A 230,686-nucleotide genomic window follows, 5' to 3' on the forward strand; every position below is an offset into this window, starting at 1 on the left:
ATAATCAGAAAGGGAAAGAGAACCCGCTAAGACAGGTAAGTGCTGAGCGGTGACAAACTGACGTCCAGTATGAATAGAAGGTTCCCGTTTTCGAATGAATAAGGTCATAAAAGATCTGCGCTTAAAAGAAGTACGCAGATCTTAACGGATAACACGCGCCTTTTGCGACACCCTCGCACTGGGCGAGGGTTTACGGCGGGTCTTGCTCATCCAACATTTCCTCACGATATACGCCATCCACTCCCTGAATTTCACGGGTTCCAATTTCAATGTCCTGTCTGGTTTTCATCATTAATTTCAACGTTAAGCAGACGGTAGAGATAACGACTGTTCAATGGCATTTTCAATACCAGATACTGCCGTAACAACCAGCATCAACATGCCACCAATCATCAGGATTGAAGCCAGCAGGAATCCGCGGGTGACTATCTGAACTTTGACTATCGTTTCATCCAGCCAGTGCCGTGCAAACTTCGCCATTGACTGATCAAAACCCTGCAATCGTGACAATAGCCTCAGATAACTGATCGCCTCGCTATCGGGAAAACGATAACCCGTATCGCGCAACGCCTCGCCAAAACCAGCCCCCATTGAAATATGTTCAAGCGTGGCAGCGATACGTACATACAACCAACGCGAACCCGCCTGTTCCAACAGCAATTCCAGCGCCGATTGCAACATCATCCCTGAGCGGATCAGCAACGAGACATTCAGTATGAACATGCTGCCATGAATGGTTCTGTACAGTGACCACGGCGGAAACCGGTCAAGCACCGTTCGCAACCGTCCGCCCAGAAAAGGCAACGATAATGACAACAGAATGATCAATATCACCAGGAATATCAGCGAATACAGCCCATAGTCATTAACAAATGTCCCCATCACATAAAGGGTATAAGCCGCACCATCCCAGGTTTCCGGCTTAGAAACCGCCGCCAGTTTGGGAACCAGACTCCCCGCCACAATGTGCAACAAGACGCATATCATCCCAATCAGCACCGCCGGATAAATAGAAGCACCGATAACCGCATTGCGGATCTTGCTACCCGCTTCAATCATGGCGATCGCATCCATGAAAGCGCTATGTATGTCGCCGGAGCGCTCACCCGCAGCAATCACCGCGACTTCATTAGGACCAATCCATTGCTGCAAACTCTCTGCCAAAGTGCTGCCCTGACTCACCGATTCATAGCAACGACTCAAGACCAACGCATAACCACCGTTGGGTTTTTGGCCTTCATTACTGGCGACATTATACATTTCGCGTAATGCATCAATCAGCATGACACGATTTTCCAGCATCATAATAAGATGCCCGTAGAAACGAATCCGCGCTTTCTTACCGAACTGTATCTTCGCCATTCGATAGTTCAGTCTTTCAATAAAATCGGTCAGGAACATGGTGTTTTACTCTATTTGATGGATCGTGGGGATAATCGGCCCCATGACGCGTTCTCCAGCACGGGGATCGACGATTCCGTCATTTATTTTGTGAATAAGTGCATCGTTCTTGCTTAATCCGCCCATTTCCGTCATCCAATACCGGGTTGCCCCGTGATGATGACCAGCTCGATAAGCTTGCATTAAGCCCGGAGATGTACGTACCACTTCAGCGACTACCGTTCGGCCCACGATGCCGCTCTGCTTGCAATAATCACAGCCTTCTCCCTGCAAACAAACCGATTCCGGCTGGCAATAAAGATTCAACCGTTTTAACAGACGTCCGGAAATTTCCTGCTCATGCCCTTGCAAGGGAACTTTGCAACGGGGACATAACACTTGAACCAACGATTGACTGACTAAACCAATCACCAACCGCGAATCCATCAACAGTGATTCCATTACCGCCTCATCCTGCAAACGGGGCAGGATCGCTAAAGCATCGTTTGCATGTATCGTGGTCCAAATGAGATGGCCCGTCATTGCGGCACGGAACGTCATCTTTGCGGTAACCGCATCACGTATCTCGCCGACCATAATGACATCAGGATCGAGCCGCATAGCATCAGCGATTGCCATTGCCCATTCTTGTTCAACAACCACGCTATCGCCACGATCGCCGGTTATCGGCGACTGATTAGCGCCTTCAATCTCATATTCAGGTGGATCTTCAAGCGTGAGCAAATGAATACCCGCTTGTTCCGCTATCAGCTTCTGCATCACAACTTTCAGGGTAGTGCTCTTGCCGCTACCGGTCGCGCCGGACAACAGGACAACCCCGGCCCGATGGTCCATCAACTCTTCCAATATCTGACACTGTTCCGGCAAATAGCCAAGATCACTCAGGGTGCACACCGTACCGGGACTATCCGCATACAACAACCTCAGTACCATTAACATGCCACGATCAAGCGGGCGGGTATTAATCCGCGCCCCGGAAAGCCCGCATTCGGTAAGAAATTCATCCTTCATTCGCGCACGCTGTGCCTGCATCGGCTTAAAAGTCGGCTCTGCCACGTCGCACATACTTTGGTAAATCGTCGCGCACAGTCGTAATCCTTCTTCGGGACGCAACTGCTCAACAGGCCGCAAATAACCATCAATACGGCAACGGATCTCACAATAATTATGCCGGGCGACAATATGTAAATCCGACGCTCGCTCCTGCGTGGCTTCTCCGATTAAGCGAGTGATATAACGCTGAACATCGGATTCTGTGCCTCCCAGCCCATGACGATGATGATGGCTCTTGCTGAGACGGTACAACTCCAATATGTTCCCCATTCCACAGGTGACAATCTGATAAATGAAACCGTGTCTTTTAACCGTTTCCTCATAGGCCAATACATGGGGATCGAGCCGGTGAGAAGCGGATACAGCAAGCACGCAGTGCCCCTTTTGCTGGGGTAACTCAATAAGACATATCAAACTGCGGTTCGCCAACTCTATTTCAAGTGCGCCGCTCAGGGCAGATAACACTTTTGCCCCCTGCCTGACCATACACAGCAGATCGGAACTTGTTATTACCATAGGAATGTCCACTTATCAGCAATTAACGACTTAACGGCAACGGCGGTGCAACCATTAAATCCAGGCTATCCAATAACGATGCATCGTTAGTCGCAGTCAATCCCACATCATAGAATCGTCCCTGTTTGGTAAAAGTGACCACACCGTTATTAATGCGCACCACTTTATAACCATTCGGCAACTGATCACCGGCTTTCACATCCATGATGCCACCCGAACGAAACCGCAGCGTGGCAATCAGCGCACCGTTGCGCCCAAAGATTGACTTAACTAAAGGCAGATCATTATTAATCGCGCCACTTTTATTCACGACGCTGGAAATTTTATCGAGTTCAGCCTGCGCATTTGCTCTGGCGGTTTCAGCTTTAAGTAACATCACCTCGGTCTGTAACTTTGCCAATTGTTCAGCAACATTGTCAGTCGTTGCCGCCGGCAATGCCGGTTTCTGCGCCACAGGCTTTGCCTGAACCGCCGGGATCTCAGCAGGTGATGTTTGTGCATATGCCAGAGAAAATACCGACACCACCAATACACTGATTATAAACTGACTAATTTTTTGCATAGAAAACTCCACTAAGCTCCCACTGAGGGAAACCGTCAGATAACACAACTCTGGCGCTGGTGACCCTCAACCCAGGGAGCGGCTTACCTGAAAACAAGGCATCTGGCGGTAATTGAGAAGAGAGCGTCCAGCTATAAGTCTGCCAATCAGGGTTCGCCCACACGCGAGTCTCCCCTTCTGCCGCAGGAGGCGGGGGTGGCGGCAGAACAGAGGCGCTCTCAGTTAAGACCGGAGGCGGCAAATCCAGCGCCTGGAAATAAGACGTTAACTCAATCAGCGCCTGATCTGACGACAGCAATAGGTCGTCGTGGCCTTCCGGCAGATCCTCATTCTGCTGACTGAACGGTATCAATACCTGTGCCTGCTCTCCGCCATTGGAAATCACAGGGCCAGACTGGAATATATTGATAGCAGCAACCTGAAAAATATTGATCGGCATTCCTTCATGACGCTGGTAGCTCACAGAAATCGTATCAGCATCCAGAAGAATGGCGTCAATTTGCCAACCCGCAAGGGACAAAGGGATCCTGGCTAACGCTCGGTTCCATGCGGCGAATTGCCATGCTATTTGCGGTTGCGCAAGCCACGGATGCGGCGGCGGAATTTCCTCGACTTCGTTGGATAAATCCGGTGTGATCAATACCGTATTCTGCTTATAGGTGTGCCACCCCCACCAACCACCGGCCAGCAAAATCGCCAAACCCGCGCTCATGCCAAAGAGCTTAATTTGATGCTTCGACATTTCACCCGTTAAGCTTTCCAGCTGACCGACAGATTTTTTCAATGCAGATTTCGACAATAACTGCGCCAATGGCATCTCCGGCCACAACGATTCAAACTCCTTCGGCGCATAAATTGCATTCCATACCCCGTTGGCTCCCTCTACCAGTTGTACCGTATCACGCAACTTCGCCTCGATCTCTTCGCGGACGCCGATCAAGTCACGTCCAGCCATGATTGCACCCTGATGTACCGCGACTAACGCATAATGCCCATCAGGCAAACGAAACGCGCCGATCCAGTTAGGTTTATCTACCGCTTTGGCAAGGGTAGCGGCCAATGAATAATCACCCGGCGCCCCTGCCTCCTTTGGTACGTAGCCGATCTGAATACCTTGCCCGACACGATGCCGGACAGCCAGGGTAAACCCCGCCGCAATCCCATTTCTGCGCATGTTAGAACGCGCCAACGCAGTTACCGGTGGTCGCCAGATGATGCCAGCCACCAGCGTTTTACCACATAGCTTGATTTGCATGACGTGCTCCACGTCTGTCCCGGTCCGGATCATCTTTCAATCTACCACTATAGGAGTAATCATGACCACGATCACATTATGATTTGTTTTACCCTCACGACTCCCTCCCAGAACCTGATTATCTGGGCTGCCCAAGCCACTGCGTTCACTGGTATCTGACTGTTGCTCAAACCCTGACAACACCAGAGTTTCACCTGAGTGCAACCGCACTTTCTGGCTGAACGCACGCAAGTCTATCGTCGGCAATTGCACCTGACCAGTCTCTTCCTTGCCAAATTTCGCCAGCTTCTTCAAATCGCTTAAGCTAATGTTGTATTGCAACAATATTTGCTTATCAGCCATGGCATAAGGCAGCATCAACATATTAAAACCGGTCGTCACTGTCGCGGGTTCAATCCCCACCGAAGTACCGACTTGTGGCGTCAAGGTGTTAGAAATTGATGAAACATACCCGGTCTGAGTTGCCACCTGCATCGGTACCGCCTGCAAATTCAATGTGGTAACCGAGGGTTGCGTCACTATGGAGACTTTGCCCTGAGCCGATAACGCCTTAATCAGCAAAGCGCTGTCACTGAATGGTCCTTTGAGAATGTGGATATTGGTATTGATACCTCCCTCATCAATAGCAGTCGAGTTCTTATCAGCCAATCCTATATGAGCGCTTTTATAAGCCAACGACCAATCGACGCCATACTGATCATCCCGATCGAACGTCAGATTAAGGATCTTGACATTAAGCACCACCTGCGTAGTCAGCAATTTATTCTGCTGATCAATATAATCCTTAACTCTGTCGAGTATTTCAGGGGAGTCGGTTACCGCCAATGATGCCGTCGCCATCGACAAAGTTAACTTACCTTCTCCCGGCGTCAGCATCCCTGACACCGTTTTCTGGATCTCATCCATCACCGAACGTGTCAAAGAAGTGGCAAGGGTTTGCGTACTGCCGCTGTTACCGCTATCGCCCCCACCCGCACCACCGCCGAACGTCGCACTGGTCGTCGCGGTCACGCTGGAAGACAATGCATCCGTGCCCGGCAATGCATATATCTGAAACACCCGCGTCTCTGTTTTGAAAATATGCACTGCGCCATTATGTACTTTCCAATGCAACCCTGATGATAAAATGACTGAATCGAGCAAACCCGCCAGAGATCCATGCCAATTCACATTGATTTTCAACACGTCCGGTTCACCGCTTTCAGATACGGGTTGCGAACCTGAATTGACAACCACAACCCCCCGTTCACTTCCCTTTTCACCCGATGACGAGCCGGGATACGCGGCAAGCCGCGCATCCGCACTGATCACTACCGGTACCCCGCAAATGCGTTTGATCTTGCCGGCAAATTCACTCAACGTCATCGGTTCCGCTTCCTGCAAGGTTAAGTTACAGGAGACCGTTTCACTTTCTCTCTTCGATGGGATCTCCTTGGTTGATACCCAATAACCATATTGATGAACATGCACTGAGGTGGTAGCAGCACTATTGCGCAATCCCTTAATAATTTTGGTCGCATTCGCCATTTCATTATCCGCCTGATGATCGACCTTGTTGATTGCCGCACAACTTGACAAACCCGCAGCGATGCAGGACAGCAATATCAATCTGGAAAACGTCAAAAACTGAATAGACATGGTTATTACCCCTGCGCCTGTACATGAACAAGCCGCTGCTCCTGATAAATATCAACGGTAAAAGGACGGTTCGCCATCGTGTAAGCGTCGAATAGATCACTCATCGCCTGAATAAACGTCCCCTTGAAACGCAGGCCAGCCCGGATCGGAAAATCATAGGAGGCATCCCATACCACTTCATAGCCGGACTTGCTTGCCCATGCTTGCGTAACATTACGCAGAGTTTGCCCTGGAGTTGCAGTCCACACCGCAGCCAAAGGAGCCGGCGTTGGCACCGGTGTTGCACAAACGGCGACATTTGACAGACAGACAAGCGCCGTAAAAACAGATGCGATTATTTTGTTCATTGATCTTTCCAAAGAAAAAGAAGTAGCCAAACAACCTATTAATCAGTTAGTTACCCAAAAAAGCCCACTTGCCGAACAGCAACTACAGTATTTCCACCAGCGCGCCGTCAGATATAAATTTCCGGACACCATCGGGTAATTGTCTGGCAAGCGGGCTGCCTATTCGTTTTCCTCTGCCGTCGATCAGCCTGGAACCGCTCTTGAAACCGATCTGATCGGGTTCCGCCCCCCATCTCAGCAATTCTGCGAAAGCGCCATGCAGCAGCACATTGTCGCCGTAGCTGATATTTTTGCGGAAAATATAGACATGGGACCCTGAGATAAAGGCTCCCCAGAGACACTTGCCAGAAAAGTTGTCACACCAGGCATCGGTGTTCACCCACTCCATGTGCATTGCGGTCAAGACCTGCCGCATCTTCCGACGCCTGACCTCTCCCTGCGCATGATGATTAAGCAGTTGCTCACGGGTTGAAGCATAACTACGAAACAACGCCGCCACATCCGTTCTGGCCCGCACCGCTTGCACACGGACTTCATGCAATAACTGGCCGAAAATCAGTTGTATGAAAAATACAATGACGATCCCAACAATAGCTAATGGCCACATTCTTGTTCTCCTATAACCGTCTGTTTCGCAAACAACCTTTCGCCTCCGGTAGCCTCTTTCCATCGCAACGCGGGAATACCGGTGCTAGTGTGCTGGCACACCAGCAATTCCCCCTGCTTACTCATGGAGACATTCCCCAAAGCCGGACAACTGCCACCAGCAAAACTTCCGGTTTTGGTGTTTATCACTAAATTGTTACCGACAACCACATCCTTATCTGCATGAACATCACCGACGGCCAGGGTGCCTTTTCTATTAGAACTGGCGTTGCCATCCAAGATAAACAACGTACCATGTGCTGGATTGACAACAATTTTCCCATCATCACCTTGCGCAACATAAGATTGCTTTTCCTGAAAACGGGAAGAGAAAACCATCTTATTCACACCATCAACAACACCAGCGCCTTTCATCGACAGCGTATCCACCTGATCGAGTCTATTGCCGCCCATATTGATGCTGGTTTCCATCCTATTCCACTCTGGATGACCATCTATCTTTTGCCGGTGAAGCAAATCACCGGCTAATGTACCTGGCCCATAGGTTGCCGCGTCCCGGATGAACGGAGCATAAAAAATGCGTCCGATTTCATTAGGTTGTTCATTGAAAAAACCGGCAAAAGATTCAGGCGCATTGACCTGACCGTAGCTGTTCCAATAAGTGGCCGGATTATGACTGTCACGATCCCGGTAATCCAGGTAGAGACCGCCAACACCAATCAACTGTGCGATTTTCATCGAATGACCAGCAACGTCCGGCGGCTTGCCGTCAGCCATTGCCGGAACGGTGTAAATCAATGGATCAATGCGTTTCTTGCCATTGGGCAACATGACAACACGTAATACGCCATCATATTTCTGACCCAGCGGATTGACCGTATTCTGGTTCAGTCCCGGGGGTAAATAGGGGAGCATCTCTGCCCAATTGATAGGTGCCGGCGTGGGCCCCTGACTTAAAGCGGTGTAATTATCATTCACATAATCCGCCACTGCATCACCAAGATGTTGGATCTGCCCGGCAACTACCTGATTAACCAGCATATCACTCTGCCTGTTCAGATAAACCACACCAACCACCATCATTGATGCCAGCACCATCAGTGCAACCGTCACTTCCAGCAAAGTGAAACCTGCATTACGGCGGCGTATTGTTAATATGGATACAGATTCATCATGCATAAACAGCCCTTCTTAAAAGTATCAACATCTATTTCATCCGATGGACTCTTTACCCAAAAGAGAATTCTGCCCAAGGGTGCTGCGCTCATATCCGACCCGGCTATCTATGGAAAAACGCCACAACTAACCCAGCCATCGCCAAACCTGGCCCGAAAGGTATCTGTGGTACCGTTTTAACTCTGCGTCGCCACCGAATCGCCAGATAACTTATCAGCGTGAACTCTGCCGCCAGCAAAACCACGGATGGCAGCGCTTCCACCCCCAACCAGGCACCCAGCGCCGCCAGGAATTTGGCATCACCCATTCCCAATGCATCACGCTGAGTCAATCGCCGGGCGATCCACTCAACCAGCCTGAAAAACAGATATCCACAAACCGCGCCACTCACGGCCAAAGGCAGTGCCACAAATCCGGCAGATTGCAGATTGAACAACAGCCCCAGCCACAACAAAGAAAGTGTCAGTTGATCAGGCAGCAACAAATATTCGAAATCAATGACCGCCAGCGCCACCAACAAAGAACTCAGCACCAACAGCCCCAACAGCGAGTAACTCCAGCCCATATCCAAAGCCAGCAAAGAGAAAAGCAGCGCCACCGTTCCTTCAACCAGCGGATAGCGTATTGAAATCATCCCCTTACAATATCGACAGCGCCCTTTCTGATATAAATAGCTCAACAGCGGAATGTTATCGCGGACCGCTAACACATGACTGCAACGTGGACAATGTGAACTGGGAAAACAGAGATTAAAGCCAGCCGCCTCATTATTGATTTCAGAGAAAATCATGATCGGCAGGCGAAAGATCACAACATTTAGAAAACTTCCGACACATAATCCCAGTAATCCAACCACCAGGATCAGACACCCAGTCGAAGATTGCAGCCACTCGGTCACCATGATCATCTCCCGGCACAATTAGCGCAAAACAGATCAAAACCCGCCAGGTAGCTTGAAAACCTTCCACAAGCCCCTCAAGCTACCTATCACATAAAGAATCAATAACTGACCTAACTGGCAGAAATAAACGTCACCGTATTGGCATCATTGGCATTACATGCAGTATTAATTTGCGCCAACGTCGAATCCGGCTTAATTTCCGTGGCCGACTGTTGCCCCTTCCCGCCACCACCGACGGTCATTTTCGACCAACCCGCCACGCGCAACTTCAACGAAAGTTGCTGGCAAGCCTCATCAGGCACATTTTCATACTCAATCTTAAACGTCTGAGCAGTAGCATCTCCCGGTGAAATAAGCACCTTGCCATTCCAACTATTAAAAATAATTCCACTTGAACCATCCTGAGTCATATTGGCCGGAACAACCTTATAATGGATGGCAATCTTATTATCCAAACTGTCATAACCTTTGGCGCCGTTTTTAATTGATTTCAAATTTGCTGCCATCTGAGTAATATTCGACGATTCTGTCGAAATTTCCGAAGCCCGGAACAACTTACCAATCCCCGCTGCGGCTGCGGCTAATATCACAATACCAACAATCATCACAACCAACGCTTCAATCAGAGTAAAACCCGATTGACGCCTGGCTTTAAGTAACACACTGACTTTCTTATTCATGCTGATAACTCCAAAATCAAAATGATAGACGTACTACAACGCGCGACTTCAGAACTGCCGCCTGAACTGAAAACTCACATGCTTACAAAAAGAAATAAAACATATAAGTTATAATCACACAAAGAAAAACATTCATAAAATTGAAATATTTCAAATTGAAATAAATCTTATAAGTTATAATTTGGAAAATAAAATTGTTTAAAACGTTCAAAAATCACACTATCGATCGTTAAAAACTATCAAATATATTAATTTCCATCGTGAGTATCGATTAAAATTAATGATACAGCTCATTAAAAAACCAAGTGATTTTATTCTGTCAATTAGTTAGAAATTATTATTTATAAATATTTTTAATTAGTTTAACGCGGCCGTTGTTAAGCCTTACTGTTGTGATGTGTCTGTCACAGACTTTGTCCAAATCGAGCCAAGGATCACTATGTCCGACACTGATATGCTGGAAAAAAGCAGACGCAATTAGGAAGTCTGTGCAAATTCAATCCGAAAAAAATACCCATCTATTTTCTGAATTAACAAACCTAGAGGAACACAATTTTTTTCTAAAACAACCAGGTGAAAAGGACTATGCATGGGTAATCCAACACTAAATCTACTTTTCCTACAATAGCAAATAACAGTAAAAGCGACTCTTCTCCTTATGTCTAAATAAGATTTTTAGTTTATTTTGTTAATAATGATTTTTACGATCACACTAATATACCCATTTTTTTAACCATCAATTGCTTGATGAAAAAACATCCAATGATCCCCTTCCCTGCCTTTTCTACTCCTAAAGCAACATTACAAAAAAATAACCTGTAAATAAAACCGCGCTAAGACCTAAAATGGTTAACCTCGGCCATACCAATTAATAATTACCCTTCATTATTAATTAATATTCCCTCTGAATATTGATTGCTTATAATCATGCCGGTTTATTAAAGACGATTTAAATAATCGCCAGATAAATCTTTTCAGTATAAATAATAGCTTCTATATCAGGTTGCTGCGGTAGCTATACCCATCACTCAGTGCTAGTCAAAACAAAGCAATAATACTTTGTTTATCTTTTAAACGTAAATAACCCATTAAGGAAACATTATGTCTACAACTCCAGAACAAATTGCTGTTGAATATCCAATTCCTACTTACCGATTTGTTGTCTCTATCGGTGATGAGCAAATCCCTTTTAACAGTGTTTCCGGCCTCGATATTTCTCATGACGTCATAGAATATAAAGACGGTACAGGCAATTACTATAAAATGCCGGGTCAACGTCAAGGGATTAATATCTCGCTGCGTAAAGGTGTATTCTCTGGCGATACTAAACTTTTTGACTGGATTAATTCTATTCAGCTTAATCAGGTTGAGAAAAAAGATATTTCAATTAGTTTAACCAATGCAGCCGGCACCGAGATTTTAATGACCTGGAGCGTGGCAAATGCGTTCCCAACCTCATTAACGTCCCCTTCTTTTGATGCCACCAGCAACGAAGTTGCCGTGCAGGAAATTACCCTAACAGCAGATCGAGTGACAATTCAGGCAGCTTAAGAGCGGAAGGTTTTTATATCCATCATCAGGTATCAGGTGTTTATATTGAGGAACGTATCTCTTGCACTATCGATTACCCATGCGTAAACAATAGCGCCCATTTTCACCTGTGATGCTTCCGATACTAATCCACCTGAAACAATCGTCCGAATTCATTCGCTGACTCACTTTATTAATCTGTTTACTCAGAATATTGCACAATAATTGGAGGCAACATGCCAACATATTCATATCCCGGCGTTTATATCGAAGAGGACGCCTCACCGGCACTTTCCGTTCGTGCTGGTGCAACAGCAGTGCCTGTCTTTGCCGTCGCAAAAAGCAATTCATTAATAACCGATAATTCTTATATTCGTGTTAACAGCTGGTTGGAATATCTGTCACTCAAAGGTGGCCCATTTACTGCCACTGACAAGCTTGATATCGCACTCCGCGCTTATTTTATTAACGGTGGTGGATATTGCTATCTCGTTAAAACCGAAGAGTTAGAAAAACACGTTCCAAAACTTGATGATGTGACATTGCTGGTCGCTGCCGGAGAAGAAATCATCACTGCCGCAGATGCACTTTGCAAATCTGGCAAAGGATTATTCGCCATTTTTGATGGTCCAATCGCTCAAATAACCTCAGACCAAAAACCCGATGAAGTGCTTAAATCCTATACCGCCACAGCCTATGGCGCAGTTTATTACCCCTGGCTAACCGCTGAATGGGGAGAAAATAAAGCCACCATTGATATTCCACCCAGTGCAGTTATGGCCGGTATTTATGCCCGTGTCGATAACAACCGGGGTGTTTGGCAAGCACCAGCCAATGTGGCTATTCAAGGCGGATTGCAACCTAAATATCCAGTAACAGATGATTTGCAAGCGCAATACAACCAAGGTAAAGCGCTGAATATGATCCGTACCTTTCCTAAGAGCGGCACGCTGGTCTGGGGTGCTCGCACACTTGAGGACAATGATAATTGGCGTTATATCCCAGTTCGCCGCCTGTTTAACAGTGCGGAGCAGGATATTAAAAACGCCATGAGTTTCGCTGTTTTCGAACCCAACAACCAGCCCACCTGGAAAGCCGTCCACCGCGCTATCGATAACTATCTTCACTCCCTCTGGCAGCAAGGCGGCTTAATGGGTAACAAAGCCGAACAAGCCTACTTTGTTCAAATCGGTAAGGGCATCACGATGACCGATGACGATATCCAGCAGGGCAAAATGATTGTCAAAGTGGGTCTGGCGGCGGTTCGTCCAGCCGAGTTTATTATCTTGCAATTTACGCAGAACATTGCTCAATAATTGGAGGCAACATGCCAACAACACCAACTTATCCTGGCGTCTATATTGAAGAAGACGCATCACTGGCACTTTCTGTTAGCCAGGGAAATACCGCAATTCCCGTTTTTATTGGGCGTTTCTTACCCAAAAAAACCAGCACAACACCTCAAATAACACGTGTTAATAGCTGGTTGGATTTTACTAACCTGTTTAACGTGGGTTGTGCCAGATCAATAGCAATTACATCAACCGAACCCACTCCTTCTGAAAAACCTAAGACAGTCGAAGGCGATGTATCAGTCAAAGACAATGAACGAGTTGAAAACGATACAGCAGTGACTACCGCAGCAAATGCCACAACGCCCAATGCAACTGAAGAAACCCCCGGTTACACTTACCAGGTAGTGGTTGATAGCTACACAATAAGCAGTGATGCTCTAAAACTTTATTTCCAAAATGGCGGCGGACCTTGTTATCTCCTGCCAATTACGGATACCAGCAAGACTGACACTCTGACCTTAATCCCTCAGTTAATTGAACAAGCGTTAGAAATCACTTTAATTGTCTGTCCTGAACAAGATTCTGATTATCAGGGCCAGATATATAACAACCTGACACCTCCATTATTGAATAACGGCTATTTCCTTATCGCCGATAATCAAGATAAAGCAACCGCTATCAGCGCTAATGTACCCTCACAAACTGCAACGTATTATCCCGCTGTGAAAGTCTCACAGCTTATGCAAACGGAAGAGGAGCTTGTCGCTGTTTCAGGCTATAAAGACGCAAATACGACATCAGACAAAGTCACCAATCTGGCACAGCTCAAAGAGAAAAACCCAGATGTCTATCAGCAAGCCATTACTAAAATACAGGATATAAGCAAAACGATTCCCGCCAGTGCAGTGATGGCCGGTGTCTATTGCGCCACCGATGCCCGCCGTGGCGTCTGGAAAGCTCCCGCTAACGTTGTGCTGAGTGGGATTAGTGATGTAGCCGAACGACTCACTGACGATGAGCAAGGTACCATGAATCAAAACGGTATCAATGCCATTCGCTACTTCACCAACAAAGGTTTTGTCGTCTGGGGTACGCGTACTCTGCAAGATGATGACAACTGGCGCTACATTCCAGTTCGGCGTTTATTTAACGCAGCAGAACGAGATATCAAACAAGCAATGCGATTCGCCGTTTTTGAACCCAATAGTCAGCCAACCTGGGAACGCGTCCGCTCAGCCATTGATAACTATCTCCATCAACTCTGGCAACAAGGAGCACTGGCCGGTAACAGCCCGCAGGAAGCTTATTTTGTTCAAGTTGGTCAAGATCTCACTATGTCCGACACTGACATTAAACAAGGCAAAATGATCGTCAAAGTTGGTATGGCGGCGGTCCGTCCGGCTGAATTTATTATCCTGCAATTTTCGCAAAATGTAGCACAGTAACCGTACTGAGGCGCGGTTCGCCGCGCCTGTTCTATTGAGGAACCGAGAATGGAAATAAAACAGCCCGGCATCACAATCACGGAGAACCTGATATCCCAGAAACAAGATGATGCATTTATCGGTGTACCGGTTTTTATCGGCTATACCCAACCTGCTAAAAATACTCGTGTTAATGACAAAACCGCAGTCAAGTTAAATAGCCTGACCGACTTTACCCTGTCATTTGGTGAATCAGGATTAACGTACTATTCCGTGCGTCACTTTTTTGAAAACGGGGGTCAGCAAGCCTATGTACTGTCGCTAGGATCTGATGAATCCCGAGACGATTTTCAATCATTGACTACCAGCCTACAACAAGATTGGATTAAACAAGCGATCTCCGCCCAGAGTGCTATCACGCTAATTGTGGTCCCCGATATTGTCTATCTGAATCAGATGGATGATCCCAATTCAGGAATAGATCAACACGATAAGATTCAGTTCTGGCTACAGTTTTGGCAATCCGTACTCAACCTTTGCAAGAGTCGACGCGGTATCATGGGATTGCTGGATGCCCCAGATGATCCCGTGCTGGCCGCTGAATGTTTAACACAGTTTTCCTCAGATGATCGGCAATGGGGCGTCGTATACTGGCCAAGACTGAACAGTGCCTATCAGGAACAAGGTCAGCAGATTGTGCTTTCACCTACTGCGGCGGTGGCCGCCATCATTCAGCGTAACGATAACCAAATGGTCGTCTGGCATGCACCTGCAAATGTCCCATTAGCCAAAGTTATCAACCCGGTACGTTCTTATATTGAAGCTGATGACCTGTTTAATCAGAACGGCACTTCGTTGAATCTGGTCCGCAGCTTCCCCGGCAAAGGGACAAGGATCTGGGGATGCCGCACGCTAGACAACACGCCCGGCTCTCCCTGGCGCTACATCCAGACACGCCGTCTGGTTTCTTATATCGAAGCCCATATGACTCAACTGGGCCGAGCCTTTGTGTTTGAACCCAATAACGCCATTACCTGGATGAAGTTTAAAGGTCAGGCTTACAACTGGTTACGTCAGTTATGGCTAAACGGCGGATTACGGGGTACGCAGGAAGATCAGGCCTTTGAGGTTTTACTGGGGATTGACGAATCGATGAGTGAAGCAGATCTGCGGGCCGGAAAAATGATCATGAAAATCAGGCTGGCGCTACTAATTCCGGCAGAATTTATCGAGCTCAGCCTGACATTCGATACCCGTACCGGGATCACCCATTAAACAGGGGCAAAACATGAACAACTTATACACCCCGTCGGTGTCACACCGTTTTATTGCCAGTTTTCTTTTTAACAATATTCCCAGCCCACTCGACATTGCCTTTCAGCGGATATCTGGCCTCAGCCGTGAGTTGCAAACCAGCCAACACAGTCAGGGCGGGGAAAACACCAGAAATACCTGGCTGGCCGAGAAAATCCAGCATGGCAATCTGGTACTGGAGCGCGGCGTGATGACCGTTACACCGCTGACTCTGACGTTTGATCGCGTTCTGCGTGGTGAAAAAGCAACTTATGCCGATGTGGTCATTATTCTACTGAATGAAAATTCAGCCCCTGTGGCCAGCTGGACGCTAAGTAACGCTCTGCCAGTTCGTTGGTCTACCGGGGATTTTGATGCCAATAGCAATACGGTTCTGGTCAATACGCTGGAGCTACGTTATCAGGATATGCGCTGGTTAGGAGTGAAAGCATGACCGTCGAAATTAAGGAGCTGATTATTCAGGCTAAAGTTACTGATTCAGCGAGTCACTCCGTCGCAACACGCACACTAGCGCAGGAAGCGCTGGATAACGCCTGCCTGATTGAAAAGGTGAAACAAGCAGTACTAGATGCATTGCGCGAAACAGGAGGTCATTATGAGCTTAATTGAACGCAGCCTGTCCCGACTCACTCTCACCGCATTCAAGGACCGTGAGGGGAAAATCTCGGTAGGGAGTTTGCAGGCGATGTATAACCCTGATGCTATCCAGCTCGACTACCAAACCCGTTATCAGCAGGACGAAAGCGTTAACAGCGCCAGTCAAAGCAGCCGCTATGTGTTATCCCAACCGGCTGGCCTGTCATTAGTCCTGCTATTTGATGCCACCATGCCCGGTAGCAACACCTCAGTGGAAACACAACTGGCGGCCTTGAAAGCCCTGTGTGCCGTTGACGCCAGTACTAACGTCCCCCACTTTCTTAAAATTAAATGGGGTAAAATGCGTTGGGAAAACAAAGGCTATTTTGCTTGCCGTGCCAGCGGCCTTAGCATCAGTTACACCCTGTTTGATCGGGACGCTACACCGTTGCGGGCCAGCGCTACCCTATCTCTGGTGGCAGATGAAAGCTTTGTTATTCAGGCGACTGAGCAACAGTTAAAATCACCGCCAGTCACCGCAATCAATGTAGCCGATATGCTCTCCCTGCCCTTGATCGCCTTAGGTGCCGGAGCATCCCTGGCGGGCGGTATTGATTATCTCTCGCTGGCCTGGCAAAACGATTTGGATAATCTTGATGACTTCACCCCCGGGCAAACACTGCAAGCGCAGGGGGATGTATGAAGATACCCGCAATAACTATCAAGATAGGTGGCAAAGCCCTCAGCCAATTGACGGTTATCAGTCTGACCGTCAATCATCAAATCAATGGTATCCCCTCGGCTAACATCACCTTGGGTATTGTCGGTGATGCAAATCATATTTTTGATGCCAAGGTGCAAGCTGAACTGGCAAGTTGCCGCCCCAATCATGAACTTAGCGTGCAGATCGAAAAAAACGTGGTATTTAAGGGGATCATCGTTCGGCAAACATTGGGGCTTAAAGGTCAGGACAGCCTCATTACCTTGACCGCTAAACACTCATTGCAAAAATTAACTCACAACTTCCACTCACAACTGTTCAACAAACAAAGTGATGAGGCAATTATCAAGAAATTGTTCAGCCAGACCGGTATCCCTGTCACGATAAAACAGGCCCCTCAGCTTAAAACGGTGCATGAGCAAATGGTACAGTTTCGCAGTAATGACTGGACTTTTCTAAAAAGTCGGCTGCTCGCGACCCACACCTGGCTACTGCCCGGTAACGATAACGTGACGCTGGTCACCCCGGAATCCCTTAATCGGTCAACGGTACATACTCTCCACCAGCGAGCTAACCATCAGGATGCCGTACTATTTGAAGCGAATCTGCAATGGGATAACCAACGCAACGCTAAAACAGTGAGTGTACAGTCCTGGGATATTGCCCAACAAAAGCTGTCTCAAGCCAATCAGGCCAAAAGTAGCGGACTGGGTCGCAATCAACTCGCCACCGACAACCTGGCATCGTTGACCAATCAAGAATGGCAATGGATTTTCAGCTACCCGTTGGACAATGAACAAGCCAAACATCTTGCTCAAGGCATTCTGAATAACCGGCGCAGTCATAACGTCTCCGGTAATTTTGAAGTCGAAGGCGATGACCGTTATCAAGCAGGCGATGTGCTGGCGTTAAACGGCTTCGGTCAGGGGATGGATGGTCAGACAATTATTACCGGTGTCAGTCATACCATCAACCAGCGGCAAGGCTGGCGTACCCGGCTAACTCTGGGACTATTACCGGAAGTAGAACACGTTGTACCGCAGGCGAAAGAGCTGCATATTGGGATCGTGGAAAACTACCAGCGGGATAGCCAGTCATTGGGGCGTATTCCGGTCAAAATACCGGCTTTGAACTTAACCAGCGGCACCCTTTTTGCCCGCTTAGGTAAACCTTACGCCAGCCATGAAAGCGGATTCTGCTTCTACCCTGAACCGGGGGATGAGGTGATTATCGGCTTCTTTGAATGCGATCCGCGCTTCCCAGTGATATTAGGCTCTATGCATAACCCTAAAAATAAATCACCGTTAGAACCGAGTGAAAAAAATCCGGTGAAAACCTTAGTGATTAAACAGGGGGAAAAACAACAAGCATTAATCTTCGATAATCAAGATAACACCCTCGCATTAAATAGCGGCAAAAATACCTTATCTCTGCAACAGGATAAAGATATCACGCTTAATTCCGCTAAGAATCTTATTACCCATGCCCAGGAAATTAAAATAGAGGCCAAAAAATCTCTGTCCGCCGCCGGTAAATCCGGGGTTGATATTAAAGGTGCGAAGATTAACTTAACCCAATAATAAGGTAATGAGATGACAAACAAAGTATTAGCCGACAAAGTATTAGCCGATATTTATGGTCGGGGTTGGGCATTTCCGCCTCAATTTTCTATCAAAGATAATGCACATCCTGAAATACCAACAGGTGTAACCATGGCGGAAGGGGCTGAAAATGTTCGCCAAAATATGAAAATTCTTTTTCTGACTGAACCCGGCGAAAGAATTATGCATGAGAATTATGGTTGCGGCCTGAGTGATTATCTGTTTGCCAACATCCGTGACGAAATGATGGCAGAAATTCAAACTCGGATTGAAGAACGGGTATTGCGCTATGAACCTCGCGCAGATATCCGCGAGATCCAAGTGAACCAAAGGAGGAACTTGCCCAATACCCTGCATATTCAGGTCACTTACACCCTGAGAGGCAGCGAAATCAGCCAACAAATTGAAAGTGTCCTTGAAGTTAATGAGGGCCGGGTACAGGTGAGTTTATGAGTAAACAACTGGTAGTTGATGGCGACAACCTGCTATTCGAACCGTTATTCGGCAACCGACAAGTTACTCTTTTGGGGCCAGCAACCATTCGAGGTAGCGGACACGCCAAAATCCAGGGCAAAAAGATCGTCATGGTGGGTGATGAAAAAAAGGTGCAACTTCAGGCGCAATATATTACCCCAAGCCATCCGGTACCCGGCATGGGTATGGTCACTATTGCTCAGTTGGATACCAGCCAACAAGCCAACTTTTGCCGCAGCCCAGCCACGGTAATTGTTGTCGGGCAACAATTTATCGCCCGATTTACCCCAACCCAACCAGCCAATAATCCATCGAGTGGCCCGGATGTGACAGCCCCCAGTATGGGTAAAGGCCGTTTTATCGCCAGTCAATATGCGGTCACAGCCGGATAAATAACCTCTTCAACTTTATTTTAAATAACAACGATCTCCTGAAAATCTATCAGGAATATATTCAATAACAGGTGGTATAAATATGGGACAGGCCGAGTTAGACAATAAACTCTCTGCTATTGTGCCAGATACTGTATTTAAACTTGACGAAAGAAGTACACTGGATATTTTAAACTGGCTTAAAGCTTATGCTGAAAAAATCCCTTTCGATCAAGAAAAAAAACAGTTCTGGGACAGTTTCTACTTTATTCAAGAAAATAATCCTCAACAATTGGCGGATATTTACCAAAATGTGAATAAAGCGGATGGCCTTTTACCGGCACATCAAGCTTTTATATTGGCTTTTTTAAAGTTATTAGAAACAACCAACCGATTATTAAATACCTTCCCAGCCCGGCATCGTGATCTTTATTACCGGGAATTATTGGGGCTAAAACCTAAAAAAGCCCAAGCGGATAAAGTTGCGCTAGGAATTACCCTCAATACCAACAGCACAGAATCGCTGATAGCCCAAGGCACGCTGTTTGATGCAGGACAAGACAGCGCCGGCAATCCGTTACAATATGCATCAGATACGGATTTGCTGGCAAACCAAGGGGAATTAACCGACCTATATTGGTACCGCAAAGATAAAGATGGCTGGCAATCAGCAACACCACTGAACCGTTCAAATAATATAGCATTACCCGAAAACGGTATTCGGCTTTTTAGCCCAACATCCCATGATACTCCGGTTCTGTCTGGTTACCTGATTACCTCCTCTTTATTTGCCATGCCGGCAGGAGAACGCTGCATTAAAGTGACTCTGGCAAGCGAATGGGCAGGTAATGCCGATCACATCACCGCTAAAATCAGCGCAGGAGATCATTGGCTTTCTTTGTCAATAAAATCTATCGACAAAAAAAACCTTGAGCTTGGATTATCATCCAGTGATGCCTCTGTCACGCCGCCTGATGCCTTAGATAATATGGCGTTTAATGTACCGGCATTAAAACTGGGTACCACTCAAGGCCCTATTCTGCCCGAGATTAAAGGCATCGAAGTCAGCATTAACGGCAACCGCAGTGTGCGCTATGCCTCTGACGGCGGTATAGAACAGACGGATACCACCAGCTTCCCCTTTGGTCAATCACCGTCGCTGGGTTCCGGTTTTAACCTGATTGCCTCGGAATGGTATGGCTCGGAAAACGCAACATTGACGATGACTCCTCAATGGGTTGGCTTGCCTACCGGTAGTTTTTCAACATGGTATGACAAATACAATCCGAAACCAGCCAATAATAGTGTATTCAAAGTACAAGGCTACTTAGTCACATCTCAAAAGAGAGATGTTCTTAATCAATCTAAATCTCAGTCATTATTTGGTGGAACAGGTGCCCCACAAGGACAAAGCCTGACATTTACCTTACCGGCGATGAATTATCCCCTTGTAGACAGCCCATCGCCCAATGAATGGCCGGCATCAGTGCGCATAGAATTAGCGGAACAGGATTTTATGCACGCCCAATACTGGCAAAATCCCACGGGTAAAAATGTCCCCTACACCCCGCAAATCAGTGCATTGCAGGTACAATTCAGCGCTAAAGCCAAACCTGAGCAATTCACCGTTTACCCTCTGACGCCTTTTGGTCGAGATGAAGCAACAGCAAAAATGCCAGCACTCACCCATGAAGCCTTCTATTTAGGCTTTACCGGTGTATTACCGGGACAAACTATCTCCTTATATTGGCAATTAGAAGGTATTAAAGCGCTCACTTTATCCTGGTTTTACCTCAACGAAAGCAATAGCTGGAGCACATTAGACAAATTAGTGGACGATCAAACGGGTAACTTGTTTGACCGGGGTATCTGGTACACCTTATTACCACAAGATGCTGCAAATCAGGCCGCTCTAATGCCGACAGGACGGTACTGGCTGAAAGCAGAGATAACTGCGCAGACTGATCCTCAGGATTACCCACGCATTAAAGGTTTGCTATATAACGCCACGACAGCGACGTTAGTTAATACAGAAACCGTTGAGCCGGCTCATTTTATCAACGGATTGGCCGCTGGCAGCATTAAACAGCCAACCAGCACATCAGTAGCAATCAGTAACGTCACTCAACCTTGGGCTTCCTGGAACGGCCGTTCGCAAGAAACCGAGCAAACTTTCCTGACGCGTCTGCCTGCCCGGTTGTCTCACCGTAATCGGGTACTGAGTTGGGGCAATATTGTCACCTTATTAAAAGAACAATTTATCAGCCTGTTTGATGTCAAATATCCTTCAGCTAATGAATTAACCAGAATTCCGGCACCAGAAATACAACGACTGATTGTGATCCCTAACAGCCGTTACAAAGATAACGATGATGTCCTACGACCAAAGTTAAACCCTGCCCGGCTGGCAGAAATGGTCGAATGGATCAAACACCTCAGTAGTCCTTGGGCAACGATTGAAATTAATAATCCCACCTACGTTGACGTTAATGTGGACTACCAAGTGACCTTTATCTCAGGTATTAACTCTGACTACGGCCATCATCAGCTACAACAGCAATTAAGTCGGAAATATATGCCATGGGGAGAAAATCCGACTATCGGCGTGACAACCGGTAACCGTATTGACTATTACCAACTGTTAGCCAACATCCAACAATCCCCCCTGGTGGAACGAGTCACCAATTTAAGCATAACGAGAGCTGACCGAACCACGGGTGCCATAGGCGCTATAGGTGAAAGTATCGAAGCTGCCGATGATGAAGTGCTGATTTTGGTCTGGCCTGAGAAGCGTCCCTCAAACCAAGGAGTTAACCAATGAATCATCAGGATGCCCTGTTTCCCATCGTCAAAGACGATATTACTTTCGATGCCTTACTTGCTCAGGCCAAAACGGTGATTGAGCAACAATCCGGCCAATGCTGGAGCAATACCAGTGAAAATGATCCCGGTATCACCTTATTGGAAGCCTGTTGTTATGGAGCCTCTGATCTGGCTTACCGCCATTCATTACCCCTGAAAGATCTTTTGACGCCCAACCCCACGGAACAGATACCCGGCGACGGTATTTTCCCCCAAGAGTTTGGTCCACAACAAACACTGACCTGTGGCCCGATAACTGCGGAAGATTATCGCCGAGCCTTACTGGACCTGCACAATAGCGACACAATTAATGACACCAGCGAAGGTTATTTTTTCTTTAATGATGTCCAATTAATTCGTGAACCCGAAGATAAACGCTATAAGTATTGGTACAACAAAAAGAAACGTGAATATACCTTTAATAACTTGGGAGCAGATGGAAAATTAACCTTAAGAGGAAATTACTGGCTCTATTTACTGCCTGGTCAAGAAGCTCAGGCCAATAATAAACTGGCTCAGGAGAAGCTCAACGATTTCCTAAAAAATAACCGTAATCTGGGGGAATCCATCAGCAAAATTATCTGGCTGCAACCCACCAATTTCCCTTTGCAGATTGATATTGAGCTTGATGATAACGTCATCGATATTCCTGACATCTTCGCCCAGGTTTATATGACGGCGGAACAAATGGTGCAGGAAAAGCCCGTCCGCTATACCACTCAAGCCATGAAAGATCTGGGCTACAGTAATGAAAAGATATTCTCCGGCCCTTATTTACATCACGGCTGGATACCTGCATTACCTAAAGCCAAAGATTACACCAGCGCTACCGTATTAAATCTAAGTCATTTGGTTAACCGATTATTGGCTATCAAAGGTGTTCAAAGTGTAAGCCGGCTGGCATTAGCTAATCACGATAAAACCATTACTCCACAGTTGAACGATAATTGGTCCTGGGAAATTGCCCAAGGATATTACCCTAGATTATGGGGTAACGACCCACTCGCATTAATCACCTCACCAAATAGCCCCCTCACCATTACCGCCAAAGGGGGTGTTAAAATTATTGTTTCTAAACAAGATATCGAGGAAAAGCTTATTGCAGAGCCGCTGATCGATACACAGCCGGAATTACTGGACTGGGGTAAATATCGTAAAATTCTGGATTTCTACCCGGTGAGTAATAAGTTACCTGCCTGCTATGGATTACAGAATAAAAAACGTACTCCACCGCAGGTACAATTACACCAATTTATGCTACCGTTTGAACAAATGCTGGCTAACGGCTGTGCTGAACTGGCCCTGTTGCCAAAACTCCTGGCTTTTAAACAACGGGGGGAAACAGTATATGGTGTGCAATGGCCTTTCAAAGCGAACACGGTCAGTTACAGCGTTCATCAACAGATCATCTCTGACTTAACTGCAAAACTAAATTACGATTCACAAATCTATATTGATGATGACATTCAAAGGCCAAACTATATAAAAGAGCTGGAAATCTTAGATCATCTGTTGAGTTATTTTGGCGCTCAACTTGCCGCCAGACCACTTACCCTCGATTTTCGGGATTTTCTGGATACCCAACGCGGTTATCTCGCTCAACAACCGGAACTGACCTATCAACGTAATAATATTCGTATTGATAAAGTGTCGGCGCTACAAAAACGAATTGCGGCCCGGTTAGGTTTGGGCGGAGAATGTTTCAGCGATACGCCCGATCTAGCTAATCTGCCTTTCTATTTAATTGAACATCGTCAATTACTACCGGTAAAACCCGATATCCAATTCGATACTAAGCAACAGCCTGATTCTCTGATAGTTGAAGATGATCAATTAAAAATCACCCAAAAAGGCACAGCAGACCGCTTATTACAAGGCCAGGTGATTAACCTGATTATCATTGAAGGTGACAGAGAATTTACATTACGGGGACAAATGATCACCGAGGTGACAGGAGAGACATTCTCCCTCAACACACGCAATAGCACGGATCTAAAATATAATTTAGAAAGAGTGCTGGTGGCATTTGAACAAAACAAGCTGTTTTGGCAAAACAGCCCTGTGTGGTTGGAAGATATGGATTACCAATTAGTTTATGCCGATGCCACATATTACAACAATGCTGAAGATGAACGTTGGATTACCTCCAGCGCCCAAAGCCCCTTCCCGGCCATGATTGAAGAAAATGACGAAATCACACTGAAATATGTCATTAGCCCATCTGGACCCATCAAAAAGACATTAGCCCGTACAGTTCGTGCTGAAAAGAAATCCGAATATGAACTTAAAGCACAAGTAGTCAAATTTGATCGCATTCAAGGCAAGATATTAATTAAACGCACCCAAGACTCACAGGATAATTTTCCACCCGAGACAGAAGCATGGCGCTATCGCTGGTATTTCTCCAGTGAAAAATATGCCTTGGCCGATCGTTTCTCATTTGTGGTTAGCGTGGTAGTAAATCACCTGTTAATTGAGAGCAGCAAAGTTGACCCTTACAAACTGGAATCTTGGGTAAAAACGGAGATTCTCGCTGAATTTCCCGCGCATATTTCGATGATTATTCACTGGTTATCACCGAAACATTTTGAAGACTTTGCTAATACCTATAAACGCTGGCAAAACAATGATGCGCCTTTAGGGGACGAGGCATACCATATTTTAGAGACCTTAACCCTGGGAAGATTACCTTCCGCTGCAACCGGTATTGGCAGTATGCGAATTGCCACCGAACAGCAACGTATTGAGGTCATTGGTCAATCGGGCGATCAATGGAACGAAGAAGTGATAAAAGATAATCAGCTATTATATGTGCCTTATGCTAAAGGTATATTGCGAGTAGATTTTGATCTTAATAAAGAGAATAATAAAGCAACGGCTATTTCAGAATATTTGTATCAACCGGTAGATAATAAAGGCAAGCTGGTATTTTTAACCGATAACAGCCAAATAGGGCCTGAATATGCCGTACTGAAATCAGATAATGCATGGACAGATTATTATATCAAGGTGAAGAAGAACAAAAATGGGGTTATTACTGATGAAACATTACATATTAAAGGAAGGAAAAAAGTAGGACTTAACTTATCATGGAAAGCAATGAATTTATATGACCCTCCAGCCGAAAATAGCTGGTCATTTTATTATGGATTTGTATTAGACGAAAACCAAAATCTTTCTGGCGCATCATTTTATACCGAAGAACCGCTTATTTTATCACTGAATTACCTCTCTGATCCTAATGATCTTAAAGGAGAAGTGCGTACAAAATTTGGTTTTTACTTCTCCTATGATGGAAACAAACTTTAACAATATAAAATAAACATCTCGTTTATTCATATATTAAAATATTTCAAGAATCCCGCTATTATTTTAATATCTCTTAGTATAATAGCCCACATAATATAAGGTAATAAACATGGAAAAGAAATATAATCTGAAAAATTCCGAAGCCAATCTGGAAAATATCAATATTAAACCGCAAGGGCCTTCAGCCGATGATTTGAAAATCCGTTTTAAAGAAGGCAGCATTCCATTACAGACCGATTATGCTGACCTGATTAATATTGCTGATATTGGGCGTAAAGCATGTGGTCAAGCGCCACAACAAAATGGGCCAGGAACAGGATTGAAATTGGCTGATGACGGTACGCTTAATTTAAAAATAGGTACGCTTTCCAACCAAGATTTTTCACCATTAATGCTAAAAGATGATATTTTATCTATAGACCTTGGTAGCGGTCTGGTTAATAAAACCAATGGAATATGTGTTGGTCCAGGCAATGGCATTGTTGTCAATAATGATAATGTGGCTGTCAAAGCTGCCAACGGTATTACCGTTAATGGTAGTGGTGTTGCCGTCAAAACCAATAATGGTATCAATGTTGATACTAATGGCATCTCTGTAAAATCAAAAAATTCCACTATTAAAGTCGAATCTACAGGGATATCGGTAGGAATTGGTTGGGGAGTAAAAGTAGGTGGTGAAGGATTAGATATTAAGGCCAGTAATGGTATTAACGTCGATAGTAGTGGTGTTTCAGTCAAAGCCGGTAACGGTATCTCGGTTAATTCAAGCGGTGTTAGCATTGATCCCAATAAAGTACTCCCCAAAGGAATGATTGTGATGTTTTCTGGTAGTAGTGTTCCTACAGGCTGGGCACTGTGTGATGGTAATAATGGCACACCTAATCTGATTAACAGATTTATATTAAGTGGGACAATTTCCGATATTGGAGGGAAAAGTAAAAATACCGCTACAGGACAAAAAGATGTCAAATCTTTTATCGTTAATAGCAAAGACAATCCAACGAAAACAATGAGTGTTACGGTAAATAACACTACATTAAACATAGATCAAATACCAAGTCACAATCATATACAGGGCGGTGGGTTTACTTATAACTCTGGTCTTAGATACACCGCAGAGTTGAATAATAGTGGGCTTTCAGACTATCGTACAATATACAATCAATCGGGGGCAGAGTGGACAAAAAGTACCAGCCATAATCATTATTGGCCTTACACTAGTAAGACGGGTAGCGGAAGAGGTCATACTCATACTGCATCAACTACCCTTCCCGCACATACACATCAAGTCGATGCAATGTCACCCTACTATATCCTGGCATTTATTATGAAACTTTAATTCCATTCCACTAACACAGATTTAAATTACCTATTATTTACTAATTACCAAGGATATATCAATATGACTTCGGAGCCAAATCTGTTAAACCGGATTACCATTACTATTGAGGCTAATAATCAACAGGTGGCTAAAAAAGTATTGCATGGCTCCCTACTTAATCAAGCCAGCATAAATAAATTACTCAACTCATACTTTGATGAATATAACATTCATCAGGATATCTCTTTAGATAGCTTAACCTTGGACCTTGGCGAAATAAGTTTCCATGACTTTAATTCATTATTCCCTGCTCGCCTCAAAGTTGAGCTGAATAAAGCATTTAACCAATATCAGATAAATAACCATCAGGAAGAAATTCTACTGAATAAACCAACATCCAATAAATTGACCGATAAGACCTCTTTATCCAGTAACAATCATTTAATTGATGCAGAGAATTTCATTCATTTCTTATATCGAAAAGGTCCGCAACTCAATCCAATGGAGGTAATAACCAATAATAAAAATAGCGATATCAAGATTAAGCCATTAATCAATCAATTAATGCAGATAGAAAACAAATCAGCATTATTATTAGCGAAAGGCTGTTTATCTGAACATGGTCTACAACGGCTTTTAGCTATCAGACAACCGGCCTTATTACTTGCCATCAACCGCAGATTATCCGAAAGAGTCAACAAACCACAACATCAGGAGGAGCTTGTCTCCTCCGGACAATTGATACTTAATGCACTGGAATATATACAGCGGCACAATACTCAGGAAATACCTAAACCCGATGCGAAAATCATCTCGCGTATTACCACTGAACTCAATAACGGTGCACTTAATGCCGAGCCTGTTATTAGGTTATTTCACCAGGCTATGACCCACAACACTCCATTAAATGGTTGGCTAAAACAACTCTGGCAAACAGCTTCTGTTTCACAGCTTTGCAAAAAGCACCTGTCGGTTGAAGAATACCAATATCTATTGGAATGCTTTACGCCAAACCACACAGGTAAAAATAGATCTAAGATAAAACCACTCATGAATAGCGCTAACTCCTCAAACACTCAGCAATATCAACACTCAACAAATCAAAAGATAATCGCCGAAAATCAGCAAACATTATCAACATCGGATAATACATCGGTTATAAGAGGAAATAACCGCAACCAACCTCAAACTATCAACAAGCCACATTCTGAACAAGTTTTATTATCTCCACTCCAAGTAAATAATACCGGAATATTAATTCTGTGGCCGATGCTACCCGCGCTGTTTAATCAACTTGGACTGCTTGAAACACAGAAATTTATTCATCGTCAGGCTCAGTTTAATGCCGTTGATTTACTTGACTACCTGATTTGGGGAACCGAAGAGAGACCAGCAGAAAGAAAAGCACTGAATTACGTTCTGTGTGGGCTAATGGCCGATAAAGATATTAAATCAATCTCTATCGAGCCAGAAAAACAGTTGATAATAGATCAATGGTTGGATGCCGTTATCAGCCAACTTCCCGGCTGGAAAAAATTAAGCCGTAATGATGTCCGCCAACTGTTTTTACAACGGCCGGGTGAATTATTGGCAGACGAGCAAACAATCAAAATCACCATCCAGCATCAGCCATTTGATGCGCTGTTGGCTGATTGGCCATGGCCATTAAATATCGCCAAACTTCCCTGGTTAGATCGCCCTTTACGAATTGACTGGCAAAATATTTAGAAGGTTTATATGGATTACCCGCTGACAAATAACCACGATATAGTGGCAAAACCACACTGGATTTATCCCCATTTGGAACGTATCGATCTACGATTACAGCATTACTATTACCAAAAGTGTGACAGATATGACTCCTTACCGGAAAGTTTTTTACTTGCCGAAGATGAATTAGATCAGCGTCTGGCAAAACCACAAGGCATTCCCCATTGGCTAACTAAACCAAATGATATTATTAGCCATCCAGCAGCAAAGGAAAATACTGCCCCTGATGCATTGTCATTATTGGTCGAACGTTTCGAACTCACTGAATTTGAACGCGATGCCTTGCTATTAGGTTTATTGCCGCATTTCGACAGCCGTTATCATGCACTATTTGCCTCTCTAAATGGTAACAGTAAAAAACAGTGGCCGAGTTTTACTTTGGCTATTGAATTATTTAGCCACCGCCAAAGTGATCGGCAATTACTGCAAAACAGCTTTTTACCGCAAACACCGTTAATCAGTAACCAACTATTACGCATGAATCACCACGAAGAACCTATCTGGTTACAGACGCAATTTTTAACTCATCGCGCTGTCTGGCATTTTCTATCAGGACAACAGGTTATTTTGCCGCCTCTAACAACCTGTGTTTATTGGAGTACTCCAAACTCAGAGAGTTGGTATCCACAAACCCTTTATCATTCACTTGAAAACATATTACTGAATAAAACAGACGATATTCATCCACTGGTCATACTTAGAGGAAAACAGGACAGCCCCAGAGAAATAGCGGTCAGTCATATTATGGCATCTCATAATATTAATACCTTAACTCTCGATTTAGCTCTCCTACCTGACGAAGAGAACCAAACCACAATAGCTAACTTACTGACAGACGCGGTACGGGAAGCCCGGCTACACAACGCCTGCTTATTAATCCGTAACTTTTCTTTACTCACCGATGAAAAGAAAATATTGCATAGCGAATTATCCACTTTACTGAATCAACCAAAATTAAAAACAATTTGTCTGGTAGAACCGGGAGATGCATTAGTCTGGATTAAACACCTGCCAATGGTGCAAATTAATATGCCAGCACTCACGCTGGCAGATAAAAAAACGCTACTGGAAGCAAACTTGCCGGATAATATAATCCAGGCAATAAACGTCACTCAATTGTGTCAGCGTTTTTCATTTACACCGGAAACATTACCACTGATTCTTAAAGAAGCATACCAATATCAAATACTGCGAAAACCAGAAGGCCAATTAGAAGAAATAGATCTGCATAAAGCATTAAGTTTTCGTGCTCAACAAAATTTCGGTAAATTAGCGCAGAGAATAACCCCAAAACGCAATTTTAATGATCTGGTCATTTCAGATGCATTAGCTCAACAATTACAAGAAATTATCGCGGCCATTCATTATCGCGATCAGATTCTGGGCACCGGATTTCGGGAAAAAATAGGCTACAGTACCGGCATTAGTGCGCTATTTTACGGCGAATCCGGCACCGGTAAAACCATGGCGGCAGAAGTGATTGCCGGATATCTTGATGTTGATTTGATTAAAGTGGATCTCTCTACCGTGGTGAATAAATACATCGGTGAAACGGAAAAAAATATCTCCCGGATTTTCGACCTGGCCGAAGCGGATTCCGGCGTACTGTTTTTCGATGAAGCCGACGCTTTATTTGGCAAACGCAGTGAAACCAAAGACGCACAAGACAGACACGCCAATATTGAAGTCTCCTATTTATTACAACGGCTGGAAAATTATCCCGGGTTGGTGATTTTAGCCACTAATAACCGCTGTCATTTGGACAGTGCATTTAACCGCCGTTTCACCTTTATTACTCGTTTCAGTTATCCTGATGAAGCGTTACGTAAAAAAATGTGGCAAGTTATTTGGCCTGAACAACTTAAACTATCTGATGAACTTGATCTTGAACATCTGGCTAAACGGGCTGATTTGACCGGCGCTAATATCAGAAATATTGCTTTATTAGCATCAATGTTAGCGAAATATGATCACAGTGAACAAATCGAAAATAAACATATAGATCGTGCCGTTACCCTAGAATTAAACAAAACGGGCCGACTGGTTTTTTAATAAATTAATAAGATTGGAGTCAATATGACAAGTATCATTGCTTCTGACAATGCGATTGTTGAGGTTAATACAGCATTAAATAATGTTTTATCCCAGTATTTAAATACTAATGGGAATAAAATTGATATACGTTTTGATCTACCAGAAATTAATTCCATTCAATCGGAGCCGACAGTAAGTGTATTTCTTTATGATATCAATGAAGATTTACAATTACGTTCTGCTGAACCAAGACGTTATAATCCGATGACCAGCACATTATTACCGGGATGGGTAAATATCAATTGCAACTATTTAATTACTTACTGGGATGCCAGTAAACCCTCAAGCGACAGTTCCAGCCCGGATAGTCAGCCCGATAATCAAGCCGCACAAGTGATGACACGGGTTTTAAATGCATTAATTAATAATCGCCAATTAACCGACATTCCCGGAGCCTACACCCGGATTATTCCGCAACAGGAAAATTTAAGCAGCCTGGGTAATTTTTGGCAAGCTCTTGGTAATCGCCCACGTCTGTCTTTAATGTATTCCATTACCATACCAATGAAACTCCAAGATATTGAAGACAGTGTAATACCAATCAGCAAAATCTCCACTTCTGTGGTTCAAAAACCCAATCTGGACAGTTTACAAATAAATCAAGCTCTGGCAGATAAATTGTGTGCCGATTTAGGTGGTACCGAAGATGTTCGGCTTGCCCTTGCTAAAGTTAATCTGATAACTAAACTCTCCACAGATAATAATGATAGTAAGGAAAATGAAAACATTATTTTAGAGATTTCTGGCATTACCTATTCAACTTATTTACCTAAAATAAAAGATATTCTTTCAATATGGGTAAATAGTCAGAAATCCGTTGTTAAAGTAAATGGGATAGATATTATCATCTCAAAAGAGGATTCTGAAAAATTAATCGAAATATAAAACACTTCATTAATAAATTTAATTTCAAAATTACTTTATCGAGCATACCTCTTAATAAAAATTTATAGGTGAAATATCATGCCAAAACTTACAAATCTTGTAAAACATTTCGAAGATTCCATTCAGGTTCAACCAAATCATATAAGCAAAAAAAATCCTCTCTCTAGCTCCAAAGTTTCAAATAATAGTGAAGAAAAAACTGCCCCTCTAGAATTAAAGCATGATGAAAGTAAAATAAAAGTACAGGTACCTATACCAAATTTAGCAAAAAAAAATGAAAAACCAGCAACATCGAATATGCCAAACAATTCACATGAAAAAGTTAAAGCTGAAGATATTTTCAACCGATTTAAAGGTAAATTTGCTCCTTATGACAGAGAATTACCCTTCGACATAATGAATAAAATAACCAATAATGAAATAAAATTTTCCTCTGAAAAAGCGAAAGATGATTATTTAGCTAAAGTAAAAGACAAGAAATTCACACTGAGACATTATACTTCCGGAAATGGGCAGGAAAACCCTGCATTTGATGAGATTAGTTCAAACTTTAATTTGGTAAATAAGGGAATAAAAACATTAAATCGCACTCAAGGAAGTAACACCAATGAAGACGATTGGAACCGTTTAGGAAATACAGCATTTACCTTCTACTTACTAGCAATAGATGGAGAAGTATCCAATAGAAAATTCTTATCTAATACAACTCATTTTGCAGAAATTAATATAGAAGATCCAGAAGAACTTAAAGAACTTAGGTTAGATCAGGCTGAATTTTTCGCTTCTCCTGATTTGCTTCACGAAAAAAATCTTTCACAATCCCCTGCTGTAAAAGGAAAACTGTCTGATTTGAAATCATTATTATTAAAACGATCTGGTATAAGTCCAGTTCAATTAGGGCGTTTAGATGCGAAAGCAATTTTAAAAAGCATAGACAATGTATTTGGTAATAGTCTCGAAATCAAAATCCCAGGGAATGTTAAGGTGAATAAATGGAATAAAATTGAAAAGTAAATATAAAATCACTAACACTAGTACTACATTAATATTTTTCTTATCAGGAAAACATTTAGGTGATAACATGCCGATAAATAAATACAGTGAAAATAATAACCATCTTAAAAATAGAGAAAAAGAGCTTACAATACCGTCAAGTCATTCTATTAATGATGATATAGAAAGTACCCAATTAAGCTTCGGATTAGATTTAAATAGCATGATGAGGAATAGTTCTGTCAGTTTAAGTCAAATTCAGGATTATTCATTTTGGAAAGAAAACATTTCCGAATATTACAAATGGATGGTTGTGGTTAAAGGCCACTTAAAACAATTAGACTGGACCTTAAAATCAATGGACTCCCCTGAATCTGCTGGAAGTAATATGGCTAAAAATATAGGGACGACTGCATTACAAACCCTATTAAATACAGGAGGCAGTATAGCCGGTGGCGCTATTGGTGGTGCTATAGGAAGTGCTATAGCACCGGGTATTGGCACTCTGGCTGGCATGGGTATTGGCGCATTAGCCGGAACAGGATTAAATTATCTTAATGATACAGCAATCGAAAAATTAAATGAGAAATTGGAAATCGCACATCCTTACCCTAAAACAAGAAATATGATATTCGATATCAATAATTACGATAAAAACCCTATCTTAAAAGCAATCAAGAAGAAACTTGGGAATAAAGATAATCTAAAAGTGACTGCCGGTGGTTTAATCACATCAAAAATTGTAAGCAAAATATCCCCGGCAAGAATTCCTGCCTATAAACTTGCTGAACTGGCCATATCGCACCATAAAGCATTAGCAGGATTGAGTGATGATAAAGCCAGACATATATTAGATTTCACCAATAGTATCCGTGAAGTTCTCAATGAAAGTCATTCTGATGCAGTCACATTTATGCGTAGAAACTATGGAGATGATGAAATGAGCCTTTCCGGGTTTTCCGCTAAAATAAAGGGAGAAAAATTAACCTTAGATACATTAGCAAGGACAAGAAACAAAATAGAAATCAGAATTAATAGCATTAATAAACAAGTATTAAAACTTTCATCAAATAATAGAGACAGCTAATTACCCAAGGATAATAAAAACCGTTTAAAATAGAAAACATTACTATTCAACCACAATCATTCCATCCTACTAAATCAGGGAAAATATCTGGGACATAGCAATGCTAAACCCTATTTTCCCATTCCCCATAATAATTGATCTTTTAAATCCATCTATTTTATTATTTTTCTGATTAGTCAGTTTTTATTGCAATAAAACATTCATTAAAAAACAAGACAAGTCTGAAAATTAATTTTAATTAAATCATCTATCTTGTGATTCCACCATAAAATACAAACAGTTAAATAAAAAAATGAAAACATACAGAATTATGCTGTAAGGCAAGGCTATTGAATTAAACATAATCTCTTAATATGATTATTTATCCTCTATATATTTCTTACTCAAAACTAATAGGTGATAATATGGAAAACGAATCTGAAAAAGATGAAAAGCAAAAAGAAAGCTCATCAAAAATATTGATAGATAGTGATAAGTTAGCTCCTACTAACCGTGTGCTGACAATAAGTGAACGTATAAAAGCATTGAATGAAAAAGGATTCTCCGACACCAAAAAATCCTCTTCCCAATTTGCGATGCCCTCTTCATCAAGCAGCTCTTCTGTAAATATTAATAAACCAAAGCCAAAATCATTACAGGGAAAAGAATTTCCGGTTATTACAACTGCGGAAAGTTCAACATCAGCAGCTAATCAATCAACATCTTCCACTGTAGACTCTGAGACATTATTAACATCAAGTTTTAATGACATAACATCTTCAACTTTACCGGTTGGCAAACATGAATTAGAACTGACAGATCAAAAAAATGTCATTGTTTATAGAGGAGATAATCGGGATCCTGAAAAAATCGCAGCAGCAGGTGGATTTTATTCATGGTCAAAAAAGCATGTTACCGAGATTAAGAAAGCATTGACGGATGCATTTATTAGCGATGGACCATCAGCGCATATGGCAGGACATGTCAGGAGCCCAAATCAGAACTATGTATCCACAGGAATAAACACAGATTGTGGTGGATTTGGAGAACAGTCTGCCTATCTGTATAAGATGGAAATTCCTGGACTAAAACCGCATGATATGAATGAAGAAACTATAGGCCTGAAAATTAAAAAAGAAAGAAAGAACATTAATTCTCCCGAGTTTTTGATGAGCCATCTGACTCTTCAACAATCAGAATTCGTAGCCATGATGCCCGCGCGTACAGAAGAGCTGACATTTATTACGCCTATTCCCCTGAGCTATATCACTTCATATAAAAAGAAAGGCACAAATACCTGGCATAAAATGCCCGGCACAAAGCAATAAAATAAATTAACAAGTCTTTATATATTGTATTTCATATAATTTGCTTTTTTTCTTATCAAAAATATCCAATCAATGGGTAACCAATAACAATAAAATATCAAGCCAAACCAAATATTCTTTGCGCCATCTGTGGCGCACTCTCTTTCATTTTCTCTACCCACATTCCCATTCCAGACAATAATTTATTTCTAATAATCCATCTATTTTATTATTTTTCTGATTAATCAGAATTTTATTATGAAAAAATATTTATTAAAAAATAAGACAAGTCTGAAAATGTATTTTCATTAAAATAGCTATTTTTATAACTTTGCCATCAAATACAATCATTTAAATAACAAGATAAAAACATACAGTCTTATGCTGTAGATTGAAGCTATTGAATTAAATATACATTCTTAATATATTATTTATTTACAATATACTTCTTACCCTAAACTAATAGGTGATAATATGGAATACGAATATAACAGAAAAGAAAGGCAAAAAAGACGCTCATTCCAGTCAGAAAATTCCACTGAGAATGATTCGATAAGTACAAGTAATAACACGCATAGATCACCGAAAGATAATTATAATAAAGATAATGGAGATCTGTTTTATGGCCTTGCTTCTGAAAGAGGGAGATATATAAGAGAAACCAATCCCAAATTTAATCCAGATGATCCAGAAAATGCTGCAATGATTATAGATGTTTATAACAATGGAACATCTATGATTATCTTGAATAAAAATGCAAAGAAAATCTCAACCAATAGGCTACTAAATTTCATAAATAACTTCAAAAAAGATAAATTACAAAACCTTATGAAAGATCCCGAAAAATATGCAAAGGACATTAAGGTAAATAATGATTTACGGGCAGATATTTCTTCAAGAAAAATAGAAAAATATCCATTATGGAATGATTATTTTGAGGCCGGGATTAGAAATGAAAAATTTAACATTTCTAATATATTTAAAGAAACAGTCAGTAAATATAATTCTGATTATTATCATACATGGCATGTATACGGAGGAAGTCCTGCCCCTAGATTACTCTGGAAAAGAGGAAGTAAACTGGGTATAGAAATAGCGGCCAGTAATCAGAGAACAAAAATACATTTTATTCTTGATGGTCTGGATATTAAAAAAGTTGTTAATAAAACAAAAGGCCCTACTCCTTTAAAAGCAGGACCCGGTGAATCAATTACCGCTTCCGAACTACGTTATGCATACCGAAACAGAACAAGGTTAGCAGGAAGAATTCATTTCTATGAGAATGGTAAAGAAACCATTGCACCATGGGATAAAGACCCAGAATTATGGCAAAAATATACACCTAGAAATAAGAGTAGAATGGAAGTATAACTACTCAAAGCAATGATAGAACGATATACAGATTAGGTGAACCATGTGTTCATCCTTAAGGAGAAAGCACTGATTATATCGCCAAGAGCTAATAATTAACATGAGAATAATTAGGAGTAATCCTTATTATTCTCTTTGCATAAAATATCCATCACATCCATTATTTAATTTTTATATAATTATCTGAAATGATAAACAGATCACAATATATGAGAGAATCTATTTCCCCTGGACAACTGACACTCAATGCTTTAATTTTATATTAATTGATTATTTGTATAAAAACACTATTTATTATTAAAAAATCAACGGGTAATAATATGAAAATAAAATACAATAAAGAAAATAAACTAACCACAAAAGAATATGATCTAAATTACACAAAACTAATAGATGAGATTATAAAACTACATCATGATCCCAATGGAAATAAATTACTCTGGCATGACAATTGGGAAGATAAAATCATCAATAGGGATTTAAATGTTATATTTAGAGCAATTGATGAAAATGTTTCTCAATTAGGCGGGCTTGAAGCTTATAAAGATATCGTCGGAGTAAATCCTTATGATCCCATTGAACCCGTTTGCGGTCTGTCTGCACAAAATATATTTAAATTAATGACCGAAGGAGAACAGGCGGTTAATCCTGTCGAACTGCTTAAAAAAGGAAAAATAAATGGCGATGAGTTTGCCGAAAAACTGAATCAACTCAATAGCTCGAAAAATTATCTTATATTAATTCATGATCAACGACTTGGACATATGTTTTTAATTGATATCCCAGCAAACAATAGAGAAATAGTGGGATATATTTATCAGTCAGATTTAGGAAATGGGGCATTACCTGCCCTTAAAATAGCAGATTGGTTAAGCCTCAGAGGAAAAGATCCCATTGATACTGATAAATTAAAGAAATTATTAAGTCATGAATTCAATATGTTGACTGAAAATGAACAGAGAAAATTAGTTACCGAAATTTTTGATCTAAATAAAAATAGTTCTAATTTTAAATTAGAAAAAATTAAGCAAGATAAAGAAGTTGATATTTATTTAACAGAATATGATATCTATAATTTTCATAGAAACATTGAAAACTTAAAAAATAAACTTGATATTTAATTTATTGAGGTGACTGATTATAGCGTTCTTATTTTAAATCACCAACAAGTTACAGATTTTTGTAAGAAAAAAATATTAGCAACTCTGTGGTGCAACACAGAGTTGCTTCGGTCCATATAATAGAACAACAATTAGTAACTTCTATTTACAAATAATATAAGACAAAAAATACGAGGCGTTACAGCGCTCCATTAATATAGCCACACTAAAATAGCCAATAAACACTAAATTACACATTCTACTGAGCTCTCTTTTTATCACCATAGAGATGTCATTCCAGTATTGCAAAAAATAATCTAAAATTATTCTCCAAACCATAATTATTCTATTTATTAATATAAACAACCCACTAAACATTTAGCAGTCACTATTATTAATTGATGTTGCGTCTAAAAATTCATCTCCCATAATTATTTTGTTTCACAGAGAATTATTTAAATAACTATTGGATAAATTTTTAAATATAAACAATAACATCTATAAACCATGTTATTGCGGTAGCTATATCCTTGAATCAAAACTAATGAAAAAAAGCAATAAACGTTTTTTATATTTTAAATGTAAATAGTAAATAAAGGAAAGAATCATCAATTTCATTGTTGAACAAAAAACTCAATATCATATACAAGGTGATAAAAATGGAAAAAAAATATAACCGGTCCACTTCAGAATCCAACACAGAGAATACCAATACTCTGGATCGCCATACAGTTGGTAAAACGCCCGGTCGGACTGATAATCCACATTCAGCGCTAAAACCGGGTGATGACTATACACAAGCAATAAAAATTAACCCTGACGGAGGCTTAAAAGCAGATAAAGATGGATTAAGTGTAAAAGCGGGTAATGGTATTAAAGTAGACAGTAGTGGAATCAGTATTGATCCCAATAATGTATTGCCAAAAGGCATGATTATGATGTTCTCCGGTATGGATGCTCCTACAGGCTGGGCTTTTTGTGATGGTAATAATGGAACCCCAGATTTAAGAAGTCGTTTTGTCATGTGCGGTGAAACTATTTCTGAAACAGGGCAAAGCAGTAGTAAAGCTAATGGTAGTGGCACCGAAAAAATCTTTTCCAAAAATACAACATCAACTGCGGTTTCGGTAAATATTACTGTGGGAAATACAATATTAACAGAGTCACAAATACCTAGTCATAAACATATTGGGGGTATGTCTTATTATACGAATACTGGAATGAAATATAGTCATAGCGTTACTCCCAGAACCGAATATCAAATAAATAATTACAGTAGTAGTTCAATATGGTATAAACCTTCAAACGGAGTTAATTTTTATGCCTACACATCAAACACAGGAGGAGGACAAGGACATAATCACCCGGCAACAGCATCATCCCCTGCCCACAATCATAGCGTTGATATCATTCCACCTTATTATTTACTGGCTTTTATTATGAAACTTTAATTCCGCTGCACCAAAAAAATTTAAATTATCAATCACTTTCTAACTACAAAGGATATATAACAATGAATATATCTAGTTACTTCTTCCTGAATGAAGAAAACATTAAGTTCAATAATCAATGTTTAAATACATACATTGGTTACCCCCAACCCATCGGTAAAGATTGGCCCAACCTGCCTGCCGGGTTTCAAAGATATATTGACGATATTATTAATTTAAATGGTTTTTTATATTTTTTTAAAGATTCACTATATCTTAAATTCGATATCGCGAAAGCACAGGTCGTTGATGGACCGAACTTCATTATAGATGGGTGGCCTGGATTAAAAGGAACAGAACTAGAAAATGGAATAGATGCAGCCATAGAATTGACTACAAACACCGTCTGTTTCTTTAAAGGTGAACATTGTGTAGATTACACCATCGATTTACACACAATTAAGACCAGCACTATTTCAGATCGGTGGGGAATGACCGGGAAATATGCAGAATTCAGTGTCAACCTGGATGCTATTATTTCATGGCCAAGTATTGATGGAAATTTTATTTACTTTTTCAAAAATGATTCTTTTATTCGGTTTGACCAAAAATTGAATACTTTTGATGCCGGGCCTATCATCATCTCCAACGATAATAATGGTTGGAGAGGATTAGTCTTCAAAAATGTTCAAGCGGCAGTATCGGTCGATACCGATTTGTTAGGCAGTCACCGTGGCAATAATGGAAGCAATAGTAGCGTCTGTAGTGGAACATGTGGTACTAATGACACGGGTAAACATTGTTTCCAGTTACCTCAAAATATTATATTCGCCCTGACAGCCTACGCTAATACAAATATTCCGCAAACTTTAAAAGTATATATTGACGATCTTCTGGTAGATACATTAACCGATAAAGGACAAAATAATCTAATGGCAACTAAAGCCTACACATCAGGTACAGGCAAAGTCTGTATTGAGATTGAGGGGGATGGCAAACCATGCAAGCTTCGTTATTTCGATAATATATTTGATGGAAAACCGGGAACCGCTATTATCGGTACTGAAAATGGTAACAATAGTCATTACAATGATAGCGTGGTGTTTTTAAATTGGCCTCTGATATAAACTAAAAATACTTTGATAAATTCCACTATCAATAAATAAAATCAATATTATTCCGCAAAACAAATAGTTAAGTAAAAACACTTGGTTTAAGATAATTATTGCGCCCTCCGGGGCGAATTTTTTCCTACGCATATGACTACCGTAAAATAAATAGTAGTACTTGGCGGATTATCCTGATTTTATTTACTCTTAAAAATTTACAAATAATTTCAGACAAGAAATATGAAGTACTACCCCACTAATAATGATACCGGCAAGAAAGAATAATCAATCGATCACCTTCCACTTTATAGATTAGCTTATGCTTATCGGTAATACGACGTGACTAATAACCTGTAAGATTATGTTTCAATGGCTCAGGTTTACCAATACCACCAAATAGCGTTCTTTCTATATCTTTATCTTTAAGAAGCGCGTTAATCCGCTTAACGGGCTTCTTATCATTCTGTTGTCAGAAAAGGTTATCTTGCCAGAATTTACCCACAAAACGCTTATTTAATTAACCTCAGTTCTGCTTAAGAACAGAGATTTCAGAAGCACGTAGATTCAGACTCGGTCTTATCGCTTGGAATGTAAATGTGCCGCTTCTATGCGTTTCGTGCATTGACTCACGCATTTTTATGCCGATAACGTATCAACAGTAAATTTGTCGGACATGTGTTCAAGCTCACTCTGGCTCAGTCCAGTAATTTTCATCGCCGTTTCACGGTCGATACTCATACTTTGGTGACTGTTCTGACAGTCACCGTAAGATCCTCTTTTAACACGAATCGTTGAATGCTGATTAAGAACTCTCAATACGAGTTAGTGGCGTATTTGCTCAAGTTCGTTTTGGCTCAACCCGGTGGTTTTCATCACCGTTTCACGGTCGATACCCATGTCGATCATCGCCCACGCGACTTTCAAGATCCCCCGTTTTTCGCCTTCCTGCAATCCTTCCTGACGTCCTTCCTGGCGTCCTTTCTGCTCGAGTTTCTGCGCTATTGTCATCAGTACCTCCTCATACTTCGGGGACTGTTCTGACAGTCACCGTAAGATCCTCTTTTAACACGAATCGTTGAATGCTGATTAAGAGCTCTCAATACGAGTTAGTGGCGCATTTGCTCAAGTTCGTTTTGGCTCAACCCGGTGGTTTTCATTATCGTTTCACGGTCGATACCCATGTCGATCATCGCCCACGCGACTTTCAAGATCCCCCGTTTTTCGCCTTCCTGCAATCCTTCCTGACGTCCTTCCTGACGTCCTTCCTGGCGTCCTTTCTGCTCGAGTTTCTGCGCTATTGTCATCAGTACCTCCTCATACTTCGGGGACTGTTCTGCCAGTCGCCGGATAAAACCCTCTGGATCGGCGGTATCTCCCGCCTGTAATAAGTAGTTTAGCACGCTTTTTAGCTGTTCATCCGTATAGTAATCATACGTCAGCAGTATGACCAACTCTTGCAGCAACTCTGCCATATCTCGCTGCCGGATATGCTTTTGCACCATTTCCAGTAGCGCGACCCGTTTGTGCGTCAGGATTACATCATCAGGAATTACCGTCACATCTACCAGCGGGAATTTATTGGAATAGATTTCCTCCGCCAAGGCCGGATCATCGAAACAGTCGAGCCAATGGGTACTCCAGGGATACGGCTGTATTTTCCCGTGATAGAACAACACCGGAATAACTAGCGGCAATTTTTCATGTCCCTGTTCCAGATGCCGCTGCATTGCGGAAATACTGTATCGCATCAGCCGGAATGCCATCATCTTATCCGGGGAACTCTGGTGTTCGATCACGCAATATACGTATCCGTCACCCTGCGCTGTTTTCAATGAATACAAAATGTCGGAATAATGCGCACGCAAATTGCCTTCAATAAACGACCCTGATTCCAACCGCAGTGTATCCAGATCACAAACTGCCCGTAATGTCGCAGGCAAATGGATCTCCAAAAAGTCTCTGGCAGTATCAATATGACTTAAAAACTGTTTAAAAACAGCGTCATGTGGCGTTGGTGTATTTTTTCTCTTCATCGGTGAATGGTAGCATACTTTCTTTTATATTGAAGGAATATTAAGCAAAAAACCAAGCGGACTGAATAATATGTCCTTTTCTCGTATCAATAATATCTAATCTGATAAGCAGAAAATAAACTGTACAATCTCAAGCTAAACTATCTATTGCGCCATCCGTGGCGCAATCTCTTTATTTTCTCTATCAATGACTATCGCAAGTCATCCATTTAATTAAGCGTTAGCATCTGAAATCAATTGAGTTGCCAGAGCATCCTGCCCAAATCCCCGCAGCCCGACCACATGAACATGTTCGTGGTTTTTAAATACTTTACGCACCAATTTATAGGTGGTCCCTTTTTCAGGGCTGATATTTTCTGGTGCAGCGATAATTAACTGCATTTGCAGGCGTTCGCATAATTCAAACAAAGTAGCGATAGATTTGGCATCCAAACGCGCCGCTTCATCCAAGAATAGCAACCGACAAGGGGAAATATCTTTACCACGCAAACGGCGGGATTCCTCTTCCCAACTCTGCACCACCATCACCAGAATCGACATGCCGGTACCGATAGCTTCACCTGTCGATAGCGCCCCACTCTCTGCTTTTAACCAGCCATCAGATCCACGGTTAACCTCAACGTCCAGTTCCAAGTAGTTACGGTAATCCAGCAACTCTTCACCTATGGTTTGTGGCAAACGCTGCCCCATATCCACTTGCGGATTCAGACGCTGATAAAGTTTTGCCATTGCCTCTGAGAAGGTCAATCGCTGGCTGTTAAACAGGTCCTGATGTTGTTCCTGCTGTTCAGAAAGGACATCCAGCAATATTGCATGGCTTTCACGCACATTCACATTTAACCGCACACCACGAACCTGACCAAAGGAGACGGCTTGTAATCCCTGATTCAGCATACGAATACGGTTCTGCTCACGCTGAATGGTTTTGCGGATAATATTCGCCACACTCTTCGAACTGATAGCGAGTTTTTGCTCGCGGGCAGTCAGCTCTTCCGTCAGACGGGCCAGCTCAATTTCCATCTGTTCAATCGCGTCAACCGGATCGTCAGTGCGGATAATGTCCTGACGAATACGTTCACGCAGATGCTGATAAACAGCTATAAAGAACTGTACCTTACGTTCAGGCCGTTTGGGATCTTCCGATAAACGCAAAGCATCACGCAGATGTTCGTTATCAGCCACCGCCAGACGCAATGCCCCCAACGCTTTATCCGACATGGAACGTAACGCGCCACCCTCCATATACGCCAGTTCACGGCGATGCAGGCGACGCTCAACACCATTGTCTTTCACCATGCGCATCACTGCGCACCAGCCTGCTTTAGCAGAAACCACCTGTTCACGGATCTGATAGTAATCGCGTTCCAGTTTCCGCAGTTTTTTCTGCACGCTTTCCATTTCCGCTTCACAGAAGGCGATCTGCTTCTCAAGCTGATTGACTCTGGAACGGTTAACGCTGAGTGCTTCATGGAGTCGATCACGACGCTCGCGGGCACGAATTTCAGCATTCGCATCCGCCTGCACACCGATATCTTTCATCTCCTGTAGCAGCTCTTTCAGCATATCCTGTTTGGTTTCATAAGAGCTTTTCAGGGATGCCAACACTTGGTTAAACTGGGAATACTGCGCTTGCTGTTGACGCAGTTGTTCACGGGCGCGGCTGCGATCCGATTCCGCATGTTCCAGACGCTGACGCAGTTTGTCATTCAGATCCGCATTTTCACTGAGCATACCCGCAGAATCACTGTAGCTGAAATGCGCACGGCGCTGCACGATTTCCACCAGCGCAAAAGCCTGTTGTTTAGCCTGATGCTGGCTCTGTTTGGCAATTGCATAATCCTGTTGCAACTGTTCATGTTGCTGTGGATCACTTTGCAAAACCGCAACCATAGGTTCCAGTTTTGTCAGCGCCGAACCATGTTGTTGCAGGAAACGCGCCGCTTCCTGCGCTTCGTCCCTCTCTTCGCGCACTTCTTCTACGCGATCAATTAAAGTTTCATCCAATAACAGACTGATTTGAGGGATCAGGCGGTTTAATGCGGTCAGGCTTTCTTTCGCCTGTGTATATTGCTGGCGCTGCTGTTGAGTTTGATCTTCAAACCGGGACACTTCACGTTCCAGTTCCGTATGGCGCTGTTTCAGTTCACGGATTTCAGCTTCCGGATCGGTATCAAATGCCACCGACAGGTGTTTACCGACAAATTGACTGAACGCCTGATGAGCACGCTGAATTTTCTGCACATCAAAAGAGAGCGTGGCATAACGCTCTGCCAAGACATCACGCTCCAGATTCAAGGTTTCCAAACGGTTTTCTCTGGCGGCGCGACCAAACAGCGGCAATTCAGGGTAACGGGAATAACGCCATTGGCGGTCGGAAGATTTGACCAGTACCGCATTGGTCTGTTCTTCGGCATCAAATACGCTGTCATCAAAGGATTGTGGATCCCCTTCAATTAAGTAGAGATCTTCCGGGCAATCTTCCAGAGTTTCAAGATGCGGACGTACCAGAGAAAGATCCGGCACCACAATGCCGTGACGTGCCGGTCCATACAGGGCAGAGAAATACGGCGCATCATCAATGGTGATATCGTCATAAATTTCTGACAGCAAAACCCCGCCGAAACGTTCTGCCAAGGCAATCATCCGGCTGTCTTCCGCGCCGCTTGGCTGACTGAGGCGCTCGATTTGCTTTTCCAGCTCACGTTTTTGCGCCGCAACTTCATCACGCTCTACCGTGGCTTCACGCTCACGCTCAAGCAGCTGCTGCATGTATTCAGTCACGTCATTACTGCTTGCCAGTGCTTCACCACTCTGTTCACACAGTTGGTTCAGAGTATCCTGCGCAGCCAGCCAAACCGGTGCACGGGCAGTCAGTGACTGAATTTTCTGTTTCAGTTGTTCAAGTTCCTGACGCATCTCCATACGGCGTTCACCGCTTTCATTGACGCTCAGGCTCAACGCTTCTTGCCGGGCTTCAAGTTCATTTTGCAACGCTTCCAGATCTTCAGCCTGATACTGACGCCCCTGGCGCTGACAAAATTCGCTCAATAAACGCTCTGCGTTCTGCTGGTTGTTCAGCCGCTGTTCCAGTTCAGACAACCGTATCCGCAATGGCTGCACCCGATCGGCCAGATGTCGTTGTGATGGCCAGTCACGCAGCAATTCGCGGGCACTCTGCCATGCTTCACTGCGGCTGGTTTCACCAACGATGTTTTTGACCAGTTGATACGCCTGTTCGAACTGATTATGCGCCGCGTCCGCAATACTTAATTTCTGCTCCAGCGCCAACAGGGCTTCTGTCGCCTGCTGCTCTTTAGCCTGAAAGGTTGCCAGCCACTCTTCTGCGTTATCAACGGAAAGATCCGGTAACCGGCAAAGCTCACGGGCACGTTCCAACGCTTGTAATGCCTGTTGATACTGAATAGCCCGAGTTTGCTGAACATCCAGCGCTTGCTGGTAATCCGCCAACTGGCTTTTCAGTTCATCCACTTCCTGTTCCGCCGCTTCCGCTCTGGCTTCATATTCAGCCTGAAGCTCTCCTGCTTCTTCAACAACGTCTGTCTGTTCCTCCAGCCGGTAAGACAGCTCTTCCAGATCCGCTTGATAACGGTCGATTTTTTCCTGCTGGCGCATGGCAGTCTGCACCAGATTCAAGTGGTCACTGGCAGCCTGATGATCAGTTTCTAAATCAGACGAGGCACCACTCTGTTCAGCCAGTTCACGAGCCATTTCGACATGACGATACTGCTCAGTCACCAGTTGTTTATGGCTGCCAAATAGTTCACCACGCAATGCTAACGCTTCATCCAGATGAGTACGACGCTCATTGGCATGGCGCATATAGTCGGCGGAAACGTAGGAAGTTGCTTCGGTGATCAAATGTTTGAACAGATCGCGATCAGATTGGGTTACCCGAATGGCTTCCAGCGTTATGCGGTTTTCGCGCAATGCGGCTTCCATATCCTGAAATGCCTTGCGGACACCACTGTTTTCCGGCAACAGGTAATCGCGCAGGGAGCGGGTTATCGCACTGGAGATACCACCGTACAGGGAAGCTTCGATCAGACGATAAAACTTGCTGCGATCACTGGCTGAACGCAGGCGTTTGGGGATCACGCCCAAATCAAACATCTGCGCATGATAATCCGTGATGGAGTTAAATTGTTTGAACTGCACGCCTTCCATTTCATCAAGGCGGTCTTTCAGTTCATTCAGCGGTAATACACGCGCCTGTCTTTCACCCACATTTTCAGTCAGTAACTGAGTGGGTTGGATAGCCGTCGGCAGGCCCTGAATCATAAAGGGTTTGATATCAACTTTGCGGTCACGGCCCGCCACTTGTTGCAATCTCACCCCAACCACCACCCGCTGATGGCGGGAGTTAATCACATCCAGGGTTGAGTAACAGACTCCCGCGCGTAACTTACCGTGTAACCCTTTATCACGGGAACCGGAAGTGGCGCCCGCTTCGGTGGTGTTACGAAAATGGAGCAGCGTCAAATCAGGAATAAGCGCGGTGACAAATGCCGCCATCGTGGTGGATTTACCCGCGCCATTACCGCCTGATAAGGTGGTCACCAGTTCATCAAGATCAAAAGTTCTGGCAAAAAAACCATTCCAGTTAACCAGCGTCAGCGAACGAAATTTACCGCGTTCAATCATGGTTGTTCATCTCCCGCACCCTCTGCTGAGTTATCCGGTGTTTCATCATTTTCACTGTCATCAAGCGACAAGCTGCCTTCAACCGGCATTGCCTCACCATCACGGATCATCCTCAGTTGTACTTCACGAGGATCATCGCCACTGCGTACATCAGCACCAAAACGGAATACCGCCTCAGTGAGGGTAAATTTGTTGCTGTCATTCGCCAAGAAATAGACCATGCCCAAACGACGCAGACGGTTGAGCGTCGTGCGCACTTTTTCCTGTAATTTCTGTTTATCCAGATCCGAACCGGAAGAACGCTGGTTGACAAACTTCATCAGTTTGCTCTCATCAGCCAGCGAGATCAGTTCTTCATACAGTTCCTGAGAGGTAAAAATCCCCTGATTAGCCAGCCGTTCCGGGCTGAGATAGAGATAACAGAGGATTTTGCCGACCATCATATCCAGCTCTGATAATACCGAACGGGGGATCAAGGTGGTCGAACGGGGCCGCAGATAGAAGAAGCCTTCCGGTGCACGGATCAACTCCACATTATAGCGGGCGTAAAATTCTTCCAATTGCTCCTGAAAATCCATCAGAAAAGCGTGATTATCAAGATCATCTATCCCGATATGACGGCCCGAGCGAAGCTGGCTGTCCAGTTCCGGGAAAAGTGAATTGGCTAACGCCTGTGCCAGTTTAACCGGCATAAATTGTTCAATATGTGTCGATGACATGTGCCTGTACCTTGGCTCCGTAATCATTAATCGCTAACCATTCCGCTGGCAACCCAGAGAAATCCGCTTCTGCAACCCCCAACCGCACAGCCTGATCCACCAGAATACGCGCCACATCAAAGTGACGGGGAAGCGGATGTTGAGCAAGGTAGTCTCTTAGCACCGCCCCCAAATCCAGTGGGCGCTGTTCCTGCTGATAGATCAACAGCGCTTTTTCAATCATTGCTGCCAGTTGATCGTTTATTTCACTGAATTCTTCATATTCCAGTTCTAACGGCAATTCACCGGTCACTTCTTCATTACGTAACGCCAGTTCTTCATCACGCATATCCAACAAACGCTCTGCGTTGGCAACGGTGAGTGTCCACGGGTTAGCAAAATAGTGCTGCACTGATTGACGTAAGCGCTGAGAGAAAATCCGGTTTTTATCCATATCAATCGCGGTACGGATAAATTTGTGAACGTGGCGGTCGTAGCCGATCCATAAGTCAATCGCCTGCTGACCCCAACTGATAATACGGTCCAGTTTGCTTTGCAGATCAAATACCAGTTTATCAACCAGTTCTGATCCGCCGCTGCCCATATTCGCATCCTGAATACGCAACAAATTAGCCTGTAATTTATCTCCCGCCGCTTCCAATGTGTCTTGCAGCTCCCGCAATGTCCCTGATGTTTCTGATAACAGCTGCTCACAGTTGGCAATCGCGGCTTGCCAGTCTTGATTCAGCAACGCCGCAATATCTTCTTTAACGAAGTTTTGCTGTTCGTCCATCAGACGTTGGGACATATCAATGCTATCGAAGATTTCCGCGACAGAATATTTCAGCGGCGCAAAGACGTTGCGATGCCAATGAAATTCATCTCCCCCCTCTTCCGCCGCCTCTGCTGCCCGGTGCAGCTCATTCGCCACAATCGAAAGCTGCATAGAGAGGCGTAAGGTAGAAAATTCCCGCTGACGAATGTAGTAGTCACTGATACTGATGCCAAGCGGTGTTAAGCGATAGATTGCGTTGCCATCGGCCAATTCACTGGTAAAACGGTTAAGCAGTTTCTGGCGCACCATGTCATTGATGGCGTTATTAGCCCGCACCGCGACGGATTCCGCCGTTTGCTCGAATCCTTTGCAAACTTCACGAAAAGCGTCGATCAGTTCCCCTTCGCTCATCTCACCATCAAGACGCTCGCTGTTTAATACCGCGATTGCCATCAGAAAAGCCAGCCTTTCCGCAGGCAAGGAGATGGAAAAATCATTTTTCCTGGCCCAGGACACCAGTTCCGGAATAGTCTGGGAATATTCACTCATAATTCATCCTTTAACGTCGATTTGCGGGCCATTACATGAATGTAACGCCCCAAACCGATATAAGGCTCTTGCCGGCAATAACGCTGTTCTAATTCCAGCAACGCTGGAAAGTTTTTGCTCTGTAATTGGCGACTTTGCAAATAGTCGTGAAAAACACGCACACCGGTTTTACCGGTAATCACCATATTTAATTCATCAAGCCATTGATATACCTGTTCAGGCACCAACGGATTCTGAGGAGACAGTGAACGTTTTCTGCGACGCGGCATATTAGGTGTCGCCAAATGAAAATTACCTAAAATAGCATTACGCATGACCAAACCATTGGCATTGTAAAACATTAAAGACAGCGCGCCGCCAGGATTAATGATATTCGTTAACACTTCTATTGCATATTTCTGATCGGTAATCCATTCCAGTACCGCATGAAACAATACCAGATCTACCGGCTGTTCTATATATTGGCTAATTTCTTGTACCGGGCTTTGTATAAATTGCATATTTTGGCTGACCCCTTTTTCTTCAGCGGTCAGCTTTGCCCGTTGGATCATTTCTTCTGATAAATCGCAAAGTATCACTTGATGACCCAGCTCAGCTAATTGGCATGCCATATTCCCTTCACCGCTACCCGCATCTAAAATACGCAGTGGACGTCGTGGTAATTGAGCCAGTAATTCGCTGATATCCTGCCAGACAACGGCTTGCCTGATTTTACCTTTGGTTGTGCCGTAAATATTACGAGAGAATTTGTCTGCAATATCATCGAAATTGCGATCCCGCATGAAAAACTGCCTCACTAATGGAATAGATCTGATTTATCTGTTGAGATTTCATTATGCCAACTGCTATTTTGGCACAGCATTCATTGACATAACCACTTTTGACTACAAATCGTGGGCCAGATGGCTATAATTCAATCAAATTAAGGCAAATAAATGCTATTTTTATTTAAAAAGTACGTTGGTGCGATGGTAATGCCTCTGCCACTAATATTACTGATTTCACTTGCTGCCTTATTCCTGTTGTGGTTTACCCGTTGGCAAAAAACAGGAAAAACAGTTCTGACACTCAGTTGGCTTACTCTGCTTCTACTCAGCCTGCAACCCGTTGCCGATAAGCTGTTGTTACCATTGGAATCAGTTTACGCTAAAGCCTACCAACCTGATCCCAGTCACATCAATCCACCTGTTGATTATATCGTCGTTCTTGGTGGTGGTTTCACTTATAACCCAAATTGGGCACCCAGTTCAAACTTGTTTAACAACAGCTTGCCACGGGTAACAGAAGGCATCCGTTTATATCGCCTAAACCCCGGCGCTAAAATGGTCTTTACCGGTGGTAAGGGAGAGAGTGCTAAAAGCAACGCGGAAGTCGCCGCTATAGTAGCACAATCTCTGGGCGTACCCGCAGAAGATACTATCGCACTGACAAAACCCATGGATACAGAACAAGAAGCACATGAAGTTGAAAAATTGATTGGCAAGCGCTCTTTTATTCTGGTCACCTCCGCCAATCATATGCCGCGGGCGATAACTTTCTTTAAACAACGTGGATTAAACCCCATTCCCGGCCCGGCAAATCAATTGGCGATCACGTCCTCTTTACATCCCTGGGAAAAATACCTGCCCTCTGCTTATTTCCTGTCTCATTCAGAGCGGGTATGGTACGAAACTTTAGGCACCCTCTGGCAACGTATTAAGCCGTCGAAAAATTCAGAGCCCCCACAAACATCAGAAAATGTCCAACCGGGAAATAATCCGCAAACCACGCCTTGAAATAACATGGAGAAACGAAAACGCAAATAGTAATAAATAACGCGCTTTCGTTAAACCAAGCCTTTTGTTAACCGAATGGGTGCAAACAAGTCATCAGATTTCAGTAAAAGTCTCTCTGACTACGGCTAAATCTTCTGGCGTATCAACTCCCGCTCCCGGCGCTTTCAATGCAATATCAACATGGATCTTCTCGCCGTACCAAAGTACCCGCAATTGTTCCAGCATTTCAATTTGCTCTAATGGGCTCGGCTCCCATTGTACATAACGACGGATAAAACCCGCGCGGTAGGCATAAATACCAATATGACGCAGGAAATTATCACCAATCGTTTCCCGTGATTGTATAAAACGGTCACGTTCCCAAGGAATCGTCGCTCTGGAGAAATAGAGTGCGTAACCCTGTTTATCCATCACCACTTTTACCGCATTAGGGTTAAAGGCTTCTTCCGCGTCACGGATTTTCACCGCCAAGGTTGCCATTCCGGCTTGGCAAGCCGCCAGATTCTCTGCGACTTGTTTAATAATCTCTTCAGGAATTAATGGCTCGTCACCCTGAACATTGACAATAATTTCATCATCGGAGAGTTGATATTTTTCAATAACTTCCGCCAACCGCTCAGTACCAGAATGATGATTCTCGTTGGTCAGACAAGCCTCACCACCCGCAGCCACAACCGCATCAGCAACGTCGTGATTATCCGTTGCCACAATAACCCGTGCAGCACCAGAACGCATGGCGCGCTCCATAACCCGCACAATCATTGGTTTACCATGAATATCGGCTAATGGTTTACCGGGTAAACGGGTAGAAGCAAAGCGGGCAGGAATAATAACGGTGAACATGCCTTATTTTCCCTCATCCAGAGGTAATTCACGGGCTTCGTGGTCTAACAGAACGGGAATACCATCACGCACAGGAAATGCAAGTCGATCCAACTTACAAATGAGTTCAAAATTCTCTTTATCGTAACTGAGCTTGCCGTTACATACAGGGCAGGCAATAATTTCGAGTAAACGGTGATCCATATACATCCTCCAGTTATGGAGCCTTCATTTGATGCAGCCCAGAATAACATAAGCCTGGTGTCACCGTTAACTCTTGTTATTTGATCTTTCGATCCTTTTCCCAATATCATTCACAAAAATCCAGATAGAGGAAATGTGAAGGTTCAGAACCCTCTCAGTAGATGTTATGCTTTTGTCTGAGAACCGATTTAGCTCTCTCTTTAATCATAAAGAGCGACAAATAAAATAATCTAATGAGATGAAGTCTTAAAATGCAATTACATCGGTTGCAGTTAAGCTATAACCGTTGCGAGTAATTGAAAATTCTACATTTTGTCCTTCTGTGAGTGATTTGCTTTTTGTATTAGCAATCGCTTTTCTTCTGACCAATATGTCTTGTCCCCCATCTTGTGGAGAAATAAAACCATATCCTTTATTCTCATCAAACCATTTCACTCTGCCCATCTTTAATTGTAATGTCATGATAAATCCCCCATTTGCTCATCTCACAATAATTTAATTTATTGTTTTTGATGTTTTTTACCCTTGATTAAGTTTTCGAATAGAACCTCGTCTCAGTTTCAATACGTTAAAATACACTTAATTCGAGTAGTACATTTGTTTAGGTAATGGATACAAACAACAAGTATCCTGCTAACATTGTCGATGACTGAACCAAGTACATCGGTTGCTCATCCACAATGCATCGTTTTAATATCATTTAACAATGATGAAAAATCAAATAAATCTGGAATAATTACTGAAATTTTACGAATTGGTAAGAAGAGAACAGCTTGATAAGGATGTGGATAGAATAGCCTCCTTTCTTGCCAAGAAGCTCATATTAGGCTGCTTTAGTTCAATTGTAAAATTTATTTAAACTTTTTATTGGCTTCCAATAATGAATCTATTTCATTCAACATTGCCTGCCCTTTTTCCTGTGGTAATTGGGCATCTACCGGTAAATACCACCAATTTGGCCGGGCAAATTTAAAGCACTTAACAGCATCTTTTTCCGTCATGAGTAAATTCTGGTTTGTATCAGTCAGATGACTCAGTTGTTCTTCTGTGTACATTTGATGATCGGCAAATGCATACTCTTTTTGCAGGTCAACACCTAACTGTTGCAGAGTCGCAAAAAACCGTGGTGGATGCCCGATCCCTGCCATAGCAACAACGTGAGGTATGAAGTTTACTGCCCGCTTTTCACCGCTAACCATATTCACCGCCAACCCGCCAACTAATGTCATTGATAATTCGCCGGATTGAGGCATACCGCCATTGGTAATAATGGCATTAACCTTATTCAACCGCCCGGATAACTCACGCATTGGACCAGCCGGAAGCCACCAACCATTACCAAAGCGGCGTACACCATCAATAATCGCGATTTCAAAATCCCGTTGCAAAGCATAGTGCTGTAAACCATCGTCAGTAACGATGATATCCAACGGCGTATCTGCCAGTAACGCTTTTACTGCTTCAACCCGTTTTGGCGCAACCGCTACAGGCGCACCAGTACGACGATGGATCAGCACCGGTTCATCACCCGCCTGAGCCGTAGTGGTGTTATCAGTCACCAACAAAGGATAATTTTCTGCTTTACCGCCATAGCCACGGGACACAACACCAACCCGGCAACCTTTTTTCTGCAACTGTTCCACCAGCCAGATAACAACTGGAGTCTTGCCATTACCGCCGGCAGTCAGATTACCCACCACCACAATAGGTACAGGCGCTTTCCAGGATTGACTCAACCCCGCTTTATAACTCAAACGCCGTAAACCACTTATCAGCCCATAAAGGGCTGAAAAAGGTAATAACAGCAAATAAAACCATGAGCGGCCTGACCATATGCGTTCAATCATTGCCCAAATTGCATCCGATGTAGTTGTGAGTAAACACCATTGTTCTCCAATAGAGAGAGATGATTGCCTCGTTCAACAATATGTCCGTCTTCGATAACCAGAATTTCATCCGCTTTTTCAATGGTTGAAAGACGATGTGCAATAACCAGTGAAGTTCTGTTTTTCTGCAATTCATCCAATGCCGCCTGAATTGCCCGCTCAGATTCAGTATCCAATGCTGATGTCGCCTCATCAAGAATCAGAATCGGAGAATCACGCAACAAGGCGCGTGCGATAGCAATACGCTGGCGCTGACCACCCGAAAGCAGCACACCATTTTCACCGATCATAGTATCCAGACCGTTATCCAACTTCCTGATAAAGTCCATTGCATAGGCCATCTCAGCCGCCTTCTCAATCTCTTCGCGGCTGTACTGGTTTTCACTGGCATAAGCAATATTGTTCGCTACGGTGTCGTTAAATAAATGGACATTTTGCGATACCAGGGCCACCTGGCTACGCAAAGAGAAAAGCGTATACTCCCGTAAATCATGACCATCAAGCAAAATGTTACCTGCGCTGATATCATAAAAACGGGTCATCAAATTGGCTATTGTGGATTTACCAGACCCCGATCGCCCTACCAGCGCGATAGTTTTGCCGGCCGGGATATGCATGGAAATATTTTGTAACGCCGGCAGTTCTTTGGTCGGGTAGCAGAAAGTGACATTACGGAACTCAATATCACCTTTCGCTTTTTTAAGCTCCAATTTGCCATCATCTTTTTCCTGTTCCATATCCAAAATAGCAAACAGAGTCTGACAGGCGGCCATACCACGCTGGAATTGTGCGTTAACATTAGTCAAAGATTTCAATGGGCGCATCAGCGCAATCATGGATGAGAATACGACGGTAATTTTTCCGGCGGTCAGTGTTTCCATAATATCCGGAAAGCTTGCCGCGTACAGTACGAAAGCCAAAGCAAACGAAGCAATAAGCTGAATAATCGGATCAGAAATTGATGAAGCGGAAACCATCTTCATGCCTTGCTGACGCATACGGTTGCTGACTGTATTAAAGCGCTCCGCTTCTACTTTCTGCCCGCCGAAAATCAGCACTTCTTTGTGCCCTTTCAGCATCTGTTCCGCACTGGCGGTGACTTGCCCCATGCTGTTCTGCATATTTTTGCTGATACTGCGAAACCGACCCGATACGACACGAATAACTAATGATACTATCGGCGCAATCACAATCAGGATCATAGATAGCTGCCAGCTATAGTAGAACATCAGAATAAACAGACCGATGATTGACGCCCCTTCCCTGACCACGGTAATCAGCGCACTGGAAGAAGAAGAAGCTACCTGTTCAGAATCATACGTAATGCGGGAAAGCAAGGTCCCGGTAGATTGCTGATCAAAGAATGACACCGGCATCCCCATCATATGGCTGAACAGACGACGGCGCATCTGCATAACCACTTTACCGGAGACCCAGGAGATACAGTAACTTGATACAAACCCGGATAGCCCACGCATAATCATCAAAGCAATCACAACCAGTGGCATCCATTTCAGTACATCACTGCTTGCTTTGCCGAAACCTTCATCAAGTAAAGGCTTAAGCAATGAAAGCATTAACGTATCACCGGCAGCATTAAGGATCAGTGCAACCGCAGCAACTATCAGCCCAATCTTAAAAGGAAAAATGATTGGCCATAGTCGGCAAAAGGTCTGCCAGGTAGAAAGGTCTTTATCATTCATTATTGAGTTACCAACACCAAAAGAAATAGCGGGTTATTCTACTCATGATCACCACGAATACCAAACCACTGATGATACCAACGTGACATAATTTGTTGCCTGTAGCCCACAATTTCAACGTAATCGCTATAAAAACAACCGGTTATCTGCCCAGACACCGCGGTAGTACGCCATTCTGCCCCAGCCTTATGATAACGCCGCTGCACCTTGACCGAAGGGAGTCGCCACGGGCTATAGCGTGCAACAGAGGCCAATGCATATTGCGGTGCCACGGTATGAATAAAAGCTGCCGTAGATGATGTGTTGCTACCATGATGTGGAACTTGCAATATCGTCGATCTTAAATTCTCTTTTTCTATTCCCAGCAGCTTATATTCCCCCTGCTTTTCCAGATCCCCAGTCAAAAGCAGGCTGTGTTTGCCATCATCTACACGAATGACACAGGATTCATTGTTACCCGCATGTAATGATCTTGCCGGCGGCCATAATACACGGAAGCTCAACCCCTGCCAGCGCCACTGTTCACCACGTATACATGGAAGATGTTCACTGTTAATTAAAGGGCTTCTGACAGAAATATCAGGATATTTTTGTTGTAAGAACGCCAGCCCACCCGAATGGTCAAGGTGATCATGACTGATAATAATCTGCTCCGGCGTTAATCTGTGCCAACGCAAATAAGGGATTATCACCCTCTCGGCCATACTGCCGGTTTCCCAACGATTACCGGTATCAAAAATCAGCGCCTTGCCCTCTTTTTCAATGACAACAGCCAGCCCATGCCCAACATCAAGCATAGAAAACCGCCATAGATATTCTTCGTTACGCCTCAGATAACAGAGCATGAGCCCTAAAGAAATGCCAATCAGTAATTTGTATGATTGCCACCAGGCGAATCGCCAGATAATGACAATAAACCAGCCAATAAATGTGATTAATAGAGGAAAACGGCCAGTTTCACGCCATGACTGCTGCAAAACTGGCAAAGGGATCAAAGAGAAGGTCACAGAGTAATCGACTAATTGCCATAATAAAGCGTGAATAACAGGGCAAAAAGTGCTGATTAATGCCAACATAATCAACGGCACAGTAATAAAAGAGATGATTGGCACTGCCCAAAAGTTAGCAAATAAAGCGGCAAAATTAACGCCATGAAACAACAATAGCTGGAGGGGAATGAGCATCAACATCATGCCCATTTGCATATATAACCCACGCAGCCATAGCCACTTCCAGCCATAACGAAATGGCTCAGTCAACGGCGCCCAGTAAAACCAGAACATCAAAGCCATCACAGCAAAGAAGGAGAGCCAGAAGCTATCAGAAAGCACAGTCAGGGGATCAAATAAGAGAATAATTGCGGCTGTCCACAATGCCCACTGCCAAGGAAAACACAGGATATTTCTGTAGCGTAAATAGAGCCAGAGAGTTAAACCAAGTAATGCGCGAATAGCCGGAATTCCCCAACCCGATAGCCAGACATAATTCATTGCTACTATCCAGCCGGTAATCAGTGGGAATTTGTGCCCTATCCAGCTAACAGGAAAGAAGAGTTGCAATACCCTTGCCATTCCCCAACCAAACATGCTGGCAACGGTAATATGCAACCCTGAAATTGCCATAAGGTGAGCTGTGCCTGTCTGTTGTAATAATAAGTTATCCTCCTTACTTAGCCATTGACGCTCACCGAATGCTAATGCCATTGCAATACCACTGTACTTTAATTCACGCATAGCCGGAGCAATATGACTGACCAGTTGCTGACGTAAGCTACATTTCCCGTCAATTAATTCAGCGTGAATCACTTTCCCGGTTAGAGGCTGGCGGATAGCCAATGCCCTGCGCTGGCTATCATAACCGGCTTGATTTAGCTGACTATGAACTGGCCGTAATTTCATTTTTAATTGCCATTTTTGACCGGCACACAGAGATTCAAGCGAAATATTCCAATAAACAGAAATATACAGTGGTGGGAAAATAATTTTATTTTCATCTGCAATAATACGCAGGAGAACCCTGTTTTTTCCTTCAGTTACTTCATCACCTAATGACAAGCTCTCAACAATTCCCTGCGATAAGTACTCTTTCTCACTAAGATAGATTATTTGTTCAAGCAGATGATTTCCCTGCCAGCATCCGATAAGAAATGCCAACAATGAAATTGATACCATCCGGCAAAGATAGGATGGCAAAAACAAACAGAATAAAGCCAATAATATCAATGCAATAATCTGCTGTTTTTGCGGCAATTCAGGCAGAAAAAGCAAGGGTATAATACCGGCAATAATGGCTATCGCAACCTGATTCACACTGATTACCGGAACAGGCTGTTTCCAATTTGTCGTTATCCTGTTTATCAAAACTGAAAGCCACATCCTTGTTTACCCTATCCTTACCCTTTTATTTTACTCAACAAAGTATTTCTTATTATTTAAAAGGCAGCCAGAGGTATCAGAAGAATTATCAAACACCTTCGCAGATTAATTTCAGACTAAGAGTAATTTCACAGAAAAATGTGAGCAACTTCGCAAACAATCAGGAACCGGCATATTGTTTTTGATCCCCCCCTTTATATTCAGCACAGATATCGAATAAAATACATTATGAGTTCATGCTTGTACTACAGACACAAACACGCAAGCAAAGCTATCAAAAAGTTATATTATCCATTTATTATTACCATTAAATTTATTGTTTTTGAAATCATTAGTGAAGACTGTAAAGCAATAAAATAACCATATGTAAAATAAAAAACTATTACCATTAGGTATTATCTCTATTATTGAATGCTAATTTGGTAAAATTACACAAACCACTATCTGATTTTTGTGATTAATATCGCATTGATTAAACATGAATAAGATTAGATTACTATTTCCACTCTATTTTTATGTGAAAAACCATGTTAAATATAAACAAGGTGTTTTTTTATGAAAAATGAAATAATTTTATCTGATTCTTTACAAGAGAATGATCTCACTAGACTATTTAATGATGAAGCGTTAGCAATTCATGTAAAAAAATATGTCGATAGTCATATTTCAGACAAGCTCTCTGATTTTTTCCTCACTCACAAAAATCTAGAACTTCACCCTCATGATTTGAAAAAAGGAGACAAAACTATTTTTGTGGATTATGGCGTTGATAGAGTTGGTATATCCTACAACACGACCTTTGGAAAACCCAAAGATAGCGATAGTTATAAAAAATATTTTGAGAACGCGTTATCCGCAGTAAGGAATGTCAGAAATTTCTGTGCTCCAATGTTGGCTCCTTTCGATAAATTGCGTTTAGAGTTGGATGAAGTCTGGTCCGCAGGTGCCAGTATTGCAAACTTTGAAGGTAAAAAGATGCACGTTGGCATCGCCAGGGTGATGAAAAGGCCCGAACTCTCTTTCATGGTTGAAAAACAACCTCATTTTGATGGACTTCAACAGCAATCTGTCAATTTGTTAGGACAATTCTCGGTAAATATATATATAAAAATGCCGGTAAATGGAGGAGAGCTAGAATTGTGGGATGTCCCTGCAATTCCTATCACCGAGTTAATCGAAGATAATGCAGAAAATGATTGGCGAGGCACTCTTCCGCCTTCCATCCTTATTAAACCAGAACAAGGAGATTTGATCATAATAAATACCAGGAAACCCCATGCCATTCGTAGTTTTTCCGATGGGTGTAGAATATCATTACAAAGCTTCATTGGATTATCACTAAATAAACATCTTATGCTATGGAATTAATTATATGGTTGATGTAATGAGTACATTAGGAACGTTTTTTCTTTTAGGATTGGGAGCTGCGGCTCCCGTTGGCCCTATAAATATAGAAATTATGCGCAGACACTTGAATATCAGTTGTCTTCACGCTGTGGTTTTCGGTTTAGGTGCTTGCTTTGCCGATATAATTTATTTATTACTTTTAGGTGCCGGGGTATTACAATTATTCTCTAATACTATTTTTATGCCTATTCTGGGTTTTTTAGGTGCGTTAATCGTCATTTGGTTTGGTATTACCAGTTTTCTAAATAAGAAAAAAGAAGAAAACAGAAATATCATACGAAAGCCCTATCACAGGCAATTTTTTGATGGTGTATTATTAACACTCTTAAATCCGTATAATGTTATTTTCTGGTTGTCTGTCAGTGCGCAACTCAACAATATTACATCAGGTAAATACAGTTTAGCTATTGGTGCGTCAGGTACAATTATTGGTGTTATATTTTGGGTGGCATTGATTAATGCTGTTATATTTTTCTCCAGGAAAATGCTCAGTCATCGTGTTATTAAATTTATTAATTATACCAGTGGAGTCATTTTGATTATGCTTGGGATCTATTTCTTTTCATATTCAATAACATTATTCAATCTGCATTTTTCTTAAGCAGGAAACGCAGTGCCTGAGGAATGAATAAAATTCTTGATCAAACGAAAGTCATGGATATCCTCAGGCATAATTAAAAATTTCTGTACCTGTACTTAGAAAAAGCTGAAATTAAAATAATCACGATAGTCTCATCACTTATCGTTGATCAAAAGAGAGAAAAATTCATTATGAAATATAATATCAGGTCATTTATGAACAATTAAAGTTAATGTTATCTCAATCAGTATATTATTTTCTCAAAAAATGATAAGAAAATCATTTCGTTATCATTATTCATACTCAAGATATGCCCTACAGTGAAAAAAACATGCTAAACATGGATAGTGGTTTGTTAGCCACTATCCAATGAAGTTGGTCGCCTTTATTTATATAACCCCAGCTCTTGATTAAACCAATTCATCTACGATTTTGTTTTTCAAACTGTTCGCAAATGAATTGGCTTTCAAAAAGAACCGCCCCTCTATTATTGACTACCAACGCACTTCTGATGTGGATAAAAACATTACAGAATCAACATGCCCAAACAGGTCATAATCAACCTGCATACTGGTTGGTATCCGAAAATCCAGTAGCGTATACAGTTCTGTCCAGCCAACATCTTTCTTGAGAAATTTTCGCGGCGGAAGAACCTTTTCAGGCTTACCAAACTGCTCGTGAACCCATTTCCTAGACATTAAGGACTTCAAAGGAGAAGGTAATTCATTAGGGAATTGGTATAAGGGTCTCTTCTGATCAAGCAGAAAAAGCTCTACAGCAAATAAAACCTTACCATCTCTTTTAAAAGCTAAATGCATACCCTCTTTAGCCATATTTAAAGTAATATCTGGATCTCCAGGGTATCCTGTTGGTTTCGTTTTATAAGGGATTAATCCTTCATTAAAAATTTCCTGATAAGACTTCCCCAGACTGTTTATTAATGCCTCTACGTTGATTGTCATTTATATAGCCCCTGTTCTTCATTAAGTTCGTGCATTTTTGCCCGAGCATTTTTAAGTTGCGCTTCTGATGCACCATAATCCTTTAATGCTGGAGTTATTGCCTCAAAGTCTCTATCAATATGGGCTGAAACCTGAAATTCCTGTTCGTTCGGCGTCCATAATATCGTTGGCCGATTTTCTCCCGGCTCCCAGAATTCATAATTACCGGTGGTCCGATTCAGTGTCATCATACGAACCGGTACTTTATCCAGACCACTTTCCGGGCTAACGTGATACCCCTGAACTGTCATCCTGCCGCTTTTTTCATCTCTTATCCAGCAGAAACGCACACGCGTCGGGGCTTGACCAAACTGTTCAGCAATCTCACTAAGACGATAGCGGTTTAAGTAGTCCTCTTCACCTTCATTCAGCCTCGGTGAATAAAACAATCCCATTAACCCGACCGTCAACGGATTTGGGGCCGCCAGCCAGCGCCCGGAGCTGATAACACTCCCGCCAATGTAACGCATCACCCGCGCTTCACCATCCGCTACCACGCTGCGGGTGGTGGCCGCCACTGCCGTAGCAGCCGCTTCGACCTCCGCTTTTCCACCGCTAAACCACCGCTTATACCACGGCAATTTTTTATCCTGCGGCTTATCCGGTTCTGGCGGGTATTTCTTGCCCTGAGGAGGAGGCTCAGGCTTTTGCGCCGTTATCGGAGCGGAAGATGACGGCACCTGATATACCGCCATTCGCCCGAAGTTATCAGCAGGTTCAGCCTCGGTTCCGGCATCCGTACAGCCTTTGCCCCGCTGGCAGGATTTGGTAAACACCGGTATCAGGGGCGGCGGAGCCTGCGTCACTAGTGGTTCGGGTTGAACGCTGCCCGTTTCCTTCACCGGCGAAGAGAAATTCTGCACCACCATATTAGTCGGTGCGACAGCCCGGTCAGCAGACTCATCCTGCTTCTCATAGCTGTCCATCACGAAATTAATCAGCCGGGCCCGACAGGGGCAGGTGCTGACACTATCTAATGTGCCCGCCAATCGTCGTCCCATGCTAAACATACTGGGTACACCCCCGGCAATAATGTAAGTACCGGAATGTTTACCACAGGTGACGTGATCCCCTTCACGCGCGGTTGCCCGCCCGTTAAATGTGATGGTCTGGTCACCAGTGATAATGACTCCACCACAGGTCGTTTTATCACCAACGAGCAGATAATAGCCCTTTGCCATCCTATTCGCCTCTCCATTGGTTTACCACATGAAGAGTGTGCCTAACTGAAATTATCATCATATTCTTATCACTTATAGGCTAATATATGATCAACACTGCAATAGATTTCACTTAGAAAGACATAGGAATATTCCGAAAATTATAGAAATGAGGTTGATTGATTCTGGTAATTCATCATATCTCGTAACAATTTGGATACAATTTTTCAGTAAAGGAGGGAATCACAAATGAATTTAAAATCAATGGCAACATCGGTTTTATGTACCAAATGATTTTTTGGGGAAATCATGTCAGATTGACAAGATTATGGAGGCAGGTTTTCTTAACATAATAATCAGCTCTTTTTGTATGAGCCTTATTAGAATCAAAACGCTGACCAAAAGGTCAACACTTTGTTATTAATCTAAAACAGCACCCAAAGGTGCTGTTTAGAATAAGCAATAACTTGTTATCTTCAAACTTAATCGTAGATATTCACGCGATCACGTAACTCTTTGCCAGGTTTAAAGTGGGGAACATATTTACCTTCCAGTTCCACTTTATCACCCGTTTTAGGGTTACGACCTACGCGCGCGGCACGGTAGTGAAGAGAAAAACTGCCGAATCCGCGCACCTCTATACGCTCACCATCTGCCAATGTTATTGCCATATGGTCGAGCATTTCTTTCACTGCATCTTCAACGGTTTTGGCCGAAATATGAGATTGCTGGCCAGCAAGTCTTTCGATTAATTCAGACTTGGTCATTAGTACCTCCCTAAACTACCGTACTTGGATAACACGAATGTGATGTGTTATCCACCGTTATTAACTCTAATTACTCGCCTTTAGCTGCTTTGAAAGCTTCAGCCATTGCGTTGTTAGCAAAGTTTGTGTCTTCTTGTTTGTTCACAGAAGCAATAGCGTCTTTTTCATCAGCTTCGTCTTTAGCGCGAACAGACAGGTTGATTACACGGTTTTTGCGATCAACACCAGTATATTTAGCTTCAACTGCATCGCCAACGTTCAGAACCAGAGTTGCATCTTCAACACGGTCACGAGAAGCTTCTGATGCACGCAGGTAACCTTCAACTCCGTCAGCCAGTTCTACTGTAGCGCCTTTAGCATCAACCGCGGTAACTTTACCATTAACAATAGCACCCTTCTTGTTTACAGACAGGTAGTTATTGAATGGATCTTCCGCCAGTTGCTTGATGCCCAGAGAGATACGCTCACGCTCTGCGTCAACTTGCAGTACAACTGCGGCAATTTCGTCGCCTTTTTTGTATTCACGAACGGCTTCTTCACCGGTAACGTTCCAGGAGATGTCAGACAGGTGAACCAAACCGTCGATGCCGCCATCCAGACCAATGAAGATACCGAAGTCAGTGATGGACTTGATTTTACCTTCAACACGGTCATTTTTGTTGTGAGTTTCAGCAAACAGCTGCCATGGATTAGCTTTACACTGTTTCAGGCCCAGGGAGATACGACGGCGTTCTTCGTCGATATCCAGAACCATAACTTCCACAACGTCACCAACATTAACAACTTTGGATGGGTGGATGTTTTTGTTGGTCCAGTCCATTTCTGAAACGTGTACCAGACCTTCAACGCCTTCTTCGATTTCTACGAAGCAGCCGTAATCAGTCAAGTTAGTCACGCGGCCAGTCAGTTTAGTCCCTTCTGGGTAACGCTTAGCAATTGCCACCCATGGATCTTCGCCCAGTTGTTTCAGGCCCAGAGATACGCGGGTACGCTCACGGTCGAATTTCAGTACTTTTACTGCGATTTCATCGCCCACATTGACGATTTCACTTGGATGTTTAACACGTTTCCAAGCCATATCAGTAATGTGCAGCAAGCCATCAACGCCGCCCAGATCAACAAATGCACCGTAGTCAGTCAGGTTCTTAACGATACCTTTAACTTCCATACCTTCTTGCAGGTTTTCCAGCAGTTGATCACGTTCTGCGCTGTTTTCAGATTCAATAACAGCACGACGGGAAACAACTACGTTGTTGCGTTTCTGATCCAGTTTGATGACTTTAAACTCAAGCTCTTTACCTTCCAGGTGAGTCGTATCACGAACTGGACGAACATCAACCAGAGAACCAGGCAGGAATGCACGGATACCGTTCAGTTCGACAGTAAAGCCGCCCTTCACTTTGCCGTTGATGATGCCGGTAACAGTTTCTGCTTCTTCGTAAGCTTTTTCCAGCATCAGCCACGCTTCATGGCGTTTTGCTTTCTCACGGGACAGAACAGTTTCACCGAAACCATCTTCAACAGCGTCTAGCGCAACATCAATTTCATCACCGACCTGGATTTCCAGCTCACCCTGAACATTTTTGAACTGTTCTACAGGAATAGCAGATTCTGATTTCAGACCCGCGTCAACTAATACAACGTCTTTATCGATAGCAACAACGATGCCGCGAACGATAGCACCTGGACGAGTTTCAATAGATAGCAGGGATTCTTCAAAGAGTTGAGCAAAAGATTCTGTCATGTTAATGATCTTCAAGATTTCAATTTAACGTCCACTTAGCTTCCCGCCGAATGGGGTTGTTTTACATGCCCTGTCACTATTCCCTGTGACAAGGTTGTTTGGTTTGTGGGAAAATTTTTTAGCCCACGTACCTAATTTTCAGTACATCACCATCAATTATAAGCTAAAAACTTAAAATTGCTTAGGTAATGAAAGTGTTTTTTTCACATAATTTAGCGCTTTATCGATAACTTCTTCGATAGACATACTGGTTGAGTCCAATATTAATGCGTCTTCAGCGGGCGCTAACGGTGCAACTGTCCGGTTACGGTCGCGATAATCACGTTCCTGTATCTCGGATAAAAGACGTTCAAAGTTAACACTAAAGCCCTTTTCCTGCAACTGTAGCATACGTCTGCGCGCACGTTCTTCTGCGCTGGCATCAAGGAATATTTTCACCGGCGCATCAGAAAACACCACCGTTCCCATATCCCGACCATCAGCAATCAAACCCGGAGTAATGCGAAAAGCACGTTGACGCCGTAACAACGCTTCACGAACCCGAGGAAAAGCAGCTGCCTGCGAAGCGGTATTTCCCACCGTTTCGGTACGGATTTCATTGCTGACGTCTTCACCCTCAAGTATTACACTTAGCTTCCCTTTTTTCGGGACAAAACGGACATCAAGATTAGCCGCCAAAGGAACTAACGCGTCTTCAGACCGGATATCCACCTGATGATGAATCGCCGCCAGCGCCAATACCCGATAAATAGCACCTGAATCAAGCAGTTGCCAGCCTAAAGCTTCCGCCAGCGCCTGACATAAAGTGCCTTTACCCGCGCCACTTGGTCCATCAACAGTTACTACTGGGGCTATCGCCACCATTATTGTTCTCCTTTCGCATGGCGAATTCATTCTTCGCCAGATGCTGAATATTTACTCAATAAAACAATCAATATCTGTAGTTTATTATACGCCCTCAAAGGGGAAGCGAAATAAGCGGATTCTACTGTAAATAGGTTTTGATCAAAGAAATACGCTTTATTGAGTCACAATCGTCGCCAGTTATGACTTCCGCTGGCTCAATCTTTCCAATTGATTGAAATAATCCGGGAAGGTTTTTGCTGTACAACCTGGATCGAGGATAGTAACCGGTGTATCAGACAAGGCCACCAGCGAGAAGCACATTGCCATGCGGTGATCATTGTAGGTGCCAATTTCAGCCGGTAGTAATCTTTGTGGCGGTGTAATCCGGATGTAATCTTCCCCTTCTTCCACCTCCGCACCCACTTTACGCAATTCAGTTGCCATTGCATGGAGCCGGTCTGTCTCTTTTACCCGCCAGTTGTAAATATTGCGAATAACGGTCTCCCCTTCCGCAAACAGCGCGGTCGTGGCGATTGTCATCGCGGCATCAGGGATCGCATTCATATCCATATCAATGCCAGTCAGGGTACCACGTTTACATTCAACGAAGTCATCACCCCAGCGAATTTTCGCCCCCATTTTTTCCAGTACATTGGCAAATTTGGTATCCCCCTGAAGGCTGTTTTTACCAATTCCAGTCACACGCACACTGCCACCTTTGATTGCCGCCGCCGCCAGAAAATAGGAAGCAGAAGACGCATCACCTTCAACCAGATAGTGACCCGGAGAGTGGTATTGCTGCCAGCCTTTAATATGGAAAACCTGATATTGATCGTGACTTACGGTAATTCCGAAACTTTTCATTAGTGCCAAAGTGATATCAATATAAGGTTTGGAAACCAATTCACCCTGAATATGAATTTCAGAATCATTTTCCGCCAATGGCGCAGTCATTAGCAATGCAGTCAGAAACTGACTGGAAACACAGCCATCTACGGTCACTTTACCGCCAATAAAACCGCCTTTAATGTGTAACGGCGGATAATTTTCCTGCTCCAGATAATCAATTTCTGCGCCCCCCTGACGCAAAGCATCCACAAGATGACCAATCGGGCGCTCTTTCATCCGGGGTTCGCCAGTGAGAATGACGTCATTTTTACCAAGACATAAAGCAGCAGCTAATGGGCGCATTGCCGTGCCCGCATTACCAAGAAACAGTTCCACCGGCCCTTTACTGGTAATCACCCCCCCCATACCGTCAACTTCACAACAGGTACGATCATCAGACAGACGATAGCTGACCCCCAATACTGTCAAGGCATTGAGCATATGGCGGATATCATCACTATCCAGCAAGTTAGTCAGACAGGTTGTGCCTTTGGCGAAAGCCGCCAATAATAGTGCTCGGTTGGAAACGCTTTTTGACCCTGGCAGGTTAATAGTTCCATTAATAGAGAAAATAGGTTGTAGCGTCAGGGATTGCATAAATAACAGGATCTCCGATTCTCAATGAAATTATTTTAAGTATAAGTGAGATATTTTTACGTTTGAGGAAATATTTCCTTAACCCTGAATATTCCGGGAACGTTTGTTCCCGGTCATGGTTGGCAAGTCAGCCGTTACGGCGTTCAAAATCAACCATAAAATCAACCAAAGCCTGAACGCCTTCTATCGGCATAGCATTATAAATAGAAGCACGCATACCGCCGGAAACACGGTGTCCTTTCAGTGCCTGTAATCCCTGAGCCTCTGCTTCTGCCAGAAATTTCCTGTCCAGTGAAGCATCTGCCATCTGAAACGGTACATTCATCAGGGAACGATTTTCAGGAGCAATCTGGTTACGGTAGAAATCACTGTTATCAATGGCATGATAAAGCAGCCCGGCTTTGGCCTGATTACGTTTTGCCATTTCTTGTACCCCGCCTTGCCCTTTCAGCCACTTGAAGACCAAGCCGGAGAGATACCAGGCAAAAGTTGGCGGTGTGTTGAACATGGAGTCACACTCCGCCAGAACGGTATAATCAAAAATCGACGGTGTTTCTTTACGGGCTTTACCTAATAAATCTTCTCGAACAATAACCAGGGTGAGCCCCGCCGGACCAATATTTTTCTGCGCTCCGGCATAAATCATACCATAACGGCTGATATCCAACGGCCCGGAAAGAATAGAGGAAGAGTAATCCGCAATAATAACTTTATTATCATCAAAATCTGGATTTTCATGAATGGCGATACCATCAATGGTTTCATTCGGGCAATAATGGACATAAGCCGCATCATTGCTTAATGACCATTCACTCATTGGCTTAACGCCTTTCAAGCCATTAATTTCGGTTTTGATATTAATCACATTCGGCGTGCAATATCTTTCTACTTCTTTGACTGCACATTCAGCCCAGTAACCGCCATCAATATAATCGGCTTTAACATTGTCACCCAAAAAGTTCATTGGGATAGCCGCAAATTGACCGCGGGCACCACCGTGGCAAAACAATACCTTATAATTTTCAGGTACTGACAATAAATCCCGCAGATCCTGTTCTGCTTCCTTTGCTACAGCAATGAATTCCTTACTGCGGTGACTGATTTCCATAATCGAAGTCCCGATACCATGCCAGTTACAGAGTTCCTGTTCTGCTCTGCGCAATACTTCAACCGGTAACATTGCTGGGCCTGCACTGAAATTATATACCTGACTCATTTACTTCACTCCATCTGACGAAATGATAATAATAACAATCTGATATATCGGTTGTATCATTCCCCTTTCATTGCTGCAATGGTTATTGAATAGCGGAATAAAGATAAACGAAAAATAACATGTATTGATGACGTAATGATAATGTGGTGGGGAAAACAACACATCCAAGGCGCTGTATTTTACAGCGCCCACACTTAACTTTTTATCACCCCAAACAATCAGGGAACGCTAACTCAATATTTAACAAACATCTCGTGAATTTTTACCGGATCATGAGTTTTAGTCAGTGCTAATTGTAAAAGCACTCTGGCCTTTTGCGGATTCAAGCGTTCAGATGCCACAAAACCATATTTGCTATCATCCACTTCCGCATCCTGAGTGACATATCCTACCGGTACACGGCTTGCTCTCACGACCACAACCCCCTCTTTAGCGGCTTTAGCCAGGGTATCGAAAATCGCTTTGTACATATTACCGTTGCCCACACCGGCGCTGACAATCCCTTGATAGCCATCATTTAGTAGTGCTTTCGCTGGCAGATCAGAAGCATTCGCATAGTTATAAACAATGCCGACTTTTGGCAGCTTATCCAGTTTGCTGACATCGAAAATAGCCTTGTCCGCTCTCGGCTTCGCTTCAGTGTAATAATTGACTTTGCCATTATGAACAAAACCTTCAGCACCAGCATTAATTGGCTGGAACGCCTGAACTTCAGTCGTACTCATTTTCACCACGGTACGCCCGCTGATAACAGCATCATTCATTGCCATCAACACACCACGGTTGGCTGATTCTTTATCACCGGCAACCACCACAGCGTTATACAGATTTAATGGGCCATCAGCACCAAGCGCCGTAGATGGGCGCATTGCACCAACCATAACAATCGGTTTCTGGCATTGGGTCGTCAGATCGAGGAAGTAAGCCGTTTCTTCCATTGTGTCTGTACCGTGTGTGATAACAAAACCATCGGTCTTGTCACAATCTGCGTTGATTTTTTTCGCCAGTGTCAGCCACACCTGATCATTCATATCTTGTGAGCCAATACTAAACACCTGCTCACCTTTCAGGTTGGCGATATCTTTGATTCCAGGAACAGCATTGACTAATACATCAATACCCACTTTTCCAGCAACATAATTGGATTCTGTTGCAGATTTGCCCCCACCTGCAATCGTTCCTCCTGTTGCTAAAAGCGTAATATTTGGCAAAGCAACAGCAGAGCCGCTGATTAATGCCAATAAACTGGCTAAAACTGTGTGTTTCATCTTTTTCATACTGCTTTCCTTAATAAAAAATATCCCATTTGGTTATGAATAATGATATCAGTAAATCTGCAATGCATACCAGACTTTAGCTACTGAAAAAAAACTCGTATGATGAACGTCTTGTAATGAGCTCTCATAAGTGAATATCATGACGCAAACCTTCATTCCCGGCAAAGACGCCGCCCTGGAAGATTCGATCAATAGCTTTCAACAAAAACTGCAACATCTTGGCTTTAATATTGAAGAAGCCTCCTGGCTGAATCCGGTCCCTCATGTCTGGTCAGTGCATATCCGTGACCATGATTGCCCTTTATGTTTTACCAACGGTAAAGGTGCAAGTAAAAAAGCCGCTTTAGCTTCTGCTTTAGGGGAATATTTTGAACGTCTGTCAACCAACTATTTTTTTGCTGATTTCTATTTAGGACAGGCTATCGCTAACGGTGAGTTTGTCCATTACCCCAATGAAAAATGGTTTGCTTTACCGGATGATGACTCCCTGCCGGAAGGCATTCTGGATACCCGGTTACGTCAATTTTACAATCCGGAGAATGACTTATGTGCAAGTCAGTTAGTTGATTTGCAATCAGGTAATGGAGAGCGTGGTATCTGCTCACTGCCGTTTACCCGTCAATCTGATCATCATACTGTTTATATTCCAATGAATATTATTGGCAATCTTTATGTTTCCAATGGGATGTCAGCAGGCAACACAGTGAATGAAGCCAGAGTTCAGGGGTTATCAGAAGTTTTTGAACGCTATGTAAAAAACCGGATTATCGCAGAAGGCATCAGCCTGCCAGAAATTCCCCAAGAAGTGATGAATCGTTATCCTGGGGTTGTTGAAGCGGTTAACAAATTACAGGATGAAGGTTTCCCGCTCTATTGTTATGACGCTTCTCTTGGTGGGCAATTTCCGGTTATTTGTGTGGTTCTGTTTAATCCCAATAATGGGACCTGTTTCGCCTCTTTTGGTGCTCATCCTGAATTTGGTGTGGCACTGGAACGTACAGTTACCGAACTGTTGCAAGGCCGCAGTCTAAAAGATTTGGATGTGTTCAATGCCCCCACTTTCGATAATGAAGAAGTTGCGGAACACACCAATCTGGAAACGCACTTTATTGATTCGAGCGGATTAATCAGTTGGGATCTATTCAAACAAGATGCTGATTATGCATTTGCTGACTGGAATTTCAGTGGTACCACAGAAGAAGAATTTACCACCTTGATGGCTATCTTCAAACAACTGGATGCGGAAGTTTATATTGCTGACTACGAGCACCTTGGTGTTTATGCTTGCCGTATTCTGGTACCAGGTATGTCTGATATTTATCCTGTGGAAGATTTGCATATTGCCAATAACACTATGGGGATTCATCTGCGTGAAATTTTATTTGCGCTACCGGATAGTCAATGGCAACCGGCAGAATATCTGGCCCTGCTTGAGCAATTAGATGAAGAAGGTCTGGACGATTTTACCCGTGTCCGTGAACTACTTGGCATTGCTGTTGGTAAAGACAATGGCTGGAGCAATTTACGTATTGGTGAACTGAAATCCATGTTGGCGCTGGCGGGTGGTGATCTGGAACAAGCGCTGATTTGGGTAGAATGGACCCAAGATTTTAACGCCTCAATCTTTACGGCTGAACGGGCTAACTATTATCGCTGTCTGCAAACATTGCTTTTACTTGCTTTAGAAGCGGATAAAGCGCCTTCGCAATATTACCCGGCATTCATAAAAATGTACGGGCAGAATGCTGTTGAAGCAGCGTCAGCGGCTGTTGCCGGTGAAACATGTTTTTATGGCCTGTGGTCAATTGATTCAGATTTAAAATCTCTGTCTGCTCATCAAGCTTTATTAGCCGCTTATGAGAAGCTGCAAAAAGCCAAATATCATTTCTGGAATGCCAAATAACATTCAATTTGGCTGAAAAGATAATTCATTATTAAAAGTAAAATTCGGGTTAAATTAAGTTTATTTAAAATAACAAATAAATAACAACTTAACCTGAATTTTTACTTATAAAATTGCCTTCCGATAAGAAAATAAAAAAATACAATAAAATTTAAAAAAAATTTAATTCATGTAACTCAATAAATTCATTAGCATTTTATCTATTCAACCCCATCAAAACAACATTAGCTTTCTGAGTATTATGATCTATATCAAATTTACTCCCTTGAGCCTTTGTTACTATCATTACGTACAATAACTAATGCATAACAAAGAGAATGTTAGTATGCGAGCTGACAACCCTTTTAACTTATTGCCACCTGCTGTAATGACACAAATCGCCGATGATATGGGTGTTTATAAAACCACCAAACATCCTGCAATAACCTATATATCAGCCATCACTGCCGGGGTTTTTATTTCTATTGCGTTTGTCTTTTATATTACCGCCACCACAGGAACCGCCTCTATCCCTTATGGGCTGGCAAAATTAGTTGGCGGAATCTGTTTCTCCCTCGGATTAATGTTAGTTGTCGTTTGTGGAGCAGACCTGTTTACTTCCACGGTGCTCACAATTATTGCTAAAGCAACCGGGCGGATAACCTGGAACCAAATGTTTAAAAACTGGATTAACGTTTATTTAGGTAATTTGATTGGCGCGCTATTTTTTGTCGCGGTGATATGGTTTGCCGGTCAATATAATGTTGCTAACGGATTATGGGGCCTAAATGTACTGCAAACGGCTGACCATAAAGTACACCACACGTTTATTGAAGCCCTGTTTTTAGGCGTTCTCGCCAATCTGATGGTTTGTCTCGCCGTTTGGATGAGTTATGCCGGACGTAGTTTAATCGACAAAATATTTGTCATGATTTTGCCTGTAGGCATGTTTGTCGCCAGCGGTTTTGAGCACAGTATCGCTAACATGTTTTTAATTCCGCTTGGTATCGTTATTAAGCATTTCGCCCCAACTGAATTCTGGATCAATGTGGGAGCAACACCTGAACAATTTTCCCAACTCACCATTTTACACTTTGTTACTGACAATTTAATTCCGGTCACTATCGGTAACATTATCGGGGGCGCAATTTTGGTGGGGTTGACTTACTGGTTAATTTATCTGCGTAGCGAGCAAAAACATTAATTAGCTCCCTCGCCGGGTTTCTCAAAAGTTCGATTATTAAAAGGTAGAAGTATCATGACTGAATTAAATGAAAAATTCTCTGTAGCATGGCAAGGTTTTAATCAGGGTGACTGGCAGAACGAAGTCAACGTTCGCGACTTCATCCAGAAAAACTATACACCATATGAGGGTGATGAATCTTTCCTGGCAGGTTCAACCCAAGCAACTGATGCCCTGTGGGAAAAAGTCATGGAAGGTATCAAAATCGAAAACCGTACTCACGCTCCGGTTGATTTTGATACTGATATTGCTGCTACCATTACCTCCCATGATGCTGGTTACATTGAAAAAGATCTGGAAACTATCGTTGGCCTGCAAACTGAAGCCCCGCTGAAACGCGCCCTGATCCCATTTGGCGGCATCAAAATGGTGGAAGGGTCATGTAAAGTTTACGGCCGTGAACTCGATCCTAAACTGAAACAAATTTTCACTGAATATCGCAAGACACATAACCAAGGCGTGTTCGATGTTTACACTCCAGATATTCTGAAATGCCGGAAATCCGGCGTCTTAACGGGTTTGCCTGATGCCTATGGCCGTGGTCGCATCATTGGTGACTATCGCCGGGTCGCGGTATACGGTATCGACTATCTGCGTGATGATAAATTCGCCCAATTCAACTCATTGCAGGAAAAACTGGAAAACGGTGAAGATCTGGCGATAACCATTCAGTTACGTGAAGAGATTGCCGAACAGCATCGTGCTCTGAATCAAATTAAAGAGATGGCCGCTAAATACGGCCATGATATTTCTGGTCCCGCAACTAATGCTAAAGAAGCGGTACAGTGGACTTACTTTGCTTATCTGGCGGCGGTTAAATCTCAGAATGGTGCCGCTATGTCCTTCGGGCGCGTGTCCAGTTTCCTGGATATCTACATCGAACGGGACCTGAAAGCCGGCAAACTGACAGAAATCGAAGCTCAGGAATTGATCGACCATCTGGTCATGAAACTGCGTATGGTTCGCTTCCTGCGTACACCTGAATATGATGAACTGTTCTCCGGTGATCCAATCTGGGCAACAGAATCTCTGGCCGGAATGGGCGTGGATGGCCGTACTCTGGTGACCAAAAACAGTTTCCGTTTCCTGAACACTTTATACACCATGGGCCCATCGCCCGAACCCAACATGACTATCCTGTGGTCTGAAAAACTGCCTGTGAGTTTCAAAAAGTTCGCCGCAAAAGTTTCCATCGACACCTCATCTTTACAGTATGAGAACGATGATCTGATGCGTCCTGATTTCAATAACGATGACTACGCTATCGCCTGTTGTGTCAGCCCAATGATTGTGGGTAAACAGATGCAATTCTTTGGCGCCCGCGCAAATCTGGCGAAAACCATGCTGTACGCAATCAACGGCGGCGTGGATGAAAAGTTAAAAATACAGGTTGGCCCAAAAGAAGAGCCAATGAAAGATGACGTACTGGACTACGATAAAGTGATGGCCCGTATGGATCATTTTATGGATTGGCTGGCAAAACAGTATGTTACCGCACTGAACATCATCCACTATATGCATGATAAATACAGCTACGAAGCGGCATTGATGGCGCTGCATGATCGTGATGTTTACCGTACTATGGCATGTGGTATCGCCGGTCTGTCTGTCGCTGCTGACTCGTTGTCTGCCATTAAGTATGCCAAAGTCTCACCGATCCGTGACGAAGACGGTTTAGCTGTTGACTTCAACATTGAAGGTGAATACCCACAATTCGGCAACAACGATCCACGGGTTGATGATATCGCCTGTGATTTGGTTGAACGCTTCATGAAGAAAATCCAGAAGCTAAATACTTACCGTCACTCCGTGCCTACTCAATCAGTTCTGACCATCACCTCTAACGTGGTATATGGCAAGAAAACCGGCAACACGCCTGATGGACGCCGCGCTGGCGCACCATTTGGCCCCGGAGCTAACCCAATGCATGGCCGTGATCAGAAAGGGGCCGTCGCTTCCCTGACCTCTGTTGCTAAACTGCCATTCGCCTATGCAAAAGATGGTATCTCTTATACTTTCTCTATCGTGCCGAATGCGTTAGGTAAAGATGATGAAGCACGTAAAACTAACCTGGCAAGTCTGATGGATGGTTACTTCCACCACGAAGCAACGATTGAGGGTGGTCAGCACCTGAACGTCAACGTAATGAACCGGGAGATGTTGCTGGATGCAATGGAAGACCCTGAAAAATATCCTCAATTAACTATTCGGGTATCGGGTTATGCCGTGCGGTTCAACTCATTGACGAAAGAACAGCAACGGGATGTGATCACCCGTACTTTCACGCAATCTATGTAATCAATCTATGTAATAATGTGTTGCCAAAAGGCCCTGAATTCTGGGGCCTTTATTCATTTATCCCGTCAGTTTTGGAGCAATCCTATTATGTCCGTACTTGGCCGTATTCACTCTTCCGAATCCTGTGGCACTGTTGATGGCCCAGGTATCCGGTTTATCGTCTTTTTTCAGGGCTGTCTGATGCGCTGCCTCTATTGCCATAATCGCGATACATGGGATACCCACGGTGGTAAAGAAGTCACTGTCGAAGAATTGATGAAAGAGGCAACAACCTATCGTCATTTTATGAACGCCTCAGGCGGCGGCGTTACCGCATCGGGTGGTGAAGCCATTCTTCAAGCTGAATTTGTACGTGACTGGTTTAGAGCCTGTCATGCCGAAGGCATTCATACCTGTCTTGATACCAATGGATTTGTCCGCCGTTATGATCCGGTTATTGATGAACTGATGGACGCGACTGATCTTGTTATGCTTGATTTAAAACAGATCAATGATGAAATCCACCAAAAGCTGGTGGGTGTTTCAAATCATCGCACTTTGGAGTTTGCCCGTTATCTCGCTAAACGTCATCAAAAAACCTGGATTCGTTACGTTGTTGTTCCAGGCTGGTCCGATGATGATGGATCCGCTCATATGCTGGGCGAATTTACCAGTGATATGAAAAATATTGAGAAAATTGAGCTTCTGCCTTATCACGAACTGGGTAAGCATAAATGGATTACCCTAGGTGAGGAATATAAGCTGGAAGGTGTTAAACCGCCGGCAAAAGAGACAATGGACAGAGTGAAAGGTATTCTGGAAAGCTATGGGCATAAGGTTGTGTATTAATTAAATACTTAACTTCTATCTCTGAAATAATTATTACCTCAGGAAATTATATACCCTATGGATTTCAAGATGCATCGCGACGGCAAGAGAGCGAATCCCCGGGAGCATAGCGAACTATGTGACCGGGATGAGCGAGTGCAGCCAACAAAGAGGCAACTTGAAAGATAACGGGTATATTTAAGCAATTAAAGAGAATGCCATATTAACATATGTTTTAAACGGTGTAGGTATAGTTGCCGGTGTCGTTCAGGTTGTTGCGGGATATTTCTATAAGGGATATTTACGCCAAGGATACGAAAAAGGATTTGAATCATTAGGATTTGACAAAAAAACAGGTAATCTCGTTTATGGTGGCGTTGATATAGCTCTATCTGGCTATGGATTATTAAGAAACATCCTAAAACCAGAAATTTCATCTGTAAGATTCTATTTACAAATAATTACCTTATTACAACATGAATTGTTTATATACCTATTAATAGCAATCAATTCACTAAACATCTAAACAAATTAAAGAAGTAATTTTATAGGCAATACTTACATCCTAATTTCTCCGTAAGACAAGAATACATTCAGGAAATAACCAAAGAACTGCTACTTATATTCCCAGGCTAACGCTCCTGCGTCTAAAACACGTTTAAAAAAATATCCTTAGTAGGCGAAAATAAATATTGACTTATGATTTGCATGGTATATTTTTGGTACTCTGCATTAATTAAGATCAAGTTAAATTTCAAAGAAACAGGTTGTTTGTCATGGACACTTTAGATGAATTCTACGAAAGAAACTCTTGGGCCAGAGGATACTTTGATAATAGTACTAATGAAGAAAGGAAACTTCTAAAAATTCAGATGGATAAACAAAATGAGTTGATGGTACTCATGGATAGAGTTGCCAATAAATATATGAAATGGAGCCTGGCTAAGGACCATTTTATCCATGAAGTTATTGCTTACTCTGAAGATATCACTGCAAAGATAAATACGGGGGAACTTTCGATCTCTGAGGCAATAGCGTCATTAGATGAAGAAATGCGATCGTTAGAAAAACAGGATGTAATGCTTTCTCAAAAGAGCGTAAGGCAAGCGATCGTTGTAAAGAAAAAAGTGATCGATGAAAGTGCTAAAAGCAAGAAAGATGAAACAATCAATTTGATTATCTCATGGATTGGATTTGTGTCTGGAAGTATACAACTCATTGGCGGGTTTATTGCTATTGATACCGGTATTGGAGTAGTACCTGGAGCACTATTAATGGCTCATGGCCTTAATAACATCGTTGAAAGTGGGCATTATATCCTTTATCGTGAGAGCTATACTGGCCCAGTTAAATTTGTCTATGAAGGGGTTGGAGAAAAAGTGTTTGGAATGGACAAACGCGATGCAGATATAGTGTTTACATCGGTTGATGTTGGTATATCTATTAATGGATTCCTTGGTTACAAGCTTGAACCAGATAGTCAAAGATTATATCGGTATATGAATGCTGACCTGCTTGTTGGTTTAAAGCGACGAGGCATAGAAACGATGAATTACAAAGAGATAGCCTTAGAAATCACTGGTGACGTGAATACCATTTATGGACAATATAGATCATATTGAGGACAGAATAGAATGGTAGACTATTTATACATTACTTTTTCTTTACTCGCACTTTATCCTCTGTATCTAGCTTTTAAAAAACTTTTAACCCCCTATGATGTTTACATTAATTTTTCAGCAGTATTACTAATGATAACATCTAACCTTTTCCATCTACATGTTTTCTATACTAGCCGAATTCCATTTTTTGGTGTATCTATATCGGATGGTGACTTCATGCTATACGCTTCTTTTACACTATGTTGGTTGTGTACGATTACATGCATGATCGCACACAGCAGACATTACAGGAAAAACAAATGGTGATTTATAGATAAATAAATTCACTATCGTCGGATCAACTACATTAAAGATATAAGCAATTTTCTATCTTACATTTTATTTTCTTTGATTATAATGATTCATTTGTATTTTTCTCAAAGTGGCTTCTACAATCTAACAATTATTACTGCAATTTTTCCGATGGATTAGTTGTACTTGTTTATATAGAATTCTAATATGTACGTCTTTAATTTTTACCATATTCCAATTATCAATATAGATATTGATATTGATATTGATATTGATGATCCATTGCAATTTACATCCTTAATTCTTGCCCCACTTTTCTGTATTCCATATTGGGTTGCACATAAGAGATTTGATAGGAAAAACAGCTGATTTTTTCAGGTAAAATAAAACTATTTTACCTGAAAATAAATTAATAAATGCGATCATCCCAAATACTATAAGCACTAGTCCCTGCTATATGATGAGTCCATGTGATACTCTTATATCGCAAAGAGATTGTTTCTTGCGACTGTGAGCCTGCATGTGTTATCGAATGAGGATGATAAACAGCTAAATCAGTTATCGTCGCATCAATCACTTTTATGGTGTAATACAACTCCTGAATGCCGGATTGATTCGTTCTACAAATATCAAAGAAAGCATCTAATATTTCATTATCTGAAATCGCTACCCCCAAAAGCGGTGACGACTTATCAACAGGTTTTTTAAATGTTATAGGATGGTGATTAACATTTTGATCCCGGGTTAGAGAATGAGTGAGATTATATACGAATATCTTATCTATGTGATCTAGTTGACCTTTATTCCCTATTGAGTCTATAGATGAACAGCCTGCCGATATCAATCCCTGCTTACGGCCTCTCAACGTTAAATAAATTAAGTCTGACATATACACTCCTTCTTAGTGTTAAAATACCGACGACTTACTATTAATACGAGATTTCATTCTACATAAAAAAATCCAAAACAGAATTAAAATTTCTGATTTCAGGGATATATTTCAATTAAACTCACCCCTTAAATAACACTGAAACACTTTGTTACAATTATTTTCAATTTGATACAATTAGAAACACTTAGCAACATATTGAATTTGAATTGACCAACATTCTTGGCTTATTTATTATAATTAGCACTTGTCGATTAACGAAATTAATATAATATATATTCAGATTTCTCAAATAGTGATATCTTTTCAAATGAAGACAGGAAAAAGCTATTTAACCTATTATTAACTAACAGATAAACTGGAAAAATTCATGAATAATCAAGATTTAAGTTCTAATCCCAACATACCTGACAATAAAGAAGTGTTTATTCCTGGTGGTCAGTCCCTTGATGGGGAAAATGGAATAAAATGGATTGGTCAGGCATGGAATCTCGTCAAAAACAAATTAGGCATGTGGGTACTGCTCAATATTATCTATCTGGCTATTATTATGGGTCTCCAGATGATTCCTCTTCTTGGGTTGTTCGCTGGAGTTTTAGGCCCAATATTTATTGGCGGTATTATTGCAGTGTGTGAAAAACAGAGTACTACCGGGCAATTTGAGCTAGGGCTGTTATTCAGTGGATTTCAGAAAAATTTTACATCACTGCTTTGCGTTGGTGCTTTATCATTTGGCATTATAATCCTTGGCATAATCGCAACACTCATTGTCGGCGGTAGTACAATGATTCATACCTTATTATCCAGCCAACAAGGGAACATCTCAGCCGAAATGCTCCAACATAGCCTATCTACGCTATTTCTCAGTACCTTTGTTATATTTATCTTCTACATCGTTGCTCTCGCTTTAACCTGGTTTGCACCAGCATTAATCATTATCCATAATTTGAAATTCGGTGCTGCCATGTCAATGAGCCTGGAAGCCGTGAAAAAGAATTTGTTACCAGGTTTCCTATTCTTCATGGCTATCGGCTTAATTTTCATGATCTCCGCAATTCCTTTAGGTTTAGGCCTCTTAATCTCTATGCCACTATTTTTGGCTAGCTATTACTCCTCTTATCGCAGCATTTTCATCGGTAAGGAGAAATCATCTACTTTAATTGGCTAAAAGACACATCTACTATTTGCTGAAAAAAGTTATTTTTATTTTCAGCAAATTAATAAATATGATAACGATAAAAATAAGTAATCAAAACCCCTTAACCAAATATTACATATGCACCAAACAGCCACGTTCCATAAGTATGAAAACGCCATAGGGTACTTCTGAAAAACTATTCCATCTGAGATCAAGTTTTTTAAGATTATGTAAATCAATAAAACTATCAGGTAAAGTAGATAGATTATTAGCTCGTAAATCCAAAGTCGTAAGTTCACTCAGTAACCAAATGAGTCAGGCAATTCATTAAGTCTATTAAACCTAAAATTCAACTCTCTAAGTGAAGTGATATTACCAAAATCTAATGGAATATCTGAAATAAAATTATTTGATACATCCATTACGGTTAATGATTTCATAAGACTCATTTCATCAGGCAACAATCTGATATGGTTGTTCATAAGATGAATTTCATGAAGATTCGATAAGTGTGAAATTTTTTCATCTATATGGATAACTTTATTATTATATAATCGCAATTCAACTAAAGAATTAACTTTAAAAACCACATCTGGAATTTTCCCCAATAAATTATCCGTAAGATAAATGATATTTCTTAGTTTATAAAAACTTTCAGGAATTAATGATATATTGTTATCGCTGATATATAAATATTGCAAGGATTCTAGATCACCTATCCCATCTGGTAAGTTATCTATTTCATTGTGACCGAGATCCAGCATCCTTAATGAATAAAGCTTACAAATCGATTCAGGAATTATCTTTAATTTATTGCATGACATATTAAGAACCTGCAAATTTTTGTGATTGCAAATAACATCAGGAAATACATTAATGTTATTGTTATAAAAACTTGCTGTTCTTAATCCCCCTCCTGATAACATCTTTTCGTCAATAATACTCAATTTAAAACTATCCTGATTCAAATATATAATTTCAGAATCGTCATAAAGCTCATTTAGATGTTGATGTAGTAGCATAAATATCTTCTTCCTATACTTAGCCAATATTACATTCAGAGATACTATTACATAGCCTATGAATTTAAATTTCTTCTTCCTGAAAATATCTTATTGCACATCCTAAAGGCTCTAAGTCTGACATATACTATCATTATTTGGCGTTAAAATATTAATTATTATTGATATTCAGATTCATTCTACAGAAAAAATATGATGAATTAAGAATATTCTGATTTTAGAAAGCATATATAAACTAGAATTATCTCTTCATATTATACACCATGGTCGTTTTTCTAGAGCCAACCAAATAACAATTACGATAATTTTTTAACTTACTGAAATATAAATAATAACTTAACCATTAGATGACTTTGAAACACTTTATTACATTTATTTTCAATTTAATACAATTAGAAATACTTAGCAATATATTAAATGGCTTTTTACCTATATCCTCGGCTTATTGCTTGTGTTTTATACTTATTGATTGTTAAAATTAATATACGGTGCTTGCCTGCTTTCTCAAGCTAGTCTATATATTTTGAGATGAAGTCAGAAACAAGCGTTCAAATAGGCCAACAGATAAATTTGGAAAGTACATGGATAATCAAAACTTGAACTTTAATTCCGACGTTATACCCGACAATCAGGAGGTATTTATTCCTGGTGGTCAGTCCCTCCGTGGCGTAGAAGGCGTGGAATGGATTGGTCAGGCATGGAGTCTCGTCAAAAATAAATTGGGTATGTGGATATTACTCAGTAGTATCTACCTTGCCATTATAGCCATCCCACAGTTTATTCCTTTTCTTTCGATATTTGCTGAAATTTTAAGGCCGGTATTTCTTGGCGGTATTATTGCCGTGTGCGAAAAACAAAGAACTACCGGAGAATTCAAACTAAGCCTGCTATTCAACGGATTTCAGAAAAACTTTGCATCATTGCTTGGCGTTGGTATTTTATCATTCAGCATCATGCTCCTTAGTGCTATTGCAATGCTTATTATTGGCGGTAATGCAATGATCCATATCCTGTCAGCAGCCCAATACGGTGAATTTTCAGCTGGAATGCTCGAACATAATCTACCTGCATTACTTCTTGGCGTCTTTACTCTGATAATTTTCTCCTTCATTACTACCGCTTTAACCTGGTTTGCACCGGCATTAATCATTATCCATAATTTGAAACTCGGTGCTGCTGTATCAATGAGCTTGGAAGCTGTGAAAAAGAATTTATTACCTGGCTTCTTGTTCTTTAATATCATTGGGGTAATTTTCACAATTTCCATCATTACTTTGGGTTTAGGTATTTTCGTCGCTATACCAATATTTTTAGTTAGTTATTACTCATCTTATCGCAGCATTTTTATCAGTGAGGAAAAATCGTCTACCTTGCTCGTGTAACGCACCTTATCCTATTAGGTGAAATTTTCCATTTCATAGACTGTTGTTCTGCGTACAGAATCTGAAACCAGACTCAGTGAGCAGAAACAACAAGTCTTGCCGCCTTGAAATCCATTATCCCTCTATGCCGTATATTCATTGGGTATTAATATCCCGGTTATGCTCTGTCCCACATTCCAAACATTTCCAATGACGGACAAGTTATATCGTATACGCAGGTTGCATAACTCTAACTTGAGCGTGAAGAGAAAATTTGATTAAGAGATTAACTAAGTAACTAATTTATTCTACGTCCATTTTGAACATTTCGACACAATTCATATGATTGAATAAAATCAGCCAAATAATATTTCGACCATCTCAAATTATCTGAGATATAAGCATTAATTAGACTATATAAAAGACAGTAATATATTACATGAACGACTTAGCTATTTAAGTTATATTTGGAATATTTTTATACAATTAAAAATATTCAGCTATGTATTACATAGAAATACACCAATACTTTTGGCTTATTACTCCTATTTAGTACTTGTTGATTAATAAAATTAATATAATATACCTGCCGGCTTTCTCCAGCTACTGGAACTCCTGAAGTACAGACAGAAAAAGCTATTTAATATAAATCAACAATTAAATTGGAAAAATACATGGATAATAAAAACCTAAGTTTTAATCCCCAAGCAACATCTGGCAATCAGGAGGTGTTTATTCCTGGTGGTCAGTCACTCGATGGGGAAAATGGGATAAAATGGATTGGTCAGGCATGGAATCTCGTCAAAAGTAAATTGGGTATGTGGATACTGCTTAACATTGTCTATTTAACTATTGTGTCTGTTCTCCAGTTTATTCCTCTCCTTGGGATATTTGCCGGGATTCTGAACCCAGTATTTCTTGGTGGTATTATTGCCCTGTGTGAGAAGCAAAGAACTACCGGAAAATTTGAGCTAGGGCTGTTGTTCAATGGATTCCAGAAAAATTTTGCCGCGCTGCTTGGCGTTGGTGCTTTGTCATTTGGTATTATGCTCCTTGGTATTATCGCAATGCTTATAATCGGCGGTAGTGGAATGATGAACATCCTATTAGCCAGCCAATATAGTGAGCCTTCAGTTGATATATTCCAAAATGGTGTGTCCTCGTTATTTCTTGGAGCCGTTGTTCTGATAATCTTCTGCATCATTACTGCTGCTTTAACCTGGTTTGCACCCGCCTTAATCGTTCTCCATAATTTGAAATTTGGTGCCGCCATATCAATGAGTTTAGAAGCAGTGAAAAAGAATTTACTGTCTGGTTTATTATTCTTTACCATGATGACAATCATATTCATAATCTCTATAATTCCTTTCGGCTTAGGTCTTTTAATCTCTATGCCGTTAATTTTGGCTAGTTATTATTCATCTTACCGCAGCATTTTTATCGGTAAGGAGAAATTATCCACTTTAGTTAGCTAAAAGATACATCTATTTTTTACCAAATCCAGTAATTTGATTTTCAGTAAATGAGTAAATAATAGAAATGTAAAAGAACACCTCCTTAGAAGGTAATGCTGTTCGGTTAAGATACCTTGAACAGCTCCGCATCTTTGAAATAATTCAGAGAATCCCCTCTTCTCTGGATTATTTTATGCTCCAGCAGGATATTGAACTGGTCATTGAGGTACTGGGCTCTCCTTTTTCCGGTACGAAATTGATCCTTTGTTGAAATGGAAATAACCATACGAAATTCAAAAATCAGTGATTATATCCATTATTACCAGCCCGTTATCATAAACGGGCTGTTAGTTGTCATTAATCAAATTGATGCTGATTCAAAGCATGTTGTGCATGAGCCGCTTGAAGATAGTTGTGGATCATTTCAATGACTTTTTCATCAGATATTTTTTTGCCATTGGCTTTCAATGTTCCCCCAAAGCTATAAAAGATACGGCGTTTTTTCTTCTTCAATTTACCTCCGCCTAATCGCTTTTTAGGCGTCATATCTGGCAGAGTGGCATTGTCTGCCAGCTCCAGTGTTAATGTACTGACTTTAAAGAAAAAAGAATCAAACGTCATGTAATTGAAATCAATAATATTATGCAGAGGATAAGGTGTCTGAAAATCAGGGCCACTGATTTTTGTTGGCTCCAAAATTATCATGCTGTTTTTACAGCGTTTATAGATGATAATTGCAAATAACAAACAAAGTAAGTTCACTAAGATAATTACAGAGGAGATTGAAAGTATTCCCAATATATTCTCTGAATGAGTTCCTTCTATAATGAAAGACAAAAGGAATCCACTGCCCACAATAACCATGAAGGTAAGAGTCAGAATAAACATAAGATTACGTTTACTGGATACGGTCAATGTGGTGGCTTCAGATGACACCGCCACCTGCTCCTCCCAAATTTGTTTCTGCTCTTGATAATACTCGCCAATTTCACCTGACAGGTTTTGCGTCAGTTCCATCGAAAGCGCTTTAGCATCGGCAAACAGATCATCAATATTATCGTAATATCCTGCTTCAACCGGACGCGAAGCATAATCCAGCAATTCCTGATCTATTGGTTGCTCTAGTGCTTCAATACGTGATTTGGTTGTTGGATGGGTATCCGTTGGGTGAGTAAACTCATTTTCCAAGAACTGACCTGCATCAGGAATGCCGTTTTCGCGCAGGTTATCAATAATGACAGGCAACAAATCATCGGCTTTCAATGTACCTTCAAACAACGCTGACAATTGCTTGTTAACTGCCTCGCTCACCGCAGAAATACGTAGCAGAGAGCTAGAAATAGCTTGAGTACTACTCAATCTGGCACCCACAGCATCAGCGGCATATTCACGGATACGGCTCCAATGATTAACCGCAAAATCAAACTGTTGGATGAAGAAGATACCCAAATAAATGGAAGGACTCATAACCAAACGGCTATAGTAATCTTCTCCATCCTTGACGTTACTGATCATCACATCAATGCTGCGGCTCATGCCTGCATAGATCGGTGAAAAATGGAGACTGTAGGTGGTATCTTCACCAGTAAAATGCCCTAATTCATGGCCGATCACCGCAGCGGATTCTTCACGGCTCAACAATGCTCCGTAGATTAGCGGGAAGTATAAGGTACGACCTTCAAGCACCTGTTCATTGTTGATGCAGACAGGGTAGGAAGTTACAAAGAAACATTCCGTCAAACCGACAACAATATTGTCTGGTGGCGCTGTACCGACTTGTTCAGCTAATTCATTGATCCATTGCCATAGGCCGGGTGCTTCCTCTAGAGTCACGGGTTTTCCCATCAAATGGGAAGCTGAAGGGGAAAACATAGCAAAACAGTGTTTGAGTTTCGCAATACCCTTAATAATGCACCACAGGATTGCCAATGCTGCCATACCTGCAATAGCAACAATTTTTACCCCGCCACCCCTCATTTCAAAATTATTAATAAACCAAAGTATTTCATAGCTGATCAGGGAAAAAATACTGAGGCCAATCAATGTCATCTGCCCAACAAGAATAAAGGGTAGTAACCGACGACAGCGATCAAATACCTTCAATAATTCATCACGGGATTTGCGGGCCACAATACCACTGCGCATACACAATAAGATCGCGGATCCGCCTAACAACAGTGATAATACACCACCGCCAATCGTTCCTAGATCCAGAATTGATTGAAACTCATTGAATGTGACTTCTTCGCTGCTAAGTATCTCATTTGTTTTATTAAGGATTTGATTGGCGGTAAAAGAAGTGCCGTTGATTTCCATTGTAACGTTGGGATCGGTTTTCAACAACTGTGTCGCTTCGGCATGTAAAAATTTGATACCGTTGAGGGCTTCAGTCAGTTCACTGGTTCGGTAATATTGCCAACCACCATAACAGCTTAATATTAATGGCAGAACAAGTAACCAAAGGAAGAGTCTATTACGCATTGAATATATCCTGTTTATACTCTTATTGACGTTATATTATTTGCTTTTTTTTAAGCATAAATTATAAGGTCTTGTTTCATAAAAATAAATTTTATTGCTCTGTTTGAAACAGAGTTAAATTGAATTCTGTTGAATGATATGGAATACGACTCTTAATTCAGAAATGAGATCATGATTAAAAGTCGCAATATTATATTCCTAAATATCCCAAGTTGTCATTCTACTTTGAATGGTAATTTATTCTTGGAGTAAAGGTAACTAAGTCTATTTTCTTACTGTTTATATTAATGAATATCTGAAATGGGGATAATCTACTATCCCCAGTATCATAAAACTAATGGCCTGTTATTATCCATTTCTTTGACAACCAAGAAAAAATCAGCCCAGATATCGCGCCAAAAATATGTCCTTCCGTTGAAATATCCTCTTGCCACGGTAACAGGCCAAATACGATCCCACCGTAGTACACAAATACCAGAATCGCAAAGAAGAAATCTTTTGTTCTTCTCAGGAAAAAGGCGTTAGCCAGCAGTAATCCCCATAGGCCAAAAATCCATCCACTGGCACCAATATGAATAGCAGTGCGTCCAAATAACCAGACTAATGTTCCTTCCACAAAGATAATAAACAGGCTGGCTAGTACATAATAACGAATGGAGTGTGTCATAAGTAACGCACTCAGTACTAATAATGCGGGGAGATTGCTAAACAAGTGCTCCCAGTTACTATGTAGGAATGGAGACAGTGGAATGCCAATTAATCCTTGAGCATATCGGGGAATAATACCGAAATGATTTAGTGCGCCACCGGTTAAAGTATCAAGCAATTGGGTTATGATCAGTATTACTGCTAATCCTATTAGAATACGAAGGTGTTGTTTTAGTCCTATTTTCACTGGGTTGTTGCCTTATAATTTATTGTAAATCAAAACGAATTTTGCTTTCAAATAAAGGTGTTATGATCAAAGTTGGCACCACCATATCCTGAAAGTTTGGAATTTAACAATTTTGATGTGAGAGCTAAATTCGATTCTGGCACAATAAATTTGATTTGGTCATTAAAAAAATTATATATCAAATTGATAATTTATTAGAGTTGTATCCTTTATGTCAATAAAATTAAACTTTTGTTTTTTTGTTACCACCAAGTAATTAGATGATTTAACTTAAGGAATGCTACAGATCACAATACTATAATGTAATTTTATTCACTCTGGGATAATTCCTCTTTAGGAGGTGGTTTAAGGTTGAAAATAAAAAAGCGCCAATTTGGCGCTTTTCATTAACACAATAATAATCAACCGATATATTCTAAACCGCCCATATATGGACGTAATACTGCTGGAATTTCAATGCGGCCATCGGCTTGCTGATAGTTTTCCATGACAGCAACCAAAGTACGGCCAACAGCCAAACCAGAACCATTCAGGGTATGAAGCAGTTGAGTCTTCTTATCGTCTTTGCCACGGAAACGCGCCTGCATACGGCGAGTCTGGAAATCCCACATGTTAGAACAGGAAGAGATTTCACGGTAAGTATTCTGAGCTGGTAACCACACTTCCAGATCGTAAGTTTTACATGCACTAAAGCCCATATCACCCGTACACAGTAAGACCTTACGATAAGGGAGGTTCAGTAATTGCAACACCTTCTCTGCATGACCGGTCAGCTCTTCAAGCGCATTCATTGATTCGTCAGGATGAACAATCTGGACCAATTCAACCTTGTCAAACTGGTGCATCCGGATCAGGCCACGGGTATCACGGCCATAAGAACCCGCTTCTGAACGGAAGCACGGTGTATGAGCCGTCATTTTCAGTGGCAATTCACTTTCATCCAGAATCTCACCACGAACCAAGTTCGTTACCGGTACTTCAGCCGTCGGGATCAGCGCGTAATGGCTCGCTGCTTCCTCTTCCAAAGGCTTAGTATGGAAAAGATCTTCACCAAATTTCGGCAACTGCCCCGTACCATATAAGGTGTCATGGTTAACCAGATAAGGAACATAAGTTTCCAGATAACCATGCTGCTCGGTGTGAAGGTTCAGCATAAATTGCGCCAAAGCACGATGCAGACGGGCAATCTGCCCTTTCATCACCACAAAGCGCGAACCGGTCAGTTTAACAGCAGCGGCAAAATCCAAGCCATTCGCCAGTTCACCTAATGAAACATGATCTTTGATTTCAAAATCATATTTATGTGGTTCACCCCAGCGGCTCACTTCCAGATTATCATTCTCATCTTTACCTATTGGTGCAGAGTCGTCTGGCGTGTTAGGAATACTTAACACCAAATCGCGGATCTCAGCCTGAAGTTTTTCCAGTTCGGATTTCGCTGTATCCAACTTCTCACCTAACTGGTTCACTTCCTGACGTAATGGATCAATATCTTCACCACGGGCTTTTGCCGCACCAATAGTTTTCGATCGGGAATTACGTTCTGCTTGCAGGGTTTCAGTTTCAACTTGTAAAACTTTGCGGCGCTCTTCTTGTTTACGCAGCGTATCCACGTCAAGGGTGTAGCCCCTGCGAGCCAGTTTTTCGGCGACTGCGTCTAGCTCATTACGCAGTATGTTTGGATCGAGCATGCTTGTCCTATGCTTGTCGTTATTAAGTTAGATGATGTGAATAGACCCACAAGTTTATGGGCCATAAGATATTTTTACCCGTCAACCTTACCGCAACAGCAACATCAGCGATAGCGTTTTATCGGGCTATTTTGATCCTGTTCAGCAAGCCAGGCGAGTTTATCGCCTATTTTTCCTTCCAAACCTCTATTAGCCGGCTGATAATAGCGGGTTTCCCGCATTTCAGACGGAAAATAAACTTCACCGGCAGCGTAGGCGTTAGGTTCGTCATGAGCATAGCGATATTCTTCACCAAGCCCCATCTCTTTCATCAATTTTGTCGGCGCATTACGCAAATGTGCAGGGACATCATAGTCAGGCTTTTCCCTTGCATCAGCCAGCGCTGCTTTAAACGCGGTATAAACAGCATTGCTTTTCGGCGCACAGGCAAGATAAACAATCGCCTGAGCAATCGCCCTTTCACCTTCCGCTGGCCCAACTCGGGTAAAACAATCCCATGCAGCAATGGCGACCTGCATTCCCCTGGGATCCGCATTGCCAACATCTTCCGAAGCAATAGCCAGTAAACGACGGGCAACATATAGCGGATCGCCACCCGCGGTAATAATTCGGGCATACCAGTAAAGCGCAGCGTCAGGCGCAGAACCGCGCACAGATTTATGTAATGCTGAAATTAAATCGTAATAACGATCACCTTTATTATCAAAACGGGCACTACGCTCTCCGCTGACTTCGTTCAATAGTTCTGGAGTCAAAACCCGTTGTCCCTGAGCATTGGTTTCTGCCATATCCGCCATCATTTCCAGCAGATTCAGTGAACGACGGGCATCACCAGAAACCAGCTCTGCAACCATGTGACGGGTGTTTTCCGGTAAAACAATATCCTGACCATAATAACCACGCTCTTTGTCCTTCATGGCTTGATCCAACACCAGCTCAATCTCTTCTATCGTCAATGATTTAAGCAGATAAACCCGCGCCCGTGAAAGTAATGCGGAATTCAGCTCAAAAGAGGGGTTTTCTGTCGTAGCACCAATAAAGGTAATCGTGCCATCTTCAATATGTGGCAGAAAAGCATCCTGTTGGCTTTTGTTAAAACGATGTACTTCATCAACAAACAAAATAGTTCTGCGCCCTGCATTCCGGTTTTGACGCGCTTTTTCAATAGATTCACGTATTTCTTTAATACCGGAAGTGACCGCAGATATGCGTTCAATATCCGCCTTCGCGTAATATCCAATAATTTCAGCTAATGTTGTTTTCCCCGTTCCAGGCGGCCCCCATAAAATCATGGAGTGCAGTTGCCCCGCCCGAATAGCTCTTGGCAATGGTTTTCCTTCAGCCAGTAAATGCTGCTGGCCGATATATTGCTCTAATGTCACCGGCCGCATACGCGCGGCCAGTGGCTGGAATTCATTTTGTGAAAAATCGAGTGACAGGTTGCTCACTTAAAACCTCACTGGCGCTGATCATCCAGCGTGACGCCTTTCGGTAGCGTAAAACTGAACTTTGCCGCATCCACATGGGTATTTTGCTGCCCTTTTAATTGATAGACACTTTTTTGTCCATCCTGCTCAACAGCCGAAAATTTCTGAATAGTGCCATCAGTCGTTACAGTAATAAAAAAACGTTTCAAATTGCCATTGATGTTATTCGGTGTCAGCTCAAAATCATTCCCTTTCTGGCTGATTTTATATTGAGACCAATCTTTAGCATCGTTACGGGTAATAAGCATAAATGGCGTGTTGCCAGTAGCATCTTTCAGCCAGTTAGCCGTTACCTGCTCAACAAACGGATTATAGAACCACAACGTTTTACCATCTGATACCAGAACACTTTCATCAGGTGATGTCATGTGCCAGTTAAACAAGTTTGGGCGTTTAACCCACAATTGCCCTTCACCTTGCTGAATTGTTGCACCATCATCACTGGTTACTGTCTGAGTAAAGCTGGCATGAAAACTATTTACTTTGCCCAAACGTTCCTGCAAATCCAGGCTGGCATTTGCCCATGCGTAATTGATACTCATGCCAGCCATCAAACAACCCATCAATATTAGTTTCTTCATGTAAGAGATACCTTTACTCAGCGTTATTACCCGGTGTATTTGTTATCGGAATTGTCCGAGTTTAAAATTAATTATCCGCGCTCATGTGGCGGTGGTGCCAATACTCCACGATTGCCATTATGGCCTGGAGCACTGACAATCTGCTGTGCTTCCATCTGCTCTACAATCCGCGCAGCACGGTTATAACCAATACGGAACTGACGTTGTACACCAGAAATCGATACCCGCTGTTTTTCAGTAACGAATTCAACAGCCTGATCGAACAAGGCATCCAGTTCTTCATCACTGTCAAGACCTAAGCCACCTTCAGCATCATCACCACCACTGAGGATACTGTCAACATACTCAGGACGACCACGGGCTTTCCAGTCATTAACGACTTCATGAACTTCCTGATCCCGGACAAATGCGCCGTGAACACGCACCGGGATAGAGGAGTTTGGTGCTAAGTAAAGCATGTCCCCCATTCCTAAAAGAGATTCAGCACCACCTTGATCAAGGATCGTGCGGGAATCAATCTTACTGGAAACCGTAAAGGCAATACGGGTTGGAATGTTAGCTTTAATCAGGCCGGTAATAATATCGACAGATGGACGTTGAGTCGCCAAAACCAGATGAATACCGGCAGCCCGGGCTTTCTGCGCCAAGCGAGCAATCAATTCTTCTACTTTTTTGCCAACGGTCATTATCAGATCAGCAAATTCATCTACCATGACAACGACATAAGGCTCTTTTTTCAGCACAGGATGAGTGATATCCATGCTGTCGCCAGGTTTCCAGAATGGATGAGGAATGGGGCGGCCCATCTCTTCCGCCTGTTTAACCTTTTCGTTATAACCAGCCAGATTACGTACACCCAACGCGGACATCAGTTTATAGCGACGTTCCATTTCATTAACACACCAGCGCAGTGCATTCGCTGCGTCTTTCATATCAGTAACAACTTCAGTCAACAGATGCGGAATGCCTTCATAAACCGACAATTCCAGCATTTTCGGGTCAATCATGATAAAGCGGACATCCTCCGGTTTTGCTTTATAGAGAATGCTGAGGATCATGGCGTTGACCCCAACAGATTTACCCGAACCGGTTGTACCCGCCACCAGCAAGTGAGGCATTTTGCCCAAATCAGCGACAACCGGCTGACCACCAATATCTTTACCCAGCACAATTGTCAGTGGCGATGGATTATCGCGGAATTTTTCACAATCCAATACTTCACGCAAATAGACCGTCTGACGTTTTCTATTCGGCAACTCCAGACCAACATAGGGTTTACCGGGAATAACTTCAACAATACGTACCGCTACCGCAGACAAAGAACGCGCTAAGTCTCTTGATAAGTTGGAAATACGTGATGCTTTAACACCGGGAGCCAAATCCAATTCAAACCGGGTAATCACCGGACCTGGCGAGGAACCAACCACATCAGCTTTAACCCGATAATCACTCAGACGTGCTTCAATCAAACGGGAAGTTTGCTCAAGGGCAAACATATCAACTGGTTCCTCTTCTGCCAGCGGGCTGGCTAACAGATCAAGCGAAGGCATTGGCGTCGTTGGTTTTGGTAATGATTGATCATTACGAACCAGAAATGGATGAAACAAGCTATCTTGCTGCGGTTGCTGCGGTTGCTGCGGTTGCTGCGGTTGCTGCGGTTGCTGCGGTTGCTGCGGTTGCTGCGGTTGCTGCGGTTGCTGCGGTTGCTGCGGTTGCTGCGGTTGCTGCGGTTGCTGCGGTTGCTGCACAACATTGTGTACAGGCTCTGGTATAAAAGCAATTTCTGTGGGTCGTTCTGATAAACTTTCCGGCACTGATTGAACAGAAGGCATAAACAGCGGCTCTATCGGCTCTTTTTCAACTAAATCTTCAACCGGTGAGAAATCATTCAATATCGATAAACTTTCCAGCGTAGAGGGCTCTTTTTCCTGCGGGGAACCCTGCACTTGGTAACGCTCTCGTTGCCGCGACGCAACCACCTGTTTAACAACCTCTGTCTGAGCCGGTTCTTCCATTGGAAGCTGATTTTCCGGTTCCGGTTGATTCTGTACTATCTGAGGCTGAGTTGGGGCTTGTTCTTCGATATCCCCAGTAATACGGTAACGCTCATGCTGCTGTTCAAGAAACTGCTGGCGCAACAACTCTTCCTGCTGTTTATCAGACTCAGTATCATCACACTCTATCTGTTGTCTGGCCTCTTCTTCACGCTGTTGCTGTTCTGCAAGACGCTGTGAAGGAACTTTGATGCCATACAATTCACGGCGGGTTGGCAAACGGACTGGGTTAGGACGGGGCAGCTCTGGCCCGATCCCCCGTTTAACCTGAGAGTTGCCTGTGATAACCGTTGCAGAAGCTGCTGCCGCAATATCTTTTTGTGCTGTTTCAGGCGTGAAAGTGCAGGTGTCACTGCTGTCCTGCTCGTTGCCTGCCAGCACAAATTTTGGCGCCGCTTCAACAGCAAGCTCAGATTTAGGTTTAAAATTATATTCAGAAGGAATTTCAAACAGGTAACGAACAGGTTTATCACTGTTTTTTTCATGTTCTTCTGCTAATGACTGAGACCATACGGCGTCATCAGATATACTTACCTGAATTTCAGGTTCAGCATCAATATCAGCCATACCAATGGTTGGAATATCAGATTGATGTTTTTCTTCAACTTCTGCTTTCACTGATTCTGGTTCATCCAGTTCAGCTTTTGCCAATTCCGCGGCTGAAGGTGCTGTAAACAGCACATCATCATGATCAATATCAACCGCTGTAAATTCGGGTTCTGTTTTACCATTGGTGGAATTCTCCGGCTCAATAACCGTTTCACCATATGGGGTATATTCTTGTTCATGACGGCTGCGATTGGTAATAAACCCTATCGCTCCAAGAATCATTGCCCCAGTTTTTTCAGCAATCGTCAACCATGACCAACCAGTAAATAGCGTAAACCCAATTGCCCAAACACACAGTAAGGCCAGCGTCGCACCTAATTCATTAAACCAAGGTAACATCGCACTGCTAAACAAGCTGCCAATAATACCGCCAGAAGCAAAGTAATGGAGATCATCAACATTCAGCGCAGCTAATCCACATGAAGTCAAGACGATTGCCAATGCACCAATAACGCGCAAAGCAAGCACAAAGAAATCGACATATTCTCTGTCATCATGTTGTCTGAAAGCAGTCCAGCAACCCAATATCATTAGTGGCGGGATGGCATAAGCCAGTATGCCAAATGCCGAAAACAGCGTATCGGCCAACCATGCACCAACACCACCACCCAAATTATGGACCGGCTCATGCCACGCAGTCTGAGACCAACTTGGATCAGATGGGTTAAAACTGACGAGTGCGACCATCAGATAAGCCGCTAAGATAACAATGACAAGCAACACAGCTTCCAACAGCCTGCGCCCACTACTAAGTCTCTTCAACCTAATATTTTTATCTTCTGTATATTCCTGGCTCAAGAAAGGCTCTCCAGGTTTCCTGTTGATTTAACGGAACAACGCCGAGATAGCTCAGCGTTGAAACTGTATGCATAAACAGGAGTGTACCTAAGTTCTTCCAGTTTTGCACCTGTACATTTTTTTTGGCAGGATTTCAGCGAGTCTTAATGACCAAACGGTTACTCTGCTTCACTTCTTCCATCACAACATATGTGCGGGTGTCATTAACACCTGGCAAACGCAGCAAAGTTTCGCCCAGTAACTTACGATACGCTGACATATCGGGTACACGGGTTTTCAATAAGTAATCGAAATCACCGGAAACCAAATGACATTCCTGAATCTCTTCCAATTTCTGCACAGCAGCATTGAATTGTTCAAAAACATCTGGTGCACCACGGTTTAGGGTGATTTCAACAAACACCAGCAACGATGCATCCAGATAATGAGGATTCAACAATGCGGTGTAGCCAGTAATAAACCCTTGACGCTCCAAGCGACGCACACGCTCCAAGCAAGGAGTCGGCGACAATCCTACCCGTTTAGACAGTTCTACGTTAGAAATTCGACCATCTTTCTGCAACTCATTGAGGATATTACGATCTATACGATCAAGATCTTTTCCCGGACGTTTTTTATTATCTATCATCTTTTGATCTCTCTTTATTTTCCTACACCCATAACATTTTCCCCTATCTCTCTTTGAGTTTGAGCTGGAAAAGATGTCTTAAAGTTAAAGCCTCGCTCTATCAGAGTAAAGCAGCTCACAGGCCATTTTCTTCGTGCTGCACAGAGAGGATTATCCGCATATCGATTTGTCGATTTTTATGGAAACGAATTTAGCGAGGTGGATAATTATCTCTTACAGTGATGTTTTCGCAAATGCACAGCCGATTGTCAAAGTAAATGAGCAAAAATCAGAACAACCTGTGGAACAAATTTTCAGTTAATCGTTTCGATAGCTTACCATTGATTAAAAGTGAGCAAATGAAATACAAACAGCACTAAAAGAACACTTTTCTCAGGTTAAAGTCATTGCCAGTTAATATCTATCGGTAAAATCGTTAGTAACATGAGTCTTTTAGCTTTTTTTACCCTCCTATTTCTCCTACAATCGCTCAATATACGATATGCGATAAATGGAAATGAGGTATTCATGAGCACCGCCAAACACCATAAACTCATTATTCTTGGCTCCGGCCCGGCAGGCTATACGGCCGCAGTTTATGCTGCCCGGGCAAATTTAAATCCAGTTCTTATTACCGGAGTTGAAAAAGGCGGTCAGTTGACTACAACCACGGAAGTCGAAAACTGGCCCGGTGATCCTGAAGGTCTGACCGGCCCAGGGTTAATGGAACGTATGCACCAACATGCTGAAAAATTCCAGACCGAAATCATTTTTGACCATATTCAAAAAGTTGACCTGCAAAACCGTCCTTTCCGTCTTTATGGTGATGAACAAGAATATACCTGTGACGCACTGATTATCGCAACAGGCGCTTCTGCACGTTATCTGGATCTGCCTTCCGAAGAAGCGTTCAAAGGCCGTGGTATTTCAGCCTGTGCAACCTGTGATGGCTTTTTTTATCGTAACCAGAAAGTTGCTGTGGTCGGCGGCGGTAATACCGCGGTAGAAGAGGCTTTATATCTGGCAAATATTGCAGCAGAAGTTCACCTGATTCATCGCCGTGATACATTCCGTTCAGAAAAAATCCTGATTGACCGTCTGATGGATAAAGTTAAAAACGGCAATATTGTTCTGCACACTGATCGTACTCTGGATGAAGTGCTCGGTGATGAGATGGGCGTTACAGGTATCCGTCTGCGCGATACCCAAAGCAATACAACAGAAGAATTAGCTGTCACCGGTACATTCATTGCTATCGGCCATACTCCTAACACCGCTATCTTTGCAGGACAATTGGAATTGGAGAATGGTTACATTAAAGTTCAATCCGGTTTACAGGGTAACGCTACTCAAACCTCAATTCCCGGTGTATTCGCCGCCGGTGATGTGATGGACCACACCTATCGCCAGGCAATTACATCCGCCGGTACAGGCTGTATGGCCGCCCTTGATGCAGAACGTTTCCTGGATGGGCTGGCAGCGCAATAAACTCTTTTTCTTTCAAGGCGCTATTCCGGTAGCGCCTTTTCGCATGTAACATATCGGTAGGATGCTGACACTAATCCAGCCTTTTGATAATCAGAATTTTTTCCTATGGACAAAACAAAACAGTATGAATTAGTTCGCTGGTTGAAGCAGCAAAGTGCTCCGGCCCGGCGCTGGCTCCGCCTGTCCATGCTATTTGGCTTAATCAGTGGATTGTTGATCATCACTCAAGCCTGGTTACTGGCCTCAATCCTGCAAGCTTTAATCATGGATAACATTCCCCGCGAGCACATCATGGATAAATTCTGGATGCTGACGACAACTTTCGCTCTGCGGGCAATAATCAGTGTTATCCGGGAACGGATCGGTTTTATTTGTGGCAAAATCGTGCGCCAGAAAATCCGCGCGATGGTATTGGATAAGCTTGAACAACTTGGCCCAGTATGGGTTAAGGGCAAACCGGCAGGTAGCTGGGCCACGATTATTCTTGAGCAGATAGAGGATATGCAAGATTACTACTCTCGCTATCTGCCACAAATGTATCTCGCAGTAATGATCCCTATTCTTATCCTGATCACCCTATTTCCTGTTAACTGGGCTGCCGGGCTGATTTTGTTCGCGACTGCTCCGCTTATCCCCCTGTTTATGGCACTGGTTGGTTTAGGCGCCGCAGATGCCAACCGGCGAAACTTTGTCGCGTTGGGACGGTTAAGCGGTAATTTCCTTGATCGTCTGCGCGGGTTGGAAACGTTGCGCCTGTTTTATCGTGGCAAGGCAGAAGTACAACAAATCAGCGAATCTACTGAAGATTTCCGCCGCAAGACAATGGAAGTTCTGAGAATGGCGTTCCTCTCTTCAGCGGTGCTGGAATTCTTTGCTGCTGTTTCTATTGCCGTCGTTGCCGTCTATTTCGGTTTCTCCTATTTAGGTGAACTTAATTTTGGCAGTTACAGTATGGGCGTGACCCTGTTTGCTGGTTTTCTGGTATTAATCCTCGCCCCGGAATTTTTCCAACCACTGCGTGATCTTGGTACTTATTATCATGCTAAAGCACAGGCGGTTGGCGCAGCCGAATCATTGGTGACTTTGCTAAACAGTGAGGGTGAACATGCACCTACGAGTGGCGATAAAACGCTAAGTAGCCAAAGTTCGCTGACGATAATCGCTAATAATCTGGAAATTCTGGCTCACGATGGCAACCCGCTTGCCGGCCCATTGAATTTTACTATAGAAAAAAATCAACGGGTTGCATTAGTTGGACAAAGCGGAGCAGGTAAAAGCTCACTCTTGAATTTATTGTTAGGGTTCCTGCCCTATCGTGGCTCAATACAAATCAATGGCACTGAGCTGCGTGAGTTAGATCCACAGAAATGGCGTGATCAACTAAGCTGGGTTGGGCAAAACCCACACCTGCCTGAGCAAACTTTGCTTGATAATCTTCGCCTGAACCAATCGAATGCGAATCAACAACAAATCTATCAGGTTATGGAACAGGCATACGTCACCGAATTTGTTAATGATTTACCTGAAGGGCTGAATACCATCATTGGTGATAATGCAGCACGGTTATCTGTCGGCCAGGCCCAGCGTATCGCGGTTGCCCGCGCCTTATTGAAACCTCGCCAATTATTATTACTGGATGAACCTGCCGCCAGCCTGGATGCTCATAGCGAACAACGGGTTATGAAAACACTGAATCAGGCATCTCATCATCAGACGACCCTGTTAGTTACCCACCAACTGGAAGAAACGCTGGAATATGATCAGATCTGGGTTATGGAAAAAGGGTTAATCATTGAACAGGGAGATTACCAGACACTGAGCCAATCTCAAGGGGCATTCGCCCGTCTGTTATCTCATCGGAGTGAGGAGCTTTAGTTATGCGTGTATTGCTTCCTTTTCTGGCGCTCTATCGCCGCCATTGGTTTCTTATCAGTTTAGGTATGGTTCTGGCGATTGTTACGTTACTCGCCAGCATAGGCTTACTGACGCTGTCTGGTTGGTTCCTTGCCGGCACTGCGTTGGCAGGTTTTGCCGGACTTAATACATTCAACTATATGCTACCAGCCGCAGGTGTCCGTGGTGCTGCTATTCTTCGTACTACTGGACGCTATGCTGAACGTCTGGTCAGCCATGATGCAACTTTTCGTGTACTGGCACATTTGCGAGTATTTGCCTTTCAGAAAATTTTGCCACTTTCACCAGGAGGAATCGCCCGTTTTCGCCAGGGTGAATTACTCAACCGGCTAGTTGCTGATGTTGAAACGTTGGACCATCTCTATTTACGGGTAATTTCACCGATATTCGCAGCCATTGTCGTTATCATCGTCCTCACTTTCGGCCTCGGTTTTCTGGATCTCACATTGGCCTATACCCTTGGCAGTATTATGCTGACTCTACTGATCCTGCTGCCATTTGTATTTTATCACTCAGGTAAACCCATCGGTCGCGATCTGACTATTCTGCGTGGTCAATACCGCACCCAACTCATGGCAATATTGCAGGGGCAAGCCGAATTGATGGTATTCGGTGCTCTTGGCCGCTTCCGGGAATCGATGGCGGATGTTGAATCACGTTGGCTAAAGCGTCAACAACAGCAAGCTAATCTGACCGGCTTGTCACAGGCAATTATGATTTTTGCCACCGGTATGACCGTCACATTAATCCTGTGGATAGCCGCTAATGGTGTGGGAGATAATAGTCAGCCAGGCGCTTTGATTGCTCTGTTTGTCTTCTGTTCGCTTGCTGCTTTTGAAACCCTAGGTCCTGTCGCGGTTGCATTCCAACATCTGGGACAAGTCATTACCTCTGCAACCCACGTTTCCCAATTGATGCAACAAGAACCGGAAGTGACTTTCCCGGCATCAGGGCCGGAAAGTTCAGAGCAAGTCATTATTAATATTAACGATCTTAGTTTCACTTACCCCAGGCAGCCATTACCTGTCCTGAAAAATATTTCTCTCTGTTTGAAAGCGGGAGAACATATCGCTTTGTTAGGAAAAACAGGTTGTGGTAAATCTACATTGCTACAGTTACTAACCCGTGCCTGGGATGCCGATTCAGGCACTATCTGTCTGAACCAACATCCTATTACTGTTTATGATGAACCAGCTCTGCGCAGTATGATATCGGTTGTTCCACAACGTGTTTATGTATTCAGCCATACGTTGCGTGAAAATTTATTACTGGCAAAACCAAACGCCGCCGATAATGAGCTGAAAGCTGTACTGAAACAGGTAGGTTTAAACAATCTGCTGGAAACCGATGAGGGGCTTAACTGCTGGATGGGCGAAGGTGGCCGTCAGTTATCCGGCGGTGAACAACGCCGTCTGGGAATTGCCAGAGCGTTACTACACTCAGCGCCACTCATGTTACTGGATGAACCAACGGAAGGGCTTGATGCGGATACTGAACAGCAAATTCTGTCCCTGCTGCGCCAACATTGCCAGCATAAGACATTGATTATCGTTACCCACCGTCTGTACAGTCTTGACCATATGGACCGTATTTATGTCATGGATGGAGGCGCCATTATTGAACAAGGGCAGCATAATGAGTTACTGGCTCGTCAAGGCCGCTATTATCAGTTTTATCAGCGGCAATATCAGATTTGTCCTGAATCGGAGCTGTAATACACCATGCCAATAATTCAACTGGATGATGATTCATGTGACTTCCCTCACCCAGCAGAGGCATTAATGGAGCCGAACGGCCTGCTGGCAGTGGGCGGAGATTTATCCCCTGAACGGTTGAACGCAGCTTATCATCAAGGAATTTTCCCCTGGTTTTTACCCAGTGAAATACCGCTTTGGTGGTCACCTGATCCACGTGCGATAATCATGCCGGGTGAATTGCATACTGGCCGGACATTACGCCGGTTTCTGCGCAATCATCCATACCGCATTACGGTAAATCACGCTTTTGAACAGGTGATTTATTACTGTGCTCAACGGCAGGAAGGAACCTGGATAAGCAAGGATATCCAACAAGGTTATCAGGAGTTACACCAGACAGGAAAGGCACATTCGGTAGAAGTCTGGTATGGTGAGCATATTGTTGGCGGCTTGTATGGAGTCAGTGTTGGTACTTTATTTTGCGGTGAATCTATGTTCAGCCGAATGGAGAATGCATCTAAATGTGCTCTTGTTGCTTTCTATCACCATTTTTTGCGATACGGTGGTGAATTGCTTGATTGCCAGGTGCTAAATCATCACACTGCTTCAATGGGAGCAAAGGAGATCTCCCGGAAAGAATTTATTCAGTATCTTTATCAATTCAGAAACCGGTCATTAAAACCTGGCTGCTGGTTGCAACAAGTACTGGAATTATAATCAACATTTTACCAACCAATGTTGATTATGGCGGGAATGCAACCATGAGTTATTTGCAAATATAGTGGTTTAAAAGACAACATTCCTTTACATAATGAGGGTTTTTCGGCATTATCTTGCCGGTTAAAAACGATGGTTATTAAACTTAGAGGATTAGATGGCCAAAGAAGACAATATTGAAATGCAAGGTACCGTGCTGGACACGCTGCCAAATACTATGTTCCGCGTTGAATTAGAAAACGGGCACGTAGTCACTGCTCACATCTCCGGTAAAATGCGTAAAAATTACATCCGCATCCTGACAGGCGACAAGGTTACAGTTGAGCTGACCCCATATGACCTGAGCAAAGGCCGTATCGTCTTCCGTAGCCGCTGATTCATTACCGTTTTCAGGTATTACACCACAGGTAATAGCAACTTTGTATTCACCTGTGGTGTGACCCTATAGTCAGTGTACTACACCTTCCGGTTTCTGCTTATAAGCATTGCTGAAATCGTAAGTCAGTACCCGTTTTATCTTATCCAAATCAATGCTAACCGAGCCACCGTGAACTAATGAGCCAAACAACAGTTCATTGGCCAGCGGTTTTTTCAGGCTATCCTGAATAACCCGCGCCATTGGGCGGGCACCCATCGCTTTGTCATAGCCTTTATCACATAACCATTGACGGGCATCCGCACTGACCTCCAGTGAAACGCCTTTTTCATCCAATTGTGCTTGCAGTGCGACAATGAACTTATCGACTACCTGTTGAATAACTTCAATAGAAAGCGCATTAAACCAGATGATACCATCAAGGCGGTTACGGAATTCCGGTGTAAACACCTTCTTAATCTCTTCCATCGCATCAGAGCTGTTATCCTGCTGCTTAAATCCAATGGATGTGCGCTGAGTTTCACGTACGCCAGCATTCGTTGTCATAACGACAATAACGTTACGGAAATCCGCTTTACGGCCGTTGTTATCGGTCAGAGTACCGTTATCCATGACTTGCAATAACAGGTTAAAGACATCTGGATGTGCTTTTTCAATCTCATCAAACAGCAACACTGAATGAGGATGTTTAATCACCGCATCCGTGAGCAATCCCCCCTGATCAAAACCAACATATCCCGGTGGCGCACCAATCAAGCGACTGACGGTGTGGCGCTCCATATATTCCGACATATCAAAGCGCAATAACTTGATATTCAGTGCCCTGGCAAGCTGTATAGTGACTTCTGTTTTACCCACCCCTGTCGGGCCGGCAAGCAGGAAAGAACCCACTGGTTTATTATCCTGCCCTAATCCCGCACGACTCATCTTGATTGCTTCAGTTAATGCTGCAATCGCTGTATCCTGACCAAATACCAACATCTTCAGCCGATCATCCAGCGTCTTCAATACATCCTTATCACTGGCCGAAACTGTTTTTTCAGGAATACGTGCAATACGCGCAACAATAAATTCAATATCCGACACATTGATCGTTTTCTTACGCCGGCTGATCGGCACCAAACGAGTGCGCGCCCCCGCTTCATCAATAACATCAATGGCCTTGTCTGGTAAGTGACGATCGGTAATATATTTCACTGATAAATCAACCGCAGCGCGGATAGCTTTCGTGGTATAGCGTACATCATGGTGTGCCTCATATTTTGGCCGCAACCCTTTAATAATCTGTACCGTCTCTTCTGGTGAAGGCTCAACAATATCAATCTTCTGAAAACGACGAGCCAGCGCCCGGTCTTTTTCAAAAATATTACTGAACTCATGATATGTCGTAGAACCAATCACCCTGATACGCCCACTGGATAACAGAGGTTTGATCAGATTAGCCGCATCGACCTGCCCCCCTGACGCCGCACCAGCACCGATAATGGTATGGATCTCATCGATGAATAGAATACTTTTTCTATCCTGCTCAAGGTTTTTTAACAAGGCTTTGAAGCGTTTCTCAAAATCACCGCGATATTTAGTTCCTGCCAGCAATGAACCAATATCCAGTGAATAAATCGTACAGTTAGCCATCACTTCCGGTACGTCTTTTTGTACAATCCGCCATGCCAACCCTTCTGCAATAGCTGTTTTACCTACCCCCGATTCCCCTACCAATAGTGGGTTATTTTTCCGGCGACGGCACAGTACCTGAATCGTTCTTTCCAGCTCATCCTGGCGGCCAATCAATGGATCAATCTGCCCTCTTTGAGCAAGTTGATTAAGATTAGTTGTAAAATTCTCCAACCGATCTTCACCAACAGGCTGTTCTTCCGCAGATTGAGCACCTATCCCCTGATGATCCGATTCACTGTCTTCTTTCTGCGTTCCATGAGAAATAAAATTAACCACATCCAAACGGCTGACATCATGTTTACGCAGCAAATAAGCAGCCTGAGACTCCTGTTCGCTGAAGATAGCCACCAACACATTAGCACCGGAAACTTCTGAACGCCCGGAAGACTGAACATGAAATACCGCACGCTGAAGAACACGTTGGAAGCTCAAAGTCGGCTGAGTCTCCCGCTCATCATTCTCAGGCAGCAACGGTGTTGTTTGTAAAATAAAATTCTCCAGCTCCTTACGCAATTGAGCCAGATCGACCTTGCACGCTTCCAATGCTTCACGCGCTGATGAATTGCTTAACAATGCCAGCAATAGGTGCTCCACGGTCATAAACTCGTGTCTGTTATCCCGCGCTTTAGCAAAGGCAATATTAAGACTAAGTTCAAGCTCTTGATTGAGCATAGGCACCTCCCCCTAAAATCAGTATACCTGGTCAGATTTTTTCCAGCGTACAAAGTAATGGATGCCCGTGCTCCCTGGCATACATATTTACCTGAGCCGCTTTAGTTTCTGCCACCTCTGCGGTATAAACCCCACAAATAGCTTTACCCTGATAATGGACATCCAACATTAATTGCGTTGCCCGTTCAACATCATAAGAAAAGAACTTTCGTAATACGTCAACTACAAACTCCATCGGAGTGTAATCATCATTGTTAAGAATGACCTGATACATTGATGGCGGTTGCAATTTTTGCTGCTGCTCATCCTTAACCAATTCTTTACTTTTCAAGCTATTATGATACTCGTTCATTGTTTTTCCAACAGGATTAATCGCTAATACCAGCCACTGCCAGCAAATAAATTATGTTCCCATTTATCTTATCATTATCTGGGCAACTCCGTTTACCACAGGCTATTCCCCTATAAAAACCCGGTATAAAAGTGAATGAACGAAACTCATACCGTTATCTATATCAAACTTTGGTCATTCAAAACAACCAGACATTTGTTCTGTGCTTGACGAGAATTTGATTTTTATTACAGTATGTTTTGTGAACAAACATAGATAATGTAACTGGTTACATGTGATTGTTTACGAATGTTATATTAACGACTCATCTCAACCGAAATGATTAAACGAGGGATGTAAAAGTATGGAGACAGGTACTGTTAAGTGGTTCAATAATGCTAAGGGCTTTGGATTTATTTGTCCGGCAAGCGGCGGAGAAGATATATTCGCTCATTACTCAACCATTCAGATGGACGGTTACCGGACACTGAAAGCAGGCCAGAAGGTGCATTTCAGCATTCACCAAGGCCCAAAGGGAAATCATGCCAGCGTTATTGTTCCCCTTGAAAATGAACCCAAAGGCCAGATAACCTGACCTATGGGTAATATGACCAGGTATTACTTTTACACCCCGCAGACAATTTTGCCTGCGGGGTGACATAACTTCCACTTATTCTCTCGCCAGAGCGTCTATCGGATCAAGGCGGGCAGCATTACGGGCTGGCAAAAACCCAAATATCACACCAATTGCAGTAGAACAGGCGAAAGCACTCAGTAAAGCGACTGGCTGGAAAACAAAACTCCAACCTGGCAGTGCCAGTTGCGCGATAAATGCAATTGTATAAGACAGTGCTATTCCCAAAACACCGCCAACCAAACAAACCAAAATAGCTTCTATCAGAAACTGCTGCATAACATCGCTGGTTCTGGCCCCTACGGCCATACGGATGCCAATCTCTCTCGTGCGTTCAGTGACCGAAACCAACATAATATTCATGACCCCGATACCACCAACGATCAATGAGATTACTGCCACCATTGTCAAAAACAGCTGTAAAGTACGAGTTGTCTTTTCCACCGTTTTTATCAGCATATCTGTGTTATAGGTGAAAATATCCTTTTTCCCATGGCGTAAAGTCAGCAATCGGACAATCTTCTGTTCTACTTCCTTAGAGTTATGACCATCCTTGATTCTGACAGTAATTGAATCCAGATAATTCCGGTTTAGCAGGCGACTGGTCATCGTGCTATAAGGTAGCCAGACATGCAATGAACTATCACTGCCTAATGCCGATTTTCTTTCAGCTATCACCCCGACAATAGTGGCAGGCATATTACCCATCAGAATCACTTCACCAATCACATTTTTTTGGTGAGGAAATAATTTACGCTGGGTATTTTTATCAATGACCACAACTTGCCCCTGACGGCGTACCATATCCAATGTAAAACTCATTCCCTGAGCAAAACGCAGAGCATAAACCTGAAAATATTCATCACCAATGCCGGAAACTCTCGCAGCAACATCAATGTTCCCTTTACGAAGGCGCGCCCCTCCCTCAATATCTGGTGAAACCGCCAGAATATAAGGTTGTGCTCTGATAGCGTCTACATCTGCGATTTTCAGCGCTTGTTTACTGGCCGGATCGTCGCTACCAAAATCTTCTCCCGGATAAACACTAATAGTATTCGTTGCAATCTCTTTAATATCGGATAACACCAACGCCTTGGCGGCATCTCCAATAACCAAAATAGTCACTACAGACGCGATACCAATAATAATCCCTAACATCGTCAACAAAGTTCGCATCTTGTTGACGACCATTGCCCGCCATGCCATCAATAAAGCTTCATTAAACCGGCCAAAAATCTGACGTATTGATGATATTTTTGATGTTATCGGTGGGACTTCCGTCATTGTTTTATTCAGTTTCGAGCCAGAGTCACTCATAATGCGGCCATCTTTGATCTCTATAATCCGCTGTGCCTGCGCCGCAATTTTCGGATCATGCGTGACAATAATAACAGTATGCCCCTGTGCACATAGCTGTTTGAGGATAGCCATCACCTCTTCACCAGAATGGCTATCCAACGCCCCCGTTGGCTCATCAGCCAAAATAACCTGACCACCATTCATCAACGCCCTGGCGATACTGACCCTCTGCTGCTGTCCACCAGAAAGTTGGCCTGGCCGATAGCTGACTCTCTCGTCAAGCCCCAAACGACCAAGCAACTCTATTGCTCTCTGCCTGCGTACAGTTTTAGCAGCCCCGGCGTAAATAGCAGGAATTTCTACATTCTGTTCAGCGGTCAAATGGGTCAGTAAATGATAACGCTGAAAAATAAACCCAAAATGCTCCCGTCTCAGCTCTGCCAATTCATCATTATTCAGTTCAGCAACATTCTGTCCCGCGACCCGGTATTCACCATGACTGGGCTTATCAAGACAGCCAAGGATATTCATCAGTGTCGATTTACCAGACCCAGAAGCACCGATAATCGCAACCATCTCACCGGAGTGAATAGACAAGGTGACATCATCAAGTACTTTTATCTGTTGCTCGCCAGCGGAATAGCTGCGCTCTATGCCTCTCAGCTCAAGTAATGCATTCATTACTCATCCCCTGTTTCACCACGACCGGTAATCACCTGCTCATGTTCTTTCAAGCCGGACAAAATCTGTACATTAACATCATTGCGTACACCAATAGCCACTTCCTGCTTCTCTTCTTTACCCCCCTTCAAGATATCCACCTCATAACGGGTTGGGGTAATCTGTTTACCCAGAGCAGAAAGCGGGATCATTAACACGCCACGATGGGAATCAAGCTGGACTTTTACTTGAGCCGTCATTTGTAAACGCAAAAGATGCTTAGGGTTAGGCACCTCAAAGCGGGCATAAAAGAAAATTGCATCATTAATCTTTTCTGGCGTCGGCAAGATATCTTTCAACACACCAGTGAAATTTTTGTCAGGTGCACCTAATACGGTAAAAGAGGCTTTCTGACCGGGTTTCAGGCCAATAACATCCGCCTCTGAAACTTCTGCTTTGACCAGCATCGTGCCAAGATCAGCCAATGTCAGAATAGTCGGGGCTTCCTGCGCCGCGATGACCGTTTGCCCCTGAAGTGTTTTGATATTGACAACAATGCCATCCATCGGTGCGGTAATACGGGTATATTGTAAATTAGCCCGGGCAGTATCAAGGCTGGCCTGATTTTTACTGATTTGCGCCAACAAAGTTTCTACCCTCGCTCTTTTCACTTCAACATCTGTTTTAACCTGATCCAATTCCTGGTGAGAAACTGCCTGCACTTTTGCCAGATTATTCTGACGTTGTAATGTAAGCTGCGCCAGTTTCAATTGTGCTCTGGCCTCCATCAGATTAGCGCTTAATTCTTTAATTGTCGCTTCAACTTCTTTTACTTGGTTTTGAGCAGGCTTAGGATCGATTAATGCCAATAATTGGCCTTTTGTCACCTTATCACCCACTTCAACATACAAGTTTTGCAATTGACCACTAACCTGCGCCCCTACATCTACTTTTCTGACAGCATCCAGCTTCCCTGTGGCCAGGACATTTTTCTCCAAATCGCCTTTAATAACAGGTACAGTCTGATATTTAACCGTTTCTGGGCCATGTAGAAAATACCCTAGAAGCAATACGATAACTGTCACAATAGCTAACAACACCACCCATTGACGTTTCGAACGAATAAAATTCATTTAAATATCACCGCCTTAAGCATTGGATAAAAGGAATGGTAAAAAACCAATGTTTCTTGTAATACCACGAAAACCAGAAATTTCCACTCAATTCCAGAGAAATGCAGTTCTCATTTGATTTTTATACCCATAGAGAATTATTAATAACACACTCACTTTAAGAATAAAAAATTCTTTGAGCAACAACATACTTCACCCTATCCTGACTATTCTCTTAATGTAAAAAAATTGTTATCTTTATTTTCGTAGTCTTTCAGTCTAATTTTTAGACTAAACTTGGATAAAAAAACGTTAACCGCTTTTAAAGGATATTAATTATGTACTCTGGACTGCTGATCATTCTTTTGCCGTTAACGCTAGGCTATCTTATCCATTTGAATAACAAAACCCTGTTAAATGCTGTTCATCGCCTCCTTAATGCAATGGTTTATGTCATTCTGTTTTTAATGGGAATCAGCCTTGCTTTATTGGAAAATTTAAGCAGCAACCTATTTCTTATTTTTCAGTACGCCTCCGTGTTTTTCTTATGTATTTTTGCCTGCAATCTGCTGGCATTATTCCTGTTTGAAAAACACGATCCCTGGATTGTCAGCCCGCATAAGCAGGAAAAACCCCCTTCCCGTTTACATATGATTTTTGAATCACTGAAATTATGTGGTGTTCTGATTTTAGGTTTTCTACTTGGGTTAACTGACTGGTCATGGCTGCATTTCGCCAATCGTGCCAGTGAAATTGCATTGGTCGTTTTACTGTTGCTGGTAGGTATTCAATTACGTAACAGCGGCATGAGCCTCAAACAGATATTGCTAAACCTCCGGGGTACAATTATTGCGATTGTCGTTGCTGTCAGCGCACTTGCCGGCGGTGCGATTGCCGCGCTCATCCTTGAACTGCCGATCAAAACAGGTTTAGCGTTTGCTTCCGGTTATGGCTGGTATTCTCTTTCTGGCATCTTACTTTCTGACGCTTACGGGCCCGTCATCGGCAGTGCCGCATTCTTTAATGACCTGGTACGTGAACTTGTAGCAATTATGCTCATTCCAGTTCTGGTCAATCGGTATCGCTCAAGCGCAATAGGATTAAGTGGTGCAACTTCTATGGATTTCACTTTACCAATATTACAACGATGTGGTGGAGTCAGTATTGTTCCAGCAGCTATTGTTCACGGTTTTTTGTTGAGCTTACTGGCACCTTTACTGATCGCATTCTTTACTTAATCAGCATTTCAGCACAATGATATTTGATGTTACTGATGATAATATGAGCACGCAATTACTAAAAAGTAAGCAATAATTATTCATTTTCCGCTGTATGGAAACAGAATAAGTAAGCTTTTGTTAACGAATTGTACAAAGCGCGAGTAGAACAGGTTAATCAGACATATAATTGAAATATCAATTAATAATATTCTATGCGTAAGATATTGCATAATTATGCCAACGGGTTTAGCATCGGGATAAACCACTGACTATTCAGAATTAAAGCATGAGTATTCAATTAAAAAGCATTGATTGCTATTACGGCGCACATCAGGCACTGTTTGATATTAATCTTAAGTGTTCCTCAGGAGAAACGATGGTTTTGCTAGGGCCGAGTGGCGCAGGCAAAAGCACGCTGTTGCGCGTGTTAAACCTACTGGAAGTACCGCGATCCGGCCAGTTGACTATTGCTAATCATCAATTCGATTTTGAACAAACGCCAGGAATAAAGGAGATCCGTTCTCTACGCCAGAATGTCGGTATGGTTTTTCAGCAATATAACTTGTGGCCACACCTTACTGTTATGGATAACCTGATCGAAGCACCTTGTCGTGTGCTCGGTTTATCCAAACAGCAAGCTCAGGAAAAAGCGGATAAGCTACTTTCCCGTTTGCGCCTGCAAGATTTTGTCCGTCGCTTTCCACAACATTTATCCGGTGGGCAACAGCAGCGGGTCGCTATTGCACGGGCATTGATGATGGAACCACAGGTTTTATTATTTGATGAACCAACGGCAGCACTGGACCCGGAAATCACCGCTCAAGTGGTGAATATTATCCATGAATTGTCCGCAACAGGTATTACACAGATTATCGTTACCCATGAAGTGGAAATCGCCCGTAAAGCCGCGAGTCATGTCGTCTATATGGAAAGCGGCCGCATTATAGAACAAGGTGATATCAACCATTTTACCCAACCACAAACCAAAGCCTTTGCTAATTATCTGTCACACTAACTATTAATAGGATATAGCGATGAAAAAATTACTCCTTGCCGCCCTCCTGAGTACCGTTACTTTATCTGCAACCGCCACGGAAAAACAGACCCTTCGTTTTGCCACGGAAGCCACTTATCCTCCGTTTGAATTCATTGATGCAAACAATAAAATTCAGGGTTTTGATATCGATCTGGCCAATGCCATCTGTAAGCAAATTAATGCGACATGTACTTTCACTAACCAATCATTTGACAGCCTGATCCCAAGCCTGAAATTCCGCCGCTTCGACGCTTTAGCAGCAGGTATTGATATCACCCCTGAACGCCAGGAACAGGTTGATTTTACTAACACTTATTACGACAACTCAGCAACATTTATCGCAGTAAAAGGCAAGGTTTCCAGCATCGCTGAACTGAAAGGCAAACAAGTAGGTATCCAGAATGGTACAACTCACCAAAAGTACCTGATGGAACAACGAAAAGAGATTAAAACCGTTCCCTATGATAGCTATCAGAATGCCATTCTGGATCTGAAAAATGGCCGTCTGGAAGCTGTCTTCGGTGACACCGCCGCTGTCAACGAGTGGCTGAAAAAAAATGAAAACTTAGGCACTGTGGGTAATAAAGTCACTGACAAAAATTACTTTGGTATCGGTTTAGGGATTGCGGTGCGTAAAGGCAACAAAGAGCTACAGGATAAACTGAACAAAGCACTGGCTGATATCAAACGAGATGGCACTTATGACATCATCTATAAAAAATGGTTTGAATAATAACTGAATCTCAATGAATGAATTTCAATCTCTAGCAAGCGCCGCCGGCATCACCGTCGGCCTTGCCGTTTCTGCATTAGTGCTTGGTCTGATTTTAGCAATGCTATTTGCTGCCTGGGAATCAGCGCGCTGGAAACCCTTTGCCATGCTTGGCACCTGCTGGGTCACCCTGTTCCGGGGATTACCGGAAATTTTAGTAGTACTGTTCGTCTACTTCGGCGCATCACAACTGCTGATGACACTGGCGGATGGCTTTGACGTTTATCTTATCTTCTGGCATCCCAGAATTCAGATAGATGTTCAGGATTTTTATGTCAGCCCATTCCTTTGTGGTGTCATGGCACTTTCCCTGCTCTACTCTGCCTATGCATCCCAGACACTTCGTGGCGCGATAAAAGCCATTCCTGCCGGTCAATGGGAAGCCGGCCAGGCATTAGGTCTCAGCCGAACTGAAATATTTTTCCGCCTGATCATGCCTCAGATGTGGCGACATGCTCTGCCAGGGCTCGGTAACCAATGGCTGGTTTTACTGAAAGACACCGCATTGGTATCGCTTATCAGTGTCAATGATCTGATGCTGCAAACCAAAAGTATCGCGACACGTACTCAGGAACCCTTTACCTGGTATATGATTGTGGCGCTTATCTATCTGGCTATCACCCTGATCAGTCAGTTTATTCTGAAGAAAATTGAGACGCATACCACACGCTTTGATCGGAGTGCTTCCTGATGCTTGAGTATATTCAACAAATTCTGTCAGGGCTGCAAACCAGTCTGAGCCTGACCGTTGCGGCTCTTTTTACCGCTTTCATGATGTCCGTGCTGTTCACTATGGTTTTGACCATCAAATTGCCGGTACTGACACAACTGGTAAAAACCTACATTACTCTGTTTACTGGTACGCCTTTACTGGTGCAGTTCTTTCTGGTTTATTACGGGCCTGGGCAATTTCCATCGTTAAAAGAGTATCCGTGGCTTTGGCATTTACTGTCTGAACCTTGGCTGTGTGCAATGGTAACATTGGCGCTTAACAGTGCGGCATATTCTACCCTGTTATTCTATGGTGCAGTAAAGGCCATTCCCGCGGGTCAGTGGCAATCCTGCCAGGCGTTGGGAATGTCTAAAGCGCAATCCATGCGGATTCTGCTGCCATATGCCTTCAAACGGGCGTTGTCCTCCTATTCCAACGAAGTTGTATTGATTTTCAAGAGTACTTCTCTTGCAAGTACGATAACTTTGCTGGAGGTAATGGGATACAGTCAGCTTCTGTTTGGCCGTAATTATGATGTGATGGTTTTTGTTGCCGCAGGTGTGATTTATCTATGTGTTAACGGTATCCTGACTTTGCTGATGCGGATGATTGAACACCGCGCGCTGGCTTTTGAGCACCGAAATTAAACGGGCATAATTAAAAGAGATAGGGCGTTCCTGCCAGCCCCATCCCAGGTACGTCTATCATTCAGTTTTGATTCAACACCAATAACGTCAAAACTTCGTAATGCTCAGTATGAGGGAACATATCAAACAACTGCGTTTTTTCTACACGGTACTTGACCAACGCAGTAATATCCTTCGCCATTGTCTGAGCATTACAGCTTGAATAAAGAATATAATCCGGCGCCATTCTACTAAGATAATCACACAACTCTTTACCAATTCCCCGACGAGGGGGATTGACCAGAACTAATTGGGGAATGTGATCTTTTGCTACGGCAAAGTGTGTTGAATCTAAAGCCTGGAACTCAATATTTTCCAAACCCAATGTTTTGGCCGAATCACTGGCACAATCAATCGCTTCGGGGCTGATTTCAATTCCAGTTAAACGGGTATTTTTATCCGCGCAATGAAGACCAAAACCACCAACGCCACAGAACAGATCCCACATGCTGCTGATTTTCAGTTCACGAACCCAACGCCCTGCTGTCGCATACAACTCAGAAGCAATTTCCGGGTTAGTCTGGAAAAAACTACGTGGACGAATATAAAGAGGAACGCCATTAAATTCTTCTTTTAGTGCTTTTTGCTCAGTAAACAGGATCTCCTTTTCGCCTTCCAGGATAGCCATATGGATTGGCTGAATATTGGCAGAGATAACCGTAAGCTGTGGCAATTGCTCCCGCAACCGGGGTAAAGCACGTTCCAGTTGAGCAATTTTCGTTTCAGAACGCAGTACAAAACGCAGCATCATTTCACCGCTATGACGGCTTTCTGTCAGTAACAGGTATTTCAACTCACCCCGTTTACGAGCAACGTTATATGGCGTCAAGCCAGCACAAGCAATGAAAGATTTAACGACATCAAATACAGGCTGAAAATGCGTTGGATAGAGAGAACAGTTACACAGATCAACGGCAACCCCATCGCGATGCAACATGCCCAGCAATGGACGCTCTACACTGCCACTGACGACCATTTTAGCTTTATTACGAAAGGCATTTTGTTGACTGGCAATCGGAGGCAACCATTGACTCACGATGGTCTGGCGTAATAACTGTCTTAAATTCTGCTGCTTATCTTCTAACTGCTGAAAATAGGGTTTATCGAGCCACTGACAGGAGTGACAATGCCCCGCGGAATACTGCGTACATTGCATTGTTGGATGACCGTGTTGGAAATATTAGTGCAAAGTAAAAGTCGGTGCTTTAGCAGAAGCCTGTAACTCTTCTTCCTCTTCAATCTCACCCTCGATTTCGATATCACGGTTAATATACAACAAGTTATTACTGTGAATTTCAAAAACCACACCCGCAATCTGTTCTTCGCTCTGCTGCAAAAAATGAGAAAATTGGGAAAAAGTCAGCCCGGCTGAAGCAAGGAAAGATTGACATACCACTAACTTCGGTAAGTTTTCATCCTGAATATCAAGGAAAGCCTTAATCGTCAGCGAACTGGAGTTAATCTGGCTTAAATTAGCCATCAGAGGAATAATTGCTGTTGGCTTCACCTCAGCCAAAGCAGAGAACAAGATTACATTGTCCAACAGATCAATTTTAGCATCGAATAAACCATCAATATTCTGCATATGAGGTAGATGCAATGCCTGGCACGAATCGCACTCAAAGTAGGAAATTTTGAGCTGATCCAACCACTCACGCAACACTGATAAGTCAGGAATGACAAGTGAACCCATCTAACAACCCCATACAACGGAAAATGAAAAAGCGCTATAGCTTACGAAATAATTCTTTATCGCGCTATCACCAATAACTGATAAATTATTTTTCTTTACCGTTATCGTTCCCTTTTGCCTTATTTTTGCTCTCTTTTTTATCATCAATTCCCAGAAAAGAGAGGCCGTATACTGCACGCCAGACAATGTTGACCGCGGCAGGAACCAAACAACCAATACCCGCGAAAATCATAACAATATGCGCTTCTTGCGTCATTAGTAGATCCGTTAAGATGACAATATCATTAATAGTCAAATACGCCAGTATCAACCACCCGATGCCGATAATTTCCAGCAGGATAACCTGTTTTGGCATATCTGCCAACGAACTCATACTGTCTTTATAACCCTTCATTACACCCCTCACTGATAACAGTGTCTGCATTATACCCGTTATCTTTTAAGTTGCCTCTTTGTTGGCTGCACTCGCTCACCCCTGTCACATAGTTCGCTATGCTCCCGGGGATTCGCTCCCTTGCCGTCGCGATGCATCTTGAAATCTATAGGGTATATACTACCGAAAGCCCGCTGCCAAAATTGGTATGATTAATTAAAACAAAAGGCAATTCCTGCTTTTTTTTGCCAATCTATACAGGCATAGTAGCGATAAATGAACATAAGCAATACAGCAAACAGTACTATTTTAAGATAACCAAGAGGAGTTTATATGTTTACTGTGATTTTCGGCCGTCCTGGCTGCCCGTACTGTGTCCGCGCGAAAGAGTTGGCTGAACGACTGAAAGAACAACGTGATGACTTTGACTTCCGTTATGTTGATATTCACGCAGAAGGCATCACTAAAGCTGATCTGGAAAAAACAGTTGGCAAGCCCGTAGAAACTGTTCCGCAGATTTTCGTTGATGAAAAACATATCGGTGGCTGCACAGATTTCGAAGCGTATGTAAAAAAACACCAACTGTTGCAATAACCTAACTTCACGCTCTACTTTGTTGTTGTAAAAATAGCGGATGGTTATTAAGCACTGTTAACCAGATTGATTTGTGCAAAAAATGTTATTTTCATCAAACCGAAAAAAAATCTGTATTTTTTCTTAATCACGAAGAACTTTCTTGCCAAATCGTAGTCTGACTTAATGCCACTGCTTTTCTTTGATATCTCAATATTGAGGAACCCGATAGTTCATCCATTTTGGTTCAAGACTATCGGGTTTTTTTATTACCTGAAGATATGACTTTCATCAACACATCACCGATTCTACTGACTATCAGGCATGAGTACTATCATAGAGCTAAACCAGAAGATATTATTCTATATATCAATAAATTATCCATTCTTTATCATTATTACCACCTGATATTTTCTTGATGGAAATATAAACCAAAAATAAATAACACACATAATCAAGACAATTATTCTTTACTCACAAGCCAAGCAATTTTAGTCTCTTGCATCCAACTATCGTGATGTACATAAATAAATCACCATATGTGAGTGTGAGGCCCAATTTGTTAGAACAAATAAACCACAATCTGTTTACTTTTTTCAATGCTACGCCTGAATCATCACCTGTCATGATTGCGATGGCTATTTTCATTGCGAAATACCTGGTTCTCATTTTCCCTCTAACATTGGCTAGTTTCTGGTTTTGGGGTTCAGAGCGCGCTCTTCCCCGTCATCGGATTATCGTCAGTAAAACCACCATATCTTCCTGTTTCGCGATGCTAGCCTCATTCTGTATCGGTTTACTCTGCCCTCACGACCGCCCTTTCGTCGAAGGTTTTGGTTACAATTTTCTTCTCCACGCGCCAACAACCTCATTCCCAAGTGATCATGGAACAATTGTCTTCACTTTCGCTTTATCTTTTCTATTTTGGTACAGAATCTTACCTGGCTTATGTCTGATGACAACTGCACTGGCTATCGCATGGGCCAGAGTCTATTTAGGCGTTCATTGGCCGATAGATATGATTGGAGCATTTTTCGTCAGCTTAATGGGATGTGCTTTTACACAAATGGTATGGACTCTGTTCGGCGAAAATTTGCAAAAAAAATTACACAACCTGTATCAGCGCTGCTGCTCTTTTCCTATCCGGAAAGGTTGGATAAAAAGCTAGCAACACACAGCCAATAATCCTGACTCACAAAAGTGCAGGTATTTATGCCAGCACCGTGTTTTCAACAGACAATATACATGCAACTTAATCATCCCAGATAAGCAAACTCGGTCTTAATCAAGATCTTTTTATTAGAAATTATTGGCTAATTTCACACTCAAAGATGAACATTAGTTAAACAACAGGATAATATCCCACATCCTAATTAACATTTATTTGCCTTTAAACTCAGCGCAACTCTTTTCATAAATCAAGAAAACCTGTACAAATCACTATGCAAATAAATATATAACGAAAGAGATTATTAAAACTTGATCAAAGAATGGCTAGTACATATTTCATGCATATTATTGATGTTATCAATCTGTAATTATGGTTTTATATATATCTTTCACAAAGATACAAGCATGACACAGGATATACATATTTTCATACCTGGTAACAAATTGATATTTATCAATTTATTAACTCTTACTTCTATTTGTTGTTTCCATTCATTAATATGTAAACAAAAGAAAAGAAATAACGAAAACATAAGAAAATAATGAGAGTTGAGTAATAGAGAAATTGAGGTTATAATTTGACCTTATTAAAATTGGTAATACTCAAGTAACAATTACACTAAATCTCGTAACATGATGACTTTTTGGGATATATTACGCATTTGGGATGATGATCACGGTACTATTCACTAAAAATCGCTATCTTGCCGCTATCAAAAGTCTGGCTTTAAAATTTCCAGACTTTCTTTCAAAAGAGAAAGTAAAGCGAAAATTTTGGCTTACTCATTTAAAGTCTGATTTTCGACCAAGGTGATAATAAAAACGTTTAAATAGAAACCAGAGATATTTAAAGAAGTTATATTTATAAAGAAAGAGTTAGGCCGCATGCATTTGCATGCATGCGGCGTTGTAATTTTGTTTTTTAATTTACCGCGTTATTCTCGGAGATACCTATGGATATGACTCAAACAGGTACAATCGCCTCCTCGGCTACCAGCCCAAGCGATTATAAAACCTGGCGTAAATCAGATACAGTATGGATGCTTGGCTTATATGGTACCGCAATTGGTGCCGGTGTGTTGTTCCTACCCATCAACGCAGGTATTGGTGGTTTGCTGCCCCTGCTGGTGATGGCACTGCTGGCTTTCCCCATGACATTCTTTGCTCACCGGGGGATGTGCCGTTTCGTTCTGTCCGGTAAGAATCCAGGTGAAGATATTACCGAGGTGGTAGAAGAACACTTTGGCAGCCTGGCAGGTAAACTGATCACTCTGCTCTACTTTTTCGCTATCTATCCGATTCTGCTGGTCTACAGTGTTGCGATTACCAACACCGTAGACAGTTTTATTGTTCATCAATTACATCTGCCCTCACCACCTCGTGCCTTGCTGGCTCTGATCTTAATTGTCGGTATAATGAGCATCGTTCGTTTCGGTGAACAAGCTATCGTTAAGGCGATGAGCGTGCTGGTATTCCCATTTGTTGCAGTTTTGATGCTATTGGCGTTTTACCTGATCCCTAACTGGAACACCGCTATCTTCGAAAACATCACTGTTTCTACCGCGGGTGCAAGCCATGGACTGCTGGTTACTCTGTGGCTAGCGATTCCAGTCATGGTGTTCTCCTTCAATCACTCACCAATCATCTCCGCGTTCGCGGTAGCAAAACGTGGAGAGTATGGCGAAAACGCTGAGAAAAAATGCTCCCGCATTCTGGCATACGCGCACATCATGATGGTTATAACCGTCATGTTCTTCGTATTCAGTTGCGTATTGAGTCTGTCTTCTGAGAACCTGGCAGAAGCCAAAGCACAAAATATTTCTATTCTGTCTTATCTGGCTAACCACTTTAATACACCAGTGATTGCCTACATTGCTCCGTTTATTGCATTCATCGCAATTACTAAGTCTTTCCTTGGTCATTATCTGGGGGCTCGTGAAGGTTTTAACGGTATGGTTGTTAAGGCACTGCGCGACCAAGGCAAAACCATTGAGCCTAAAAAGCTGAATCGTATCACGTCCATTTTCATGTTAGTGACCACATGGATAGTCGCCACCCTGAACCCAAGTATCCTAGAAATGATCGAAAGATTGGGTGGTCCGGTTATCGCAATGCTGCTGTTCATTATGCCAATGTATGCAATTCGCAAAGTACCTGCTATGCGCAAATATAGCGGCAAACTGAGTAACGTATTTATCGTTTTCCTGGGGCTGGTTGCTATCTCCGCCGTCCTTTACTCGCTATTTGCATAAGCAACACCCGGTTGCTGCCCTCTTCTGCGGGCAGCAACCGAATAACGACATCAGACTGTTGACTCCCAACATCAAAACATCTGAATCAGTAAGCGGAAAAATCTAAACTACACCTCCCACTTCACCCAATCCCCTTTTTGTTCATCGTATTGCCACAGGTCATCTTCGTCGAAATATCCGCGCTCTTCTTTTGGTACCCCTTGCTGTTCCTCCTCTTCCCATTGTTGCCGCAACTTATCTGTCAAGATATAAGGCGTCCTGGTGGCAACTTCTCCAGTAAAAGGAAATCGACTCCCGGTTTCCTTCAAACGGATAAACTTAGCACCAGTGGGAATATTCGAGATGACCACCGCCTCAGTCTCTGAAGGGAAGAAAATATAACCATTAATCAAAGGAAAATATTGCGGTAAACCAGGTTTATGCGGTGGTGGAATGATGTCAACAGCATTCCATGAAAGAAGATAATCCAACCCCTCATCTTTATTAGGCCCCATTGGATAACCTTGATAAAAATAACGATTTTGAACTGAATAACTACCCGTCAATACATATGCAATATAAAAATAGTAACTAACCAGATCTATTTCTTCTGTTCTGAACGTACCGAATATTGAATGCAAAGGAAACGTTCCCATGCCACCAAGGAGACCAAGAACCTCAAATTGTTCATCGTGACCATACTGATCAATATATTTTCCCGTATTGATTTTCGATACCTGCATATCCGTCAAAATATTGTCGTGTCCATTACTTGAATTGAATCTATATCGACCGTAAAGAAAATGCAGGCTATTCTCATAAATGTAAGTGAATTGCTCTTGGTTAAGAGTACGGAGAGGATCGGGTTTATCTGTCCATCGCTTATCAGCGCCCAAATTATTGCGATTTCCGAAACGGATAGAAAGCTCTAGCGGATCAAGATATGACATATAACCACCTTTTCATCACAGAATAGTGGGCACATACGCCCATTAAAAAAACGATAATTATTACATTAACAAAAATTTAACTATATATTGTTATTAAAATTTACAACCTCCTGATCTGTATTATTATTACCCCCAGATGTATTACTGCAAAAGTGTTAAATAAATGTATCAATTATCTCCCAAAAACAAACAACCCACTGTCCTATCCAAAAAATGATGAATTATAATTATTTCATTTTTAAGAATATTAATTATTTGATAAATATAAAAATAACCTAACATCGTTTAGCCTTAATATTGAAATAGTTAATTATATCTCTATTTTATACGCTAATAAGTTTTTTTAAGAATAGACGAACAATTCACAAAGAAAAGGATTTTTTGTAAAAAAAACATACAACATCTCATTTACATCAATATTTACATAAATTTCAAACAAATAAAGTAACTATATTTACTTACAATAATTAAAAATATAATCTGTATTTTTAATTACCAAACTAATCATTCCAAACAAATACATTATCAATAATATTTTAATTTCGTCTAATTATACACAATGTAGAAAATAACAATTATTCTATATTTTTATCATTGACAATATATTCTCTAATCTTTTAAGAAGATAACTCTGCATATCAATTAATTACATTATTTTTTGAAATTTATTTGACAACATCTAAATGGCACCTATAGTTATATGTGTTAGACAAAATGTTATATGCCAATTAAAACCATTAACTGTCCTATATTTTTAGTGCTAAAAAAATTTCTTATGTAGATTGCTTTTATAGTAGAAGTACCAACCACCTTATATTTCCCAAGAGAACATCTTCTCGTTCTTTACTTTGGGACAATATAAGTTAATTTATCAATTCATTAGATTATATTTTGGAGTTTATATTATGATTAACGACATGCATCCTTCTTTAATCAAAGATAAAGATATGGTAGACGATATGCTCTTACGCGGCTGTAAAATCATTTGCATGAGAGTTATGCCAGATAAAGCTATGCAAGTTATGGTGACAGTATTATTCCATGGTGGCGTATCTGAAGAAATGCTGTTGAAATGGAATCTTATGGACAATAGAGGCATGGCTATTTATAAGGTTCTTATGGAAGCTCTTTGCGCTAAGAAAGATGTGAAGATAGGAATTGTAGGAAAAGTCGGACCTCTCGGCTGCGATTATATTAATTGCGTAGAAATCTCCATGTAAAATGATCGTTTGTTGTTAAATGCTTGGGCTAAATAACAATTCCTAATAGAAAATCGATCTGATTGAAGCGATTTAATGAATCGCAAAATACAATACTGTTGCAATAGGATATTTAGCACAACATTTTCCAGGTAGAATAACGCCGATTTTACAAAGGCGTATTCTATCAAATTTAAGGCAGAACGTAATATTAACGTTCTGCCTGCCATTGTTATATTTAACGCTATTTAATAGAGAAGCGAAAATTTATCATTAAATTAATATTCATTCATCTGACTATATATCTTCCGAACAGAAAATTAAAAAATAATTACTCAAATTTTAATTCTTTCTAATTTCACAACAAAATAATATCCATCAAAAACCACCTGAAAAATAACACACATCATCAAGTAAAGCTTTGCAAACAACATAGTATAACATTTTCATTTTTATGCGCCGTTAATATTTCATTACGAAATATAATTATACAAACAATATTTTTATATTGTAATTATTAACAATAATATCCTACACCAATCGCATTATATTTAAAATGGATTATTAACTTTATCCTTTCAAAGAAACAGAAATAAATATCAATGTTATTTTTTGATTATCGTTATACCTTTGATTATTATAACTCTAACCCTTTAGAGGAAATATATTATTGGCGACATTTTAACTGCATCAATAATTATATAACACGGATAAACTTTTAATATAGATCACAATTACCAATTACCTTATATTTCTTCGGCGGCCAAATTATTGGTCTGCACATTTGAGTAATAAGAATTTATTTTTCAACTACATTAAACTATAGGATTAATACAATGAACTTTGCACATCCTTCTGCAACTGGTGAAGTGGTAACAGAGAATAAAACTGAGCAAGCTCCTAATTACTATTTCGCTGTTGGTACTGTAACTTCTGTCCAAGCGGCACCTGATCAAAACCAATTGCAGGTTACTGTGACTATGCAATTCCCTAACGGTAAATTTAACTACATCTTATGGTGGAATGCTCAAGACTACAGAGGCGCTGCACTGTACCATCTTCTTCTGAACGCTTGCAGCAATAACAAACGTGTAAATATAACCTCTTCGTCAGTTGTTTCTCCTGGTGGTTACAATTATATCTACAACGCAACATTACTGGCTTAATATAAAGTTATAAGCCAATAAGTAACTGTGCCAAATACCACATTGTTAAAATAATATTTGGCGCAGTATTTCTCTGGCAGAATAAGGTTTATATTTATTCAAAGCCAAAAGAAATTTGTTACCAAATACTCCTTTCTCCAGGCAGAACCGAGAGATCAAAGTTCTGCCTGTTCTGACGTTATTTCTTAAAATTCATCGCAATAAGTAATGCTTTATTTTTCAATAATGCCAATTTTAATTTCTTATTTCAGCATTTACTTAATTTAAATATTATGTAAAATAAAAAAAATAACAGATCACAAACTAATTCCAATATATTTATTCACCATATATTTAATAACGCTAACAACAGTATATTAATGTAATTTCATCAGATCTATTTTACAACTCAGATATTTTAATTTATTAATAATTAATTTCACATCTGACACTATCTATAAAAGAATAAAAAATTTAAATCTGTTTTCTTGACAAATATCAATAATACTTACTACTATTTTTAGTGCACGAGTATCTATTTTCCTTTTGTTTATTACCCTTTATAATAATAGGTGATTACATGTCAAAAGAAAATCAACGCATTAAAAAACCATCTTCAGGTTATGCAACAGATCATTTCTATGATGGAGCATGGCACAGAGCCGTCAAATTCGTTGAAGGCAGTGTTGAATTTTTTGATGTTTACGACGTCATTTTTGAAGGAATTACTCACCAATCCCCACCGATATTAGTTTCTGAAAATATTATTATTATTCCCTTAGAAAAAGATGAAGTTGCATGGAACAGTAAAATAGAAATATATGGTGCTATTGGCACCGGAGAAAGCGAGAAAATTTTTTCTGATGGTGATGCCATCCGACCTTTTGCCGGTGAACTTGATACTTCAAATCCTCATGAACCACTGGTCATTTTCGAAGGAGGCAACGTTAGCCGTTTTTCCAATTACATAGCCAGTGTCAATGGAGTTGAATATGGCGGCTTGATTATAGATCCACAGAGAAATTCAATATCACTATTGCGTGCTCTTGAGGCTGGGAAATTGCACGTATTTGGTAAAACTGAAACTGGCAAAAATGTCACAGTCTTTGAAAAAGATACTGAAGGTGAAAATAAACCGCTTAATGGATGGGTAGAGCTCCATGATGTAGCGACATGTATTCTATTCAGAAGTGGCGATTTGACTGAATTTGCTGATAGTTATGAACTCAGATATGAAGGAACATCAACCCACGATTATCGCGGTTTATCACCTACGCATATTCGATATCAGAATATTGGTCATCATGTCAAAACTGAAGTTGAATTATGGGCTTACTGGAAAGAGAAGCCTAATGGAGTTTTATTATTCAAAGGCCGATATAACGGTTCTTTTGTAAAAAGCAGCGAGCATTGCTCTCTGGAAAAAGATAAATAAATGTAAAATGTGCGCGGCAAAAATGCCGCGCCCTGAATCAGGAAGAATATACCTGCTGTATGTTGACGATCAAATTCATCTTTCCACACAAATCATATAATTAAGTGAAATCAGCCAAAAATAGCATTGAACCAACCGCTAACTTTCATGACAATCAAATCCCAAATACGACTGAAAAATCCCCCTTTCTCAACAGCGTCTTTAACAACTAAAGGTCGCTGCTCAATAACTTTATCGCCTAATTGGAAATTAATAACACCGACAACCTGGTTTTTTGTCAAAGGCGCTTCCAATGGTGTTTGATTCAACGTGTAACTGGCCTTCAAATTTTTCAACTGACCACGAGGAATCGTGATTGCTGCGTCTTTTTCCACACCAAGAGCAACATCTGAGTGATCACCATACCAAACCTTTTCTGAAACAAACGGTTCACTGGCTTTAATTGGTGTCACCGTTTCATAAAAACGGAATCCCCATAAGAGTAATTTTTCGCTTTCAGCGAAACGAACCCGATCACTTGGTGCACCCAGCACAACAGAAATAAGCCGCATTGGTCCCTCTGTCGCTGAAGCAACCAAATTATGGCCGGCACCGCTGGTATAGCCTGTTTTCACACCATCCACATTCATATTTTTATTCCACAACAATCGGTTACGATTAGGCTGTCGGATGTTATTAAAAGTGAACTCTTTCTCTTTATGAAGAGCGTACTCATCAGGAACATCACGGATCATGGCTTGACTCAACACCGCCATATCACGAGCAGTACTGAATTGACCCTCAGCATCTAATCCATGAACAGTACGAAAATGGGTATTAGTCAACCCAAGTGCTTTTGCATAATTATTCATCAGACTAACAAACGCATCCTGACTACCTGCCACATGATCAGCTAAAGCAATACTGGCATCATTACCAGACTGAATAACAACACCACGATTCAGGTCGAGCACTTTTACCCTATCACCGGGTTTAAGAAACATCAGAGAAGAACCTTTCAATATCGGATTACCCGTTGCCCAAGCATCCTTTCCCACCGTAACCAGATCTTCCGGTGTGATTTTTCCGGCTTTTATCGCCTGACCAACGACATAGCTGGTCATAATTTTTGTCAGACTGGCCGGATCAAGCCGCTCATCAGGGTTAGCAGAAGCCAGAATTTTACCACTATCATAATCCATCAACACATAAGCTTTAGCCTCCACCGGAGGAATGACAGGTTCATCCGATGCATAAGCACTGGTATTTATGGTTAATATAGCTGACAACATCACAGTCACACATTTTATCGCCATAGCCAAACTGTTCTTCATCACCCTTCTCCCTTTTTATTTACAAGAAAAATGTCAGATTTCTATTAATATAAGATGTTGTATGACAAGAAACCAATGTAATAGTGCAAAGATTGTTCTGACCATTGGTTTTAATTTAATGTCTAATCACCTGATGCAAGGAGAAACCCATGCTGACCGTTTGGGGCCGTAAAAACTCTTCCAATGTAAAAAAAGTGCTCTGGTGCCTGAAAGAGTTGAATGTACCGTACAACCAGATAGATGTTGGCGGTAAATTTAGCAAACTGGATGACCCGCACTATCTGAAAATGAACCCAAATGGACAAATTCCCTGTTTACAAGAAGGTGATTTTATCCTGTGGGAATCTAACGCAATTGTTCGTTATCTTGCAGCGAAATTTGGTGAACATGTGCTTTATCCACAAGATCTGCAAGAAAGAGCGAATGCAGATAAATGGATGGATTGGGTCGGTTCACATTTATTTCCCTGTATCAGACAGCTAGTGTTAGGTTTTATTCGCACACCTGCAGCAGAACGGGATCACAAACAGATAGAACAAACACTGACTGAAATCGCAAAATTGATGAAAGTGGTAGATGACACCTTGGTAGAACAGGAATTTCTTTCCGGAGACAAATTTGGCATAGCTGATATTGCATTCGGACCCATGATTTATCCTTGGCTGAACATTCCCATCCAACGTCCATCTCTGCCAAATATTGAACGCTGGTACCAGCTGATGGTAGCAAGACCCGCGTTCAAAGAAATCGTCATGATTGAATTAAGTTGAGAAAAATCAGCTCATTGGCATCCATCTGGGATCTGGATATTGATACTCAAATCCTAACTGCTTACAAATACGACTGCCATCAACAATCCTACTCTCCACCTGAGTTCCTTCTCTGGCAAACTCAGGTGGAATTAAATCAAGCTGATTGCTGGCTTTAGGATAAAACTCAGCTTTGGTCGGATGAACAGGTGCACATAAATTATAAATATGCCCACCTTCAGTCCGTTGAATTAACAGATTAATGGCTGAAATAACATCATCCTGATGAACCAGATTTACCGGCTGATCTCCTCCTTTTATTTCCTTTTTCCCTGCCAGAAAACGCCCGGCATGACGACCACTCCCTACCAACCCAGCCAAACGTAAAATATCAACGGAAATATTTGGCAGCTTGTGCAACCAATTCTCTAATTCAACCAATGCCTGAGCTGAAGGTGTTTCAGGGCAAAAAGGAGCATCTTCATTCAGGTTACCGGCAACAAAACCATAAACAGAAGTAGAACTGGTGAAAATAATCCTTGGTACAGAATATGATAGGGCAGTATCGACAATTAACTGAACTGCCCTAACATAGTTATAACTGCCCCCCGCAGTGTGGCTTGCCGGTAACGTAATAATCAGCACATCGGCGACCATCAGCTGTTCCAAATCATCAAGCGCACAATTAATCTGGGGTTCCAATTGTAACAAATAGCATTCGATGCCAGACATACGCGCAGCCTCTACACCATCTGACGTCGTTTTACTGCCAACAACCTGCATACCGCTACGGCTCAATGCCTTGGCTAATGGCATCCCCAACCAACCCAGACCGATAATGGAAACTTTTTTCATCATCACCCCTTCTTCTGCTTGATATTATCTTGATTATGCTGACAATCTGAACATTAAGCCACTGTTATTATTAATACTGTATTTTTCTTATGGAAAACAATATCTCAAGTAAAAACAAGATATTATTGCAATATAAATTTATCGCTCAAAAAATAGATTGCTTTTAGCCTGCTAAATCGTATAGGTTGAATAGCAATCAGAAAATTTAATCACTGCGGGTTTGCCAATTAAAGCAACCAACAGCAAATGGTCAATACTAGAAATAGTCAATGTAAAAAAGAGAAACCCATTATGATCCGCATTCAATTCAGCCATCATCACCACCATCATCCTGATTAGTCTTTCAGGCTGTTGTGTGCTGGAAGACGTTTAACGGGCCTTCCGGTGGCATGAATGCAATACAAAACCCTCGGAAGAATCCTTCCGGGGGTTTTTTTATGTTTCCAATTTTAAATAAGGATAAAAATGTTAGATAAATCACGTTTACGTATAGCGATGCAAAAATCAGGCCGATTAAGCGAAGATTCACGAGAGTTACTGGCTCGCTGCGGGATTAAAATCAATCTGCAACAACAACGCCTAATTGCATTCGCGGAGAATATGCCAATTGATATCCTGCGGGTACGTGATGACGATATCCCAGGGCTGGTTATGGATGGCATCGTTGATCTGGGCATTATTGGTGAAAATGTGCTGGAAGAAGAATTGCTAAACCGTCGTGCTCAGGGAGAAGATCCACGTTATTTCACTTTACGCCGTCTTGATTTTGGCACTTGTCGTCTTTCACTGGCCGCACCTCTGGATTACAACTATACCGGCGTTAAATGTCTGCAAGATGCCCGTATCGCTACCTCCTACCCTCACCTGTTAAAACGTTATCTTGATCAGAAAAAAATCCACTTTAAATCCTGTCTGTTAAATGGCTCAGTAGAAGTTGCGCCCCGGGCCGGTTTAGCAGATGCCATCTGTGATCTGGTTTCAACCGGTGCAACCCTGGAAGCAAATGGCCTGCGGGAAGTGGAAGTTATCTACCGTTCAAAAGCCTGTCTTATCCAACGTGATGGCGAAATGCCCGCCGAAAAACAGCAATTGATTGATAAGTTAATGACCCGCATTCAGGGGGTGATTCAGGCCCGTGAATCCAAATACATCATGTTGCACGCACCAAGTGAAAGGCTCGAAGAAGTGATTTCTCTGTTACCGGGAGCAGAACGTCCGACTATCTTACCGCTAGCGGGTGATCAGAACCGCGTTGCCATGCACATGGTGAGCAGTGAAACCCTGTTTTGGGAAACGATGGAGAAACTTAAATCCCTTGGCGCCAGTTCTATTTTAGTTTTGCCGATTGAAAAAATGATGGAGTAAACGACAATGACAACCCGTTTCGGAACCCTGATTCGTTGGCAAGAGTGTAATGCTGAACAGCAAAGCAATTTGCTAACACGCCCTGCTGTTGCAGCTTCAGAAGAAATTTCCCGCATAGTGGAACAAATTCTGATTGCAGTCAAAATGGATGGCGATAACACTCTACGAGAGCTCAGCCAACGTTTCGACAAAACCATTATTAAAAATATCCGTATCTCGTCGGAAGAGATAGAAGCCGCAGAGAGCCGCCTGAATAATGAAATTAAACAGGCGATGCAGCAAGCAATGAATAATATCCGCGTTTTTCACGAAGCTCAGAAACCTGTGGAGATTAAAGTGGAAACTCAGCCTGGAGTCCATTGCCGACAAATAACACGACCCATTGATTCTGTCGGGTTGTATATCCCCGGTGGTTCCGCGCCATTACCTTCTACCGTTTTGATGCTCGGAACACCTGCCAAAATAGCGGGTTGCCGTAAAGTGGTACTCTGTTCTCCACCCCCTATTGCCGATGAAATTCTCTATGCAGCCAAACTGTGCGGAATTACGGAAATATTCCAGATTGGCGGAGCGCAGGCCATTGCCGCTATGGCATTCGGAACAGAATCCGTACCTAAAACAGATAAAGTTTTTGGTCCAGGTAATGCTTATGTCACTGAGGCCAAAAGACAAGTTAGTCAGCGAATGGATGGTGCTGCTATTGATATGCCTGCCGGCCCATCGGAAGTGCTTATTATTGCTGATGAGGGTGCAAATCCTGTATTTGCCGCCGCCGATTTACTCTCACAAGCAGAACATGGCCCAGATTCACAAGTCATATTGGTCACACCTAATGAGAATCTAGCTAAAAAAGTTATAGCGGAAATCGAAAAACAGCTTACCCTGCTCTCCCGCAAACAGATTGCCGCCAAGGCATTGGAACACAGCCGCATTATTGTGACAAAAAACCTGCAACAATGTATGGAAATCAGTAACCGCTATGGCCCTGAACACCTGATTATTCAAACTTGTCAACCAGAACAGCTGGTTGACAAAATCACCAGTGCCGGTTCAGTTTTCCTTGGTGACTGGTCGCCAGAATCTGCGGGAGATTACGCCTCAGGAACCAATCACGTCTTACCAACCTATGGCTACACCTCAACTTATTCCAGCCTTGGTCTGGCTGATTTCCTGAAACGTATGACGATTCAGCAATTAACTCCGCAAGGGCTGCTGGACTTATCTCAGACCATTGAAATACTGGCGCAGGCAGAACAACTGACTGCTCACAAAAACGCTGTCACTTTACGCGTGGCTGCACTGAATATTGCAGATAAGGAGTAAACATGAATAACGTTTTTGATGCCAATCTGTTGGCACGCGAAAATGTCCGCAAATTAACACCTTATATGTCCGCCCGTCGCCTCGGTGGCAATGGCGATGTTTGGTTGAATGCCAATGAATACCCACTGGCACCTGATTTCCAATTCACCGGGCAAACACTGAACCGTTATCCTGACTGCCAGCCTGCATCAGTTATCCGCCGTTATGCTGCCTATGCCGGTTTGCAACCTGAGCAGGTGCTGGCCTGCCGTGGTGCAGATGAATCCATTGAGCTGCTGATCCGCGTGTTTTGTGAACCTGGACAAGATGCTGTGCTGTTCTGCCCTCCGACTTATGGTATGTACAGTGTCAGCGCGGAAGCTTTCGGTGTCGAACAAAAGAAAATTGCCGCGCTGGAAAATTGGCAACTGGATATCAAAGCGATCGAAAATAACCTCGATCGGGTAAAGCTGATCTACATCTGTAGCCCTAATAATCCAACAGGGAACTCGATTAACCCTAATTCACTGCGTAAAGTTTTGGAACTGGCAGCCAATCGCGCAATTGTCACTATTGATGAAGCCTATATTGAGTTCTGTTCGGAAAATAGTATCGCAAGCTGGCTAAAAAACTATCCGAATTTAGTCATTTTGCGAACCCTCTCGAAAGCTTTTGCTTTAGCCGGTTTGCGCTGTGGATTTACTCTCTCCTCTGTGGATATCATCACTTTGTTGTTAAAAGTCATTGCGCCTTACCCGCTTTCCACTCCTGTTGCGAATATTGCAGCACAGGCACTGACAGCAGAAGGTATCGCCGTTATGCAAAAACGGGTCGTAGAAATCAGGGAGAACCGCGACTATTTGCAGCAAGCTCTGAATAAATTGGCCATCGTTGAAAAAGTATTCCCCAGTGAAACCAACTATATACTGGTAAAATTCTATGATGCCGAAACCGTTTTCAGAACACTATGGCATCAGGGCATTATCCTGCGTGACCAGCGCAAACAGCCTGGATTGGATGGTTGCCTGCGGATCACCATAGGCACCCGTAAAGAGTGTGAGCAGGTGGTTACAGCCATCAGCACCCTTTCCACTAAAAATGAACAACAAAAGGAAACAGCACGCTGATGAACCAGAAACTCCTTTTTATTGACCGGGATGGCACGCTGATCACTGAACCATCAACAGATTTTCAGGTTGACCGCCTGGACAAACTGGCACTGGAAACAGATGTTATTCCTGCTCTGCTTGCCCTGCAAAAATCAGGTTTCAGGCTGATTATGATCACTAATCAGGATGGCCTTGGTACCAATAGCTTTCCATTGGAACAGTTCGAACCACCACACAACCTGATGATGCAGATTTTGAGTTCTCAAGGGATCAGATTTGATGAAGTTTTAATTTGCCCACACAAGCCAGAAGATAACTGCAATTGCCGTAAGCCAAAAATAAAATTGGTGGAAAAATATCTGGTGGAAGGCTTAATGGATACGACTAACAGCTATGTTATTGGTGACCGGGAAACAGATCTGCAATTGGCCGAAAATATGGGGATTCAGGGGTTACGTTACCATCCGGAAAACTTTGGCTGGCAAACCATAAGTGAACAACTCACCCGTAAAGATCGCCATACTCACGTTCAGCGAGTGACGAAAGAGACCTCCATCGATATTGACGTTTGGCTCGATCATGAAGGTGGCAGCAAAATCAATACCGGTGTCGGATTCTTCGACCATATGCTGGATCAGATTGCTACCCACGGTGGTTTCCGGATGCATGTCCAGGTTAAAGGCGACCTCTGTATTGATGATCACCACACTGTTGAAGATACCGGTCTGGCTCTCGGCGAAGCGTTAAAGCTGGCTCTGGGAGATAAACGGGGCATTTGCCGCTTCGGTTTTGTGTTGCCAATGGATGAATGCCTTGCCCGCTGTGCTTTGGATATCTCCGGTCGCCCTCATCTTGAATATAAAGCTGAATTCAAATACCAGCGAGTGGGTGATCTGAGTACCGAAATGATTGAGCATTTTTTCCGCTCACTCTCTTATGCAATGGCCTGCACACTGCACCTGGAAACGAAAGGCAGCAACGATCACCACAGAGCGGAAAGCCTGTTCAAAGTCTTTGGCCGGACACTGCGTCAGGCGATTCGGATAGAAGGCGATACACTGCCAAGTTCCAAAGGGGTCCTATGATGAAAGTCGTCATTCTTGATACTGGCTGCGCTAACCTGTCATCAGTCGCTTATGCCATCCGAAAATTAGGTTATGAGCCTGAAATCAGTTTGGACGCAGCAACGATCCTGGCCGCAGATAAATTACTTCTGCCCGGCGTCGGCACGGCCGGTGCAGCAATGGATCAACTGAAACAACGGGAAATTATACCGCTAATTAAAGTACTGAGCCAACCAGTGTTAGGTATTTGCCTTGGTATGCAGTTATTCGCTGCCACCAGCGAAGAAGGCGATCATGTCACAGGTAATAATGTCACCCTGCTTGAGCTTATTGACTCACCGGTCAAAAAAATGGCTACCAATGGGCTTCCATTGCCTCATATGGGCTGGAATCAGGTTCTGCCAAAAGCCGGGCATCCTCTGTTCCGCGGCATTAAAGACAATAGCTATTTTTATTTCGTCCATAGTTACGCGATCCCGGTGGATACATACACAATCGCTCAAACTGAATATGGCAATACTTTCAGCAGTGCAATTGCCAAAGATAACTTCTTTGGTGTGCAGTTTCACCCTGAACGTTCCGGTGCCACCGGAGTCAGGTTATTAAAGAATTTTCTGGAGATGTAAACGCAATGATTATACCGGCATTAGATTTGATTGATGGTCAGGTCGTAAGGTTACATCAGGGAAATTATGATCAACAACGGGGTTATAAACATGATCCTCTGTCCCATTTTCAGCAATATGCTCAACAAGGCGCAAAACTGCTCCATCTGGTCGATCTGACTGGTGCTAAAGATCCATCAGTCCGCCAGACTCCTTTACTGCGCAAGTTACTTTCAGCTGTTTCCGTGCCTGTTCAGGTCGGTGGCGGCATCCGTACAGAAGAAGATGTAAAAACATTGCTTGATGCCGGTGCCAACCGGGTTGTCATTGGCTCCACCGCCATAAAACAACCGGCATTAGTTATGCAATGGTTTGAACATTATGGTGCAGAAGCCATTGTGCTGGCACTGGATATACGCATCAATGACGCAGGTATGAAACAGGTTGCTATCAATGGCTGGCAGGAGAATTCAGCTGTCACTCTGGAACAGGTTGTTGAACAATATCTGCCTTTGGGACTGAAATATGTACTGTGCACCGATATCTCCCGCGATGGCACGTTGAATGGCTCGAACATCGAACTATATCGGGAAATTTGCCAACGCTATCCGCAAATTGCATTTCAGGCTTCTGGCGGTATTGGCACGTTAAATGATATCACCTCTCTGCCTGCCAGCGGTGTAGCCGGAGTTATTATTGGTCGTGCATTACTCGACGGGAAATTTACACTAACGGAGGCAATTCAATGCTGGCAAAACGCATAATTCCTTGTCTTGATGTTCGTGATGGGCAAGTGGTTAAAGGTGTTCAGTTTCGTCACCACGAAATCATCGGCGATATTGTTCCACTGGCTCAACGCTATGCAAAAGAAGGCGCCGACGAACTGGTTTTCTACGATATTACCGCCTCATCTGATGGGCGGGTGGTAGATAAAAGTTGGGTAGCCAGAGTCGCAGAAGTGATTAATATCCCTTTCTGCGTCGCCGGTGGCATTAAAACCGTCGAAGATGCAGGGAAAATCCTCTCATTTGGGGCAGATAAAATCTCCATCAACTCCCCTGCACTTGCTGATCCAACTTTAATTACACGTTTGGCAGATCGTTATGGCGTTCAATGCATCGTCGTAGGGATTGATAGCTGGTTTGATGAAAGCACCGGCTGCTATCAGGTTTATCAGTTTACCGGGGATGAAAAACGAACAACCGTTACTCAATGGCAGACCCTGGATTGGGTAAAAGAAGTACAACACCGTGGCGCAGGCGAAATCGTACTGAATATGATGAACCAGGATGGTGTCCGCAATGGCTACGATCTGACACAACTAAAACAGGTACGCAACGTCTGTCATGTCCCTCTCATCGCCTCCGGTGGTGCCGGGGCACCAGAACATTTCCTTGACGCCTTTAAACAGGCAAACGTCGATGGCACACTAGCCGCCTCAGTATTCCATAAACATATTATTAATATTGGTGAATTGAAACAGTACCTTGCACAACAAAACGTGGAGATAAGAACTTGCTGACCGAACAACAAATCGAAAAACTGGATTGGGAAAAAGTCGCTTATATGATGCCGGTTATCGTGCAACATGCAGTATCCGGTGATGTCCTCATGATGGGCTATATGAACAAAGATGCACTTAATACCACGATCAATTCGGGTAAAATTACTTTCTTTTCCCGTAGCAAACAACGTCTGTGGACCAAAGGTGAAAACTCCGGCCATTTTCTTAATTTAGTCAATATCTATCCTGATTGTGACAATGATGCCCTGTTAGCACTCGCGGATCCGATCGGCCCAACCTGCCATTTTGGTACAAACAGCTGCTTTGCTCCGGCACAAACTGAATGGGGATTTCTCTATCAGCTTGAAAAATTGCTAGCTGGCCGTAAAACAGCAGACCCTGACCACTCATACACCGCAAAATTATATGCCAGCGGTACCAAACGAATCGCTCAGAAAGTTGGTGAAGAAGGTGTAGAAACCGCTTTGGCAGCTACGGTTAATAACAAAGAAGAGCTAACGAATGAAGCGGCGGACCTGATATATCATCTGATGGTTCTTCTCCAAGACCAAAATCTGGATCTCAGTTGTGTTATTCGCCAACTACGGGAAAGATGAGGCAATTGACATGGCGGTTGGTATGTAAAACGGATGCCGCCATTCACTTTAAATGTATTCGTATGCTTACCTTTGTTTAAAAATTGCATCTAAATTGTTACAAAAAATAAGGTATTACCAGCATGGAGGAGCCAGAAGCCGATCCTCCCTCAGATGCAATATAAATAAGATTCCAAAATAGTGCTACATCTTATACCACTCATAATTCTATTTATAACAATGGGTTGAAGAGGGATGTGTAGAGAATAATATTGTAACTGGCATTACCCTGGCCGTACTGACCGAGTGAGTAAAAGTGGCATCATAGCCGGTCAATATGATAATTTTTTCACCACACTGTTTCATGCTTCCCAATTGCGTGAGTGTTATATCTGACATTTTGTTATTTCTCAGATGAACTGCTCTGTTAACAAGAGCGCCGCGATGATAATCATCACGGCACCGGAAACCCGGCTGACGATTTGCGCAGCTCGGGGACGAGTCTGCAAGACTGCCTGGGAACCGAATCCAACCATAAGATAAACCACACCACAGCTCGTGATGTGCAGAAGTCCCAGTACGACAATCTGTAACGGAATTGACCAAGAAGCGGATGGATCGGTAAACTGGGGCAGCAGAGCCAGAAATAGTAGAAAAACTTTAGGATTCAAGCCACTTACGCAGATACCTTTCACTGCCCATTGTACCCATGAGCCAACATCATTGGTATTCCCTGCTTCTAGCGTAGAAGGGTGGGCAATCATATTGATACCGAGCCACAACAGATAGACAGCCCCGGCAACAGTTAAGATTGTGAGGACGGCAGGTGTACCGGCAACCAGTGCACCGACGCCAGTTGCTACAACGATTGTAGCAATGAAGTGACCGCACAATAATCCTGCCACTGCCGGAATAACAGCCCTTCCGCGCATACCTGCAGAAATTGCGTAAGCCCAGTCTGCTCCCGGTGTGATAATAAACAGAACGGATACTGCCCAGAATGCAGCAAATAAACTTAACACCATAATAATTTCACCAAATTATTCTGTGAGGTTCCGGTATTTCCGTTCTCTGACTGTGGATTCATTCGGTATGAATGAATTTTCTCATATGAGAGAACACCCAACATTACTCCAACTGGTTCTTTGCTTTAGCCCGTATCTGTGGCTTATGCATCCTACTTGTAGAGTCGGTGGAAAGAATATCCTTAAAACATTAAAATGTGCTTTCTACTTTTACTGCTATAAACTGCATATAAGAGAGATTTTTCCAAATGGACAATATTAATCGAAAGATTCTTGCTGAACTACAGTTGGATGGTCGCCTTTCTGTCACCGATCTGGCCGACCGAGTCGGCCTCAGCCTTTCACCCTGCCACCGACGAGTTCGGACTCTGGAACAGTCCGGGATTATCCAAGGATATCGTGCTCATCTTGATCCATGCAGTCTGGGGTTTAATTTTTCCGCAATAGTGTTTGTGACTCTTCGTGAAGGGGACAGAAAAGCTATTGAGTCGTTTGAGACAGCCCTCACAGACATCCCACAAATTATCCAAGCTCAGAGACTGTTCGGCGATCCTGACTATATTCTTCATGTCATTACGCGTGACCTGATAGCTTTTCAGAAGCTCTATGACGAACAGTTATCTGGTATGCCAGGCGTTCAGCGCCTGACGTCAACGCTGGTTATGAAAACGGTTATTCAGGATCGTCCACTTCCACTCGCAACTGCCATGCAAGGGCGATGAACATTAAGTGAGCGGTATTAACGATTAATGAGTAAGGCACTTGGGTATACTATACAGACCTGCGCTTATGTATCTGCTTAAAAATTCAGCGTCAGGTAATATCACATTAATTGAGAAGGTCAATTGGCTTTCTAGTTAATAAGAAAGTTAAGTTAGCTGCTGTCCTGGCAATATTGCCAAGTGTGACATTCACCACTGCCTCATAATTCACTGAGAAAGTTATGGAAATTGTAGATTACTTTACCCAGTTGAGATCACAACTAACTGCTTTTATCTTTACTAATGGCGATGGGCTGACCGTTTCCCACCCAGGTATCTTGATTACCCTGTTTTCTAAACAAAGTCATTGAGATACCCAGGAGAAAAAACAGAACATTCCAGCCTGTTATCTATGTATAAACCGGATTACATGGCTGCTTTGAAGATTGCAACGATTTCTTCATGGGTAGCCTGAACTGGATTAGTTAAACAACATATATCTTTCAGGGCATTCGTTGCCATCATGGGCAAATCTTCTGGTTTGACATTCAGTTCAGCCAAACCCGCAGGAATACCAATATCTTTTAACAAATTACGAATTTCAGCAATACATGCTGCTGCCCCTTGCTGATCATTCATGGCTCTGACATCTGCCCCCATCGCAGCCGCAATGTCTTTCAAACGATCAGCAGCCCCTTTGGCATTGAATTCTTGGACGTGCGGCAATAAAACTGCATTACATACCCCATGTGGTAAATCATAGGCCCCCCCCAACTGATGAGACATTGCATGGACATATCCGAGTAATGCGCTATTAAACGCCATACCTGCCAAAAATTGTGCATAAGCCATGTTCTCACGGGCTTCTATATTACTCCCATCTTCTACCGCATGACGCAGAGATTGGCTAATCATAGTGATCGCTTTCAACGCACAAGCATCCGTTATTGGGTTAGCCCCAACAGAGACATAGGCTTCAACCGCATGAGCCATTGCATCCATTCCGGTCGCTGCGGTTAAACTTTTCGGCATTCCTACCATCAATTCCGGATCATTCACGGACATAATAGGTGTGATCTTTTTATCCGCAATAACCATTTTAATATGGTTATCCACATCAGTAATGACACAGAAACGCGTCATTTCTGATGCTGTACCCGCAGTAGTATTAATAGCAATCAATGGCAAATGTGGTTTAGATGAACGATCAGTTCCTACGTAATCCCGGATATCTCCGCCGTTAGCTGCCAGCAGCGTAATAGCTTTCGCACAATCATGTGGCGAACCACCACCTAAAGAAATAACGCAATCACAATTATGCTGACGCAAAACATCCAGACCTTCAGAAACGTTAACCGTCGTCGGATTCGGATGGGTACCATCGTAGATCGCACTCTCAATACCCACATCAGCCAGCAAAGATTGAACTTTTGCTACTATTCCAATTTCATTTAAAATGCGGTCAGTCACAATCAAAGCTTTCTTGTAACCATAATCTTTCATCGAACCTATCGCTTCAACCAGACAGCCCACTCCCATCATATTTACCGATGGCATAAAAAAAGTCTTAGTCATCATTAGCAAGTCCTTAATATTAAAATAGTTTCAACATAAAAATATATAATAAATTGAAAAAATAACTTCATGGAAAAATAAACAATCCTCTGGCAACAAATATAAATAATAGCTCTATTTAAATCATGCAACTTAAAAAATATAAATATATACCTCGATATAATCAGATGATATCGATTCAAATACCGACTTTATAATGTTTTTGGTTGGTAATATGTCTTAATATAAATATAATAAACTCAATAATTCAAAAAGATCATATATCAATTCATTACACTACTGCTTAGGAGTTTATTGTGCCCTCTAACGAAATATTTAACCGTCTGACTGTGTTACTGGATAACAATCATGCCCGTTATCGGGTGATAAAACATCCAACCGCAGGGCGTTCTGAAGAAGTTGCAAAGATCCGTGGTACACAACTTGGACAAGGTGCTAAGGGATTAGTTTGTCATGTTAAAGGAGAAGGGTTTCGTCAATATGTACTTGCTGTACTCCCTGCGGATCAACAAGCTGATCTCTCTGTGCTAGCAAAACAGCTCGGTGGCACTCGTGCATCCTTGGCAAGTCCTAAAGAAGTTTCTGAACTGACTCAATGTGTGTTCGGTGCTATTCCACCTTTCAGTTTCCATCCAGATCTAAAACTGGTTGCAGACCCTTTATTGTTTGAGCGCTTTGATGAACTGGCCTTTAATGCCGGCAGTCTTGAATGCTCTGTCATTCTCAATACCAAAGATTATCACCGGATTGCACAACCTGAACTGGTGAATTTTCGGCGGACCGAATAAATACAATGGCGAAAAATTAAAGTGATAATAGGCCAATTGAAGAGATGTCATGAATAAATTTCATTGCTAACTTGAGGTAAGCAAATAACTCTCAACTCAATGATGAAAAATTAATTAAATAGTCTATAGGAATAGGCTATTTAAGATAATACTTTAATCTTTTTCATTTAAAGCAGTAACTATCCATCAGCAAATTCATATCATTAGATAAGATCATCATTATATAAACATTAAACAAGAAGATATAATTATCAAATATCATGAATATCTAATTATTCACTGTTTAGTCATATACAAAAAGTCATCAATTACATTAGGGAATAATTCCAAACCCAAATGAAGAGGGTTTCTTGATAGGAATTTTCAATTATTTTAATTTCAGAATCTTTATTTCAAACGTCGTCCACAAAATGACATGTCAATTATATTAACGTTATATTGGCAACAATTTAATACATCTGTTCATTATATTTTATTAAATACAAAAACCCACACTCATTGTATTCTAAATCCGCTTTCAGAAAGAAAGATTACATTTTTCCAAAATAAGTTTTTAAGGAGTAAAGAATATGACTAATAAATTAGTTACAGGTGCAACTTTTTTCGATAGGAAATACTTTCTAGGCGAAGGACATCATTATCCAGAAAACGATAGCATTATTCCACTGCCTTACGATCTCAACGATAGATTTCGTTCAGTGAAAATTGGAACGCTATCAAAAGTCTATGCGTGGCGTCATTATAGTAATTGGGAACCAGGCCAACGCTATCGTGAATGGGACTTTGATCATCCAGATATTGATAGAGAAATTAAAGGATTATCTAAATTTAAAGTCGCACCAAAAGATACATGCCTGGTTGCATTAAGAGTCATTGATGACACCAATTCAGGTATAAGATTCTCCATGTTCACAAACACAGTCTGTGTAGGACCAGTTGAAACGACGACTGATGATGATTATGCGCTCGTTGGCATACTCCCATATAATAAAGAGTTAGTCACTGCTATTGCGATAAGGAATACCAGCACTGGAGTATACATTAATAACGGATCATTCTATTTTCATCGTGATTCAAATGGTGTTGTTACTATTGATGAGAAGGCTAACTTCCCTAAAAATCTGAGAATAGTTAACGCAGGTAATAACCGTTTTGATATTCATATCATCAGTACCGACTTTTCGTTCTAATCCGGGTATGATGTAATAATAATTAACTATTGTTTTCAGACAGGCTACGTTCTGAAAATTTAAGTAACACCGTTGCGGCCTATCATCAACAACCGCAACGGTGTATTCCAAGGTTATCAAAGGCTTGATACTGTAAATTATTTTTTTCTTATTTATCAATATCTAATAAATCATCAATAGTAAATAACGATGAAACAGAGAGGTCTTAGTTTCTGCAGAAACAGTAAATTTTTAACATTCGATAATTCACTTTCATATATTCCTCTTTTCATAAAAATTTATAAAAACAGAATAAAAATCCTAATTTTTTTAAACAAATATCAAATTAATCCATATGATCAATAATTAAATCTCCTATTTTAATTCAGATAAATATTTACTTAACGATTCTCTTATGAATTGTCAATAAATCCAATCATTCCATTACCATAAATCCATTTATAGGTATTTTCGTAATATTATTAATATAAAAAATCCGACAAAATTTATTCAAAACACCAACCATGAAAAATATTCATATTAAATTAGAGTACTAAAGTCATGGTAAAAACATTATTCTTTTTTAACCGGACATACCACATCTAAAGATGAGAAACAAATAAATTACCAATGACAAATGTCACATAAAAAACACAGATCAACTTGTGTAAAAAGTAGAAACAGATAAACACTATAAACTTAACATTAATATTATAGGTATGCCTTCAGGAAGGCATTACATAGGAATTTATTAACAGAAATATTTTATTTTTAATAATCTATATATTATTCACATCAACTTTGAGGAGTATAAAAAATGACAAAAGAATTAATCACAGGTGTAACGTTTTTCGAAGAAAAAAACTATCAAGGTAAGTCACATGAATATCCAGAGCTTGATAAAATTATATCGCTCCCTTCCCATCTTAACGACAAATTTCGTTCAGTCAGAATTGGAAAATTATCAAAAGTCCATGCATGGCGTCATTATAATAATCCAGAGAGTCAATATTATGAATGGGTAGTCGATAACCCAGATATTGATAAAGAAATTAGAGGATTATCTAAATTCAGGATTGTCCAGAAAGAGACTAGACTGGTTGCACTAAGAGTCATTGATGATACCCATTCAGATGTAAAATTCTCTATGACCGTTAAGATATTTAACGGAGAAAAGCAGGAAAAAATCGAGGTTAACACGATAACTGGTGATAATTATGCTGTAGTTGATGAACTACTTATGCAAAAAGAGATAGTCACTTCAATATACGTAAGAAACACCAACACCGGAGAATATATTGGCAACGGGTCATTCTATTTTTCTTATGATGCACATGGCGTTGCAATCATTGATGAAGACCTCAATTTCCCTGAGAATCTGAAATTGGTTCATGCAGGAAGTAACCGTTTTGATTTTCACATTAATTAGTACTGACCCTATTGCTTAATCCGGGATTAATGTGACAATCATCACTCCCAAATAAATCATATTCTGAAAATTTAGAGCCGCGCCGTTGCGGCACATCAGTGAAAAAACCGCAACGGTGCATTCCAGGATTATCGCGAAAGTTAACTACATCATACCCGATACAAATACTTCACTCTCCTGGTCAATCGGTGATAGCAGGATTTACTCCATCCACTCAGTATGGAAAACCCCCTCTTTATCAGTACGCTTATAAGTATGAGCACCGAAATAGTCACGCTGAGCCTGAATCAAGTTAGCGGGTGATACGGCTGAACGATAACTGTCGTAATAAGAAATAGCAGCGGAAAAAGTCGGTGTTGGGATACCATTCTGCACACCATAAGAGACGACATCACGCAACGCTTGCTGATATTCATCAGCAATTTTCTTGAAGTAAGGTGCCAGTAATAGGTTAGCAATATCTGTATTTTCGTTATATGCATCAGTAATTTTTTGCAGGAATTGAGCGCGAATGATGCAACCGGCGCGGAAAATTCCAGCAATCTCACCGTAATTCAGGTTCCATTGGTATTCATCAGATGCCGCTTTCAATTGCTGAAAACCCTGAGCATATGAAACTATTTTCCCCAGATAGAGTGCACGGCGTACTTTCTCAATAAATTCAGCTTTATTACCTTTAAATGGCTGTGCTTCTGGCCCACTCAAAACTTTAGCAGCGGCAACTCGCTGATCTTTCAGAGAAGAGAGATAACGCGCAAATACAGATTCAGTGATTAGCGTCAATGGAATACCTAAGTCCAAAGAGCTCTGACTGGTCCACTTACCGGTCCCTTTATTTGCTGCTTCGTCCAAAATCACATCAACCAGATATTGACCTGCTTCATCTTTCTTACGGAAAATATCAGCCGTGATTTCAATTAAATAGCTGCTCAGCTCGCCATTATTCCAATCAGTGAAAATCTCATATAACTCTTCGTTACTCAAATTCAGGGCGTTTTTCAGTAAAGAATAAGCCTCAGCAATGAGCTGCATATCACCGTATTCAATCCCATTGTGAACCATTTTCACATAATGACCGGCACCATCCGGGCCAATATATGCCACACAAGGTTCATCTTCAGCTTTAGCCGCGATCTCTTGCAAAATTGGTGCAACCAACTCATACGCCTCTTTCTGACCACCCGGCATGATCGATGGCCCCTTCAATGCGCCCTCTTCACCACCGGAAACGCCTGTACCGATAAAATTAAAGCCTTGAGCAGAAAGCTCCCGGTTACGGCGGATAGTATCCTGAAAATAGGTATTACCACCATCAATCAAAATGTCACCTTTATCCAGATGAGGAGTCAGTGAAGCGATAGTTTTATCGGTTGCTTCGCCAGCCTTAACCATAAGCAGAATACGGCGCGGTTTTTCCAGTGAATCGACAAATTCTTCGATAGTGTAATTTGGGACTAATTTTTTCCCTGGATTTTCGGCAATCACTTCGTCAGTTTTATCACTTGAACGATTAAATATAGATACGGAATAACCACGGCTTTCAATATTCAGTGCCAGGTTACGCCCCATCACCGCCATACCGACAACACCAATCTGCTGCTTGGACATGAATAACTCCTGTCTGATGATAATACTTGCACATTAATTATCATTAGTATGCAATTTGTTAATGTGATCACATGTTAACTCAGGATTAGGCTCAGTGGATAGTTATTGCTGCTATCAATACTGCCATAACTTATTTTTTAAAAAAAACTTCCTCAGATGAAAAATCAACTATTGAAATTTGATGAGTCAATGCCCATTATTCATTATTCGGCATGAGCCGTCATATTAAAAGGTAAAACAAACTGTATGGAATGGATCGCAGATCCGACGATATGGGCTGGACTGGTTACTCTTATCGTTCTAGAAATTGTCCTCGGAATCGACAATCTGGTCTTTATTGCCATTCTGGCAGATAAACTTCCTGAAAAACTAAGAGACAAAGCGCGTATCACAGGGTTGACTTGTGCACTACTGATGCGTGTCGTGTTGCTTTTTAGTCTCTCCTGGCTGATAACGTTAACTAATCCATTAATTACGCTCTGGGAACATCCATTCAGTGCCCGTGACTTGATTATGTTGGTAGGTGGCCTTTTCTTATTATTCAAAGCGACTATGGAGCTAAACGAGCGACTGGAAGGCAAGGATGCACACTCAGGGCAACAACGCAAAACGTCTAAATTTTGGACAGTTGTCGCACAGATAATTGTCCTTGATGCCGTCTTCTCTCTGGACTCAGTGATTACTGCTGTCGGTATAGTTGATAACATCGGTATCATGATCGCAGCAGTAACCATCGCGATGTTCCTGATGATACTGGCAAGTAAGCCATTAACAACCTTCGTCAATGCTCATCCAACCATCGTTATTCTCTGTCTGAGCTTCTTGCTGATGATCGGTTTCAGTCTGGTCGCCGAAGGTTTTGGTTATCACATACCAAAAGGTTACTTGTACGCCGCTATCGGCTTCTCAATTATGATTGAATCCCTGAATCAATTCGCTCAGTTTAACCGCCGCAGATTTCTTACTGCTTCCCGATCACTGCGTGAAAGAACAGCAGAGGCCGTTTTGCGTATCCTCAGTGGCAAACATGAAAAGGCAGAATTGGATAACCATACATCTAATCTGATTTCTGATAATCAGGAAGTGTTTGATCCACAAGAACGCCAAATGATTGCCAGAGTTCTGGGCATGGCGCAGCGTAACGTCAACAGTATCATGACCTCACGCCACGACGTGGAATACCTTGATATCAATGCACCGGCAGAAAATCTGACGCAAATACTGAGTAAAAGCCCTCACACACGTATTGTCGTGACAGATGAAAATATCAGTGACGAACCATTAGGTGTTGTCCATGTTATTGATTTACTGAATCAACAACTCAACCAACAGCCTTTTGATTTGCATTCGTTGATAAAACAACCGTTGATTTTCCCTGAGCAGCTCTCACTGCTTCAGGCATTGGAGCAGTTCCGCCAGGCGCAGACTCACTTCGCGTTTGTCGTCGATGAATTTGGTTCTGTGGAAGGTGTTGTTACTCTGACCGATGTCATGGAAACTATCGCGGGTAATCTGCCGGTAGATGGCGAAGAAACTGATGCCCGTCATGACATTCAAGCGACTGAAAATGGCTACTGGATTGCCAATGGTTATATGCCGCTGGATGATTTGATCCTTTATGTTCCTTTGCAACTGGATGAGAAGCGTGAATATCAAACCTTAGCAGGTTTATTGATGGAACATTCACAACATATTCCACAGCAAGGTGAACAATTGCAGATTGATAATTATCTATTTGAACCACTGGAAGTCACTAGTCACCGAATTAATAAGGTAAAAATTACGCCATTAGTTACAGAGGAAGAAAATAAAGAATAACCCGGTACAGTTTGGTCACTAACAGTATATTGCATCACTAAGTTCTTATTTTCCTCCAAGAACAAGGTAAAAACCCGGTCAGCTCATTTAAACTGTACCGGGCTTTTGCAGCTTAAAAATTCGGGAGTAAGTAATCAAACGATAAGAATTTCTGATGACATTCTGAAAGACAAAAAAATGAGATTGTTACGAATATGCCGGCAGATTATTTGAGATTTCTCTCTCCCTGAATCACTTAATAAGGCCGGAAATCCCTGGCATTATGGTGTCAGTAATGCACACTCAGCAGAAAATCACCCGCTTAACCTACAAAGCTTATATATGCCAGCTTACGGCACATCAGGTAATCTTCTAATCTACTGATGTTCTTTGTTGTTACTATTACGGATACCCCAATCATTGATGATCTGTTTTGCTTTATTCTCCAGCTCATTACGCAGCAATTGCTCAATATCAAGGTTGTATTTCAGATTGCTCCAATTACCATAAACCCGCAGCGGTACTTTCAGTTTGCTCAAACGGCGCACCCATTCATCATCTGCATCCCATCCTTGAGTTACCTGCACTTTTAAAGCGACATCAACATCTTGTTTAAACAAGTTGGCCTCACCCTGACCATCAATATTTAGCAGCTTGGATACAGCATGAAGCTGACTGATTTTTACATCACCCCGATTAAGCACTGCTTTAATATCAAGCCATTCAGCACGGGTAAAGTTATCCATATCATCAGGAATATTCACTTTATTCGTTGCACGGGCAACAGATTGCTGGATCAATTGGGAGATATTCAATCCATGCATTTTGGCATTAACTAAACTGAAATTAAGATCACCATGCCAAATATGCGAAATAGCATAACCATCATATCCTTTACCCGAAAGATCTCCATTCAGATTAAATTTACCACTAAATGCCTGTGGTAAAGAAAATGCTTTGAGTATTGGTTCCAGTTCTATATCTTGCAGTAAGGGCTTGATATGTAATTTAAGTTGATTACCTGTTGCATCCAGAATGGTTGGAATAGAGAAATGACCGCCAAATAATTTCCCACTCAGAACAGAAATTTCGGCAATACCATCATTACTCGCTGCTTTGAATATCAGGTCATCGATCTCCATTCCCCGATAAATAAATTTGTTCGCATTAACAGTAACACCGGCATTAAAATCATTCAGAAATGCAGCGCTGTAATCAGGCTGCACTGGGCTCGAAACCGCAATCACCGGTTTAGCTGAGCTATTCTCTATCCGGTAATGGCGCTTAACTTCTGAATTATCTTTAGGAAAAGAATCCCATCCCACCAGATTATCCAAATTCAATTTTTGGGAAGATAAATTTATCTGATAATCAGGGTGAACACCCAACATTGCCTTTATACTGCCATGCAGCTCACTCTCATTAGCCGTGAAATTCAGCATCTGTAAAGAGATTGTTTGTGGTTCATCTGTCGTTTTTTCCTGATAAACAGCATTCACTTTTCCCGAACCACTAATCCCCCCCGTGGGTATACCAACCCCCTGAAGCTGATAATCGAAAGAATCAATATTACCGGCAACATGATATGGATAACCCGAAATGTCTACATCTGCATTAAGGTTAAAAGCCAGTTCTTGCTGATTCTTACTGACCTTACTGCTCAACTCTACACTGATATGGTTTTGATCATCTCGTTTCATTAGCAGATTAATATCGCGGACATTCAACTGAACGTGATCATCACTTTGCCAGATAAGCAAACTGTCAGCGACCTTAATTCTGGCAATATCAAGTTTCCAGCGCTCCCCTCTAGCGATAGGGTTTGCCGGATTCCCTTTCGGTGCAACAGGGACATTCTCTTTTTCCTTAGCTTTGCTCTCCGGGGTTAATCGCAACACCGCCCCTTTCAACATCACCTCCTTAACTGCAAGCTGATGGGAAAGAAGTGGCCACAACTCCACATCAAGGCGCATATTTTCTGCTGTAACCGCCGGCTGCGTCGCTCCCGGTGCAGTCAATGACATGCGCCCGGTAATAATGCTGAGCTTTGGCCAGACATGCCAGCGCATACCGTCTTGCAGAACGAGTTGGTAGCCACTCTTCTTTTGCACCTGCTTAACCATATAAGCACGAAAATCATTCGGGTTCACTAACATGACTAATGCCGCCAAACCGGCAATAATCACGACCAGCAAAATAACCAGTGTCGTCAGTAATCTTTTCATGACTTCCTCAGCTTTATTAAAACGGTAAATGCGACTCAGTAGCCGATAAAAACATTAATCTTCATCAATACGGCTACCCACCGCACCTTGCTGATTTTTATATTTTGCATCCTGACGACGATTATATGGACGATCAGCCGAACCAGATAATGGTTCAAAACTCAAAGCACCGATCACCATACCCGGACGTAACGCCAGAGGCAATTTACCAGAATTATAGAATTCGAGAACAATCTGACCATGCCAGCCCGGATCGATACGGTGCGCCGTCACATGCACCATTAGCCCAAGGCGGGCAAGAGAAGAACGGCCATCAAGCCAGCCCACCAAATCATCAGGCAACGTGACGGACTCCAGAGTAACAGCCAGCGCCAGCTCTCCGGGATGGAGGAAAAAAACCTCATCGTCAGGCAGGATAATTTCATCACTCATCACGCGATCAAGGGCAGCACTCACTTCGTCTTTTGGGCCACTCAAATCAATATACGCAGCAGTATGACCACGGAAAACACGAAACTGATTTCCAAGGCGCACATCAGCCGTTGCCCCGTTAATTCGTTCAATCGGCGGACGTGGAGAAATGACCAATTTACCTTCATCAAGCCATTTAATAATGTCACGGTCACAGAGTCGCACTATTTTCCCTCTCAAATACGATGATGCTTATCAATGCCTGACAAGCAAAGTTTTATTATTCGCAGAACTGACCAATTTTGGCTTTCAGCACATCAATCGCTACGCGGTTTTTACCTCCGCGAGGCACAATAATATCTGCATATTGTTTTGATGGCTCAATAAATTGCAGAAACATTGGACGTACAGTTTTATGATATTGCTCAATAACAGAATCCAGAGAACGCCCTCGGTCATTAACATCCCGTTTAATACGACGCATAAGACAAATATCCAACGGTGTATCAATGAAAATAGAGAAGTCCATCTCCTGGCGCAAGCGCTTATCCGTCAATAGCAGAATACCTTCCAGAATAATAACTCTTTTCGGCGCAAAATGAATCGCTTCTGACTTGCGGGTATGAGCGACATAATCATACTGTGGTAATTCAATCGATTTACCGGCTTTCAGATCTTGCAGATGAGAAAAGAGCAGATTGTGATCCATGGAACTTGGGTGGTCATAATTGGTCTTATAACGCTCTTCCATTGACAGATCGCTTTGGTCTTTATAGTAACAATCTTCTGGAATAATACCGATGTTGTGATCACCAACCTGAGCGCGTAATTCACGGTAAAGTGTATTCGCAATGAGACTTTTACCTGAGGCAGATGCACCGGAGATTCCTACAATTGTGCACTGATGTGCTTCGTCAGCCATAATAGAGATTAACCTGATTCTAGAAAAAATGGGGAACAAAGCACCTAAGAGTGCTAAGTCGGGCGAGATTATAGGGAGTTAATGGTATCTGTTCCAGTGTAAACAAGATTAAGTCTCATTTTTTTCGAAGCGTTTCGCATAAAAACCATGCAACAGAGATGAATCTAAAAAGAATTCTTTCTTCAATACGCAAAAAAACGGGTAATGAAAATATCATAACCCGTTACTATTCATCGAATATGGCGAATATCGGTATCAAACAGCGCGGAACGAAATCTCCGTCGGTATCTTCTCTCCCTGCCAGTACATCTGCGCAGAAATATTCGCGGCAATTTCCCGGTAAATATCCGTGAATTCACTATCAGGATTGCTGATAACGGTGGGTTCTCCACGGTCCAGATCTTCACGTAACGAAATATGCAGAGGAATTTGTCCCAACAGTTTGCAATGATATTTAGTGACCAGTTTTTCCGCCCCACCGGTACCAAAAATAGGCTCGAGGTGACCGCAATTGCTACAAATATGCGCACTCATGTTTTCAACGATACCCAGTACAGGAACCTTCACTTTTTGGAACATGACAATGCCTTTCATCGCATCAATTAAGGCAATATCCTGAGGTGTTGTCACCACTAGCGCCCCCGTGACCGGGACGTTTTGTGATAACGTAAGCTGAATATCACCGGTTCCTGGTGGCATATCGATAACCAGATAATCAAGATCCGGCCATAATGTATCCTGTAGCATCTGCATCAATGCCTTACTGGCCATCGGGCCACGCCATACCATTGCATTGTCATCTGTCACCAGATAACCAATGGAGTTAGTGGCAAGGCCATGAGTCATAATAGGCGCCATATGCTGACCATCCGGGGAAGTTGGGCGTTCTTTGGCAGTTCCCAACATACTCGGAACAGAAGGACCGTAGATATCCGCATCCAGAATACCCACTTTTGCCCCTTCCTGAACCAACGCCAACGCCAGGTTTACCGCGGTGCTGGATTTACCCACGCCACCTTTACCTGAGCTGACAGCCAAAATATTACGAACACCATTAATTCCCGACAAATCGTTAGCGCGGCGTAATGTGCTGATATCATGGTTCAATTTCCACGCAACAGATTTTGCGCCGGTCACTGACTGCAATTTTTGCGTTGTCGCCTCTTTTAGAGTTTCAAAACCACGCCGCCAGACAAACGGCATGATCAATTCAATGTGCAGAACATCATCAAGCATCGTACAGTGATGCAGGGCTTTCAGAACTGTCAGATCGTGTTCTAGTGTCGGGTGTGTAAAAGTAGCAAGTATTTTTGTTACCTGAGATTTCAGCAGGTCAGGATTGGTCTGCTCGGGGGATTTTGCGCTCATCCCGGCTCCTTTGATTATCATGATTAACTATAAAAACCATCTTTTCATCATAACAGAACCCAATGAGTTCGGATAAGGTCAGCAACAAAAACCCACTTCTCAATCACTGATTCAATTTTTATCCAATAAAACCCGCGAAGATCAAGAGTTACCCTAGCGACAATTTTTTTGATCAGGTAACATCAAACTCCCTTTTCACTTATTGGAAGTCAGATCCTTACTATGTCTCAAGTCGCAAAAAAATTATTGGTGACGTGTGCGTTGCCATATGCTAACGGTCCAATCCATCTTGGTCACATGCTGGAACATATCCAGGCAGATATTTGGGTCCGTTTTCAGCGAATGCGCGGCAAAGAGGTTCACTTTATCTGCGCCGATGACGCTCACGGAACACCAATCATGCTGAAAGCTCAGCAAATGGGTATTGCTCCCGAGGAGATGATCGCCGCCGTGAACCAAGAGCATCATCAGGATTTTACTGGCTTTTCAGTCGGCTATGATAACTATCACTCTACGCACAGCAGAGAGAACCAAGAATTATCAACTGAAATCTATCTGGAGCTGAAAAAGAACGGCTACATTAAGAATCGTACTATTTCTCAGTTATACGATCCTGAGAAAGGGATGTTTCTACCTGACCGCTTTGTAAAAGGCTCCTGCCCGAAATGTAAGGCAGAAGATCAGTATGGTGATAACTGTGAGATTTGCGGTTCAACTTACAGCCCAACGGAACTGATTAACCCACGTTCTGCTGTCTCCGGTGCAACGCCAGAACTGCGTGAATCCGAGCACTTTTTCTTCGATTTACCTGTATTCAGTGACATGTTACAAGCATGGACCCGTTCCGGCGCATTACAGGAGCAGGTTGCTAACAAGATGCAGGAATGGTTTGAATCCGGTTTACAACAGTGGGATATCACCCGTGATGCCCCCTACTTTGGTTTTGAAATTCCTGATGCACCGGGCAAATATTTCTATGTCTGGTTGGATGCGCCTATTGGCTATATGGGTTCTTTCCAAAACCTGTGTGACAAACGCGAAAATCTGAGCTTTGATGAGTTCTGGGCAAAAGATTCCACCGCCGATCTTTATCACTTTATTGGTAAAGATATTGTCTATTTCCACAGCCTATTCTGGCCGGCCATGCTGGAAGGCAGCGGTTACCGCAAACCAACAAATCTGTTTGTTCACGGCTACGTCACCGTCAACGGCACGAAAATGTCCAAATCCCGTGGTACCTTTATCAAGGCCAGCACTTATCTGGATCATCTGGATGCAGACTGCCTGCGTTATTACTATGCGGCCAAACTCTCTTCCCGTATTGATGATATCGACCTGAACCTGGAAGACTTTGTCCAGCGTGTTAACAGCGATATCGTTAACAAAGTTGTTAACCTGGCTTCCCGTAACGCGGGTTTCATTAATAAACGCTTTAGTGGCAAGCTGGCGGATAAACTTGCTGATCCAGCGCTTTACCAGAAGTTTATTGATGGCGCGAAAGTGATTGAAGAAGAGTTCAACAACCGCGAATTCAGTAAAGCAATCCGTGAAATCATGGCATTGGCTGATTTGGCAAACCGTTATGTGGATGAGCAGGCTCCGTGGGTTGTGGCAAAAGAAGAAGGCCGCGATGCAGATCTTCAAGCCATCTGTTCAATGGGCGTCAACCTGTTCCGCGTTTTGATGACTTTCCTAAAACCCGTTTTACCCAGTCTGGCAGAACGCGCAGAAGCTTTCCTGAATACAGAACTGACCTGGAATGGCATTGAACAGCCTCTGCTGGATCATCAGGTTTCCACCTTTAAGGCCCTGTTTAACCGCATTGATATGGATAAAGTCAATGCGATGGTTACTGCGTCTAAAGAAAGCATCAGCGCACCACAAAAAGTCAGCGGCCCGCTGGCAGAAGATCCGATTCAGGATATGATCACTTTTGATGATTTCGCCAAAGTTGATATGCGCGTCGCCCTTATCAAACAGGCTGATTCTGTAGAAGGCTCAGATAAACTGCTGAAACTGACTCTGGATCTTGGTGGCGAAACCCGCCAGGTATTTTCCGGTATCCGCTCCAGCTATCCCGATCCAAAAGCACTGGAAGGCCGTTTAACCATCATGGTTGCCAACCTGGCTCCGCGTAAAATGCGCTTCGGCATTTCTGAAGGAATGGTAATGGCTGCTGGGCCTGGCGGAAAAGATATCTTCCTACTCAGTCCTGACAATGGCGCACAACCGGGTATGCAGGTGAAATAACAACCAATTTATTGCAAATATATCTTACATGCGGGGATCAGCGATGGTCCCCGCTTTTTTTGAATGTGATCTATGGCACATTCCTAGGGTTAATTGTATGATGAATACCTCACTGGAATTAGGAATTTTGTTATGTCGTTTCGTGAAGTACTGATTATAGGTTGGCAGTACCTGCGAGCATTTGTACTGATTTATCTGTGTTTATTAGCAGGCAATGCCATCTCTGCCCTGTTACCCATCGCAGTCCCCGGCAGTATTATCGGTATGTTGATATTGTTCGTCTTATTGGCTTTCCAATTGATCCCTACCCACTGGGTAAAACCAGGTTGCACTCTGCTACTGAAAAATATGACTCTGCTGTTTCTGCCTATCGGTGTAGGCGTTATGAATTATTACGATCAACTCAGCCAACAGATACTACCGATTGTCCTTTCATGCCTGATCAGCACCGCAATTGTTATGATTATTGTTGCTTACAGTTCCCATTATGTTCACCGCGCACGTCCAATTATCGGCTCTGTATCAGAAGTTAAGACTGAACAAGAAAAACAAGAGAAATAAATATGTTAAGTCACATTTGGTGGTCACTGCCATTAACATTGATTGTATTCTACGCCGCAAGAAAACTTTCACTAAAATTCAAAATTCCTATTCTGAATCCCTTATTGGTTTCTATCGCTGTACTGATTCCAATATTGTTAATAACCAATACCCCTTATGAACACTATTTCGCCGGCAGCCAAATTCTTAATGATCTGCTTCAGCCCGCCGTGGTTGCGCTGGCATTTCCTTTATATGAACAGTTGCACCAGATCCGCGCCCAATGGAAGTCCATTATCAGTATCTGTTTTATCGGCAGTATTGTCGCTATGGTTACAGGTACCGCTATTGCATTGTGGATGGGCGCAACACCTGAAATGGCCGCCTCAATACTGCCTAAATCAGTCACTACGCCAATAGCAATGGCAGTCGCAGATGCTATCGGCGGTATTCCGGCAATCAGTGCCGCTTGCGTCATTTTTGTCGGCATTCTCGGGGCAATATTTGGCCATAGCCTGTTCGATCTCTTGCAAGTGAAAACCAGAGCATCCCGCGGTTTGGCAATGGGAACAGCATCACATGCTTTAGGCACCGCCCGTTGTACAGAAGTCAATTTTGTTGAAGGAGCATACAGCTCATTAGCACTGATGACCTGTGGTATCATTACTTCACTGACTGCCCCTTTTGTGTTCCCGGTGCTGCTATACCTATTTGGCTAATTACCAGTTTAAAAATTTGATATAAATCTCTCAATTACCGGATTTAATTACATAATTTTCACTATTTATGTGATATAAGTCACATTATAGATCTAATCAGAGCACCTAGAATGATCTCAAGTTAATTTGGAGATCATTCTATGCAAGCTCGCTTTCGCTCTATTTGGGCCCAATTGCCATCTAAACTACAGGATGCACTTTTGCCCCATGCAGGAAACAACGACTTCCCTGCCATGTTCACGGCTGAACAAGCTGAATCTGTCAAGAAAACCTGTGGCTTTGACGATAACACCTTGGCTATCTCCCTGCTGCCACTCGCAGCGGCATGTTCCCTGGCTCCGATATCACATTTTAATGTCGGCGCAATTGCCTGTGGTGAAAGCGGAAATCTCTATTTTGGTGCAAATATGGAATTTACCGGCGTACCGTTACAGCAAACTATTCATGCTGAACAATGTGCTATTATTCACGCTTGGCTACGCGGTGAGAAAAAACTAACTTCTATCACAATTAATTACTCTCCATGCGGTCACTGCCGCCAGTTTATGAATGAGCTTAATAGTGGCACACAATTAGAGATCCACTTGCTAAAACAAGAGCCTTTAACATTAGGTGACTATTTGCCAGACTCCTTTGGTCCTAACGATCTGGGTATCACTACCCTATTGATGGATCCGGTTAATCATGGTTATAAACTAGAAACCACGGATAAATTAGTGCTCGTTGCACTGGATGCAGCAAACCGAAGCCATGCTCCATACAGTAATTCATACAGCGGTACAGCACTGCTGGGAAAAGATGGAAAAATCTATCCTGGGCGTTATGCAGAAAATGCCGCATTTAACCCAAGCTTACCTCCATTACAAGCGGCCTTGATCCTGATGAATATTTCTGGTGGTGATTGTCTGGCTATCGAAAGAGCGGTATTAGTTGAGGGAAAAAACAGCGAGTTGTCCCAAAAAAGTGCAACTCAATCCACACTTGCTGCACTAGGCTGTAGTAAATTTGAGTACCACACGTTCTAAATTCAGTGAAAAATGCGCTTTCCCTCTATTCAGATTATATATATCAATTAATGGGGAACACTATGGATACTATTACGGCAGAACTGCAACCGTGCGTATACGAAATTGGTATCGACGGCTTTGCCGGGCATCACGCCCGGCAATAGAAAGTCAAATACACAATGGAAGATTTTCTCCTACAAAAACAGTTAACGTAACATTTTATCAGCTAAATCTGGATGTTATCTCTCATTTTTACTCATATTACCTCTAATTAAGTAACATTTGCTGTACATATTTTTCCTACCTCTTAGGATCTATGGCTGACCTTGTTATCCATTTAGTTCAAAGAGTAAGATTCATGGAACTGGAACACGAAAGTAAACGTCCATTATATATTCCCTATTCTGGCCCCATTCTGTTGGAATTTCCGCTGCTGAATAAAGGCAGTGCCTTTACTGAAGCAGAACGCGGCAACTTTAACCTTCATGGCTTATTACCGGAAGCGGTTGAAACCATCGAAGAACAAGCTGAACGCGCCTATCGACAGTATCTTGATTTCAAAAATGATGCAGATAAACACATTTATCTGAGAAATATTCAAGACACTAACGAAACTCTGTTCTACCACCTGCTGGATGCACATTTGAGCGAAATGATGCCAATCATCTACACCCCAACGGTTGGTGAAGCTTGTGAACATTTTTCTGATATTTACCGCCGTGCCCGTGGTCTGTTCATCTCATACCCAAATAAAACGCATATTGATGACATGCTGCAAAATGCGACTAAACAAAATGTAAAAGTTATCGTTGTCACCGATGGTGAACGTATTCTTGGTCTAGGTGACCAAGGTATCGGCGGTATGGGTATTCCTATTGGTAAACTTTCCCTGTATACCGCCTGTGGTGGTATCAGTCCGGCTTATACGCTGCCGGTAGTCCTGGATGTGGGAACGAACAACCCCCAGCGCCTGAATGACCCGCTATATATGGGCTGGCGCCATCCGCGTATTACCGGTGCAGAATATGATGAATTTGTCGATGAATTTATTCAGGCCGTCAAGCGCCGTTGGCCAAATGTGCTGCTACAGTTTGAAGATTTCGCGCAAAAAAATGCCATGCCTCTGCTCAACCGCTATCGCCATGAGATTTGTTGCTTTAATGATGACATTCAGGGAACCGCCGCTGTTACACTGGGTAGCCTGATCGCAGCCAGTCGTGCTGCCGGTCGTCAATTGAAAGATCAAACTGTCACTTTCCTGGGAGCCGGTTCCGCCGGTTGCGGTATCGCAGAGCAGATTGTCGCCCAGATGAAATCTGAAGGTTTAAGTGAAGAACAAGCTCGCGCCCGTATTTTCATGGTTGATCGTTTCGGTTTACTGACAGATAAGCTGCCAAATTTATTGGATTTCCAGAATAAACTGGTACAAAAAAGCGACTCTTTAGCTGAATGGGATGTGAACAGCGATTCTATCTCTCTACTTGATGTTGTTCGTAATGCTAAGCCTACGGTATTAATTGGCGTTTCAGGCCAAGCGGGGCTGTTTACAGAAGAAATCGTCCGTGAGATGCATAAACACTGTGAACGTCCAATCGTTATGCCATTATCCAACCCAACTTCCCGTGTTGAAGCCCGTCCTGAAGATATTATCAACTGGACTGACGGTGCGGCCCTGGTTGCAACAGGTAGCCCATTCAATCCGGTAAAATACAAAGATCAAGAGTATCCGATCGCTCAATGTAACAACTCCTATATCTTCCCTGGAATTGGCTTAGGTGTTATTGCTTCCGGGGCCAAACTTGTTACTGATGGTATGTTGATGGCGGCAAGCCGAACACTGGCTGATTGTTCACCATTGGCTAAAAACGGTACCGGCCCATTACTACCACTCATTGATGATATTCAGGAAGTTTCTCGCAAAATTGCCAAACAAGTTGCAAAAGAAGCGCAAATACAAGGTGTTGCAACTGTCACATCAGACGGTGCATTGAATGAAGCGATTGGCCGCAACTTCTGGAAACCGGAATATCGTATATATAAACGTACTTCATTGTGACGGTTATCCACCCAGATCGGGCAACGTCACCAGCTGTTACTCGTCCCTGACGAGTCTGACACAAGCCCTGAGAGCAGAAACGACGAGTCCTGTAGCCTTCAAACCCATTATATCTCTATGCCGCATATTCATTGCGGCATTTTAATCTCTAAAAAACCCTTTAAGATTTTTGCCTTATATCCCCACCCACATTAGCCGAAGGCCTTATGGCGATTTTTACTAAATTATATTTAATTTATATAATATTATTGAGTTGTACACTCACAACCCTAAAAAATTCAGAACAAGCACAAAATAGAATTATTTAATAATTTACCTAAAAATAAAAAACACCGAAAAAATAAACACCAAAAACAATAGTATTAATATAGTTTACATTCAAATACACAAACATAATTTCTATATTTATAGGATTGGGATCTGATACTCCCAATCCCTAAAAGAAAAAATATCCCCAATATGCTAATTACATCAATAATATCATTAATTCCATAACATTAGATGTTTATTTGGTGATACACCGATGAAACTTTGCAATGATATTCTACTTCCCTCAGAAAAACTGCGAATGGCATGAGGTTTCCTGGTGTTTATTATTATTAAATCTCCCAGCTCTGGCTTAATAGAAATAGATGGAGGAAGGGAGCCACGCCAATCATGTTCTGAACTATCTTCAATCAACTCGGTAATAGGAATAGCAGGAACATCCCACAACTCTAATTCCCCTCCACTTACAGGTACTTTTATATATATGTTTACAGAAAATTGCCCTAGCAAATTAACAGATTGTTGTTGAAGACCATCAAAATGAGGTTGTATTTCAGACATGATAGAGAGTTCTGGCCTTCTCATGACCCTGGCAATCCCCGCATGCATCTTTTTACCTTCAAAATTTGCAATACTGGCACCCGCGGACCATACTTCATCTAGTTCTAAACGAAATTTATCGAAAGGTGCCAGCATTGGAGCACAGAAATTTCTGACGTTTCTTATTGCGGGTAATGCATTCTCAAAATATCTTTTATAACTATCACTCTCTTTTGGTTTCCCAAAAGTCGTATTATAAGGCACACCAACTCTATCAACACCATAATCGACTAAAACAATTTCATCTCCTTTTTTTAAATCATGAAGGTAATGTTCTAGATTTTCATGAGAGAGGAAAAAATCAGAAAGTTTGTCTGAGATATGACTATCTACATATTTCTTCACATGAATTGCTAACACTTCATCATTAAATAACTTATCGAGATCACTTTCTTGCAAAGAATTAGATAAAATCACTTCATTTTTCATAAAAGTCACCTTGTTATACTTAACATGATTTTGGAAAATTCTCCTACATAAAAATACACCAGGAAATGTTAATTCCAACATTCTATCCAGTAAAAGCACTTTTAATCAACACGATATTAATCACCAAAATAAATATAGATATATACTTAAGTTATTTTACTAATTACACATTTAATAATAGAGAAAGTCTTGATGGCAATAATTTTATTTTACGAACTTTACTATAACATTAAAAACAATCAATTTAATACTCAATGATAATAATAAATAGACAACATAATCTTTCATTAACTCTTGGCAGCTTAGAACAGGTATGTTTACCGCAGAAGCAAAGCTGGAAATATATTATTATTTAACATCAATATTGAGTATAAAGTAAAAAAACGTACAAATCAAAAATAACATGCCAAAATCCAAAAAAGAATATATATATTCTTAACCTGAATATTGTTATCGAATTTCTTTTAATGTCTTAATCTCCCGATATTTTTTCAATCACAACATTCGACTGTTCCCTTACATTTAAGAAGCGGGGTTTCCGGTATATCAGCAGCTACGACAAAATTTTAAAGATGATAAATGTGAACTCATCGTCACCACGTGACGTCCCCAGATGTGATGCCTGCTGACTATAGCGGGACAAAATATCAAGAAACAGGCAACAAAAAACCACTGTCAGGCTTTTTTCTTATAGAGAAAACTTGCTTCGGAATTTCAGGTAAAGTAGCCTTTAGTCAATATTAGTCATTGATACATATTAAAGGCAAAAGTATGTGGAAGCGCCTGATAATTGGTCTGTTATTCATCACAGGGATGCTAACGCTCACAGCTATTGCACTTGACCGCTGGATTAGCTGGAAAACGGCCCCTTATATTTTTGATGACCTCAAGAAACTTCCTGAACGTGAAGTGGGTATGGTGCTTGGTACGGCTAAATACTACCATTCTGGCGCACCTAATCAGTACTATATGTACCGTATTCAGGGGGCAGTTAATGCTTATAACAGCGACAAAATCAAATATCTCCTACTGAGTGGCGATAATGCCCAACAAAGCTATAACGAACCCGTCACCATGCGCAGGGATTTAGTAAAAGCAGGTATTCCAACCACAAACATCGTGCTGGATTTTGCGGGTTTCAGAACGCTTGATTCGATAGTCAGAACCCGTAAAGTTTTTGACACCAATGATTTTACGATTATCACTCAACGATTCCACTGTGAACGGGCGCTGTTTATCGCTATGCATATGGGAATTGACGCTCAGTGCTATGCAGTTTCCACACCTAAAAATATGATTACTGTCCGGTTACGTGAAATAATTGCCCGCCTTGGCGCCTTAACTGATCTTTATATTTTGAAACGCGAACCTCGTTTCCTGGGTCCTTTGATTCCAATTCCTGCTCCGCATAAAGTACCAGAAGGTATAACTGATTATCCGGCGGTAACTCCGGAAGAATTGCAGGAAATGGACAAAACCCAACCTAAGAGGAGCGTACCAATGCCGCCGTAACATTTCGCCACAGCCACTCTAATGGCCCTTGACGGTGACGGCGTAACCACCAGCATGAAAAAAGGATATTTACTGTCCAAATAAATGGAATAAATGCCAGTAACTCCAGGCGGCTGAATTGACCAAATAATCCAAAGTGATAAAACAGCACAGTACAGATTAGAGTTTGTAGTAAATAATTACTCATCGCCATTCGTCCAACCTGCCTGAGCCAGCGATTAATTCGCCAATATGAAATTACCGGCCAGAAACCATATATTAAAGCCATATAACCCAGCGCCTGAAATGGAATGACCAACTCAGAAAGGATATAGCCAACAATACCTGACCAAAAGTAATCCCAGTCATACGCATATTGGAGTGCAACAGAGAATATCTGGACAGCAAAACTGAGTGGTATCAGCAATAGCGCTACATTTCGATAATGGCTCACTGGAAATTCACCTTTCAACCAGCCATTACGCACTAATCCGGCACCACATAATATAATGCCGACCAATTGCCAGCCATACTGAATAAATAGCATGACCATCATCAACATGACCTGATTGAAACGTTCTTCTATTGCCAGCCATCCACCATCCGTTTTCCAGAACGTTTCATATAACACATGGAATTCAGTCGGTCTCCAAACATCGTTAGATTCACCTCTGGAAAAAAAACCAAGAATAAATAACAGCGCTAATCCAATCAGATAAAAAATAGCACCTTTCATAAATAACCGACTACTGGTACTATTTTGACTAATCAGATGAAAACTAAAAAAACCGGCCAAACTATAAGAGAGTAAAATATCACCATCCCAGAACAAAATACCATGCCCCACGCCAATCAAGGCAAGTATGATTAATCGTGGATAGTTCCAGACTTTGCCCCTTGGTAGTAGTAACTCCAGTGCTGCACCAAATAAGAAGGCAAAAATACACAGGAATTTTCCCTGAGCAAAGATATTGAGTACAGACCAGATAATCAAATCCGTTGAAGAAACTGAACCATTATATTCCGGGTTCAAATAAGCCGCAGATGGCAAAGCAAAACCGGAGATATTGAGCAGCAATATCCCCAGAATCGCCAGACCACGAATACTGTCCAGTGAATCAATTCTCTGGCGGGTCATTTTTATATCCCGATGTAAAAATCACAAATGGCGTGTCGTACGTAAAAACTCCTGACGGGTATTTTGACTGGATTTAAACAACCCACCCAAGGATGTCGTTGTCGTGGTACTGGTTGCATCACGGATACCCCGGGCTTTCACACAGTAATGGACTGCATCAATAGATACGGCAACATTATTGGTGCCAAGTAGTGTCTGTAATGCAATCAGGATCTGTTGGGTCAGACGCTCCTGTACCTGTGGACGTTGCGAAAAAAACTGCACAATGCGGTTAATTTTAGATAATCCAATCACTTTATCTTTCGGGATATAGGAAACTGTCGCTTTACCATCAATAGTCACAAAATGATGTTCACAGGTGCTAGTTAACGTGATATCACGCACCGTCACCATTTCATCCACTTTCATTTTATTTTCTATCAATGTGATTTTTGGGAAATTACTGTAGTCCAACCCTGAGAAAATTTCATCAACATACATTTTCGCAATACGACTGGGGGTTTCCGCCAAACTGTCATCACTTAGATCAAGATTCAACAGTTTCATAATTTCCGTCATATGCTCCTCAATCCGCACTTTACGCACTTCCGGCGCCAGTGCCTGACCACGAAGAGGAGTTTCAAGACCACGAGCTTCCAGCGCTGAATGCACAAGCTCCGCTTCTTTACTTAGGGATGACATTATTTTCTCCAAAGGTATTACTTTCCATTATCTGGCGGGCAGTAAAATTGATGTTCGAGTCATTAGTACCATATAACTAAGACAATCTGATATTTCGCGCCGCGTTAACATCGCGTCCATGATTTGTATAGCACAACCAAGCGTCTGAGCCAACAGTTCAGTTTGTTTGGATATGGGATAAACCAATATTTGTATGCGCGTTTCACGGCATCACACGCGAGCTTCACCAACGGATTTATTCCTGTTACAAACCAGTAACCCGGCAATCACCAGAGTGAGCAATGCCACATACAGCGCAGGTTCCAGTTTCCCGGTTATTGCAGTGGAAACCGCTGACAGCACCGGCCCAACAAGCTGCCCAATAGCATAGACTGTAGTCAGCAACCCGGCCATATAACGGCTATGTTCTGGCGCCAGTTCACGCCCATACTGAAACGCCATTTGCACCGCGCACATAAAACCACCACCAATCAGCAAAGCGCTTAACGCCAAGCCACTCATTCCCGGTAAAATCTCAGCGATAAGAATCCCCGCGGCCTGGATCCATAAAGTGATCGCCAGCCGGATTTGGGTTGTCAGCATATGACGGGTCAGAATTGCAAAACCGATGCCGATAACTGCGGCACCACCAAATATCGGCCAGACAAACTGAGCAAACAAGCTGCCAGGAAAACGATCACTTGCCATTTGCGAAAGAAAAGTGGCAGGTAAAATATAACCAAACCCCGCTAAACTGTAGCTCCATACCAACCGCTTAATTGCTGGTGTCCAAGTCAGCTTCTTCACCTCAGTCTGTGAACGACGTAGTTTACCGCGACGGGGCAAATGCCGACTGATATAAACACTACCAATCAGCGCTATAATGCCATATAACATCCACGCTGCGGCAGCACTCAGTTGCCATGCCTGAATCCCAACAGCAAGAATACCAGTAACGAATATCCCGACTCCGGGGCCCGCAAATATGGCAACACCCAACGCAGGACGGCTTAAGCTGGCTAACTGCTCATTTACCCATGCCGCCACCAACACTAATGTCAAACCACTTGCCCAACCAATAAAAAAACGGGCGGCACTGTGTAATATCGGCCCATCCAGCAATGCAGAGAGCAACGTGATAATGACCACTCCCCATAATCCTGCCCAAAGCCGATATTCAATCAAACGGCGCGCCCGCATCGCATCATAGGAACCCGCCAGATATCCCAGATAGTTAAAAGCGGCGACGATACCCGCACCGGTCAGACTAAGCTGGGATTCTGCGATCATTAAGGGAACTTGAGGAGTGAAGGTAAAACGCCCAATTCCCATAGCAACAACCAGCGCTAAAAAACCACTCATTGCGATATGAAAAGCCTGATAGCTGTGATTCGGTAGGGAAGAAGTTGAATTGCTCATCGTCATGAAAACATCATTTTTAATTCGCTTTTCATAAGTTATAACAAAAACCAAATGCAATGCACCCTTATGATTAACAAAATTTACAAAAAAACGTAAATTATTTCTTCCCCTTAATAAAGTATTCAGTAAGCCTTAAGTTACAGTATCTGGAACGACAGAGTATTTGAAATCTCGTGCTCCACTCTATTCGTTCACCTTTACTAAGGTTAAATCAGGCTGTTACCGCGCAACATAAACTGAGCCTGCTCTCAATAATGCCATAATGATACTGTCAAGCCGCTACCAGAAATGTATGATTTGTCATGTTGTGTGTACCAATATTATTAATAAGGAGCTTTTTATGTATAAAGAATTCCAAGGTAAGGCAGCAATTGTTACCGGAGGTGGAACCGGTATAGGGCGGGCTATCAGTATCATGCTGGCGAAACAAGGTGCTGCTGTAGCAGTTATCTATTCCCAAAGTGAACTTGACGCTCAAGAAACAACAGAATCTATTATCAGGGACGGAGGGCAAGCCATAGCGATCAAAGCCGATGTTGCCGACGAATCCGCGGTGCAAGCAATGATCAACACTGTTGCTGAAAAATTTAACGGCATCGACTACCTGATTAATAATGCCGGGACAACAAAGCAACTTCAATTTGATGATCTCGAATCTATATCCGACAGTATTTGGGATACCATTCTTGACGTTAACGTGAAAGGTACATTTCATTGTTGCCGGTATGCAGCACCTTATCTTAGGAAAAGAGCGGGTAGTGCTATCGTGAATGTCGGTAGTATCTCTGGCGAAACCGGCTATGGTTCTTCTATTCCCTATGCGGTTTCCAAATCAGCCATTCACGGGCTCACGAGATCATTGGCTCGTGCGTTGGCGCCATCAATAAGGGTTAACTGCGTGGCGCCAGGCGCGGTCGAAACCAGGTGGTGGAAAGGACTGGAGGAGAAAATGCGAACCCTCTGCACAAATTTGCCTTTAGAACGCATCTCAACACCAGAAGATGTTGCAGAAATAACCTTGATGTTACTAAAAGCAGAAGCAATGACAGGGCAAATCATCAAGATTGACAGCGGTCAAACTTTATAAAATTTACCTGATCACATAGTAAATATTGATAGCTGGATGCCTCCAAATTCAATCGGACTTACTCTGGTAGCCAGCTATTTCTCTCTGAGCAAACATTAGATAATATCTACGTTTATCTTGTAAAAATGAGCTAATTCTCAAAGGATATTGCATGCATATAACCCTTACTGATGTAAATAAGGATAATTATGAAGATGTCTGTGACCTCTCTGTAGCCGATCACCAGTATGAATATGTTGCAGAGAATACGTGGTCACTCGTTGAGTCAAAATTCAACCCCTCATACCAAACACGCACAATTTGCTTAGACGATAAACCTGTCGGATTTTTTATGTGGGTACCTGAGACAGACCAGAGAATATCGATTTGGCGGTTTATGGTGGATCAGCACTATCAAAACAAAGGTATTGGACGCAAAGCCATGCTGCTGGCCCTTGATGAAATTAGGCGAACAGATGGATTGGAAGAGATCGAAATCTGTTACAACCCAAATAATCCTGTAGCGCGAAACTTTTACTCCAGCTTTGGTTTCATTGAAATCGGTATGGATGAAGACGGTGAAGACATGTTGGCAATTATTAAAGTTTAATATAACTAACGTATATGACGATCTCTGCCATAATGGTGCTATTACAAAATGCTATCTGGGAGCACCATTATGGATCACTGTCACACCTCTGGATTGATCTCTTTGGAACAAGCGCTGGAAAAACTCCTGACGCAAGTTGCACCACTGACTGATACAGAAACCATCAATCTCATCCAATCATCAGGGCGGATTACCGCGGCAGATACTATTTCGCCTATCAATGTCCCACCTTTTGCTAACTCAGCAATGGATGGTTATGTCGTTCGTTATGCCGATTTGCATGAAAATATCCCCCTGCCTCTGGCAGGAAAAGCACTGGCTGGCGCGCCTTTTCAGGGAGAATGGCCTGCAACAACCTGCATCCGGATTATGACCGGCGCGCCTGTTCCCGCAGGTGCTGACACTGTCATTATGCAAGAGCATACAGAAGTTACTGATGATGGTGTTGTTTTCTCTCAACCAGCCAAACGGGGCCAGAATATCCGTCTGGCAGGCGAAGATATCCCCAAAGGAGCCGTGGTATTGCCGGCAGGCAGTAAATTATCCACCGCCCAATTGCCACTGATTGCCTCTTTGGGAATCACTAAAATCGAAGTGGTTCGCAAATTAAAAGTTGCCATTTTCTCCACCGGTGATGAACTGCAAGCCATCGGTCAGCCACTTAAAGAAGGCCAGATTTATGATACCAACCGCTTTGCTGTTCGCCTGATGTTGGAAAAACTGGACTGCGACGTTATTGATTTAGGCGTTATTGCCGACAATCCCAAAGCCTTGCGCAATGTTTTCGAAGAAGCGGATCAAAAAGCTGATTTAGTTATCAGCAGTGGCGGCGTCTCTGTGGGTGAAGCAGACTACACCAAGCAGATGTTGGATGAGCTGGGAGAAATCAGTTTCTGGAAACTGGCAATTAAACCGGGTAAACCTTTTGCTTTTGGCAAACTGAAAAACGCCTGGTTCTGTGGTTTACCTGGTAATCCAGTTTCAGCTGTCCTCACCTTCTATCAACTGGTGCAACCTTTAATTGCCCGTCTGTCCGGTTTTACAGCATGGCAACCACCAATGCGCCTCCATGCTAAGGTGACTACGCCATTGAAAAAAACACCGGGAAGAACAGATTTTCAACGCGGTATTGTTTCTGTGAATGAACAAGGTGAGCTGGAAGTCCGCACTACAGGGCACCAAGGCTCCCACATATTCAGTTCATTCAGCTTGGGTAACTGCTTTATCGTTCTGGAGCGCGAACGTGACCGGGTAGAAACTGGCGAAATTGTTAAGATCGAATTGTTCAATCATCTATTGAAAAACAAATAATGACCATTGAACTGACAGACGAAGAAACCCTACGCTATAACCGTCAGATTGTCCTACGCGGATTTGATTTTGACGGCCAGGAGAAACTGAAATCCTCGAAGATCTTGATAGTCGGTGCAGGTGGCTTAGGCTGTGCTGCATCTCAGTATCTGGCAGCAGCAGGCGTGGGAACAATAACACTGTTGGATTTTGATACCGTTTCTCTCTCAAACCTGCAACGGCAGATCCTGCATCGAGATGAACGCATCGGGATGGCTAAGGTACACTCGGCCAAAATAACGCTTCAAGCAATAAACCCGCATGCCACCATCAAAACCGTCGATGCATTGCTGGAAGATCAAGCACTGGATGAACTTATTAGCGAAAATGATGCTGTATTGGATTGCACTGATCATGTGGCGATCCGCGAACAGTTGAACCGCCTGTGCCTCGTCAGAAAAACGCCACTGGTTTCCGGCGCAGCTATTCGTATGGAAGGACAATTGTCCGTATTTACTTATCAACTGGATGCCCCCTGTTACCACTGCTTGAGCAGGCTGTTTGGTGAAAATAACCTGACTTGTGTAGAAACGGGCGTTATGGCGCCATTAGTAGGTACCATTGGGACATTGCAAGCCATGGAAACCATCAAGCTGCTCACTGGATACGGCAAGGTAAGCAGCGGAAAGGTTTTACTGTTTGATGCCATGATGATGCAATTTCGTGATATTAAACTACTTAAAGATCCAAATTGCGAAGTGTGCAACAGCTAACCATCCACTGATGAAAATAAGTTGCCCCAGTTATCTACACCGGGACAACTTATTTCCCAAAAGCACTTACTCAGTAATCCCCTGACTTCTCAGATACTCATCATAAGTCCCTTTAAAATCAATGAATTTATTAGATCTGATTTCCAGAACACGGCTTGCCAGTGAACTGACGAATTGCCGATCATGAGAAACAAATATCAAAGTCCCTTGATACAATTCGAGGGCCAGATTCAGGGATTCAATGGATTCCATATCCAGGTGGTTTGTTGGTTCATCCATTATCAGAATATTTGGCTGTTGCATCATCAGCTTGCCAAATAGCATCCGGCCTTTTTCACCACCAGATAACACCTTAACTTTCTTCTTGATATCATCCTGACCGAACAACAAACGCCCTAGCACGCTGCGGACAGCTTGCTCGTCGTCCCCTTCTCTCTTCCACTGACTCATCCAATCGAAAACCGTCAGATCGCAGTCAAAATCGCCGGCATGATCCTGAGCATAGTACCCAATGCTGCTGTTTTCAGACCATTTAACCGTGCCACTGTTTGGCTCTACTTCACCAACCAGGGTTTTCAGGAAAGTCGTTTTACCGATACCGTTAGCACCGATAACCGCCATTTTCTCGCCAACTTCCAGCAACATATTGAGATTTTTAAACAGCGGGCCATTGTCATAGCCTTTCGTCAAACCTTCCAGTTCCAGAGCATTACGGAATAATTTCTTATCCTGTTCAAAACGGATATAAGGATTCTGACGGCTGGATGCTTTAACTTCATCCAACTGGATTTTATCAATCTGACGGGCGCGGGAAGTCGCCTGTTTTGATTTGGAAGCATTGGCACTGAAACGGCTGACAAAAGATTGCAACTCCGCAATCTGTGCTTTCTTTTTCGCATTATCCGCTAGCAGACGTTCACGTGCCTGAGTTGCAGCAACCATATATTCATCATAATTGCCGGAGAATAGACGTAATTCACCATAATCCAGATCTGCCATGTGAGTACAAACTGTATTCAGGAAATGACGATCATGGGAAATAATGATCATGGTGCTGTCTCGATCATTTAACACCTGCTCCAACCAGCGAATGGTATCAATATCCAGGTTGTTGGTTGGTTCATCCAATAACAGAACATCAGGATTAGAAAACAGAGCCTGAGCCAACAAAACACGCAATTTCCAGCCGGGGGCCACTTCACTCATCGGGCCATAATGTTGTTCTACCGGAATACCAACCCCCAGCAACAACTCGCCGGCACGCGCTTCGGCACTATAACCATCCATCTCGCCGTAGGACACTTCCAGATCCGCAACACGATAGCCATCTTCTTCGCTCATTTCTGCCATCGCATAAATACGGTCACGCTCCTGTTTCACTTGCCACAGTTCCGTGTGTCCCATAATCACTGTATCCAGTACAGTGAACTCTTCAAAGGCAAACTGATCCTGACGCAGTTTACCAATACGTTCATTTGGATCCGTACTGACGTTACCAGCAGTCGGCGTCAAATCGCCACCAAGGATTTTCATAAACGTGGATTTACCAGAACCATTAGCGCCAATCAGACCATAACGGTTGCCGTTACCAAACTTGACAGAAATGTTTTCAAACAGGGGCTTACTGCCAAATTGCATGGTGATGTTGTTTGTACTTAACACTGCATTCGCTCTTAAATTTAGAAACAAAAGGGAAATTGGGAAAAATCGATAGCAGCGCATTATGCCACAATAGAGTTAAGAGATCGCGGGAAGTTTTGAGCGTTATTTAAACTAGAGAATCAACGCCAAACTAACCAACAATTTGTTATTTTTGATTTTCCTAAAATTTACCTAAAACAACTCGAACAATTATTATATCCCAAATGGGATATAATTTATTCTATGGAGTGTTACCATCACTCATTCGCATCGGACCATTTACATGCACCTAATACAATATTCGCTCTTAAATGACCGAACTTATCTTCTTTCCCTTTTTTCATTTATTCCTATTTAATTAATCTCTTGAAAAAAACCACTCTTTCTGTCTCAACAAACCCAAGAGACAAATGAAGAGCCTGTGATCCCTCATTATTTATATCAGTATCTGACGCCATTTCAGTACATCCATGATCTTTAGCCCAGCTTTTAATCTGATTGACAAGCCGAGTTGCTAAACCTTTTCTTCTTAATTCCGGAGCAATATAAATCCCTTCAAGATATGCAACGGGTGAAGAACTGCATCCATTAACATATTCAAGGCGAAGTGAAGCCTCTGCAAAACCATAAAAGTCATTCGTATCAGATTGGATTAGAAAAGCGGCTTTACTATCAGAGTCTAAAATCGAGTTCATTTCATCTCTGTGCTTTTCTTCTGATGTCGCAGGCCATAATGTATTTCGCAAATACAACCAATCGTTAAAATTATGGTTACTGCTTACTACAATCCGATAAAGCTCATTTTCAGACTGAATATATGATGATTGCTGATATTTGTTATCCATTTTTAGTTCAGGCATTTCTTTCCTATACCAATGTTGTGGGAAGAAGCCCTGGGTTCCCAGGGCATTCCTCCAGTTTAAAGACTTGCTTGCAAGATCTGACGACTAATATCTAAAGTAACATCTCTGTTTTCACCCAGTTGGGTCATCCCGTGAGCTTCCAACTGTTCTATCACACGCTCAATGTCATCAACACCGAGATTGTAATCAGACAAACGAGTCTCGAGCCCCAGATTCTCGAAGAAACTGCGGGTATGTGCAATAGCTTGATCAATACGTTGTTCTTCATTGCCGCTGGAGATGCCCCAAACACGTTCACCGTACTGCAACAATTTGCCACGTTTGCTTTCCCGACGAATTTGCAAGTTTGCCGGCAGGAGAATGGAGAGTGTGCGTGCATGATCAATACCGTAAAGTGCAGTTAATTCATGTCCTATCATATGTGTGGACCAATCCTGCGGCACGCCTGCACCAACCAACCCACTAAGAGCAGAGGCCGCGGCCCACATCAAATTTGCACGAATATCGTAGTCATTTGGGGAGCTTATCGCCTGAGAGCCAATTTCAACCAGTGTCTGCAATAATCCTTCAGCAAGCCGATCCTGCACCATACCATTGGCGGGATAAGTCAGATATTGCTCTATAATATGCATAAAAGCGTCAGCCACCCCGTTAGCCACCTGACGCAACGGAAGCGTATAGGTCTTTGTTGGGTCAAGAATGGAGAACCGAGGAAAAACAAATGAGCTTATAAGGTCCAGTTTAGCTTGTTTCGCCTTATTGGTGATAACAGCAACCTTGTTCATCTCTGAACCCGTTGCCGGTAAAGTCAACACTGTACCAAACGGAAGAGCGCCACGAATATTACGACCATGCTCTTCCAAAATACACCAAGGTTCCCCATCAAAATTCACAGCAGCAGCCACAAATTTAGTGCCATCAATCACAGAGCCGCCACCGACAGCAAGCAGAAAATCCACCTCACTATTGCGCACCAATTCAACCGCTTTCATCATAGTTTCATAGGTCGGGTTAGGTTCAATACCACCAAACTCTCGGATAGGCCGATCAGCCAGCGCACACCTGACCTCATCCAATGTCCCGGTTTTTTCAGCGCTGCTACCACCGTAGAGAATCAGTATCCGCGCATCCCGTGGCACCAGGTCATCAAGACGCCTTATCGTATCTTCACCGAAAATGATTTTGGTTGGGTTGTAATACTCAAAATTTCGCATAATTACCTCGCTAGATCAATCGGATATAATCCTTTAACATTCTTCGCTGAATTTAATTATCGGGGCCGACACGAACAACTAACTTACCGAAATTACGGCCTTGCAATAGTCCAATGAATGCCTCTGGAGCATTTTCCAAACCTGACACCACCTCTTCGCGGTATTTGATCTGCCCTTCGGCAAACCACATGGACATATCACGCCAGAACTCACCGAAACGCGGAGCGTAATCATCAAAAATAATGAATCCTTGCATCCGAATGCGTTTTCGCAGCAATTTATCCATCAACAAAAACAAGCGATCCTGCCCTTCCGGTAAGCTCGTAGAGTTGTAGTAAGACGCCATGCCGCAAACCGGAATGCGGGCAGAGGTATTCAGCAACGGCAAAACTGCATCGAATACCTTGCCGCCGACATTCTCAAAATAAATATCAACTCCCTGCGGACAAGCCTTGGATAACTGGTCAGCAAAATCTGGAGCATGATGGTCAAGACAAGCATCAAATCCCAACACATCAACAGCATAGCGACATTTTTCTGCACTACCCGCTACGCCAACAACATAACAACCTTTAAGCTTACCGATTTGGCCTACCGTTGCACCAACCGGACCCGTTGCTGCAGCGACAACCAATGTTTCACCGGCTTTGGGCTGGCCGATATCCAGCAGTCCCATATAAGCAGTAAAACCTGGCATACCCAGCACACCTAATCTATAGGATGGGTAAACCGGAGATTGTCCCAAGTTGATGAGACCACGACCATCGGAAACGGCATAATCCTGCCAGCCGCTATACGCCAGTACCCAATCACCAGCCTGATATCTCCGATGATTTGAAGACACCACGCGACTCACCGTTGAACCCACCATAACGCTATTCAGTTCTATCGGCGGTGCATAAGATGGCGCATCACTCATTCGCCCACGCATGTAAGGGTCCAACGAAAGAAAAACAGTGCGTAACAGCAATTCTCCTTGCTTAATTTCAGGGATAGATTGCTGTTCCAGACGAAAATCAGTGGATATCGGGAAACCATGCGGACGTGAGGCCAGTACGATACAGCGATTTATTTGTTGCGTTTGAAACACTTATATTCTCCTTCAACATTAAAGTCAGTATCATCGGGATACCCAAAGAGTAGACCAGTCGTCTAATCATTAAGTATAAAAAAACACTGCTGAATAGTGATCTACAACAGTGTTTTTACTCGTTATGCATTCAACAATCGCTTTGTAGTAGTCATAGCGCTCTGTAGCGGTACACTACTTTGTGTGATCTTCGCCATCAGGCTCGCCCCTAACCAAGTCTGATACAACATTTCAGCCAGCGGAAAAGTTTCTTCAGCAGTACACTCTAACCCACCTTCACCGACAATTCTTTCTACTACAGCAGCAAGACGCATAATGATCTTTCTTGTACCATTCTCCAGCACCAAACGCATCGTCACAGAGAGATCACTGACCTCGGCGCCAAGCTTGACAACCAGACACTTCTGCCCACAGAAAGCGCCATCTCCAAAAGGCTCCAACCAGCCCTGCCAGTATTGCAGCAGATTCTCTTTAGCTGTCCATTCTTTACGCGCCAAGATGTTATCCATTCTTTCGAGATAGTACGTAAAATAATCTTCAAGCATAGCCGCGCCAAACACCTCCTTCGACGCAAAATAATGGTAAAACGAGCCTTTCGGCACTTCTGCCGCTTTGAGAATTTCATTGAGTCCGACAGCCGAAAAACCTTTACATCCAATAAATTGCCGGGCAACTTCCAGGATGTGCTGACGGATATCTTGGGGGGATCTATTCGTTTGCATAGATATAACCTATACCTAATTAGACCAGTCGTCTACAATTTAAATGAAGATTTTTTTGGCAGCAAAGAGATTAGAAAATTCTCCTATAAATACAAATTCCTACCATTTTCTTACTGATTTATTACTCGATTCTTAAGCACATGTTGCGACAAAATATCATCAATAGAATAATGTATTATTAAGAATGCGCCATTAACTGCTTTGATGACTCACGTTGAATCATATAACGATATCGTTATATGGTTTTATTTAATATCGAATGCACTCTCAAATTAGACACAAAAAGGAAATAAGAGAAGCCAATAGTGGCATATTACACCGCAAATAAACATATTAAGTATTAATGACGTTGAATTTACAATAATTTTTTCTTTATTATGATATTTTCATCAACAATGTGATAATACCAATAGTGAATATAATTTTAGCTCATTATCAAAATATCTGTTAATCAATAAATTAATAAACCGCTGAACAATAATCAAAGTTTATTGAATTAGGATATACGATTACAGTTATGTAAAAAAATACAATCCATCACCAACTTTTCCCATCAGACATTACAATGCATTAACATTTCATCAATTCAGCGATGAATTAACGCTCAATAAGTAATGAAATCAATATTAGTCAATTATAAACCTGACAATCTATTTTTGTTTGCCATTACAATTATTTTACATATTAACCATTAAAAACATAGACATATTTTATCATCTATATCTATGTTTTTAAGTATAAAGATATAATTAATCTCTTATTATTTTATAACAAAACTCAGAAGGTAAAAAAATTGACATTTATCCGAGATAAAAGGTATCTTTAAAAAACACCGAAATTACAGAATATTTATTTTAACAAATGATTGCTTGTTAATTTTAACTTATTAAAAAGATAAAAACCGACACTGACATTTGTAATATTGGGTTAAAAACCAAAATATAAATAAATTAACTTTTAGGAAGAGTTATGAAATGGAATTCTAATGAAAGGTAAAAAAACCAGTCATAAAATATGATTAAAAATTCGGTTCCACACCAAAGTGTTTTATATAACCATAATGGGTTAAATTAAAATTTTGGTATTTAATAAATATTTTTTAAATTTTTTATAAGAGGTAATATTATGTCAGAGATTGAAGCGATTTCGTTAAAAGCACCAATCAGCGTTATTGCAAAAATAACTAACAAATCAGTATATAAGCTTAAACTTATTCAGGATTCTATCCGTTTGGATCAGGGTGAGTGGACAACTCTTCCTCCGCAAATAATTAATAAAAGCAGTGATAACACCCCAGGAAAAGGCATTTGGAGAAGTGATTCAAACAGTCTGCTAGGTGGTGTTGCAGGGCGCTGTACTTATGTATTTGTAGACAGTAAAGGTGAAATTTACAGTATTTATATTACATGGAATAACCCTCTGATCGGAAGCAGCAGCTACTCAATATCAACAGACTATGAAGGTGATGATTTACATTTATCTTACTCAGCAGAGAATGGTAATAATCCAATCGTAGAATATACTATTGTAAGCTAATGCTTAATCATTAATATTAACAACCATTCCTGTAGGAAATATTTAAGCTAATATTTATCCAACAGGAATGGTTTATTTATTTTGAGAAATATCTTAATCAAAGATTAACTTTCATCATTTTCTCATTTCTTTATAATTTAATACGTTTTCACAGATGGCGCCAGATAAGTATTAAAACGATCAAGTAAGCAGGCAGGATCTTGTTCGATTATTGCCATATGACGATATTTTTCATGCAAGAATTGTTCATCCGCCATTTTATTGATCATGGCAATCAGCGGATCATAAAAGTTATTGATATTCAGGATACCGCAAGGCTTAGTATGCAGCCCAATCTGACTCCAGGTAAATACTTCACTGAACTCTTCCAACGTGCCAAAGCCGCCAGGCAAAGCAACAAAACCTTCAGCTAACTCAATCATCTTACTTTTACGCTGATGCATAGTCTCAACAACGTATAATTCCGTCAGATTTTTATGCGATATTTCACGCCCTTCCAATAATGTTGGAATAACACCGATAACTTTTCCCCCCTCTTTCAGAACAGTATCAGCAACAGTTCCCATAATACCCACACTGGCCCCACCATAAATCAGAGTAATATCACGCTTAACCAATTCTTTTGCGAAGATAATGACATTTTCTTTATAGATTCCAGAGACACCCAAGCTTGAACCACAATAAACAGCAATACTTTTCATTATCTAAGCTCCTGTTACTTCATCTTTACAGTGAAAGATATGATTATACGTTAGTATTACAGTCATACAACTCACTTATGCACAAAGATAACTTAAATCAAAAAAATTGACATCAGGAAAAATAAAATAATTTAACAAATGAAAAAGAAAAAAATAGGAACGGCGATTATTATACTATGTTCACAATAATCGTAATTTATACTTAATAATTAAAACATATTTTTCAGATTGTTATAAATACTTTCATCACCTTTAAACCCAAAATTATCAATATATTAAAACAAAACATCATTTTTTAGGATTTCATTCCAATTATGAAATATGATTTCACTATCCATATATGATATAGTCTAATAAATGAAAAATATTTCTCTAAAATTATATTCTCTAAACCTATTGAATTATCTGCGTTTCACTGCGAAGATTATCGGCTAGATCACTTGATTTTAATTGAGGTTTTGCCCGGATGTCTTCTTCCAAGCGCCAAAAGAGTGCCTTTCCGTTAATACCTATAATATTGTTACTACTTGCCATGACATCAATTCAAAGTGGTGCTTCTCTTGCCAAAACGCTGTTTCCAGTTATTGGCGCACCTGGCGTTACCGCCTTGCGGCTGGGTCTTGGAACCGTCATTCTGTTCATTATTTTTAAACCCTGGCGCCTGAGTTTTCACCGAAATTCAATTATGCCATTGCTTACCTATGGTATTGCTCTTGGAGCAATGAACTATACATTTTATATGGCGCTGACAACAATTCCTTTAGGTATCGCCGTCGCTCTTGAGTTTACCGGACCACTGGCCGTAGCCATGTTTTCATCACGCCGGCCAATAGATTTTCTCTGGGTCGCTCTGGTTATCACCGGTCTGGCTTTCCTGCTGCCCATTGGCAATAATATTGATAGTTTGGATCCTGTAGGTATCATATATGCACTCAGTGCCGGCGTTTGCTGGGCACTGTATATTATTTTTGGTCAACGCGCCGGAGCAGGTCATGGCGCAGCAACGGTTTCTATCGGTTCATTTATTGCGGCTCTGATATTTTTCCCTGTGGGGCTGATCCAAACAGGGCCAGAACTGTTATTTGATATATCAATTATGCCTCTGGCGCTGGCAATAGCTATTCTGTCCACAGCATTCCCCTATACGCTGGAAATGATTGCTCTGACCCGTTTACCTGCAAAGACATTTGGTACTCTGATGAGTCTTGAGCCAGCACTTGGTGCTCTATCTGGTATTATATTCCTCAATGAACACCTAACCATAATTCAATGGCTGGCACTATTTTGTATTATTCTTGCCTCTATCGGTTCTACATCAACGATTAAAGGAAAACCTAAAATCACCAAAATCGATTAATCGCTTTATCTAATCGAAATAGAAAAAAAACCGGAGTAGTTAATAAAATAATTCTCCGGTTATTTATAAACATAATCATTACAATTCATCGATAAATGATTAACACATATTTATTCAAGCAATAATTACATTTCCAATATTATCTGTAAAACCTCAAGATAATAATTTCCAGAAAAATTATCGCTCTATTGATAGATAATAAAATTAATAGATTAAGTATGATTATTCTCACCTAAAAAAACTTTATAATAATGAACTATTGATTTAATAGGAATAAGCTATATGATTTAAGACTAATATTGAGTTACATTCATCCCAATAAATGAGAAGCTCATTATTAATACTGGGGGAAAATTATTATGGGTACTGCCAAATTAGTCAAAACAGCACCATCCACACTACTTTATACTCGTAATGATGTCGATGATAGCGTCAAGCAAGAAACAATTGAAATTTTAAACCATATGGTGATTCAATTTATTGATCTTTCCCTGCTAACCAAACAGGCACATTGGAACATGCGCGGCAGAAATTTCATTTCCATCCATGAAATGCTGGATAACTTTCGTGCCACGATTATTGAACATCTGGATATTTTTGCAGAAAGAGTTGTACAACTTGGCGGAATAGCTCTCGGAACAGTACAAGAAGTTAATAAAGGCACTTTACTGAGAAGCTACCCAACGAATATACATGACGTGCAAGATCATCTAAAAGCACTGGCTGACCGTTATGCCATTGTCGCTAATGATATCCGCGAAGCAATTGGTGAGGTTGAAGATGAAAATACCGCAGATATGTTCACCGCGGCCTCCCGTGACCTCGACAAATTCTTATGGTTTATTGAAGCAGGCGTTGAGCAATAAAATATAAAGAGCCGTTACATTAAGAGCTCTGCATTACTCACAGTCCCCCCTGTTAACAACGGGGGACTGTTTATTTCAACCCTTTATCACTCAATACTCCGGCACAGAAAAATATCATAAAATACCCTCCATACAGACAAACTTCACCATATCCTTTAAAAACCAGCATTAATTGTCTATAATCCAAGTTTATTTTCATAAATAACTTGAGGAAATAATAAAATGGATACCGAAGTAAAAGACAGCAATGGTACTATTCTCAATGATGGCGATTCTGTACAGGTCATCAAGGATCTGAAAGTAAAAGGCACATCAGCGACGTTAAAACGCGGCACTATCATCAAAAATATTCGTCTGAACCATCGCGAAGATGAGATCGAATGTAACGCAGATAAAATCAAAGGCTTGGTATTGAAAACCTGTTTTCTGAAAAAAGTAGGATAAATAGCCTTTTTTATTGATTTTATTCATAAAGGATAAATAAATTACAGTTTTTCGTGGTAAGTTATTTATCCTTTTTCAATTGTTTGATTTCCGCCTCTGAAAGGATTTCCGGCTGTTCAATAGGGAAAACCGGCAGTGCCTTCAACAACCTCGAACCATATCTTTTGCTCAGTAAACGCCTGTCATAAATAACCACATCACCATAACACTCATGACTACGAATAAGTCTTCCTACTTGCTGGATAAGGCTGAAAGAAGCACTTGGCAAGCTCTGTACTTCAAAAGGATAACGTTTAAGTGATTTCAACCACTCGTTTTCAGTGATAATGACCGGATTATTAACTGGAGGGAATGAGATTTTATGAATGTGAACCTGGGACAGATAATCCCCCTTTAAATCCAGCCCCTCAGCAAAAGATTGCAATCCAATCAATACGCTGCATTGTCCTTCATTTATACGCTGACAATGTGTTTCAACTAACCGATAACGTGGCTGATCACCCTGTACAAGCAACATCAGACGTAACTCCGTCACATAAGAGAGGAAGATATCCATCGCCCTTTGGCTACTGAACAAAATCAACATACCTTTATGTTGCTGACTCAGCAATTGAGTCCTGAAATAACGCGCCATTTCCGCCAAATGAGCGGTTTCATTATCAAGTGTCGGCTCCAATGACATTTTGGGAATAACCAATCTCCCCTGCCGCACATGATCAAAAGGTGATGACAGCGTCACAAAACGGTCAGCCATTTTTTCAGTTAACCCGGTTAATTCCTGAATACGGGAAAAGCTGTTCAAGGAACGAAGCGTTGCTGATGTCACAACCACATGAGGAATATTACGCCAAAGCAGTTGATTGAGCTGTTCACTGACTCTGATACCGGCGCAATGGAAGTAGAGGTGTGACTGATTTCTTTCATAACGGCGTCTCAGCCATTTTGACACCGGCGCATTGGATGACTCTTCCAACACAGCCAGACGCCACAGTTTAGTCATATTTTCGAAATATCCCAGTGTGCGGCTGGTATGCAAAATAGACCGATGCAACCGGACAATATCCTGTTTAGCCGTTTGCTCAGTCAGATCATTCAGTATCGCTTCTGCTAATCCCCGTAAACCATCGGTCAGTTTAAACAGTTGCTGGCAACAAAGTCGCAAACTATCCGGCAGTTTCCCCATCTCAAACAGGTATTCATCTACTTCATTATTTTCAGGTAAAAATGCCTGCGCGATAGTGGCAAGCTCCTTAAAGCATTCCCGTAATTTTTCACTGTGTTCATTAAGACGACCGGCATTAGCCAGACGTGGTGGCTTTGCCGGACGAAATTGCACCAGATATTGCTCAACATGACGGATAAAAGTATCTAGCTGACCATTAAGCTGAAACAAGGTGATTTCCCCTTCAACTTCCAGAGAATCCCTGGCAACATCCGGTATATGATGCCCTTCATCAAGTACCAACAACAAATTTTTAGCATCAGGGAATACCGATTCACTCTCTAATGCCGCTATCACTAACGCATGGTTAGCGACCACCACATCTGCATTTTCGATCTCACGTCGGGCAATAAAAAATGGGCAGCGATGATAATACTGACAGTTACGGCCTAGACAATTCGCCTTATCTGTACTGACTTTCGCCCACAAAATATCGGACAAAGCCAGTTTATGGTGATCACGCAATCCATCCCAAGCAAACGTTGTGTAGTCACTTCGCAACCGGCGACAAAGTTCCCTTTCTTCACTACTGGCAAGTTCTGTTTTGTCCTCAACCAAAAACATTAAATCTATCTGTTCACCCTCAGTTGCACAAATGGCTTCGAGATTACGTGGACAAACATAACGACCACGTCCAAAAGCACCAGTAAATTTCAGATCGGGAATGATTTTGCGCAACAGAGGGAGATCTTTACTGTAAATCTGATCTTGTAAAGCGACATTAGCGGTACTGACGACCAGTGGCTTACTTTCCGCCCTGCTGATCGCAATGCCAGGGAGCAGATAAGACAGAGTCTTACCGATTCCGGTCGGTGCTTCAATAACCAAATGGCGCCCTTCCTGATCAGCAAGCGTTTTTGCAACTTCAGCAATCATCTGCCTCTGTGGAGTGCGGGGAATAAAGCCATTGATATGCTGAGGTAATGCCTTATACCACAGGCTTATCTGATTTTTTATTGAACCGGAAAGTGCCATTGAACTCTGCTGCCATAAAATCGGAGCGCTATTGTCCCACAGAGCAAGAACAAAATCAGCTCCATATCGGGTAACAAAACCAATTGCCTTGTCAGCTATTCAGAACCCGATATACTGCCTATTTTCTATGGCAGTTGGGAATAAAAATGAACAAATTACTTATCACTTTCATCGCGCTCTTTGCATTCGGTTCAATCGGTGGCGTATTCTTAGCAGGTCTTAATATGTATACCCGTTCAACCACACCGATAGAATCCCCAACCAATCAACAGCAAGAGACAACCATAGCGCCAGTACAGCAACAATAACAGGGCGCAACACTATCTATACTTTTGTATCAAGTGAGGGATCCCATGAATAATGCATACTTTGTCAGTCCACAATGGCTAAAAGATCATCTTGATGATGAAAACCTCGTCATCCTTGATGCGACTGCACCACCACCACCTCAGCAAATTGATTGTCATCAGCTTTGGCTGAATACACATATTCCCGGCGCCCAATTTTTTGATTTGGATAAAGTTGCCAATCATCAAATCGGGTTACCTCATATGCTGCCAGACCCGCAAGCTTTCAGCCAGGCTGCTGGTGAAATGGGGATCAGCGAAAATCATTTGGTTGTGGTTTATGACCAGGGAAATATGTTCTCGGCTCCTCGTGCATGGTGGACATTCAAGGTATTTGGCAGTCGTAATGTCCGTATTCTTGATGGTGGTTTACAAGGCTGGCAGCAGGCAGGATTTCCGACAGAATCAGGTGAAGTGAAACGCAATTCTCAGGTTTTTAATACCAATTTCAATGCCGGCAATGTGAAATCACTGAAACACATTCTGGATTCGCTAAATGATCCACAAACTCAGGTTGTTGATGCCAGAGCAATGGACCGTTTTCAAGCTAGAGCACCAGAACCACGCCCTGGGTTAAGAATGGGCCATATTCCCGGCAGTAAAAACGTTCCGTGGACTATGTTGGTAGAGAATGGTCACTTTAAATCAGAAACTGAAATTGCAGATATTTTCCGTAAGCAAAACGTTGACTTAAACAAACCGATTATTGCCAGTTGTGGCTCTGGTATGACAGCTGCTGTTTTAGTATTGGGGTTAAATATCATCGGTAAGAAAGATATTTATTTATATGACGGCTCATGGGCTGAATGGGGAGCAGATGATACCCTGCCACTTGAGAAATAATTAAATACTCCAGGGCATATTTACCCTATGCCCTTTAATAAATAAATTGCCAGCCATTGAATTTTTAAATAAAAACTATTATTTAACCTTAATAAATTAATCTATTTATTAAAAATCGCACAAATCTAAGAAATAATTTCCATATCGTTATATTTCACAATCCCGATTATCCAATTTTCTTTTAATTTATTAATCAACACTCTTTTTTATCAGACAAAGTGATATAAAATAATATAACGCATATATTTGACAAATTTAAATATTATCATTAATTTAAAATTCAACTCTGAATTTATCTAAACAGAAAATTAAAAGGGTTGAGTATTGATACTTTAATCAGAGCATAATATCAGAATTTATATAATAAAAATGGAGAGTAAAAATGATTATTTCTCTTAGAGATCAAAAAATAAATCTCGCACTCAGCTTTATCAGTGGTGCAGGCAGTATAATAACAGAAAAATCCGAACCGGCTATCGTTTCGGAAAATATTAAAGAATCACTGGAAAAGAGTAAAGTTACCGCCAACAGATTCTCTATCGTTTGGGGACCGGCTGTTTTCCGGGTTAATAATGGGGAAAACTCTAAAGATAACAAAGACGATCATGTTTTATTTATTGTGAGAAATCGCAGATTCCCATATGACTATCGAATCGTTATCCGGGGATCATGGTCTGATGTTAACTGGCAAGTCGAAAACTTTGCGGTGCACGAAACGGTAAATTGGTCACTCTGGGATCCTAATATCCCGGAAGAATTCAAAGACGCTAAGATCTCTTATGGAACACACTTAGCCTTAGATTATATTGTTAACCAAGCAAAAAGCAACAATACACCTGGCTATGGCAAATCACTCATTGATGCAATTGATAAAATTGCCCTGGAAAAAGGAATACATAATATTACCATCACCGGTCACAGTTTGGGAGGTGCGTTGGCTTCTACGCTTGGCGTATATTTAAAACGATTATATATTAATAAGGGAAAAAGGAATATTCGTATTAATGTTTGTGCTTTTGCCAGCCCAATTATCAGTAATGGTACTTTTGCATCTTACATTGAATCTGTTTTTAACCGCATATCAACAACGAATTATAAGAGTCACTTTTTAAGGATCCATAACCATAAGGATATTATTTCCTTAATTTGGCACCTGGATGGATTAGAAAAGATACCAACTATCTATGAACCATTAATTAAAATAGATGAGAAATTAATTAATAAGTTTAACAAGATTGTCCTGATTGTGAAAGATAAAGGTTACACAAAACTCACACCAGATTTACCTTTTACAGCACCGATTTTAGAATCGTCACCAGATTTAAATAATCAAGTTATTTTCCAACATATTAAAGCATATGCGGATAAATACGGCATGAATTTAGTTGAAGTGAATGACGGCACTCAACCACCTATTGATGATATTGTCGTTATTAACAGTAATCTATCTCAAGATATTGTCGCCTATTTCTTACTTATACAGCTTCCTTAACTTAAGATAACACTAATATTGTATAATTTGGTTATATTAGATCTGTATTTTACTTAACAAAGATGGGGTCTTTATTAAAGGCTCCATTAATTTATACAATCGTCGCTTAAATATATAAATAAAATTGTTCTTATTAGCCTAATCCGCCTCCATAAATTATTTTTACAGATAGTATAAAAGCTATTATTTCACATTGAATAATTAACATAACCATGAATAATCGTAATAATATTTACTTATAATTAGTCAATATATAATTATTATGGTTTGTTTTTAATTTCACAATAAATAATTCACCTTTTGATCAAATAAAATAATATAAGAAAATTCCATGGACCTATTTGACAGATTTAAAAGTTATTATTAACTTTAAGTTTAATCCTGTTTTTTATCTGAATGGAAGACTAAAAGAATTAAATCTTAAATTTTAAACTGATAGCTCGAATTAATACTTATCATATGAAAGAATAGGGAGTGAAAATGTCTATTTCTCGTGAAGATCAAAAGTTAAATCTCGCACTGAGCTTTATTATTAATTCTGGGGGCATGAAAACACCAAAACCAGAGCCGGGCATCGTTTCGGCAAATATTCAAAAATCATTGGAAAGCAGTCAAGCTACAGCGAATAAATTTTCTATCGTTTGGGGACCAGCAGTGTTTCGTGCTGGCAGTGCTGATAAGGAAAAAAGTGTTATAGATAAAAAGGATGATCACGTTTTATTCATTGTACAAAGTCTCCATGATCCAAATGACTATCGCGTTGTCATTCGGGGGTCATGGTCTGATATTAACTGGATTAATGAAGACCTTATTGTCTGTAAAACTAAAGACTGGTCAAAATGGGATCCAAAAGCGCCTAAAAATGCTAAGATTGCTTACGGAACAAATTTGGCACTAGATTACATTATTAACCAAATAAAAAGCAACAATCCTCCGGGTTATGGCGAATCGCTAACTGACGCCATCGATAAAATTGCCCTGAAAGAAGGAATACAAAATATTACCATCACAGGACACAGTTTAGGGGGCATTCTAGCTTCTACCCTTGGTTTATATCTAAAGAGACGGTACCTTGATAAAGGAAACAATAATATCCGCATTAATGTTTGTTCCTTTGCCGGCCCAACTGCCGGTAATGATATTTTCGCCTCCTATTCTGAATCTGTTTTTAATGAAGCATTATCAGCTGGTTATGAAAGTGATTTTCTAAGGATTCATAATAGTATCGATGTCGTTCCTCTGGCCTGGTATATAGATGGGTTAGAGAAAATTAAGGCTATCTATCCGATATTAACAGCAGCAGTTAATACGCTTATCCTTCTTGTCCAAGATAAAAGATACACTCAAATTTTCCCAGATTTACCCTTTCATTCAGAAATTCCGACGATACCGATAAAGTCCCTCAAAGACTTATTTATTAACATAGGAAATCAACATATTCACGCCTATCACAGAGAGTATGGACTGAGTTTCACAGTCACTAATGATGGTTCGAACCCACCCACTAATTACGATATTGTTGTGATTAACGATACCCTATTGCAAAGTATTATCGATCTCTTCTCGTTTTTAATCAAAGATAAAATTAACATTACATAATTTTATCCTATCATATCTATTTTTTAATTAGCAATAATGGGGCCTTTATTAAAGGTTCCATTAGTTTCAATAAACCATTCTTAAATTGACTAAGAAAATTATTTTCTCCACATAACACTAAAATAACACCAATCCATTATCACTCGACTTTGCAAATTCAAATATGAATTATTTTCCATCGGTAATATTATAAAAAGCATAGCATAATTTTTATCACTTATTTTAAAGTTCATTATAGATAATTTATTTTGTTAAATAAAATAACATTAAAAAATTATATACTTCCACCAAACAGATTTAAAGATTATTATTAACCTTAATTCTGTTTTTATTTGAATCAAATACCAAAAGCATTGGTTATTGATGTTTAAGTTGAAACATCAGATCAATATTTATCATATTAAAAATTTGGAAGTAAAAATGACTATTTCTCTTGAAGATCAAAAAATAAATCTTGCGTTAGGCTTTATTATTGGTTCAGGAAGTTTAATAACTTACGAGTCAGAACCCACTATCGTTTCAGAAAATATTCAAAAATCATTAGCAAGTAGTAAAGCAACAGCAGATAGATTCTCTCTCATTTGGGGACCTGCTGTTTTTCGTGTAGGCAGTGTTGATAAGAAAACGAGTGTTGTCGATAAGAAAGATGATCACGTTTTATTCATGGTGAAAGATCTCAAAACCCCAAATGACTATCGAATTGTCATTCGCGGATCATGGTCTGATGTCAACTGGTATGATGAAAACTTTAATGTAGGTAAAACTGAAAATTGGTCAATCTGGGACTCAAAAGCCCCTGCAAATGCAAAAATTTCAAAGGGAATACATGTAACATTAGACTATATTATCAACCAAATAAAAAGCAATAACACACCTGGCTATGGGGAATCACTGATCGATGCAATTGATAAAATTGCTCTAGAAGAAGGGATACAAAATATTACTCTTACAGGGCACAGTTTAGGCGGTGTAATGGCTTCTACTCTTGGCGTATATTTAAAGAGGCGCTACTTTGATAGAGGAAACAATAATATTCGTATTAACGTTTGCTCCTTTGCTGCCCCAACTGCCGGTAACGATATTTTTGCATCCTATACCGAATCTGTTTTTAACGGTACATCCCTACCGAGCTATGAAAGTAAATTTCTCCGGATCCATAATCGTACAGATATCGTTACCCTGGCCTGGCATACAAAAGGATTAGAAGAAATTAAAGCTCTCTACCCAATATTATATCTACCCGTTAGCGGTTTTCTCTTACTGGTGAAGGATAAAAATTACACCCAACTTTTTCCAGATTTGCCTTTCACTACACCTATGTTAGAACCTTCTCCAGGTTTCATTGAACAACTCGTATTTCAACATATCGAGGCATATGCCAAAGAGTATGGCATGAGTTTTATTAAAGTTAATGATAGTTCTAATCCACCGACTAATTATGATATTGTTGTGATTAATGATGGCCTTGCCCGCAACATTAATTATCTTTTCTCATCTATGATTCAAGATGGAACAGTCGATACCAGATAATCTTCTCTTCATTGAATATTTTTTAATTTAAAAAAAATGGAACCTTAATTAAAGGTTCCATTTATTACTGGTAGGTAATACATTTCTGCCAGAATTATTTATAATAATCATCATTAAGTTAATTAATTTTTTCTTGACACTAATATATTGCAGCAAGCACTCCATGGCCCTATCCAGATAATGGTGCCTCGGAATTTATAAATCAGATCGCGCTACCATCAATGGCAGAAGGAAATGCATGGTTTTGGACTATAAGAAAGAAGGATGATCCATCAATAATAATAGGGGGTTCTGGCTGGATCCACAATGGCATGGGAATGGATTTATGACCGAAGCAGTTCAAGTAGTCACTGATTTTTGGTTTAATACCCTAAATCGTAAAGTACTCAGAACACCTAAATCCAGTGACAATATTGCTTCAAAGAAAATATCAATTAAAAGTGGTATGCAATTACTAAAACTGGAAAATGAAGACTATGTTAGTGAAAGAATGCTCTCAGAAACATGGGAAATAACTCGCGACGAGTGGAATAGAAAAGAAGAGTAAAATAATAGCCCTAATGGCTAATGGGATAGGTTCTAAGTTGCTCTTAATCACCAGTCACATCAAAGAGATCACATGTGCTATATCAGCAGACGTTTTCAGCTTCCTTATCTCCTCAAAGAGTGTTGTCGCTTCTTGGTACTCTTTCCGCAAATAACCGAGCCACTGTTTAATCCGGGCAACATGATATTGTCCGGTATCACCCTGCTTTTCTAACCGGACATATTTTTGTAGTAATTGAATCACTCCCTGCCAGGGCATTTTTGGCTCGTTATATTTCACCACTCTGCTCAAATTGGGAACATTCAGCGCTCCCCGGCCGATCATGACAGCATCACAACCTGTAACATTCATACAATCCTGCGCACTCTGCCAATCCCAAATCTCACCATTGGCAACCACCGGAATAGCAAGGCGCTGACGAATTTCACCAATCGCTTGCCAGTTAATACGTTCCGCTTTGTAACCATCCTCTTTGGTTCGCCCATGAATCGTTATTTCCGTCGCACCCGCTTGTTGTACTGCATCAGCAATTTCGAATTGCCGATCACCACTATCCCAACCCAGGCGAACCTTAACCGTCACAGGTAAATGAGAAGGTACAGCTTCACGCATGGCTTTTACCCCCTGATAAATCAGTTCAGGATCTTTCAGCAACGTTGCTCCACCGCCACTACCATTGACCGTTTTTGACGGGCAACCGCAATTTAAATCAACCCCACAGGAACCTAATTCAACCGCCCGTGCCGCATTTTCCGCCAACCATTGCGGATATTGGCCCAAGAGCTGAACCCGCACCAAAGTGCCGGACGGTGTCCGGCTTTGGTTACGTAATTCAGGGCAAAGCTTATAAAACGATTTTACCGGCAACAGGCTATCGACAACCCGCAAGAACTCTGTAATGCACAGATCATACTCATTGACTTCACTCAGCAGTTCCCTGACCAAAGAATCCAGCACCCCTTCCATCGGAGCCAGCAAAACCCGCATTGACTAACCTCTGGCACTAGACGCTTTATTTGATGCATCAGCATGATTACGGCTGCGCTGACGCGAAGGCGCTCCAGAACGGCGGTGGCTATTTTTCTGCCGGTTATCACCACGTCCCTGGCGACCATTCTGAATAGGTTCAGCCTTGATGGTTGGATCTGGCTCATATCCGGGAATCGCCATACGGGGAATCTCCCGTTTCAGCAGGCGTTCAATATCTTTCAGTAATTTGTGCTCATCAACACATACCAGAGAAAGTGCCTGCCCTGTCGCATCTGCCCGACCGGTACGTCCAATGCGGTGGACATAATCCTCAGAGACATTAGGCAGTTCAAAATTCACGACATGAGGCAATTGATCAATGTCCAGACCACGGGCAGCAATATCTGTCGCGACCAGCACCCTGATCCGTCCATCTTTAAAATCAGCCAGCGCACGGGTTCTGGCCCCTTGGCTTTTGTTGCCATGAATGGCTGAAGCGGTTACGCCATCCTTATTTAACTGTTCTGCCAGACGATTTGCACCATGTTTGGTACGGGTAAAGACCAAAACCTGTTGCCAGTTACGGCTGCCGATCAGGAAAGAAAGCAGCTCTCCTTTACGCTTTTTATCGACAAAATGGACAAATTGTTCAATCTGCTCAGAAGCGGAGTTACGGCGTGCAACCTCAACACTGACAGGATCATGCAATAATTTATTGGCTAAATTTTTGATATCGTCAGAGAAGGTGGCAGAAAACAGTAAATTTTGCCGTTTCGGGGGCAACTTATTCAGTACCCGACGGATATCATGGATAAAACCCATGTCCAGCATACGGTCGGCTTCATCCAATACCAGAATTTCCACTCGCGACAAATCAACCGCATTCTGGTGTTCAAGATCCAGTAAACGACCTGGTGTCGCGACCAAAATATCAACACCACCACGTAATTTCATCATCTGAGGGTTAATACTGACACCACCAAAAACCACCAGAGAACGAAGTCTGAGGTGTTTGCTGTAGTCGCGTACATTTTCACCAACCTGAGCAGCTAATTCACGGGTTGGTGTCAGGACTAACGCTCTAACCGGCCTGCGCCCTTTCATCTGAACAGGCGAGTCATTGAGCCGTTGCAGCATGGGTAAAGTAAAACCCGCAGTTTTACCTGTGCCTGTCTGAGCGCTCGCCAATAAATCTTTACCTGCTAATACAACAGGGATTGCCTGCTGTTGGATTGGCGTTGGCGCTGAATAACCTTGTTCTTCAATGGCACGCAAAATATCAGCACTTAAGCCAAGTGATTCAAAACTCATAAATAAGAAATACTCCAGACTTCACCATTCCTGAACTACATTCAGGGGCAGTTTTATGGGAAGAAAATCAGACGCGGTAAATACCACAAAAGGAAAAAACACAAACTGCAATGCTCCATATCTTGACTATTATACCAGATATACTTTCTGATAATGCAACTAAAACTACAGGTATTTGCGCCATAGTTTTCATGATCCATAACATTTTTATGCAATTTACATTGATTTACTATAAGTATAGAGTTAACCATTTGATTGATATTTTGTTTAAGTCTTTTGATTATTTCCAATAGGATTCATGTCCATGTCAGTCAACAACGTCCAAACCCCCAGAGGCGAGCAAGCCAAACAACAGCTACTCGAAGCCGCTCTTGAGATTTTCGGTAAATCCGGATTAACCGGCGCGACAACCAGAGAAATCGCATTGCGCGCCCAACAGAATATTGCAGCTATAGCTTACTATTTCGGTTCTAAAGAAGGGCTCTATCAGGCAGTTGCTCAGTATATTACTGACACAATCAAAACTGAGTTCACTCATCTTTTTAAAGAGATTGATGATTTTTTTTCATCATCAGCACCTTATTCACCAGACAATATATTGCGGATGATTCACGAAGGATTTCTTGGCGTTAACCGCCTGATGATTGAAAAAGAGAGCATTAATATCAGCCGGATCATGGCCAGAGAGCAACTCGCGCCCACTGATGCTTATACTCTCATCCATGAGCAAGCTCTGGCGCCTCTCCACAACAGATTAAATAAACTGATCGCCTGCTATATCGGTGCTAGTGAACATCAACTTTCCACCATGCTCCATACTCACGCTCTGATGGGTGAAATTCTCTCTTTCCGAATGGCGCGGGAAACCTTATTACGTCAGACAGGCTGGAATAATATCGGGCCAGAAGAATATAAATTAATTGATCAGATCCTCATCCAGCATATTGATTTATTACTGAATGGACTGAAAAAATATAATTCAAATAAATAAAAGAATAAGGAAGATCATGAACAACAAGAAACTCGCCCTCACGATATTGGTTGTCGCTGCTATTCTTGGCGCTATTTTAGGAAGTTACTATTATCAAGATAAAAATGATAAAACGCTGACACTCTACGGCAACGTAGATATACGCACTGTCAATCTCAGCTTCCGGGTTGGTGGCAAACTTGCCAACCTGCAAGCTGATGAAGGTGATGTTATCAATGCTAATCAGGTGATCGGTCAGCTGGACAATGCACCATTTATTAACGCGCTCAATAAAGCGCAAGCCACACGCGATAGTGCTAAAGCACGCCTGGCTATGATGGAAGAGGGTTATCGCACAGAAGAAATTGCGCAAGTACGTTCAGAAGTAACGCAACGTGAAGCTGCCTGGCATTTTGCTGATAGTTTCCTCAAACGCCAGCAAGGTTTGTGGCAAAGTAAAATGATTTCGGCCAACGAACTGGACAATGCCAAAACTAATCGCAATCAAGCTCTGGCTGCTTTACAAGCAGCGAAAGATAAACTGAACCAGTTCGAAACCGGCTACCGTAAAGAAGAAATTGCAGAAGCCAAAGGCCAGCTTGCTCAAGCCGAAGCGGCTGTTGCTCAGTCTGAACTGGACTTACGAGATACTCACCTGACTTCCCCCTCATCCGGTACTATCCTGACCCGCGCCATTGAACCGGGCACCATGCTGGCAGCGGGCAATACCGTGTTTACCCTTTCTCTGACCCATCCCGTTTGGGTAAGAACCTATATCAGTGAAAGCCATCTTGGACAAGCAACCCCAGGACGTGAAATTTTACTCTACACTGACGGCCGTAAAGACCAGCCCTATCACGGTAAAATTGGCTTTATTTCACCAACAGCCGAATTTACACCAAAGAATGTAGAGACACCTGATCTGCGCACTGATCTGGTCTATCGGTTACGCATTATCGTTACTGACCCGGATGATTCCCTGCGTCAAGGTATGCCGGTTACCCTGCATTTTTCTGATTCAGACGCATAAGGGACTGTGATGGACAGCTCTGCATATACGATCAGGTTAGAAAAAGTAGAGAAAACTTTTCCTGGCCTGAATAATCCTGCGGTATCCAGCTTGACCGCAGAGATCTACGGTGGTTCAGTTACCGGACTTGTGGGACCGGATGGGGCAGGAAAAACCACGCTGATACGCATGTTGGCTGGCTTATTGAAACCAGATAGTGGTTCTATTGAAATAATGGGGCTTGATCCGATTAAACATGGTGTACAAGTGCGCTTTGAACTGGGCTATATGCCCCAAAAATTTGGCCTGTATGAAGATCTGACGGTTTTAGAAAACCTGAATTTGTATGCGGATCTGCGCGGTGTATTGGGTGACGAACGTAAAAAAACCTATGAGCAATTGCTCACTTTTACTGACCTGACCCATTTTACCGGACGACTGGCGGGCAAGCTTTCAGGCGGCATGAAGCAAAAACTGGGGCTGGCCTGTACTCTGCTCGGCAAGCCCAAAGTTCTGCTCCTGGACGAACCCGGAGTGGGTGTTGATCCGATAGCCCGCCGCGAACTCTGGCGGATGGTTCACGAACTGGCAGATGATGGCATGCTTATCCTCTGGAGTACTTCCTATTTGGATGAAGCTGAACGGTGCCGCGATGTCCTGTTACTCAACCAGGGAAAACTGCTCTATAACGGGCAACCACAGAAACTGACCCAAACAATGTCCGGACGTTCTTTCCTACTTGACGCCAAACAGAATTCCCGCAGAAAAACGTTGCAATGTGCTCTTACTTTGCCACAAGTAACCGATGGCGTGATTCAGGGAAAATATATCCGTCTTATTCTTAAACCTGATGTCCTGCCGCAAGACCTGCTTAATCAGCTTGCACTGCCTGATGCTGAAATCATTACAGCGGCTCCCCGTTTTGAAGATGCTTTTATTGATTTACTCGGCGGTGAGCCTGCCCGCCACTCGGAACTGGCAGAAATCATGCCACAGATTGAAGCTAATCCCACAGAAACGGTGATTGAAGCACAGGATTTAACCAAGAAATTTGGTGATTTTGCTGCCACTGATCATGTTGATTTTCAGGTGAAACGCGGAGAAATCTTTGGCCTGCTTGGGCCTAACGGTGCCGGTAAATCTACGACGTTTAAAATGATGTGCGGACTCATGGTGCCGACTGAGGGTAAGGCGCTGGTATTGGGGATGGATTTGAAGACCAGTTCCGGGAAAGCCCGTCAGCATCTGGGTTATATGGCGCAAAAATTTTCACTATACGGTAACTTGACGGTTGAACAGAACCTGAAATTCTTTTCGGGCATTTATGGCCTGCAAGGGTGCAGACAAAAAGAGAAAATTGACGGAATGGTCGAAGCCTTCAATCTCAAATCTGTTTTACATCAGACAACCGACGAATTGCCATTGGGATATAAACAACGCCTTGCCCTTTCCTGCTCACTGATGCATGAACCCGATATTCTGTTTCTGGATGAGCCGACTTCGGGTGTCGATCCGCAAATACGACGTGAATTCTGGTTACATATCAATGGCATGGTCAATAAAGGCGTCACCGTTATGGTGACCACCCACTTTATGGATGAAGCAGAATATTGTGACCGGATAGGGCTGGTATTTCGCGGTAAACTGATTGCCGCTGGCACACCGGATGATTTGAAGCAATTGGTCGCTACTGATGAAAACCCTGATCCATCAATGGAGCAGGCATTTATTGATCTGGTCGTTAATTACGATGAGGAGCCGCAATGACCCCCCCAAAGCAGCACGCTCCACAGAAGGCCGTCCGCTTCTCCTGGTGGCGACTGAAAGCACTTTGTATCAAAGAGACAAAACAGATCTTACGTGATCCCACCAGTGGGTTAATTTCTATTGTCATTCCACTGATTCTGCTATTTATCTTCGGATACGGCATTAATCTCGACTCCAGCACCGTCCGTATTGGTATTCTGGTGGAACAACAAAGTGAAGATGCCCGCGAGTTAATACAGGCTTTTGCCGGTTCGCCCTATATTGAGCCTAAAATCAGCGATAACCGTCAGCAATTAATTAATATGATGCAATCAGGAGAAATACGTGGGCTGATTGTCATTCCTGTGAATTTCGATGCTCAACTTGCCCGCTCTGATGGTAAAGCACAAATTCAAGTCATCACTGACGGCAGTGAACCGAATACCGCAAGCTTTGTACAAATTTACGCCAAAGGCGTATGGCAGATTTGGTTGCAACAAAGGGGGCAGGATCAGGGAAACCCGGCTAATCCATTGATTGATATGCAAATCCGTTATTGGTTCAATCCGGCAGCCATCAGCCAGCATTTCATCATTCCTGGCGCAATAACCATTATCATCACTGTCGTTGGCGCCATTCTGACATCATTGGTTGTTGCCCGTGAATGGGAGCGCGGTACGATGGAAGCCCTGCTTTCCACCCAAATTACTCGTACCGAATTACTGCTTTCCAAGCTTCTGCCTTATCAGGTACTTGGGTCTTTCGCCATGCTACTCTGTATGCTGGTGGCTGTATTTGTGCTGGACGTCCCCTATCGAGGCTCGCTATGGATATTGTCTGCGATCACCAGTCTCTACCTGGCTACTGCCCTGGGTATCGGGCTTTTAATCTCCACCATTACACGCAACCAATTTAATGCGGCAATGATAGCGTTGAATGTCGCCTTTCTGCCTGCAATCATGCTTTCTGGCTTTATTTTTGAAATAAACAGCATGCCTGCGTTTATTCAGGTAGTGACCTATTTCATTCCTGCCCGTTATTTTGTCAGTAGCCTGCACACGCTTTTTCTGGCTGGAAATATCAGTACGGTATTAATGATAAACCTGTTACTGCTGATTGCCTCCGCGATTTTGTTTATTGGTCTGACTGCATGGAAAACCCCGCGGCGCCTGGATTAAGAAGGAATTACCATGTTTTATCGTCTTTACACACTGATTATTAAAGAATTACAGTCTCTACTCAGAGATCCGCAGACACGGGCCATATTAGTGATGCCAGTTATCTTTCAGATGATCCTATTTCCACTATCAGCAACGCTTGATGTTACTAACGCGACCATTGCTATTTTTGATGAAGACAAAGGCAAAGCCTCTATCGAGCTGACTCAACGGCTGGCAAAATCAAAAGCATTTCCTGACGTGATATTGTTGACCCATTCACAAGAGATACAGCCAATCATCGATCACCAAAAAGCCTTATTACTGGTTCGCTTCCCACAAGGTTTCAGTGCTAAAATTGCCAGCCATGATCCCGTTTCTCTTCAAGTACTGCTGGATGGCCGTAATTCTAACAGTGCTCAAATTGCTGCCGGCTATATCCAGGAAATTGTCCTGAGCTATCAACAAGAGCTAATGAGTAATATGCCGAAAGCCAATAACAGTGAGTTGGTGATCCGCAACTGGTATAACCCCAATCTGGATTATAAATGGTTTGTCGTGCCTTCTCTGGTTGCACTGATTACCACGGTCGGAATATTAACGGTCACGGCATTGTCAATCGCCCGTGAAAGGGAACAAGGAACGCTGGACCAGTTACTGGTTTCACCTATGACCACCTGGCAAATTTTCATTGGCAAAGCGGTTCCTGCTGTAGTCGTGGCTACTTTCCAAGCAACTTTAGTGTTGGCTATCGGTATATTTTGCTATCAAATCCCATTTTCTGGCTCACTGCCGCTGTTCTATTTATCCATGTTGATATACAGCTTATCGCTGGTGGGATTTGGCTTATTAATCTCTTCTCTTTGTTACACTCAGCAACAGGCATTTATTGGTGTATTTGTCTTTATCATGCCTGCCATCTTGATCTCCGGTTATATTTCTCCGGTTGAAAATATGCCGGGATGGTTACAAGATCTCACCTGGATTAATCCTATCTGGCATTTTAATGACATAACCAAGCAGATTTATCTTAAAGATGCTGATTTCACTGTTATCTGGAGAAGCCTGTTGCCCCTTCTGGCAATCACTATCACAACCGGTAATCTTGCCTATTGGTTATTTAGACGTAAAATAGCCTAAAATATCAAATAAAAACAATATGTTAAACACAAATAAATCACAAAATAAAAATATATGCACACACATGTGTACAAACAAAAATAGCACCCGATATGGGGTATAGCAATTGATTTTACACCATTAAGCCGGTCACCCGGCTTTCAATTTATTTCGACACCTCAGGTCGCTCACAATTTCACCTCACCACCGATTTTCACAGTAAATCTTCATTTTGGTCATTAATTGACGCACGGATAAATCTGATTTTGACGCTATGTACACGCTTAAGACTCTATCTGATTAACCTGAACTCTGCTTAAGAAAGGAAAGAAAAAAGGAACTAAGAGCCTGAGGCACGATCAAAGTTTTTGTATAGAAAACAAAATCGTGGAGATCCTCAGGCTATGGTGACTTTAGAAGAACTTGACTGCTGCGTCGATGATTTTTACCAAAAATTTATTCCGCTTTGGGAACAACAGCTCATCGAGAATAACCTGCTTAAACGCCATCGCGCCGCTTCCCTGTCACTGAGTGAAATCATGACGCTCCTTATTTTATTTCACATGAGCCACTATCGTCATTTCAAAGCGTTTTATATTGAGCATGTGCAACAGTATCTTAAGGCTGATTTCCCCCATCTGGTCAGTGACAACCGAATAATAACCTTGAAGAAAAGAGCGATTATCCCGTTGTGCGCTTTTCTTTCTTCACGCAAAGAAAAATCACAAGGCATGGCTTTTATCGACTCCACCAAAATCGCCGTTTGTCATAATCTTCGTATTCCCCGAAATAAGGTTTTTGAGCGGGTAGCACAACGGGGGAAAACCAGTATGGGGTGGTTTTATGGTTTTAAACTTCATTTGGTCATTAATGAGTGTGGGGAGCGTTTGTCTGTCAAATTAACGCGGGGAAATACAGATGCTCGCCATCCGGTTAAGGAATGGGTAAAAGGATTAACAGGACATCTGTATGGCGACAAAGGGTATTTATCACAAGCTTTAAGTGATGAACTGGAGGCAGAAGGGATAACACTTATCACACGTGTTCGTCGCAATAGGAAAACCAAGTTTTTATCGCTTTGGGATAAGATTATGTTAAGAAAGCGTTTTTTGATAGAGACCGTGAATGACCCATTGAAAAATATTTCTCAGATAGAACATTCACGACATCGGAGTATAGTCGGCTTTTTGTTGGAGGTCGTATCGGGCTTAATTGCATATCCATTCCAACCGAAAAAACCGAGCTTAAATTTACATGATTCTGAAATCGCTATCCTTAAGCAAAGCTGAGGTTAAATACAAAAAAACCGCAATTAAGCGGCTAGGATTGGTAGGTATAAAACTTAAAATTGCTTATTCTGATGAATTCTCAGCATGAACTTGTTCAGCGCTGATCACACCCTTGCATAATGAATGAAACTCTTTAGTACTGATACCAGCTTGTTTCGCCATTGATTTTATCAGGTCTCTTGAGAACGGTGCGTGGTGTTTATCAACCGTGACTAGCCATTTTCCGTTCTCAGTTTTCTTGATCCATTGCTCGTGAGAAGTCCCCTTTTTAGGCTTCATCTCAAAACCAAGCGCGGTAAGTCCTTTAATGACTTCGGCGTATTTCAACGGCGTTAATTTTTTAAAAAACATGATATCACCCTACATCAAGCGGGTTCACACTGTTCATTAAAAACTTTAGCCATACCACTGTCTTTTTTGTTCATGAAAATTCTAAAGGCAATCCGCCAATATTTGAACCACATAGATAGTGGTGCTTTTCGGCTTAACATTTGTTTGGCGTACTGAGGCTCCGCCCTCACTTCTTCAAGATAATCCTCAATCTGGGCTTCGAGCTTATTTATTGCTTCTTCTATATTGTCACCCTGTGCAGCCAAAGAAAAATCCAAACAGGCAGCCACATACATCCCATCTTGACGATAAGCCATGCAACGTAATCTCATTTTTCTTCTCCTCTGTACCAAGCAACCAGATCTATACAGACCGTATAGAAATAAGTGTAATACGTTTAGTATTAACTAAGCAAATCCATTTCCCAGAAAAGCAAGTTCGAAATTAGACGAAAAGTGAGGAACGAAAAAACGAAGAAGATGTAAGCTCATTATAAATAAGCATTTTAAGCACAATGTTTATCATGATGAAGCCAAGTTGTAAAAAACATCAGACATCATAGTGTTACAGTAAGCCATCCTTGGCTTGGGGTTAGAATGGGCTAGGAATGAATATTTTTGCTATAGTATTATCCATTTCTCAGCTCACAGGGTATTACCCTATTTATATCAACTAGTTGGAGTATATTTTATGGGCCAGCTCACACCCCCTAGAATGCTTCCTTTAGACCTAACTTCTAGTATGGAAGATACTTTCAATGTTTGCTACTGATTAATAATAACTCACACAATAATGTAAGAAAAGGTGATTATTTAAACCATCCCTAGCTTGCGATTTACTGCTGATCTTCGGTATAAATCCCAGCGGAAATGATTGCGCCACCGATTTCGCAGGTTCCGTACAGTACGGCAACCGGATTACCCTGCGCAGTCGTGTTGACTGGTCCACCGAAAGCATAGCTCGGCTTATTATCCGGGGATTCACGCATTCTTAGCCCTGGCATTTGTGGGGAAAGCATCTGAATAACACCGCCTAAAGCCATTGATGCGCCTACCATACCCATACCTTGGGCAAACGCTGCAAACATTCCCAAAAATGTAGGGTTCCAAATTGAAACAGCTAGCAAAGCGGCTCCCAATATTGTTTGAAACAATCCACCTCGTTTACTACCAATGATCACGGGTAAAATGTGGATATCATCAGTGCCCTTCGTCATATCCAGTTCATCTTTGCTGATATTTTTGCCCCCCACAAAAATAGCGAATGTCAGCCCTTTTTTGTGAGCTTCTAACATATATTTTTCAAAACCTGGCAATAAACAACGCATAGCATCAATTGCTTTCTTCACATCCAATGCTTTATATTTAAATTCTTTGCCGAAATGTTTAATTAAAGGTCCGTGCATCCGGACTGTTCTCATTGGTACATCAACATAAGCCATAATTGACGTCATAAAAAACCCACCCGAAGTGGGTTATTTGCATGATATAATAGGGGTTTCGTAATAAGTTATACCCACTTAACTTGAAGATGCAGGATTCAGAACCTGGAAGTTGTCATTAATACGGCACGACAGGTTCCCGGCAAGTTCCGGTAATATTTCCGTAAAAAAGTGATGTATCGCCTGCCTGAACAAGGCCGTCGAGGCGAAGTAACGATTATTTCTGACTTGTTCATTCATCACTTTCCACAGCCTTTCTATCGGGTTCAGATTCGGGCTGTAGGGGGGTAAGTCATGAAGCTCAATATTCATCACATAAGCCCAGTCTTTCACTAACTCACTCCGGTGATAACCGGCTCCGTCAAGGATAATATGAACCTTCTGACTGAGCGGATAGGTTTCACGCAGGGCAATGAAAAATTCTGCGATGTGATAACTGTCGATACGATCATATTCGCGTACCACGGTTTTGCTGATATCGGCCAGATTCAGAGCCCCCATCAGATTCAGACGAGTACGGCTTCCCGTGGTTTTCACTGCGGTTTTCTGGCCTTTGCGTATCCAGCCATAAGCGAGTTTCGTCCCCTGCGTGGGATGAACGCCATCAATGAACAGGATGGGCTATTGATGCCGGGGAACGGTGTAACTGATATCCCACCGTTCTTCGACAAGGCGGATAACCGCCTGTGTGGTGGGCAGAAGATACGCGGTCAGATAAGCGATAAGTTCCTGCGTCTGTGTTTCGCTGAGGTAGCTCTGAGAGCCGCCATTTTCGGGCTTCAGTTTGCGGTGATTAAGGTCATCGCTGATATGACGATTAACCGTTGTTTCATGCAGACGCAGGGCCTGAGCGAATGACAGAACTCCAGCCCTCAGAGGCCAGCAGAACCGCTTTGATGCGATCACATTCCCTCTTATCACGGCAGGTGTGTGAAGGTGTTCGAGTTCGGCTTTCTGTTCATCGGTAATGAATATTTTCATGACGGATACCATGAGCCTTAGTTTGGGGAAAATCAAGCAGTTTCAATAATCACGGGTATATATCCACGACCTTTATCTCCTATAGCAGATAAAGCATGTGAATCATCCAAGTAGGTGAATAACCCATACCGTTCTTTTAAATACATTATTGAACCTATGTCAGCAACACCACCCATACTGTATAGACCATCTGCCACATAAACCACTTTCTTATGTCTTTTACATATATCTTCAAGATAACCCATATCATTATGTGGGATTGTTATCACATCTGTTTCATCAGCGCATGACGGTTTTAAATGATTCATAGAATAATGAGAATATTTGTCAAATACCATAACCGGGTTTACGTTTCCAGTGAAAACACCCGATGCAAGTAAAGGCAATATACCTGAACTTGCAGAACTACATGATAATGTACTTAAACATTCGGCATTAAATAACGCTGACAATTCCTGTTCATAATTTTCCAAGATGGAAAGTTTACACCTGTTCTTCGAGTTAGGTATACGAAGTGACCCTGTTTCTTTTATCGCGTCTATAGCACCATTTAATATATCGTTATGATAATCCAGACCAAGATATGATGTATACCCGTTATCTTTCAAGTTGCCTCTTTGTTGGCTGCACTCGCTCACCCCTGTCACATAGTTCGCTATGCTCCCGGGGATTCGCTCCCTTGCCGTCGCGATGCATCTTGAAATCTATAGGGTATAGTACAGAAATGATGAAAATCTCTACCATATTGGTCTGTCATATAATTTATACCAGATATTTTCACATCTAAGCCTGACATCTTATTATTTTCTGCATTTTCCCAATCATTTTCTGAGATGCTAATAACTTTCTTATAATTTATAAATTTATTATTATTCATGTAATAAATTACATTGAATTCTCTTGTGAGAATATCGTGAATCATGGCTCCTATGTAATAAAATTTACCTTTATAGTAATTTATATTCTCATGAAAAAAAATCAGAAATCAATTAATCACAAATAATTTACATTAAAATCTATATTAGCCATTGTAATTATATTACTTGTTTAATAATAAAAAAATATTATTATATTTGCAATAATGATACCTCAGTAAATATGAATTACGTGGGATTAATCCACAATCAAAACATGCTTCATAGACGTTTCTCTCCATCAACAACTAAATGAATTTAAGAGAATCACTAAGCATAAAGAATAACTACTCTTGTTATTCAGATATTATTAATTCAACAAACACTCTTTTTGATATAAGCGTCAACACAATTCACAAAAATATAATTGTGAATTTTTAGACCAATAAAGCGATATAATTCTTTGTTATTAGAAAATAAATCTAAAACTCAGTGTAGCTAAAGTTATTTAACTACACTGAAGATATCAATTAACGACGATCACCAAAAATACGCAGCAGCATCAAGAACATATTAATGAAGTCCAGATACAGGGTCAGCGCGCCGACAATAGAAAATTTACGCAGACTCTCTTTATCATTCACATCCAGCTCTTCACCCATCTCTTTCAGTTTCTGAGTGTCATAAGCGGTCAGGCCCGCAAAAATAACCACACCAATGTAGGTTATCGCCCACATCAACGTTTCACTCTTTAACCAATAGTTAACCAGAGAAGCCAGAATGATGCCGATAAGCCCCATAAACAAGAAGCTGCCAAGGCCACTCAGACTACGCTTGGTGGTATAGCCGTAAAAACTCAGTGCACCAAACATGCCTGCGGTCACGACAAAAGTCGTCGCAATGGAACCACCGGTGTATACGATGAAAATACTGGAAAGCGTCAGCCCGGTCAGAGCTGAATACAGCATAAACAACCCTGTCGCTAATGAACCGTTCATACGGTTAATCAAACCGGAAAGAACGAAAACCAGTCCCAATTGAGCAATAATCAGCCCATAGAAAACAATTGAGTTTGAGAAAATAAATGCAACAACAGCGTGACTTTGTGACGCATACCAAGCCACAAACGCCGTTAACAACAGGCCACAAGTCATCCAACCATAAACTTGGGCCATATAAGTTTGCAGGCCGGTTCCAGCCTGCTGGATTATAGAACCATTTGAGCGTGGATAACGATCCATGGCGCTTACCTTCTATGACAGTGTTTAGAAATTCGGGCTGTTTTAATATCAACAACCCACTCAAGTTTTATACATTATCACAGAATATAATCAAAACAATTAACCATTCAATAATTACTTGTATAGCCGTTCATCTATCTAATCAGTTTTCGAAGCGTTTCGCAGAAATAGAAAATACCTTCACAACCAGCGTTTCGTAGCTTCTTGATCACTCTCGCGGGATTCAACCCAACGTTCACCTTCAGACAAGAACTCTTTTTTCCAGAAAGGTGCCTTTGTTTTCAAATAATCGATAATAAATTCAGCCGCGTTAAAAGCCATACTGCGATGAGCGCTGGTAACACCGACAAATACAATTTCATCACCGGGATGGAGCATGCCTACCCGATGGATAACACTGATTCTCTGCAATGACCAACGATTGCGCGCTTCGGTGACAATATTCTGTAATGCTTTTTCCGTCATTCCGGGATAGTGTTCTAACCTCAATGCTCCCACACTATCACCCAGATTATGATTACGGACTTTACCCGTGAAAGTGACGATAGCGCCATCCTCATCACATTGAGAAAGCCATTGGTACTCATCCCCCATACTGAAATTTTCCGGGCCAACAAAAATGCGCGTGTTTTCCATTAATCACCCCCCAGTCACCGGCGGGAAAAAAGCCACTTCATCACCATCCTGTAATGGATGCCCACTATGAACAAAAGTTTGGTTTACTGCTGACAGGAGTTTTCCATCTTCCAGCGCCATAGCCCAACGCTCACCTTTTAATATTAATGCCTTTCTCAAGCCATCAACGGTTGGGTAATGATTATCCAGATCCAGTGAATCAGTACCGACCAGTTCACGTACTTGAGCAAAAAAGAGTACTTTAATCATTCTTCCACCTTAAAATGCCCTAATCGCCCACCCCGTTTCTCCAGCAAACGAACCGGCCCAATGACCATATCTTTCTGTACGGCTTTACACATATCATAAATAGTCAGCGCCGCGACGGATGCCGCTGTCAGCGCCTCCATTTCAACGCCGGTTCTTCCTGTCAGACAGCAGCAGGATTCAATTCTCACCCGGTTATATTCTGTCTGCGCTTCCAGCTGAACTTCGACTTTCGTTAGCTGTAATGGATGACAAAGCGGAATTAATTCCCATGTGCGCTTCGCCGCCTGAATACCCGCAATCCGGGCGGTTGCAAACACATCACCTTTGTGATGGCTGCCATCAATGATCATTGCCAGTGTTTCCGGCATCATTTCAATAAAAGCCTCTGCCCGCGCCTCACGTTCTGTTTCGGCTTTAGCAGAGATATCAACCATATGGGCTTCACCAGTAGAATTAATGTGGGTCAATTGAGACATTCTTTGCTCCTAAAAAAACAACAATACCGGGCAGTAAATTAACCGCCGATGACAGAAAGATTTGGGGTGATACCGCTGTCCCCCTGATGAAGGAAATGGGTTTCCCGTTTATGACGCAGCCCCCCCTGAATACGCAATTTCAAATCATTGAGTTGCTCTTCACTCGATAACAAATCACGCAGTGGTATCCCTTGTTCGCCAAACAGGCATAAGTGAAGATTACCTATTGCGGAAACACGTAAGCGATTACAACTCCGGCAGAAATCTTTCTCATAAGGCATAATCAGACCGATTTCCCCTTGATAATCAGGATGGCTAAAAACTTGTGCCGGACCATCACTGCGTGAGCGTTGAAGCTGATGCCAGCCGTCGTACAGCAAGCGTTCCCGGATAGTTTCACCAGAAATGTGGTATTTGCGAAACATTTCACCGCCATCACCAGTTTCCATCAATTCAATGAATCTCAATTGAATAGGACGATCTTTTATCCAGTACAGGAAAGCCGGCAAGCTGATGTCATTGACGTTTTTCATCAGCACCACGTTGACTTTCACTTTACTGAAACCCGCTTCAAATGCCGCATCAATACCACGTATCACCTGAAAGAATTTGCCCTGTCCGGTAATAGCATGAAACTGACGGGGATCAAGCGAGTCCATACTGACATTCACTGCGGTTAAACCTGCCGCCTTCCATTCGGCAACATTCCGTTCCATCCGATAGCCATTGGTGGTTACAGCAAGGGTTCTGATTAACTTATTTTCACGGATAACAGAAATAATATCCGTGAAATCACGGCGCATGGTCGGCTCACCCCCCGTCAAACGGATTTTCTCTGTACCAAGATCGGCAAACGCCCGACCAACAAGACGGATTTCAGGTAATGTCAAAAAGGAGTGATGCCCGCGGGGTTTATAACCATCCGGCAGGCAATACGTACACCGGAAATTACAGACATCGGTAATTGACAGCCTTAAATAATAAAATTTACGGGCAAAAGCATCTACGAGTTGTTCCACAATAACACCTTTCCAAATATGGGAGATGCAAGCATTTCTGCCCTACATCCTGGTGACTCAGTGGTCACGGCCAAAGCATCATATCGCTGTGTAAAACGGTGACTTAGACGCAGAGGCTAGGAGTTAATTTCAATATCTATGGTTTAATGCAAAACGACATTCTCAATGTCAATTCTAGCGCTTAAGCAAGAAAAATGCGAACATCCACTTTCGTTATATAATTTAATATACAATGACTTAGCCAATGTCAGAACAAATAGCAGACAGTTCTATTGGTGTTGATTAATTAAAATATTGCGCCAAATCACGGCACCTGTCCGGTTAATCGTGTTTTATAATAAATTACGCTAAAATTACTCGGTCAATATAAGTTCAGTCAGCAACAGGAATTCTATGCGAAACCGCACATTAGCCGATTTAGATCGGGTAGTTGCCCTCGGTGGAGGCCATGGCCTTGGGCGCGTTATGTCCTCTCTTTCATCATTAGGCTCTCGCCTGACAGGTATTGTCACCACGACAGATAATGGCGGCTCAACCGGCAGGATCCGGCGCTCTGAAGGCGGTATTGCCTGGGGAGATACCCGCAATTGTTTAAATCAGCTCATTACCGAACCCAGCGTTGCATCAGCAATGTTTGAATACCGTTTCGGTGGTAATGGAGAACTGGCAGGTCATAACCTGGGTAATCTGATGCTTAAAGCGTTGGATCATCTGAGTGTCAGACCTCTTGAAGCGATTAATTTAATCCGCAGCCTGCTGAAAGTGAATTCTCATCTTATTCCCATGTCTGAACAGCCAGTTGACCTGATGGCAGTAGATGATCAAGGCAATACCATCTATGGCGAAGTCAATATTGATCAGTTGCATTGTATTCCACAGGAGTTGATGATTTACCCTCCAGCTATGGCGACAAAAGAGGCGCTGGATGCTATCACTCAGGCGGACCTGATTATTATCGGGCCTGGAAGCTTCTTTACCAGTCTGATGCCATTACTTTTACTTGAAGATTTAACTCAGGCACTGCGCCGCAGCAACGCCAGTATGATTTATATCGGTAATCTTGGGAAAGAATTAAGTACCGCCGCCGCTGGATTAACACTGAAAGATAAATTGGAAATAATGGAAAACAAAATTGGCTGCCGGATAATCAACGCGGTCATTGTTGGCCCCTGTACAGATATCAGCGAACTTAGCGACCGGATTATTACTCAACAAATACTGGAAGCACAGGATATTCCCTACCGCCACGACCGTGAATTACTGCATCAGGCGTTAGAAAATACCCTGCAAAACCTTGGTTAATTAAGAATTGGCAATAAATTGCTCACGCAATGCCTGAACCTGATCCCGAACACTCGCCGCTTGCTCGAATTCAAGATCCTGCGCATGCTGGTACATTTTCGCTTCCAGCCCGCGGATTTTGTTTTCCAGCTCTTTGGCGGACAGCTTGCTGAATTCTTCCGGCGCAACCACCTTACCTCTGCCCTTACCTTTGCCACCCGCAGGCTGACCAATTTGCAGAATATCACTGATCTTCTTATTCAGACCTGTTGGAATAATGCCGTGCTCTTGATTAAATACTTGTTGTTTCGCACGACGGCGTTCTGTCTCACCAATCGCTTTCGCCATTGAATCAGTGATCTTATCGCCATAAAGAATCGCCTTACCATACAAGTTACGAGCTGCACGCCCAATTGTTTGAATTAATGAACGCTCAGAACGCAGGAAACCTTCTTTATCAGCATCAAGAATTGCCACCAGAGAAACCTCTGGCATGTCCAGCCCTTCCCTCAGCAAGTTAATACCCACTAATACATCAAACTCACCTAAACGAAGATCCCGAATAATTTCCACACGTTCGACAGTATCAATATCTGAGTGCAAATAGCGAACCCGCTCACCATGCTCTTCCAAATATTCAGTTAAATCCTCCGCCATTCGCTTGGTCAGCGTAGTAACCAACACCCGCTCATTTTTCACCGCCCGGATGCGGATTTCAGACAGTAAATCATCAACCTGAGTAGTTACTGGGCGAACTTCTATTTCAGGATCAAGTAAACCAGTAGGACGCACCACCTGTTCGACAACATCCCCACCGGATTTTTCCAATTCATATTTACCCGGTGTAGCCGAAACATAAATTGTCTGTGGAGCCAGCGCTTCAAATTCTTCAAATCTCAGCGGACGATTATCCAATGCGGAAGGCATACGGAAACCATATTCCACCAACGTTTCTTTACGGGAACGATCCCCTCTGTACATCCCACCGATTTGCGGGATTGTCACGTGTGATTCATCCACCACTAACAGGCCATCAGCAGGGAGATAATCAAACAGTGTCGGAGGCGGCTCTCCTTCTGCACGCCCTGAGAGGTAACGGGAGTAGTTTTCAATACCGGAGCAATAACCCAATTCATTCATCATTTCCAAATCAAACTGAGTACGCTGAGTAATACGCTGCTCTTCCAATAACTTACCATTTGCTAACAGTACCTTGCGCCGCTCCTCAAGCTCAACTTTAATCTCTTCCATTGCCTGAATAATACGCTCACGGGGAGTCACATAGTGAGTTTTCGGATAAACAGTATATCGTGGAACATGATATTCAATCTGTCCCGTCAGCGGATCAAACAGTGATAGCCGTTCCACCTCATCATCAAATAACTCAACACGCAAAGCATGCTCATCAGATTCAGCCGGGAAGATATCAATCACTTCACCGCGTACCCTGAATGTCCCCCGCTGAAATGCCTGATCATTACGGGTATATTGCAATTCAGCCAAACGCCGCAGAATGGAACGTTGATCGATAATCATACCATTGGTCAGGTGGAGCATCATTTTCAGGTAACTGTCCGGATCACCCAAACCATAAATGGCCGATACAGATGCAACCACGATGACATCCCGCCGCTCCAGAAAAGCCTTTGTGGCGGACAAACGCATTTGTTCAATGTGCTCATTGACTGAAGCATCTTTCTCGATAAAAGTATCGGAACTGGGAACATAAGCTTCAGGTTGGTAGTAATCGTAGTAAGAAACAAAATACTCCACTGCATTCTCTGGAAAAAATTCCTTCATTTCACTGTAAAGTTGGGCTGCTAGTGTCTTGTTTGGCGCAAGTACCATTGTTGGCCGGTTTAAATTCGCTATCACATTAGCAATAGTGAATGTTTTACCAGACCCCGTTACGCCCAACAGAGTCTGGTGGGCAAGCCCGTCCTCCAACCCTTCCTGCAATCGGTGAATAGCCTCTGGTTGATCACCACCAGGTTGGAAGTCAGAACATAATTTGAACACCTTACTCATAGCTATCTCACTTTCCTAACATTAAGCCGTCTATAATACTGGATAAAAAACCAGCTTCAAGTCAGTTTTGTAAAAACCGGCTCAATTTAAACCACCTCCCTGTTAACTAAATATTCGTTGACATCAAAAATAAATACCACGTTATCCCCAAAATCACCTTGATTTTTTCATTTTTTATATGATCAACTGAAAGGCGACAACACAGGGCATCATCACCGGCCAGACAAGGCTTGATTTTAGTTATCTTATTGATATTAAAGAAAATTAAAACAAAGACGAGAATAACATCAACCTTGACGAAAGCCGCGTATTTTCTTGCATTGCGCAACTTTTCTAAGCCTAATACACAAGGTTATCCACAGGAATAGTGGATAACTCTACAAACCTTATTAGCTGTATGATGTTGCAGCATCATTCCACAAAAGAGGTATCCTCTACCAGTAAAAATTTTTACTGTTTTTTGACCAGCAACAAACCATACCAACTACACATCAGAATTTTCATTCAATTAGGAAATGACCGGTAAACAGTTTTCCAATATCAAACCCGTTTACACAAGAGGAAATGTTGATAATTTTTCACCTGAGCAGAAATAAAGTAAATATTTCCATTTCGATAATGAGATTCATTACTGTTTTCAGCAACAGTAGATTCAATAGCGTCAATAGCATTTTTGGTTATATTAATAAGCATTGACCAAAAAAATAAAATGACCTTATTGATACGAATAAAACTCATTTTTATAACCACGATATAAGGTATATCCTTGATAAATAGATTAATTCACATCAGCATTCCCCTATTCGACAAGATAAGCCCCATTAGGGAGCTTTAAAAAAAACGATAGATACAAAAATATCAGATCTACACTGCCCTGACAAAATGTCCAATATTCTGCTGGCTATTTTCGATCGAAAGACCTACTTTGTACCTATCATCCACAATTTTAATCTATTGCTGTTCCCAAGCATTTTTTATATTGTCATTTCCCGGTGATTTAACTGTGTTACCATTTAATCAATTTACTAATTTAAGTCCTAATGTTTATTTCACTTCCTTATCTTACGGTGGTTCCCTAGTGCTAAAAGAAATAACCAGTTTTTAAACTCGAAGGTTGAAGTAGCTCTTCCCCGAGGGATTTATAATAGGAATAATATTTTGGTTGATGCTATCCAACTGCCAGAAAACACATCAACACAACTTAACATTATTGTAATGGAGCCCATAAAGTCAACATAAAAAGAAACATAAAGTTCATTTTTATGTAAACTTTATAATGCATCTCACTTAATACTATGATTTAACTTTTATTTTTAAAATATAAATGTAACTCCATGCGCATCTTCTGACACAAGATGTGCTAATATGAATAGTCATAAAAATAACATATTAAAGTAAAATCAATAAACTATTACAATGAGTGGCTTTCTCATACTGGACAATATTATTGAGTAATATATAGTTATGCAGTAATTTTCACATAAAGGATTTTTATGAAAACGTCTAATGCACAGCGAAAAACAAATATCATTAAGAATATAGAATATTTAATACGTACCCGTGGCGAAACCAAGAGTTCCTTTTCCAATCGAACAGGTTTAACCCGTACTACCATTTATAAAATTCTGGAAGGACAAGTTAATAACGTTCAACAATCTACCATCCTCCGGATCTCCGATTTTTTCGGTGTTTCCTGCGAGGAAATAGAAAATTATGACCTTGAACAATTAGAACGCCTCAATGAAACACTTTCAATTGAAGGTAATAAAAACCCGTCAGCCATCCCTATCATTCCACAATCTGAATTTTTATCCGTTTCCGGGAAAAAAATAGGTCAGCTTGTTACCGAGTACCCATTGACCTATTTCTTTGGTGATGAGTCAAATATGTTGGCGATTAAAGTTGAATCGGAAATAGGGGATACGTTTATACCCGGAGAAGTGATCATCATAAAACGTCCTCCCGCGTTAGTCACTAACACCCCATTACTGTACTACTCTCAGGAAATCGGGTTCTTTATCCGGCAAGAGAAAGATGATGACAGCATAGACAGAAGATACCCTAAATACGCTCAATTTTTAGGCTATATCGTAGGAGAGAGGCTATAAATGACAGCAAACCAGAAATTTAAGTTATTGGGATTTACAAGGTACGGTAAATTATCAGCAAATATCATGGTACTCGCGACAGGCAAGACCATTACTATGGGGCTGAAAGAGCTGGTTGATAGTGATATTTCAGAAGACCTGAGCAGGCATGAACTCAGTACGCTATATCGGAAATTATACAGCCACAGCAACATTGTCACAGCTTATGAGCTAGGGGATCGCCATGAGCGTTCATGGCAAGCGTATTTACTCATCAGCGTCGCACTCAGTGTTATTTATATTTTCTCCACAATATGTGGCGTGAAGCCCATTCATGTCCCTATTATTAATATCGTCACTCCACCCGGCGTCTTTATTTACCCAATAACTTTCCTTCTGGTCGATATTTTAAACGAATTCTATGGGTTACGTCTGGCAAGAAGAACGATTATTATCTCCTTTGCAGCGAATTTACTGTTTGTTCTGGGGCTTTGGGCAACCGCATTGATGCCAGGTGTTCCCGGATGGGAGTTTGGTGTCACTTATAGTGGGATAATTAATAGTATCGTCTCGGTATTACTGGCATCATCTCTTGCTTATTTTATCTCTGAGAATATAAATTCGTATCTTCTTTGCAAAATAAAGTCTCTTACAAATTCAAAGTATCTTTTCCTCAGAGTAATAACAAGTACGGTCATCGCCTCGGCATTCGACAGTATAATATTCTGCTCAATTGCTTTTTATGGAGTTCTCGGTATCAATATCATAAAAGAAATGATTATTGCCCAATTTATCATTAAAGTCGTTTATTCTATTCTGGGTGTAGGCCCTATATATCTGGTAAGAAAGATATTCAGGAGTTATATAAACCAACCCACAGATGCCACGGTTAATAAAAAACTCGCTGAAGTATAAATAGAAGGTATACCTTAACACATAGATGAAATATTTACCTACATTGAGAATAACCCCAATTATGGAGAAATATACTGATATGGAGAGCCTATTTCCTTAGCGTTTGTCAAATCCACGATCAATGAAGTTGGCACAAGATGATGTTCCTATCCATGCCTCATGCTGATTTGCGTGATTGCGTGTTAGGTATGACGATTATCCTACAGGTGGATCAGGTGACGAAAAAAAGCCCGAATACGTCGGGCTAAGAATGTTTACAGGTTTAATCGTTACATTTTGAATGGAACGGTACGGGTCCCCAACGAGTACAACCCTTTTTGCACAGTTGTTAGCAATTCTTTTAGGATCGTTGTGAGATAGTGTAAAAAAGGATCCTGCCCGATAGTTCTGTTGTAAACGGGCGCGGGAATAAATCGTTTCATTTCGGTCTGGAAGTTACCGGAAGCAATAAGACTGTCGATAGAGTCCAATCGTGCCTGAACGAGTTTGTAAAAATCAGTAATACGATAATCTGATAGTTTGCTCTTGATCAGGTCTAAATCGGGCTCAACATCTTGCTGTTTCAGCCACACCAAATCCCACATATCGCGATGGCGAATGTGAGATGTTGTCACAGGGAACGAAATCAACTTATCCGCCATGATTTCAACCAATGTCTCGACCGATACGATGGTTTCGGAGTAGCCATCAGGCAGCACGGAGTAATTCCGCTTTAATGAACGCGCATCTCTTGTATATGCCGGAACGTTGGCGATCTCAATTTTGATGCGTTGCTTTGGTAAATCTCTTCTTTCCGGGGCTGTTGTGACGGAGATTTGCCATTTATCGATTTTCACATCGGCATACTCCGGCTCCTTTCGAAGCTCATTTGGTTCCTTCACCGTGACTTCAATCCCATAACGCGCCCCCAGGTAACTTTCCACGCTCTCCTTAATCCTGCTCATGTCCGCTGAACAAAAGTCACGGCCACCAGCAAAATCCAGATCTTCGCTGAATCGGTTGGAACTATAGCAGAGTCTTAATGATGTGCCGCCCTGAAAGGTAATCTCCCTGAGCAAACCGTCTTTAGCGAGGCAAAACAGAATGTCATAGTGCAGCAGCTCTTTCTCCACTACAGGCCTGATGTTGGCAAGCCCATCTTGGGTAATGACCTCATCGACAAGGGCGTTAAAATTGACGTGCTCAGGCATGCGCAAATTCCTCCATTTGAACCAGATGCATGTTTCTTCCCACTCTTTTCAAGTCACGAAGAGCGGTTTCTTTTCTTGCGATGCGCAGTGGCCCCCGGTTTTCCAATGTTCCTTTCAGAATTTCGCTTGGCTCCCTGCTGGTGTGGGTGATCTCAATAACTCCCCACGGCGTTTCAAACTCTCCCGACCTACCAGTAGACATAATCGTCAGTCGGTCGATAGGAATTTGTGAAATCAGGCCATACTGAGACAACGCCGATTCCAGGCTGACGTAATTGTATTCGCCACGACGGATATTTATTGCAATTGTCTCCAGCGGATAAGACCCCAGACCATCCCGCGCATACGCATAAACACCTTTAGTGATACGGACTAGCAGTCCAGCATTGATGAGGCGATCAATAGATTTTTGCAATGTCCGAGGGCGGTCGTCAGCAAAGATAACTTCCAAATCCCGCAAAAGGAAAATACGTTTTCCCATTTTGCTGAACTTATCTAATGTGTTAATTGCTGTAATCCTATCCATTCCATTATCTCCACAGCTATACCCTTGATATGGTTTTTTTGTGTATAGATGGCTATCATACCAATTACATATCTACACAAAAACCCCTTTTATGGTTTTTTTGTGTAAAGATAGTATAATAAGGGGGAACGCGGCAGGGTTATATGATGATTTGAAAACCCGATTTGAACATGGGTATCCGGGGATAAGATTATGTGAAGAAACGGATCACTATTTGACCGAGGCTATTGCAGCATAAGTGCTCCATAGATTTTATGCTCTCGTGACTGCTCGCTGCCGCTCTACTCTACTTCACGTCCGGTTGCATGAGAGCCTGTGGGTGAGATCCCCTCAGGCCACTTCAACCTGTTGGTTGGCGGTTGGCTATTTTGATTTTACTACCGGGAAGTTCCGACTGGCATTGAAGTATTGGCGGTGTTGCATCAGACGCAAGATCCACATAACCATCGATAATGAAGAGCATAAAACGTGGGGTACTTTATTTAATTCGCGATAAAATAAGCAATTAAACTTTTTAATCAAATGCTTGAGTGAGTTACCCATAGATTTATGCTCTCCGAATAATTCAATTAACCAGTAATTTAAAATCTATATATTCACCTGAATAATTAAGATATTCTTGCGTTAAATGAGGAATAGTCCCCAATAAAGGCGCAGGCAGCATGCGTTTTAATGTCGCCAGATATTCTTTCTGACGCTGGCTTGCAGGTTCAACTTCATTCGCTATCCAACCCGCGAAATATAATCCTGAACCTCTGATAGCCTCTGCGGTGAGTATCGCATGATTAATACAGCCAAGTTTCACACCCACGGTCAGAATAACCGGTAATTGCTCTTTAATCACCCAGTCAGCAAAAGTCGCCGATTCCGATAAAGGAGTATGCCAACCACCCGCGCCTTCGACTAAAACCCAGTCGGCTTTCTTTTCCAGATGATGCAGCCCCGCAGACATAATAGAAAAATCAATAGGTTGATTTAAATCAGCGCTAACAATATGCGGTGATGTCGCTTCAACAAATACCAGCGGATTCACTTCATCATATTGTAAAGGCAAAGAACTGTTTGCCAATAATGCCAGTGCATCCGCATTACGGACACCTTCCGGTGTTATTTCACTGCCGGAAGCGACGGGTTTATAACCTGCTGTTTTATATCCTGCTTTAGTCGCAGCCTGTAGCAAAGCACAACTGACAACTGTTTTACCTACTTCGGTATCTGTACCCGTTAAAAACCAGCGCTTAGTCACGATAAATCACTCCAAAAACAACCTGATAACTGAGAGGTAAATGTTTATCTTCCCGTGGGTAAGCCTGCTCCAAAGCAGTCAACCGTCCACGGGTCATCAGCCCCTGCTGTCGTCCACAATGAAGATGAGTCGCCCCAATCCCTTTCAGGGAACCCAATAGCGGCAATATATGCGGATATTGTTGGCGGTAAACCTGACTAATAAGACGATGCCGGAAATCCTGACAGGCATCCTTAATCATCGGCTGTGGCAGAAAATGATTAATATGCTGATAGTTATCAACTGCACTCCAGGCTTGCTGCAATTCATGTAATGAACCTTTGGCCAATGTGGAAAACAGAATCAATCCTCCAGGGCGGGTTACCCGATAAAGCTCGGTTAAAACACAAGATAAATTATCGCACCATTGAACAACCAAATTACTGAAACAGATATCAACACTGCTGTCAGCAAGCCCTAAATGCTCAATATCTCCTTGCAGGTAATAATCTGCTGCTTGTCTTTCACGGGCATGAGCTAACATCCCCGATGCCAAATCAAGCGCGATAACCTGCCTCCCTTGTTGCCGCCAGCGGTGACTAAAAAAACCGGTACCACAACCAGCATCCAAAACTAACCTGCCAGAATGTCCACTGGCTTGTTGCATGAGGAATTCGCCCGTTTGCTGCTGTAATTTTGCTACTACATCATAATTAGCAGCAGCACGCCCAAATGCTCCGGCAATAGCCTGCTTATCGACAGATTCAGCTACAGAACCCATATAACGCCTCCGTCAATATATTAATATCTTGCTGCGTATGGCTGGCCGTCAGAGTAATACGTAATCTGGCACTGCCTGGCGGTACTGTCGGAGGACGAATCGCTTTAACCCAAATTCCTTTTTGTTGCAAATAGTGAGATAAAGACACACTCAACTCATTATCACTCACAATCAATGGCTGAATCGCCGTAACTGAATCTGTCAGGTTGAATGGCAGTTTCTGTGCCTGCTGGCGGAAGTCATCAATATTTTGCTGCAACCGTTGGCGCAGCTCATCACCAGATTGTATCTGCCGGACCGCTTCAGAAATCGCCAGTGCCTGCGCCGGAGGCATAGAAGTGCTGTAAATAAGATGACGGGCGTACTGAATCAGATATTCCGCCGTCTGCTCATCGCAAAGTACCGCCGCACCACTCAACCCAAACGCTTTGCCAAAAGTGACAATTAAAATCTCCGGTTTTACTTTCTGCTGCCAACAACTTCCCCGGCCCTGTTCACCACAGACCCCAATACCATGTGCATCATCCACCATTAACCAACCACCCGAAACACGGGTTTGCTGATAAATATCGGCCAGCGGGGCGCAGTCACCATCCATACTGAACACCCCCTCGGTCATCACCAGTGTTTTCCCAACACAAGGTTTTGCCAGTAAATCCGCAAGTGATTCAGGTTGATTATGGAGGAAACGACGTAGTTGAGCAGGTGAATGCATAGCAGCTTCCATTAATGAAGCATGACTCAGCCGATCGGCAATAATCCGATCCATTTTCGTCATTAACGCTGCAATTACCCCCTGATTAGCAGAATATCCTGAAATAAAGAGCAACGCTTTTGGATAACCCAGCCAGCCAGCCAATTGTTGTTCCAACTGCCGATGAGCGTTTGTATAACCCGTAATATGGCCTGAACCCCCACTGCCAACACCATATTGTTCAGCCCCTTGCTGCCATGCGGAAATGACTGCCGGACTTGCGCTTAACCCCAGGTAATCATTACTGGAAAAATTAAGATATTTGCCTTCATTGGTATACAGGAAACGCCCATCTGATTTCTGATTAACCTGCCGCTGACGCCATAGAGAAGAGTCCCGACGCTCAGACAATTGCCGGGAAAGATACGCTGACCAGTCCATTATAATGCCGCATTATAAAATTGTTCGTTATCGGCATTGATGATGGCTTCTGCCAGGTGCTGTTGCTGCTGATTATCACCGAATGCTGTTTGAGTCTGTTGAGGGTTAATACCCAATTTACGGAACAGTTGTAAATCCTTATCTTCACCAGGATTAGGCGTAGTCAACAGCTTACAACCATAGAAAATAGAATTGGCGCCCGCCATAAAACACATTGCCTGCGTCTGCTCATTCATCTGTTCACGACCTGCGGATAACCGGACATGAGAAGCTGGCATCATGATCCTGGCAACCGCGATCGTGCGGATAAAATCAAAAGCGTCTACATCTTCGTTATCAGCCAACGGCGTGCCTTTGACTTTTACCAGCATGTTAATGGGGACACTTTCCGGTGGTTTTGGCAGGTTTGCCAGTTGTACCAATAACGCAGCTCGATCACGGATTTCTTCACCCAAGCCGACGATACCACCAGAGCAAACTTTTATTCCCGCATCCCGCACCTTATCAAGCGTATCCAACCGGTCCTGATAGGTCCGGGTCGTAATGATGTTGCCATAAAACTCCGGTGAAGTATCAAGGTTGTGGTTGTAGTAATCTAATCCCGCTTCCGCCAACCGCTGCGCTTGTGAACCCTCGAGCATGCCAAGCGTCATGCAGGTTTCCATCCCTAATGCTTTGACTTCCTTAACCATTTTTTCCAGATAAGGCATATCCCGTTCATGAGGGTTTTTCCACGCGGCGCCCATACAAAAACGTGTTGAACCTGCGTTTTTAGCCTTACGGGCAGAATCAATCACTTTCTCCACCTCCATCAACCGCTCTTTTTCAAGACCAGTTTTATAGCGGGAGCTTTGCGGGCAATATTTGCAATCTTCCGGACAAGCACCCGTTTTGATGGAAAGTAATGTACTGACCTGTACCTGCTGCGGGTCAAAATACATACGGTGAATCTGTTGTGCTTGAAATAATAATTCGAAAAAAGGTTTATCAAACAGTTCTTGCGCCTGCTTAATTGTCCATTGCTTACGTTCAGTCACAATGACATCTCCAGTGTGAAAAAAGTCTCGTCAGTTTAAATAATGTCGTTATACTGTCAACCTATTTTAAATAAATTAGTTTACATATAGCCTTATGACTTCTTCCGATATTGAATTTGATCTGCGCCATATCTGGCATCCTTATACCTCTATGACCAAACCACTTCCGGTTTATCCTGTTGTCAGTGCCTCTGGTGTGGAACTGGAACTTACTGATGGCCGTAAGCTGATAGATGGCATGTCTTCATGGTGGTCTGCCATTCATGGATATAATCATCCGATACTGAATCAGGCAGCTAAGACTCAGATTGATAAAATGTCCCATGTCATGTTTGGCGGAATTACACATCCATCCGCAATCGCACTTTGCCGGCAATTAGTGGACATTACGCCACCATCGCTTGAGTGCGTCTTTCTGGCTGATTCAGGTTCTGTTGCGGTGGAAGTGGCCCTGAAAATGGCGTTGCAATACTGGCAGGCAAAAGGTGAGAAACGTCAGCGTATTCTGACATTACGTCACGGTTATCACGGTGATACGTTCGGTGCTATGTCTGTCTGTGATCCCGACAATTCGATGCATAATCTCTACAAAGGTTATCTGCCACCACATCTGTTTGCCGAATCACCTGAATGTGGATTTGATTCTCTTTGGGATGAACGGGATATCATTTCATTCCGTACTTTGCTGGAGCAGCATTCCAGTGATATTGCCGCGGTTATTCTGGAACCGATTGTACAAGGTGCCGGAGGAATGCGGATTTATCATCCTGAATATCTGCGCCAGGTCAGAATGCTCTGTGAGCAGCATCAGATTCTGTTAATTGCCGATGAAATTGCCACCGGTTTTGGCCGTACAGGAAAATTGTTTGCTTGTGAACACGCTGAAATTGAACCGGATATTTTATGTGTGGGAAAAGCGCTGACTGGCGGCTACATGACGCTATCAGCAACACTGACAACCCGTAAAGTAGCCGAAACGATCAGCAATGGTGAAGCCGGCTGTTTTATGCACGGTCCAACGTTTATGGGAAACCCATTAGCGTGTGCCGTAGCAGAAGCCAGTTTGAAATTGTTGCTAGAAAGCTCTTGGCAACAGCGCATTAAATCGATTGAAAGCCAATTAAGCACTGAGTTGATGCCATTAAAATTACATGCAAAAGTGGCTGATGTTCGGGTATTAGGCGCCATTGGGGTGGTGGAGATGAAACAACCGGTGAATATGGCGGTGTTACAACACCATTTTGTTTCTGAAGGTGTCTGGATAAGGCCATTTGGTAAACTGATTTATCTGATGCCACCTTATATTATTCAACCAGAGCAGCTTTCATGTCTGACAGAGGCTGTTTTCAAGGCAATTAATTTGTAATTTACTGTTAGTGATTTTCTCCCGCCACCCATTCTGCGGATATGGCGGGAAAACGCTTTAATACCCATCTGTTCGGATAATATTTTTTTACGTGCGGGTTTCTTTTAAACTCTCTATTAATGGTTTATGATTTTCGATTAAATAAAATTAACTCTCCTTTTGAAAAGCTGTATTTATTAAGTTAAATCCGTTCTTGATATAAAAGCTTTAATAGGGTTAATGTAATTTCTTTTAAATTCTTCCCCTCGCGATAAAACGCTAGCCCTCATCTTTTACCATTTATAATTAAATAACCTCATCACCCGGAAAACCATTTGGTTTAGTTTTATAAAGAATTAATCCCTCATCAAAAATTTCTTGATAAGATTTACCCAGACTATTTATTAATACTTCTACATTGACCATCATTAAATTCATACTCAAAATATGCCGTACAGTGGAACAAAAACTCTGTCAAACACGGATAGTGGTTTGTTGCTCACTATCCCACCATCCGCTGAATCTCTGTTCACCACAAGTCTCGATAATCAAAAGAGATTTGATAATCATAAGCTGATAAATCAATTTGATGACAAAAGTGAGGCTGTAAAGCGCTCACCCATTTAAATTCCACATCAAAGCCGCCGTTATTTATATTATCTTCTGTTGATATTCCCAATCCACTAGCCATAACATCAGCATTATCTCCAAAATCCTTGGAATACTCACACCCTTCCCCTAATTCTGTTTGTTTATTAAACCACTCCAATCTTAATTTCAATCCCATTATATACCTCACAAATACTGTTTAATGTTTCGTCCTTTGACAGCAGATTTTAACTCTTTCCCAGTCTTATAATCTACAGAGCAAAGGTGTTCACCATCACTTACCCGGTAAACCTCCAATTCACCATGTTGAGAGTCCCATTCATAAATTCGGCGGCCTTTGCTATCGATCCATCTATCTCGTTTACCACCTCCGCTTTGTTTTGGAGTTTTTTTCTTAGCTGACCGTAACCCAGAAACCCCAGTAATTTCCTCTGTTTTTGGGGCTGGATGATAGTCGTGTCCATCTTGAGGCAATCCATTTCTAGGTTTACTCAAATACACATATACCGGAGGCATATTCGGGATCGGGAAGATCAGAATATAATCGCGGAAATCCTTTTCTTCCGGCATCGGCAATGATTCAATATCACTGCCCACTTTTTCCGGGATTGGTAACACGGTGATTTGCGACGGAATAAACGACCGTTCTTCATTCCCGGTATGGGCTGGAACCTGAAACTCCTGTTCGTTCGGCGTCCATAATATCGTTGGCCGATTTTCTCCCGGCTCCCAGAATTCATAATTACCGGTGGTCCGATTCAGCCTCATCATACGAACCGGCACTTTATCCAGACCACTTTCCGGGCCGACGTGATACCCCTGAACCGTCATCCTGCCGCTTTTTTCATCTCTGATCCAGCGGAAACGCACACGCGTCGGGGCTTTGCCAAACTGTTCAGCAATTTCACTCAGGCGATAGCAGTTTAAGTAGTCCTCTTCGCCTTCATTCAGTCTCGGTGAATAAAACAATCCCATTAACCCGACCGTCAACGGATTTGGGGCCGCCAGCCAACGCCCGGAGCTGGCAGCACCACCGCCAATGTAACGCATCACCAGCGCTTCGCCATCCGCTGCCACGCTTCGGGTGGTGGCCGCCACTGCCGTAGCCGCCGCTTCAGCCTGCTCCTTTCCACCACGAAACCACCGCTTATACCACGGCAATTTTTTATCCTGCGGCTTATCCGGTTCAGATGGGTGTTTTTTGCCCTGAGGAGGCGGTTCAGGCTTTTGCGCCGCTACCGGAGCGGGAGATGACGGCACCTGATATATCCCCATTCTGCCAAAGTTATTCGCGGGTTCAGCTTCGGTTCCGGCATCCGTACAGCCTTTGCCCCGCTGGCAGGATTTGGTAAACACCGGTATCGGTGGTGGCGGGGACTGCGTCACTGGCGGTTCGGGTTGAGCGCTTCCCGCTTCCTTCACCGGTGAAGAGACATTCTGCGCCACCATATTAGCAGGCGCGACAGCCCGGTCAGCAGACTCTTCCTGCTTCTCATAACTGTCCATCACGGAATTAATCAGCCTGGCCCGACAGGGGCAGGTGCTGACACTATCTAATGTGCCCGCCAATCGTCGTCCCATGCTAAACATGCTGGGTACACCCCCGGCAATCATGTAAGTACCGGAATGTTTACCACAGGTGACGTGATCCCCTTCACGCGCTGTTGCCCGCCCGTTAAATGTCATGGTCTGGTCACCGGTGATAATGACGCCACCACAGGTCGTTTTATCACCAACGAGCAGATAATAGCCTTTTGCCATTCTATTTACCTCTCCATGGTTTTACAGTACGAAGAGTAGGTCTAACTGAAATCGTCATCATGTTCTTACCACTTATAGGCTAATAGATGATCAATAGTGCAATGGATTTCACTTAGAAAAATATAGGAATATTCCGAAAGTTATAGTAGTTAGGCCGATTAATTCTGGTAACTCATCATGTTTTGTAACATTTTGAATACAATTTTTCAGCAAAGGCAGGCATCACAAATCTCAGTTCAAAGTGCTGACCAAAAGACCGGCACTTTGTCATTAATCCGAGATATATTTACATCTGTCTATTATCGCCGTAACACACAGCAATTTTCTCAAACTCAAAGAGCTAACACTGTTACCCACATTGGCGCTTTACCAACAGGATAACGCGCTAATTCAGTTAACTTACCGGTATATTTATCAATAGCAGAAACTGAAATATGGTCAGATTTCTGACCGGATGCAATCAGGTATTTTCCACTATGGTCAATAGCAAAACCACGCGGCTGAGTTTCGGTTTTATAGTACCCTGCCAAAGTCAGATTAAAACCATCCTCTGAAATAACAAAATGGCTGATCAAACTTGTAGTCCGTTCGCTGGTATAAAGGTGACGACCATCCGGTGTAATATGAATATCCGCCGACCAACGAATACCGGCCAAATCTTCCGGCAATGAATCAATGGTCTGAATAATCCGGTATTTCTCCCATTTGTGATAAACATCCACCGTAGAATCCAGTTCATTAATACAGTAAATCACCTGCTGATTCGGATGGAATGCCATATGACGAGGGCCAGCACCCGTTGCGGTAACAATTTCTTCAGCGCGCTTTTGTGTCAGATAACCCTCTTCTGTCATCTCAAAAATACGGATGCGATCTTCTTTCAGACAAGGTACTAATAGCTGTTTATTATCCCAATCAATATTGGCTGAATGCGGTGCTTGCAAGCCTTCAATAATCTGAACCGGCGCGCCTGCAATACCTTGCTCGTCAATTGGGCTGATACTCAAATTGTTATAACTGTAGGAAACAGAGAACAGAAAACAGCCTTGCCTGTCAGTAGCGATATGCGTCGGGCTACCCGGTATTGGTGAAATTCCCTGCTGTACCAGCTTCCCATCAGAACCAATCTGGTAAGTGACAATACTGAATTGTGGCCGGATCCCAACATAAAGATGCTTGCGATCCGGGCTAACCACCATTGGCTGTACTTCTCCCGGAACATCAACTGTCTGAATTAATGATAACTCACCTTCATTATTCAGGTTCCAAACATGAATCTGACGACTGTTTGGACTCGCGGTATAAACCACCTGTTTCATCTTCACTCCTTAATTATCCGTTACCATTTTATTGATCTGTAACGACTCAATTTCGATTTTATCGGCTAAATTCACCGTACAATTGGTTTAACTTTATTCAGTTCCAATGTAATATCTTTTACATTATATATAGTTATGAGGCTAATCTATGTCATATCGCGTCATTGTTTTGGATCTGGACGGTACGTTACTGAGTCCTCAAAAGAATATCCTGCCGGAATCACTCGCTGTACTGAATGAAGCCCGTAAAGCCGGTGTTAAGGTGCTGATTGCAACTGGCCGCCATCATGTCGCTATCCACCCTTTTTATCAGGCTTTGCAACTCGATACGCCTGTCATCTGCTGTAATGGGACGTATCTGTATGATTATCATGAGAAGAAAATATTAGCCTCAGACCCACTGTCATCTCAGGAAGCGATAAAAGTTCTCGCCCACTTAAGCAACACAGATATTCAACGTCTGATGTATGTGGATGATGCCATGTTATATGAAGAACTGCATGACACAATTACCCGCACCATGAAATGGTCTGACACCTTACCTGAATCTCAACGCCCAACTATGCGGCATGTCAGTAGTTTTCAGCATGCTATTGGTGAAGTGCAGTCTATCTGGAAATTCGCTACCTGTTCTCCTGATTTAGTAAAGCTACGTGAAGTGACTGAACAGATCGAAAATGACATCGGTCTTGCCTGTGAATGGTCATGGTTTGATCAAGTGGATATTACCAAAAAAGGCAACAGTAAAGGCATGCGTTTGAAACAGTGGATTGAATCACAGGGAATGAGCATGCAGGATGTTATCGCCTTTGGTGACAACTTTAATGACCTGAGCATGCTGGAAACCGCCGGACTCGGTGTTGCTATGGGTAACAGCGTCGATGCTGTCAAAAAACGGGCCGATTTGGTGACGCTGGATAATACTCAACCAGGGATCGCCGAAATTATTCGCAAACATGTCCTTTAATTTCTTGCCTGATTAACGATATCCATAAATCACACTCGGGGGCAATCCCGCATGGGAGCCCCTTGTTATTCCAAACAATCTTCTTTCTTCCAACTGACAACCTGTTTATTCATTTATGAAAAATCAGATTCTACAATTGCCGATTAAGAGAAACGCTCTTTATTTGGGCATACAACCATTGCCCCTGTCGCAAATTCAGTTCATCCTTTGCCCACGGAGTAATTCTTGCCCATAAACAATGACCACTCAGCGTCAGTTTGACATCGACCTGCCCATCATCATCAAAAAATTCAACCACTTTCACAGCCAAAATATTGCGGATACTACTACCGCGAGGCGGTTCCAGTACTAGTGAAACATCTGAAGCATCTATTCTGATACGCAAATCAGTTCCCGGTTGAGCATCAATTTTAGGCAGCCATAAAGCCTGATCAGCGAACGCCACCGCTGTCATTTCATAACGATTATGATGTTCAACCATTGAAACGTTCAGAATGCTGCTGAGCGTCTCTTTTTGTAACCAGGGACGCAGTGCGCTGCTAGCCCAAACCTCGGCTAATTTCCCTGTCGCCCTGACTTTCCCGTTATCCATTACGATCACATTTTCAGCCAGGCGAAGGATTTCATCCAAATTATGGCTAACATACAAAATCGGGATTTTGACATTTTGAGAAAGCCTTTCAAGATAAGGCAAAAGTTCGCGTTTACGCGGGAGATCCAAAGATGCCAATGGCTCATCCATTAACAGCAATTCAGGTGCCGTCAATAAAGCGCGACCAATAGCAACCCGCTGTTTTTCACCACCGGACAGGGTAAGAGGAAAACGGGATAGCAGGTGCTCAATTCCCAACAAATGAATAATGCTGTCAAACTCCGGTTTCATCACCGAAGACATTCCGTATTGCAGATTGCCTTTTACCCGGTAATGAGGAAACAGCCGGGCATCCTGAAAGACATAACCTATACGGCGTTGCTCTGGTGGCAAGCAAGTCCCTTTTTCAATATCCACCAATACATGATCATTGAGAACAACCCGCCCTTTCTGTGGACGTAGCAAACCAGAAATAACATTTATCAGTGAAGTTTTTCCCGCACCTGAAAGGCCAAAAACAGCCGTAATCCCCTCAGTGGGTAACTGCGTGTCAACTTGTAAATGAAGATCACCAAGTTGTTGTTCAAAATCCAGCTCTAACATGTTGCTCCCAGACGTTTCCTTCCCCAACGGGTTAGCCATTCAGAAATCATCAATGACATCAACGCAAGAATAATGGCAATAATACATAAACGAGCCGCGGCAGTTTCTGCTCCAGGCGTCTCAATCAAGGTATACATTGCCAAAGGTATTGTCCGCGTTTCACCCGGAATATTAGATACAAAAGTGATAGTTGCGCCAAATTCCCCCAATGAACGGGCAAATGCCAAAATAGTGCCAACAATAATCCCGGGCAAAGAGAGCGGCAATGTAATCGTAAAAAATACTCTGAATGGATTCGCCCCCAAGGTGCGGGCAGCCTGTTCCAACCGCCGATCAACACTTTCCAGCGCCAAACGTATCGCCCTGACCATCAGCGGAAAAGCAACAACCGCAGAAGCCAACGCAGCACCACGCCAACTGAATGCAATGCTGATGCCAAACCAGTCATATAGCCATTCACCAATAAATCCACGACGCCCCATACTGATCAACAGTAGATACCCCACTACCACTGGCGGTAACACCAATGGCAGATGAATAATACTGTCAAGTAATGATTTACCCGGAAACCGGAAACGAACCAGAATCCATGCCATCAAGATCCCAAACGGCAAGCTAATTAACACCGCCATACCTGAAATTTTCAGACTCAGGATGATGGCTTGCCATTCATATTCACTTAATATCTCCAAAAGCCTATTCCTAAAGTGGGCGAAAACCGTAACGTTTAAAAATTGCAGCGGCCTCAGGGGTTTTCAGATAGTCATAAAAACCAAGCACTGCGGGATTATTATGAGCTTTGATGATCGCCATAGGATATTCAATAGGCTTGTGGCTCTCTGCCGGGAAAATCCCCACAACTTTGACTTTATCACTGGCAACAGCATCTGAAGCATAAACAATCCCCAATGGAACTTCTGCACGTTCCACCAGCGCCATACCACTGCGCACATTACTGGTGCGAGCCAGCAGAGGATTAACCGTCTCCCATGCCCCCAAATATTGCAGCGATTGTTTAGCATAGATACCTACCGGAACATGATCTGGATCACCGACGGCAAGACGGCCATCAGCCAATAAAGATTTCCATTGGGTCTCTTTATTAATGTTAATTTTATTAAGTTTGCTCTCTTTCGGTGCAATCAGAACCAGTTGATTTCCTAAAATAGTAAAGCGAGTTTTATCAATAATCAGTTTCTTCCCAGCAATGTAATCCATCCACTGTTGGTCAGCGGAAATAAAAATATCTGCCGGAGCACCTTGTTCAATCTGGCGAGCCAAAGTAGAAGATGATGCATAGGAAGCCACCACGTCACCTTTCTTTTCTTGCTTATATTGTATCGAAATATCGTCAAGTGCATTGGTCAGTGAGGCAGCAGCGAATACGGTGACTTTCTCCGTAGCCCATGCTTGCCACGTCAAAGTAAAAGAAACAATAACTCCCGCTAACAGTTTAGCAAAACTCTTCTTCATTTGTTTTCCACCTGCGTAATTACCAATTAGTTCGCTGTATATAACAAGATATAGCGCTGAATGGAAGACTATCTCATTAATAATCGGCAAATTGTGAGCAACTTTTACTATCTGATTTCATTTGAAGCAAAATGCTGTAATAGAAAAATAAGATAAATAAAATAAACTGATTATGATTAATTAAGACAAATTACCCGGTGAATCACCGGGTAATCAGAATGGCATCTGGTGTACAAAGAAATATTAGTTCTACTTCTCAGAATGACCAATACGGGAAATGATATTAAACAATTCCCCAAGGCCATAAATTAAACCCAAGATTCCGACCATCACTACCGGTACCATGACCAGGGCAAAGGCCATACTTTTAATCAATTCAAACATGGTAGCCTCACATAGTGGCTCATTAAATGAGCCGGCAACATAACACATTTTTAACCATAGCGGGTAATAGCGCTATAATTAGTACCATTCTAGACAAAGACAAACAACTGTAACCGGCTAAACGTGCGTTTTTCCCGGTTATCCAACAAAAATTTACGATTTTATTTCCTGAAAAAAACAATTATGCAAGCCGAAATTCTATTAACACTGAAATTACAGCAACGGTTATTCGCAGACCCACGCCGAATCTTATTACTGAAACAGATTAAAGCAACGGGTTCTATCAGCCAGGGGGCAAAGCTGGCTGGCATCAGTTATAAAAGCGCCTGGGATGCCATCAATGAAATGAACCAGTTAGCAGATGAAACAATGGTGGATCGTGCTACTGGTGGTAAGGGCGGCGGCGGGACGAATCTTACCCGTTATGGTGAACGTTTGTTACAACTTTATGATTTGCTGTCACAAATTCAACAAAAAGCCTTTGATGTGCTGAAAGATGATCTCCTTCCCCTCGATAGCTTATTGGCTGCGATTTCCCGTTTTTCTCTGCAAACCAGCGCCCGTAATCAATTCTTTGGCACAATTACTGACCGTGACCATAATCAGGTGCAGCAACATGTCCGCATATTGCTGGCAGATGGTCAAACATCACTGAATGCAGCATTGACAGAGCAGAGTGCTGACCGTCTGGATCTGATAAAAGGTAAGGAGGTATTGGCTTTGATTAAAGCGCCCTGGATAACATTGACGAAAGAGCAACTTCCCGACAATCATTTTGACAATGCCCTGACAGGCCAGGTTAGTAAAATCGAAACTGGTGAAAAGAGCACAGAAGTTCTTATCGTTCTTGATGGTGGTGAAACCCTCTGTTCTACTCTGACTAATCAAAACGCGGATAAACTGAAACTACACCTTAAAGATAAAATCACTGCTCTTTTCAATGCTGATCAAGTGATTATTGCAACTCTTTGTTAAAAATTGACACTATTATCACTGAATCATTCGGAATATCCGGGGACATTATGAAGTTGTGTACCTCACATATCCCCTGATATCTGACATTAAATGTTATTTGAAAGTTAATTAAAAGTTAATATTGACATTCAGCGTCATTCCGCTTATTTGTGAGAAGATATTTGCGTTGCTTAAAAAGGAATAAAAGATGTCTGAATTGCAAATAACGCAAGGCTGTTTCCGTTTAAGTGATACTCAAACCTTGCAATTACCGTCACTAAAAATTTCCTCTGGTGAAAACTGGGCTTTTGTTGGTGCTAACGGTAGTGGAAAATCATCATTGGCCCGTGCGCTGTCAAATGAATTAGTACAGCTTTCCGGCGAGCAAAATTGCTCATTTCGCACATGTGCCTGCGTCTCTTTAGAACAATTACAAAAACTGACTGAGGAAGAATGGCAACGCAATAATACTGATATGCTGAGTGACGATGAGGATGACACCGGCCTCACTGCGGCAGAAATTATTCAACTTCATCATAAAGATAATGAGCTTTGTCTGGAACTGGCAAAACAGTTCGGTATTATGGATTTACTTTCCCGTCGTTTTAAATATCTTTCTACCGGCGAAACCCGAAAGACATTGCTTTGCCAGGCATTAATGGCTGCACCTGATTTACTGATCCTTGATGAACCTTTTGATGGCCTTGATGCATTTGCCCGTGGTCAACTCGCTGAATTACTGGAAACATTGTCAGCAAAAGGTATCGTTTTGGTGCTTATCCTTAACCGGTTTAGTGAAATCCCAGGTTTTGTTGATCAAATTGGTGTACTGGCAGATTGCCATCTGACATCTGCTGGCATAAAAGAAAAAGTGATGGCAGATCCACTGGTTGCTCAACTGGTGCACAGCGAAAAACTTAACGGTATCCATTTACCAGAAGCGGATGAATGTCGTCTTGATGATCAGCTACCTCCTGACCAACCTTTAATTATCTTGCGTAATGGTGTGGTTCAGTATAACGAACAACCCATTTTGCACGGGCTGGATTGGCAGGTAAACCCGGGTGAACACTGGCAGATTATTGGTCAAAACGGCGCTGGAAAATCAACCCTCCTGAATCTGATTACCGGAGATCATCCCCAAGGCTACAGTAATGAATTGATTCTGTTTGGTCACCAGCGCGGTAGTGGCGAAACGATTTGGGATATCAAACGCCATATTGGCTATATCAGTCACAGTATTCATCTGCAATACCGTGTCAGTACCAGTGTTCGTAATGTGATTCTGTCCGGCTTCTTCGATTCAATCGGTCTTTATCAGGCAGTATCCGATCGCCAGCAACAACTTGCCGATGAATGGCTGGCTTTGCTGGGATTATCTGCTCAGATTGCCAACGGCCCGTTTCACAGCCTTTCATGGGGACAACAACGGCTGGTTCTGATAGCTCGTGCGCTGGTTAAACATCCGGCTTTACTGATTCTTGATGAACCTCTGCAAGGGCTTGATCCACTCAACCGTCAGTTAATATTACGTTTTATTGATATCATGATTGCTGACGGTGATACTCAGCTGCTGTTTGTTTCTCATCATCAGGAAGATGCTCCGCAATGCATTACTCACCGGCTGATATTTATTCCTGACGGTGACATCTATCGTTATAAAACAGAAAGAATCAATCATTAAAGTATTAAAATGAGATTAATACTGAAAAAAAAGCCAGCATTGCAAAGTGTGCCTATGTCAACCTCGTAGCAATACATATGCAAGCATGCTGGCTTTATCTGTTCGTAATAATTTAAAGTGTCAAGAAAGTTAATTAACATAAAAATACCCGCCGTTAATCTTTTCTCCGTAAAATAATTTAATTTTATAAATGACAGATTTAACTATAAAAATATTAATCTAATATAGCCAAAAATAATGACAACAATCCCTTAGTCATTTACCTTTAAATGAAGACTTTATTCACTTAACAATTCCATTACATGATTACAATCATTATATAGACATTCATCACATTATTTAGATAGATTATTTAGAGAATTGGATTAGACTATTATTAAAAGTAGAGTGAAAAAATGTTTCCATCAGACCAAAGGTAGATTCCCTACTTATGGGGATACGATTTGAGATTGAAGCCCATTTTGATTGGTGCAAAATATTTGATGGCGAAATGCGTAGCCCAATGCAATGCCAGCTTGCTTTATTCAACAGTTATTCTCTAATCTATATTGATATGACTGCGAAACAGGCAGGGGCTGACAATCTCAATATCTTTAAATTACTCAACCATGCTTTTCATCTTGATTTACCTGAGCAAGAAGCGCCGCTATTAATACAGGATGCGGGGTTTTTTACTTTCTCCAATCATGCCACCCCACCAGAAACAGAGAAACTGTGTAATATTTTTCCACAAATACCTTTGCCAACGTCGGTGACAGAAACGGAAACTCCTGTATCCCATAGTTGTACCTTCTGGCTAACCTTGCGTTTAAAAGGCAATTATCTGTTTAACAACTTAATTGAGGTTGGTGTTAAAAATGGCGATCTGCCACAGGCAGACATCTCGCTAAACGGTCGCTTAATTAAGGGAATATCCGCAGGTGAATCAATTAAAAAAAGCCTCTACACTGTCGTTCTTCCTGACTTCAAACTATTTAATATTTTTGGCTTCAACAATTTAATACTTAAATATCAGTTTGATAATTACGCAAAATATGAAATAGAAGGCATTATCACATTAGAGTTGTTCCAGAAAACGTATTGTTTTGACGGTGCTTTAAGTGCAGATGAAAAACAAGTACAGGCATCTTTACAAATCTGTCATAAAAGCTCAGAAAGTACTATTGTTAAGCCCTTTGACAGAAGAATGACTGGCGTCACATTTGATGATTTATCTTTTGGTATTGATTACACCTTTGCCGTGCCAGAAAAGAAACAACCTAAAGTTGGATTATATTGGGTAAAGGGAACCATTAATTATGCAAAACTACTGGCATTAAGTGGATCTATTTATCTGCTAGATAATACCCCCATATTGGCCTCAGTGGCTATTAATAAAGATTTATCGATACATGATATATTTGAGGCATCATTTTCTAGTCCTACTTTCTCCTGGCCGAGTGATTTTATTGATATCGTTTTTCATCCGGGGAGCAACCTTTATTACCGGCGCGAAACAGATGGAGATATTAAACAAGAAAATACGCTTATTTCCTCTTTAGCCGAAAAATCTCTGTTATTAAATCAGGATATCACCCATTATCAGCCAGGATTTCACCTCTATGCCCTGTTTAACATTACACTGATTGAAACTTTGAAGCTCAAAGGGGATATGCAAATTACCAAAGAAGGTGTCAATGCAGAGATCCAGATACTTAATCCGATTTCATTATTTGTACTGCAAATTACCGGTTTTGAGCAGGATCCCGGTCCTACCCTGTTTTTCTCTACTGTAAAAGAAAATAAAGCACCAAATGGCAAAGTGTTATTCAATAACAAACAGAATCACAACAATAATTCATTTATTTTACCTATCGGGCCGGAACTAGCCGCTGGCGTTTATACCTGGTCAGTAGCCGCTACCAAGCAAGACTTTACCAGCTCAGAAAGTCAATTACAGCAGTATCGTCTACCAATGCCGGAATTGGACATCAATTTAGAAATAAAACCCCTTATTAAAAGAGATATTGATCTTATATTGAAGTGGAGTCTGGTAACAGACGCCAGTCACTATAACGTACAAATTGAGGGCAATGGACAAACCGAAAATCTCTCAATTGCCGCTCCACAGAGTTCAATGACTATTATCTTTGATAATCTGAAACCTGCCGGGCAATATCATTTTTCATTAGCAACATTGAACAACCCCGATTATATTGCCAGCGAATTTTGTCAGGTTCAGCAATGGTTACGTCTGGATACCCCTCAACAAATTCAGGCTAATTATCAATCTGGTGGCATAGAAATTCAATGGCAATGCTGTCCTGATATTACTCACTATTTACTCATCTTACAGGATCCAAACAGTGCATGGATACAACAAACCGTGCATTCCACAACTGGACAAGCCCGTATCGCTTTACCGCCGATCCCGATTGCAGGAACGTATCAACTCTATCTGGCTAGTATGCCAGATACTACCGCAACATCATTCCAGATCCCAAGTATCTGGAGTGATGGAGTAGCAATACAGGTGGCGATAACACCAGAACAAATTGCACAGTCGGCATATCAACAGCAGATGAGTGGCAATGATTGCGGAAAACTGATAATTGAATCCTTTCCTGATCTCAAGATGAATATGCTAGCAACAGCGATGGCACAAGCAGGCTATATAGCAGTAGAAATTGGGCGAGGACTAAAGTCGGCCTACCCATCCATCAGCGCTAACGAAATAACCGAGATACTACTGGCTATATATGGCAAAGCGTTAACGCTAGAACAATTGGCTCAGAAAGCGTATGACGAACACATATCCGGCAGTCAATGCGGACAGATACTAATCACTGAATATCCTGCAATCCAAGCCAAAGCATTAGGTAGCGCTATGGCGCTGGCAGGTTATCCCGCAACAGAAACCGGACAAGGATTAAAATCAGCCTACCCATCCATCAGCGCCAACGAAATGGCAGCTGTCCTGCTAGAAATTTATGGTAAACAGTAATTGTTTCATGAGCTTATTTAATCGACAGATAAAGGAGTATTGCTATGCAATCCCAAAAGCAACAGCAAGTTTCAACACAGCAAGCGATCATAAACCCTATTCAGACCAACAGTGCTGATCCATTGTCTAGTTTAAAACAAATAAATAGCAATACTATTGTTGATGCTCTATCTGGAGTCTATCAGAAAGCACTCAATGCAACCGATATCGCCGTTATTTTACGTCTGCTTGAGTTTCCTATTAGCGAGATTGCCATTGCACTGCACAATCACTTCCCAACGCTTCGCCCGCTAGAAGTTGGTCAAATGTTGCTTGATCCTAAAGTGTATCCAGCTACCACTCGCTCAGAGTTAGTCTCAGCCTTGGGTGGCGCTGGCTTTCAAGCCCAAGAAATTGAATTAGCGGCCAATATTTTGTGTCCGGTAACCCTGTCTGTACTTGCGAATAAGCCTTGGCAGAATAGCGGTGTGACAGTCAATACAAGTCAGACAACCACAATTACCTATCTCAGCGGTACATGGTCTTTTAACCCGCAGTACAGCCGTTGCCAGGCAGAAGGAGATAGGGCTCATATTGCCCAACAAGACTACACGTTACCAGGCCAGCCAGTAGGTGCACTGGTAGGCCGTGTCGGTGGAACAGTTTTTTTGATTAGTCGTGAAGCCAGTGTCCCGAGTGGGTTATCTGGTGAATTACAGCTTTGTATCAATGATGACTTAGAAGGGCGTTATGGTGCCGGATTAACAGATAATGAAGGTGCGCTGGAGGTTAAAATCAGTACGCGAAAATAAGCTAATAATTTGTACTAGATTCAAACCCGATCTGACAGCCACTAGTTATTTATATAAGTGGCTGATCTGTCGAATATCTTAATGAAGTTTATTCTCCATACCCTATCTAATCAGATCTAATGGTACATGCCAGTAATAAACCTTACAATACAGGCTCTTGTTAGACGAATTTTGACCAAAAAATAATTGTCACCAATGGTTTTCTTCTCCGACCAGTGAAAAAAACATCGCAATTTAATCATCTTACGTTACTATTTTTTGACCATTTAATAATAGTTCTCATCAATCTTTGATTTGCTTCTCAGATATTATCTTTTAACTTATTGAAAACAACAGGGCATATATGATTTGGGGTTTACTTGCCACATCGCTGGCGTTATTAGCTATACACCGCACTACTGCACTTATCGTTCTACTGGTCGCCATTGTTACTGGATTTGTAACACAAGTTATGATTTATCCAGCAATTGCCACTATTGCAATTATTTTCGTGTTAGGTGCACTACGTATCTATTTTCAGCAAAATAACATCATCAAAATAACAACTGAGCTGCTATTGCTCACTTTTGGTATCGCGTTATTCCTGCATCTGATCCCAGGTTTTCATAACCTGAAATATCTCGATAACGTTCAAGTTGGTCCTCATAGTGCGTCATTCTCAATGTATTTCAACTTCGATAAGGCACTTATCCCTTTCCTTCTGCTATGTTGCATGCCTGGATTATTTACAACAAAACCACTGGCAAAGGCTCGCCCTTATGCGTGGATAATCTTGACTGTTGCCATTCCGGTACTACTCGGTATAGCAACAGCCTTGGGAGGACTTGCCATTGAACCGCATATGCCACAATGGTTGCCGATGTTTATTTTGGCAAATATTTTCTTTGTTTCTCTGGCAGAAGAAGCGCTGTTTCGTGGCTATATCCAACAAAGGTTGAGCCAGTGGATTAACCCCTATTTTGCCCTGATCATCACTGCCTTGATGTTTGGTGGCGCGCACTTCGCTGGAGGCCTATTACTGGTGATTTTCGCTACACTCGCAGGATTAATATACGGTCTTGCATGGATGTGGAGTGGCCGGCTGTGGGTCGCTGTCGGGTTCCATTTCGTCCTTAATTTGGTTCATTTGCTGTTCTTTACTTATCCCATCAAGTTAGTAACAGCACTATAATGTGTCAAACTTGCCCGGTATATTTTCAGTAATTTGCAAAAAATTAAGGTTTTCAGGCAAATAACGTGATGGAACCAGACTATTGATTGCCGTTCTGGTGTATAGGGCAATATAATGCTCGCAGTTATCATTAAGTTTGGTTTTTTAAGGAGTTTAAGCTATGGCTGTAACTAAACTGGTTCTGGTAAGACATGGTGAAAGCGAGTGGAACAAAGAAAACCGTTTCACTGGCTGGACTGACGTCGCTCTCTCTGAAAAAGGTCGCGCCGAAGCTCAACAAGCAGGCCAGCTACTGAAAGAAGAAGGCTTTGTTTTTGATTTCGCCTACACCTCGGTTCTAAAACGCGCTATTCACACGCTGTGGAACATTCTGGATCAGGTTGATCAGCAGTGGTTACCTGTTGAGAAAAGTTGGAAACTGAATGAACGCCATTATGGTGCTCTGCAAGGTCTGGACAAATCAGAAACCGCAGCTAAATACGGTGATGATCAAGTTAAACTGTGGCGTCGTGGATTTGCTATCACCCCACCAGATTTAACTCAAGATGATGAACGTTTTCCAGGTCATGATCCACGTTACGCAAATCTGAAACCAGAAGAATTACCAGTGACTGAAAGCCTGGCAACAACTATTGAGCGCGTGATCCCTTACTGGGAAGACGTTATCAAACCTCGTGTTGCTAAAGGAGAAAAAGTGATTATCGCTGCTCACGGTAACTCTTTGCGCGCTCTGGTTAAATATCTGGACAACATGAGCGAAGAGGCCATCCTTGAACTGAACATTCCAACAGCAGTACCTTTGGTTTATGAATTCGACGAAAACATGAAACCCATTAAGCATTACTATCTGGGTAACGCTGATGAAATCGCAGCAAAAGCCGCTGCTGTAGCAAATCAGGGTAAAGCGAAATAATTCATTACCGACAAATTGCTGATATCGCACTTTTTCAGCAAATATAAAAAACCGGAATCATTAATTCCAGTCAGACCGCAAACAAACCTCGTTTAAAAAAATGGGGTTTGTTTGTTTCACGATGAAAAAACATAACGATCGAATACAACATCAAAATTGAAATTCATACATCCACCATTAATTATTTTTTTTGATTAAAAAGGTATAATAAATCAATAGAGTTATCAAGCTAATTAGGGATAATAATGAATAGGCCAGAGTCTAATCCAATATAAGGACCAATTGCAGCACCAACATTGACCAAATAATATCGATAGTATTGTATTGATTCTCTCTCTTATTGATAGTAAACCTTCACTAGAAGAAATAATTTTAATAAAAATAATAATAAATGAAATTATTTCTTAAGATTATTGACCACAGTTGTTTTTATCTCTGGAGAGCGAGCCTTTCATTGCAGGAAAAGCGAAAATAACACCTTATCGGGCGATTAAATTGGCTTAATGAGGAAAATGGATTGCATTATGATTCACAATGAAAGGAACAAACCCCGTTATTTTTGAACGGGGTTTATCAGCAGTCTGAAACCGGAATCATAAATTCCGGTTTTTCACATCCGAAAAATGTTATCAGCCACGACGTGCTTTCACCGCCAACGATAATTGACGTAACAAGATTTCAGTGTCAGCCCAACCAATACAAGCATCGGTAATACTTTTACCATATACCAAGGGTTGATCACTCTCCGGGTCCTGATTCCCTTCTTCCAAATGACTTTCCACCATAACACCAATAATCGCCTTTTCTCCGGCAGCAATTTGCTCACTGACATCTGAACACACATCCATCTGCTTTTTAAATTGCTTGGAGCTATTGGCATGACTGAAATCAATCATAATTCTTGCCGGCAAACTTGCTTTTTCCAAGCTTTGCTTCACAGCAATAACATGTTCAGAGCTATAGTTTGGCTCTCTACCACCACGCAGGATAATATGGCAATCAGAATTTCCACTGGTATTCACAATCGCGGAATGTCCCCACTTAGTGACAGAAAGGAAACTGTGCGGTGAACCTGCGGCATTAATAGCATCAATTGCAACTTTTATCCCGCCATCAGTGCCATTTTTAAAACCAACCGGACAAGAGAGGCCAGAAGCCAGCTCACGATGGACCTGCGATTCCGTTGTACGAGCGCCGATTGCTCCCCAACTCATCAAATCTGCCAAATACTGTGGAGAGATCATATCCAGATACTCACCCGCAGCTGGTAGCCCCATGTCATTAATATCCCGCAACAATTCACGAGCCAGACGTAAACCATCATTAATATCAAAGCTGTGATT

The 230,686-nt window shown here is 42.2% G+C and carries 196 protein-coding genes, 5 pseudogenes, 1 riboswitch and 1 other annotated feature (1 of these 203 cut by a window edge); of the genes and pseudogenes, 104 read left to right on the forward strand and 97 right to left on the reverse strand.

Annotated elements, in window-relative coordinates; translation table 11 throughout:
- Positions 1–303: 303 nt before the first annotated feature.
- From C5470_RS01585 to C5470_RS01630, 10 genes are all read right to left on the reverse strand, one after another.
- Positions 304–1,401, reverse strand: coding sequence for a type II secretion system F family protein (locus C5470_RS01585; protein ID WP_166285379.1), 1,098 nt, complete (start codon positions 1,399–1,401; stop codon positions 304–306).
- Positions 1,402–1,407: 6 nt separating this feature from the next.
- Positions 1,408–2,970 carry a GspE/PulE family protein gene (locus tag C5470_RS01590; protein WP_166285381.1) on the reverse strand — a complete coding sequence of 521 codons (1,563 nt, stop codon included), beginning with the start codon at positions 2,968–2,970 and terminating at the stop codon, positions 1,408–1,410.
- Between the two features lie 22 nt (positions 2,971–2,992).
- The gene (pilP, locus tag C5470_RS01595; RefSeq protein ID WP_051477435.1) at positions 2,993–3,532 is read right to left on the reverse strand and encodes a type IV pilus biogenesis protein PilP; all 540 of its coding nucleotides are present in this window, start codon (positions 3,530–3,532) and stop codon (positions 2,993–2,995) included.
- On the reverse strand, positions 3,519–4,787 hold the full coding sequence (locus C5470_RS01600; protein WP_242687785.1) for a type IV pilus inner membrane component PilO: 1,269 nt from the start codon (positions 4,785–4,787) through the stop codon (positions 3,519–3,521). The genes pilP and C5470_RS01600 overlap by 14 nt, the downstream gene beginning before the upstream one ends.
- Positions 4,788–4,823: 36 nt before the next feature.
- Complete coding sequence (pilN, locus tag C5470_RS01605; RefSeq protein ID WP_036848798.1) at positions 4,824–6,425, reverse strand: PilN family type IVB pilus formation outer membrane protein; 1,602 nt, start codon at positions 6,423–6,425, stop codon at positions 4,824–4,826.
- A gap of 5 nt (positions 6,426–6,430) precedes the next feature.
- Positions 6,431–6,772: a toxin co-regulated pilus biosynthesis Q family protein gene (locus tag C5470_RS01610; RefSeq protein WP_036848795.1), complete on the reverse strand. Its 342-nt coding sequence runs from the start codon at positions 6,770–6,772 to the stop codon at positions 6,431–6,433.
- A gap of 82 nt (positions 6,773–6,854) precedes the next feature.
- Positions 6,855–7,379 carry a hypothetical protein gene (locus C5470_RS01615; protein WP_166285385.1) on the reverse strand — a complete coding sequence of 175 codons (525 nt, stop codon included), beginning with the start codon at positions 7,377–7,379 and terminating at the stop codon, positions 6,855–6,857.
- Entirely contained in the window at positions 7,367–8,557 is a 1,191-nt protein-coding gene (gene pilV / locus C5470_RS01620) for a shufflon system plasmid conjugative transfer pilus tip adhesin PilV (protein WP_166285387.1), read from the reverse strand. The genes C5470_RS01615 and pilV overlap by 13 nt, the downstream gene beginning before the upstream one ends.
- Before the next feature lie 100 nt (positions 8,558–8,657).
- On the reverse strand, positions 8,658–9,455 hold the full coding sequence (locus C5470_RS01625; protein ID WP_166285389.1) for a prepilin peptidase: 798 nt from the start codon (positions 9,453–9,455) through the stop codon (positions 8,658–8,660).
- Positions 9,456–9,565: 110 nt separating this feature from the next.
- Complete coding sequence (locus C5470_RS01630; protein WP_166285391.1) at positions 9,566–10,135, reverse strand: type 4 pilus major pilin; 570 nt, start codon at positions 10,133–10,135, stop codon at positions 9,566–9,568.
- Positions 10,136–11,236: 1,101 nt separating this feature from the next.
- On the opposite strand from C5470_RS01630, the gene C5470_RS01635 reads away from it, so the two are divergent.
- The 23 genes from C5470_RS01635 to C5470_RS01745 all read left to right on the forward strand — a co-directional run bounded on the left by C5470_RS01635 (position 11,237) and on the right by C5470_RS01745 (position 40,076).
- Complete coding sequence (locus tag C5470_RS01635; protein WP_166285393.1) at positions 11,237–11,686, forward strand: phage tail protein; 450 nt, start codon at positions 11,237–11,239, stop codon at positions 11,684–11,686.
- Between the two features lie 215 nt (positions 11,687–11,901).
- Complete coding sequence (locus C5470_RS01640) at positions 11,902–12,981, forward strand: phage tail sheath family protein (protein WP_166285395.1); 1,080 nt, start codon at positions 11,902–11,904, stop codon at positions 12,979–12,981.
- Positions 12,982–12,992: 11 nt separating this feature from the next.
- Positions 12,993–14,405: a phage tail sheath family protein gene (locus C5470_RS01645; protein ID WP_166285397.1), complete on the forward strand. Its 1,413-nt coding sequence runs from the start codon at positions 12,993–12,995 to the stop codon at positions 14,403–14,405.
- Between the two features lie 48 nt (positions 14,406–14,453).
- A complete protein-coding gene (locus C5470_RS01650) occupies positions 14,454–15,659 on the forward strand; it encodes a phage tail sheath family protein (protein ID WP_166285399.1) in 1,206 nt (401 codons plus the stop codon).
- Positions 15,660–15,672: 13 nt separating this feature from the next.
- Positions 15,673–16,131, forward strand: coding sequence for a phage tail protein (locus C5470_RS01655; RefSeq protein WP_166285401.1), 459 nt, complete (start codon positions 15,673–15,675; stop codon positions 16,129–16,131).
- Positions 16,128–16,307: a DUF5908 family protein gene (locus C5470_RS01660; protein ID WP_166285403.1), complete on the forward strand. Its 180-nt coding sequence runs from the start codon at positions 16,128–16,130 to the stop codon at positions 16,305–16,307. Before C5470_RS01655 ends, C5470_RS01660 begins: the two co-directional genes overlap by 4 nt.
- Entirely contained in the window at positions 16,294–16,977 is a 684-nt protein-coding gene (locus C5470_RS01665; RefSeq protein ID WP_166285405.1) for a CIS tube protein, read from the forward strand. The genes C5470_RS01660 and C5470_RS01665 overlap by 14 nt, the downstream gene beginning before the upstream one ends.
- Positions 16,974–18,575 carry a phage baseplate assembly protein V gene (locus C5470_RS01670; protein WP_166285407.1) on the forward strand — a complete coding sequence of 534 codons (1,602 nt, stop codon included), beginning with the start codon at positions 16,974–16,976 and terminating at the stop codon, positions 18,573–18,575. Before C5470_RS01665 ends, C5470_RS01670 begins: the two co-directional genes overlap by 4 nt.
- 12 nt (positions 18,576–18,587) lie before the next feature.
- Positions 18,588–19,049, forward strand: a complete 462-nt coding sequence (locus tag C5470_RS01675; protein ID WP_166285409.1) for a GPW/gp25 family protein — start codon at positions 18,588–18,590, stop codon at positions 19,047–19,049.
- Entirely contained in the window at positions 19,046–19,462 is a 417-nt protein-coding gene (locus C5470_RS01680; protein ID WP_166285411.1) for a hypothetical protein, read from the forward strand. The genes C5470_RS01675 and C5470_RS01680 overlap by 4 nt, the downstream gene beginning before the upstream one ends.
- 82 nt (positions 19,463–19,544) lie before the next feature.
- Entirely contained in the window at positions 19,545–22,262 is a 2,718-nt protein-coding gene (locus C5470_RS01685) for a hypothetical protein (protein WP_166285413.1), read from the forward strand.
- The gene (locus tag C5470_RS01690; RefSeq protein WP_166285415.1) at positions 22,259–25,612 is read left to right on the forward strand and encodes a hypothetical protein; all 3,354 of its coding nucleotides are present in this window, start codon (positions 22,259–22,261) and stop codon (positions 25,610–25,612) included. Before C5470_RS01685 ends, C5470_RS01690 begins: the two co-directional genes overlap by 4 nt.
- Before the next feature lie 109 nt (positions 25,613–25,721).
- Positions 25,722–26,951 (forward strand): tail fiber protein, encoded by a 1,230-nt coding sequence (locus C5470_RS01695; protein WP_166285417.1) that lies wholly within the window; start codon positions 25,722–25,724, stop codon positions 26,949–26,951.
- Positions 26,952–27,014: 63 nt separating this feature from the next.
- The gene (locus C5470_RS01700) at positions 27,015–28,661 is read left to right on the forward strand and encodes a contractile injection system tape measure protein (protein ID WP_166285419.1); all 1,647 of its coding nucleotides are present in this window, start codon (positions 27,015–27,017) and stop codon (positions 28,659–28,661) included.
- A 9-nt stretch (positions 28,662–28,670) separates the two neighbouring features.
- Entirely contained in the window at positions 28,671–30,755 is a 2,085-nt protein-coding gene (locus C5470_RS01705) for an ATP-binding protein (RefSeq protein ID WP_166285421.1), read from the forward strand.
- Between the two features lie 24 nt (positions 30,756–30,779).
- The gene (locus C5470_RS01710; protein ID WP_166285423.1) at positions 30,780–31,682 is read left to right on the forward strand and encodes a Pvc16 family protein; all 903 of its coding nucleotides are present in this window, start codon (positions 30,780–30,782) and stop codon (positions 31,680–31,682) included.
- Between the two features lie 78 nt (positions 31,683–31,760).
- Positions 31,761–32,696, forward strand: a complete 936-nt coding sequence (locus C5470_RS01715) for a hypothetical protein (RefSeq protein WP_166285425.1) — start codon at positions 31,761–31,763, stop codon at positions 32,694–32,696.
- Positions 32,686–33,762 carry a hypothetical protein gene (locus C5470_RS01720; RefSeq protein WP_242687786.1) on the forward strand — a complete coding sequence of 359 codons (1,077 nt, stop codon included), beginning with the start codon at positions 32,686–32,688 and terminating at the stop codon, positions 33,760–33,762. Before C5470_RS01715 ends, C5470_RS01720 begins: the two co-directional genes overlap by 11 nt.
- Before the next feature lie 404 nt (positions 33,763–34,166).
- A complete protein-coding gene (locus C5470_RS01725) occupies positions 34,167–35,069 on the forward strand; it encodes a hypothetical protein (RefSeq protein WP_166285427.1) in 903 nt (300 codons plus the stop codon).
- A gap of 453 nt (positions 35,070–35,522) precedes the next feature.
- Positions 35,523–36,419 carry a hypothetical protein gene (locus C5470_RS01730; RefSeq protein ID WP_166285429.1) on the forward strand — a complete coding sequence of 299 codons (897 nt, stop codon included), beginning with the start codon at positions 35,523–35,525 and terminating at the stop codon, positions 36,417–36,419.
- 320 nt (positions 36,420–36,739) lie between these two features.
- Positions 36,740–37,540 carry a cycle-inhibiting factor gene (locus C5470_RS01735; RefSeq protein ID WP_166285431.1) on the forward strand — a complete coding sequence of 267 codons (801 nt, stop codon included), beginning with the start codon at positions 36,740–36,742 and terminating at the stop codon, positions 37,538–37,540.
- 638 nt (positions 37,541–38,178) lie between these two features.
- Positions 38,179–38,970: a tail fiber protein gene (locus C5470_RS01740; RefSeq protein ID WP_166285433.1), complete on the forward strand. Its 792-nt coding sequence runs from the start codon at positions 38,179–38,181 to the stop codon at positions 38,968–38,970.
- A gap of 62 nt (positions 38,971–39,032) precedes the next feature.
- A complete protein-coding gene (locus tag C5470_RS01745; protein ID WP_166285435.1) occupies positions 39,033–40,076 on the forward strand; it encodes a fucose-binding lectin II in 1,044 nt (347 codons plus the stop codon).
- A gap of 238 nt (positions 40,077–40,314) precedes the next feature.
- On the opposite strand, the pseudogene C5470_RS01750 reads toward C5470_RS01745, so the two are convergent.
- From C5470_RS01750 to cmoM, 7 genes and pseudogenes are all read right to left on the reverse strand, one after another.
- Positions 40,315–40,560 (reverse strand): annotated as a pseudogene (locus C5470_RS01750) (Txe/YoeB family addiction module toxin).
- A gap of 320 nt (positions 40,561–40,880) precedes the next feature.
- Positions 40,881–41,102 (reverse strand): annotated as a pseudogene (locus C5470_RS01755) (Rpn family recombination-promoting nuclease/putative transposase); the annotation flags it as partial.
- A 62-nt stretch (positions 41,103–41,164) separates the two neighbouring features.
- A complete protein-coding gene (locus C5470_RS01760) occupies positions 41,165–42,091 on the reverse strand; it encodes an Rpn family recombination-promoting nuclease/putative transposase (protein ID WP_166285437.1) in 927 nt (308 codons plus the stop codon).
- Positions 42,092–42,304: 213 nt separating this feature from the next.
- Entirely contained in the window at positions 42,305–46,753 is a 4,449-nt protein-coding gene (gene mukB / locus C5470_RS01765; RefSeq protein ID WP_166285439.1) for a chromosome partition protein MukB, read from the reverse strand.
- The gene (gene mukE, locus C5470_RS01770; protein WP_166285441.1) at positions 46,750–47,472 is read right to left on the reverse strand and encodes a chromosome partition protein MukE; all 723 of its coding nucleotides are present in this window, start codon (positions 47,470–47,472) and stop codon (positions 46,750–46,752) included. Before mukE ends, mukB begins: the two co-directional genes overlap by 4 nt.
- Positions 47,453–48,775, reverse strand: a complete 1,323-nt coding sequence (mukF, locus tag C5470_RS01775; RefSeq protein WP_166285443.1) for a chromosome partition protein MukF — start codon at positions 48,773–48,775, stop codon at positions 47,453–47,455. The genes mukE and mukF overlap by 20 nt, the downstream gene beginning before the upstream one ends.
- Positions 48,772–49,557 (reverse strand): tRNA uridine 5-oxyacetic acid(34) methyltransferase CmoM, encoded by a 786-nt coding sequence (cmoM, locus tag C5470_RS01780; protein ID WP_166285445.1) that lies wholly within the window; start codon positions 49,555–49,557, stop codon positions 48,772–48,774. The genes mukF and cmoM overlap by 4 nt, the downstream gene beginning before the upstream one ends.
- A gap of 153 nt (positions 49,558–49,710) precedes the next feature.
- Here cmoM and elyC point away from each other — a divergent pair, with 153 nt between their 5' ends.
- Complete coding sequence (gene elyC, locus C5470_RS01785; RefSeq protein WP_166285447.1) at positions 49,711–50,550, forward strand: envelope biogenesis factor ElyC; 840 nt, start codon at positions 49,711–49,713, stop codon at positions 50,548–50,550.
- Between the two features lie 93 nt (positions 50,551–50,643).
- Here the strand turns inward: elyC and kdsB are convergent, their stop codons facing one another.
- The 6 genes from kdsB to C5470_RS01815 all read right to left on the reverse strand — a co-directional run bounded on the left by kdsB (position 50,644) and on the right by C5470_RS01815 (position 57,540).
- Positions 50,644–51,393, reverse strand: a complete 750-nt coding sequence (gene kdsB, locus C5470_RS01790; protein WP_166285449.1) for a 3-deoxy-manno-octulosonate cytidylyltransferase — start codon at positions 51,391–51,393, stop codon at positions 50,644–50,646.
- 3 nt (positions 51,394–51,396) lie between these two features.
- Positions 51,397–51,576, reverse strand: a complete 180-nt coding sequence (locus C5470_RS01795) for a Trm112 family protein (protein WP_036848571.1) — start codon at positions 51,574–51,576, stop codon at positions 51,397–51,399.
- Between the two features lie 246 nt (positions 51,577–51,822).
- Positions 51,823–52,038 (reverse strand): cold-shock protein, encoded by a 216-nt coding sequence (locus C5470_RS01800; protein WP_021325185.1) that lies wholly within the window; start codon positions 52,036–52,038, stop codon positions 51,823–51,825.
- A 389-nt stretch (positions 52,039–52,427) separates the two neighbouring features.
- Entirely contained in the window at positions 52,428–53,423 is a 996-nt protein-coding gene (gene lpxK / locus C5470_RS01805; RefSeq protein WP_166285451.1) for a tetraacyldisaccharide 4'-kinase, read from the reverse strand.
- Entirely contained in the window at positions 53,420–55,168 is a 1,749-nt protein-coding gene (gene msbA, locus C5470_RS01810) for a lipid A ABC transporter ATP-binding protein/permease MsbA (RefSeq protein ID WP_166285828.1), read from the reverse strand. The genes lpxK and msbA overlap by 4 nt, the downstream gene beginning before the upstream one ends.
- A 35-nt stretch (positions 55,169–55,203) precedes the next feature.
- Entirely contained in the window at positions 55,204–57,540 is a 2,337-nt protein-coding gene (locus C5470_RS01815; RefSeq protein ID WP_166285453.1) for a ComEC family protein, read from the reverse strand.
- A 555-nt stretch (positions 57,541–58,095) separates the two neighbouring features.
- Here C5470_RS01815 and C5470_RS01820 point away from each other — a divergent pair.
- Positions 58,096–58,908, forward strand: a complete 813-nt coding sequence (locus C5470_RS01820) for a 2OG-Fe(II) oxygenase family protein (protein WP_166285455.1) — start codon at positions 58,096–58,098, stop codon at positions 58,906–58,908.
- 4 nt (positions 58,909–58,912) lie between these two features.
- The gene (locus tag C5470_RS01825; RefSeq protein WP_166285457.1) at positions 58,913–59,548 is read left to right on the forward strand and encodes a LysE family translocator; all 636 of its coding nucleotides are present in this window, start codon (positions 58,913–58,915) and stop codon (positions 59,546–59,548) included.
- A gap of 473 nt (positions 59,549–60,021) precedes the next feature.
- Here the strand turns inward: C5470_RS01825 and C5470_RS01830 are convergent, their stop codons facing one another.
- From C5470_RS01830 to ansB, 8 genes and pseudogenes are all read right to left on the reverse strand, one after another.
- Positions 60,022–60,489 (reverse strand): DUF6392 family protein, encoded by a 468-nt coding sequence (locus tag C5470_RS01830; RefSeq protein WP_166285459.1) that lies wholly within the window; start codon positions 60,487–60,489, stop codon positions 60,022–60,024.
- A gap of 86 nt (positions 60,490–60,575) precedes the next feature.
- Positions 60,576–61,709: pseudogene (locus tag C5470_RS01835) on the reverse strand (S-type pyocin domain-containing protein); the annotation flags it as partial.
- A gap of 461 nt (positions 61,710–62,170) precedes the next feature.
- Complete coding sequence (gene ihfB / locus C5470_RS01840; RefSeq protein WP_021325190.1) at positions 62,171–62,455, reverse strand: integration host factor subunit beta; 285 nt, start codon at positions 62,453–62,455, stop codon at positions 62,171–62,173.
- A 70-nt stretch (positions 62,456–62,525) separates the two neighbouring features.
- Complete coding sequence (gene rpsA, locus C5470_RS01845; protein WP_036848559.1) at positions 62,526–64,199, reverse strand: 30S ribosomal protein S1; 1,674 nt, start codon at positions 64,197–64,199, stop codon at positions 62,526–62,528.
- Between the two features lie 171 nt (positions 64,200–64,370).
- Positions 64,371–65,063 (reverse strand): (d)CMP kinase, encoded by a 693-nt coding sequence (gene cmk / locus C5470_RS01850; RefSeq protein ID WP_166285463.1) that lies wholly within the window; start codon positions 65,061–65,063, stop codon positions 64,371–64,373.
- A gap of 180 nt (positions 65,064–65,243) precedes the next feature.
- Positions 65,244–66,530: a 3-phosphoshikimate 1-carboxyvinyltransferase gene (aroA, locus tag C5470_RS01855; RefSeq protein ID WP_166285465.1), complete on the reverse strand. Its 1,287-nt coding sequence runs from the start codon at positions 66,528–66,530 to the stop codon at positions 65,244–65,246.
- 127 nt (positions 66,531–66,657) lie between these two features.
- The gene (serC, locus tag C5470_RS01860) at positions 66,658–67,746 is read right to left on the reverse strand and encodes a 3-phosphoserine/phosphohydroxythreonine transaminase (protein ID WP_166285467.1); all 1,089 of its coding nucleotides are present in this window, start codon (positions 67,744–67,746) and stop codon (positions 66,658–66,660) included.
- 233 nt (positions 67,747–67,979) lie between these two features.
- Entirely contained in the window at positions 67,980–69,023 is a 1,044-nt protein-coding gene (gene ansB, locus C5470_RS01865) for an L-asparaginase 2 (RefSeq protein WP_166285469.1), read from the reverse strand.
- 139 nt (positions 69,024–69,162) lie between these two features.
- Here ansB and ycaO point away from each other — a divergent pair, with 139 nt between their 5' ends.
- From ycaO to C5470_RS01895, 6 genes are all read left to right on the forward strand, one after another.
- A complete protein-coding gene (ycaO, locus tag C5470_RS01870) occupies positions 69,163–70,926 on the forward strand; it encodes a 30S ribosomal protein S12 methylthiotransferase accessory factor YcaO (RefSeq protein ID WP_166285472.1) in 1,764 nt (587 codons plus the stop codon).
- A 325-nt stretch (positions 70,927–71,251) separates the two neighbouring features.
- Entirely contained in the window at positions 71,252–72,109 is an 858-nt protein-coding gene (gene focA / locus C5470_RS01875; protein WP_166285474.1) for a formate transporter FocA, read from the forward strand.
- Positions 72,110–72,163: 54 nt separating this feature from the next.
- Positions 72,164–74,446 carry a formate C-acetyltransferase gene (pflB, locus tag C5470_RS01880; protein WP_166285476.1) on the forward strand — a complete coding sequence of 761 codons (2,283 nt, stop codon included), beginning with the start codon at positions 72,164–72,166 and terminating at the stop codon, positions 74,444–74,446.
- An 87-nt stretch (positions 74,447–74,533) separates the two neighbouring features.
- Positions 74,534–75,274, forward strand: a complete 741-nt coding sequence (gene pflA / locus C5470_RS01885) for a pyruvate formate lyase 1-activating protein (protein ID WP_166285478.1) — start codon at positions 74,534–74,536, stop codon at positions 75,272–75,274.
- Positions 75,275–75,503: 229 nt separating this feature from the next.
- Positions 75,504–75,779: a DUF4225 domain-containing protein gene (locus tag C5470_RS22620; protein WP_339915806.1), complete on the forward strand. Its 276-nt coding sequence runs from the start codon at positions 75,504–75,506 to the stop codon at positions 75,777–75,779.
- 250 nt (positions 75,780–76,029) lie between these two features.
- Complete coding sequence (locus C5470_RS01895; RefSeq protein ID WP_166285480.1) at positions 76,030–76,875, forward strand: DUF4225 domain-containing protein; 846 nt, start codon at positions 76,030–76,032, stop codon at positions 76,873–76,875.
- 700 nt (positions 76,876–77,575) lie between these two features.
- On the opposite strand, the gene C5470_RS01900 is transcribed toward C5470_RS01895, so the two are convergent.
- Positions 77,576–78,055 (reverse strand): Hcp family type VI secretion system effector, encoded by a 480-nt coding sequence (locus C5470_RS01900; RefSeq protein WP_166285482.1) that lies wholly within the window; start codon positions 78,053–78,055, stop codon positions 77,576–77,578.
- Between the two features lie 370 nt (positions 78,056–78,425).
- Here C5470_RS01900 and C5470_RS01905 point away from each other — a divergent pair, with 370 nt between their 5' ends.
- Complete coding sequence (locus C5470_RS01905) at positions 78,426–79,223, forward strand: BPSS1780 family membrane protein (protein WP_242687787.1); 798 nt, start codon at positions 78,426–78,428, stop codon at positions 79,221–79,223.
- Positions 79,224–79,325: 102 nt separating this feature from the next.
- On the opposite strand, the gene C5470_RS23525 is transcribed toward C5470_RS01905, so the two are convergent.
- Positions 79,326–79,505, reverse strand: a complete 180-nt coding sequence (locus C5470_RS23525) for a hypothetical protein (RefSeq protein ID WP_422631044.1) — start codon at positions 79,503–79,505, stop codon at positions 79,326–79,328.
- The gene (locus C5470_RS01915; protein ID WP_166285486.1) at positions 79,493–80,215 is read right to left on the reverse strand and encodes a leucine-rich repeat domain-containing protein; all 723 of its coding nucleotides are present in this window, start codon (positions 80,213–80,215) and stop codon (positions 79,493–79,495) included. Before C5470_RS01915 ends, C5470_RS23525 begins: the two co-directional genes overlap by 13 nt.
- 581 nt (positions 80,216–80,796) lie before the next feature.
- Here C5470_RS01915 and C5470_RS01920 point away from each other — a divergent pair.
- Positions 80,797–81,597 (forward strand): BPSS1780 family membrane protein, encoded by an 801-nt coding sequence (locus C5470_RS01920; RefSeq protein WP_166285488.1) that lies wholly within the window; start codon positions 80,797–80,799, stop codon positions 81,595–81,597.
- A 653-nt stretch (positions 81,598–82,250) separates the two neighbouring features.
- On the forward strand, positions 82,251–83,051 hold the full coding sequence (locus C5470_RS01925) for a BPSS1780 family membrane protein (RefSeq protein ID WP_166285490.1): 801 nt from the start codon (positions 82,251–82,253) through the stop codon (positions 83,049–83,051).
- A 336-nt stretch (positions 83,052–83,387) separates the two neighbouring features.
- Here the strand turns inward: C5470_RS01925 and C5470_RS01930 are convergent, their stop codons facing one another.
- From C5470_RS01930 to lrp, 7 genes are all read right to left on the reverse strand, one after another.
- A complete protein-coding gene (locus C5470_RS01930; RefSeq protein ID WP_166285492.1) occupies positions 83,388–85,511 on the reverse strand; it encodes a M48 family metallopeptidase in 2,124 nt (707 codons plus the stop codon).
- A 334-nt stretch (positions 85,512–85,845) separates the two neighbouring features.
- Positions 85,846–86,406: a rhomboid family intramembrane serine protease gene (locus C5470_RS01935; protein ID WP_166285494.1), complete on the reverse strand. Its 561-nt coding sequence runs from the start codon at positions 86,404–86,406 to the stop codon at positions 85,846–85,848.
- A gap of 401 nt (positions 86,407–86,807) precedes the next feature.
- The gene (gene serS / locus C5470_RS01940; RefSeq protein WP_036850977.1) at positions 86,808–88,097 is read right to left on the reverse strand and encodes a serine--tRNA ligase; all 1,290 of its coding nucleotides are present in this window, start codon (positions 88,095–88,097) and stop codon (positions 86,808–86,810) included.
- Between the two features lie 104 nt (positions 88,098–88,201).
- A complete protein-coding gene (locus tag C5470_RS01945) occupies positions 88,202–89,545 on the reverse strand; it encodes an AAA family ATPase (RefSeq protein WP_166285496.1) in 1,344 nt (447 codons plus the stop codon).
- Between the two features lie 8 nt (positions 89,546–89,553).
- Positions 89,554–90,165, reverse strand: a complete 612-nt coding sequence (lolA, locus tag C5470_RS01950; RefSeq protein ID WP_166285498.1) for an outer membrane lipoprotein periplasmic chaperone LolA — start codon at positions 90,163–90,165, stop codon at positions 89,554–89,556.
- Positions 90,166–90,236: 71 nt separating this feature from the next.
- Positions 90,237–93,626 carry a DNA translocase FtsK 4TM domain-containing protein gene (locus C5470_RS01955; protein ID WP_166285500.1) on the reverse strand — a complete coding sequence of 1,130 codons (3,390 nt, stop codon included), beginning with the start codon at positions 93,624–93,626 and terminating at the stop codon, positions 90,237–90,239.
- A gap of 133 nt (positions 93,627–93,759) precedes the next feature.
- Positions 93,760–94,254, reverse strand: a complete 495-nt coding sequence (gene lrp / locus C5470_RS01960; protein ID WP_011145896.1) for a leucine-responsive transcriptional regulator Lrp — start codon at positions 94,252–94,254, stop codon at positions 93,760–93,762.
- Between the two features lie 507 nt (positions 94,255–94,761).
- Here lrp and trxB point away from each other — a divergent pair.
- The 5 genes from trxB (at position 94,762) to infA (ending at position 100,425) form a co-directional block, all read left to right on the forward strand.
- Positions 94,762–95,721 carry a thioredoxin-disulfide reductase gene (gene trxB, locus C5470_RS01965; RefSeq protein ID WP_166285502.1) on the forward strand — a complete coding sequence of 320 codons (960 nt, stop codon included), beginning with the start codon at positions 94,762–94,764 and terminating at the stop codon, positions 95,719–95,721.
- Positions 95,722–95,826: 105 nt separating this feature from the next.
- Positions 95,827–97,596, forward strand: coding sequence for a heme ABC transporter permease/ATP-binding protein CydD (cydD, locus tag C5470_RS01970; protein ID WP_166285504.1), 1,770 nt, complete (start codon positions 95,827–95,829; stop codon positions 97,594–97,596).
- Positions 97,597–97,598: 2 nt separating this feature from the next.
- On the forward strand, positions 97,599–99,350 hold the full coding sequence (cydC, locus tag C5470_RS01975; protein ID WP_166285506.1) for a heme ABC transporter ATP-binding protein/permease CydC: 1,752 nt from the start codon (positions 97,599–97,601) through the stop codon (positions 99,348–99,350).
- 6 nt (positions 99,351–99,356) lie between these two features.
- A complete protein-coding gene (aat, locus tag C5470_RS01980; protein WP_166285508.1) occupies positions 99,357–100,049 on the forward strand; it encodes a leucyl/phenylalanyl-tRNA--protein transferase in 693 nt (230 codons plus the stop codon).
- A 157-nt stretch (positions 100,050–100,206) separates the two neighbouring features.
- Entirely contained in the window at positions 100,207–100,425 is a 219-nt protein-coding gene (gene infA / locus C5470_RS01985) for a translation initiation factor IF-1 (RefSeq protein ID WP_002211347.1), read from the forward strand.
- A 72-nt stretch (positions 100,426–100,497) separates the two neighbouring features.
- Here the strand turns inward: infA and clpA are convergent, their stop codons facing one another.
- On the reverse strand, positions 100,498–102,774 hold the full coding sequence (clpA, locus tag C5470_RS01990) for an ATP-dependent Clp protease ATP-binding subunit ClpA (RefSeq protein WP_166285510.1): 2,277 nt from the start codon (positions 102,772–102,774) through the stop codon (positions 100,498–100,500).
- Between the two features lie 31 nt (positions 102,775–102,805).
- On the reverse strand, positions 102,806–103,126 hold the full coding sequence (gene clpS / locus C5470_RS01995) for an ATP-dependent Clp protease adapter ClpS (protein WP_166285512.1): 321 nt from the start codon (positions 103,124–103,126) through the stop codon (positions 102,806–102,808).
- Positions 103,127–103,469: 343 nt separating this feature from the next.
- Between clpS and cspD the strand changes: the two genes are divergently transcribed.
- Positions 103,470–103,700: a cold shock-like protein CspD gene (gene cspD / locus C5470_RS02000; RefSeq protein WP_166285514.1), complete on the forward strand. Its 231-nt coding sequence runs from the start codon at positions 103,470–103,472 to the stop codon at positions 103,698–103,700.
- A 75-nt stretch (positions 103,701–103,775) separates the two neighbouring features.
- Here the strand turns inward: cspD and macB are convergent, their stop codons facing one another.
- A complete protein-coding gene (macB, locus tag C5470_RS02005) occupies positions 103,776–105,719 on the reverse strand; it encodes a macrolide ABC transporter ATP-binding protein/permease MacB (protein WP_166285516.1) in 1,944 nt (647 codons plus the stop codon).
- The gene (gene macA / locus C5470_RS02010) at positions 105,719–106,831 is read right to left on the reverse strand and encodes a macrolide transporter subunit MacA (protein ID WP_166285518.1); all 1,113 of its coding nucleotides are present in this window, start codon (positions 106,829–106,831) and stop codon (positions 105,719–105,721) included. The genes macB and macA overlap by 1 nt, the downstream gene beginning before the upstream one ends.
- Before the next feature lie 317 nt (positions 106,832–107,148).
- Here macA and C5470_RS02015 point away from each other — a divergent pair, with 317 nt between their 5' ends.
- The 5 genes from C5470_RS02015 to artM all read left to right on the forward strand — a co-directional run bounded on the left by C5470_RS02015 (position 107,149) and on the right by artM (position 111,197).
- Positions 107,149–108,048, forward strand: a complete 900-nt coding sequence (locus tag C5470_RS02015; RefSeq protein ID WP_166285520.1) for a LysO family transporter — start codon at positions 107,149–107,151, stop codon at positions 108,046–108,048.
- Between the two features lie 268 nt (positions 108,049–108,316).
- The gene (gene artP / locus C5470_RS02020) at positions 108,317–109,045 is read left to right on the forward strand and encodes an arginine ABC transporter ATP-binding protein ArtP (protein WP_166285522.1); all 729 of its coding nucleotides are present in this window, start codon (positions 108,317–108,319) and stop codon (positions 109,043–109,045) included.
- Positions 109,046–109,064: 19 nt separating this feature from the next.
- Complete coding sequence (gene artJ / locus C5470_RS02025; protein WP_166285524.1) at positions 109,065–109,799, forward strand: arginine ABC transporter substrate-binding protein; 735 nt, start codon at positions 109,065–109,067, stop codon at positions 109,797–109,799.
- Between the two features lie 13 nt (positions 109,800–109,812).
- The gene (gene artQ, locus C5470_RS02030; protein ID WP_166285526.1) at positions 109,813–110,529 is read left to right on the forward strand and encodes an arginine ABC transporter permease ArtQ; all 717 of its coding nucleotides are present in this window, start codon (positions 109,813–109,815) and stop codon (positions 110,527–110,529) included.
- The gene (gene artM, locus C5470_RS02035; protein WP_166285528.1) at positions 110,529–111,197 is read left to right on the forward strand and encodes an arginine ABC transporter permease ArtM; all 669 of its coding nucleotides are present in this window, start codon (positions 110,529–110,531) and stop codon (positions 111,195–111,197) included. The genes artQ and artM overlap by 1 nt, the downstream gene beginning before the upstream one ends.
- 61 nt (positions 111,198–111,258) lie before the next feature.
- Here the strand turns inward: artM and rlmC are convergent, their stop codons facing one another.
- From rlmC to C5470_RS02050, 3 genes are all read right to left on the reverse strand, one after another.
- Positions 111,259–112,392, reverse strand: a complete 1,134-nt coding sequence (rlmC, locus tag C5470_RS02040) for a 23S rRNA (uracil(747)-C(5))-methyltransferase RlmC (protein WP_166285530.1) — start codon at positions 112,390–112,392, stop codon at positions 111,259–111,261.
- A gap of 24 nt (positions 112,393–112,416) precedes the next feature.
- Positions 112,417–112,929, reverse strand: coding sequence for a type III secretion system chaperone family protein (locus C5470_RS02045; protein WP_166285532.1), 513 nt, complete (start codon positions 112,927–112,929; stop codon positions 112,417–112,419).
- Positions 112,930–113,014: 85 nt separating this feature from the next.
- On the reverse strand, positions 113,015–113,323 hold the full coding sequence (locus C5470_RS02050) for a YbjC family protein (RefSeq protein ID WP_166285534.1): 309 nt from the start codon (positions 113,321–113,323) through the stop codon (positions 113,015–113,017).
- Positions 113,324–113,635: 312 nt separating this feature from the next.
- Here C5470_RS02050 and C5470_RS02055 point away from each other — a divergent pair, with 312 nt between their 5' ends.
- The 3 genes from C5470_RS02055 (at position 113,636) to C5470_RS02065 (ending at position 117,297) form a co-directional block, all read left to right on the forward strand.
- A complete protein-coding gene (locus tag C5470_RS02055) occupies positions 113,636–113,896 on the forward strand; it encodes a GrxA family glutaredoxin (RefSeq protein ID WP_166285536.1) in 261 nt (86 codons plus the stop codon).
- 496 nt (positions 113,897–114,392) lie between these two features.
- Positions 114,393–115,043 (forward strand): undecaprenyl-diphosphate phosphatase, encoded by a 651-nt coding sequence (gene ybjG, locus C5470_RS02060; RefSeq protein WP_166285834.1) that lies wholly within the window; start codon positions 114,393–114,395, stop codon positions 115,041–115,043.
- A 955-nt stretch (positions 115,044–115,998) separates the two neighbouring features.
- Complete coding sequence (locus C5470_RS02065; protein ID WP_166285538.1) at positions 115,999–117,297, forward strand: HAAAP family serine/threonine permease; 1,299 nt, start codon at positions 115,999–116,001, stop codon at positions 117,295–117,297.
- 107 nt (positions 117,298–117,404) lie between these two features.
- Here C5470_RS02065 and C5470_RS02070 read toward each other — a convergent pair whose 3' ends face one another.
- The gene (locus C5470_RS02070; RefSeq protein WP_166285540.1) at positions 117,405–118,226 is read right to left on the reverse strand and encodes a hypothetical protein; all 822 of its coding nucleotides are present in this window, start codon (positions 118,224–118,226) and stop codon (positions 117,405–117,407) included.
- A gap of 905 nt (positions 118,227–119,131) precedes the next feature.
- Between C5470_RS02070 and C5470_RS02075 the strand changes: the two genes are divergently transcribed.
- From C5470_RS02075 to C5470_RS02085, 3 genes are all read left to right on the forward strand, one after another.
- Complete coding sequence (locus C5470_RS02075) at positions 119,132–119,446, forward strand: hypothetical protein (RefSeq protein WP_036850908.1); 315 nt, start codon at positions 119,132–119,134, stop codon at positions 119,444–119,446.
- An 815-nt stretch (positions 119,447–120,261) separates the two neighbouring features.
- Complete coding sequence (locus tag C5470_RS02080) at positions 120,262–120,591, forward strand: hypothetical protein (RefSeq protein WP_166285542.1); 330 nt, start codon at positions 120,262–120,264, stop codon at positions 120,589–120,591.
- 559 nt (positions 120,592–121,150) lie between these two features.
- A complete protein-coding gene (locus tag C5470_RS02085; RefSeq protein WP_166285544.1) occupies positions 121,151–122,005 on the forward strand; it encodes a hypothetical protein in 855 nt (284 codons plus the stop codon).
- Between the two features lie 110 nt (positions 122,006–122,115).
- Here C5470_RS02085 and C5470_RS02090 read toward each other — a convergent pair whose 3' ends face one another.
- Positions 122,116–123,318: a serine hydrolase gene (locus tag C5470_RS02090; RefSeq protein ID WP_166285546.1), complete on the reverse strand. Its 1,203-nt coding sequence runs from the start codon at positions 123,316–123,318 to the stop codon at positions 122,116–122,118.
- A gap of 149 nt (positions 123,319–123,467) precedes the next feature.
- Here C5470_RS02090 and C5470_RS02095 point away from each other — a divergent pair, with 149 nt between their 5' ends.
- Positions 123,468–124,088 (forward strand): glutathione S-transferase family protein, encoded by a 621-nt coding sequence (locus tag C5470_RS02095; protein ID WP_166285548.1) that lies wholly within the window; start codon positions 123,468–123,470, stop codon positions 124,086–124,088.
- 6 nt (positions 124,089–124,094) lie between these two features.
- Here the strand turns inward: C5470_RS02095 and C5470_RS02100 are convergent, their stop codons facing one another.
- Positions 124,095–124,922, reverse strand: coding sequence for an SDR family oxidoreductase (locus C5470_RS02100; protein ID WP_166285836.1), 828 nt, complete (start codon positions 124,920–124,922; stop codon positions 124,095–124,097).
- Between the two features lie 291 nt (positions 124,923–125,213).
- Between C5470_RS02100 and hisL the strand changes: the two genes are divergently transcribed.
- The 9 genes from hisL to hisIE all read left to right on the forward strand — a co-directional run bounded on the left by hisL (position 125,214) and on the right by hisIE (position 132,488).
- Positions 125,214–125,261: a his operon leader peptide gene (gene hisL, locus C5470_RS02105; RefSeq protein ID WP_166285838.1), complete on the forward strand. Its 48-nt coding sequence runs from the start codon at positions 125,214–125,216 to the stop codon at positions 125,259–125,261.
- Positions 125,237–125,361: a sequence feature (His leader region), on the forward strand. It overlaps the preceding gene by 25 nt.
- 26 nt (positions 125,362–125,387) lie before the next feature.
- On the forward strand, positions 125,388–126,287 hold the full coding sequence (hisG, locus tag C5470_RS02110) for an ATP phosphoribosyltransferase (protein ID WP_166285550.1): 900 nt from the start codon (positions 125,388–125,390) through the stop codon (positions 126,285–126,287).
- 6 nt (positions 126,288–126,293) lie between these two features.
- Positions 126,294–127,610: a histidinol dehydrogenase gene (gene hisD / locus C5470_RS02115; RefSeq protein ID WP_166285552.1), complete on the forward strand. Its 1,317-nt coding sequence runs from the start codon at positions 126,294–126,296 to the stop codon at positions 127,608–127,610.
- A gap of 2 nt (positions 127,611–127,612) precedes the next feature.
- Positions 127,613–128,716: a histidinol-phosphate transaminase gene (gene hisC, locus C5470_RS02120; RefSeq protein ID WP_166285554.1), complete on the forward strand. Its 1,104-nt coding sequence runs from the start codon at positions 127,613–127,615 to the stop codon at positions 128,714–128,716.
- Positions 128,716–129,783, forward strand: coding sequence for a bifunctional histidinol-phosphatase/imidazoleglycerol-phosphate dehydratase HisB (gene hisB, locus C5470_RS02125; RefSeq protein WP_166285556.1), 1,068 nt, complete (start codon positions 128,716–128,718; stop codon positions 129,781–129,783). Before hisC ends, hisB begins: the two co-directional genes overlap by 1 nt.
- The gene (hisH, locus tag C5470_RS02130) at positions 129,783–130,388 is read left to right on the forward strand and encodes an imidazole glycerol phosphate synthase subunit HisH (protein WP_166285840.1); all 606 of its coding nucleotides are present in this window, start codon (positions 129,783–129,785) and stop codon (positions 130,386–130,388) included. Before hisB ends, hisH begins: the two co-directional genes overlap by 1 nt.
- Positions 130,389–130,393: 5 nt before the next feature.
- A complete protein-coding gene (hisA, locus tag C5470_RS02135) occupies positions 130,394–131,131 on the forward strand; it encodes a 1-(5-phosphoribosyl)-5-[(5-phosphoribosylamino)methylideneamino]imidazole-4-carboxamide isomerase (protein WP_166285558.1) in 738 nt (245 codons plus the stop codon).
- A complete protein-coding gene (hisF, locus tag C5470_RS02140) occupies positions 131,113–131,889 on the forward strand; it encodes an imidazole glycerol phosphate synthase subunit HisF (RefSeq protein WP_166285560.1) in 777 nt (258 codons plus the stop codon). The genes hisA and hisF overlap by 19 nt, the downstream gene beginning before the upstream one ends.
- Positions 131,883–132,488, forward strand: a complete 606-nt coding sequence (gene hisIE / locus C5470_RS02145) for a bifunctional phosphoribosyl-AMP cyclohydrolase/phosphoribosyl-ATP diphosphatase HisIE (RefSeq protein ID WP_166285562.1) — start codon at positions 131,883–131,885, stop codon at positions 132,486–132,488. Before hisF ends, hisIE begins: the two co-directional genes overlap by 7 nt.
- Before the next feature lie 389 nt (positions 132,489–132,877).
- On the opposite strand, the gene C5470_RS02150 is transcribed toward hisIE, so the two are convergent.
- Positions 132,878–133,492, reverse strand: a complete 615-nt coding sequence (locus tag C5470_RS02150; RefSeq protein WP_166285564.1) for a LysE family translocator — start codon at positions 133,490–133,492, stop codon at positions 132,878–132,880.
- A 248-nt stretch (positions 133,493–133,740) separates the two neighbouring features.
- Between C5470_RS02150 and C5470_RS02155 the strand changes: the two genes are divergently transcribed.
- Positions 133,741–134,214, forward strand: coding sequence for an Lrp/AsnC family transcriptional regulator (locus tag C5470_RS02155; RefSeq protein WP_166285566.1), 474 nt, complete (start codon positions 133,741–133,743; stop codon positions 134,212–134,214).
- Positions 134,215–134,619: 405 nt separating this feature from the next.
- On the opposite strand, the gene yiaY is transcribed toward C5470_RS02155, so the two are convergent.
- Positions 134,620–135,771 (reverse strand): L-threonine dehydrogenase, encoded by a 1,152-nt coding sequence (yiaY, locus tag C5470_RS02160; protein ID WP_166285568.1) that lies wholly within the window; start codon positions 135,769–135,771, stop codon positions 134,620–134,622.
- A 293-nt stretch (positions 135,772–136,064) separates the two neighbouring features.
- Here yiaY and C5470_RS02165 point away from each other — a divergent pair, with 293 nt between their 5' ends.
- From C5470_RS02165 to C5470_RS02175, 3 genes are all read left to right on the forward strand, one after another.
- The gene (locus C5470_RS02165; RefSeq protein WP_166285570.1) at positions 136,065–136,556 is read left to right on the forward strand and encodes a YbaK/EbsC family protein; all 492 of its coding nucleotides are present in this window, start codon (positions 136,065–136,067) and stop codon (positions 136,554–136,556) included.
- 569 nt (positions 136,557–137,125) lie between these two features.
- Positions 137,126–137,746, forward strand: a complete 621-nt coding sequence (locus tag C5470_RS02170) for a beta/gamma crystallin domain-containing protein (RefSeq protein WP_166285572.1) — start codon at positions 137,126–137,128, stop codon at positions 137,744–137,746.
- Between the two features lie 796 nt (positions 137,747–138,542).
- On the forward strand, positions 138,543–139,154 hold the full coding sequence (locus C5470_RS02175) for a beta/gamma crystallin domain-containing protein (RefSeq protein WP_166285574.1): 612 nt from the start codon (positions 138,543–138,545) through the stop codon (positions 139,152–139,154).
- A 201-nt stretch (positions 139,155–139,355) separates the two neighbouring features.
- Here the strand turns inward: C5470_RS02175 and gndA are convergent, their stop codons facing one another.
- Entirely contained in the window at positions 139,356–140,762 is a 1,407-nt protein-coding gene (gndA, locus tag C5470_RS02180) for an NADP-dependent phosphogluconate dehydrogenase (RefSeq protein ID WP_166285576.1), read from the reverse strand.
- A gap of 246 nt (positions 140,763–141,008) precedes the next feature.
- On the opposite strand from gndA, the gene C5470_RS02185 reads away from it, so the two are divergent.
- Positions 141,009–142,580: a TerC family protein gene (locus C5470_RS02185; RefSeq protein WP_166285578.1), complete on the forward strand. Its 1,572-nt coding sequence runs from the start codon at positions 141,009–141,011 to the stop codon at positions 142,578–142,580.
- A gap of 356 nt (positions 142,581–142,936) precedes the next feature.
- Here the strand turns inward: C5470_RS02185 and asmA are convergent, their stop codons facing one another.
- The 4 genes from asmA to apbC form a co-directional block, all read right to left on the reverse strand.
- Positions 142,937–144,784, reverse strand: a complete 1,848-nt coding sequence (gene asmA / locus C5470_RS02190) for an outer membrane assembly protein AsmA (RefSeq protein WP_166285580.1) — start codon at positions 144,782–144,784, stop codon at positions 142,937–142,939.
- Positions 144,785–144,838: 54 nt separating this feature from the next.
- Positions 144,839–145,420, reverse strand: coding sequence for a dCTP deaminase (dcd, locus tag C5470_RS02195; RefSeq protein ID WP_166285582.1), 582 nt, complete (start codon positions 145,418–145,420; stop codon positions 144,839–144,841).
- Positions 145,421–145,475: 55 nt separating this feature from the next.
- Positions 145,476–146,117 (reverse strand): uridine kinase, encoded by a 642-nt coding sequence (udk, locus tag C5470_RS02200; protein WP_166285584.1) that lies wholly within the window; start codon positions 146,115–146,117, stop codon positions 145,476–145,478.
- Between the two features lie 255 nt (positions 146,118–146,372).
- The gene (apbC, locus tag C5470_RS02205; RefSeq protein WP_166285586.1) at positions 146,373–147,485 is read right to left on the reverse strand and encodes an iron-sulfur cluster carrier protein ApbC; all 1,113 of its coding nucleotides are present in this window, start codon (positions 147,483–147,485) and stop codon (positions 146,373–146,375) included.
- Between the two features lie 222 nt (positions 147,486–147,707).
- On the opposite strand from apbC, the gene metG reads away from it, so the two are divergent.
- The 5 genes from metG (at position 147,708) to C5470_RS02230 (ending at position 154,057) form a co-directional block, all read left to right on the forward strand.
- A complete protein-coding gene (metG, locus tag C5470_RS02210; RefSeq protein ID WP_166285588.1) occupies positions 147,708–149,735 on the forward strand; it encodes a methionine--tRNA ligase in 2,028 nt (675 codons plus the stop codon).
- A gap of 132 nt (positions 149,736–149,867) precedes the next feature.
- Positions 149,868–150,296, forward strand: a complete 429-nt coding sequence (locus C5470_RS02215; RefSeq protein WP_166285590.1) for a CidA/LrgA family protein — start codon at positions 149,868–149,870, stop codon at positions 150,294–150,296.
- Between the two features lie 2 nt (positions 150,297–150,298).
- Positions 150,299–150,994 (forward strand): CidB/LrgB family autolysis modulator, encoded by a 696-nt coding sequence (locus C5470_RS02220; RefSeq protein WP_166285592.1) that lies wholly within the window; start codon positions 150,299–150,301, stop codon positions 150,992–150,994.
- A 140-nt stretch (positions 150,995–151,134) separates the two neighbouring features.
- The gene (cdd, locus tag C5470_RS02225) at positions 151,135–152,019 is read left to right on the forward strand and encodes a cytidine deaminase (RefSeq protein WP_166285594.1); all 885 of its coding nucleotides are present in this window, start codon (positions 151,135–151,137) and stop codon (positions 152,017–152,019) included.
- Between the two features lie 340 nt (positions 152,020–152,359).
- Complete coding sequence (locus C5470_RS02230) at positions 152,360–154,057, forward strand: NAD-dependent malic enzyme (protein ID WP_166285596.1); 1,698 nt, start codon at positions 152,360–152,362, stop codon at positions 154,055–154,057.
- Between the two features lie 483 nt (positions 154,058–154,540).
- Here C5470_RS02230 and C5470_RS02235 read toward each other — a convergent pair whose 3' ends face one another.
- Positions 154,541–155,353, reverse strand: a complete 813-nt coding sequence (locus C5470_RS02235; RefSeq protein ID WP_166285598.1) for a 2OG-Fe(II) oxygenase family protein — start codon at positions 155,351–155,353, stop codon at positions 154,541–154,543.
- Positions 155,354–156,124: 771 nt separating this feature from the next.
- On the opposite strand from C5470_RS02235, the gene sanA reads away from it, so the two are divergent.
- Complete coding sequence (gene sanA / locus C5470_RS02240) at positions 156,125–156,865, forward strand: outer membrane permeability protein SanA (protein ID WP_166285600.1); 741 nt, start codon at positions 156,125–156,127, stop codon at positions 156,863–156,865.
- Here sanA and yeiB read toward each other — a convergent pair.
- The 3 genes from yeiB to C5470_RS02255 all read right to left on the reverse strand — a co-directional run bounded on the left by yeiB (position 156,837) and on the right by C5470_RS02255 (position 160,061).
- Entirely contained in the window at positions 156,837–157,982 is a 1,146-nt protein-coding gene (yeiB, locus tag C5470_RS02245; protein ID WP_166285602.1) for a DUF418 domain-containing protein YeiB, read from the reverse strand. The two genes, sanA and yeiB, sit on opposite strands and share 29 nt — an antisense overlap.
- A gap of 21 nt (positions 157,983–158,003) precedes the next feature.
- Entirely contained in the window at positions 158,004–158,663 is a 660-nt protein-coding gene (gene folE, locus C5470_RS02250) for a GTP cyclohydrolase I FolE (protein WP_166285604.1), read from the reverse strand.
- 210 nt (positions 158,664–158,873) lie between these two features.
- The gene (locus C5470_RS02255; protein ID WP_166285842.1) at positions 158,874–160,061 is read right to left on the reverse strand and encodes a YbfB/YjiJ family MFS transporter; all 1,188 of its coding nucleotides are present in this window, start codon (positions 160,059–160,061) and stop codon (positions 158,874–158,876) included.
- Between the two features lie 265 nt (positions 160,062–160,326).
- Between C5470_RS02255 and C5470_RS02260 the strand changes: the two genes are divergently transcribed.
- From C5470_RS02260 to moeB, 4 genes are all read left to right on the forward strand, one after another.
- Entirely contained in the window at positions 160,327–161,151 is an 825-nt protein-coding gene (locus tag C5470_RS02260; RefSeq protein ID WP_242687788.1) for an SDR family NAD(P)-dependent oxidoreductase, read from the forward strand.
- A gap of 151 nt (positions 161,152–161,302) precedes the next feature.
- Positions 161,303–161,740: a GNAT family N-acetyltransferase gene (locus C5470_RS02265; protein WP_166285606.1), complete on the forward strand. Its 438-nt coding sequence runs from the start codon at positions 161,303–161,305 to the stop codon at positions 161,738–161,740.
- Positions 161,741–161,809: 69 nt separating this feature from the next.
- Entirely contained in the window at positions 161,810–163,051 is a 1,242-nt protein-coding gene (moeA, locus tag C5470_RS02270; RefSeq protein WP_166285608.1) for a molybdopterin molybdotransferase MoeA, read from the forward strand.
- Positions 163,051–163,803 carry a molybdopterin-synthase adenylyltransferase MoeB gene (gene moeB, locus C5470_RS02275; RefSeq protein ID WP_166285610.1) on the forward strand — a complete coding sequence of 251 codons (753 nt, stop codon included), beginning with the start codon at positions 163,051–163,053 and terminating at the stop codon, positions 163,801–163,803. The genes moeA and moeB overlap by 1 nt, the downstream gene beginning before the upstream one ends.
- Before the next feature lie 66 nt (positions 163,804–163,869).
- On the opposite strand, the gene C5470_RS02280 is transcribed toward moeB, so the two are convergent.
- The 5 genes from C5470_RS02280 to C5470_RS02300 form a co-directional block, all read right to left on the reverse strand.
- Positions 163,870–165,465, reverse strand: a complete 1,596-nt coding sequence (locus C5470_RS02280) for an ABC-F family ATPase (protein WP_166285612.1) — start codon at positions 165,463–165,465, stop codon at positions 163,870–163,872.
- A gap of 329 nt (positions 165,466–165,794) precedes the next feature.
- Positions 165,795–166,289: an aminoglycoside 6'-N-acetyltransferase gene (gene aac(6') / locus C5470_RS02285; protein ID WP_166285846.1), complete on the reverse strand. Its 495-nt coding sequence runs from the start codon at positions 166,287–166,289 to the stop codon at positions 165,795–165,797.
- 74 nt (positions 166,290–166,363) lie between these two features.
- Entirely contained in the window at positions 166,364–167,521 is a 1,158-nt protein-coding gene (locus tag C5470_RS02290) for an iron-containing alcohol dehydrogenase (RefSeq protein WP_166285614.1), read from the reverse strand.
- 52 nt (positions 167,522–167,573) lie between these two features.
- Complete coding sequence (locus tag C5470_RS02295) at positions 167,574–168,611, reverse strand: zinc-binding dehydrogenase (RefSeq protein WP_166285616.1); 1,038 nt, start codon at positions 168,609–168,611, stop codon at positions 167,574–167,576.
- Between the two features lie 122 nt (positions 168,612–168,733).
- Positions 168,734–169,333 (reverse strand): TetR/AcrR family transcriptional regulator, encoded by a 600-nt coding sequence (locus C5470_RS02300; protein ID WP_166285618.1) that lies wholly within the window; start codon positions 169,331–169,333, stop codon positions 168,734–168,736.
- Positions 169,334–170,458: 1,125 nt separating this feature from the next.
- On the opposite strand from C5470_RS02300, the gene C5470_RS02305 reads away from it, so the two are divergent.
- Complete coding sequence (locus C5470_RS02305; protein ID WP_166285620.1) at positions 170,459–170,869, forward strand: toxin; 411 nt, start codon at positions 170,459–170,461, stop codon at positions 170,867–170,869.
- A 137-nt stretch (positions 170,870–171,006) separates the two neighbouring features.
- On the opposite strand, the gene C5470_RS02310 is transcribed toward C5470_RS02305, so the two are convergent.
- On the reverse strand, positions 171,007–171,570 hold the full coding sequence (locus C5470_RS02310) for an LOG family protein (RefSeq protein ID WP_166285622.1): 564 nt from the start codon (positions 171,568–171,570) through the stop codon (positions 171,007–171,009).
- A 466-nt stretch (positions 171,571–172,036) separates the two neighbouring features.
- Here C5470_RS02310 and rhtA point away from each other — a divergent pair, with 466 nt between their 5' ends.
- From rhtA to C5470_RS02325, 3 genes are all read left to right on the forward strand, one after another.
- Entirely contained in the window at positions 172,037–172,927 is an 891-nt protein-coding gene (gene rhtA, locus C5470_RS02315) for a threonine/homoserine exporter RhtA (protein WP_166285624.1), read from the forward strand.
- Positions 172,928–173,286: 359 nt separating this feature from the next.
- On the forward strand, positions 173,287–173,793 hold the full coding sequence (gene dps / locus C5470_RS02320) for a DNA starvation/stationary phase protection protein Dps (protein ID WP_166285626.1): 507 nt from the start codon (positions 173,287–173,289) through the stop codon (positions 173,791–173,793).
- A gap of 222 nt (positions 173,794–174,015) precedes the next feature.
- Positions 174,016–174,237: an alkylphosphonate utilization protein gene (locus C5470_RS02325; protein WP_166285628.1), complete on the forward strand. Its 222-nt coding sequence runs from the start codon at positions 174,016–174,018 to the stop codon at positions 174,235–174,237.
- Between the two features lie 61 nt (positions 174,238–174,298).
- Here C5470_RS02325 and dinG read toward each other — a convergent pair whose 3' ends face one another.
- Entirely contained in the window at positions 174,299–176,434 is a 2,136-nt protein-coding gene (dinG, locus tag C5470_RS02330) for an ATP-dependent DNA helicase DinG (RefSeq protein WP_166285630.1), read from the reverse strand.
- A 146-nt stretch (positions 176,435–176,580) separates the two neighbouring features.
- Between dinG and C5470_RS02335 the strand changes: the two genes are divergently transcribed.
- From C5470_RS02335 to C5470_RS22625, 6 genes are all read left to right on the forward strand, one after another.
- A complete protein-coding gene (locus C5470_RS02335) occupies positions 176,581–176,742 on the forward strand; it encodes a hypothetical protein (RefSeq protein WP_166285632.1) in 162 nt (53 codons plus the stop codon).
- A gap of 45 nt (positions 176,743–176,787) precedes the next feature.
- On the forward strand, positions 176,788–177,624 hold the full coding sequence (gene sseA, locus C5470_RS02340) for a 3-mercaptopyruvate sulfurtransferase (RefSeq protein ID WP_166285634.1): 837 nt from the start codon (positions 176,788–176,790) through the stop codon (positions 177,622–177,624).
- 382 nt (positions 177,625–178,006) lie between these two features.
- Entirely contained in the window at positions 178,007–179,116 is a 1,110-nt protein-coding gene (locus C5470_RS02345; protein WP_166285636.1) for a lipase family protein, read from the forward strand.
- 480 nt (positions 179,117–179,596) lie between these two features.
- A complete protein-coding gene (locus C5470_RS02350; RefSeq protein WP_166285638.1) occupies positions 179,597–180,715 on the forward strand; it encodes a lipase family protein in 1,119 nt (372 codons plus the stop codon).
- Between the two features lie 420 nt (positions 180,716–181,135).
- Positions 181,136–182,245 carry a lipase family protein gene (locus tag C5470_RS02355; RefSeq protein ID WP_166285640.1) on the forward strand — a complete coding sequence of 370 codons (1,110 nt, stop codon included), beginning with the start codon at positions 181,136–181,138 and terminating at the stop codon, positions 182,243–182,245.
- Between the two features lie 325 nt (positions 182,246–182,570).
- Positions 182,571–182,792, forward strand: coding sequence for a GNAT family N-acetyltransferase (locus C5470_RS22625; RefSeq protein WP_242687789.1), 222 nt, complete (start codon positions 182,571–182,573; stop codon positions 182,790–182,792).
- A 54-nt stretch (positions 182,793–182,846) separates the two neighbouring features.
- Here C5470_RS22625 and dusC read toward each other — a convergent pair whose 3' ends face one another.
- Both dusC and rhlE read right to left on the reverse strand, forming a co-directional pair.
- Entirely contained in the window at positions 182,847–183,779 is a 933-nt protein-coding gene (dusC, locus tag C5470_RS02365; protein ID WP_166285642.1) for a tRNA dihydrouridine(16) synthase DusC, read from the reverse strand.
- Between the two features lie 3 nt (positions 183,780–183,782).
- A complete protein-coding gene (gene rhlE, locus C5470_RS02370; protein ID WP_166285644.1) occupies positions 183,783–185,072 on the reverse strand; it encodes an ATP-dependent RNA helicase RhlE in 1,290 nt (429 codons plus the stop codon).
- Positions 185,073–185,376: 304 nt separating this feature from the next.
- On the opposite strand from rhlE, the gene C5470_RS02375 reads away from it, so the two are divergent.
- The 6 genes from C5470_RS02375 to C5470_RS02400 all read left to right on the forward strand — a co-directional run bounded on the left by C5470_RS02375 (position 185,377) and on the right by C5470_RS02400 (position 192,362).
- On the forward strand, positions 185,377–186,063 hold the full coding sequence (locus C5470_RS02375) for a transcriptional regulator (protein ID WP_166285646.1): 687 nt from the start codon (positions 185,377–185,379) through the stop codon (positions 186,061–186,063).
- Between the two features lie 16 nt (positions 186,064–186,079).
- Entirely contained in the window at positions 186,080–187,072 is a 993-nt protein-coding gene (gene hlyD / locus C5470_RS02380) for a secretion protein HlyD (RefSeq protein WP_166285648.1), read from the forward strand.
- 9 nt (positions 187,073–187,081) lie between these two features.
- Positions 187,082–188,818: an ATP-binding cassette domain-containing protein gene (locus C5470_RS02385; protein WP_166285650.1), complete on the forward strand. Its 1,737-nt coding sequence runs from the start codon at positions 187,082–187,084 to the stop codon at positions 188,816–188,818.
- The gene (locus tag C5470_RS02390; protein ID WP_166285652.1) at positions 188,815–189,975 is read left to right on the forward strand and encodes an ABC transporter permease; all 1,161 of its coding nucleotides are present in this window, start codon (positions 188,815–188,817) and stop codon (positions 189,973–189,975) included. The genes C5470_RS02385 and C5470_RS02390 overlap by 4 nt, the downstream gene beginning before the upstream one ends.
- Positions 189,976–189,987: 12 nt before the next feature.
- Positions 189,988–191,094 carry an ABC transporter permease gene (locus C5470_RS02395; protein WP_166285654.1) on the forward strand — a complete coding sequence of 369 codons (1,107 nt, stop codon included), beginning with the start codon at positions 189,988–189,990 and terminating at the stop codon, positions 191,092–191,094.
- 383 nt (positions 191,095–191,477) lie between these two features.
- Complete coding sequence (locus C5470_RS02400; protein ID WP_166285656.1) at positions 191,478–192,362, forward strand: IS982 family transposase; 885 nt, start codon at positions 191,478–191,480, stop codon at positions 192,360–192,362.
- A gap of 63 nt (positions 192,363–192,425) precedes the next feature.
- Here C5470_RS02400 and C5470_RS02405 read toward each other — a convergent pair whose 3' ends face one another.
- From C5470_RS02405 to moaA, 10 genes and pseudogenes are all read right to left on the reverse strand, one after another.
- Entirely contained in the window at positions 192,426–192,713 is a 288-nt protein-coding gene (locus C5470_RS02405) for a type II toxin-antitoxin system HicA family toxin (protein WP_166285658.1), read from the reverse strand.
- A 14-nt stretch (positions 192,714–192,727) separates the two neighbouring features.
- On the reverse strand, positions 192,728–193,024 hold the full coding sequence (locus tag C5470_RS02410) for a type II toxin-antitoxin system HicB family antitoxin (protein WP_166285660.1): 297 nt from the start codon (positions 193,022–193,024) through the stop codon (positions 192,728–192,730).
- Between the two features lie 503 nt (positions 193,025–193,527).
- Positions 193,528–194,133 (reverse strand): tail assembly protein, encoded by a 606-nt coding sequence (locus C5470_RS02415; RefSeq protein WP_242687790.1) that lies wholly within the window; start codon positions 194,131–194,133, stop codon positions 193,528–193,530.
- A 78-nt stretch (positions 194,134–194,211) separates the two neighbouring features.
- Positions 194,212–195,114, reverse strand: a pseudogene (locus C5470_RS02420) (IS630 family transposase).
- 32 nt (positions 195,115–195,146) lie between these two features.
- Positions 195,147–195,722 (reverse strand): PLP-dependent aminotransferase family protein, encoded by a 576-nt coding sequence (locus C5470_RS02425; RefSeq protein ID WP_242687791.1) that lies wholly within the window; start codon positions 195,720–195,722, stop codon positions 195,147–195,149.
- 776 nt (positions 195,723–196,498) lie between these two features.
- Complete coding sequence (locus tag C5470_RS02435; protein ID WP_166285662.1) at positions 196,499–197,209, reverse strand: Bax inhibitor-1/YccA family protein; 711 nt, start codon at positions 197,207–197,209, stop codon at positions 196,499–196,501.
- 180 nt (positions 197,210–197,389) lie between these two features.
- A complete protein-coding gene (gene moaE / locus C5470_RS02440) occupies positions 197,390–197,845 on the reverse strand; it encodes a molybdopterin synthase catalytic subunit MoaE (protein ID WP_166285664.1) in 456 nt (151 codons plus the stop codon).
- A 3-nt stretch (positions 197,846–197,848) separates the two neighbouring features.
- Positions 197,849–198,094, reverse strand: a complete 246-nt coding sequence (gene moaD / locus C5470_RS02445; RefSeq protein WP_166285666.1) for a molybdopterin synthase sulfur carrier subunit — start codon at positions 198,092–198,094, stop codon at positions 197,849–197,851.
- On the reverse strand, positions 198,091–198,570 hold the full coding sequence (gene moaC, locus C5470_RS02450; protein ID WP_166285668.1) for a cyclic pyranopterin monophosphate synthase MoaC: 480 nt from the start codon (positions 198,568–198,570) through the stop codon (positions 198,091–198,093). The genes moaD and moaC overlap by 4 nt, the downstream gene beginning before the upstream one ends.
- A 38-nt stretch (positions 198,571–198,608) precedes the next feature.
- Positions 198,609–199,592, reverse strand: coding sequence for a GTP 3',8-cyclase MoaA (gene moaA / locus C5470_RS02455; protein WP_339915807.1), 984 nt, complete (start codon positions 199,590–199,592; stop codon positions 198,609–198,611).
- Positions 199,579–199,724, reverse strand: a riboswitch (molybdenum cofactor riboswitch). Its footprint overlaps the gene before it by 14 nt.
- A 258-nt stretch (positions 199,725–199,982) precedes the next feature.
- Between moaA and yvcK the strand changes: the two genes are divergently transcribed.
- A complete protein-coding gene (gene yvcK / locus C5470_RS02460) occupies positions 199,983–200,891 on the forward strand; it encodes a uridine diphosphate-N-acetylglucosamine-binding protein YvcK (RefSeq protein WP_166285672.1) in 909 nt (302 codons plus the stop codon).
- Here yvcK and uvrB read toward each other — a convergent pair whose 3' ends face one another.
- Positions 200,892–202,898 carry an excinuclease ABC subunit UvrB gene (gene uvrB, locus C5470_RS02465; protein WP_166285674.1) on the reverse strand — a complete coding sequence of 669 codons (2,007 nt, stop codon included), beginning with the start codon at positions 202,896–202,898 and terminating at the stop codon, positions 200,892–200,894. It lies immediately after the preceding gene.
- 1,493 nt (positions 202,899–204,391) lie between these two features.
- Between uvrB and C5470_RS02470 the strand changes: the two genes are divergently transcribed.
- A complete protein-coding gene (locus C5470_RS02470; RefSeq protein WP_166285676.1) occupies positions 204,392–205,006 on the forward strand; it encodes a helix-turn-helix domain-containing protein in 615 nt (204 codons plus the stop codon).
- Positions 205,007–205,900 carry a queuosine precursor transporter gene (locus C5470_RS02475; RefSeq protein WP_166285678.1) on the forward strand — a complete coding sequence of 298 codons (894 nt, stop codon included), beginning with the start codon at positions 205,007–205,009 and terminating at the stop codon, positions 205,898–205,900.
- Positions 205,901–206,169: 269 nt separating this feature from the next.
- On the opposite strand, the gene C5470_RS02480 is transcribed toward C5470_RS02475, so the two are convergent.
- The 6 genes from C5470_RS02480 to bioB all read right to left on the reverse strand — a co-directional run bounded on the left by C5470_RS02480 (position 206,170) and on the right by bioB (position 211,794).
- On the reverse strand, positions 206,170–207,090 hold the full coding sequence (locus C5470_RS02480; protein WP_166285680.1) for a nucleotidyl transferase AbiEii/AbiGii toxin family protein: 921 nt from the start codon (positions 207,088–207,090) through the stop codon (positions 206,170–206,172).
- Positions 207,083–207,616 (reverse strand): type IV toxin-antitoxin system AbiEi family antitoxin, encoded by a 534-nt coding sequence (gene abiEi / locus C5470_RS02485; protein ID WP_166285682.1) that lies wholly within the window; start codon positions 207,614–207,616, stop codon positions 207,083–207,085. Before abiEi ends, C5470_RS02480 begins: the two co-directional genes overlap by 8 nt.
- A gap of 565 nt (positions 207,617–208,181) precedes the next feature.
- Positions 208,182–208,862 (reverse strand): dethiobiotin synthase, encoded by a 681-nt coding sequence (gene bioD / locus C5470_RS02490; RefSeq protein WP_036850740.1) that lies wholly within the window; start codon positions 208,860–208,862, stop codon positions 208,182–208,184.
- A complete protein-coding gene (bioC, locus tag C5470_RS02495) occupies positions 208,855–209,622 on the reverse strand; it encodes a malonyl-ACP O-methyltransferase BioC (protein WP_036850737.1) in 768 nt (255 codons plus the stop codon). Before bioC ends, bioD begins: the two co-directional genes overlap by 8 nt.
- On the reverse strand, positions 209,606–210,757 hold the full coding sequence (gene bioF, locus C5470_RS02500) for an 8-amino-7-oxononanoate synthase (RefSeq protein ID WP_166285684.1): 1,152 nt from the start codon (positions 210,755–210,757) through the stop codon (positions 209,606–209,608). The genes bioC and bioF overlap by 17 nt, the downstream gene beginning before the upstream one ends.
- The gene (bioB, locus tag C5470_RS02505; RefSeq protein ID WP_036850731.1) at positions 210,757–211,794 is read right to left on the reverse strand and encodes a biotin synthase BioB; all 1,038 of its coding nucleotides are present in this window, start codon (positions 211,792–211,794) and stop codon (positions 210,757–210,759) included. The genes bioF and bioB overlap by 1 nt, the downstream gene beginning before the upstream one ends.
- A 94-nt stretch (positions 211,795–211,888) precedes the next feature.
- Here bioB and bioA point away from each other — a divergent pair, with 94 nt between their 5' ends.
- On the forward strand, positions 211,889–213,160 hold the full coding sequence (gene bioA / locus C5470_RS02510) for an adenosylmethionine--8-amino-7-oxononanoate transaminase (protein WP_166285686.1): 1,272 nt from the start codon (positions 211,889–211,891) through the stop codon (positions 213,158–213,160).
- A gap of 288 nt (positions 213,161–213,448) precedes the next feature.
- On the opposite strand, the pseudogene C5470_RS23530 reads toward bioA, so the two are convergent.
- The 4 genes and pseudogenes from C5470_RS23530 to pgl all read right to left on the reverse strand — a co-directional run.
- Positions 213,449–213,568, reverse strand: a pseudogene (locus C5470_RS23530) (DUF6392 family protein); the annotation flags it as partial.
- Between the two features lie 100 nt (positions 213,569–213,668).
- Positions 213,669–213,926: a colicin E3-like toxin immunity protein gene (locus tag C5470_RS02520; RefSeq protein WP_036850725.1), complete on the reverse strand. Its 258-nt coding sequence runs from the start codon at positions 213,924–213,926 to the stop codon at positions 213,669–213,671.
- Between the two features lie 8 nt (positions 213,927–213,934).
- Positions 213,935–215,509, reverse strand: a complete 1,575-nt coding sequence (locus C5470_RS02525) for an S-type pyocin domain-containing protein (protein WP_166285688.1) — start codon at positions 215,507–215,509, stop codon at positions 213,935–213,937.
- A gap of 332 nt (positions 215,510–215,841) precedes the next feature.
- Positions 215,842–216,828, reverse strand: coding sequence for a 6-phosphogluconolactonase (gene pgl, locus C5470_RS02530; RefSeq protein WP_166285690.1), 987 nt, complete (start codon positions 216,826–216,828; stop codon positions 215,842–215,844).
- 148 nt (positions 216,829–216,976) lie between these two features.
- On the opposite strand from pgl, the gene C5470_RS02535 reads away from it, so the two are divergent.
- Positions 216,977–217,795: a pyridoxal phosphatase gene (locus tag C5470_RS02535; RefSeq protein WP_166285692.1), complete on the forward strand. Its 819-nt coding sequence runs from the start codon at positions 216,977–216,979 to the stop codon at positions 217,793–217,795.
- A 130-nt stretch (positions 217,796–217,925) separates the two neighbouring features.
- Here C5470_RS02535 and modC read toward each other — a convergent pair whose 3' ends face one another.
- From modC to C5470_RS02555, 4 genes are all read right to left on the reverse strand, one after another.
- Positions 217,926–218,990 (reverse strand): molybdenum ABC transporter ATP-binding protein ModC, encoded by a 1,065-nt coding sequence (gene modC, locus C5470_RS02540; protein ID WP_162524159.1) that lies wholly within the window; start codon positions 218,988–218,990, stop codon positions 217,926–217,928.
- Positions 218,984–219,622 carry a molybdate ABC transporter permease subunit gene (gene modB / locus C5470_RS02545; RefSeq protein ID WP_242687797.1) on the reverse strand — a complete coding sequence of 213 codons (639 nt, stop codon included), beginning with the start codon at positions 219,620–219,622 and terminating at the stop codon, positions 218,984–218,986. Before modB ends, modC begins: the two co-directional genes overlap by 7 nt.
- 70 nt (positions 219,623–219,692) lie before the next feature.
- On the reverse strand, positions 219,693–220,463 hold the full coding sequence (modA, locus tag C5470_RS02550) for a molybdate ABC transporter substrate-binding protein (protein WP_036850714.1): 771 nt from the start codon (positions 220,461–220,463) through the stop codon (positions 219,693–219,695).
- Between the two features lie 249 nt (positions 220,464–220,712).
- Positions 220,713–220,847 (reverse strand): AcrZ family multidrug efflux pump-associated protein, encoded by a 135-nt coding sequence (locus C5470_RS02555; protein WP_071993025.1) that lies wholly within the window; start codon positions 220,845–220,847, stop codon positions 220,713–220,715.
- Positions 220,848–221,030: 183 nt separating this feature from the next.
- On the opposite strand from C5470_RS02555, the gene modE reads away from it, so the two are divergent.
- The 6 genes from modE (at position 221,031) to gpmA (ending at position 229,343) form a co-directional block, all read left to right on the forward strand.
- Positions 221,031–221,822 carry a molybdenum-dependent transcriptional regulator gene (gene modE / locus C5470_RS02560; RefSeq protein WP_036851022.1) on the forward strand — a complete coding sequence of 264 codons (792 nt, stop codon included), beginning with the start codon at positions 221,031–221,033 and terminating at the stop codon, positions 221,820–221,822.
- Between the two features lie 187 nt (positions 221,823–222,009).
- On the forward strand, positions 222,010–223,485 hold the full coding sequence (gene modF / locus C5470_RS02565; protein ID WP_036850711.1) for a molybdate ABC transporter ATP-binding protein ModF: 1,476 nt from the start codon (positions 222,010–222,012) through the stop codon (positions 223,483–223,485).
- 430 nt (positions 223,486–223,915) lie between these two features.
- Positions 223,916–226,468: a hypothetical protein gene (locus C5470_RS02570; protein ID WP_166285694.1), complete on the forward strand. Its 2,553-nt coding sequence runs from the start codon at positions 223,916–223,918 to the stop codon at positions 226,466–226,468.
- A 44-nt stretch (positions 226,469–226,512) separates the two neighbouring features.
- A complete protein-coding gene (locus C5470_RS02575) occupies positions 226,513–227,259 on the forward strand; it encodes a hypothetical protein (protein WP_166285696.1) in 747 nt (248 codons plus the stop codon).
- A 346-nt stretch (positions 227,260–227,605) separates the two neighbouring features.
- Positions 227,606–228,430 carry a CPBP family intramembrane glutamic endopeptidase gene (locus tag C5470_RS02580; RefSeq protein WP_339915808.1) on the forward strand — a complete coding sequence of 275 codons (825 nt, stop codon included), beginning with the start codon at positions 227,606–227,608 and terminating at the stop codon, positions 228,428–228,430.
- A 160-nt stretch (positions 228,431–228,590) separates the two neighbouring features.
- Positions 228,591–229,343, forward strand: a complete 753-nt coding sequence (gene gpmA / locus C5470_RS02585) for a 2,3-diphosphoglycerate-dependent phosphoglycerate mutase (RefSeq protein ID WP_021325676.1) — start codon at positions 228,591–228,593, stop codon at positions 229,341–229,343.
- Between the two features lie 629 nt (positions 229,344–229,972).
- Here the strand turns inward: gpmA and aroG are convergent.
- Positions 229,973–230,686: the 3' portion of a 3-deoxy-7-phosphoheptulonate synthase AroG gene (gene aroG, locus C5470_RS02590; protein WP_166285700.1), read on the reverse strand. The gene runs 339 nt beyond the window's last position; the window shows 714 of its 1,053 coding nt (coding positions 340–1,053); its start codon lies beyond the right edge, outside the window; its stop codon occupies positions 229,973–229,975.

Origin of the sequence: Photorhabdus stackebrandtii (assembly GCF_011189495.1) — a bacterium.
Lineage (GTDB): Bacteria > Pseudomonadota > Gammaproteobacteria > Enterobacterales > Enterobacteriaceae > Photorhabdus > Photorhabdus khanii.

What these genes read in the sequence shown, in the direction of transcription:
- C5470_RS01585 (WP_166285379.1), bottom strand. Translation starts at nt 1,401, where the DNA reads ATGTTCCTGACCGATTTTATTGAAAGACTGAACTATCGAATGGCGAAG.
- C5470_RS01590 (WP_166285381.1), bottom strand. Translation starts at nt 2,970, where the DNA reads ATGGTAATAACAAGTTCCGATCTGCTGTGTATGGTCAGGCAGGGGGCA.
- pilP (WP_051477435.1), bottom strand. Translation starts at nt 3,532, where the DNA reads ATGCAAAAAATTAGTCAGTTTATAATCAGTGTATTGGTGGTGTCGGTA.
- C5470_RS01600 (WP_242687785.1), bottom strand. Translation starts at nt 4,787, where the DNA reads ATGCAAATCAAGCTATGTGGTAAAACGCTGGTGGCTGGCATCATCTGG.
- pilN (WP_036848798.1), bottom strand. Translation starts at nt 6,425, where the DNA reads ATGTCTATTCAGTTTTTGACGTTTTCCAGATTGATATTGCTGTCCTGC.
- C5470_RS01610 (WP_036848795.1), bottom strand. Translation starts at nt 6,772, where the DNA reads ATGAACAAAATAATCGCATCTGTTTTTACGGCGCTTGTCTGTCTGTCA.
- C5470_RS01615 (WP_166285385.1), bottom strand. Translation starts at nt 7,379, where the DNA reads ATGTGGCCATTAGCTATTGTTGGGATCGTCATTGTATTTTTCATACAA.
- pilV (WP_166285387.1), bottom strand. Translation starts at nt 8,557, where the DNA reads ATGCATGATGAATCTGTATCCATATTAACAATACGCCGCCGTAATGCA.
- C5470_RS01625 (WP_166285389.1), bottom strand. Translation starts at nt 9,455, where the DNA reads ATGGTGACCGAGTGGCTGCAATCTTCGACTGGGTGTCTGATCCTGGTG.
- C5470_RS01630 (WP_166285391.1), bottom strand. Translation starts at nt 10,135, where the DNA reads ATGAATAAGAAAGTCAGTGTGTTACTTAAAGCCAGGCGTCAATCGGGT.
- C5470_RS01635 (WP_166285393.1), top strand. Translation starts at nt 11,237, where the DNA reads ATGTCTACAACTCCAGAACAAATTGCTGTTGAATATCCAATTCCTACT.
- C5470_RS01640 (WP_166285395.1), top strand. Translation starts at nt 11,902, where the DNA reads ATGCCAACATATTCATATCCCGGCGTTTATATCGAAGAGGACGCCTCA.
- C5470_RS01645 (WP_166285397.1), top strand. Translation starts at nt 12,993, where the DNA reads ATGCCAACAACACCAACTTATCCTGGCGTCTATATTGAAGAAGACGCA.
- C5470_RS01650 (WP_166285399.1), top strand. Translation starts at nt 14,454, where the DNA reads ATGGAAATAAAACAGCCCGGCATCACAATCACGGAGAACCTGATATCC.
- C5470_RS01655 (WP_166285401.1), top strand. Translation starts at nt 15,673, where the DNA reads ATGAACAACTTATACACCCCGTCGGTGTCACACCGTTTTATTGCCAGT.
- C5470_RS01660 (WP_166285403.1), top strand. Translation starts at nt 16,128, where the DNA reads ATGACCGTCGAAATTAAGGAGCTGATTATTCAGGCTAAAGTTACTGAT.
- C5470_RS01665 (WP_166285405.1), top strand. Translation starts at nt 16,294, where the DNA reads ATGAGCTTAATTGAACGCAGCCTGTCCCGACTCACTCTCACCGCATTC.
- C5470_RS01670 (WP_166285407.1), top strand. Translation starts at nt 16,974, where the DNA reads ATGAAGATACCCGCAATAACTATCAAGATAGGTGGCAAAGCCCTCAGC.
- C5470_RS01675 (WP_166285409.1), top strand. Translation starts at nt 18,588, where the DNA reads ATGACAAACAAAGTATTAGCCGACAAAGTATTAGCCGATATTTATGGT.
- C5470_RS01680 (WP_166285411.1), top strand. Translation starts at nt 19,046, where the DNA reads ATGAGTAAACAACTGGTAGTTGATGGCGACAACCTGCTATTCGAACCG.
- C5470_RS01685 (WP_166285413.1), top strand. Translation starts at nt 19,545, where the DNA reads ATGGGACAGGCCGAGTTAGACAATAAACTCTCTGCTATTGTGCCAGAT.
- C5470_RS01690 (WP_166285415.1), top strand. Translation starts at nt 22,259, where the DNA reads ATGAATCATCAGGATGCCCTGTTTCCCATCGTCAAAGACGATATTACT.
- C5470_RS01695 (WP_166285417.1), top strand. Translation starts at nt 25,722, where the DNA reads ATGGAAAAGAAATATAATCTGAAAAATTCCGAAGCCAATCTGGAAAAT.
- C5470_RS01700 (WP_166285419.1), top strand. Translation starts at nt 27,015, where the DNA reads ATGACTTCGGAGCCAAATCTGTTAAACCGGATTACCATTACTATTGAG.
- C5470_RS01705 (WP_166285421.1), top strand. Translation starts at nt 28,671, where the DNA reads ATGGATTACCCGCTGACAAATAACCACGATATAGTGGCAAAACCACAC.
- C5470_RS01710 (WP_166285423.1), top strand. Translation starts at nt 30,780, where the DNA reads ATGACAAGTATCATTGCTTCTGACAATGCGATTGTTGAGGTTAATACA.
- C5470_RS01715 (WP_166285425.1), top strand. Translation starts at nt 31,761, where the DNA reads ATGCCAAAACTTACAAATCTTGTAAAACATTTCGAAGATTCCATTCAG.
- C5470_RS01725 (WP_166285427.1), top strand. Translation starts at nt 34,167, where the DNA reads ATGGAAAACGAATCTGAAAAAGATGAAAAGCAAAAAGAAAGCTCATCA.
- C5470_RS01730 (WP_166285429.1), top strand. Translation starts at nt 35,523, where the DNA reads ATGGAATACGAATATAACAGAAAAGAAAGGCAAAAAAGACGCTCATTC.
- C5470_RS01735 (WP_166285431.1), top strand. Translation starts at nt 36,740, where the DNA reads ATGAAAATAAAATACAATAAAGAAAATAAACTAACCACAAAAGAATAT.
- C5470_RS01740 (WP_166285433.1), top strand. Translation starts at nt 38,179, where the DNA reads ATGGAAAAAAAATATAACCGGTCCACTTCAGAATCCAACACAGAGAAT.
- C5470_RS01745 (WP_166285435.1), top strand. Translation starts at nt 39,033, where the DNA reads ATGAATATATCTAGTTACTTCTTCCTGAATGAAGAAAACATTAAGTTC.
- C5470_RS01760 (WP_166285437.1), bottom strand. Translation starts at nt 42,091, where the DNA reads ATGAAGAGAAAAAATACACCAACGCCACATGACGCTGTTTTTAAACAG.
- mukB (WP_166285439.1), bottom strand. Translation starts at nt 46,753, where the DNA reads ATGATTGAACGCGGTAAATTTCGTTCGCTGACGCTGGTTAACTGGAAT.
- mukE (WP_166285441.1), bottom strand. Translation starts at nt 47,472, where the DNA reads ATGTCATCGACACATATTGAACAATTTATGCCGGTTAAACTGGCACAG.
- mukF (WP_166285443.1), bottom strand. Translation starts at nt 48,775, where the DNA reads ATGAGTGAATATTCCCAGACTATTCCGGAACTGGTGTCCTGGGCCAGG.
- cmoM (WP_166285445.1), bottom strand. Translation starts at nt 49,557, where the DNA reads ATGCGGGATCGCAATTTCGATGATATTGCAGACAAATTCTCTCGTAAT.
- elyC (WP_166285447.1), top strand. Translation starts at nt 49,711, where the DNA reads ATGCTATTTTTATTTAAAAAGTACGTTGGTGCGATGGTAATGCCTCTG.
- kdsB (WP_166285449.1), bottom strand. Translation starts at nt 51,393, where the DNA reads ATGTTCACCGTTATTATTCCTGCCCGCTTTGCTTCTACCCGTTTACCC.
- C5470_RS01795 (WP_036848571.1), bottom strand. Translation starts at nt 51,576, where the DNA reads ATGGATCACCGTTTACTCGAAATTATTGCCTGCCCTGTATGTAACGGC.
- C5470_RS01800 (WP_021325185.1), bottom strand. Translation starts at nt 52,038, where the DNA reads ATGACATTACAATTAAAGATGGGCAGAGTGAAATGGTTTGATGAGAAT.
- lpxK (WP_166285451.1), bottom strand. Translation starts at nt 53,423, where the DNA reads ATGATTGAACGCATATGGTCAGGCCGCTCATGGTTTTATTTGCTGTTA.
- C5470_RS01815 (WP_166285453.1), bottom strand. Translation starts at nt 57,540, where the DNA reads ATGTGGCTTTCAGTTTTGATAAACAGGATAACGACAAATTGGAAACAG.
- C5470_RS01820 (WP_166285455.1), top strand. Translation starts at nt 58,096, where the DNA reads ATGAAAAATGAAATAATTTTATCTGATTCTTTACAAGAGAATGATCTC.
- C5470_RS01825 (WP_166285457.1), top strand. Translation starts at nt 58,913, where the DNA reads ATGGTTGATGTAATGAGTACATTAGGAACGTTTTTTCTTTTAGGATTG.
- C5470_RS01830 (WP_166285459.1), bottom strand. Translation starts at nt 60,489, where the DNA reads ATGACAATCAACGTAGAGGCATTAATAAACAGTCTGGGGAAGTCTTAT.
- ihfB (WP_021325190.1), bottom strand. Translation starts at nt 62,455, where the DNA reads ATGACCAAGTCTGAATTAATCGAAAGACTTGCTGGCCAGCAATCTCAT.
- rpsA (WP_036848559.1), bottom strand. Translation starts at nt 64,199, where the DNA reads ATGACAGAATCTTTTGCTCAACTCTTTGAAGAATCCCTGCTATCTATT.
- cmk (WP_166285463.1), bottom strand. Translation starts at nt 65,063, where the DNA reads ATGGTGGCGATAGCCCCAGTAGTAACTGTTGATGGACCAAGTGGCGCG.
- aroA (WP_166285465.1), bottom strand. Translation starts at nt 66,530, where the DNA reads ATGCAATCCCTGACGCTACAACCTATTTTCTCTATTAATGGAACTATT.
- serC (WP_166285467.1), bottom strand. Translation starts at nt 67,746, where the DNA reads ATGAGTCAGGTATATAATTTCAGTGCAGGCCCAGCAATGTTACCGGTT.
- ansB (WP_166285469.1), bottom strand. Translation starts at nt 69,023, where the DNA reads ATGAAAAAGATGAAACACACAGTTTTAGCCAGTTTATTGGCATTAATC.
- ycaO (WP_166285472.1), top strand. Translation starts at nt 69,163, where the DNA reads ATGACGCAAACCTTCATTCCCGGCAAAGACGCCGCCCTGGAAGATTCG.
- focA (WP_166285474.1), top strand. Translation starts at nt 71,252, where the DNA reads ATGCGAGCTGACAACCCTTTTAACTTATTGCCACCTGCTGTAATGACA.
- pflB (WP_166285476.1), top strand. Translation starts at nt 72,164, where the DNA reads ATGACTGAATTAAATGAAAAATTCTCTGTAGCATGGCAAGGTTTTAAT.
- pflA (WP_166285478.1), top strand. Translation starts at nt 74,534, where the DNA reads ATGTCCGTACTTGGCCGTATTCACTCTTCCGAATCCTGTGGCACTGTT.
- C5470_RS01895 (WP_166285480.1), top strand. Translation starts at nt 76,030, where the DNA reads ATGGACACTTTAGATGAATTCTACGAAAGAAACTCTTGGGCCAGAGGA.
- C5470_RS01900 (WP_166285482.1), bottom strand. Translation starts at nt 78,055, where the DNA reads ATGTCAGACTTAATTTATTTAACGTTGAGAGGCCGTAAGCAGGGATTG.
- C5470_RS01905 (WP_242687787.1), top strand. Translation starts at nt 78,426, where the DNA reads ATGAATAATCAAGATTTAAGTTCTAATCCCAACATACCTGACAATAAA.
- C5470_RS01915 (WP_166285486.1), bottom strand. Translation starts at nt 80,215, where the DNA reads ATGCTACTACATCAACATCTAAATGAGCTTTATGACGATTCTGAAATT.
- C5470_RS01920 (WP_166285488.1), top strand. Translation starts at nt 80,797, where the DNA reads ATGGATAATCAAAACTTGAACTTTAATTCCGACGTTATACCCGACAAT.
- C5470_RS01925 (WP_166285490.1), top strand. Translation starts at nt 82,251, where the DNA reads ATGGATAATAAAAACCTAAGTTTTAATCCCCAAGCAACATCTGGCAAT.
- C5470_RS01930 (WP_166285492.1), bottom strand. Translation starts at nt 85,511, where the DNA reads ATGCGTAATAGACTCTTCCTTTGGTTACTTGTTCTGCCATTAATATTA.
- serS (WP_036850977.1), bottom strand. Translation starts at nt 88,097, where the DNA reads ATGCTCGATCCAAACATACTGCGTAATGAGCTAGACGCAGTCGCCGAA.
- lolA (WP_166285498.1), bottom strand. Translation starts at nt 90,165, where the DNA reads ATGAAGAAACTAATATTGATGGGTTGTTTGATGGCTGGCATGAGTATC.
- lrp (WP_011145896.1), bottom strand. Translation starts at nt 94,254, where the DNA reads ATGATAGATAATAAAAAACGTCCGGGAAAAGATCTTGATCGTATAGAT.
- trxB (WP_166285502.1), top strand. Translation starts at nt 94,762, where the DNA reads ATGAGCACCGCCAAACACCATAAACTCATTATTCTTGGCTCCGGCCCG.
- cydD (WP_166285504.1), top strand. Translation starts at nt 95,827, where the DNA reads ATGGACAAAACAAAACAGTATGAATTAGTTCGCTGGTTGAAGCAGCAA.
- cydC (WP_166285506.1), top strand. Translation starts at nt 97,599, where the DNA reads ATGCGTGTATTGCTTCCTTTTCTGGCGCTCTATCGCCGCCATTGGTTT.
- aat (WP_166285508.1), top strand. Translation starts at nt 99,357, where the DNA reads ATGCCAATAATTCAACTGGATGATGATTCATGTGACTTCCCTCACCCA.
- infA (WP_002211347.1), top strand. Translation starts at nt 100,207, where the DNA reads ATGGCCAAAGAAGACAATATTGAAATGCAAGGTACCGTGCTGGACACG.
- clpA (WP_166285510.1), bottom strand. Translation starts at nt 102,774, where the DNA reads ATGCTCAATCAAGAGCTTGAACTTAGTCTTAATATTGCCTTTGCTAAA.
- clpS (WP_166285512.1), bottom strand. Translation starts at nt 103,126, where the DNA reads ATGAACGAGTATCATAATAGCTTGAAAAGTAAAGAATTGGTTAAGGAT.
- cspD (WP_166285514.1), top strand. Translation starts at nt 103,470, where the DNA reads ATGGAGACAGGTACTGTTAAGTGGTTCAATAATGCTAAGGGCTTTGGA.
- macB (WP_166285516.1), bottom strand. Translation starts at nt 105,719, where the DNA reads ATGAATGCATTACTTGAGCTGAGAGGCATAGAGCGCAGCTATTCCGCT.
- macA (WP_166285518.1), bottom strand. Translation starts at nt 106,831, where the DNA reads ATGAATTTTATTCGTTCGAAACGTCAATGGGTGGTGTTGTTAGCTATT.
- C5470_RS02015 (WP_166285520.1), top strand. Translation starts at nt 107,149, where the DNA reads ATGTACTCTGGACTGCTGATCATTCTTTTGCCGTTAACGCTAGGCTAT.
- artP (WP_166285522.1), top strand. Translation starts at nt 108,317, where the DNA reads ATGAGTATTCAATTAAAAAGCATTGATTGCTATTACGGCGCACATCAG.
- artJ (WP_166285524.1), top strand. Translation starts at nt 109,065, where the DNA reads ATGAAAAAATTACTCCTTGCCGCCCTCCTGAGTACCGTTACTTTATCT.
- artQ (WP_166285526.1), top strand. Translation starts at nt 109,813, where the DNA reads ATGAATGAATTTCAATCTCTAGCAAGCGCCGCCGGCATCACCGTCGGC.
- artM (WP_166285528.1), top strand. Translation starts at nt 110,529, where the DNA reads ATGCTTGAGTATATTCAACAAATTCTGTCAGGGCTGCAAACCAGTCTG.
- rlmC (WP_166285530.1), bottom strand. Translation starts at nt 112,392, where the DNA reads ATGCAATGTACGCAGTATTCCGCGGGGCATTGTCACTCCTGTCAGTGG.
- C5470_RS02045 (WP_166285532.1), bottom strand. Translation starts at nt 112,929, where the DNA reads ATGGGTTCACTTGTCATTCCTGACTTATCAGTGTTGCGTGAGTGGTTG.
- C5470_RS02050 (WP_166285534.1), bottom strand. Translation starts at nt 113,323, where the DNA reads ATGAAGGGTTATAAAGACAGTATGAGTTCGTTGGCAGATATGCCAAAA.
- C5470_RS02055 (WP_166285536.1), top strand. Translation starts at nt 113,636, where the DNA reads ATGTTTACTGTGATTTTCGGCCGTCCTGGCTGCCCGTACTGTGTCCGC.
- ybjG (WP_166285834.1), top strand. Translation starts at nt 114,393, where the DNA reads ATGTACATAAATAAATCACCATATGTGAGTGTGAGGCCCAATTTGTTA.
- C5470_RS02065 (WP_166285538.1), top strand. Translation starts at nt 115,999, where the DNA reads ATGGATATGACTCAAACAGGTACAATCGCCTCCTCGGCTACCAGCCCA.
- C5470_RS02070 (WP_166285540.1), bottom strand. Translation starts at nt 118,226, where the DNA reads ATGTCATATCTTGATCCGCTAGAGCTTTCTATCCGTTTCGGAAATCGC.
- C5470_RS02075 (WP_036850908.1), top strand. Translation starts at nt 119,132, where the DNA reads ATGATTAACGACATGCATCCTTCTTTAATCAAAGATAAAGATATGGTA.
- C5470_RS02080 (WP_166285542.1), top strand. Translation starts at nt 120,262, where the DNA reads ATGAACTTTGCACATCCTTCTGCAACTGGTGAAGTGGTAACAGAGAAT.
- C5470_RS02085 (WP_166285544.1), top strand. Translation starts at nt 121,151, where the DNA reads ATGTCAAAAGAAAATCAACGCATTAAAAAACCATCTTCAGGTTATGCA.
- C5470_RS02090 (WP_166285546.1), bottom strand. Translation starts at nt 123,318, where the DNA reads ATGAAGAACAGTTTGGCTATGGCGATAAAATGTGTGACTGTGATGTTG.
- C5470_RS02095 (WP_166285548.1), top strand. Translation starts at nt 123,468, where the DNA reads ATGCTGACCGTTTGGGGCCGTAAAAACTCTTCCAATGTAAAAAAAGTG.
- C5470_RS02100 (WP_166285836.1), bottom strand. Translation starts at nt 124,922, where the DNA reads ATGAAAAAAGTTTCCATTATCGGTCTGGGTTGGTTGGGGATGCCATTA.
- hisG (WP_166285550.1), top strand. Translation starts at nt 125,388, where the DNA reads ATGTTAGATAAATCACGTTTACGTATAGCGATGCAAAAATCAGGCCGA.
- hisD (WP_166285552.1), top strand. Translation starts at nt 126,294, where the DNA reads ATGACAACCCGTTTCGGAACCCTGATTCGTTGGCAAGAGTGTAATGCT.
- hisC (WP_166285554.1), top strand. Translation starts at nt 127,613, where the DNA reads ATGAATAACGTTTTTGATGCCAATCTGTTGGCACGCGAAAATGTCCGC.
- hisB (WP_166285556.1), top strand. Translation starts at nt 128,716, where the DNA reads ATGAACCAGAAACTCCTTTTTATTGACCGGGATGGCACGCTGATCACT.
- hisH (WP_166285840.1), top strand. Translation starts at nt 129,783, where the DNA reads ATGAAAGTCGTCATTCTTGATACTGGCTGCGCTAACCTGTCATCAGTC.
- hisA (WP_166285558.1), top strand. Translation starts at nt 130,394, where the DNA reads ATGATTATACCGGCATTAGATTTGATTGATGGTCAGGTCGTAAGGTTA.
- hisF (WP_166285560.1), top strand. Translation starts at nt 131,113, where the DNA reads ATGCTGGCAAAACGCATAATTCCTTGTCTTGATGTTCGTGATGGGCAA.
- C5470_RS02150 (WP_166285564.1), bottom strand. Translation starts at nt 133,492, where the DNA reads ATGGTGTTAAGTTTATTTGCTGCATTCTGGGCAGTATCCGTTCTGTTT.
- C5470_RS02155 (WP_166285566.1), top strand. Translation starts at nt 133,741, where the DNA reads ATGGACAATATTAATCGAAAGATTCTTGCTGAACTACAGTTGGATGGT.
- yiaY (WP_166285568.1), bottom strand. Translation starts at nt 135,771, where the DNA reads ATGATGACTAAGACTTTTTTTATGCCATCGGTAAATATGATGGGAGTG.
- C5470_RS02170 (WP_166285572.1), top strand. Translation starts at nt 137,126, where the DNA reads ATGACTAATAAATTAGTTACAGGTGCAACTTTTTTCGATAGGAAATAC.
- C5470_RS02175 (WP_166285574.1), top strand. Translation starts at nt 138,543, where the DNA reads ATGACAAAAGAATTAATCACAGGTGTAACGTTTTTCGAAGAAAAAAAC.
- gndA (WP_166285576.1), bottom strand. Translation starts at nt 140,762, where the DNA reads ATGTCCAAGCAGCAGATTGGTGTTGTCGGTATGGCGGTGATGGGGCGT.
- C5470_RS02185 (WP_166285578.1), top strand. Translation starts at nt 141,009, where the DNA reads ATGGAATGGATCGCAGATCCGACGATATGGGCTGGACTGGTTACTCTT.
- asmA (WP_166285580.1), bottom strand. Translation starts at nt 144,784, where the DNA reads ATGAAAAGATTACTGACGACACTGGTTATTTTGCTGGTCGTGATTATT.
- udk (WP_166285584.1), bottom strand. Translation starts at nt 146,117, where the DNA reads ATGGCTGACGAAGCACATCAGTGCACAATTGTAGGAATCTCCGGTGCA.
- apbC (WP_166285586.1), bottom strand. Translation starts at nt 147,485, where the DNA reads ATGAGCGCAAAATCCCCCGAGCAGACCAATCCTGACCTGCTGAAATCT.
- metG (WP_166285588.1), top strand. Translation starts at nt 147,708, where the DNA reads ATGTCTCAAGTCGCAAAAAAATTATTGGTGACGTGTGCGTTGCCATAT.
- C5470_RS02215 (WP_166285590.1), top strand. Translation starts at nt 149,868, where the DNA reads ATGTCGTTTCGTGAAGTACTGATTATAGGTTGGCAGTACCTGCGAGCA.
- C5470_RS02220 (WP_166285592.1), top strand. Translation starts at nt 150,299, where the DNA reads ATGTTAAGTCACATTTGGTGGTCACTGCCATTAACATTGATTGTATTC.
- cdd (WP_166285594.1), top strand. Translation starts at nt 151,135, where the DNA reads ATGCAAGCTCGCTTTCGCTCTATTTGGGCCCAATTGCCATCTAAACTA.
- C5470_RS02230 (WP_166285596.1), top strand. Translation starts at nt 152,360, where the DNA reads ATGGAACTGGAACACGAAAGTAAACGTCCATTATATATTCCCTATTCT.
- C5470_RS02235 (WP_166285598.1), bottom strand. Translation starts at nt 155,353, where the DNA reads ATGAAAAATGAAGTGATTTTATCTAATTCTTTGCAAGAAAGTGATCTC.
- sanA (WP_166285600.1), top strand. Translation starts at nt 156,125, where the DNA reads ATGTGGAAGCGCCTGATAATTGGTCTGTTATTCATCACAGGGATGCTA.
- yeiB (WP_166285602.1), bottom strand. Translation starts at nt 157,982, where the DNA reads ATGACCCGCCAGAGAATTGATTCACTGGACAGTATTCGTGGTCTGGCG.
- folE (WP_166285604.1), bottom strand. Translation starts at nt 158,663, where the DNA reads ATGTCATCCCTAAGTAAAGAAGCGGAGCTTGTGCATTCAGCGCTGGAA.
- C5470_RS02255 (WP_166285842.1), bottom strand. Translation starts at nt 160,061, where the DNA reads ATGAGCAATTCAACTTCTTCCCTACCGAATCACAGCTATCAGGCTTTT.
- C5470_RS02260 (WP_242687788.1), top strand. Translation starts at nt 160,327, where the DNA reads ATGATACTGTCAAGCCGCTACCAGAAATGTATGATTTGTCATGTTGTG.
- C5470_RS02265 (WP_166285606.1), top strand. Translation starts at nt 161,303, where the DNA reads ATGCATATAACCCTTACTGATGTAAATAAGGATAATTATGAAGATGTC.
- moeA (WP_166285608.1), top strand. Translation starts at nt 161,810, where the DNA reads ATGGATCACTGTCACACCTCTGGATTGATCTCTTTGGAACAAGCGCTG.
- moeB (WP_166285610.1), top strand. Translation starts at nt 163,051, where the DNA reads ATGACCATTGAACTGACAGACGAAGAAACCCTACGCTATAACCGTCAG.
- C5470_RS02290 (WP_166285614.1), bottom strand. Translation starts at nt 167,521, where the DNA reads ATGCGAAATTTTGAGTATTACAACCCAACCAAAATCATTTTCGGTGAA.
- C5470_RS02300 (WP_166285618.1), bottom strand. Translation starts at nt 169,333, where the DNA reads ATGCAAACGAATAGATCCCCCCAAGATATCCGTCAGCACATCCTGGAA.
- C5470_RS02305 (WP_166285620.1), top strand. Translation starts at nt 170,459, where the DNA reads ATGTCAGAGATTGAAGCGATTTCGTTAAAAGCACCAATCAGCGTTATT.
- C5470_RS02310 (WP_166285622.1), bottom strand. Translation starts at nt 171,570, where the DNA reads ATGAAAAGTATTGCTGTTTATTGTGGTTCAAGCTTGGGTGTCTCTGGA.
- rhtA (WP_166285624.1), top strand. Translation starts at nt 172,037, where the DNA reads ATGTCTTCTTCCAAGCGCCAAAAGAGTGCCTTTCCGTTAATACCTATA.
- dps (WP_166285626.1), top strand. Translation starts at nt 173,287, where the DNA reads ATGGGTACTGCCAAATTAGTCAAAACAGCACCATCCACACTACTTTAT.
- C5470_RS02325 (WP_166285628.1), top strand. Translation starts at nt 174,016, where the DNA reads ATGGATACCGAAGTAAAAGACAGCAATGGTACTATTCTCAATGATGGC.
- dinG (WP_166285630.1), bottom strand. Translation starts at nt 176,434, where the DNA reads ATGGCACTTTCCGGTTCAATAAAAAATCAGATAAGCCTGTGGTATAAG.
- C5470_RS02335 (WP_166285632.1), top strand. Translation starts at nt 176,581, where the DNA reads ATGAACAAATTACTTATCACTTTCATCGCGCTCTTTGCATTCGGTTCA.
- sseA (WP_166285634.1), top strand. Translation starts at nt 176,788, where the DNA reads ATGAATAATGCATACTTTGTCAGTCCACAATGGCTAAAAGATCATCTT.
- C5470_RS02345 (WP_166285636.1), top strand. Translation starts at nt 178,007, where the DNA reads ATGATTATTTCTCTTAGAGATCAAAAAATAAATCTCGCACTCAGCTTT.
- C5470_RS02350 (WP_166285638.1), top strand. Translation starts at nt 179,597, where the DNA reads ATGTCTATTTCTCGTGAAGATCAAAAGTTAAATCTCGCACTGAGCTTT.
- C5470_RS02355 (WP_166285640.1), top strand. Translation starts at nt 181,136, where the DNA reads ATGACTATTTCTCTTGAAGATCAAAAAATAAATCTTGCGTTAGGCTTT.
- C5470_RS22625 (WP_242687789.1), top strand. Translation starts at nt 182,571, where the DNA reads ATGACCGAAGCAGTTCAAGTAGTCACTGATTTTTGGTTTAATACCCTA.
- dusC (WP_166285642.1), bottom strand. Translation starts at nt 183,779, where the DNA reads ATGCGGGTTTTGCTGGCTCCGATGGAAGGGGTGCTGGATTCTTTGGTC.
- rhlE (WP_166285644.1), bottom strand. Translation starts at nt 185,072, where the DNA reads ATGAGTTTTGAATCACTTGGCTTAAGTGCTGATATTTTGCGTGCCATT.
- C5470_RS02375 (WP_166285646.1), top strand. Translation starts at nt 185,377, where the DNA reads ATGTCAGTCAACAACGTCCAAACCCCCAGAGGCGAGCAAGCCAAACAA.
- hlyD (WP_166285648.1), top strand. Translation starts at nt 186,080, where the DNA reads ATGAACAACAAGAAACTCGCCCTCACGATATTGGTTGTCGCTGCTATT.
- C5470_RS02385 (WP_166285650.1), top strand. Translation starts at nt 187,082, where the DNA reads ATGGACAGCTCTGCATATACGATCAGGTTAGAAAAAGTAGAGAAAACT.
- C5470_RS02390 (WP_166285652.1), top strand. Translation starts at nt 188,815, where the DNA reads ATGACCCCCCCAAAGCAGCACGCTCCACAGAAGGCCGTCCGCTTCTCC.
- C5470_RS02395 (WP_166285654.1), top strand. Translation starts at nt 189,988, where the DNA reads ATGTTTTATCGTCTTTACACACTGATTATTAAAGAATTACAGTCTCTA.
- C5470_RS02400 (WP_166285656.1), top strand. Translation starts at nt 191,478, where the DNA reads ATGGTGACTTTAGAAGAACTTGACTGCTGCGTCGATGATTTTTACCAA.
- C5470_RS02405 (WP_166285658.1), bottom strand. Translation starts at nt 192,713, where the DNA reads ATGTTTTTTAAAAAATTAACGCCGTTGAAATACGCCGAAGTCATTAAA.
- C5470_RS02410 (WP_166285660.1), bottom strand. Translation starts at nt 193,024, where the DNA reads ATGAGATTACGTTGCATGGCTTATCGTCAAGATGGGATGTATGTGGCT.
- C5470_RS02415 (WP_242687790.1), bottom strand. Translation starts at nt 194,133, where the DNA reads ATGGCTTATGTTGATGTACCAATGAGAACAGTCCGGATGCACGGACCT.
- C5470_RS02435 (WP_166285662.1), bottom strand. Translation starts at nt 197,209, where the DNA reads ATGGATCGTTATCCACGCTCAAATGGTTCTATAATCCAGCAGGCTGGA.
- moaE (WP_166285664.1), bottom strand. Translation starts at nt 197,845, where the DNA reads ATGGAAAACACGCGCATTTTTGTTGGCCCGGAAAATTTCAGTATGGGG.
- moaD (WP_166285666.1), bottom strand. Translation starts at nt 198,094, where the DNA reads ATGATTAAAGTACTCTTTTTTGCTCAAGTACGTGAACTGGTCGGTACT.
- moaC (WP_166285668.1), bottom strand. Translation starts at nt 198,570, where the DNA reads ATGTCTCAATTGACCCACATTAATTCTACTGGTGAAGCCCATATGGTT.
- yvcK (WP_166285672.1), top strand. Translation starts at nt 199,983, where the DNA reads ATGCGAAACCGCACATTAGCCGATTTAGATCGGGTAGTTGCCCTCGGT.
- uvrB (WP_166285674.1), bottom strand. Translation starts at nt 202,898, where the DNA reads ATGAGTAAGGTGTTCAAATTATGTTCTGACTTCCAACCTGGTGGTGAT.
- C5470_RS02470 (WP_166285676.1), top strand. Translation starts at nt 204,392, where the DNA reads ATGAAAACGTCTAATGCACAGCGAAAAACAAATATCATTAAGAATATA.
- C5470_RS02475 (WP_166285678.1), top strand. Translation starts at nt 205,007, where the DNA reads ATGACAGCAAACCAGAAATTTAAGTTATTGGGATTTACAAGGTACGGT.
- C5470_RS02480 (WP_166285680.1), bottom strand. Translation starts at nt 207,090, where the DNA reads ATGCCTGAGCACGTCAATTTTAACGCCCTTGTCGATGAGGTCATTACC.
- abiEi (WP_166285682.1), bottom strand. Translation starts at nt 207,616, where the DNA reads ATGGATAGGATTACAGCAATTAACACATTAGATAAGTTCAGCAAAATG.
- bioC (WP_036850737.1), bottom strand. Translation starts at nt 209,622, where the DNA reads ATGGGTTCTGTAGCTGAATCTGTCGATAAGCAGGCTATTGCCGGAGCA.
- bioF (WP_166285684.1), bottom strand. Translation starts at nt 210,757, where the DNA reads ATGGACTGGTCAGCGTATCTTTCCCGGCAATTGTCTGAGCGTCGGGAC.
- bioA (WP_166285686.1), top strand. Translation starts at nt 211,889, where the DNA reads ATGACTTCTTCCGATATTGAATTTGATCTGCGCCATATCTGGCATCCT.
- C5470_RS02520 (WP_036850725.1), bottom strand. Translation starts at nt 213,926, where the DNA reads ATGGGATTGAAATTAAGATTGGAGTGGTTTAATAAACAAACAGAATTA.
- C5470_RS02525 (WP_166285688.1), bottom strand. Translation starts at nt 215,509, where the DNA reads ATGGCAAAAGGCTATTATCTGCTCGTTGGTGATAAAACGACCTGTGGT.
- pgl (WP_166285690.1), bottom strand. Translation starts at nt 216,828, where the DNA reads ATGAAACAGGTGGTTTATACCGCGAGTCCAAACAGTCGTCAGATTCAT.
- C5470_RS02535 (WP_166285692.1), top strand. Translation starts at nt 216,977, where the DNA reads ATGTCATATCGCGTCATTGTTTTGGATCTGGACGGTACGTTACTGAGT.
- modC (WP_162524159.1), bottom strand. Translation starts at nt 218,990, where the DNA reads ATGTTAGAGCTGGATTTTGAACAACAACTTGGTGATCTTCATTTACAA.
- modB (WP_242687797.1), bottom strand. Translation starts at nt 219,622, where the DNA reads ATGGCGGTGTTAATTAGCTTGCCGTTTGGGATCTTGATGGCATGGATT.
- modA (WP_036850714.1), bottom strand. Translation starts at nt 220,463, where the DNA reads ATGAAGAAGAGTTTTGCTAAACTGTTAGCGGGAGTTATTGTTTCTTTT.
- C5470_RS02555 (WP_071993025.1), bottom strand. Translation starts at nt 220,847, where the DNA reads ATGTTTGAATTGATTAAAAGTATGGCCTTTGCCCTGGTCATGGTACCG.
- modE (WP_036851022.1), top strand. Translation starts at nt 221,031, where the DNA reads ATGCAAGCCGAAATTCTATTAACACTGAAATTACAGCAACGGTTATTC.
- modF (WP_036850711.1), top strand. Translation starts at nt 222,010, where the DNA reads ATGTCTGAATTGCAAATAACGCAAGGCTGTTTCCGTTTAAGTGATACT.
- C5470_RS02570 (WP_166285694.1), top strand. Translation starts at nt 223,916, where the DNA reads ATGGGGATACGATTTGAGATTGAAGCCCATTTTGATTGGTGCAAAATA.
- C5470_RS02575 (WP_166285696.1), top strand. Translation starts at nt 226,513, where the DNA reads ATGCAATCCCAAAAGCAACAGCAAGTTTCAACACAGCAAGCGATCATA.
- gpmA (WP_021325676.1), top strand. Translation starts at nt 228,591, where the DNA reads ATGGCTGTAACTAAACTGGTTCTGGTAAGACATGGTGAAAGCGAGTGG.